Here is a 230,686-nt window from a genome sequence, read left to right on the forward strand (position 1 = left end):
TCCAGAAGAAGTTGCTGAAATGAGAGCTAATTATGAAGGTGGAAATTATGGTTACGGACACGCAAAACAAGCTTTTTATGAATTATTAATCAATAAGTTTTCTGAAGAAAGAGCGCGTTACAACTACTATATGGAAAATTTAGATGAAGTTGATAAAGCTTTAGCTATTGGTGCTGAAAAAGCGAGAGTTGTAGCTGCTGAAGTTTTAAAAAGAGTAAGAGCTAAGTTGGGATATTAAAAGTAAACTATGAAAACATCATCGTTAAACACAAAACAAAGACTCTTAAATGTCGATGCTTTAAGAGGTTTTGCCTTGGTTTCCATAATGCTTCTACACAATTTAGAACATTTCGACTTCTTTTTTAAACCAAAAAACTTACCAAATTGGATGATTCAATTGGATCAAACAATTTGGGATAGTACTTTCTTTTTATTTGCAGGAAAATCATACGCTATGTTTGCCTTTTTGTTTGGGGTAACTTTCTTTATCCAAATGAATAACCAAGCCAAAAGAGGAAACGATTTTAGATTACGATTTGCTTGGAGATTATTGCTTCTTTTTATGTTTGGAATGATAAACTCAGCATTTTATGAAGGTGATATTTTAACACTTTATGCTTTTGTTGGTTTATTTTTAATTCCGTTTGCTAAACTAAAATCAAAAGTAGTTTTAATAGTAGCATTTCTTTTATTTCTTCAACCTTTTGAAATTGGAAAGCTTATTTACTATTTTCAAAATCCTGGAATTGAGGTTGGCGATCCTCAATCTTGGGCATATTTTGGAAAACTAAATGAATATATACCTGAAAGTTCTCTAATAGAAACTATTAAAGGAAACCTTACCAATGGTAAAAAAGCTGTTTGGTTATGGAGCTGGGAAAATGGACGATTTTTTCATTTACTTTGTTTATTTATTCTTGGAATGGTAGCTTCAAAAAAGAATTTATTTGTCCTTACAAACAAAAATAAGCGATTTTGGTTGAAGGTTTTTATCGTCTCTATAATACTATTTATTCCATTGTTTTACATTCAAAAAAACCTAATTGGTTCTATTGATGATAAAGCCATAAGAGTAACTGTTAAAGCAATTGAAAAATCATGGACTAACTTTGCTTTTACGTTTGTATTAATGTCTGGATTTTTATTACTTTATTTTTCTAAATTTTGGCAAAAAATATTGAATATTTTCTCTCCAATGGGAAAAATGAGTTTATCTAATTATATTTTTCAAACAATAATTGGTACTACTCTTTACTATGGATTTGGTTTTGGCTTGTACAAATACACCGGTGCAACTTATAGCTTATTAATTGGAATTGTATGTTCTATTATTTTAATAACATTTAGTTCCTGGTGGATGAAAAATCACAAACGTGGTCCTTTAGAACAAATTTGGCATAACTTAACCTGGTTAAATTCTAAAAAATAAGAGCCAAATTGATTAAAGATATTAGAAACTTAATTTATTAAAAATTTCAGATACTTATTTTGAGAAAAGCTACTGACATAGATAAACAATTAGTATCTGAAATTTTAGTTTCTGCATTTTCACCCTTAAAAGAAAAAAATTCTATAAATCTTGTATTAAAACAAGACAAAAAAAGAATTGAACGGATGCAACTATTAATGGAATACTTATTTGAAAGAAGTATACGTTTTGGAGAAATTTATATTTCTGATAACAATAAAGCTTGTATTTTATTAAAATTCCCTCATCAAGAAAAAACCACTTTTAGCACTCTTTTATTAGATGTTAAACTCATATTTAAATGCATTGGCTTTAAACGTGTTTTTAAAGTATTAAAAAGACAATTAATTGCTGCTAGATACTATCCGAAAGAAAAACACATAAGACCCGTAATTATGGGTATTAAAAAAGAATATGATGGAAGTGGTACTGCTGCCCGTTTAATGTTAGAAGTTAAAAAGCACCTTAAAAACAACCAATTACCAGTAATAATCGATGCTGCTTCTGAAAAAAACGTAAAAATGTATCAGAAATTCGGGTTTAAAATTCAAAAGAAAGAAGACGTTTTAGGTTTTCCAATGTACTTTTTACGCTTAAATTAATATAAATAAATAACCATAAAAAAACTTCCATCTTACCCGTATTACAGAATAAAATGAAAGTTTAATATTTTTAAAAAATACGTTTTAATAATTACTATCTATTCAACTACTTTTAATAAAAAATATGTTTTTTTACCGCGTTGTAATAGTACAAATTTATCTGTAATTAAGTCTGAAGGTGTAATTACATACCCGTCTTTTACTTTTTCTTTATTTACAGAAATAGAGTTTTCTTTTAAAGCTCTACGTACTTCTCCGTTAGATTTTAAAAATCCGTTTTCGGCAAAAGCAGCAACAATATCCAATCCATTTTCAACTACAGCACGTGAAACTTCTGCTTGTTGAACACCTTCAAAAACATCTAAAAATGTTTGTTCATCTAGATTCTTTAAATCTGAAGTAGTAGATTTTCCAAACAATATATTTGAAGCCTTTATAGCATTTTCATAAGCTTCTCTTCCGTGGGTCATTACAGTTACCTCTTCACCAATTTTCTTTTGTAAAATACGTAAATGTGGTGCTTGTCTGTGTTCTTCAATTAAAGCTTCAATGGTTTCTCTGTCTAAAAAAGTAAATATTTTTATATAGTTTTCTGCATCTTCATCTGAAGAATTTAACCAGTATTGGTAATATTTGTAAGGTGAAGTTCTGTTGGCATCTAACCACACATTTCCACCAGCAGTTTTACCAAATTTTGTACCATCTGCTTTTGTAATTAACTTACATGTAAGTGCGTAAGCTTTCCCTTGGGCTTTTCTTCTAATTAGCTCAGTTCCGGTAGTAATATTTCCCCACTGATCTGAACCTCCCATTTGAAGCATACAATTTTTTTCTTTGTACAAATGGTAAAAATCGTAACCTTGAAATAATTGGTATGTAAACTCTGTAAAGCTCATTCCTGCTTCAGAATCTGGAGAAAAACGTTTTTTCACAGAATCTTTAGCCATCATATAGTTTACAGTAATATGTTTACCAACATCACGTACAAATTCAATTAGTGAAATTTCTTTCATCCAATCGTAATTATTAACCAATTCTGCTTTATTTTCAATTGTACCTTCAAAATCTAAAAAACGAGCTAATTGTCCTTGTACTCCAGCAACATTTTTAGCTAAAGTAGCTTCATCTAACAAATTACGTTCATCAGATTTTCCCGAAGGATCTCCAACCATTCCAGTGGCACCACCAACCAATGCTATTGGATAATGACCTGCTTTTTGAAAATGCATTAATATAATAATAGGCACTAAACTTCCAATATGCAACGAGTCTGCAGTAGGGTCAAAACCAATATAACCTCTAGTTTTGTTATTTAATAAATATTCTTCTGTATCAGGCATAATGTCGTGTAACATGCCTCTCCATTTAAGTTCTTCAACAAAATTCATTTTCAAAATTTTAAATTTCAGCAAAGATAAAATTTTAGTTTGTAGTTCTACCTATTTAGCTTCAATTAATGAAAAAATAATTACATTTATTGTGGTACTGCTAGTATTTTTTTTGTTCCAAAATACGTTATTACAATTCCTGCTAAAAATAATACCCAATAAGAAAGATTAAAATTTAGGCTTAGTAACCAATTATCATAATTAACATTTGAAACATAAAGCATTTGATCAAATAAATTATACAAAAAATGAAGTAAGATAACATACCCTACTTTTTTTGTTTTTATATAAATTAAACTACTTATTATTCCAAAAATAAAGGTTGGAAATAAATTAAGTGGAGTTTCAATATGAATAATAGCAAAGCATAAACTTGAAACTATTATAGCAACTTTTTCATTATTTTTTTCTACTAATTTTTGTAATAAAAATTTTCTAAAGAATAGTTCTTCAAAAACAGGTGAAACAATTAAGATTGCTAATAAGCGGTACAAATAAATTAGGTTAAATCCATTGAAAGCATTATAATCAGTAGTATTTTCTGAATACATAAAATAATTCCAAATTCGCTCTAAATCCCATAGTGGTTTGTTTAATAATTGAAATCCTAAAACAAGTACAATTAGGTAAATTACAATTTTAAAATTGTAATTTTTAAAACTCAACGTATTCTTAATATTTAGATTTGTTTTCCAAAAAAACTTAAACAGTAGCAGATAAGAAATTATAAATGATATTAATATAGTTATTCCAAAATGTGTTTGTAAATATTGAGGTATTAAATCTGTTTCAAAAAACAAAAAACCAAAGCCTAATTGAAATAAACTAAATATAAAAATAAATAATAAGGTAAGTAAAATGGCTTTAACAACTGTCATTATTTTAAATTAAAACCTCCTATATTTTTTGTGATTTAAGTGTTTTATAAACTTCTTCAAAAATTTGAGGTCTATCGGCTAAAACAATAAGCGTATCATGTACTTCAATTATAGTTAAACCATTTGGAATAATATAACTATCATCTCTTTTAATCATAGCAATTATGGCATTTTTAGGAAAGCCTAATTCTACAATTTTTTTATCTACAGCATAACAATCGGACGTTATTAAAAGTTCTTTCATTTCGGCCTTTGGATTTTCTTCCAACAACAAATCGGTTGCATTTAATTTTTTCGCTTTTTCTGGTAATCCAACATGCAACCATTTTGCAATAACAGAAAGTGTAGTTCCTTGAATTAAAATAGAGGTAACCGAAATAAAAAATACAATATTAAAAATCATATTTGCTTTATCAATTCCTGCTAAAAGTGGGTATGTAGCAAACACAATTGGAACAGCTCCACGTAAACCTACCCAAGAAATATAAAATCGTCTTCTCAGCTTCATTTTAAAGAATAGAAGGCTTAAAAATACACCAATTGGTCTTGCAATTACAATTAAAAATACTGAAATAAGTAATCCAATGCCCATATATGGAATAATTTCAGAAGGAAATACAAGTAGCCCTAATGTAAGGAATAAAACAATTTGCATTAACCAAGCCAAACCATCAAACATTTTTAAAATGGTTTTTTTATGTATTAAATCTTGATTTCCTAAATAAACAGCACATATGTAAATAGAAAGGAATCCGTTACCACCAACAAAATCAGTTGCAGAAAATGTAATAAACATTAAAGTAATAACTAAAACAGGGTAAAGCCCTTCAAAATCAAGTTTAATTTTGTTAATAGTATACTTGCTTAATACTCCAAAAGCGATACCTAAAATACCACCTAAAACCATTTGTTGTAAAAACATTGGAATTATAGATAAAAAACTTTGATCTTGATTAATTACCAACGTTAAAAAAGCAATAGTTAATACATAAGCCATTGGATCGTTACTACCACTTTCTAACTCTAAAGTAGGTCTTAAATTTGTTTTTAAAGCCAAACTTTTTGAACGTAAAATAGAAAATACGGCGGCGGCATCTGTTGATGATACTATAGAACCTAACAACAAGCTTTCATAAATAGTGAAATCTGTAATAAACCAAACAAAAGTACCTAAAGAAATTGCTGTAAGTAAAACACCTAATGTTGATAATGCAATTCCTTCCCAAAGAATAGGTTTAACAGCTGTCCAGTTGGTATCTAGCCCTCCAGAGAATAAAATAAAATTAAGAGATACAATACCTATAAATTGCGCCAATTTTGGATCATCGAAATGGATTCCAGCAATACCATCGGAGCCTGCCAACATTCCAATAGCTAAAAAAAGCAATAAGGTTGGAACACCAAATTTATAAGAGGTTTTACCTGCAAAAATACTTACAAGCAATAATAATGAGCCAACTAATAATATATTTTCAATCGTTAAATCCATTCGTTTTTAAAGTTTAAATTTTCATTATACAATAACGCTTCATAATTATTCAACATTGAAACTTCTATAGCATATCATCAAAAATAATGTTTTTATTGAAAAACAAACATTATTTGCGCATTATAAATTAAATAAACAACCCAACAAAACTATTAATACAAAAACATTTTTGTTACTTTCGTTTTATGATATTAGTTACAGGAGGAACAGGTTTAGTGGGCTCACATTTATTGTATCAACTTTCTTTAGAAAACGATACAATAAGAGCCATTTATAGAAAAAAAAGCAACTTAGAGGCTGTTAAAAATGTATTTAGCTATTTTTCTACAGATTTTGAAAAATTATTTAAAAAAATTGAATGGGTTGAAGCAGATATTACAGATATTGTTACACTGGAAAAAGCATTTAAAAACATAACAGAAGTCTATCATTCTGCAGCATTGGTTTCTTTTAACCCAAAAGATTATAACAAATTACGTAAAGTTAATATAGAAGGCACTGCTAATATTGTAAACTTAAGCATTGAAAATAACATAAAAAAACTCTGTTTTGTTAGTTCTATTGCTGCTGTTGGAAGGTCTATAAATTCTAAATATATTGATGAATCTAACGAGTGGGATATTGAAAAAAGCAATTATGGATATGCAATTTCAAAATATGGTGCTGAAATTGAGATTTGGCGCGCTTCACAAGAAGGAATTCCGGTGGTAATTGTAAATCCGGGTGTTATTTTAGGAGCTGGTTTTTGGAACACTGGTTCTGGCAATCTTTTCTCTAAAATTCACAAAGGTTTTAAATTTTATTCCGAAGGAATTACGGGTTATGTTTCTGTTAACGATGTGGTAAAAGCAATGATTTTATTAATGAAAAGTGATGTAAAAAATGAACGATTTATACTTGTTTCAGAAAATATAAGTTTCCGAGAAATTTTTAACATTATTGCTTTAAAATTCAACAAGAAAAAACCAACTATTAAAGCAACAAAACTTATGAGTGAAATTGGTTGGCGTTTAGAAACAATAAAATCTTTTTTAATAAATAAACCACCACTTTTAACCAAGCATTCTTCAAAATCAATCCATCAAAAGCGATATTTTTCTTCTGAAAAAATTAAAAAAACACTAGATTTTAAATTTGAACCTATTTCAAAAAGCATAGATAGTATTTGTAAATTATTTTTAAAAGATATTTAAAATTTAACAAAGTGAGCACATTAAAAACCTTACTTTTTTTTTAAATTTTCTTTAACAGGTTTTAAGACTCTTTTTTTAAGGTTTTTAATTGAGTCAGCAACTTTATTTTTTAAAAGAGTTTCAGCATTTACAATTGAGTCTTCTTGTCTTTTTAAGGTTTCATATTTTTCATCTAAAACTTTTAAACGCTCTTCAACTTTCAATAAAAGCTCATCATATTCATCTACTCTAGAAGTATAATAAAAATTACTTTCTTTAAATTGTGTACTATCTATATTGTATTTTTCAAATATTAAAGGATAATAATTAACCTGTCTTTCTAACTGTAGATTTTTTGTATTTTCAGCATTAATAGCCAAAAATAAATCTGTTAATAAATCTACCATTTGATCTTCAGGTATCAAATTATCAGGTTTTTTTAATATTGTATTGCTAGTGCAACTAAACATTAAAAAACTTATAAAAAGTATGTATATAAATTTATTCATTGGTTCTATTAAACAGTAATCTTTGTCCTTTTATTGTATCGTTAAACTTTCCATTATTATACATTAAATTTCCGTTTACAAACGTATGTGTAATTTTAGAATAAAACGTAGTACCTTCAAAAGGAGACCACCCACATTTGTATAAGATATTATCTTTTTTAACGGTCCAAGGAGATGCAATATCTACTAAAACTAAATCGGCATAATATCCTTTTTTTATAAATCCTCTTTTTTCAATTTTGAAAATTTTAGCAGGATTATGGCACATTTTTTCAACAATTTTTTCGATAGCTATTTTTCCTTGTCTATATGCTTTTAACATTGCTGGTAAAGCATGTTGTACTAATGGTCCGCCACTAGGTGCTTTGCTATATACTTGTTGTTTCTCTTCTAAAGTATGCGGGGCGTGGTCTGTAGCAATAACATCAATTCTATCATCTAACAATGCTTTCCATAAACCATTTTTATCGTTTTCAGTTTTTACAGCTGGATTCCATTTTATCAACGTTCCTTTTGTTTTATAATTACTATCGTCAAAAGTTAAATGATGTACACAAACTTCTGCTGTAATTTGTTTTTTCTCTAAAGGAATTTTATTAGAAAACAGCGCTGTTTCTTTAGCTGTTGAAAGGTGAAAAACGTGCAAACGTGCACCCGTTTTTTTTGCAAGTTCAATTGCTTTTGAAGACGATAAATAACAAGCTTCTTCGCTTCTAATTTTAGGATGCATTTCTATTGGAATATCGTCTCCATATTCATTTAAATACGTTTCTAAATTCTTTTTTATAGTAGCTTCATCTTCACAATGTACAGCGATTAACATTTTTGTTGAAGAAAATATTTTTTCTAAAACCTCTTGATCATCTACTAACATATCTCCTGTAGATGAACCTAAAAAAAGTTTAATTCCGGCAACATTAGAAGGGTTGGTTTTTAACAACTCTTCTATATTATTATTTGTTCCGCCAAACATAAAAGAATAATTTGCATACGATGACTTTGAAGCAATTTCAAATTTATCTTCTAATAATTTTTGAGTTGTTGCTTGCGGCACCGTATTTGGCATTTCTATAAAAGAAGTAATTCCTCCAGCTACAGCAGCTTTACTTTCAGTTTCTATAGTTGCCTTTTGTGTTAACCCTGGCTCTCTAAAATGAACTTGATCATCTATTGCTCCAGGAATTAAATATTTACCTTCTGCATCAATTACTAATGTATCTGAAGATTTTGAACTAATTGAAGTATCAATATCTACAATATATTCACCATCTATTAATACATCTCCTTCCATTATTGTACCTTCGTTTACAATTTGGGCATTTTTTATAAGTGTTAAACTCATGGGTTCTTCTTCTTAAATTTATTTTGGAATTCCTGCAATTTTCATTTTTATAACACCAAAAACAGCTTCGGAAATAATAGATCCACTCATTTTTGATGTTCCTTTTTTTCTATCTGTAAATATAACTGAAACTTCTTTATGCTTGAATTTTCTTTTCCAAGCTTTAAATTTCATTTCAATTTGAAACGCATATCCTACAAATTTTATTTTATCTAATTCTAAACTTTCTAAAACTTTACGCCTATAACAAACAAAACCAGCAGTAGTGTCGTAAATAGGTATTTGGGTTATAATTTTAACATATTTTGAAGCAAAATAAGATAAAATAAGTCTTTTAATATCCCAATTTACAACATTAATTTTATTATTTAAATATCTAGAGCCTATAGAAAAATCTGCACCGTCATTTGCACAAGCATTATACAACCTTATTAAATCGTTTGGATTGTGCGAAAAATCGGCATCCATTTCAATAACATAATCGTAATTTCTTTCTAAAGCCCATTTAAAACCGTGAATATAAGCAGTGCCTAAACCTTGCTTTTCGGTTCTTACTTCTAAAAATAAATTTTGAAACTTTTTCTGCAAATCCTTAACAATAATACCAGTTCCATCTGGTGAATTATCATCAACAATTAAAATATCAAATTCCTTTTCTTGCTGAAAAACAGCGAGAATTATTGCTTCAATATTTTCTTTCTCGTTAAAAGTTGGTATTATTACCAGCGTATTGGCCATATAGATCAATTTTGCTGCAAAGATAAAACAATTAATCACTAATTTTGCGATAAAATAGTAACTTACTTAATGATTGAAGCAGAAAATATAATAAGTCAAAATAATGATTGGATTACAATTATTTTTTTAATAATTTTTATAGTATTAGCTGTCCAAAAATTTTTATTTGCTAACAGGCTACTGTTTACAAGTATCTTTTTTTTAAAAAATAATAAATTAACAAGTTATTTTAACAAAGAAAAAAATATCTTTTTTAACCTATTTCAAATACTATCTTTTAGTGTACAACTCTTAAGTATTTCGCTATTACTATACTTTTTAACCGATGTTTTTAACGTAAAAACATCAAATATTGGTTATATTTTATACCTAAAAATCTTAATAGGAGTCGGTTTATATTTTTTAGCACGATTTTTAATTGGGTTATTTTTAGCTGTCATTTTTAATTTAGAAACTATTCATAAAAAAATATATTACGATAAAGTAAACCTTACTAACAATTTGATTTTATGGCTATTACCATTTTTAGTTTTAATTTCATATTCAAAGTATTTTAGTCATATTATTTTAAAAATAACATTAATAATTTTTATAATTTTAGCAATTCTAAGGTATGGTATTTTAATAGCAAATAATAAAAAGTTGACAATTAATAACTTATTTTATTTTATTTTGTACCTTTGTGCCCTTGAAATAGCACCCTTAGTAATTATAATAAAATCAACCATTTAAACACAAAATTGCAGTTTATGAAAGTGAAAACAATTTTGGTTTCTCAGCCAGCTCCTAAGACCGAGAACTCTCCTTATACCGATTTAATTGAAAAACAAAAAGTAAAAATTGACTTTGTTCCATTTATTCATGTTGAAGGTGTTTCAGCAAAAGAAGTACGTGTTCAAAAAATTGATTTAAGCAAGTTTACTGCTATTATTTTAACTAGTAGAAATGCTGTTGACCACTTTTTTAGAGTAGCAGAAGAGATGCGTTTTACAGTGCCAGATACAATGAAATATTTTTGTCAATCTGAAGCAGTAGCATACTATTTACAAAAATATGTTGTGTACCGTAAACGTAAAATTTACGTTGGAAAACGTACGTTTCCAGAACTATCAACAATTATAAAAAAATATAAAGATGAGAAGTTTTTACTTCCATCATCTGATAAATTAAAAGATATTATACCAGATACTTTAAACGAACTTGGAGTAAATTGGACTAGAGCTATTTTATTTAAAACAGTTGTTAGCGATTTATCTAACTTAGAAAACGTTTTCTATGATATTTTAGTTTTCTTTTCACCGTCTGGAATAGATTCATTATTTCAAAATTTTCCAAATTTCAAACAAAATAATACCCGAATTGCAGTGTTTGGAAATTCAACGGTAAAAGCAGCTAAACAAGCTGGTTTAAAATGTAATATTGAAGCTCCAACACCTGAAACTCCATCTATGACTATGGCGTTGGAAAAATATATTTTAAAAGCTAATAAAAAGTAGTTTTTTCTTTAGATAAGAAACTTCTATAAAATTATATAAAAAAGCATCCTAATACTCTAAGCGAGATTTAGGATGTTTTTTATGCGAATAGATTAGCATAAATATCTTCAACCTTTGCAACTTTTACAATTTTAATGGCGTATTGTTTTGAGCTTATTTTATTAAATTTTGAAATAAATACCTTATTAAAACCTAGCTTTTCAGCTTCTAAAATACGCTGCTCTACTCTATTTATTGCTCTAATTTCACCCGCTAATCCAATTTCTGCTGCAAAACAAAAATCTTGTGGAATAGCTTCATCTTCATTAGAGGATAATATTGCGCTAATAACTGCTAAATCTATTGCAGGATCATCTACTTTAATACCACCGGCAATATTTAAAAAAACATCTTTTGCTCCCAATCTAAAACCTGCACGTTTTTCTAAAACGGCTAATAACATATTCAACCTTTTAAGATCGTAACCCGTTGCAGAGCGCTGTGGCGTACCATAAACTGCTGTACTTACCAATGCCTGAACTTCTATCATTAAAGAGCGCATACCTTCTAAAGTTGCCGCAATTGCAGTACCGCTTAAATTATCTTCTTTTTGAGAAATTAATATTTCTGAAGGATTATCAACCTCTCTTAAACCAATATTTTGCATTTCGTAAATACCAAGTTCTGCTGTAGAACCAAAACGGTTTTTATTGGCTCGTAAAATTCTATAGGTATGGTTTCTATCACCTTCAAATTGCAGTACAACATCTACCATATGTTCCAAAATTTTTGGTCCAGCAATATTTCCATCTTTGGTAATATGTCCAATTAATAATACTGGAGTAGCGGTTTCTTTTGCAAATTTTATAAGCTCTGCAGTAGTTTCTCTAATTTGAGAGATTGAACCTGGAGAAGCCTCAATATATTCGGTATATAATGTTTGAATAGAATCTATAACAACAACTTCTGGCTGAACTTCTTCTATCGCTTTAAAAATATGTTGCGTATTTGTTTCAGTTAAAATTAGGCAATTTGTATTTTTAATTTGTAACCGTTCTGCGCGCATTTTAATTTGGCTCTGACTTTCTTCGCCGGATACATACAGTACTTTTTTAGGAATTGCCAATGCTATTTGTAGTAATAAGGTAGATTTTCCAATACCTGGTTCACCTCCTAAAAGCGTCATAGATCCTTTTACCAAACCACCACCTAAAACACGATTTAACTCATTGTTTCGTGTAGAAATTCTATCTTCTTTATCTAAAACAATTTCATTTATTTTTAGAGCTTTGTTTGTTTTTTTAACTGAAGATGTTTGTTTCCAATTTCTTTTTTCTTCCTTTTGTATTACCTCTTCAACAATAGTATTCCACTCGTTACAAGCTTTACATTGCCCTAACCATTTTGCATATTGCGTACCACAATTCTGACAGAAAAAAGAAGTTTTTACTTTTGCCATTTGTATTAAAGTTTAAAAAATAAAGATATAAAGAAATACCTTATTTTTTTTGATATTTATTGTAAATCGGAATTAAAATTAACGATAAGCTTCCAAATAAAATAACCATTAAAGTTTGAGCTGTCCACATTATCCACCCAAAAGCTAAGGCAGCATTAAAATCTATTTTATATAAAACCAACGCTCCTGCAACTAAAAGCGGATAGGTACCTAAACCTCCATTTGTTAGTGCCATACTTAAACTACCAACAACAAACCCTACAATTATAGCTGCAAAAGATAAATTAGTGGTTTCTGGTAATGCAAATGTTACGGCGTAAAACATAAGAATATACATTCCCCAAATAAAAGCTGTATGCGCTATAAATTTCCATTTTTTTTGCATTGTAAAAATGCTTTTAGCACCGTCTATTAGTCCATTTACAAAGGTAATAAGCTTTACAATAAAAACATTTTTAGATTTTTTTAAATAGTTATAACTAAAAAACCCAACTATTGGAAACACAATAAAAATAACTATTTTAGTGTACAAACTATAATTAGAAGTTTCTTCTTTAAAAATATAACTACTAATTAATTCTGCTTGAAAAAAGAAAGCAACACCAATTATACCTAATAGAATAATTGCATCTGCAACGCGTTCGGCCACTATAGTTCCAAAAGCTTTTTCAAAAGGGATGTCTTCATATTTTTTTACACTAGCAGCACGTGCAAATTCTCCAGATCTTGGAATAAATAAATTTAATAGATAGGCTATTAAAACCGACATTATACTATTAGCTAATTTGGGTTTATAACCTAACGGTTCTAATAAAAACTGCCAGCGATACGCACGAGATAAATGGCTTAAAATACCTAATAATAACGAGACTAAAACCCACCAATAATTAGCCGTTTTAAAAGATGTTTTAATGGCTTCAATATCCAAAGGTTCTAATTTTGATAATGAGTACCAAACTAAAAAAACTCCCAAGAATATTGGGAGTATTAAAAATATAGATTTTTTAATTTTTTTTTTCAAATTTATGTTAACGAGTTATCGTTTTCATTTGGAAAAATTAATGATGGCTTAAATGATTTTGCTTCTTCAAAATCCATTATTCCGTAAGAAATTATTATAACAATATCTCCTTTAGCTACTTTTCTAGCCGCTGGACCGTTTAATGTAATTTCTCCACTTTTTCTAGGACCTGGAATTGCATATGTTTCAAGACGTTCTCCATTGTTAATATTCACAATTTGAACTTTTTCACCTTGAATTATATTGGAAGCATCCATTAAATCTTCGTCAATAGTTATACTGCCAATATATTGTAAATCGGCTCCTGTAACCTTAACTCTGTGAATTTTTGATTTTACTACTTCTATCTGCATAATGCAAAATTAATAATTTTGTGTTAATCTATTCATATTTATAAACTTATATTATCTATAAGTCTAATTTTACCTGCAAAAACAGCTATAAAAGCTCTATATTTTTGCTTAGGGTTCTTATTTTTAATTGTTAGCAGTGTTTCTTCATCTGCAATTTCAAAATATTCTAATTTAAAAAGTGGGTGTTTTTCAAACTCATTTTCAACCCAATTTACAACATCTAAAGCACTTTCTGTGCCAAACTTAACTTTTGCTTGTTTTAAAGTTTTATATATAAATGGTGCAGCTTCTCTATGTGCTTCGGTAAGTCTAGCATTTCTAGAACTCATTGCTAACCCATCAGCTTCTCTAAAAATTTCACAACCTACAATTTTTATCGGAATTTTATGATTTTTTACCATATTTCTAATAATTTGTAGTTGCTGAAAATCTTTTTCTCCAAAATATGCTTTTGTAGGTTTCACAATTTCAAACAAACGTTTTACTATAGTTCCAACACCGTCAAAATGTCCTACTCTAAATTTACCTTCCATTTGAAACTCTAAACCATCAAAATTAAAAGATTGAGAAGTTATATTATCCGCATAAATTTCTTTGGCTGAAGGCGCAAAAACTAAATCGCAAAATACAGATTTTAAGAGCGATAAATCTTTCTCTATTGTTTTAGGATAATTTATTAAATCTTCTTGCTTATCGAATTGAGTAGGATTTACAAAAACACTTACAACAACAATATCATTCTCTTTTTTTGCTCTTTCTATTAGCGATAAATGCCCTTTATGAAGTGCTCCCATAGTTGGCACAAAACCAACTGTAGTTCCTTTTTTTAACGACTCAATTTTTTGTTGTACCGATTTTATTTTTGCAAAAACTAGCATAATACATTTGTTAATAAACGTTAAAAGCGTGCAAACTTACATTTTTCAAGTCAAAATCTACATAAATTTTCGTAATTTTGCGTAATCTTTAAAATAAAGAGTTGGAATATGAAAGATAAGAGAGTATTAGTTGTATCATCTGAAGTTGTACCTTATTTACCAGAAAATGAACTATCTACAACTTCTTTCGAAGTTGCAAAAATGATCCATGGACAAGGAGGTCAAACACGTATTTTTATGCCTCGCTATGGATTAATTAATGAAAGAAGACATCAATTACACGAAGTTATTCGCTTATCTGGGATGAATTTAGTAATTAATGACATGGATATGCCACTAATTATTAAAGTTGCTTCTATTCCTAAAGAAAGAATGCAAGTTTACTTTATAGATAACGACGAATACTTTAAACGTAAAGCATTATTTACCGATGAAGATAACGCATTATTTAAAGATAATGATGAACGTGCCATATTTTTTGCAAAAGGTGTTGTTGAAACAGTAAAAAAATTAAATTGGGCTCCAGATATTATCCATGTACATGGCTGGATGGCTTCACTTTTACCTTTGTACATTAAAGAATATTACAAAAATGATCCTTTATTTACAGATAGTAAAATTGTAACTTCTATTTACAATAATGGTTTTGAAGGTTCTTTAGAAGCAAACTTTAGTGATAAAATTAAATTTGACGAGATAGATTCTTCTAAATTTAAAACTATAGCTAATCCAAATTATACAAACATTTTAATAAATGCTATTGAAAACTCCGATGCCGTTATACAAAGTAGCGAAGTACTTCCAGATGATTTATTAGAATATTTAAAAACAAGTGACAAACCTATATTAGATTACTTCCCTCCAGAAGAATTTGAAAATAAATATACAGAATTTTACATTAACAACGTTCTATAGTTAAATCCTAACAAATATTAATCTATAATATGACAACAAAAGTTGTAAGTACATTTAAATACTTAGGAATATTTTCTTTGGTATTTTTTTCACTAATTTCATGTGAAAAAGAAATTGAAAGTATAGGAGTAAATCTTATTGATAGCGATATTTTTGATACAAATAAATTAACCTCAGAAGTTATAACTACAAATGAAAATATAGATCGTGTACCTTCAAATTACCTATCTCAATACCTATTAGGAGTTTATGCTGATGAAGAATTTGGTAAAATAAAAGCTTCAGTTGTTACCCAACTAACATTACCAACCTATGGAGATAGTTATGCAACTGGTTATGGAGATGATGTAGCAATAGATTCTGTGCTTATTAATATTCCTTACCAATCTACAAGAATAGATGATTCTTCTGATGGAAAACCACAATTTACATTAGATTCTATATTTGGTAATGAAGATGTTTCATTTCAATTAGATGTATTTGAATTAAAAACATTTTTAAATACCCTGGATCCAACTGAGCCTTCTAAACAAGCTATTTATTATTCCGACAAAGAATTTCAAAAAGGAGATATTCCTTTATTTTCAGGAGAATTTAAAGTAAATGCAAACGATACAGTTACCTATATTAAAAGATATTTAAATGATGGTGTAACCGTTTATGATATTGATACTATTAAAAATGACGATTTAAGTCCTTCAATTAATTTGCCGTTAAACGAAACGCAAATTCAGCAACTTTTTATTGAAAACGCTTCAAGCTCAGAATTTTCAGATAGTGATTCTTTTAACCATTACTTTAGAGGTTTATATATTGAAGCTTCAGAATTTATGAACGAAAAAGCACATCTTTTATCGTTAGATATATCTGATGCAAAAATGGTAATTTATTATTCTAAAACTCAAGATGAAACAGACGAGCAAGATTTAAACGATAATGGTACAAAAGGTGAAGATGGTGTAAGAACAAAACATACATATAACTTTACTTTTGGAACTCTTAAATCAAATATTTTAGATAGAGATTATACAACTTCTAAATTAGCTGGAGACGATAGAATATATGTACAAGGAGCTGCAGGTTCGTTAGCAACAGTAGATTTGTTTACCAATGAAGATTTAACTGAATTAAGAGCCAATAATTGGTTAATTACAGATGCAACTTTAACTTTATATGTAGATCAAAATGCATCTTCAGATATAGCTCCAGAGCAACTTTTAATCTATAATTACGATGAAAATACACATATTATAGATATGATTACAGAAGGTGCTGCAGCTGTTGGTGGTTATTTAGAAAGAGACGATGATGAACTGCCCTACAAATACGAATTTAAAGTAACAGATTATATTTCTGAATTACTAAAATCTGATGATGAAGCTGTTGATTTAGCAAAACTTGGAATTAAAGTATATAATTCTACAGATGCACTAACAAGTATTACAGATTTAACAATAAAAAATTATAGTTGGACTCCAAAAGGTGTTGTTTTATACAACCACAATGAAAGTGCCGGAGAAAAAAGAGCTAAATTAGAAATTACATATACCGAACTTAAATAACTAAAAATACAACTTTTTATGTGTGGAATTACTGGATATTTAGGTTTTAGAGAAGCATATCCAATAGTTATTAACGGCTTACAAAGATTAGAATACCGTGGTTATGATAGCGCTGGAATTGTTTTAACTTCAAAAAAAGACAAGTTAAAACTCTTTAAAACCAAAGGTAAAGTAGCTGTTTTAAAAAAAATTGCTGAACAAAATAACACATCGGGAAATTTAGCATTAGGACATACACGTTGGGCTACGCACGGAATTCCTAGCACAGAAAATTCGCATCCACATATATCAAATTCAGGAAATTTAGTAATTGTACACAATGGTATTATTGAAAATTACGATACCATTAAAAAAGAACTTATAAATAGAGGTTACACCTTTAAAAGCGATACAGATACAGAAGTTTTAGTAAATTTAATTGAAGAAATACAACTTAAAAATAACTGCAAACTTGGTAAGGCCGTTCAATTAGCACTTACAAATGTTGTGGGTGCATATGCAATTGCGGTATATGATGTTAACAAATCCGATGAAATTATAGTTGCAAAATTAGGAAGCCCATTAGCTATTGGTATTGGAGAAAACAATACCGAATATTTTATAGCATCTGACGCTTCTCCATTTATTGAATATACCAAAGATGCTATTTATTTAGATGATGAAGAATTAGCAATAATTAAACTCGGTAAAGAAATTAGAGTCCGAAAAATTAACGATGATTCTTTTGTTGAGCCTAATATACAAGAGCTAAAACTTAACTTAGAACAAATAGAAAAAGGTGGTTACGATCACTTTATGCTAAAAGAAATACACGAACAACCACACGCAATTTTAGACACCTATAGAGGACGACTTTTAGCAGATAAAGGCATTATAAAAATGGGCAGTATTGATAACAATATTACTAAATTTTTAAGTGCAAAACGCATTATAATCATTGCCTGTGGTACATCTTGGCACGCCGGTTTGGTTGGAGAGTATTTAATTGAAGAATTTGCAAGAATTCCTGTTGAAGTTGAATACGCATCAGAATTTAGGTATAGAAATCCAATAATAAATAAAGACGATATCGTAATTGCAATTTCTCAATCTGGAGAAACTGCAGATACTTTGGCCGCCATTAAATTAGCAAAAGCTAATGGTGCTTTTGTATTTGGAATTTGCAATGTTGTTGGCTCTACAATTGCCAGAGAAACACATTCTGGAGCTTATACACACGCAGGTCCAGAAATTGGAGTAGCTTCAACAAAAGCATTTACTACACAAATAACAGTACTTTCTTTAATAGCTTTAAAATTAGGAAACCTAAAAGGCGAACTTTCTAATGCTGTGTTTAATACTTATTTACAAGAATTAGACTTAATACCTAACAAAGTAGAAGATTTATTAAAAATTAATGCAGAAATAGAAGCAATAGCTGCTATTTATAAAGATGCTCCAAACTGTTTATACTTAGGTAGAGGCTTTAATTTTCCTGTTGCCTTAGAAGGAGCCCTAAAACTAAAAGAAATCTCTTATATCCACGCTGAAGGCTATCCTGCAGCAGAAATGAAACACGGACCTATTGCTTTAATAGATGCATCTATGCCTGTAATTGTAATAGCAACCAAAAAAGGGCATTACGAAAAAGTTGTAAGTAATATACAAGAAATTATATCTAGAAAAGGAAAAATTATAGCTATAGTAACCAAAGGAGATACCGTAGTAAAAGAAATGGCAGATCACGTTATTGAAATTCCAGAAACAGAAGAGGCTTTTTCACCTTTATTAACCACAATACCTTTACAATTACTGTCTTATTATATTGCAGTAATGCGTGGTTGTAATGTAGACCAACCAAGAAACTTAGCTAAATCTGTTACGGTAGAGTAAATATTTTAATGATGGTTATTTCTATCTTTTAATACAATTTCTGCTATTAATTTATACTTTTTTATTTTTATTAGTAACAAATAACCTAAGCGTTATTAACGTTCTCGTATCTAAATTAGAACAACTCTTAACAAAAGTTTTTTTATATTTGAATAGGATAAATTTATGTGTTTTAAAAATTGCCATACCAAAAACTCACATAAAATATAACTTTATCCAATAAATAGTAACTGTAAAAAGTTAGTATTGAATGGATATAACTAGTTGTAATTAATAGCTCGATTGAATTTCTGCTAGAAATAAAATTAGCTTAATGAAATGATTTTTAGCAAATTACGAACTGAATGTTGATTCGAGTAGAATTTGAATTTCAAATTGTTGTAAAAGTCAATTAATGACAAATTCTGAATTCGATTTCTCTTTACCGATTTGAGAGCTGAAATGGAAAACTCAATGAATTCCAAGATTTTAAAATCATAACGGATTGAGATTTGAAACGAAAAAAAATTGCAGAACAAAAAAACAAGTAAAATGATAAATTCGAAACCAAATAATAAATTAAATAGCAAGGACTATTTATTTTTAACAGTATGCTTAATTATTTTTTTTACCGTAATTCTGTATATATGGGCGGATGGAACTTTAAATGGTACTCTGATCATTGCTGCTGTTATAGGAGTTATTATTGCAATTCCTATTGTTTTATATGTGTTAAAAAAATTGAATGATGAACAATGATGAAAAACCTTGAAAAATACTTAAATTTAATTATCAGTAGAACGTGTCGCTAAAAATTACAACACCTCATAAAATTTATGCTTAAATTTGAACTAGTACGAACCGACAAACATTTTAACAAACCGATTTGCTACGTCCGAAAAATCTCCGCTTTTCCAATCGCACAAATCTTATAAAAGCCCGTTGGCATTCATTAAAAAACCGAGAATATAAATGGCATTATACAAAATAGAAAAATCCTTAAAGTACATTAAAGAGAAACCATTTCGTCTCGAAAAAGAAATCCAAGATTTAACAGAACATAATCTGAAAACAATATTCGGACTTGAATTTGTGAAATCGGAATTTGCTCTGAATAGTTTTCGAATTGACACTCTTGCTTTTGACATAGAAGCGAATGCTTTTGTTATAATCGAATACAAACGAGATAAAAACTTTAGTGTAATTGACCAAGGTTATGCTTATTTGTCTCTAATGTTAAATAACAAAGCGGATTTTATACTTGAATTTAACGAAAGTCAGAATAGAACGCTGAAAAGGACTGATGTTGATTGGTCTCAATCAAGAGTTTTGTTTGTCTCTCCGAAGTTCACCAACTATCAACGTGAAGCGATAAATTTCAAAGATTTACCAATTGAATTGTGGGAAGTGAAAAGATTTGAGAATGAAACCGTTTCATTTGACCAAATTCAAAAAGCTGGAGCTCAAGAAAGTATCAAAACGATTTCAAAAACGGACAAAACTATTGACAAAATAGCTAAAGAAATAAAGGTTTACTCGGAATCTGAACATTTGGAAAGAGCTACTGAAGAAAACAAAGAACTTTACGAAAAAGTCAAAAACGCACTTTTAAATTTAGGAGATTTAGAAGTTAAACCAAAGAAGAAATACATAGCTTTTGTTTCAGGAACAAACGTTGTTGATGTTCAAGTGCAAAAGAATGCTCTTAAACTTCATATTAATCTGAAAAAAGGAGAATTAGAAGATTCAAAAAAACTGACAAGAGATGTTTCGAATATTGGGCATTATGGAAATGGAGATTATCAATTACAATTTAGTAACGATGAGGATATTGAATATATAATGAGTCTGATAAAACAATCTCTGAAAAAGAATAAAAAATAACGAAATGCTAATCGAGTAGACGGCTCCAACTAAAATAGCTGGAGTGCGCCTCTCACACCACCGTACGTACGGGTCTCGTATACGGCGGTTCACCAAATTGAAGTTTGCGTATTATTAATGTAATCTAACAAAGGTTTATACCCTTTTCGTTTAAGTCTAGATACTGTAATAGTAGTCTTTAGAATAGGGCTTTGAGCTACTGCCCAGCCTCCCATTCTTGTTCTACTCCAAGCGTAGGCTTGCCCAGCTTCTATTCCTAAACGAATCAGGTTTTTACGTTTCCTCTCTAGCTTCTTCCAATCGTGCCAAATACAATATCGCAACCGATTTACTCATATATTCTATTTTTGTTTTTGAATTCGTGATTCGCTTCGCTTAATTCTTAGCCATTCATCTAGCTTTTTAACTTTTGCATAGATGTTGGTTAAGCGGTAGTTGTTCATCCACCCTCGACAGACTTGATTTAGCCGCTCTAGACGTTCTAACAACGACATTGGTTTGGTTTTCTTGGTGATACTTTTTAGGTTACGCTTCATCTTTTCCCAACTTTTATGAGCTACTACAAGTTGGAATACCTACATTTATAGTTACAGTTAAAACAGCTCATAAATTAATATATTTGAATTATGAGTACAATACAAATGTTTCGAGAATTAAATGAAAGCTTCTAAAACCCAATCCACAAAAAGAACTGACTTAAAAAAATAAGTAAATTCTTCAATAATTTTTGATACATTAATACTAAATCTATTAAAATTATATTTTAATTGGCATTTATAGATGGTCTCTAACCTTACAAACATAAACCGTATAAAATTCATGTTTAAATTTGAAGTGTATGATTAACGAATAATTAGCTACAGTAAAATATTTAATAATTTAAATTTCTTTTAAAGCATCTGCAGAAATCCAGCCTGTTTTACCATCGGCAATTTTAATTTTCTTCCAATTATCTAAAGCATCCAAAACAATTACTTTAGTGCCTTCGTGCAATTCAAAAACCTCGTCGCTACTGGTAGAAGGAGCATTCATTATTTCAACTTTTGGGTCAAAAATAATTGCAATTCTATTTTTTTGAACTGTTTTATAATTATGAAAAGCAAAAAATACAGTTATTGCTAAAATAAAAACAGCTAAAATACTGGTATTAAAATAGAATAATTTCTTTCTTGGTGCATCAGAAAAATAGTACAATAAAAACAGTAAAGCTGCTAAAAAAGATGCTGAAACTGCTATTATTGCCCAAGTATCAAAATGCAATTTTTGGATTACACTTGCCGAAAAACGTTGTAAAAATGTTTTTGGTAAATCTTCAATAACATCAATTGTCATTCTTTTTGCAAATTCTAAATTTGCAGCGGCATCTGCATTTGCAGGATTTACTTTTAACGCTTTTTCGTAATAATAAATTGCTGGTGCAACTTTATTCATTTTATAATAACAATTTGCAATATTAAAATACAAATCGTCACTTTCAATTCCTTGTTCTTCAATGGCTAAATAAACACCAACGGCTCTTGTAAAATTTTCTTCTTTATAAAATGTGTTTCCTTCAGCAAATAGTTTGTCTACTTCTTGTGAGTAAGCAACTAGGCTAAACAGTAACACTATTATGCTAACTATTTTCTTCATTTTATAACTGCTTATCAATATTGGTTATTACTTTTTTTGCTTTTTCAAATTCTTGCTCCATCATTACATTTGTTGTTGGCGTATAACGGGCAAAATCGCAATCGTTTAATACATCTATAAATTCTTTTATTATAGGTGTATCAATTCTTTTATCTGTTAATATTTCTGAAATTCTTTCTTTTGAAATTTCAGAAGTTTCAACCTGTAATTTAGCTTTTAAAAAGTTATGCAATGCTTTTTCAAGTGCAATGTAAAACGCTTCTTGATTTCCAAGTTGTTTTTTGGCTTCAGATAAATATTTTTTTGCCAATCTATCTGCTTTTCTAATTTTATTTCCAAAGACATCTCTTGCACGTGCTGCACGTTTTTTACCGATAAAAATAGCTATTGGTATAGCTAAAAATGGCAGAAACAACAATAAATAAAACAAATCTGACTTTAAAAACTCCGATTTAACTTTAGGTTGTAAATCTGCATCTAAAGCAATAAATCTAAAATTATCACCAGTTGCAACCACATTTTGTTTAGATGCGCTAGAAGCACTATTATTGACTGCTGAAGGCAATTCTTTTCCTTCTGTTACATCTACAATAGTTGCTGGCGCATTAATAGTGATGTATTTTTCTTGTTTAGGGTCAAAATATGAGAAGGCAACTTCTGGTATTTTATATTTCCCTTTATATTGCGGAACAACAGTATAGGTATCTATTATATTTCCGCTTAAACCTGTTAAGGCTGTTGTTACTTGCTCTTTATGTTCTGGCGTATATACCTCTAATTCTGGTGGTGTAACTATTTTAGGAATTTCAAACAGTTTTAAATTTCCTTTTCCAGAAACTTTTACTGTTAATTGTGCGGCATCGTTTGCTTTTAACACGTTTTTATTGGCTTTAACTTCAAAGTTAAAATCACCAACTGCACCGGCAAAATCTAATGGTTTTCCTTGTTCTGGTAATGGTTTTACGTTTACAGTTCTAATAGCAGAAGCTGTAGCATAATTTATATTTTTTGTAATCATATTACCAAAAAAGTCTCCTCTACCTGTTGGAATACCAACAGAGAAATCCATTTTTATTGGTTCTATTTTTAATTTTCCATCTCTTTGCGGAATTAATACGGCGCGTTTTAAAACAATATATCTGTAATCTTCGCCATTGTATTTACCCATTTGAACCTTAATATTTTTTACTTCTATATCTTGGTTCCAAAAACCATTATATTGTGGCGTTTCACTTACGCGCCAATCGTTTACACTTATATTTTCGCTTACAAAAAGCTTGTAAACTACATAAATACCTTCACCAACATAAGGATTTAAATTTGAAACTTCTGCAACCAAATGAATGTTTTGTTGCGCAATATATTCTGGATTGTTTGGATCTTTAGGAATTTCAACGGCATCTAAAACCGTAATTTTAATGGAGTTAGATTTTATTATTTTATTATTGTATTCAATTTCGGCAGGAGCAATTAAAAATTCACCCACTTTTTTTGGTTCTAGTATATAAATATACGATTGTGCATAACTGGCTTTTCCGTTAATCCACGATTGGTTTACTGAAGAACTTGGACCACCAACCACTTTAAAATTGGTAAATGGTGGTGCTTTAAAATTATCGGCTCCTTGTTTGTTTACTGTAAAAACAATTCTGAAGCGCTGGTTTACACCTAATTTGTCTTTACTAACAGTTGTTTTAAGCTCTATTTGAGCAAAAAACACTTGCGATGTAAATAATAAAATAGTTACTATGTAAAACTTCAATAATTTCATTTTTCTGAAATTTATAATTTGTTTTTGGTACTTAAGGAAGTTGTCTAAAAAATAAAATTTCGTCAGTTTAATACTAATTGATATTAGTAAGATAAGCTTCTGAAATAGCTCTTTTACTCCACTGAGTGAACTAATCAGAATAACGTTCGAATTTTTAAAATTTTTAGGCTATTTCATTAAATTTACCAGTCTTTTTCTTGTTTAACTTTTTTTCCTTTTGCTTTTTCAGCATTTAGTTTCTTTTGAGTTTTATTCTCTTCGTTGTTCATTGCTTCTAACAACTGTTTCATTTGCTCAGGTGATAATTGATTAGGACGTGGTTTTTGATCTTGTTTTTTGTCTTCATCTTTCTTATCGTCATTCTTTTTTGGATCTCCTTTGTCATCTTGTTTATCGTCTCCCTTGTCCTTTTTATCGTCTTTGTTGTCTTCTTTCTTGTCGTCGTCTCCGCCTTCTTTATCTTTGTTTTTATCGTCTTTATTGTCCTTGTTATCTTTATTATCTTTGTTGTCCTTGTTATCTTGGTTATCCTTATTGTCTTGATTTTGCTGCTCTTCTAATAGTTTTTGAGCCAGTGCTAAATTGTAACGTGTTTCGTCATCTTTAGAATTATTTCGCATCGAATTTTTATAAGCAGCAACGGCTTTATCGTATTGCTTTTCATTCATAAAAGCATTCCCCATATTGTGGTAGGTTTCTGCTTTACTCATTTTATCTGTAGCTGTTTTTTCAACCAATTCAAATTGAGCAACAGCTTCTTTATTTCTATTTTGTTGATAGATAGCATTTCCTAAATTATACGAAGCTTTTGGATAATTTGGATTTTTAGAAAGTGCTTTTTTATAAGCAACTTCAGCTTCATCAAACTTTAATTGATTGTATAATTTATTACCTTCCCTAACATCTTCTCTAGCTTCACGCTCCAATTTATCGGTGTTTTCTTGTTGCGAAAAAACCAATCCTGTGACACATAAAAATATAAGTACTAATCTATTTTTCATTCTTTTCAGTTTGATTAAATAAATTTAATTTTTGAATCCATGTTGTTTTCTTTTCCAACAATAATACATCTAATATTAGGAATAATAATCCTATACCTAAAAACCATTGAAATTGATCTTTAAAATCTGCAAATTTCTTTGTTTCGAATTCGCTTTTTTCAGCTTTTAGTAAAATATCTTCAATAGTATCAATGGTTTCCTGTGTTTTATTTCCATTGATATATTTTCCATTTCCTTCATTGGCAATATCTCTTAAAACAGTTTCAACCATTTTTGTAATCACTACTTCACCTTTATTATCTTTTTTATAGCTTACAACCTGACCGTTACTTTTTATAGGAATTGGCGCTCCTTTTTCTGAACCAACTCCAACGGTATATACTTTAATTCCTTGTTTTGTAGCATCTTTTGCTAAAGAAATAGTATTTTCTTCGTGATCTTCTCCGTCTGAAACTATAAATAAAAACCGGTTGGTTTGTTCATCATTATCAAAATAGGTAATTCCTCTTTCTATGGCATCGTTTATTGCTGTTCCCTGACTAGAAACCATATCGGGATTTGCATTTTGAAGAAACATTTTTGCAGCGGCATGGTCTGTAGTAATTGGTAATAATGGATACGAATTACCGGCATAAATAATAATACCAATTCTATCGCTTCCTAAATTTTCTATTACTCTAGTAATTATCTGTTTTGCTTTATCTAAACGACTTGGAGCAATATCTTCTGCTAACATACTTTTAGAAACATCTAGCGCAAAAACAATATCTACACCTTCTCTTTTAACAGTTTCTAACTTGGTTCCCATTTTAGGGTTTGTTAGTGAGATTACTAAAAAAGCGAGTCCTAAACAAATTACTATTATTTTTAAAAACGATTTAAACCCCGATTTTTGAGGACTTAATTTTTCAATAAGTTTTTTATCTGCAAAGTGTTTTTGGGTTCTTTTTTTCCACCAAAGCACCAACAAAAACAGCACAAATACTACTGGAATAATTGCTAAGTAAATAAAATATGTTGGTTCTTCTATTTGATACATTTTTTATTAGTTTAATAGTTTAAAGGTTGAATGGTTCAATTATTTAAATGTGCTTTTCGTAAAGCATTTAACATTCTCGATATTTTGCCGATTTCAACTCTTAGTTTATCATAATTTTCTTCTGAAATAAAATTTAATTCTTTTGATATAATTAATTTAATTTTTATGTCAATTGTCATTCCTGCCTACACAGGAATAACACCCAAACTTTATTACATGATTCAACAGTTAAACAATTCAACAGTCATCATCAAATAAAACTTTTAAATACCGTATTCTTTAAAAACACTTCAATTAATATTAATAAACCTGCTAGAAGGACTAAAAATCTATATTTTTCTTGATAATTATAGTATTTAAATTCTTCTATTTCAGTTTTTTCTAACTTATTTATTTCTTCGTAAATAGCTTTTAACTTTGTGTTATCGGTAGCTCTAAAATACTGACCTTCGGTTTCTTTAGCTATATATTGTAATAATTCTTCGTCTATTTCTACAGGAGAACTTCTAAATAATAATTTTCCTGTTCTTGGGTCTTTTGCATACGGAAAAGATGCTGTTCCGTTGGTTCCTAAACCAATGGTATACACTTTAATTCCTAAGCCAACGGCTAACTCTGTGGCTGTTTTTGGATCTACAAAACCGGTATTATTTACACCGTCTGTTAGTAAAATTATAACCTTACTTTTTGCTTTACTTTCTTTTAATCTGTTAACTGCAGAACCCAATCCCATTCCAATTGCAGTTCCGCCATCTAACTGTCCCCATTTAATATCTGAGATGGTATTTCTTACAATTCGTTTATCGCTTGTAATTGGTGTTTGCGTAAAACTTTCACCGGCATACACTACAATTCCAATTCTATCATTAGGGCGTTGATTTACAAATTCTGTTGCCACTTTTTTTAAGGCTTCTAATCTGTTTGGTTTTAAATCGCGCGCTAACATACTTGCTGAAACGTCAATTGCCATTACAATATCTATCCCTTTATTAGTTTTAGTACGTTTACTTACAGAAACGTTTCTTGGACGTGCTAAAGCTACTATTAATAATGTAAGTGCTACTAAACGTAACACGTGTAATAAAGGTTTTAATTTTGATAAGATTGAAGGTTTAACTTCAAAACCTTTTATACTTGAAATTGTTAATGTGGCACTTTCTTTTTTTCGCACCAAAAATAACCAAATAGCAAGTATTGGTATTAAAACTAATAACCATAAAAACTGCGGATGTAAAAATTCAAAATTCTGAAACATACTTATTGTTTTAAGGATACTGATTTAATAATTCTGTTTACAACACTTTCGGCAGAATCGTCACTCCATAAAGAAGAAACATACACTTGACGCATTCCTTGTTTATCAGCAAAAAACAACATTGTTAGTTTGTAATCTTCCATTTGTTGTGTTGCTTCGTTTAGTCTTTTATATTCTACAGATGCTTTTTTCCCTTTAACACCATCTATTCTAATATTTTCTTTTTTAATATTAGTAAATTGGGTATTAAACTGCTTTTCAATACCGTTTAAAGCATTATTTATTCCCAAATCCATATCCATTTGCTCTAATTCACTTATAAAATGAGTAGTAGAAACAACTATATAAAAATTACTAATCGGACTTCCATACGCAAACACATTAAATTCTCCAATTGTAGACATACTATTCTCTGGAAGTTGTACAGATTGCAATGTTAACACTTCTGGTGTTTCCAAGGTTATTTTTGGATTTCCATAAGAAGCTTTATACCATTGCTCTTCAATCATTTCTGAAGTGGTTTTTCCTAAAATATTAGTTTTAATATACTTATAACCAACATAACCTAAACCACCAATCGCTAATACTATAGCCACTAAAATAATAATTAGGTATTTTTTGAAAGATGATTTCTTTTGAATTGGTGTTTCAACTAAAACCGTAGCTTCTTCTGGGTTTTCTTCTACTTTCTTTTGATTGGCGATATGAACCGCGTTTTGGGTATTGTTTAAAATAGATTCAACCTTAGTTCTATCATCTTTTATTTCTTCAATAATAGGTTTAGATTTTGCAAATTTCACTAAATCTGCACTTTCTAACACTTCTTTTAACTGTACTATAGTTTCTTTTGAAATTCCTAATTTACTAGATTCATTAAAATCTTCAATAGTTTCAATTAGCTCATTAGTAGTTGACTCTAATGCTGGAATTTTGATGTCTTTTTCTATATACGTTCTTACAATATCTGTTAATTCAGAATAATAAATTTTAATTTTATTTTGTTGTACTAACTGCTTTTCATCCAACTCTTTAAGACGCAACATAGCTTCTTGTATTGGAGCAACATATGGTTTTGGTACTATCTTTTCTATTTTCTTTCTAAAAATAAAATACAATATTAAAGCAAACAGTAATATTATTGGAATAGCCCACCACCATAAATGCTTATAATCATCAAAAGTTTTTGGTTCTCTTTTAATGGATTTTATAAGATACATTTTTTGCTTAGTAGTATCTACCTCTACGGTTGCAACATTTACCAATAAAGAATCTGTTAAAAATTGCTTACTATCTATAAGAACTTTTTGTTGTGGAATTAAATATTGACCACTATCAAAACTAGTTAGTATGTATTTTTTTTCAAGTTTATTTTTTAATGTATCTATTGTAAGTGCTTCTACAACTTCAACTTTACCTAAACTATCTAATTTAAATTCAGGAAAAATTACATTAGAAGTTTCATTTACAGAAATTTTATACTGTATTTGTTCTCCAATTCTAATGGTTGTAGTATCTACTGAAATTGTTACAGGTTGTTCCTGTGCAATTCCAATAAAACCAATAAAAAATAATATATAAACTAGTTGTTTTTTCATTTTATAATTCACTTCTATGAACCTTTATGTTTAAAATAACCTAATAATTTTTTTACATAACTTTCATCAATTCGAGAACTTATAGTACCGGCTCCACAACGTGTAAATGTTTTTTCAAAATACGTTACCGATTCATTATAATAGGCTTCATACCCTCTTCTTACACTTTTTGAAGCTGTATTTACCAATAGTGTTTTTCCGGTTTCAGCATCTAACATTGGAACCATTCCAAGGTTTGGAATAGAAACATCGTGCTCGTCATATATTCTAATACCTGTTACATCATGTTTTCTACCAACAATTTTTAATGTATGCTCGTAATCAGTATCCATAAAATCTGAAAGCACAAAAACAATGGCTTTCTTTTTTATTACACTTGATAAAAATTTTAAAGCTTCGTTAATACTGGTTTTGGTACTTTTTGGTTTAAATTCTATCAATTCTCTAATAATTCGAAGTACGTGGCTTTTCCCTTTTTTAGGAGGAATAAACAACTCCATTTGATCTGAAAATAATAACAAACCAACTTTATCGTTATTTTGAATTGCTGAAAAAGCTAATGTTGCTGCTATTTCAGTAAGTGTATCTCTTTTAAATTGTTGTGTTGTTCCAAAAAATTCTGAGCCGCTAATATCAACCATCAACATCATTGTTAATTCACGTTCTTCTTCAAAAACCTTAATAAAAGGCTCGTTATAACGCGCGGTAACATTCCAATCTATTGCTCTAACATCATCTCCGTATTGGTATTTACGCACTTCAGAAAAAGTCATACCTCGTCCTTTAAACGAACTGTGATATTCGCCTGAAAATATATGATCAGACAAACGACGTGTCTTAATCTCTATTTTTCGAACTTTTTTTAGTATTTCTTTGGTATCCATATTATCTAGTTTGCAGTATTCAGTTGCAGTATTCAATTGCATTTTTTAGTTGTTTCAGTTTTGTAAAAAACTGTCAACTGTGATTTGAGACCGCCAACTACTAAGGTACTTCTACTTGATTTACTATTTGATTGATAATATCTTCTGAGGTAATATTTTCTGCTTCTGCTTCATAAGTAACTCCAATTCTATGGCGTAAAACATCATGTACAACTGCGCGTACATCTTCTGGAATTACATAACCTCTTCTTCTAATAAAAGCATAACATTTTGCTGCCATGGCTAAGTTTATACTTCCACGTGGTGAAGCTCCAAAACTAATTAAGCCTTGTAGGCTTGGTAAATCGTATTTTTCTGGATAACGTGTTGCAAAAATAATATCTAGTATATATTTCTCTATTTTCTCGTCCATATACACTTCTTTTACTGCAACTCTAGCTCTATTAATTTGGTCTATAGATGCTACTGCATTAACAGTTCCAAAGCTACCTTTTAGATTTGCGCGCATTATTAATTGCTCTTCGTCAATTTTTGGATAGTCTATTACCGTTTTTAGCATAAACCTATCTACTTGCGCCTCTGGTAACGGATATGTTCCTTCTTGCTCTACTGGGTTTTGAGTTGCCATTACCAAAAATGGTTCATCTAACTTAAAAGTAGTATCTCCAATGGTAATTTGACGCTCTTGCATTGCTTCTAACAATGCAGATTGTACTTTTGCAGGTGCACGGTTTATCTCATCTGCCAATACAAAATTTGCGAAAATAGGACCTTTTTTTATGGTAAAATCATTATCTTTTACACTATAAATCATTGTTCCAACAACATCGGCAGGTAATAAGTCTGGCGTAAATTGAATTCTACTAAAACCTCCCTGAACAGCTTTTGATAGCGTATTAATTGCTAGTGTTTTTGCTAATCCTGGAACCCCTTCTAGTAAAATATGCCCATCACCCAATAAACCAATTAGCAATCGTTCTATCATGTGCTTTTGACCAACAATTACTTTGTTCATCTCCATTATTAACAAATCGACAAAGGCACTTTCTTTTTCAATTTTTTCATTGATAGCTTTAATATCAATAGAAACGTTATTTTCTTCAATCATTTTTTATAGTTTTTACCGCGTGAATTTAACATGCTTTCTAACACAATGCAAATAGCATAAATATTTTTTTATTTCTTGTTAAAAATTGGTTAAAAAAAGTTATAAACCCCTAGGTTTAATAAGATTTTAACACCATTTCTTGTCCGTCGAAAATTGCATAAGTAAAATGAGAAATCCAATCGCCGGTATTAATGTATTTTGAATTTTCTGTAAGTTGAATATTCATGGGTAAATGACGGTGCCCAAAAATAAAATAATTATACGCTTTTTCAGTTAATTTTTTATTACAATAATGCACTAGCCATTCATTATCTTCACCTAAAAACTTGACATCTTCTTCTCCAGAAATTAATTTATTTTTAACCGATAAATATTGAGCCAATGCAACTCCAATATCTGGATGCAACCACCTATACAACCATTTTGAAAACGGGTTGGTAAACACTTTTTTCATACGTTTATAACCTTTATCTCCAGGCCCTAAACCATCTCCGTGGCCAATTAAAAACAGTTTATTATTAAAGGTAAATTCTTTTGGTTTATAGTAAGTTGGAATATTTAATTCGGTTTCAAAATAATCTTCCATCCAAAGGTCGTGATTACCAACAAAAAAATAAATTTGAATTCCACTATCTTTTAATTCTGCAAGCTTGCCTAAGACGCGTATAAAACCTTTTGGAACTACTTTTTTATATTCAAACCAAAAATCAAAGAGATCTCCTAGTAAAAAAATAGCTTCAGCATCTGCTTTTATAGTATCTAACCAGTTTACAAATTTTTGTTCACGAACTTTACTTTGCTCAATTGTTGGAGCTCCAAAATGTTGATCGGATGCAAAATATATTTTTTTATTAGCTGTCAAAATAAAATTAGGTTATGCTTAAAAATGTGTATTATTTATTAGTATCTAACTCAACCACTTTTAAAATCATATTATCTTTCTTTTGGGTTACCATATAATACCCAGTTTGATCAAATAAATCACGTGCAAAAAATGCTTTAAAATATAATCTTAAATCTTCTCTAGCTTCTGGACTTAGTGGTTTTCTTAAATTTAATTCATTTAAATACAAATCAAATATTTTTCCATCAGCATCAAAATTAGCAACAAAATCGTCTAATTTCCAGTTATTTAATTCAGTTCTATGATTATCTATATATTCAAAAACAAATCCATTTAAACCACTGTAAAACAAACTATTGTAAGTTCGCGTAGTATCTATTGCTACAAAAACATCTGGAATTATACCACCTCCACCATAAACAACTTTACCCTTTGGCGTTGTATACTTTAAAGTATCTACAACTTTAATGCTATCTTTAGAAAGCAACTCTCCGTTATGAATTCTATTGATATAATCGCTATTATATAATTTGGTGTTATGATCTGCATACGATTTTTGAATAGATCTTCCTGTTGGTGTATAGTATCTTGAAGTTGTAAGCCTAACTGCAGAACCATCACCTAAATCCATTTCTTGTTGTACTAATCCTTTTCCAAAAGACCTACGTCCAACAATAGTTCCTTTATCGTTATCTTGCAAAGCACCGGCAACAATTTCACTTGCTGAAGCCGAATTTTGATCTATTAAAACATACACATCTCCATCTTCAAAAGAACCTTTTTTAGTAGCATATGATTTATCTACTTCACCATTTTTATTTTTTGTAAAAACAATAAGTTTTCCGTCTTCTAAAAATTCATCAATAATGCTATTTGCTATATCCATATAACCTCCACCGTTACCTCTTAAATCTAAAACTAAAGACTTCATTCCTTTTGAAATTAATTCATTTAGAGCTAATTTAAACTCTAAGTAAGTTGTTCTAGCAAAACGTTCTATATTTATATATCCCAATGTATTATTTATCATATAATATGCCGGTACACTTTTAATTGGCACCTCATCTCTAACAATTGGAATGTCTAATACTTCATCTATGGAGCGTCTATAAACTTTAAGCATTACTTCGGTAGCTGCTTCGCCTTTGAGTGATTTCATCACCGCATCAGAAATTTGTCTGCTTGCTACAAACGAACTTTTTTCAGCTTCACTAACACCTGCATTTTTAATTAAAACCTCTCCAAAAAGTGTATCTTTATCTGCAATAATAATTCTATCTCCTGCTTTAATTCCTGCTTTATAACTTGGGCCGCCATCAATTACACCTGTAACGGTTACCGTATCTTGATGTACTAAAAAAGAGACTCCAATTCCAACAAATTTACCTTGCATATTTTCGGTTACCTGCTTCAATTCTTCTTTTGGAATGTACACAGAATGTGGATCTAGTTTTACAAGCATATTAGTAATAGCATCGTCTAAAAGGCTATCTGTATCAACTTTATCTACATAATCATACTGAATGTAATTTATTAAGCGTTTTATTTTAGCTTCTGTGGTATTTGAACTAAATATAACAGCCTTGTTTTTAAAATTTATAGTACTTCCAATTAATATACCTATAGCCACTGCCAATCCAATAAAAATTGGCAAATTTGCTTTTTTATTTATCATTTTAAATCTTTAAGATGTGTTATTTCAACTCCAGCTTTTTCTAAAAACTGCACGCCAGAAGTATCTTTATATTCGTTTGCATACACCACCCGTTTTATACCTGATTGATGTATTAATTTACTACATTCTTTACAAGGTGATAATGTAATATAGAGCGTGGCATTTTTACAAGATTGCGTAGAACTAGCAACCTTTAAAATTGCATTTGCTTCTGCATGCAATACATACCATTTTGTGTCTCCAACTTCTTCTTCACAACAATTTTCAAAACCTGTAGGTGTACCATTAAAACCGTCAGAAATTATCATTCTATCTTTTACAATTAATGCACCTACTTTTTTTCTTTTACAATAGGATAATTTTGCCCATTCTAAAGCCATTCTCATGTAGGCACGATCGTATTTTAATTGTTTTTTCTTCATTTTTAATGATTGTTACGAAAGTAAAAAGATTAATACTAACTTCGAGTTAAAGTTTTACCAAAATACATTGTCTTTTAATATTGGTAACACAAAACCAATTACAATAGAAGATATTATAAGTATATAATCTCTTTTAGAAAATCTGAAAAACGTTTGAAATATAAATCCTAAAATAAGTATTATTAATACCACTACTATTTGTGCTAACTCAACTCCCAATGCAAACTCTAGCAAAGGTATAAACTTATCTTCTGAAGAACCTATAATCATTTTAAAATATCCAGAAAAACCAAGCCCATGAATTAAGCCAAAAAAGAGTGCAAAAACTAAATTTGTATTTGTTTTTAATTGCTTTGTAGTGTTTTTTACATACAAAATGTTAACTACCGCAGTAATAAGTATAGTTACAGGAATAAGAAATTCTATCCATTTTGTATCAACCGAAACAATTTTATAGGCTGCTAAAATTAAAGATAAGGTATGACCTATTGTAAAAAGTGTAATTAACCAAATTAGTTTTTTCCAATTTTTAAAATCATAAACAACTGTTAATGCTACTAAAAATAAAATATGATCATAAGCATTCCAATCTAATACATGAAACAAACCTTCTCTAAGAAAAAATATAAGTGTATCCATTTAAAAAAATTTATGGATTCAAATATAGAAAAATTTACTTCCTTAAATTATTAGTTAAACCAATTATTTACAATCTTACTCTCAATTGGTGCTGCTATTTTATGAATAAACTCGTTTTTAGATGCATTATATTCATAATCTGCCCCCCACTCTTTGTAATTTTCTGCAACTTGTTTAATGCTTTCGCATACATATAAAACTTCTTGAGTTGTAATAGTTGGGTGAATGGACATACGAATCCATCCTGGACGTTCTACCATACAACCACCTAATATTTGTTTTTCAATACCTTTTGAAGTGTTTTGATCTACGTGCAATAAAAAATGACCATATGTGCCAGCGCAAGAACACCCACCTCTTGTTTGCACTCCAAAACGATCGTTTAATAATTTTACAATTAAATTAAAATGAACATTCTCAATAAAAAAAGAAAAAATACCCAATCTATCTTGATGCTGTGGAGCTAAAATTTTAAGATTTGGAATTTTGGTCAATTTTTCAAAAACCAACTCGTTAATTTCGTGTTCTCTAGCTAAAATATTATCAATTCCCATTTCTTCTTTCAACTGAATAGAAAGTGCAATTTTTATATTTTGTAAAAAGCCAGGTGTACCGCCATCTTCACGGGTTTCAATATCATCTACATAATCGTGGTCACCCCAAGGATTTGTGTAATTTACAGTTCCTCCTCCAGGATTATCTGGCACTAGATTTTTATATAATTTTTTATTAAAAACAAGCACTCCTGATGTTCCAGGACCTCCTAAAAATTTATGTGGTGAGAAGAAAATAGCATCTAAATACATTTCTTCGTCTTCTGGGTGCATATTTATTTCTACATAAGGTGCAGAGCAAGCAAAATCTACAAAACACAAACCTCCGTTTTGATGTATAATTTTTGCTATTTTATGATAATCTGTTCTAATTCCTGTTACATTAGAACAAGCTGTTATGGAGGCTATTTTTATAGGTCTTTCTTTGTATTGATCCAATAGTTTTTGAAAACTTTCAAAACAAATTAAACCCGAATCTTGACAAGGTATTATTTCTACATCTGCAATAGTTTCTAGCCAAGATGTTTGGTTAGAATGATGTTCCATATGTGTAATAAAAACAATAGGTTTTAACAGCTCAGGAACCGAAGTGTATTCTTTTAAATTTTCTGAAACTTTTAATCCTAAAATACGTTGAAATTTATTTACAACGCCTGTCATTCCAGTACCATCTGTAATTAAAACATCGTCTGAACTTGCATTTACGTGCTGTTTAATTATATTTCTAGCCTTGTGGTAAGCCATAGTCATTACCGACCCAGTAATAGACGTTTCGGTATGCGTATTGGCAACAAAAGGTCCAAATTGATTTAATAGTTTTTCTTCAATAGGTCTATACAATCTTCCACTGGCTGTCCAGTCTGTATAAATAATTTCTTTTTCTCCGTAAGGAGATTGAAAAGATTGATTAATTCCTACAATATTATCTCTATACTTTTGAAAATAAATTTCTAATTCAGAAGAACTCATTATTTATAACTATTTAACTTACCTATATATGTACTAAACTTGAACTAAAAAGATACTAGCTTAACAAACCAAACTAGTATCTTTTATACTGTATTTAAATTAAAACTATTGTTATATTTTTAATTCATCAAACAATGCAATTAAATCTTCTGAAGATGGCCTAGGAGCATCAGAACTAACAATATTTCCATCAGGGTCGATTAATAAAAATCTAGGAATTCCTTTAATTTGATATTCTTGAACAAAGTTTGATTTCCAATCGTTATCTGCAAATAATTGAATTCCACCTAATTCTTCTTCTGCAACCATAGTTTTCCAAGCTTCGTGATCTTTAGCTTGATCTATAGAAATACTTACAAATTCAATATTTTTTCCGTGGTATGCTTTTTCAACTTCTTTTAAGTAAGGAATTTCTCTTTTACAAGGACCACACCAAGTTGCCCAAACATCTACATATACATATTTTCCTTTTAAATCGTCTAATGAAGTTGTTCCTCCTTTAAAATTTTCGTAATCTGTAAATTTTGGAGAAGCGTTTCCTTTTCCTAATACTGTAATTAAATATTGTTTTTCTTCATATGTAGAAGCAATATATTTTGTTAAACCATCAATTTGTTTTTCTTGACCTGCAACAAAAGCGGTATCTGCAATTTTAGCTTCAGCCAATATATTTTTAAATTTAGAATTTAGAGCTTCAATTTTTTCATCAAAGTTTGGTTTTTCTAATTTAAATAAAGAATCATCTGAAAGCACTGATGCTTGTAAAAGTGCTACAGCGGCTATATAATTGTTTTCTTCTGCTCCATTACCTGTATAAGTAATAGTTTCATCGAATTCTGCAGTATTTACCGTTAAATCTAAATCATATCCATTTTTTAAATAAACTGTAGTTTGTTCTTTTCCGTCAAACAAAACATAGTTTCCTTCTTTTACTTTTAGAGTATCTGAGAAGGTTCCATCTTCACTTACTTTAATGGTTTTTAATATGGTTCTTTGGGCAACAATTAAAGAGTCTGAATTTGGATTTGTTATTGTTCCTGCTAATGTTACATAATCTTTTGGTGCTTCTGGTTTACACGATATCATTAATAAAACTGCACTAACTACTATTACTATTTTTCTCATTCTTCTTATTTATTATTAAATTTTGAAATTCCTTCTTTTAACCAGTCATGATATTCGTCTGCATCTGGAGTATATCCAGCTGGATCCATTAAATTATCTTCATTATGATCCATTAAAACATAAAATGGCTGTGCATTTGCTTGGTATTTTATTGTTTGAAACTCACTCCATTTTTGCCCTATATATCTCAGCTTTTTTCCTGGACGTAATTTAGATTCTATTTCCATTCCTTCTGGTAAAGGGCGTTTATCATCTACATATAAAGATATTAATACAATATCATTTTTTAAAATTGGCAATACATGGTCTTCTACCCAAACATTTTGTTCCATTTTTCTACAGTTTACACACGCATGTCCTGTAAAATCAAGCATTACTGGTTTGTTTACTTTTTTAGCATACGCCAAACCTAAGTCGTAATCGTTAAAAGCGAGTATATTATGTGGCGCCATTAAATGTGCTCCTTCTGGTAAATCTCCGTGGTTACTTGTTGATGCTCCAGCTTCTCCAAGTTTTTTAAACCCTACTCCGTAAGGCGACTCGCTATAGTGTTGTGCTGGTGGAAATGCACTAATTAAATTTAATGGTGCGCCCCAAAGCCCTGGAATCATATAAATTGTGAATGATAGTACTATCAAACCTAAACTTAATCTTCCTACTGAAATATGCGTTAAAGGTGAATCGTGTGGTAATTGTATTTTTCCAAATAAATAAAAGGCTAATACACCAAAGACTGCAATCCAAATTGCTAAAAACACTTCGCGTTCTAACCAATGCAATTGTAAAACTAAATCAGCATTTGATAAGAATTTAAATGCTAGTGCTAATTCTAAAAATCCTAAAACGACTTTTACTGTATTTAACCAACCTCCAGATTTTGGTAATGAATTTAACCAACCTGGAAATGCTGCAAACAATGCAAATGGAATAGCCAATGCTAAAGAGAAACCAAACATACCAACAATTGGTCCTATTTGACTTCCTGAAACGGCTGCTTCAACTAATAAATAACCTACAATTGGTCCTGTACAAGAGAATGAAACAATAGCCAACGCTAATGCCATAAAAAAGATACCTATTAACCCTCCTCTATCTGCTTGAGCATCTGCTTTTGTACCCCAAGAACTTGGAAGTGTTAATTCAAAAGCACCTAAAAATGATACCGCAAAAACTATAAGCAAGATAAAGAATATAACATTAAACCATACATTAGTTGATAATGCATTTAAGGCGTCAGCTCCAAAAATAGCACTTACAAGCATTCCTAATAAAACGTAGATAATTACTATAGAAGCTCCGTAAATAACAGCATTTTTAACACCTGCTGCTTTACTTTTACTTTGTTTTGTAAAAAAGCTTACAGTCATTGGAATCATAGGGAAAACACATGGTGTAAGCAATGCTGCAAAACCCGATAAAAAAGCAATAATAAAAATTGTTAATAAACTTTTATTTGTTGAATCGTCTTTCTTTTTAATTGGCGCAACAGTTTCTTTAGTTTCATTGTTATCAACACTTGCAACAGCTACTTTTTCTCCAGAAATATTAAATTCTAAATCTACATAAGTTGGAGGCAAACAACTGGCATCATCACAAACCATAAACTCTACTTCACCTATAATTTTTAGAGTGTTTTCGCTTTTTAATTTAATACGTTGCTTAAAAACCGCTTGGTTTTCAAAATATTTAATTTCCATATCGAAAACTGGGTCATGAACAGTATGCCCTTCTTCCTCAATAACACTGTCTACTAATTCAAACTGATCAGTTTCTTCAAATGCAAATGTTGTAGGAATTGGTCCATCTTGTGGAACGTTTTGCGAATATAAGTGCCATTTATCTTCGATAGAAGCTTTAATAATTAAATCGTATTCGGTGTCAGAGATTTTTTCTACTGAGGTTGACCATTTAACAGGGTCGTGAATTTGAGCATAGCTTGTTGAAAAAAGCAATAAAAGGGTTAAGAGGGCTAATATTTTTCTCATATTGTAAGTTAGTTTTGCTTGTTTTAAGTTTTCAAAAATAATGATTATTACTTACTATGTCGTTTATAATTATATTTTCCCTTATTTTTTAATGTTAAACTTTTCTTAATGAAGTATTTTAATAATAATTTAGATATATTAAAACATGAATTTTTTCTATTTATTTAAGATAGATTTAATTCAAAAAGAATTTTTAAATAAACCCTTTCTCTTTTGCTTTTAAGATCAATTCTCTATCGGTATTATTTTTAACTTCAAGTAATTCTCTTAATTGCTTTTTTCTTTTTTCTAAACCCGCTAAAGACATTGGAATAATGTTAGGAAGTTCTTTCATTTTTGTTCCAATAGACATTTCATACAATAATTGTCTATCTATTTTATCTAATTTATAATCTATAGAGGCTTGTTTTCTAAACAATTCTAATACAGATTTACTATAATATGGAGACCCATCTAATACTGTTTTTATTGCAAAAACCAATTCATCTTTATTAATGTCATTTTTTATTAAAAAACCTTCTGGATTTACATTTTTAAGTATTACTTGTATTCTATAATTATCGTTAAACGTAGTTGCTACAATAATTTTACATTTTGGAAGTAAATCATTAATAGCGACTCCTAAATCTTCACCTGATAAATATACCCCATCTTTTGATGGTGGAAGTGATATGTCTAAAAAAACAATATCTATTCCTTTCTTTTTTGAAGTATTTTCTATTATTTCAATAGCTTCATCACAATTTGTAGCAATAGAAATTTCAAATTTAATTGTTGGTTTTTCTAAGCTAATAAATTCAAACGCACTTTTATAAGCATCTGCAATAATAGGATGGTCGTCAATAATTAATACTTTATAGATTTTACTCTTCATTTATAATCTGTATTGGGCATGTTACTAAAATTGTGGTTCCTTCATTTTTTAAGGAATTAATTTCAATACTTCCATCAATTTTACTTGCTCTTGACTTCATGTTTTTCAATCCAATTCCTTTTCTTTTTTCTTTAATATTAAAACCTTTTCCATTATCTTTTACTAGCAACGTAATATAATTATTTTCTAAATCAATTTTTATTTCAACATAAGTAGCATCGGCATATTTAATTATGTTTTGCAATGCTTCTTGCAATATTCTATATAGATTAATTTTTATTTCATCATTTATAATATCCCAATCAATGTCTTCATTACAATAGAATACATGTTTAAAATTCTGTAAGTTACTTCTTTTCTCAACTAAATCTTTAATGATTTTTGAATAATTTTCTTTAGATGATAAAATTTCATTTTTTAATTCATGCGATATTGCTCTAATTTCTTTTTCAATATTCTGAAGTTCATCAATATAGTTTTTATGTTTTTCTATGGTAGTTTTATCTCCAGTAATATTTAAAAATCCTAGACCTAATCTAGTTCCAAAAATTTTCCCTAAAACACCGTCATGTAAATCTTCAGAAATTCTATGACGCTCCTTTAAACGTTCTTCTTCTAGTTTTGTTTGTTGTTTTATCATTAAAGATAAAATTTCTTGATTGGATTTTTGTTGTTCTTTATCAAACATTAACTCTTTATTTCTTATTCTTTGAACCCTCATTACATAGGCAAAAGAAAAAATTAGAATCATTAAAAAACCTCCCAATAAAATTAGTAAATTTTGTTGAGAAAGTTTCTCTGTTTCTAGAATATATTCATCTGTTTCAAAACGGAGTCTGGTAAATTTATTTCTAATCTTTCTATCTTCAACTTGAAGGCTATCACTTATATGTACATATTGCTTTAAATACTCGTTAGATTTTTGAGCGTCTACTTTAGATAATAATAATAAAGTTTCTAGTTTATCCCTATTATTTTTAACTTGATCTGCCAAATCAAAAGCTTCATTTGCATATTTTACAGCTAAACTTGTATCTTTTTTAACAGCATAAAATTCTGACAAATGCCTTTTACTAATTACTACGCCAGAAATAATACCTAAACTATCCCTAATTTTAAGCGCTTTATTAAAATCCTCTGTAATATCAATAGTATCTCCTCTTAAAAATTTTGTATAGGCAATATTATCTATTAAACGTGCGTAAAAGTTAGTGTTTTCATTTTTTACTACACGACTATCTAATGCTTTTTGGAAATATTCAATGGCTTTTTCGTAATTATTAAGTTTTTGGTAGGTTAACCCTAAGTTACCCAAGCTACCTTCTTTATAATTTTTTTTATTTTTAACTTTAGCTAAATATTCCAATGCTTTATTGTGATAAAAAATAGCGCGGTCATACTCTTCAAGTTCAATATAAATTATACCTAAATAATTATAACACTCGTAAAGTTGAATACTTCTATCTGCTTTTTCAAATTTTGAAATAGCTTCAAAAATCAATACTTCACTTCCCGTGTAATCTTTTAAACGCCCTTGTATAAATGCCATATTGTATAGCATTTTAGCCGAATAATAATCATGTTTTGCTAATTTAAAATTTTCGTACGCTTTATGGTAATGGTAATATGCACTGTCTATTACTTCTAAATCTGTATAATAGTTTCCATAATTCCAATGTGCATCACCAATTTTAAAAAAATTTTTAAAATTGGTAGCTAACTCTAACGATTCTTTGTTTACTTCTATAAATAAAGAGTCAAAATCTATAATTTCAGCCTCAATTGCTATTTCAGCTAAAAAGTTATTTTTAATAGAATCAAAAGCTATTTTTTTAGTTGCAGAGTATGCTTTTTTTAGTGCTGTTTTTTTTTGAGAACTGATGTTTGTCTGTTTGGATTGAGTAATCCAAAATACAATACTGTCCTTTTGTACAATTTGCTTATTCTTAGAAATTATAGTGGGTTTTTCACAACTAAAAAATATTGGCATATATAATGCCAATACAAAAATCTTAAACAATAATATGTAGAGTTTCGCCTTAATTTTAACAGAGATTGGTTAAAACAAAGCTACTAAAAAAAGCCTTAAACGTTAGTTTAAAGCTTTTAAATCTTTTATTATAAAACAGACTTGTTTATAATCAATACTATTTAATCTCTAGTTCTCATTACATCGGCTGTACTATCTTCTCCCGTTGCTTGTTCTTGAGCATATAATTGTTCTACTTCGTCATTGTCTGAAGTACAAGAAAAAGCTAATGTTGAAACTACTAATAATGCGAAGATAAATTTAATTGATTTCATAATAAATGGTTTTTTATATTGTTTATGTTTTATTCTATTTTGTTAATTACTATGGTGTAAATGTAGTACTTACAGGAAAAGAAGCAAGTGTTAAAAACCATTTATTAGTGAAGATATGTCGTTTGTTAGCAAAGACATGTTGTTTGTTAGAAAGATACATAATTCTCTGTTTTAAGAGAATGTAAACTAAAAAAGAAGGTCTAATTTTCTACAAAAGTAAACCTTTTATTTTATTGAAATATAGGAATAAGCTGTTAAAGATTTATTGATTTTTTCAATTGCAGCAATATACGTTTTAGTAAAAGGCACTTCTATATTTGTTTTTCTAATAGTACAAGTAGATTTACCATATTGAATTCTTGAAATAAAATCTTTATTTATAATGTAGCTTTTATGAATTCTATAAAAGTTATTTGGTAATATCTCTTCAAAAGTTTTAAGCGTTTTATAAGCATTTATTATGGTACCATCATCCATATAAAAATCTGTAGTATTATTATCTGCTTTTAAATATAATATCTCATCTGTTTTAAGAAATTGATAATCTTTATATGATTTTAAACAAATATTATTTCTAAATTGTTTCTGAATCTTTTTCTGCAACTTTAGTACAGTTTTTCTAATCTCTAATTCAGACAATGGTTTTAATAAGAAATCAAAAAAACCGCTCTTAATAATAGCATATAATTTTTTTTTAGAAGAAGCTACTGCTATAAAAATAGGCGCATGGTTTTCAAATAAATTTTGGTGTTGTACAAATTCAAAAGGGTCTTCAAAAACAGTATCCATATCTAAAAAAACAACCTCAGGTGTTTGTTTTAAAATAAAATTAGTTGCAGTTACAGCATCTGAAGATACTCCTATACAATCAAACTCTGGATAATCTTTTAAAAGATCCTTAATACTCAGAACAATGTTAGAGTCATCTGTTATAATAAAAACGTTACACATTTAGAAATCCGCAATTTAATTTTATCAAAAATACTAAAAAATAACATATAAAATTGTATGGTTTAACCCCACTTTTTTTACGGGAAAATAAATAATAAATGTATTTTTTAGTTTTAATTTTACATCGTAAAAGTTTTTTAGCTGATTAACATTCTAAAATTTAGGTGTTAGACTTTAATAAAACTTATTAAAAAATAAAAAAACAGAATCATAAAAAATCAAAACAATATGAAAGAAAATTCACACCTTAGTAATAGCGTTGAAGATTTTATAAATAATACAGTTCTAAAATTAACAAAAGAACACCAACAAAATAATTACCCTAAAGACATTAGAAGCCTATTTGAACACTTAGGCATAGAATAAAGTTAAAATTCCCCCCAAAGCAGTAATTAACATATTATAATTTAAACCCCAGATTACTCTCTAAATTAAAAGTTAATTACTAACAGCTATGAAAAACAAGAAACTCCGTTAGCAATTGCTTAGCGGAGTTTTTTATACCACTTAAATGCAAAAAGCTGATAATTAAATAATTATCAGCTTTTTTTAAGTACCTCGAGTGGGTACATTTTATAGTACATATTAAACTATATATCAGTGTTTTATATTTTTTTTAGTACCAGATTAGTACCAGAAAATTAGAAAATAAAAAATTAATGTTTAAAAACCTTTATATTTTTAAACAGAAAACCCAGAGCAAGTCTGGGTTTTCATTTTTCAATATTTTAAAGTGCAGCGCCAATGCAAATGACTGGTTGGGCACTATGTTGGCAAATGTACAACATTACGATCTAAAAATCAAATATTATGCCGTTTCCTTTATGTATCCAATTTTCTCAGATATAATTTTTTGTATTGTTGCGTTCCCCTCGAACTTACTAAATAGTGTATCAATCTCACTTTTTATAATGGTACACCGACTAGTAGATATTTGTTCTAAAAAGTATAAAATTACTTTTATAGATGAGTCTAAACAGTGTCTATTATTATTATTAAATTTTATTAAGGGTGTTGTTTTTATTTCTAATGGAGTATTAGCGTCAAATAGTAAATCACTATGCGCACAAATATTTCTTATAAAAAGAATCGTTAATAAAAAATTCTCAAACACTTCAATTCTTCTAATAGAGTATTGTTTTGAAATCTCTTCTTTTAATGCTTTATTTAAAATTGATTTATACAATGTAATTACACTACCAAAAGTTAAAAATTCTAATGTTTTCCAAGCTGGTGCATATATATCATTTGGGTATTTTGCATGATGTTTTTTAATAGGCTTATTATCCGATTTAAACTTTCTAGTATAATAATCTGGAAATTTATTTACATACGATTTAGTAATGATTTTTTTATCAGAAAACCACGTTGGATTATGATTATATTTAATAGATGCGTAATAAATTAATTGTGTTTTGAAATTTATTTCAATTCTATTAATTGCTTTAATAAGTATATTTTTAAGATCAACATCTAAATAGTATAGTTCTACTACATCAGAAAATTTTGTTCCTTTTTTTAAATTATGCTTATCATCAATTTCAAAAGGGTTCCAATAAAAACCTAAACGATAATAACCAATATCTAATAATATTTCTTTAGCTTTTTCTTCGCCTAAATCCATTACCATTCCTCTACTAGTAAGTTTTTCGACTTGCTTCTCAACTGTTATAGCTTTTTTACCCATATACTAAATAAATTACAAAACAGGATTAGCCATACTTGTTTTACCATAAGACTTTTCACCTGTTTTATGACAATACTTCTCAGGATAATGAGTGTTTTCATATTTTACCCACATTTTATAGGCTTTGTAGCTAAACGGTCTTTCTGGATTGAATGGTATTTTTTCACCGGTTCTTATACAATATCCTATTTCTGGTTCTTGTTCTTGTTCAACCTCCCTTTTAATTTCACTTTCTTTTCTATCTTCTATTTCTGGTTCTCTTTTTGGTTTTTCAACGTATAACTTATCTACATCTGTTATCTCTTCATAATCAAATTCTTTTAAGTACTTAATTTCATATTTACTACCATTGAAAAAATCATCTGAAACGTCAAATAATACTTTAGAATTTTGATAGGATTTAGTTAAACCTAACATTCTCTTTTTATATAGTGGTTTTCTTATAAAAACAACTTCACTTTTCTTAAAAATTAATTCATCTGTAAATTGCTCAGTTTCTACAAATAATTTATCAGAAGGATTTAAAATGTTTTTTGTAAAATGAACACCGTATTCAATATTATTAACCATTGAATAATCATAAAGGTTTAATGAAGTAATGAGCCCTTCTTTTTCATTGCAATAATGTTTAGCATGCAAGTCTTTATTATATAAAATGGAAATGTTCTTAAACTCTTTAAAATATTCATAATCGCTTTTATTAAAGCTTTTTTGTCTATATCCTTCATTTTTCCCAAAAATTAAAATGATATGAATATCATGTCCAGATTTGATTTTCTCAAAAATACTTTTTACATGATTGTCTAATTTAATATATGGAGATACTATTACTACATATTTATTTGCATTCCAGATTATATCTGTTAATTTATCAGATAGTTCATCTCCTGTTAAAAATTTACTCATTTAGGGTTTATTAAATTATATTATTTATGTTTAAATCATTTTTTATATTCATCAATTCTTTTAGTAACAGTAGTCTTACCATCCTATTCAGTTTCTCCGTTTATTGTTTCCATTATTTCACGAAAACTAGCTAATCCAGATTCTATGTTTTCAATTATTTCATTTGCTAAAATATCTGGGTCTGGTAGATTGTCTAAATCGGTTAAACTTTTGTCTTTTAGCCAGAAAATATCTAAACTTGTTTTATCTCTCGCTATGATTTCATCATAAGTATATTTACGCCATCTTCCTTCCTCATTGTCTTCGCTCCAAGTTGCTGTTCGTTTGTTAATGTTTTTACCATTATACAACTCGATAAATTCTTTTAAATGCTCTTGACGCATTGGACTTTTCTTTGGTGTGTGATGTACGTTTGTTCTGTAATCATAAAACCAAATGTCTTTTGTCCAAGGGTCTTTACTAGCTGGTTTGTTGTTGAAAAACAAAACGTTTGCTTTTACACCTTGCGCATAAAATATACCTGTTGGCAACCTCAAAATAGTATGCAATTCTGTGGTTTGCATTAATTGCTTACGCACTTCTTCACCAGCACCACCTTCAAATAAAACATTGTCTGGAAGTACCACTGCTGCTTCTCCTGTTATTTTTAATTGTGTTTTTATATGTTGCAAGAAGTTTAATTGCTTGTTGGAAGTTGTTTCCCAAAAATCTTGACGATTGTAACTTAAATCTTCTTTTACAATTTCGCCTTGTTCGTTGGTAAAAGTCATACTGCTTTTTTTACCAAAAGGTGGGTTTGCTAACACATAATCATAACGTGCTCCATCATCTGCAATTAAGGCATCATTTGGATTAATAAATGATTCTCCATCTATTTCGCCAATGTTATGCAAATACATATTCATTAAGCACATTCTACGTGTGTTGGCAACAATTTCGTTTCCGTAAAAGGTTTTGTTCTTTAAAAAGGCCTTTTCTTCACGGTCTAATTTGTTGTTAGCTACAATCCAATCGTAAGCTGCTAAAAAGAAACCTCCAGTTCCACACGCTGGGTCAACAATGCTTTTCATTGGTTTTGGTTCTACACAAGCTACCATTGTTTTTATCAAGGCTCTTGGTGTAAAATATTGACCAGCGCCACTCTTGGTGTCTTCTGCGTTTTTCTCTAAAAGACCTTCATATATTTTACCTTTGATATCAGCACCCATCATACTCCAATCTTCTTTATCAATGAGATTGATGACTTTTAATAATTTAGCAGGGTCTTGTATTTTATTTTGACTCTTTGTGAAAATCTGTCCAAGTGTTCCTTTTTCTGTGGAAAGTGTACGCAATAATTGACTGTAAAAGGATTCTAATTCTGCACCTCTTTTACCCGATAGCGTTTCCCAATTGGCTATTTCAGCATCTGCAACTTCATTGCCTTCAACATCTTTTAGCTTTGGAAAAACCAAGCCTTTATTATAGGGTGGTTTATTTAATTCATCTGCCATTTTTAAGAATAGCAAATAGGTAATTTGTTCTAAATAATCTCCATAACCAACACCATCATCACGAAGTACGTTGGCGAGGTTCCATATTTTTGATATAATGCTTGAATCTGTCATTTTATTTCATTTAATATTTTGTTTGCAATCCTATTGGCATCCTTGTAATCATTGTTAAAATGTATTTCGTTTTGAAAAGTAGGCCAATGTTTTGTTCTCTTGCGTATTTCCCAAACCAATTCTCCTTCTATAGCTTCAATTCTATCTCGATAACTATTATAAGAAGCAGGAAATAATACTGCCCAAACTTTAAGTTCTTTTGGAGTATTTTTTTTTGGGTCTAAAAGCTCAATCCACTTATAGCCTTTATAGCCACCTCTTGCTTTGCCTACTCTTATAAAGTGACGATAACTACCAAAACTACGTTGAAACCTAGTTTTTAGTGCTGCTTTTGCTTCACCTACATATAAAAATGTATTGTCATTTAGTACGATATAAAGCAAACGATTAGGATACTTAAGCGCTTCGTTCTTTTTGCTGTTAATAGCTTTTAAATGGAAAGAAACCTCTCCTGATTTTGTTGGCTTATATGACAGCGAGAATTTTTCAATATTTAGGCTTTCTGTCATTTTTATTTTTGTTTCTTTTCTGCTTTAATCTTCTCCAACAACACACTAGCAGGCTCATAATTCTTATCTGCTTTACATTTTGCTATTTCTGCTTCGCTTAATAATGTACCCTCAAAAGCTTTCTTCAAAATACTTTGGCGTAAGGCTTGGGCTTTTTCTAAACTGTCTGCAATATCTTTTTCTACTTTATCACAAACCGATAAACGACTTTCTATCTCGTTAACAATTTGGTGTTGTTCTTGGATTGTTTCTGGTACAATAAAATCAAACCTTTCAATTTTAGTAGAGCTTATGTTTGGTTGCTGTGAAGAAGAAGATTCTTTTAGAACACGTCTTTTAAAAAAATCTGTAAAAATATAGTACTTTAAGAAATTCTTATCTACTTCTCCATTTATTACAAACCTTCCAACGCGTTGGTTTAATAATGCTGGTAAATCAGATTCTTTAACAACAACTGTTTTTATATTATTAAGTGACTTTATAACTGGACGAGTCATAGCTATTAAAACATCTCCTTTGTTTAATGAATAAGAATTAAATTCTTTCATTCTAGAACTTGCAACAAATGTCTTATCGCTCCAATCTATGTCTTGGTAATGTACATTCTTAATTTTTACAATTGGTATTCCAGAATCAGTGAATTCTGCACTTTTAAAAGCAAAACCTCCTTGAAGTTTTGCAATTTCGCCAATTTTGCAAACTTTCCAATTTTGTGGTATTACAGATTGTAATCCGTTTATAACTAGTTCTCCTTTTTTTGCGTTTGGTTGAGTATAACCACCCTCAAAAGCCTTTTTTAAAACCGCTTGTCTATAAATAACCAATTGGTCTTGTGCTTTTTTAAGGTCTGCAATACCACTATCTAAACTGCTAAATAATGCTTCTATTTTTTTGACAATGGCTTTTTGAATTGTTTGGGGCGGAATGTTTAATTTAAGCTTTAAAAATTTACTTTTATTTAAAATTGGAAGAGTTGTAGAATGTGCATTTCGTTTTATTTGTTGTTGAAATACCGTTCCAATAATCTGATAATATAAAAATACATTAGATAGACCTTCAAAAGGAATTAAAGCATTGATTTGTTGATTAAATGCACCATCATTTTTAATTAACCCCGTTTTTCCTATTGTTGCTCCTATACAAGTAACTAAAATGGAATTTTTATCAGCTTTTCTGGAATTTGCATAGCCTAAAGTTGATAAATAATCTTTTGACTTCTTAACGTTAATTCCTGCATTTAAATCTGTTGGTTTGTAAAAAGGGTAATCATCTTGGGAATAAAATTCTGGTTTTTTTTTACTTGGTGTACCTCCGGTTATAACTTGCCCAATATCCTCAGTATTACATTCAATCCAATCTTCTCTCATTATGCTGCTAGTACCTCATTAAGTTCGTTAATAATTTCATTCATTTGGTTACCAAATAATTGGTGCATTTTTCCTTTTCCGCCTTTGGCATCAAAAGGGGTGTAATCTAAATCGTCTATTTCTATATGGTAACTGCTCACTACGTGGTCTTTTATCATTCGTAACCAGTCTAATTGTGCTGTCGTAAAGCGGTTGTGTTGTCCTGCGTTTTGTTTAAAAATCCACGTTTTAAAATTGTTTTCAATGGTTTTATCGTAGGCTCTTAATTCGCTATCTATGCCGCACGCTCTTCTAATTAAAGATACCAACGCAGTTAATTCATCTTTGGGTTGTTTGCTTTTTACGTCTTCTAATTGTGTATAAGCATCCCAAACATAATCGGGTGCTAACAATGGTTTTTCTAATTGTAGTTTCTCCATTACGTCTTTTATCATTTTAAATGTAATGTCTCTACGATTGTATGGTTGATTGTAAAAAATGCTCAACGCTTTTATTTCGTCTTTGTTGGCTTCTAAATATGCTGTAAAATCTTTAACAATTTCGGTTGCTTTATCTACAGACGTGGTTTCCCATTCACTTTTTGTAACCGTATCAATGTTTACGCTATCAATAATTTGTTCGTGTTGTTTGCGTACATTATCTAAATAGTCGTTTAATTCACCATTAAACGTTTTACTGGCTTCTAATATCAATTGTTCTTGTGCTTCATTTCGACTATGCTCAATGACCGCTGGCGTTCTATCTTCAATTGGAATTTTGTCAATGGCTAGTTGTGCTTTGGTATCAATGTCGTCTTGGTCAAAAGCAGTGATTAATTCTTTGGTTATTTGTTTCAAATTCTTACCACCAGAAAACTCCAACAATTTATCTTTTTCTTTTTCGGTGATTTGTTTTTCTAATCTGATTAATCGGTTTGCTAAAGACAAAAACAAATCTTCGTCGGCGTGTCCCATTGTTATTGCTCCCAATAAATCTTTCATTGGTACAGACTTTTGTCGTTCTAAAGGTCGGCTATCTGTTTTTTTAGATTTGGTAGCACCCACAGCATCTACAATTACGAAATGGGTTTTTGTCTTCGCTGTTTTAGTTACTAACTGTAAAGAATCACTATTGATAGTTCGTGTTCCACGACCTTTCATTTGTTCAAAATAGTTGATGCTTTTTACATCTCGCATAAACAATAATACCTCTAAAGGTTTTACGTCTGTTCCAGTGGCAATCATATCTACCGTAACGGCAATTCTTGGATAATATGAATTTCTAAAACGGTTCAATACCGATTTTGGGTCTTCTTCAATTTTGTAAGTTACTTTTTTACAAAAGTCGTTGCCTTCGTCAAATTCTTCACGAATGATTTTTATAATATCGTCTGCGTGACTATCTGTTTTTGCAAATACCAAGGTTTTTGGCACTTCGTATTCGCCATTTTCATCAATACGATTTGGATAAATAGTTGTTTTTAATGCCTTTTTATATTCACGAATAATGTTTCTAATTTGGCTAGGATTGACAACTTTTTTATCTAAATCGTTGCGTTTGTAATCTGTGTCTTCATCTTCTTGTTGCCAACGTTTTTTACGGGTAAGTTTATCTCGTCTATCTACAAACCAACCAGATTCTATCATTGCACCATTTTGCGAAATGTCCGTTTCAATCGTGTACACATCATAGGGCACGTTTACACCATCAGTTACCGATTCTTCATAAGTATATTGGCTTACTACGTTTTCATTAAAAAAACCAAAGGTTCTTTTATCAGGTGTTGCCGTTAAACCAATTAAAAAAGCATCAAAATAATCTAATACTTGTTTCCATAAATTATAAATGGAACGGTGCGCTTCATCAATGACAATAAAATCAAATTGTTCAATAGGTACTTTGGGTGTGTACTCCACAGGAACAGCTTTGTTTTTAGCCATTTTATTTTGAAGCCAAGAGTTTTCGTTTGGATTATCAAGTTCAGCACTTTCGTCTAATTCTTCTCCTTTTAAAATAGAGTAGAGGCGTTGTATGGTAGAAATACAGACTTGACTATCTGAAGCAATATAACTTGAAGATAAACGCTGCACATTGTACAACTCTGTAAATTTTCGGTTATCGTCATTGGGCTGAAAGGTCATAAATTCCTGTTCCGCTTGCTCGCCAAGGTTTTTGGTATCCACCAGAAATAAAATACGTTTTGCATTTGCGTGTTTTAGCAAACGATATACAAATGTTGCAGCTGTAAATGTTTTTCCAGCACCAGTTGCCATTTGAATTAAGGCTTTTGGTCTGTTCTTTTTAAAAGAATGTTCTAGATTATTAACAGCAACAATTTGCGCAGGACGCAATCCTGTTTCATCTAGTGCAGGCATTGACAACAATCTTTCTCTAAGCGGTTGCCCTTTTTTTAACCATTCAGCAATTGTTTCTGGTTTATGAAAACTAAAAACGTTTCTACCTCTTGGTTTTGGGTCTCTGTAATCTGTAAACCGTGTTATGGTTCCTGTGCTTTCATACACGAAAGGCAAAGGGTCGTTATTTAAGTATTTTAATTTAGCGTTGGCGTAGTTCACAGCTTGTTCCTCAACAACTGTCAATCTGTGTCCTTCGTCTTCTCGTTTTGCTTCTATAATTCCGACAGGTTTTCGGTCTACGAACAGCACATAGTCAGCAGGACCAACATCCGTTTGATATTCACGTACTGCAACACCTTTTCCAGCAGATAAATTTACTTTCTTTTTAGACTGAACTAACCATCCAGCTTCTCGTAGCATTTCGTCAATTTTATCACGCGCTATTTGTTCAGGATTTTGGTTAATATTTACAGTCATATAACTTAAGTGTTTTTAGCTAAAAAAATACATATTTATTACCAACAACATTTAAAGAAATACAGCGTATTTACTCTATAATTTTATATTGTATTAGCAATTTTTATACAGGTACTAATTTAATAAAATTCCATAAAACTCATCTAAATTAACAATTAAAATTGAATAAATCATTTTATTAGAAGTTTTGTATTATTTCTATATATTTATCAAGTAATAAATAACACTTTTCAATTGCAATTTCACCTTGTAATTACATATTAAACTGTAAAAACCCTTATTTTATTAGGCTTTCGGTATCTCTACAAATGTAATTGCACCCGCAATTGACAACTGCACTACTAGATACAACTATGTAAGACAACTAGTTAAATTAATATTCTTTTGATTATCTTTTTACCTTTTTACATCAACTAAATTGATGATTATTAAATAACCAGATTTATTAATAATTAATTTTTATAAGTGCTTCTCAATTTCATCACTTTTATTATTTTTTATTAATAAGTAATAACCTATTGTTTCTTCCCAACTTTTAAACATTCCAGTTAAAAAAATATGCCTACAATTTTTGCATATTTCTTCTATTAAATACTTTTTAAAGTATCAAAATTATTTTCTTGTTCTTCTGAAATTTCTTTTATAATTGATTTAATTGCATTTGTGGTATTATTTTGGTCAATAAGGTTATATGTATTTTCAGTAGAAAAATCAGAAAAACGAATATTTTGAAGTAGATTATGAGTAAAATCTGTCCATTTTCTATCAACAATACCCCAGCTTAAATTATTTAAAACACTTATATATAAATTTTCACCTTCATTTGTTTTAAATGTAACTCCTATATTTACATCTTTATTATTGTGGGTTAATTCTGTAACTAATTTAATTCTAGCGTCATTATTCTCAGGATATAAGCAAACGTTTTTATATCCATTAGATTTCAATTCATTTTTTAATTTTATTAAGAAGTCATCTACTGTATGCCATTTAATATCTTTAAAGTTGTCAATGACATATCGTGTAGTTTCTAAATTAGTTGAATATAGATTTCTCAACTCGTTTAATTCCTTTTTTGGTATGTTTGTTTTGGTCATATTTTTAACTAAAATTAAATATTGATTAATAATTTTATTTAAGAAGTTATCATCTTTTGTAACTTCTAAACAGTGTTTTAGCCACTTAATAATTTCATCTTTATAGTATATTTCTCTTACACCTACACTTTCAGGAATATTACCTTTACTTTTAGTGAAAGTATCTTCTTTTGGCTTGTTAAGTGTTAAATAAAAAACATCAATTTTGTTGCTAATATAATCATGAGTTTCAAAGGTGATCTTTTCACTTTTATTAGCGCTTTTTTTTGGTGTTCCTTTAAGAATTGTATTATAATAACGCTCTAATTGACCGATATATCCATCTACTACTTTTTCTTCTTCTTTATGATCGTGATTACTATCTTTTGCATAAATTTTATTTTCAATAACAATTGCATGTTTCAATTTTTTATTGATTAATAGTATGTCAATCTCTTTAAATTCGGTTTTATTAAATTCATTTGGAATAACTACATAATCATCTAAAAAATCTTTGTCTTTTTTTAGAACAATATCAAGAAACAATCTTGCAAATAAATCTCCTTTCATATGTCCAGAGTCTTTTGCTAATAAATAGGAAATAAAACGTGAATGAAGGTTTACTTCATCATGTTCTTTATGTAAAGCATAAAATATGTTAAACCTGTCTTTATTTCTTTTTTCATCATATTTTTGTTTTAGTTTTTTTATATTAGAAAGTAATACTTCTTGTTCTTTTAAGCTTGGAGCGTCTTTCATTATTTAATAATATTTAATTTCTCGTTCAAAGATAGTTTTAGGAATTTCAACGTTATTTTCAATCAGAAACTCTTTTTTTTCTATCCAATTTTTATTTTCATCTAGTTTGTAGTCGTACTTTGTTTTTTTTAAAATATTTTCGTCACTATCATACTCTTTATTTGCTATAACATTTCCAAAAGTATCTGTTAAAGAGATCGTTTTTATTCGTTCAAAGCCATCGAATAAATACCATTCTACCATATTTTTATCAAGAAAGTAATTATACTTTTCTTTCCAATTTAGGCTGCCATCATCAAAATAATTATACTTTTCTATACTATTTTCTTCTAAATTATACTTTATAATATCTTTACCACCACTATCCCATTCCTCTATTGTATTTCCATTCTCTAAATGTTCAAATAAACATCTATCTATTAAGCAATCTTTGTCATCATAATATTTAAAGCTATTAGCATAATTTCTTGAGTCATAAGAAGAAATTAATAAAGTTGTTCTTACTCCACGATTATCAAATGAAACTGCTTTTATTAAATTTCCATTTACATCAAAGTTATCTATACTCTTTTTGTCCATATAATAAAAGTTAACATCTTTTGTAAGCTCATTATTTTTATACATTAAACTATGTTTTACCGTTTTAGTAGATTTAACTTTTCTGTTAAGGTTGTTTTCTTTCCAGTTATATTTTTTAAATATTTCTATTAAATTTTTAAACATTATAACTATAATTTATCAGTTACAGTTCTAAATTTATTATTCTCTAGTACTGATACTTCGATTCTTAGGTTTCCTTCTGAATCTACTATCAACTCATTACAATATTTACATTTGTTAGGTTTTGGTTCAGATTTATTAATAATTTTTAAATTGAAATCATTACAATTTGTACAAGTGTATTGGTAGTAAATTAACTGGTTATTTCCAAAGGCTCCATTTCTATCAAAGAATGTAGTATTATCGTTTTCTGGGGAAAAGTCTATTGAAATAAAATGTATATCACTTACTAACTCAAATATTTGTTGTTTTGATAACTTATTAAAGTTGTTTAAATGTATTATCATTTTTCTTATTTTGTAATTTTTAGAAATGGAGTATATATCTTTATGAAATTTATACTCTTTATAAGCTTGAGTTCTATATAAAGTATTTAATTGATTAGCAATTTGTTTTGATTCTACGAGAATTAGTTTAAAGTTTAAAGATTCAATCTCTTCTATTTTAAATTTATCAGTTTCAATTATGTATAAATCATTTTTATATATAACTTTTTTGTTAGTTGGTCTGCGTGTAATTTGATTATGAAAATAATGATAATTAGAGTTGTTAGTCGGTTTATTTTCAGGAACTTGATCAACAACAAATAATACTTCTTTGTGTGAAGAACTTTGGGTTTCTTTATTCATAGCTATTTTTTTTATCAAAAATAAGGTTAGAAAAAGGATTACGAAACTTGAAAGAAGCCTTTTTTCAATATTGCACTATTTCTTAAACAAAACCAATTTGTTACGCTATTTATAGACAATAACTACACCTAATAATCATTTATTGACTCTACAATATATCTAAGAGTGTATTTATTATGTTTCGATAAATCTAATTCTAAAGCGAAATTTGTAAGTAGATTTTAATATCCATTTATAATAGATTTAAAATCCCTTCAACAAGTTGTTGCAAAATTAGCAACTACTACAATACAGTTGCAACTACAATTAATAATTGCCACAGCTAATTACGATACGTTTTTTAATTGATAATTATAAAAACCCATTAAAATAAAGGTTTTTTACTTGTTAATTACAATTAGCTAGACTTACAATTTGTAATTGCACTTAAAAAGTGTAATTACTATAATAATTAAGTTGACAAAAAAATAAAAAACTCTAAAGCTATCGTCTTGAGGATTGAATCCAACAGCACTACACTTTAGAGTTTATTGTATTTTAAAGAGTTTCCCGAAAAATATTCTACAAAAAGAATTAATAGGTTTTTAAATGTTGTATTGTTGAAATTAAGATATAAACAATTGTAAATAAATAACTTAAACCTTAACAAGTATTCAACATTATGTCAACAATTAAACTTTCACAAAATAACTTTTTTTCAAGGTCTTTAATTGTTGCGCTTTTGTTGTATTAAAGTTGCATTATAAAATACTGATATTTATATAATTACAACTTTAAATCAACAAATCAACAGAATTTTATGTTTTTATAAAATCCTCTTTATTAAAAGTAAAATACCTTCCTTTTTGCTTAACTTCATCTGTAATAAAATCACCACTTATTGTTTGATGCGTTAAAAAATATTTTGGATAAGATCCATTTTTACTCTCCAAACCAAAATGATTTTTTAAAACCTCCGATATTTTTGAAGTTGATGCTCTTATATTACTTTTTGATAAGATTTCTAATAAATCACCCAAGGAATATTTTAACTCATCTACTTCAAACTTAATAAAGCTATCGATTAATATTTCTTCAATTTCTTTATTTAAATAGGTTTTATTTCCTTTAATTAATTTAGATAAGGCAACGGTGTAAATCTGCTCTTTACTAAACCACATTCTGGTTTTTTTAGAAGATTTAATTCTGCGCTGGTTTAAATAATTCATAAAATAAGGAAGCTCTTTTTCAAGGTCTTTTAATAAATCTGGATTTTCATTTACATCAGGCAGCGTTGGAACTGTAAGCACCCAATACCTAATTTCATCCTTATCTACTATAATAAAATTCTCTTCATTATTAGAACACAAAATAAATTTACCAAAGAAAAACCCTTCAGATTTATCTATACCTTTTGATTCGGTTTTAAAACTTTGTGCGGTGGATAAATTTTTAATCCGTTCGCTATCTTCTCTTTTATCCAGTAATACTTCATCAACTGCAATTATTAATTTTGAAGCCCAATCTGAATTAAATCGACTTCTAAAATCTTCATTTTTGTTAATTGTCATATTACCTTGAAACACTAACTTTAACCAATTTAAAAAGGTTGTTTTACCTGTTTTTCGCTTTTCAGAAACTAAACATAAAATTGGCAACACCTGCGTTGGATGCTTCCATAAAATAGTTAAATAATCAATTCCTAAATTGTACTGCTCCCCAAAAATGTGTTTTAAAAATGCTTTGGTTTTTGGAAAATCTCCCATTAAAAAATTGTGTTCAACTTTTTCAAACTCATTATAAAACCCCTTAATTTCTTGGTGGTAATTAGTGTGCGAAGGTATGCAACAAAAACCATCATATTTTTTAATTGTATTTAGTGCTTCTTTACCTTCATCCGTTATAATTTCACTCTTTTTCCATTTTAAAAGTGTATTATACGTATCTCCGCTACAAAGGGGCTTTTGTCCCTTTTTATAGTAATCTGTGCCTATTCTTAAATACTCACTCATTTTTGTCTGATTTAATTGTAAGAGTTACTGGAATTAAACACCTATTTGGTTTTTTACTTTCTTTAAAATCAAACAATATTTTAAAGCCTGTTAAAGAAGTATCTTTTTTAAATGAACTATCCATTTCCTCTTGAATTACTTTCCAGTCGAATCTCGGATCACTATGTACTAGTTTTATAATCATTTTAATTCTGCCAATTGCAATATCTAATGATTTTGAAAGTACAAAGCTTCTATTATTGTCCATTTGTATTCTGAGCAAATCACTTTCTAATTGTTCTAAATGATAAACTATATCACTTAAATAATTTTTGTTTTCGTTTTTTAAAATACCCATAGCCTATCTTCTTTTAGTTAATGAATATTTTGTAGCTTCACGTTGCAACTCATCTCTAGATGATTGTCTATTGCGTAATAACCACTTGTCTAAATCTTCTTTTTTAAAGAATATTAGTTTTCCTTCTGGTTTGTAAAAAGGTATATTATTAGTAGATGTATGTTTATACATTTTACTTTTTGAAATACAACAATACATACAAGCTTCATCAAAGTTGAATACTGTTTTTTGAAGAAATAAGTAATTTTTAATTTCTTCTAGTTTTTGGAAAATTTTTGTTTCCATTTTTTAATTTTTATGAATTAATAAAATGGAACGTGCACGTCCCTTTACTTCCCTTGGGCCACTGCAAATGTGTAGGTTATTTTACTTTTTTTGATTTCAGTCATATGAAAACATCACATACGAGTCATTTGTGACGATTTATCATAATTAATTACGATTTTCTCTCTTTAAAAGTTTCCTTTTTTATTAATTCTATAATATTTTCTGCTCTTAAAAGCATTGTTTTTTGTTTAGCAGATAGACTTAAATTTCTTGATTTCGGGTTAAATGGTGCAACTCTTTTACCGTAATTCGTACTAGTTATTATTTTTCCAGATTTATTTTTAAATACTTTTGATTTCCCAATATTTGTATAGGTTAAATCGGTAAAAAATTCCATCAACTTAAAAAGTAATAATGCAGCTTCTTGAGGTGAGCAGGAAAATGTTATAAATGATTTGTGTTCATTATGATTTTTAAATAAGACATTTTCATAATCCTCAAATGATGTTTTATTTCCATCAATGTAATACTCAATAAAATCTTCATACATAAGTCTGAAATCTTTTTTGTAATACTCAATAAGATTAAAATTCTTTACTTCATCTTTAATACCATCACTGGTACTTTTCTTATTTTGTAAATTTCTTTCAATTTTTTCTTCTATTATATAACTACTAGGGTATATTTGCCTGTGATATTTTTTAAAAATATCGCTGCTTTCTGAATAATTGCAATTCCTAATTATTTTAAACTCTGAAAAATCATTTAACTCAAACATCATTTTATAAACATTATACCAACAACTAAACCAAGAACTTACCCGTTTTGAAGCATCTAAAATAGCTAATTCATTTAATAGGTTTTCATATAGTTCTTCATTCATTTTAATTTTAAACTTTTTACATTCTGGTAAAATATGTTTTATATATAATCTATTTAAATTATTGTTTTGAATCAAAGAATAACGATTTTCAAATTTTCGGTAAATTGAACTTAAAGAGTTTCTTTTTATCTTAAGGTCAATTGTCTTTTCGTTTAGCAATCTCTTACAATCATTATAAGCAAATGTTTCTGCATCACCTTCCTCTTTGCAATTTTTATATAAATCTTCAACCTCTTTTATAAAAGCATCTATATATTTTTTATACAAATCTTCGTAAATTAATTTAAAATCTTTTTCTTTCATTTTAAAAATTTATATCTGGTAAGTTATCAATAGCTTCGTCTTTTAAGTTCTCAATGTAGTTTAAGTACTTAATTGTACTTTTAGTTGAAGTGTGTCCCATTGCATCAGCAACTGTTTTTAAATTTGCTCCATATTGTAGCAATTGACATGCAAAAGTGTGTCGCGCGCAATAAAAAGTTATATGCTTATCAATTTTAGCCCTTTCAACCCAATTTTTAATACACTTATTAATTGCATTTGTAGAAAGCGAGATGCCTTTTTCGTTTTTTAGGTTAAAAATCGGGGTTGATTTAGACTGCTTTTCTCCAATTAATTTAAGCAATCCATCTTTTAACTTAATTTCTACTTTTTGCTTTGTTTTTTCTCGTTTTGTTGTGAGTTTACCATTCGCTACATTTTTCCAAGTAAGTATTTTTATCTCTGCCAAACCAAGGCCTGTATAACACGCAAATAAAAATGCTTTTTTAGTTTCTTCGTTTCCACATTTAGTTTTAACCAGCACACCTAATTCATCCGTAGTTAAAATTTGTTTTTTTAAAACACTATCGCCAATAACTTTTCTAAATTTAATATTTTTTGTTGGGTTGTTAATTAGTAAACCTTTTAGTTCAGCACTTTTTAAGATTTTTTTAAATCTTGTAAAATAATTATGAGGTGTTTCTCCAGATAAATTACAATCATCAATCAAATAATCTTTAAACCCATACATAATTGTAGGTGTAATATGAGTAACTTTTAAATCATTATTATCTAAATAATCTTTAAAATGTTTTAATGATGCGTCAACCATTCTAACATCCTTTTTTTTATAATTAGCTATAAAATCATCGGCAAAATCGAAAAAAGAAACATCTTTTAAATGTTTAGGGACATAATTTGTAGTTTCAGTAAGTATTTCAATTTCTCTATTAGACCTAATTAGCTCGGCTAAATTTTTTTTATCTTTTACAACCTCTTTAGAGTCGCTTTTATATATTTTTATATCTAAAAACTCGTAATACCTTTTTTTACCGTCCTCCTTAATATCAAGAAAAAATTTTTTAGACCCTTTGCTTTGCTTTCTAATTCTTAGATTAACAAACATGTTTTTTTAATTTTAGTACCATATTAGTACCAAATATAAGAAAAAAAAGCATAAAAAAAGGAAAGCAATAAAAACTAATTTTTGTTATATGTCTGTTTTTCAGACTTTTAGTTTTCTCTTGTTTTCCTTTTTTAGTGTATATAGTACCTCGAGTGGGAATCGAACCCACACTCCCGAAAGAACTGGATTTTGAATCCAGCGCGTCTACCAGTTCCGCCATCGAGGCTTTTTAAATGCGTGTGCAAATTTATAATTTTTTTTTATCAAAACCTTAAAAAAATCGCGAAGTTGTTTAATAACTCTATAATTAATTTTAAATTTGCGGCTCAACAAACAACAACACAACTTAAAAATGGGAAACAGTCAACTAGCACCAAAAATATTTGCATGCAGACAAAGTCAAGTTTTAGCACAAAATATTGCCGATTCTTACGGACTAGAACTTGGAAATGTTAAAATTTCAGAATTTAGTGATGGTGAATTTCAGCCAGCATTAGTAGATTCCGTTAGAGGAAGGCGGATTTTTGTAGTAGGATCTACATTTCCAAATTCAGACAATTTAATGGAAATGCTTCTAATCTTAGACGCAGCAAAAAGAGCTTCAGCTAGACATATTACTGCTGTTATTCCATATTTTGGTTGGGCAAGACAAGATAGAAAAGACCAGCCTCGTGTTGCAATTGGAGCTAAGCTTGTAGCTAATTTACTACAAGCAGCAGGAGCAACAAGAATTATGACTATGGATTTACACGCTGATCAAATTCAAGGTTTTTTCGAAAAACCAGTAGATCATTTATATGCTTCAACCATATTTTTACCATACGTAAAAAGTCTTAACCTAGACAATATTACCATTGCATCTCCAGACATGGGAGGTTCAAAACGTGCATATGCATATTCTAAATATCTAGAAAGTGAAGTAGTAATTTGCTACAAACAACGCCTAAAAGCAAATGTAATAGATACTATGGAGCTTATTGGTGAAGTAAAAGATAGAAACGTTATTTTAGTTGATGATATGATTGATACCGGAGGAACCCTTGCCAAAGCTGCTGATTTAATGATGGAAAAAGGAGCTTTAAGTGTTAGAGCAGTTTGTACACATCCGATTTTATCGGGTAATGCTTATGAAAAAATTGAAAACTCTAAACTTTTAGAATTAATTGTTTCTGATACAATTCCTTTAAAAAGAGAGAGTTCTAAAATAAAAGTTGTATCTTGCGCGCCTTTGTTCGCAGGTGTAATGCATAAAGTACAAGAAAACACCTCTATAAGCGGGCAATTTTTAATGTAATTAATTAATATTTAAATAAATGAAATCAATAACAATCTCAGGATCTAAAAGAGAAAGCGTAGGTAAAGTAGCTACTAAAGCCTTACGTAATGCTGGAAAGGTTCCTTGCGTAATATACGGAGGGGATAAACCATTACACTTTTCAGCTGACGAAGTATCGTTCAAAAACTTAGTGTACACGGCTAACGTATATACTGCAATGATTGAATTGGATGGAACTAGTTACCATGCAATTTTACAAGATATTCAATTTCACCCTGTAACAGACAAAATTTTACACGTAGACTTTTACCAATTATTTGATGATAAATTGGTAACAATGAATATTCCTGTAAGATTAGTAGGAACTTCTCCTGGTGTAATTAGTGGTGGTTCTTTACGTTTTGCAATGCGTAAATTAAGTGTAAGAGCTTTACCAGCTAATTTACCAGACTTTATTAATGCTGATATTTCTAAATTAAAAATTGGTCAAAAATTAATTGTTTCTGAATTAACAAATGATGAATATTCAATTTTACACCCAGAAAATACAGTAGTTGTTCAAGTTAGAACTGCACGAAGTGCTGTAATGCCTGAAGACGAAGATGAAGATGAAGACGCTGAAGGTGAAGATGGAGCAACTGAAGAAGCTGCTGAAGAATAAACTAATTATTTTAGTGAATAATATAAAAGCGTTGCATTTGCAACGCTTTTTCTTTTTATTACATTTGTTTTATGAAAATTTTAAAACAACTAAAATTACTTTTCATATCAAAAAAAGAAAAATCTACAGAAAATCTTATGAAAAAATTCTTAATTGTTGGCCTAGGAAATATTGGTGCTAAATACGATGAAACTCGCCATAATATTGGATTTAAAATTTTAGATGCGTTAGCATTATCTGAAAAAATTACTTTTGAAAGTCAGAAATTAGGTGCTATTGCTACATTTAGATTTAAAGGAAGAACATTTATTTTATTAAAGCCATCTACCTATATGAATTTGAGTGGAAAAGCAGTAAAATATTGGATGACAAAAGAAAATATTCCTTTAGAAAATTTACTGGTTATTTGCGATGATTTAAATATAGATTTTGGTGTAATTCGCGTAAAAGGAAAAGGAAGTGATGGTGGTCATAACGGACTAAAAGATATAAATAAAGTACTACAAACCCAACAATATCCACGTTTTAGATTTGGTGTTGGTGATGCATTTTCTAAAGGTAGACAAATAGACTATGTTTTAGGTACTTGGAATAAAGACGAAGACAAACAACTTCCAGAACGCATAGCTAAATCTTGCGATTTAATTAAGTCTTTTGGAACTGCTGGCCTAAACAATACAATGAATACTTTTAACGGTAAATAAACAATATATTTCTCTTTATTAAGAGAATTACCTCGTATTACAAGTTATTTAAAGCGCATTATCACTCGCAAACCATTCTGCGTGAGAACTACCTGTTTCTTGCAGTTTTAATGAGTGTAAACAAATAGTTTCTGGCAATCTATTTTTTATTTTTTCAGCAAAATCAATTAACATCATTTCACTTGTTGGTTGATAATCTACTAAAATAACATCGTGTCCTCTTTTTTCAAGTTCATTAGCTAATTCTACGTGCGGTGTGTTTTTATTAAAAACAGTAGCATGGTCAAATTTATCAACAATTTCAGAAAGTACTATTTTTTTTAAATCACCAAAATCAATCACCATTCCAAATTTTACGTTTGAAGCATCACTAATTGGCGTGCCAATAACTGTTACAGATAATTTATAACTATGTCCGTGTACATTTTTACATTTTCCATCGTAACCATACAAAGCGTGTCCAGTTTCAAAATCGAAATGTTTTGTAATTCTAATTTTACTCATTATTATACTCCTAAATTAATCGTTTAAATCTTTTCTGTTTTTTGCTTTGTAATACACAAAATATGCCAATGCAACAAGTACTACAAAAGGTAAATAAGTACCTATAACTACACCTATTTCATAACTACCATCTGGTGCATTCTTTATTTTTCCCTCAATATCAACTTGTTGAATTAAAAAAAGTAGGGTTGCCAATTTCATTATTTTTTAAATTTTTGAAGTGCTTTTTTAGTAAAATCTGAAAGCACCAACTTACCACTTATTTCGGCACGTTTATCTAATAAAGCATCCCAGTTTTGGGTGCCTTTCCACAATACTTTTTTCATTTCTTTTAAGGCATCTGGATTGTAAGAGGCCATTTTTAACGCTAAATATTCAACTTCTGTATCTAATTCAGAAATGGTTTCAAACACTCTTGCATACAAGCCTTTTGCTTTAGCCCAATAGGCATTTTTCCAACTTGTAGCATCTATTGTTAATTCGCTTAATGCTGCTACCCCAATTTTACGTTCTACGGCTGGGGCAATTACAAACGGACCAATACCAATTGTTAATTCAGATAATTTAATAGCCGCTTGTTCTGTTGCCAAACAATAATCACATGCTGCAGCTAAACCAACACCACCTCCAACAACTTTGCCTTGTATACGTCCAATTATTAATTTAGAACATTTTCTCATAGCATTTAGCACATTTGCAAATCCTAAAAAAAATTGTTTTCCTTCTTCAAAATTAGTGATTGCCACCAATTCATCAAATGAAGCTCCTGCACAAAAAGCTTTTTCTTTTTCGCTTTTTAAAATAATTACATGTACATCTTTATTAACACTTAAGTCATTAAAAGCTTTAGCTAAACGCTCTAATAATTCACTTGGAAATGAATTACTTGCTTCATGAAAAAATTCTATTGTTGCAATATTATTTTGAATATGTGTGTATAAACTTCCATTACTCATAGTATGCAAAGTTACGTGTTTTTATATAAATATTTGCGCCTAAATTTAACAACTAAAATACCAGACCTTAACAGCATCCAAACTGTAAAAGCGATCCAAATGGCATAAAGTTTTAAATCAAAAAAATCTCCTATTAATAAAGTTGGTACAAACCCTAAAAAAGTTGCCACTAAAAGTAAATTTCTAAGTATTACAGCCTCGGCCAACCCTTTAAATATACCATCAAAAACAAAAGCAACAGCATTAATGGGTTGCATTAAGAGCACTATCCAAAAAATGTTATAAAATGCATCTAACACTTCTTGTTCTTTAGAAAATACAATTCCAATTTGTGTATAGAATATACTACAAAAAGCGGTTAATATTAATGCTACTATTATTGAATATTTGCTTAGTCTACCGCTTAATTCCCATAATTTAGGATAGTTTTTTTCACCTAACAATTTTCCAGAAACTATATTACCAACACTTGCATATCCATCAATAAAAAAAGCAAAAAATAGCCAAATTTGAAACGCAATAGTTTGGGCTGCTATATATTGATTTCCATATTTTGTAGCATATGAGTTTGCTAAATACAAAGCAACATTTAAAGCAACAGCTCTAATTATTAAGTTAAAACTGATGGAAAGTAAATTCTTAATTTCTTTATTAAATGGAAATTTTAATTTATAACTAAATGGTGTCTTTTTTAATAATAAAATAATAGCTAATAACGCCATAACAGCTTGTGCAATTACACTTGCCCAGGCAGCCCCTACTACATTCATTGGCTCAATAAAACCTTCAACACCATAAACTAAAATAATATCTAAAACAACATTTAAAACTGCTCCAATTATACTTATTATCATTGGCCAAAAAGTATTCTGTAAGCCTCTAAAAACACCAAAAGCTGAAAATACAAAAAGTGTAAGAGGAAAACCTATTGCTCTTATTTTATAATAATCTACTGCATAATTCAAAATTAAACCTTCTGCATTATACATTTGAAAAATTTGATTAACAAAAAATAGAGTAACAATGTAAATAACAATACTTAAACTTAAATTTATAGCTATAATTTGAGCGGGTAATGTTGTAATTTCATCTAATTTTTTGGCTCCTAAATATTTACTTACAATGGCTGAAATTGCCGATCTGGTTTGTGCTAAAATCCAAACTAATGCAGAAATAAATGAGCCTGCAATACCAACTGCTGCCAATGCTTCTGTTGGATTTAAATTAATGTTTCCTACAATTGCCGTATCTGTTATAGATAATAGCGGTTCTGCAATTCCGGATATTATGGCTGGAATTGCTAATTTATTAATACCCTTAAAGGTAATGTTAGATTCTTTGTACATTTAAAATTTTCTCGTAACAATAAAATGGAAATTCACTCTGATTTGGAAAATAAATTTCCTCTAATTTAATATACCCTTGTTTTTTATAAAATTTTTGATTTCTAGTGTTTTGACTAAATGTATCTAATCTAATTGAATGAAACCCTTTTTTTAAAGCATAATCTTCGGAAAAACGCATTAATTTTTGCGCATAGCCTTTACCTTGAAATTTTGGATCTACAGCTAAGCGATGTACATACAAATTATGCTTATTTTTTGTTAACCACTTTACTGATTTATATTCTATATCTTCAATTTTAGTAAGCACAATTATACCTATAATTATATTATTATCTGTTAACTTCCACAGCTGTTGAAGTTCAATATCGCGGTATAAAGCATCTTTTGAAGGATAGGCTTCATTCCATTGAAAAATGCCGTTTTTAATCATTGTAGCTGCACAGTTTTTTGTAATGAAATAACAAGCTTCTAAATCGTTTTGTATAGCTTTTTCAATATGCATTATTTTGTTAAAATAAATTCTATACTTTTTGCTACAACCTCAGCTAAATGTGTTGGCATTTTAGGTGCCGTATAAGGTTCTGAACAACCTAACGGATGGTTCATTTCATCAATCATAAAAAGTATGCTTTTCGGATTCCAACTATGTAAATTTTCAGCTTCAATAGGTGGAACAACTTCATCTTTTTTACCCTGAATAATTAAATGCGGAATGATTAATTTTTGAACAGCATTTTTTATTGTTAAACGCGCTTCATTTTCTTTAAAGCTTGTATAAAACTGAAAATAATGTGGCATTTGTTGCTTTGTTCTGGAGTTTTCAATATAAGAAACGCCTTCTTTTTCCCAGTGCTGAAGAATTTTTTCATCTTTAGGAAAACGCATTCCAAAATCGGAAACTCCTGCCCAAGAAATTAGTTTAGAAACTCTATTATTTTCTGAAGCTTTTAGAGTTACTATACCTCCACCTCTAGAATGTCCAATTAACGTAATATTGTTTGGGTCAATCTCTTCTTTATAATAAGGATTTGTTACAATCCAATTTATTATATCTTCTAAATCGTCTAATTCGGTAATAAAATTATTGTGCCCAAAGGCTTCTAAATCTGGAAAATTAATTGGATTTTCTACAGTACCACCATTATGTGAAAAATTGAACTTCAGAAAGAATAAATTAGCATTTACAAATTCAGGAGCTGCTAAATTCCAGCCCCCCCAATCTTTAAAACCTTTATAGCCGTGGCAAAAAATTACAATTGGTTTTTTTATGTTATCTTTTTTGTAAAATACATCTGTTAAAATTGGTTTATTATGTTGTGTACTTTTAACTTGTATATTTGTTTTTGTAATCATTTTGTATGTTTTAAAATGGTAAATCTTGGTTTTGAATAAATGGTATTTCAGAATTTAAAATTTCTCTAATAATATTTTTAGTTTCATCCATAAACTCTTGTATTCTTTCTTCTGAAACAAGCGTATCTGCACCTCTAGATTTTTCAGAAAAATTCATTTTTAAAAACCCTGCATTTAAATTTTTAAATGAAATTATACCACTTTCTAATTCGGCTAAATTTGTTTGTAAATTAGAAGTGTACATATATGAATATAGCATTACTTGCATAGCTTTTGTGTATTTATAGTCTTCACTTATTACACTAAAATCGTGCATTTTTAATTGCCTTGCTTCTACTTTTCCTGTTTTATAGTCTATAATTCTTGTACAACCATTTAGCTCATCAATTCTATCTACAATTCCTCTTAAATTTATAGGAAAATCAATTCCTTCAATTGGAATTTCACAGTTTAATTTAGCTTCTAATGCAATAATTTTTAATCGGTTACCTTTAGTTACAAGTTGTAGTTCTTGCTTTAAAAATCGGTTGATATGGTTTTTACAAACTTCAAATATTAATTTATTTTTTCCTGTTTCTATATTTCCTTTTTTATAATGTTTTTCAAAGAATTTAATTAACAAGGTTTCAATTTTTTGTTGCATTTGAACTATGTTTTCCTTCAAAACAAAAGCACCTATAAATGGTGTGTACAATTGTTCTAAAACATCATGAATTACAGATCCCATAGTATTTGCAGCAATGGTTTCTTCAACTTCATCATCATCTCTAATTTCCAATACTTTTTGTTCGTAAAAACTAATTGGGTTGTAAATATAAGTTGCTAAAGCCGAAGGTGAAATTCCTTTTTCAAAAACAGTTTTTAACTTCTCTATTACTTCTGGCGTTTTTTCAACTTGAAGCAAAATTTCTTCATTTTTTTGAACTTTCGGATTTATTATTGTGTTTTTAATTGTTGGATTGTTAATTTCTAATTGCGTTAAAAATCTACTTTTTTCTCCAGCTCCATAACCATCAGTTTCTGTATTATAAATTAAATATACATTCTTTGCACGTTGTAATAAATGTTGAAAATGGTACGAGAAAATGGCATCTTTTTCTTGATAAGTTGGCATTTTAAAATACTTTTTCACATCAAAAGGCAAAAAAGAATTTTCGTTTTTGCTACCCGGTAAAACCCCTTCATTAACTGAAGTAACAATAATGGTTTCAAAATCTAAAGCTCTAGTTTCTAACATTCCCATTAATTGCAAACCTTTTAAAGGTTCTCCTTGAAAAGATAACTTTTCGTTGCTTAATAATTGATTGTAAAACTGTGTAAGCGTTTTTAAATTTGAAATATGATTATACGACTTATTTAAGGTTTCTAATTGCTTAAAAACAGTGTAAAAACGGTATAAATACTCTTTATCTACTCCATCTACATAATTTTTAAGCACAGTAGTTAAATTACTACATTGTTTAATTACGGTATTTACGTCAGTAGATAAATCAAACAATAATAAAACTTCTTTTAATTGCTCTTTTTCGGCTGTAGAAACACAATTTTCTATCATTTTTTTTGATAAAAATATAGTATTCTCACTTTTTAGCTTTGCAATTATTTTTTGAAGTAGCTCACCATGTAATTTGTTTAAAAACGGGTCATTTAAGAAGTTTAAGACGTCTTTATAGTAAAACTGTAATTGTGCTTGTTTGTTAAATTTTTGTTGATTTAAATAAAGTTTAAATAGCTTTTCAAATAAATTAGAAAATGGAATGTCTTTTAACGGATATCCCATAGTTATATTTATATTTTTAACACTGTTTGGTAAAGAATTTAGTGCCAATGCTAATAAATTTTCATCTGCTAAAACCAACGCAGTATTTTTATGATTTTCTAATTTAGATAATAATTCTCCTGCATACTTTATTTGAGTAATATTTTTGGGAGCTCCAATAAATTCAATGTTTTTCTCTTCTAAAACAGTATCATCTATCCATAAAAAAGGCGCTGTTTTATAATAAGCCCATTCTTTTTTATATTTTCTTAAAAAAACACCAGCTTCATTGGTATTTTCGAATAAACTCGGATTTGAATCCCAATAAATTGAAGCCAACTTATTATTTAGCAGTTCTTGAAATATTATTTCTTCAGCTTTATTTAGCGCATTAAAACCAATAAGAACAACATGCTTATCCTTATTATTTACTATATAACGTTCTAAATTAGCTACAGCTTCTCTATAAATTAAACCTTGATAGCCGAACTTATTTTTTTTTAATTTTTTATACAACGAATTGTATAATGTATTTAAATGTTCAAAAAACTGAAGGTAGTTTACAGCTAATTTACTTGGTGTTTTATCTTGAAACCAATACTCAATTTTTTTTACGTCTTTTAAATTTGAAAAAAGGTCTTTTGAATTTACTAAATAACTATCAATCTCATTAAAATCGTGCAATGCAATTGTTGCCCATTGAGAGAATGTTTCAAAGGGTTCTATTAAATCTTGCTTTAAATTTTCTTTATAAATACTATAAAATTCAAAAAGTAATTGTGTTGTATCTATTAAATTAACTTCGGCAAGTTCTTGAATATAGTTTTCAATACTAATAATTTTAGGCAAAAATGTACTTGAAACTGTACTATCTACAAGTTCTTTTTTTAAAAATACACAAGCACGCTGACTTGGCAATACAAATACACAATTTTTAATTGTAGTATTTTTACTTATAACGTCTTTAACGACTTTTGAAATAAAAGAATCCATAATTTTTTATAAACTATAAAAGTACAAATGCCATTTTAATTGAAATGCATTTTAAGCAATTAATGTAAAAGTATTTTTAAATAAAAAAGACTATCTAAAAGTTTAAAACTTTCAAATAGCCTTTTATTTTATGCATTAAATAGAAATATTTTTTATTAAAAATTACTCAATTTAAAGTTAATTGACTTTAAAAAGCCAATGTAAACTAATTATTTTATTAGTTTAATATCTACCCTTCTATTTGCAGCTCTACCCGCATTATACATATTACTTTCTACAGGTTGTGTTTCTCCATAACCTTTTGCAGTTAAATTACTAGATGAAACTCCTTTAGATACTAAATAATTTTTTACAGCTTGTGCTCTTTCTTCTGATAATTTTAAATTGTACGCATCGTTACCAATACTATCTGTATGACCAGAAATTGCAAATTTTGCAGTAGGGTATTTTACTATAATTGCAATAGCTTCATTTAATTTTGCAATAGTTTCAGATTTAAAGCTTGCTTTATTAGTTTCAAAATACACTGTTTTAAACAATTCTTCTAACTTAGCAATATCTTTAACACTAACTTCTGGACAACCTTTATTAGATGCAGAACCTGCAACTTTAGGACAATCATCATCTTTATCTAATACACCGTCACCATCAGTATCTGGCCAAGGACATCCATTATTAGCAGCTGGCCCAGCTACATTAGGACATTTATCTTTAGAGTCTATAATACCATCATTATCTGTATCAGGACAACCATTATTTGCTTTTGTTCCTTTTACATTAGGACAATCATCATCTTTATCAGCGATACCATCACCATCAGTATCAGGACAACCGTTTAGAGACTCTAAACCAGCTACATTAGGACAATCATCTTTTGAATCTATAACTCCATCGTTATCAGAATCTGGACATCCATTATATTCAATTAATCCAAATACTTCTGGACAAGCATCAACGTCATCAAAAACACCGTCGTTATCAGAATCTGTACCACCAAACTTAATAACTAAACCTAATGAATGTTGGAAATGTTGTACAATTTTACTTTCAAAAGCATGTTTGTATTTAGATTCTAAATTAAGACCTAAATTATCGTTAAACCAAATGTTAAATCCTAGTGCTCCATTAAAAGTTCCTGTGTCATGGTCACCCATCCAAATATAACCACCACCTAAAGATGCATACGGATCAAACCATCCTGTTTGCCCAAACGCATTATTTAAATCGTACTTAACAGCACCATCTAAAGCTAAGTAAGAAGTGCTACTGATACTATTATCACCAACTTTTTTAATTCTATTTAAAGATCCGGCAGCTTCTACACTAAAACCATCAGTTAAATATCTACTAACCGTTATTTTTGAAATAGATGGAATTATATTATAATGATCATCAACATTTACAAATTCCTCAAACCATGAACCATGTCCAGTTAATCCAGGATTGGTAGGGTAAAAATCAACGGCATTAATTCCAAATCCTATTGAATAAGGATTATTTTTGTCTTGAGCATGTATAGATGCTAATCCAATAATTAACAACAATGTTGTTAAAACAATTTTTCTTTTTCTCATGTTACTTTTTATTTTAATTTATACTTTTTCTTAATTATTACAAATTTATAAATATTAATTTATAACGCACCAAAAAGCCACCCTTAAAGGGTGGCTTTTTATATTATATTTAAAATAAATTTATTTTATTTGGTTGATTTCAACTCTTCTGTTATTAAATCTTCCTTCACGAGTAGCATTAGAATCTATAGGTGCTGTTTGACCAAAACCTTGAGTAGATAATCTATTAGCGCTTACTCCTTTATTTACTAAGTATGCTTTTACTGCATTAGCTCTATCTGCAGATAAAGTCATGTTTCTAGCAGCAGAACCTGTACTATCTGTATGACCTTCTACTGAAAATCTAAATTGTAAATTTTGATTTTGGTTTAAAATTGTAGCAACATTATCTAAAATAGCAGCTGCATCTGGTCTGATTACAGATTTTCCAGTATCAAAGTTAATACCTCTTGCAGCTTGATTTACAGTTTCTTGATCTACAAATACTTCTGGACAACCTTCGTTAGAAGCAGGACCAGGAACCTCAACACATCTGTCAATAATGTCTATAACACCATCTTCATCAGTATCTTTATAAGGACAACCTGAGTTACCTTTTGGACCAGGAACTTCTGGACAAGCATCATCTCCATCTGCAACACCATCTCCATCTTTATCTGGACAACCGTGTAAAGCTTTTAAACCAGCAACTGTAGGACATTTATCTTTAGCATCTGGAATTCCATCTCCGTCAGTATCAGGGCAACCATCAAATTCTGGTAAACCAGGAACATCTGGACATTTATCACAACAATCAGAAACACCATCTTTATCAGCATCTGTATCTGGACAACCACCAAACTCAGCTAAACCAGCTTCATTAGGACATTTATCTTCTTTATTGCTTACACCGTCACCATCAGTATCTTTATTTCCTAATTTCCAAACAATACCAACAGAATGTTGATACATATCAAAATCAATAGGAGTATTTACTTTTTTGTAACCTGAAGTAAAGTTAATACCTACATTATCACTAATCCAAGCATTAAAACCAGCTCCAACATTTAAGCTTACACCGTTTTCAGTACCAACCCAATTTTCACCAACACCAACATATAAGAATGGATCAAACCAACCTGTTTGTCCAAATAAATTATTTAAATCGTATTTTGCATTTAAGTCTAAACCAAAAAATGTTACATTAGCAGATGACCCCCAAGGTTTATCAACTTTATTTAATGATCCAGCAAGTTCTGCGCTAAAACCACTTCCTATGTATCTTGTTACAGCAAATTTGCTTAACCATGGAACAGCATTAACATCGTTTCCATTAAAATCATAAGATCCAAAATATCCAGATGTTGCATCAGAAGAAGTGCTAATATCAATAGCATTTACTCCTAAAGAGAAGCCCCAAGGATTTTCTTTGTCCTGAGCATTAGCATTGCCAAGGGACGTAATTAATAACAAAGCCAATACGGCAATTTTTAAATGTTTCATTTTCAGTGAATTAAATTAAATGTTCTTTTTATTTTTTAAGTAAAATAAGCTACCTTTACATAACTATTGAAGCAAATTTACAAAATATTCTTAAATAGAGAGCAATAATACAATAAATCTAAATAATTTTCAACAATTTACCAACATTTATAAAGGCTTGTATGGCTTTATCTAAATGTTTTTTATCATGAGCTGCAGATAGTTGAACTCTAATTCTTGCTTTTCCTTTTGGTACAACAGGAAAAAAGAATCCAATTACATAAATTCCTTCTTCTAGTAACATATTTGCCATATCTTGAGATAATTTCGCATCATATAACATTACTGGAACAATTGCAGAATCACCTTTTACAATATCAAAACCTGCTTTAATCATTCCTTCTTTAAAATAATTAGTATTCCACTCTAACTTATCTCGTAAAGTGGTGTCTTCTGAAATCATTTCAAAAACTTTTAATGAGGCTCCTACAATTGCTGGTGCTAAAGAATTTGAAAATAAATAAGGTCTAGATCTTTGACGTAATAATTCAATAATTTCCTTTTTACCAGTGGTGTAACCACCCATTGCGCCTCCAAGTGCTTTCCCTAAAGTTCCGGTAATAATATCTACGCGCCCCATTACGTTTTTTAACTCAAGAGTTCCTCGTCCAGTTTTTCCTATAAAGCCTGCAGCATGGCATTCATCAACCATTACTAAAGCGTCATATTTATCGGCTAAATCACAAATTTTATCTAAGCTTGCTACAACGCCATCCATTGAAAAAACACCATCTGTTACTATAATTTTAAAACGGTAATTTTGTTTATTTGCTTCAATTAATTGTGCTTCTAAATCTGCCATATCATTATTTTGATACCTGTATCTTGCAGCTTTACATAAACGAACTCCATCAATTATTGATGCATGGTTTAAAGAATCTGAAATTATAGCATCTTCTTGAGATAATAATGGTTCAAAAATACCACCGTTTGCATCAAATGCTGCTGCATATAAAATGGTATCTTCAGTTTTATAAAAATGAGCTATCGTTTGTTCTAATTCTTTATGAATATCTTGTGTTCCACAAATAAAACGCACAGATGACATTCCAAAACCATGTGAATCTAACGTGTTTTTTGCTGCTTTTATAACTTCAGGATTGTTAGACAAGCCCAAATAATTATTAGCGCAAAAATTCACAACTTCTTTTCCTGTGTTTAACTTTATAACCGCATCTTGAGATGATGCTATAATACGTTCAGATTTATACAAACCTGCTTCTTTAATTTCTTGAAGTTCTTTTTGTAAATGTTGTTGTATTTTACCGTACATAATAATTTCCTTTTTTACAAATTTATAATTTTTTAGACTTCTGAAATAGTAATTTCAGTATTAATATAAACAAGAATTTTTTTAACAATTATATAATTTAAATTTTCTAAGGTAGCAGCATATTTTAAAAGCTGTTGCCTATGTGTTTTTTCAGGATTTCCAGTTTTATAATCTATAATGGTAGCCTTATTATTATCTAAAATTAATCTATCTAAAATAATACTTTTTTTATCTGAAGTAATAATTTCTTGTTCATTATAAACCTCATAGCTATCATTATAATAGGTCTTTAATTGTGGGTGATTTACAATAGAATTTAACACTTCTATAATTTTATGTTCATCGTTTTTAGAAATTGTACCATTAAAAACATATTGTTTTATAACATCGTCAATATCGTTTTTAGTTATTATTTTTGATAAAATTTCATGAATTAAATTTCCGTAACCTATTGCTTTTCCTTGTTCTGTATCCCATAATAACGATGAGTTTGCTACAATAGAAATATTATGGTTTTTCCAAGAGTTTGAAATAAAAGCTGTTTGTGTAATTGTATTGCTCTTTTCTTTTACCGGAATAGCTGTTCGTTCTGGGTTTCCAAAATTATATTCTAAAGTTTCAGAATTCCATAAACTTTGTTGTTTCAAATAATTTATAAACAAACTTGACGTATATCTAATTTCACTTTTTGTACTGTTTTTATTTTCTGAAACTATATACAATTGCTCTACAGGTCTTGTTAAAGCAACATATAAGATATTAAAATTATCTAACTCTAAAGCTTCTTTACGTTCTTGAAACAAATGCTCTCCTTGTTTACCTATAAAATTTAATTTTGAACTATAATTTACCAAAAAAGTGTCTATTTCACTTATTTCTGGTTGTTTATACCAAACTTTTGGTTTAATCTGATTGTAAATATCAATATCATACGGATAAATTACAACTGGAAATTCTAAGCCTTTTGCTTTATGAATTGTCATAATTCTAACTGCATTTTCAGCTTCAGGAGCAACAATACTTAATTTATCTTTTTTTAATTCCCACAGTGCTAAAAAATCATCTATTGAAGGTTGCTTTTTTTGTTGATATTCAAATACAAAATCTAAAAAAAATTGCATATCTGAATCGGATTCTGGAGTTAAATTAAAGCTTCTAATTATGTATTCAAAACTCTCATAAAATGGAATTTGTAAATATTCTTGATAACTAAAAAAGAAATTATAATCTTTTAAACCTTCAAAAAAACTGTTAGTATCTAAATCTATAAAACTACTTAAAAACTCATGTTTTGGCGTTTTTAATTGTAAATAATTGTATAAAAAATAGAGTACTTTAGCTTTGTATTCTTTGTTTAAAGGGTTGTTTATTATATTTAAAATTGAAATTATAAAATTTACCCTTTCGTTGTTTTTTAACAACAAGGTTTCCGAAGATATAATCTCTATATTATTTTCAGACAAATAATTTGCAATGGCAATACCTTGTACTTTTGTTCTAACCAATACACACACTTCATTTTTTTGAAAAGCTGTATCTAAATTTTGAATAATTTCTAGTACCTTTTTAGGATATACCAAATCCTTTTCTTCATCATCTTTGTCTTTTTCTACAAATGCTAATTGTACAAAACCTCCAATACTATCTGTGGTTTTTTGTGAATTTCCTTCAACATATAAATTACTATAACTTTTATTGACTAAAAACTGAGAAATAAATTTAAAAAAACCATTATTGAATTCTATTATTTCTGAATAACTTCTATAATTAGTATCTAAATTAGAGAGTTGTTTTTCTACATAAAACGGATTGTTTTCTTTCTGACCTTCATTTAAAGAAAGTGCAATAAATTGTTCTGGATTTCCACCACGCCATCTGTAAATAGATTGTTTTGCATCACCAACTAACAATAGTTGTCCGGTTTCTCCCAATTCGTTTTCAGATGTTAATGCATTTTCAATTAACGGAATTAAATTATTCCATTGTAATTGCGAGGTGTCTTGCATTTCATCTAAAAAATAATAACGAAATTTCTCACCTAATCTTTCATAAATAAATGGAGCTGGTTCGTCTTTAATTGTGTCGCTTATTAGCTGATTAAATTCGGCGTTTAACAGAATATTATTTTCTTGTTTTATTTCTTGAAGTGCTGTATTTATATAATTTAAAACCGCTAACGGAATTAAACTTTCAACCAAAATACTATTTAAAATATAGGTTCCGTAAACGGCTTCAAACAGTTTTTTTGAAGTGTAATAAAGTGCTACTAATTGTGGTTTTATTTCATCTATTAACTGTTTTGAAGCAGCATCACATTTAGCGGCATATAAATTTTTATTTTCTTCAATAGTTTTATTTAATCTACCATCGAATTTTATAACTCCAGGTTTTTGTTGTTTAAATTTTTGAAGTTTTGTAAAGTGATTTGGAACATCTCCAGAATTACCAAAATCCTTAATATTTATTCCATATTGTTTAATAATTTCAAGTGCTTCAGTTCCAATATCATTAAATTGTTTTTCAATTTTTTTATTTGCTGTTTGAAGCTTCGTTTTTAGACTTTTAAATTCTTCAATAGAAATATTATTTAAAGATTTTAAATGACTAGTATGATTTTCATTCAAAATAATTTTCGCAAAATCTTTTAGTTCCATTGCAATGTCCCAAGATTTATCATCGTCTAATTTTTGAACTGCATAATTTACAAGTAACGTTGTAAGCTCTTTGTTTTCACCAATTTTAGAAATTACAATATCAACCGCTTCATTTAATAAACTTTCGGCATCCATTTCCACATCAAAATTCATTGGTAATTTTAAATCGTGTGCAAAAGTTCTAATTATTTTATGGGTAAAACTATCTATTGTAGTAATATTAAAGGCTCCATAATTCTGTAAAATAGCATTTAATATTGTTTTAGATTTTTTTATAATAATGCCTTCATCTAAATTTGTTTCTTCACAAATTATGGTGCGCATATTGTTGTTTTCTACATTTGAAAAACTTTTTAAATTTTGAATAACACGCTCTTTCATTTCACCAGCAGCTTTATTGGTAAATGTAACGGCTAAAATTTGTTGAAATTTAAACGGATTATCGCTAAGTAAAAGAATTTTTAAATACTCTTTTACCAGTGTAAATGTTTTTCCACTTCCAGCAGAAGCACTGTATATTTGGAAATTTTTTGGGTGTTGCATTTATAAAAATTATAAACGCAAGTTAACAAATTTAAAAAGTTTTATAACAGTTATTATTGAATTTACACTAAAAGAAAATATGTATAAAAACTATCTTCCGTTACGCCAATTAAATCTTTTTCTACTATTCCATTTATACCTTCTTTGTGCATTTAATTTCATAACTACACTAAATGAATAGAACATATGTGGTTTTAATTGATAATCTGGCGAATTGTATTTGTAACCACCTTGAGCATTGAGGCCAAAAGAATCAGAAAACCAGTAATTTGCACCTATTCCGGCATTTACTGTACCTCCACTTCTATCAGCAAAAGTATAACCTCCCCCTGCATAAATAAAAGGAGTAAAATAATTTTCTGGATTAACAAGACTATATTGTAGGTTTCCATCTATAGCATAGTAAGATATTGCATCTATTTCAATATCTCCATATCTGGTTATTTCATTTACCGAAAAAGAAACATCTAAAGAAATTCTGTTTTTCCAATAACGTGTTACATTAATCCTTGGAGCAAAAACATTCCAATGATCTTCTGCATTCCAAATCTCATTAAAAAATCCATCTTGATTTCCTGTGGAAGGATCTAATCCCGGAAAATGTGTAGGATTCAATACTGGAAAGTAATCTACGGCATTTATACCTATACCAATAACCCACTTATTAAATTGATCTTGTGAATATGCAGTTTTCACAAAAACTATGTTAATAAAGATTACTAGTAATATATATTTTAACAATCCATTTTTCATAATAATTATAAAGGGGGTTTGTTGATTACTAATGTTTTATAACGAAAATAATTATAATAAATTGTATTTATTATAGGGGTAATTATTTTACATTACCATTTATAATCTAAAATTATTGCTTGTTAACTTGTTTTATTGCTTCAGTAAAATCTTCTAAATTATTATCTTTTAAAATTAAATGTATAGCTTCATCTGCAATTTTTTCGGCATTATTTATTGGAAATCCTAAACCAACACATATTTTTATTAAAACACTTGCCTCTTCTTTAGATACAGACCCATCAGCATAAATCATTTTTGCCAAATCGTATAAATGCTCTATTCTATCGTTGTAATTATGAAGCCCTTTTACTGAATATTTTTCAGGATTTTTAATTATACTATTGTATAATTCTTCAGAAATAATCAATTTATCAGCTAATTTTTTTAACAATTTTTCTTCTCCCTCCGTAATAATATTATCAGCTAATGCTAATTTTACAATACTTGAAAAATGACCTATTCTTCGTTCCTCATCACCACTAAATTTGTAATTTAATACAGACATAAATAATATTTTTTAGAAGGCAAATATAAATAAACCAATATAACAATCGCAATTTATAAAATAAATATATCATTAATACTTTATTAGAATTACTTTTTTATTAAATTTTTAATTACGTTACTACTGCTTACGGAAAAATTAGTATTCTTTTTTTGATTTTCTATAAAATGCTACCTTTGACCAAAATTTGTAATAATTGAGCACCCAAAATATTATAAAAACCTACGAACAAATTGTTGAAAATAAACAATTAGTTCAACTGCTTTTAAAAGAAAAACAACAAATCCAAATCTCGAATTTGGTTGGATCATCGTTGTCTTTTATTATCTCAGAAAGTTTTAAAGAAACCGATAAACAGTTCTTATTAATTTTTAATGATAAAGAAGAAGCTGCTTATTATTTAAACGATTTAGAACACTTATTAAACGATAAAGATGTACTTTTTTATCCAGGTTCTTACCGTAGGCCTTACCAAATTGAAGAAGTTGACAATGCCAATGTTTTATTGCGTTCTGAAGTTTTAAACCGTTTAAATTCTAGAAAAAAACCAGCTTTAATTGTTACCTATCCAGATGCCTTGTTTGAACAAGTTGTTACAAAAGCCGAATTAAATAGAAACACTCTTAAAATTGGTGTAAACGACAATTTAACCCTCGATTTTGTAAATGAAGTCTTGTTTGAATACCATTTTAACCGTGTAGATTTTGTTACCGAACCTGGTGAATTTTCTGTACGTGGTGGTATTATTGATGTATTTTCGTTTTCTAACGACGAACCTTACAGAATAGAATTTTTTGGAGACGAAGTAGATAGTATTAGAACTTTTGATGTAGAAACCCAACTCTCTACCGAAAAGCTAACAAAAGTTAGCATAATGCCAAATGTTGAAAATAAAACCTTAGATGAAAAACGCGATAGTTTTTTAAAGTACATTTCTCCTAAAACCGTTGTTTTTACTAAAAATGTAACACTTTTTACCGATAGATTAACCAAACTTTTTACAAAAGCCGAAGAAGCTTTTGAACAACTAACAACCGCTATTAACCACGCAAAACCAAGTGAACTTTTTTGTAATGGCGAACTTATAAAAAAACAATTACAAGATTTTACAACAGTAGAAATTGTAAACGCACTTCAAACAGGAGTTAATACAAAAACACAACAAAAAATACTTAAAAACAATGAAAATAATGTTGTAATTTTCAATACAAAACCTCAACCTGCATTTAATAAACAATTTGATTTATTAATTGAAAATTTTCATCAAAATTCTGAAAAAGGATATACCAATTACCTGTTTTGCGATTCTCAAAAACAAGCCGATCGTTTTCATGATATTTTTAAAGACCATGATACAGAAATTGAATACAAAACCATTGTTTTTCCATTATACCAAGGTTTTATAGATGTTGATAATAAATTAGCTTGTTATACCGATCATCAAATTTTTGAACGTTATCATAAATTTAGATTAAAAAATGGCTACGCTAAAAAACAATCTATAAGCTTAAAAGAACTAACAAATCTAGAAATTGGAGATTTTGTTACGCATATAGATCACGGAATTGGAAAATTTGGTGGACTTCAAAAAATAGATGTTGAAGGGAAAAAACAAGAAGCTATTAAACTTATTTATGGAGAACGCGATATTTTATACATTAGCATTCACTCGCTTCATAAAATTTCAAAATACAACGGAAAAGATGGTAAAGCGCCTAAATTACACAAATTAGGCTCTAAAGTTTGGAAAAATCTTAAACAAAAAACCAAATCTCGTATTCGCCATGTTGCTTATAATTTAATTGAATTGTATGCTAAACGAAAGTTTCAAAAAGGCTTTCAATACAGTCCAGATAGCTATTTACAACACGAACTAGAAGCTAGTTTTTTATACGAAGACACACCAGATCAATCTACTTCTACACAAGATGTAAAAAACGATATGGAAAGTGAACAGCCAATGGACAGATTGGTGTGTGGAGACGTTGGTTTTGGAAAAACTGAAGTTGCTATTAGAGCTGCTTTTAAAGCTGTAGACAACGGAAAGCAAGTCGCTATCTTAGTACCAACTACTATTTTAGCTTTTCAACATTTTAAAACTTTTAGCGAACGTTTAAAAGATTTTCCAGTAACTGTAGATTATTTAAACCGTTTTAGAACTGCAAAACAACGAAAAGGTGTATTAGAAGGCTTAGAAAAAGGCTCGGTTGATATTGTTATTGGTACGCATCAACTAACAAATGCTTCTATAAAATATAAAGATTTAGGACTTTTAATTGTTGATGAAGAGCAAAAATTTGGTGTTGCTGTAAAAGACAAACTAAAAACCATTAAAGAAAATATAGATACGTTAACATTAACCGCAACTCCAATACCTAGAACCTTGCAATTTAGTTTAATGGCTGCACGTGATTTATCGGTTATAAGCACACCGCCACCAAACCGTGTTCCAATTGAAAGTAATGTAATCCGTTTAAATGAAGAAATTATTCGTGATGCTATTCGCTATGAAATACAACGTGGTGGACAAGTATATTTTATTCATAATAGAATTGAAAATATTAAAGAAGTTGCTGGTTTATTACAACGCTTAATTCCAGATGCTAAAATTGGTATTGGCCACGGACAAATGGAAGGTAAAAAGTTAGAACAATTAATGCTCTCTTTTATCAATAATGAATTTGATGTATTGGTTTCAACAACCATTATAGAAAGTGGTTTAGACGTGCCAAATGCCAACACCATTTTTATAAATAATGCCAATAATTTTGGACTTTCAGATTTACATCAAATGCGCGGTAGAGTTGGACGTTCAAACAAAAAGGCTTTTTGTTATTTTATTACGCCGCCATACCATATGATGACAGACGATGCCAGAAAACGTATTGAAGCAATTTCAATGTTTACCGATTTAGGAAGTGGAATTAATATTGCAATGAAAGATCTAGAAATACGTGGTGCTGGAGATTTATTAGGTGGTGAACAAAGTGGTTTTATTAACGATATTGGTTTTGATACCTATCAGAAAATTTTAACTGAAACCATAGAAGAATTAAAAGAAAATGAGTTTAAAGACTTATATAAAGACGATTTAGACAAGCCAAAAGAATATGTAAAAGAAATTCAAATTGATACAGATTTTGAAATTCTATTTCCCGATGATTATATCAATGTAATTTCAGAAAGATTGAGCTTATATAATAAATTAGGAGAACTTAAGACCGAAGAAAAATTAAAACAATTTGAAGTAGAATTAATCGATAGATTTGGAGAACTTCCAACGCAAGTGGTAGATTTATTAAATAGCGTTCGTATAAAATGGATTGCCAAAAAATTAGGTATAGAACGTTTAATTTTGAAGAAAAATAGAATGTTGTGCTATTTTATTTCAGACCAACAAAGTTCTTATTACCAAACACCAACTTTTACAAGCGTGTTACAATATTTACAAAAAAACCCTACAACCTGTGTAATGAAAGAAAAAGAAACCAAAGCAGGTTTACGATTATTACTTACTTTTATAAAAATTACATCTATTAAAAAAGCTTTAGAAACACTTCAAAAAATTTAAATGAAAAAGCAGCAATTAAAAAATATATTCGATCTTAATATTGCTGTTATTTTAATGAGTACTTCTGGCGTTTTAGGAAAGTCTATTTTATTTCCACCAGAAATTACAATTTGGTGGAGATGTCTTTTTACCGCTTTTATTATTGGATTATTTTGTTGGTATAAAAAATACAATTTAAAAATAAAAAGTAAAAAAGACGCTGTTTCATTACTTTTAAGTGGTTTTTTATTAGGAGGCCATTGGGTTACTTATTTTTATGCTTTACATCTATCAAACGTTGCTATTGGTATGCTCTCATTATTTACATACCCAATAATAACAACGCTTTTAGAACCGCTCTTTTTTAAAACAAAATTAAGTAAATACCAATTAGTATTAGGAGCAATAATTATTGTTGGAATCTATTTTTTAACTCCAGAAATGAATTTTGATAACAACGATACTAAAGGTGTTTTAATGGGAATTCTTTCTGCTTGTTTTTATGCGGTTAGAAATATTATTACCAAAAGAAATGTACATCATTACAATGCTTCTATAGTAATGCTTTATCAATTAATTGTAGTTGTTTTAATTTTATGGCCTTTTAGCATTACTTACAATTATGTAGATACTTCAAACTGGATTAAGATTGCTTCTCTAGCATTAATTACAACCGCATTAGGACATACTTTATTTGTAAATAGTTTTAAAAATTTTACTATTAGTACCGCAAGTATTATGGGAAGTATGAGCCCTATTTATGGAATTATTTTAGGAGTTATTTTCTTATCTGAAATTCCTTCAACAACCACATTATTTGGTGGCGCACTTATATTGGCTACCGTTTTTATAGAAAGCATTAAATCAACCAAAAAGTAAGTTTTAAACTACAGCAATAACTTATTTAAAATAGCAGTAACTTTGCGTATCATAAATTATTTAATATTTTGGAATCAAAACTATATTTAGTACCAACACCTATTGGAAATTTAGAAGATATAACTTTTAGAGCTATAAAAGTTTTAAAAGAAGTAGATTTAATTTTAGCTGAAGACACACGTACCAGCGGAAAATTATTAAAACATTTTGAAATTTCTACGCATATGCACAGTCACCATATGCATAACGAGCATAAAACAGTAGATAACATAGTAAAACGTATTAAAAGTGGTGAAGCTATTGCCTTAATTTCTGATGCAGGTACTCCAGCAATTTCAGATCCAGGGTTTTTATTAACACGCGCTTGTATAGAAAACGACATTGAAATTGAGTGTTTACCAGGTGCAACAGCTTTTGTTCCTGCATTGGTAAATAGCGGTTTACCAAACGATAAATTTGTTTTTGAAGGCTTTTTACCTGTAAAAAAAGGACGACAAACGCGTTTCACTTTTTTAGCTGAAGAAACCCGAACTATTATTTTTTATGAATCGCCTCATAAATTGATAAAAACACTCACTAATTTTGTTGAATATTTTGGAGCAGACCGTCCAGTTTCAGTTTCTCGAGAACTTACTAAATTATACGAAGAAACAGTAAGAGGAACCGTTGCAGAAGTGCTTGAACATTTTACAAAAACTGCTCCAAAAGGTGAATTTGTTATTGTTTTAGGAGGAAAAAATACTAAGTAATTTTTTTATTCTAATGTTAAACTTATAAAAATAGGAAAATGATCTGATGGATATTTTAAATCTATTGAATTAGACAATACACCATACTTTTTAACTTTAATTTTTGAAGATTTAGAAAGCATAATATAATCTATTCTTCTTGTAACTAATTCATTAAATTTAAAATTATTAAATGTTCCGTTAGGTCCAAAAATAGTTTTTGCTTTTTCTTTAGAATCTACTAAGGTTTGTTTAATATTTTTTATCACTTCACTATTTGGTTCTACATTAAAATCACCCATAACAATAACTGGTAAATCATCAGTATTTAAATCTGATATTTTTTTTAAAATTAATTGTATACCATTTAATCGAGCCTGATTTCCAATATGATCTAAATGTGTATTAAATACCCATATTTTTCTATTTGTTTCATGTATTGTAAAAAGTCCATATGTACAAATTCTAGGATAAGCAGCATCCCAACCTTTTGAAATTTCAGTTGGTGTTTCTGAAAGCCAAAATGTATTCTCTTGTTCAACGCTTACTTTGTCTGCATTGTAAAAAATTGCTGAAAATTCGCCTTTATTTTCTCCATCTCTCCCCTTACCAATAGCTTTATAATTTTTTAAAGCATCTTTTAAATCTGTCATTTGGTTAGGCCTAGCTTCTTGTACACCAAATATATCTGGACTATAAAATAATATTTGTGAACTCAAAAAATCTTTTCGATTTTTCCAAGCATTTTCTCCATCAGAAGCAACATCTAATCTAATGTTGTAAGTCATTATATCAAGATTGTGCTCTATTGCTGGTTTATCGGATTTACAACCAAAAAAACTCATACATAAAACCACAATAGAAACTAAATAATATTTCATAAATATCTATTCTTTTATTTGAAAAACACGTACATAATCTACCACCATTTTCTGTGGAAAAATAGTATCATCTATACCTTCTCTTCCTCCCCAACTACCACCAACAGCAACATGGACTTGCAACAAAACATTGGACAATTAATTGCGAGATTTAAGCGGCTACATTTTGATTATACATTTCTGTTTCAAATTCATTAATAGTTTTATAACCTAAAGTTGAGTGTATCCTTCTTTTATTATACCAAGTTTCTATCCAACTAAAGATTGATAGTTCTGCCTGAGATCTATAATTGTATTTGTGTTTATAAACCCATTCTGTTTTTAAGCTTTTGAAAAAGGATTCTGCAACCGCATTATCCCAACAATTCCCTTTTCTACTCATAGATTGTGTTACTAGCCCCTTGTAATTTTTAATAATATCTGTAAAACGACTACTAGCATACTGAACTCCCCTGTCAGAATGAAAAATGAGTTCTTCTTTAATTACAGTCGATTTAACAGCCATATTCCAAGCAGAGATTATAGTGTCTTTAGTTGTTAAATTATCACTCATAGACCACCCAATTATTTTTCTGTTAAACAAATCTATAACGACCGTTAAATACATCCATCCTTGTTTAGTTTCTATATAAGTGATATCCGACACCCATACTTGATTTTTTCTAGAGACTTCAAAGTTTTGATTTAAAATATTTGCTGCTACAGAATATTTATGATTGCTATCTGTAGTTACTTTAAATTTTCGTATTCTTCTAGCAAATAACCCGTTAACCCTCATAATTCTAGCTACTCTTGGTTTAGAAATATAATGACCTAGCTTTTCTAATGCGGCTTTTATTCTTGGAGCTCCATAGCTTTCAAAACTATCATTAAAGATAGTAACAATCATTGCTGACAGCTTCTGATTATATAACCAAAGATCTGACGCCTTAGCCTTTAACCAATTATAATAACCGCTAGTACTTACTTTTAATACTTTACACATCTTCTCAACTGAAAATTTAAATTTATGGTGTTTTATAAACCTGAATTTCTCTTGTCGCTCTTGGAGAAGATGCTCACCGCCTTTTTTAATATCTCATTTTCTTCTGAAACATCTTTTAACTGACGCTTTAATAACGCTAGTTCTTTTTGCTCATCTGTTAATTTTGGCTTCCCTCGACCTAGAAAACTGTTCTTCCCATAATCTTGTGACTCACGCCGCCAACGATGTAATACCGAATATGGGATATCCAATTCCTCACATATTTGCTTAACACTACCTCGTGCATAGCTTAATTCTAAGGCCTTTTGTTTAAATGATGTACTGTAATTTCTGTGTTGTCTTTTCATAATTCAAAGTTAATTTAAGTAACTCTAAATCTCGCATCTTTATGTCCAGTCTAATGTAGTAATTCCAAATTTAGTTTTCTTCAATATTAATCTTGTTTAAAAAGAGTTTTAAAACAGTACATTTGAAAATTACACTAAACTTATTCTTTTAGATTTATATATGACAAGGTATAAGGCTTACTGTGTTTCGTGTTTTTCATTCCTTTAGCAACCATTAAATCAAAATTCGAAATAATTAATTTATCTCCGTAAACAATTAAATCTGCTGGTTGATCTAATGCCCCATTTTCACCATCATTATCAGGATATTGAGCAAGAATTGTTACTTTTTTATTAGTATCAACCTTAAATATTTGGTTTTGTGCAAAACCTGCTACATATAAATTCCCTTTTAAATCAATATTAATTCCATCAGGAGCAACAGTTATAGGTAATTTTACGTAAACCTCATCATTACTTACTGTACCTTCAGGTGTTAATGTTAGTTTATAAATAGTTGCATCACCCAAGTTTCCAACCAATAAATTACCTTCTTTATTAAAAACCAAACCATCTAAACCTACTTGTCTATTTGGGTTTTGCGTTATAGAAGTGTAAATTAAATTTTTATCTGAATTATCATTATTAATTGTAATATTTCTATCTGAAATTTTAAAGCAATACACACCGCTAACAACTTTATCTTTTTTAAGTTTTGGTAAATTGGTTTGAGTAACATAAACGGCTCCATTATAATATCTAATTCCGTTTATTGAATTAAATCCTGAAGCAATAATTTCTGTATTAATCAACGTATTTTCATTAAAAGTCATTCTTAAAAGTCGCCCTTTATTACCTTGATTGTCACAAACATAAAGCACACCCTTATCGTCATAAGCAATTCCCATTGGTTTAGACATTCCTGTTTCTTGTAAAACAGGTACATCTACTAATTTTGAAACTTCTCCTTCTTTGGTAATACGCATTAAAACCCCAGGTTTAGACCTGTCTGCATAATTTGGACAAGAGAGTGTTAAACTTCCGTCGGGTGCAATATCAAACGCATCTGGAGTTGGACAATAATCTGGTAATTCAACAAATAATTTTGCCGATAATATATCTGTTTCATCAACTTGACCAAACGAGTTAAAAGAAGTAAATATGAAACAATAAAAAAGTAAAAAGCGGTTTTTGAATAAATTCATAATGATTTTAGTTATTAGTTGTCTCAAAAATAGAGAACCTATAACTACAAAAATTTCTTAAGATTAACTTAAAGCAACTAAATTTTACCCCTTTGTCTTAATTCAATTCTAAAAAAGTTAATTTTCTTCAGCATCAATCATTTTTTCAAAAAGAATTCCACCTTTAAACATTCCCTTCAAATACGGATGAATTTCTTTTCCTAAATCGGTTAAACTATATTCAACTCTTGGTGGAACTTCAGGAAAAACTTTTCTATTAATTAAGTTATCTGCCTCTAACTCTTTCAACTGTTTGGTAACCATTCGCTCACTAATATCTGGCAAAAGTTTTACCAATTCATTATACCTTTTGTCACCTTGAAAAAGGTGCAAAATAATAGTGCTTTTTCGCTTTCCTTTTACAACATTTATAAACGTATCAATTGGACAGTAACTTTTTTTCATTTTTTTTTCAGCGTTTAGACTTATATTTTAAACAATACAGCACAAAATGTTCGTTAGTGCATTAATTGTAAGCTCTTGTTTACTAGTGTTTATTGATCGAAATTTGTTGCTAAATTAACAAAAAGAAATTATGATGAATGATAAATTAACCTTTAAAGCTTTTAGAGTTGAAGAAGAAAATAATACATTTAGTTCAACAATAAAAGAAATGCCTTTTGAAGAATTAGCATCAGGAGAATTATTGATAAAAGTTCATTATAGTTCGTTAAACTATAAAGATGCATTATCAGCAAATGGAAATAAAGGCGTAACCAAAAATTATCCACATACTCCTGGAATTGATGCTGTTGGAACCGTAGTTTCTTCAACTTCAGAAAAATTTAAAAGAGACGAAAAAGTACTTGTTACAAGCTATGATTTAGGAATGAACACCAATGGAGGTTTTGCTGAATATGTAAAAGTTCCAGAAAATTGGGTGGTAAAATTACCCAAAAATATTTCTATGAAAGAAGCAATGATTTTTGGAACCGCAGGTTTAACAGCTGGAATGTCAGTTTTAAAATTAATTGAAACCGTAAAACCAGAAAACGGAAACGTTGTTGTTTCTGGAGCTACAGGCGGCGTTGGTTCTTTAAGCGTATTAATTTTAAATAAATTGGGCTATAATGTAACTGCAATCACCGGAAAAGAAACCGAAAAACAATATTTTGAAAACTTAGGTGTTGAAGTAATTTCTCGAAAAGATTTTGAAGAAATGCAAAAAAGACCGCTTTTAAAACCGCTGTTTTCTGGGGGAATTGATACCGTTGGTGGTGTTATTTTAGAAAATATTATAAAAACAGTAAAACCTTTAGGCCTAGTAACTTGTTGTGGAAATGTAGCGTCTCCAAAACTAGATTTAACAGTATTTCCGTTTATTTTAAGAGGAATTTCTTTAATTGGAATAGATTCTCAAAACTACCCAATGAAATACAGAGAACAAGTTTGGAATAAATTGGCTAACGAATGGAAAATTAATGATTTAAACGCTAATTGTACTACCATAACTTTAGAGCAATTAAGTGAAAAATTAAACTTAATGTTAGCAGGAAAATTAAAAGGAAGAACCGTTTTAGAACTCGCATAAAATTAAATTTGAATTTAAATGTTTAAAAGACTGAAGAAATTAAATCCTTCGGTCTTTTATATTTTTAGTACCTTGTAATTAACTTATTTTTTTTCGACTAACAATTAAGTACTAATGTTATAAAAGATGCTATACAACGGACCAACAAACGAATATTTAAAAGTTGAATTAATTGACGCTAAAAATTGTTCAATTTTAAAAGAAAATGTTGAAAGCAGCTTAACATTAATTTGGTGTTTAGACGATACTACTGTATTAACAATTGATAATAAAAAACATCATTTCAAAAAAAATGAAATTGTTTGCTTTACAGAGTTTCATAAAATTGAAACCACTGCCATTGGTAAGCTGCAAATGATACGTTTTAATAGAGCTTTTTATTGCATTATTGATCACGATTCTGAAATTAGTTGTAAAGGAATCTTGTTTTTTGGAGCTTCACAATTACCCATTTTAAAACTTTTAAATAAAGATATAGAACCTTTTGAAACCTTGTTTAAAGTATTTAAACATGAAATGGATTCTAACGATAAATTGCAACTAGAAATGTTGCAAATGTTGTTAAAAAGATTACTTATTTTATGCACACGAATTTATAAAGAGCAACACAATTATAGTGCGCTTACCAATGCCAGTTCAGACATAGTGCGTGAATATAATTTTTTAGTTGAAATGCATTTCAAAACAAAACATTCCGTTGCTGAATATGCAGAAATTTTAAACAAATCACCTAAAACACTTTCTAATTTGTTTTCAAAATTAGAAACAAAAACACCGCTACAGTTTATTCAAGATAGAATTATGTTAGAAACGCGAAGATTATTGCGTTATACAGACAACTCTATTAAAGAAATTGCCTACCAAGTAGGTTACGAAGATATCCAGTCTTTTAGTCGTTTTTTTAAGAAAAATGAAGGAATTTCTCCTTCAGAATACAAAAAAATGAGCTTTTAGGAAGAATTGACAACTCCTAAGGTAATCTTGCCTAACAACAACCTGTTCTTTCGTCGCATCTTTGCACTATCAAAACGAAAAAACAGTAATTATGAAACATTTAAATACAGTAAAAGACAGCGTTTCTCTTTTAAAAGAAAACTTTACTAACAAAGCAGTTATTAATAACAATCTTAATTCAAAAGATGCTTATTGTGAAAAACATGCAATAGCAGATTATTACTGTGAAACAGAATAAACTTTAGAATTCTAAAAAATAATATTTAACTAAAAAAATAAAAATCATGAGTAAATTTAGTATACCAACAAAAAACGAAGTATCAGAAAACAATCAAATAATTTTTGGAAACCTTGAAAAAGCATTAGGATTTGTACCTAACTTATATGCTTATTTTGCAAAAAATGAAACAGCATTAGGCGATTATTTAATTTTACAAAACCGCACATCTACTTTAAAAGCAAAAGAACGAGAAATTATTAATTTAGTAACAAGTCAAATTAACGGATGTCGTTATTGCCAATCTGCGCATACACAACTTGGAAAATTAAATGGTTTTTCAGAAGATGAAATTTTAGAATTAAGAGCTGGAACGGCTTCATTTAATTCAAAATATGACGCTTTAGCAAAGTTTACAGCTTCTGTTGTTGAAAACAAAGGAAAAGCTTCACAAACGGCTAAAAACGCCTTTTTTGAAGCAGGTTATACCGAAGCTAATTTAATAGATGTTGTGTTTGTAGTTGGCGATAAAATAATTAGTAATTACATACATAATTTAGCCGACTTTGCAATTGATTTTCCAATAGCAGCAGAGTTAGAAACTGCAACTGTTTAAATTGTAATTTTTACCCAATAAAAAAGCCAAAGAATAATTCTTTGGCTTTTTTTTGTGTTTTAAAATTTGAAAGTATTAAAATAAATAACCCAAAAAATAATCTAGTGCTCTAAAAACTATAGCAATAGCAAAAACAATTAATAAAAATCCAAGACAACCATTTTTTGGAGATTCAATAATTGGTTTTTCATTTTTATAAAGGTCAACTACAACTCCACTAAATCCAAAACCTATCACCATTTTACATTCAACTTCTTGCTCATTTTCTTTAATCTTAAATGTATGTGTTGCTCCAAAGATTGAATATATTTCCGAAACAATTTCACCATTAACTTTAACGGTTTCCTTCCCTAAAAAAGAATTAAATACTTCAATTTTGTTATCATCTAAATATACAGTGGTAAATTTCATTTTGTTTTTATTGGTTAAATAATAATTAATCTTCTTCTTCAATATCAAATAAATATTCAACGGTAACTTTAAAAAAACGAGCCATTTTTATGGCCAATGTTACTGACGGATTGAATTTATTTTTTTCAATGGCGTGAATTGTTTGTCTTGAAACACCCAATTCATCAGCCAATTGCGCTTGTGTTAAATCGTGTCGAGCACGTTCTACTTTAATTAGGTTTTTCATTTTTTAGAGTTGTTTCAGTTATAAAAATAATTAATAAAGCTATGAACAGAACGGTAATTAAAAATGTTAAGTTTAATTTTAATAAAACTAACATAACTAATAAATTCTTTTTTTAATGAAGAACGTGATTAAGTAAAAATACATAAACAAGGTTACAAAATAATCGATAGTTAGTTTAATTTCCTCTGAAAATGCATACAATAAAATTGAAATTAGTATTCCAACAATGGCTGTTAGCTGATACGATTCCAATCTTAACTGATTGATATAATCATCCTCCACTTTTTCTTTTGAAAGCATATACATTAAAATACCCAAAATTGAAAGTGCATCTAAATAACGCAATGTTTTTGCTCCAAAAAAATCTTTAAAAGTAGTAATATGTTCAATTTGTGAAACAACGTGTTCTTTATTAGCTATTTTCTCATCAATGGGTTGAAAAGAGTTATAACCATCACAAAAACCATTTACAAAATCATCTCCAGCAGCAATAAATGAAAAGACAATAAAAACTGTCAACCCTAATTTTTTACACCAATTTGGTAGTATTTGTAGTTTCATAATCTATTATTTTTATACAAATGTAAATAATACTTTACATTATGCAATAAAAAATAGATTAATATTTAGTTTTGGAGTTTTTAGTAAATAAAAAAACCGAAGAATAATTCTTCGGCTTTTTCTGTTTTTTATCAACCTGAATCATCAAACAATTAGATTATCAGAATAATGTAATACTGAAATAAATTCAGCATAATGTCAGGTTATTTTAATAACTCATTTCAACAATTTTTTCAACCATTGTTGGTGTTACTTTTCCGTGTTCGCCTAAACCTTTCCAACCACGTTCTTCAAATCGTTTTGAAATTATTTCAGCAGTTCCTTTGTAATCTTCGGTATATTCAGAAAGTTTTGTTTCAATTCCTAATGAATGGAAAAACGCTGTTGTTTTTTCAATTCCCGCTGTTGCTTTTTCTTCTAAAGTTCCTTCCGTAACATTCCAAACACGTGTTGCATACTGCGCTAGTTTTTCTTTTTTATCTTCTAAATTTACTGAGTAATGACTTTCAGTAATAATTGCCAATGTACGTGCGTGATCAATACCAAATAAAGCTGTTAATTCGTGTCCAATTGCGTGAATAGCCCAGTCACTTGGAACTCCTTGTTGAATTAATCCATTCAACGCCATAGTACAACTCCACATAAAGTTAGAAGCCGTATTATAATCAAACTCTTCTTTTAACATTGTTGGAGCAATTTCAACAATAGTTTGTAGAATACTCTCTGCAAAACGATCTTGTAATTTTGCATCAACAGGATACGTCATATATTGTTCTAAAACATGCGTAAAAGAATCCGCTAATCCATTTGCAATTTGACGTTTTGGAATAGATTTTACAACTTCAGGATCTAAAATTGAAAACTGAGGAAATAATCCTGGTCCGCCCATGGCGAATTTTTCTTTGATTTCAGCTCTTGTAATTACCGCACCCGAATTCATTTCTGATCCTGTTGCAGGTAAGGTAAGTACTGTTCCAAAAGGCATTCCTTCTAATGTACGAATGTTTTTAGATAAAATATCCCAAGGCTCTTCACCTTCATATAAGGCTGCTGCGGATAAAAATTTGGTTCCATCAATTACAGAACCTCCACCTACAGCTAATAAATACGTGATTTTTTCAGCTTTAATAATAGTTAAAGCTTCCATTAAAACATCGTATTCTGGATTTGCTGGAATTCCACCAAATTCAATCACTTCAAATTTAGAAAGTGCTTTGGAAACTTGTTCGTAAACACCATTCTTTTTAATACTACCTCCTCCGAAAAGCATTAATACTTTTGCATTTTCTGGAATTTCAGTAGCAAGATTTTCTATTTGATTTTTACCAAATAAAATTTTTGTCGGATTTTTATATTGAAAATTATTCATAATAAATATTTTAATAGATTATTTATATTTTAACTAGCATTTTACCACTATTTTTTCCATCAAAAAGATCTAAAAACGCCTGAGGAATTGTATCGAAACCTTCAACAACAGTTTCTGCATACGTTAATTTACCTTCAGCTAGCCATTGTGATAATTGTTGTAAGGCTTTAGGAAATTGTTTAGCATAATTAGAAACAATAAAACCTTGCATTAAAGCACTATTTTTCACTAAAAATGGTTGTACGCTAATGCTTGTTGGTAATTCTGTAGTATTGTAAACAGATATGGCACCGCAAATAATAATACGCGCAAATTTGTTGATATTAAATAAAACAGCATCAGAAATTGGACCACCAACATTATCAAAATAAATATCTACACCATTTGGAGCTGCTTTTTTAATGGCTTCTGCCATATTTTTAGTTGTGTTGTAATTAATTGCTTCATTAAAACCAAGTGATGATTTTAGCATATCTACCTTTTCGTCAGTTCCTGCAATACCAATTACTTTACAGCCTAACAATTTAGCAACTTGACCAACTACACTTCCTACAGCGCCAGCGGCACCAGAAATAACAATAGTTTCCCCTTTTTTAGGTTTTCCTATTTCTGTTAAACCTAAATACGCTGTTAAACCAGTCATTCCTAATACACCTAAATATGTTGAAAGTGGTGCTTTTGAAGCATCTACTTTTAATAATCCTTCACCTGTAGACTTTTGAAATTCTTTCCAAGCTAATAATCCACTTACAAAATCACCTTTTTTAAAATTCTCATTTTTAGAATCTACAACCTCAGCAACAATACCTGATGAAATTGGTTTATGTAATTCAAATGGCGGTACATAAGATTTTGCATCGCTCATTCTTCCTCTTAAATAAGGATCTACAGATACATAGTTTGTTTTTAAAAGGATTTCTCCTGCTGCTATTGTTTCTATTTCATTTGAAACAAATTTAAAGTCCGATAATTGCGGTTTCCCAACAGGTCTTTTATCTAATAAAATTGTTTTGTTCATTATACTTAGTTTAAAGTTGAATAATTTCAACATTAATATTTCCTTTTGTAGCTTTAGAATATGGACAGACTCTATGTGCAGCCGAAATAATTTTTTTAGATTCTTGTGCAGATAAATTAGCTATTTTTACTTTAATAATTGCTGAAAGTCCAACACTTCCACCTTCTTGAGCACCTAAAGTAACCTCAACAGTTGTTGTAGAATCAACTTCTATGTTTTTATTTTTAGCAACCATAATAATGGCATTGTCAAAACATGCAGCCCAACCAGCTGCAAATAATTGTTCTGGATTGGTATATCCATTTTCTTGTCCGCCAAATTCTACAGGTACAGATACTTTTAAATCTAATACACCATCATTGGTTTTTACCTCACCACTTCTACCACCTTTTGCGGTAGCAATAGCAGTATAATTATTTTCTTTTGTAGACATTTTAAATTTATTCAATAACAGTTACTAAATCTTCAGTACTTTTTCTAACTTTTACCAAATTAACTAACCAGTCTTTATCTGCATCTCTATAACCGATTGGTAATATTACTGCACTGCGTAAACCTTTTTCACGTAAACCTAAAATTTTATCTACAGCTTCAGGTTCAAAACCTTCAATTGGTGTTGCATCTACACCTTCATAAGCAGCGGCAATTATAGCTGCGCTAAATGCAATGTAAGCTTGTTTTGCAGCGTGATTAAAGTTGATTTCAGTATCTTGTTTTGGGTAAGAACTTAGTAACATTTGACGGTAATTTTCCCAACCTTCATTTTTAAATCCACGAATTTCATTTGTAAGATCAAACATTTTGTTAATTCTGTCTTCGGTATACGTATCCCAAGCGGCAAACACTAACAAGTGAGAACAGTCTGTAATTACACTTTGGTTCCAAGCTACTGGTTTAATTGCTTCTTTAATAGCTTGATTTTTAACTACAATTATTTCAAAAGGTTGCAATCCGCTTGATGTTGGTGCTAAACGCGCTGCTTCAATGATGTTTGCAATTTTTTCTTCTGACACCTTTTCTCCATTCATTGCTTTTGCTGCGTATCTCCAGTTTAATTTATCTAATAATTCCATTTATTTTTATTTTTTTAATTACTAATTGCTTTATTTTTAATTTGATATGAGCTTATTATTTTTTCTTTTGAAGTTGAATTTGCTAAGTTTAGCATTGCTTGTGCAATATGTTCAGCTTCAGTAATCTTATATTTTTTTAATTTTCCAACGAAAAAAGGTTGCAGAACTTTAAAAATAGCCAATCCAATTTTTTCTCCAATTCTATTTTCTTTTCTATCTCCACCAATAATTGAAGGTTGTAAAATGTAGGTGTTTTTTATTTTTTCTGAAAGTACAGCTTCTTCCATTTCACCTTTTGTTCTATTGTAAAAAATGCTACTTTTTGCATTTGCTCCTATTGCCGAAACCACTAAAAAAGTATGAATTCCATTTTCTTTTGAAAGCTTTGCTGCTTTTACTGGAATGCCATAATCTATAGATTTATAAATAGTTTTATCGGGTGTTTTTTTAGCAGTGGTTCCAATACAACAAAAAACTTCATCGCCTATAAATTCTTTCTTAAAATTTTCTAGAGCAATAGTATCTCCAATAAATTGTTCTACTTTTGAAGGTAAATTTTCAATCTTTTTTCTTGAAAATAATTTAATAGTTTTATAACGCTGATCTTTCAATAATTTGTCTAAAAGTATTGAACCTGTAAGACCAGTTGCTCCTAAAATAATTGCTGTTTTTTTCATAATTACGCTTTAATGCTATTCCAAGCTGCTTCAAAAGCATCTTCTAAATTATTTTCAGAAAGAATAAGTAATTCCTTTTGTTTCATATTAGATAAAAAAGCCAACGGATAAATTGTATATGCATATAATAAATAAGGCGATACTAATTTTATAACACCTTTTTGTTGTCCGCGTTCCCATAAGTCTAACAAGGGTTGTAAATGTTTTAAGCCTTTTAACCTACTTTCTTCATCAATAATTGGTGCATTGTCTATTTGCGATAAAAAATTAGATTCAGGAATTTGGTTCAATTTAAAATCGGCAATATTCATCCACACTTGTCTAAAACTATCTTTAATACTTTCTTCTTCATTATAATTTTTAAAGGCATAAGCACTAAAAGCCGCTTTTATTTCTAAATACAACTGATTGATTAAATCTTGCTTATTTTCAAAATAAATATAAATTGTAGCAGGAGAAACAGCTGCCATTTTTGCAATTTTACTCATTGGAGCAGCATGAAAACCATTGTTATTTACCAAAGTAAGCGTTGCATCTAAAAGTGCTTTTCTTTTTTTATCACATTTTTGTCGTATAGCCATAATTATACGGTTTTATTATTTTTAAAAATTGAATTTTTTATTTTCCATACTACAAAAATTAATAGAAATTGTATTGGCAATCTAATTAAAGCAGCTTGCTTACTACCTATAGCAGGAGCGCTAGAAAACACATCCCAAATATGAATTGGTAGAAAAAGTATTAATAAAATTAATATTCCCAAGGCTCCTAATTTTGAATACTTTTTAAAAAATAACATTGCTCCTACTATAATTTCAACAGCTCCAGAAATATAAATTATTGCTAATTTAAAAGTTAAAAATGCCGGAACAAATGGCATAAAAAAGCTTGGTTTTATAAAATGTTGTGCTCCTGCATATATCATAAATACTGCAATTACAATTTTTAAAACATTCCAAATTTTTAAAGAATTCATTTTCATAATAGTGTTTTGTGAGTACAAATGTATAAAAAATAATTTACAAAACGAACGTTCATTCATTTTGTAAATATAAAATTATGTTAAAACTTAAAATGACTACTTTTGTAGCCTAATTTAGAATATGAAACCAACTAAAAAAAATAGCGGAAAATTACACGTAAATAACAAACACAAAGAAGGTTATAACTTTAAAGATTTATGTGAAGTTTATCCAGACTTAAAACCGTTTGTATTTATAAACGAATACGGAACAGAAACATTAGATTTTTCGAATCCAAAAGCTGTAAAAGCAATAAATACCGCGTTATTATTTAAATATTATAATATTACTTTTTGGGATTTTCCAGACGATAATTTATGTCCGCCAATTCCTGGACGTGTAGATTATATTCATTATTTAGCAGACTTGTTAGAAGCTTCAAAAATTTGTAAAGATGCTAGTATTATTGATGTTGGTGTTGGCGCAAATTGCATTTACCCACTTTTAGGAAATTCGGTTTATGGTTGGAATTTCTTAGGAACAGATATCGATAAAAAATCTATAGATAGAGCTGAAAAAATTATCAAAAAGAATAAACTTTCTAATGCTATAAAGTTGGTTCAACAAAAAGATGCCTCTCAAATATTTAAAGGTATTTTAAATGAAAATGCTAAATTTTCGGCCACTATTTGCAATCCTCCTTTTTACAAATCGCAAGAAGATGCAATGCAAGCTAATGCAAGAAAATTAGAAGGTTTAGGAAAACAATCTGACGAAGCCAGAAATTTTAGTGGAAAACAACAAGAATTATGGTATAAAGGTGGTGAAAAAGCATTTTTACACACCTTTTTGTATGAAAGTTCTATGTTTAAAACTCAGTGTTTTTGGTACACTACATTGGTTTCTAAAAAAGAAAATGCTGAAAGTATGCTACCTTCATTAAAAAAATTAGGCGCAACCGAAATTAAAACAATTCCAATGCATCAAGGTAATAAAGTAACACGTATTGTTTCTTGGACTTTTCTTACAAAAGAAGAACAGCTTAATTGGTAATTTATTTACTAAGTTAGCGCTCGTTTGCAACGAGTGCATATACTTAATTTCATTCGTAAAAACTAGCTAATTTTAAACGTTGAGATTCTGAAATAAATTCAGAATGACGAATTTCTACATTTTTAAACACCCTTTTGGTTGAATCTATTAAACAAATCAACAAAAGTTAATTTTGATGAAAAGCATCTGAAACAAATTTTAAAACTTCAGGTAATGATGCTCTCCAGTAAGTCCAAGAGTGTCTACCATCTCTAACTCTATATTCGTGCGGAACATTTTTTTTACGCATTGCAATATGCACTAAACTATTTCCTTCATATAAAAAATCATCGTCACCACAATCTATAAACCAACGGACAGATTTTAATTGTTCGAGTGATAAATTATTAATTAAAGAAACTGCATTATGCGCTTCTAGATAGGCTTGTATTTTATCTTCATTTGTAATTTTATTTCCTAAACGACCTTGCCAATCTTTATATTCTTTAACTGTACGTGGACCAATAAAAGCGCTTAGCGGACACGCCGAAGAAAACAAATCTGGACGGTGTAATGCATATATAAAAGAGCCTCCACCTCCCATAGATAAACCAGCAATAGCTCTAAAACGTTTGGTACTTTTAATTCTGTACATTTTTTCTACAGTAGGCATTAATTCTTCAAAAAAGAAGTCTTCATAATTCCAATCTCCATCAATAGTATTAAAATAACCAATTTTCTCGGTATTTGCATCGGGCATAATTATAATCATAGGAGTTGCTGAACCATCTTTAATTGCTGCATCTGTTATACGAAGTACTTCTCCAAATTGAATCCAACCAGTTTGGTCATCTCCTAAACCGTGTAACAAGTATAAAACAGGATAACTTCTTTTAGAAGTTTCATAATCTGGTGGTAAATAAACTGCAAATTTTCGTTCACTTTTTAAAATGGAACTCTTAATTGATAGGTTGTCGAAAACCTTACCCGTTTGTGCAAAACTTGTTATTATAAAACAAAAACTTAAAATTAGTGTAACTATATTTTTCATTGATTTCTACTATTTTGTGTTGTGATATTCACATTTTATAAAAATGAACTTTAAATTATAAAATTAATGATTTCTTTTCTTATAAAAGAAAAAAAACAATTTTTAAAAAATTAATTTAAACAAAGCTATTAACTAAAATTATGCATTAAAAATCAACTAAAATACATGCATAATAAAGTCATTTTAAAATAGCTTTTAAATGTAATATTACATTGTTAAGTATGGAGTACTTCACTTACTAAATTGAATTAGAGTTTTTACTTATACTTAACTTTATAGTAGATAAAAATCAGATTAAATTTAAATTGGAATCTACTATGGAAGATTTAAAATTTAGAGTTGTTGCTCAAAGTGAAAACCCAACAAAAACTGTTGTAAAAGCTAGAGGTTTTGAAATTGTAATTGATGAACCTGAAAGTCTTGGCGGTACAAATGATGGTGCAAATCCTGTTGAATTTATACTTGCTGCACTTTGCGGATGTATAAATGTTATGGGACATGTAATTGCAAAGGAAATGGATTTTGAATTACGTGGTTTAAAAATTAAAATGTGTGGTAATTTAAATCCACAACGCTTGTTTGGTGCTTCTTTTGAAGACCGTTCAGGTTATAAAAGAATTGATGTTTCTTTAGAGCCAGATTGCGATGTTTCTATAGAAGTATTAGAAGAATGGATTGCTAAAATTGAAGATAGATGTCCTGTTTCTGACAATCTAACCAATAAAACGCCTGTTAACCTTTTACTAAAAGGCAAGTTTCATTCTCTTGAAAGTACAAGTCAGTTTACATAATGACTGATTTTGTTTGTTTGTTTTAAATCGCTGTTACAAGTAAAATTGAAGCTTTTTGAGTTTATAGTTATAATATTTTTCAACTTCTAACTTGTAATGGCGATTATTAATACCATCGTTTTTTATTCTTTTTTGAAGCAGCAGATTTTCTTCTTGATTTGTATTTACTTTTTCCAGGTGTTCTGTGTATTTCTCGCTTTGCCTTAGGGTCTAACACATAAGGATGCTCATCCATTACAGGTATTGCAGTATTAATTAGTTGTTGAATATCTTTTATGTATGTTTTCTCATCTGCAGAACAAAACGAATACGCTTCTCCTGTATTTCCGGCTCTACCCGTTCTACCAATTCTATGCACATAGGTTTCAGAAACATTTGGAATGTCAAAATTAATAACAGCATCTAAATTATCAATATCAATTCCACGTGCAGCAACATCTGTTGCAATTAAAATATTTATAGCACCTTCTTTAAAATTATTTAAGGCTTTTTCTCTATCATTTTGAGTTTTGTCTCCGTGAATACTATCTACTTTATAACCATTTCCTTTTAGCATTTTTTCAAGTTTAGCAATACCCATTTTGGTACGTCTAAAAATTAAAATATTACCTTTAATATTATTTCTTAATAAATATAAACACAACTCCATTTTATATTGTTTATGCACATAAAATAACAACTGATTTACACTTTTTGCGGCAGAGGAAGTTGGTGTTACATCTACAGTTTCAGGCTCTTTTAAAATAGTATTTGCCAACTGTACAACTTTTGCTGGCATTGTAGCCGAAAACAATAATATTTGCTTTTCAGCAGGACATAAACGCTCTATTTTACGAACATCGTCTATAAAACCCATATCTAACATTAAATCTGCTTCATCTAACACTAAGGTTTCAATAAAATCTAAATTTAAACAATCTTGTTTGTGTAAATCTAACAATCTACCTGGCGTAGCAACCAAAATATCTATTCCTTTTTTAAGTACATCTTTTTGTGGTTCTATAGATGTTCCACCGTAAACAACCGTGGTTCTTAAATTGGTAAATTTACTGTATATTTTAAAGTTTTCTTCAATTTGAATTGCCAACTCTCTGGTTGGACTAATAACCAAGGCTTTTACTTTTTTTCCTTTTTTACCAGCATCTTGCTTATCAAAAAGCAATTGTAAAATTGGTAAGGCAAAAGCAGCTGTTTTACCTGTTCCAGTTTGTGCCGATGCAATTACATCTTTTTTAGCTAAAACCAACGGAATGGTTTGTGCTTGTATTGGTGTTGCAGATGTATAATTTTTTGCTTCTATGGCTTTTAAAATAGGTTTATTTAGCTTTAAGTCTTTAAATTGCATACGTATTGTTTAAAACAAGATTTCTGCAAAGATACAGTAAATTAAGTGAGTTCTTTTTAATTTATTGAAGAGTTGAATTACAATGTTGTACTGGTAAGTGCTCATTTATAACAAGTGCTTATAAATATTTAAAAACAATTTTTTGATTGCACTCTTTACAAACGAGCGCTAGCGACTAATTGTGAATATTAAAACTACAAAACCAACAAACCATAATTTCTTAGATTTTTTATAGGTTTAGAATACCAAAACAATTCAAAATCATTAAAAGAGCTTTCAAAATCTCGCTTTATTTGTGCAAATGTTTTTGAAGTTCCTTGGCTAACAACAATTTGTTCTAATAGATCTAATAACCATTCTCCTTTATCTTTTTCTAATGAAGTTTCAAAAAGTTCATTTTTAGTATGAAATGCTAATTGAATAAACTCACGTGTTTTTCCTCTTTTGGTTTTTGAAGTATAAGAAACTAGCGGGTTCCCTCCTATCCAAACAATTTTAGCAGAAGATTTTGTGGTTAAACTTTCTTCAGAAACTAAACAATCTTCAATAAAATAAGGATTAATGGTTGTTTGTGGAATTTTAAAATCGAACCATTCTTGTAAATCAACATCAAAACCAATTCCGTGCATAAAATTAAAAATTGATTTTTTTAATCCATAACTAAATTTTGAATGATTTATTCCAGTTTTATCCTTAAAATCAACATCGTTATTCGCAAATGTAATTTCTTTATAATTTGGAATAACACCATAATCATCTGGATTTAAACCAATTGGACTGTGTGCTGTTAACGAAAATTGATGCCAAAAACCAGAGTTAATAATACCTAAGGCAAATAACTGACGCACCATTTCTAAACTATCAACAGTTTCTTGTACCGTTTGCGTTGGAAAACCATACATTAAATATGCGTGTACCAAAATATCAGATTCCGTAAAATTAAGGTTTACCTGCGCTACTTGTTCAATAGTTACACCTTTATCTATTAATTTTAATAAACGCTCTGAGGCGACTTCTAATCCGCCAGAAACGGCAATTAAACCCGATGCTTTTAAAAGAATACATAAATCTTTGGTAAAACTTTTTTCAAATCTAATATTTGCCCACCAAGTAACCGTTAAATCTCGTTTTAAAATTTCTAAAGCTAACGCCCGCATTAAAGCCGGTGGCGCAGCTTCATCAACAAAATGAAATCCGCGTTCTCCAGTGGTTTCAATAATTGTTTCCATCCTGTCTACCAACAGTTTAGCTGCAATAGGTTCGTAAATTTTTATATAATCTAAAGAAATATCGCAAAAAGTACATTTTCCCCAATAACAACCGTGCGCCATTGTTAATTTATTCCAACGGCCATCGCTCCACAAACTGTGCATTGGATTTGCAATTTCAATTACAGAAAGGTAGGTATCTAATAGTAAATCGGTATAATCTGGAGTTCCTAATTCGCTTTGTTTATAATCGTTTTTAGTTGATGAATTGTTATAAACTACTTTATTATTTTCTTTTAAAAATGTTCTTTTAAAGTTGTCATTTTCTTTGGAAGGATTTTTAACATAATTCCATACTATTTCAACAGGTAATTCACCATCATCTAAAGTAATAAAATCTAAAAATTCGAAAACACGCACATCTGAAAGACTACGCAATTCGGTATTTGGAAATCCACCACCCATTGAAATTTTAATTTCTGGATATTTATTTTTAATAAATTGCGCACAACGAAATCCACTATATAAATTCCCTGGAAAAGGCACAGAAATACACACTAATTTTGGCTGAATTAATTGTAATTTTTCATCTAAAATTTCCAATGTAATTACATCTATATGCGTTGGATTATTTTGAAGATTATTATATAACTCATCAAAACTATTGGCGCTTTGCCCTAAACGTTCTGCATAGCGGCTAAATCCAAAATTTTCATCTACACATTCTTTAATAAAATCGGAAATATCTTCTAAATAAAGTGTTGCTAAATGCTTTGCTTTATCTTGAATTCCCATAGAACCAAATGCCCACTCTAAATCGTCTAATTGATCAAATCTTGAAGCCTTTGGAAGATAAGAAGTAGTACAAATTTGTCGTGCCAAGGTTTCATTTTTTCCTTGAAGAAAAGAAATAACAGGATTAATAGTTGAAAGATAACTATTTTTTAACGCATAAATACGCTGCGAATTTTGTGATGTAATTGCATTATTTTCTAAGGCAACTTCGAACAAATTCTCTAAACTTTTTTTTGAAAACAGTGCTGTAATTACTTCAATACCTAAATCCATTTGAAATGAACTTATTTGCTTGGTATTTAAAAAACCTTTTAAATAAACTGTTGCCGGATAAGGTGTGTTTAATTGTGTAAAAGGAGGCGTAATAAGCAGTATATCTTTAGCCATTTTAAAGTTTATTTGGTTAAAAAACGCTTTTTATTGAATAGTTTTTAAGTATAATTTTTCTACTTTCTCTCTTGCCCAAGGTGTTTTTCGTAAAAATTTTAAACTAGATTTTATGGTAGGATTACTTCTAAAACAGTTAATTTTTATAAGCAAACCTAATTCTTCCCAACCATATTCTGAAACTAAATATTGTAAAATTTCAGCCAATTTTACACCGTGTAATGGATTGTTAGGTTGTGCTGCATCACTAATTTTATTTTTCATAATTAGCCTTTTTTTAATTCGTTTGCAATTACTTCTACCATAGTATTAAATTCTCTTTCTTCATACAAACGAGAAAGAAAAATTATTTTTCCATTTTTATCTAGCACAATATTTCTGGTTACACCTGCATTTGGTAGTGTAAAACTTTCAAACATAGCACCGTCTGCATCAATAGTAAAAGGATAGGTTACTTGCATTTGAGCAATAAATCGTTTTACTTTTTTTAGATCTTCTTTAAGGTCAACTCCTATTAAAATAAAGTCATCATTTTTAAATTTTTGCCAAACTTTTTTTTCTAAATGTGGCATTTCTTTTCTGCAAACAGAACACCAAGATGCAGTAAATTGTAATACAACAACTTTTCCTTTTAAACTTTGGTTTGTATATTTTGTACCGTCTAATAACGTAAAGTCTAACTTTGGAGCTTGTTCTCCAACTTTTACTTTGTAACCTCTTGTGGAATCTTCTTGTGCAAAGTTTACTTGAAATACTAAAAATAAAGCTATAAATAATAGGTTTTTCATTGAATAAAATTAATTTTTTGTAAATATACTTCAATAATAGTAAACCTAATAGGTTTTAAAAACCAGTTAGGTTTTTAAATTTTAATGAATATATTTATTCTAATTAATGATTTAAACTAATATTTAATGTCAATTGTAGCTAAAAAAAAGGTTTTGCGAAAAGAAATGCTATTAAAACGTGCAAAAATATCAAAACTAGCAAAGAAAAATTACGATGCTTGGATTTGTGGTTCCATGTGGAACATTATTAAAAAATACAATTTTAAAACGGTACATTGTTATTTACCAATGGGAACAGAAATTAACATTAATCAACTGATTGATAAAATGTTACAAGAAAATATTACAGTTGTAACTCCCAAAACATTACCAAATAGAAAATTAGAAAATTTGATTTTAAATTCTTTAAACGAATTAGAAAAAGGAGTGTTTGGAACCAGTTATCCAGCAAATTCAATTGAATTTTTAGGTACATATGACTTGATTATTGTACCTGGCTTATCTTTTAATACAAAAAATTATAGATTAGGTTATGGTGGTGGTTATTACGATAACTTTATGGCACAACATCCAACTTCAAAGAAAATTGGAATTTGCTACCCCTTTCAATTGATAGATGAAATTCCTGTAGAAGTGCACGATTTACAATTAGATGATGTACTGGTAGATAATACTTTTTTAGGCTTATAATTTAAAATGCAACATACATAATGTGATTAGGATTAGAATGCGTTTTAGAAATTTGAAAATCGTATTTGCCTACAATTTTAAATCCAGCTTTTTGGTAAAAATTTATAGCCCTTTTATTCTCTACCCATACAGCTAGCCACATTCCTTTTTGTTTATGTTTTTTTGAGATTTCTAAATTAAATTGGAATAATTTTAATCCTAATTTTTGTCCATAAAACTCTTTTAAAAGATAAAAACGATCTAATTTACTTACATTTTTAGCTTCTATATTTGTATTTGAACAATTTAATTCAAGATTAGTAAATCCGGCAAGTTTATTATTGTAATAAATTAAATGGTAATTGTTTTTACTGTTTTCTAATTGCTTTACCAATGCCTCTTTTGTATATTTTTCAGATACAAAAGCGTTAATATCTGCTTTAGAAGCACTTATACCGTGCGACTCACAAAACGTTTTTTTACCAATCTCGGCTATTAATTTGGCATCTTTAACGTTGGCTTTAATTATTTTTATCATTTGTTAAAATTAACCTGTTAATTAAAATAACTTAGAGTTAAAAAAGAAAAGCCATAATTCTATCTAAATATAGAATTATGACTTTTTAAATTATATAAAATTTTGAATATCAGATATTTAATATTATTCTTTAGAAAAATCTTCGTTAAGCATTTCTAAAATAGCATTTGTTACATCTAAATTATCATCTCCATACATTACAGTTCCATTTCCAGAAGTACCTAGTACTAAATTTAAACCATTTGCTTTTGAATATACTGCCACAAAACTATCTACTTTTTTTGTAATAGCTTCACTTAAAAGTTGATTTTCTTGTTGTAAAGCTTGACTAGCTTGTTGTTGTCTTCCTTGTAAAATTTGTTGCTCTTGTTGTAATTGTTGTTCTGTTTGAGCTCTTTTAGTAGCAGACATTTTTTGAGCATTTTGATAATACTCTTGCACTTTTTCTTGAAAAGGAGCAGAAATACTATCCAATTCTTTTGACATTGCCTCTTGTTTTTCTTTTAAAGTTTCTTCTAAGGCTTTTGTTCCTTCATAATCTTTCATTAAATCTTCAACATTAATGTAAGCAATTTTTGTTTGGTTACAAGATGCAAATACAATTACAAAAGCAACTAATAGTAATTTTTTCATGTTTTAAAATTTTGTTTTTAGAATTCCTTATTGTTTAAAATTCTTGCGAATATATAAACAAAATAAATAGTTTATATTATAATTTTAAATTATTAGAATAATTTATAATAAAAATAAACACTATAATAAAACCTTATTAAAAATGACTTCATTAGCTTAAATAAGCGCTAATTTTAAAAAAAATTAAACCAAGTAGTCGTTTTTAAAATAAAAAGAGCTTAAATACGCTTAAAATGGATTTTAACTGTTTTTTATGACATAAATTAGCGAAGAATGCTCTTTTGAAGTGCTTGCTTTTAAATTTGATTTAAAACCAATGTAAAACGCTTTTATAAAATTAGATTTTGAAGTTTTATACTTTTCGCTCAGTAGTGAAACATAAAACGAATCAAATTTCATTGGAAGAATTTTAACAACATTCATTTTTTGTTTTGAAAAAAGTTGTTGAATTGCAGTTTTTGAAAAATGCCACAAATGACGCGGTACATCAAAAGCAGCCCAATATTGTTTATAATACAACGCATCAAAACTTTTAAAATTAGGAACTGCTACAACCAAAACACCATTAGGTTTTAATAAACTTTTTAATTTTAAAATATATGTTTCTAAATTCGGTACATGTTCTAACACGTGCCAAAGGGTTATAACATCAAACTTTTCTGAAGTTAATTGTTCAATATCAGAAAAAATTGTTGAAGTACTTTGTTTATTTAATTTTGATTCTGCTAAATCTCTTGCATTTTTATTTGGCTCTACTCCTACTACATTCCATCCATTATTTTTACAAGTAACTAAAAAATCACCTGTACCACATCCAATATCTAATAAATTTTGTTCAGAAGTTTTAAAAGAATTGATCAATTTCAACTTCGTGTTTAAAGCATATTTTTTTACAATTTGATATACTTTATCAAGGAAAGATTTTTTAGCATCTGTATGCGAAATATAATCTGAACTTTGATAATACAAATCTAACTCTTCAACTTTTGGTTGCGGATACGTTTCTAACATATCTAATTTAGCATTGTATATTAAATCAAATTTTTTATTTGAAACAGTATAATCTATACAACTTAAATATGGCTTTTTATTTGAATTCATTTAAACAATAATTAAAAAACAATTTAAAAAATAATTAATTTATAACTTTTAGACGTTTATGTTACTTCGTTCAAAATAAAACTTGGTAACAAATTTTAGCATTTCACATTAGAGAACGAAAACATTTAGTACTAATTTACACTTTTACAAAAAACAAAAATTAGATTTAAAACAGCTAAAAATTATAATTAACACAAAAAATATTAATAAAAATTAATCGGATTATAACTTATAAATAGCTTCATTTTATATTTTACACATTAAAATTAAATAGTTCAATTAACCGTTTTACATTCTAAAACAACTTAACATTTCCTAAAAAAACATTTTAATTTAATATGCTTTACATTCAAACACCAACTACAAATTATTAAAACAACCTTCTTTTTTATTCAAAAACCCACTAAAATTACTCTTAGATTTGGCAATAAAAAATCGTTAAAAAGAACAATTAATATTAAAATATTCCAGCTTTTACACTTTTAGAACTTATAAAAAATAAATACGTTCCACGTGGAACGTATAAAATTACCTTCCCATATAAACTAATAAAACAGAAATATCACTAGGTGAAACTCCACTTATTCTACTTGCTTGAGATATAGTAATCGGTTTAATTTTAGTTAACTTTTGACGGGCTTCAATAGATAAAGATTTTACTTTAGAATAATCGAAATTTGAAGGAATAACAACATTCTCTAACCTATTTAATTTATCAGCCTGATTCTTTTCTTTCTCTATATAACCAGCATATTTTACATGAACTTCAGTCTGTTCTATTATCTCATTATCTATATTATTCTCAGAAATAAAAGTAGCTACATCTGGTATTTTTTGAATATCCTGAAAGTCTAATTGAGGGCGTGCAGCAATTTTAAACATCTTCATAGATTGTGAAATTGGAGCAGTTTTATTAGCTTCTAAAATAGGATTTATAACATCAGGTTTAATACTTGTTTCAATTAAAAACTTAACAAACAAATCTGTTTTATGTTGCTTCTCTTTAACTCTTTTCATACGCGCTTCAGAAGCTAAACCTAATTCAAAAGCCAAAGGTGTTAAACGTAAATCAGCATTATCTTGTCTTAACAAAGTTCTATATTCAGCTCTAGAAGTAAACATTCTATAAGGCTCTTCTGTACCTTTGGTAATTAAATCATCAATTAAAACTCCAATATATGCTTCATTTCTCTTTAAAATAAATGGCGCTCTATCTTGAACATTTAAAGCAGCATTTACACCAGCCATCAATCCTTGCGCTGCAGCTTCTTCATAACCTGTAGTACCATTAATTTGACCAGCAAAATATAAGTTCTTAATCAACTTGGTTTCTAAAGTATGTTTTAATTGAGTAGGTTGAAAAAAATCATACTCTATAGCATATCCATATCTAAAGAATTTTACATTTTCGAAACCAGCAACTTTACGCAAAGCTTTATCTTGAACATCTTCAGGTAAAGAAGTTGAAAAACCATTTACATAAACTTCTACAGTATTCCAACCTTCAGGCTCAACAAAAATTTGATGACGCTCTTTAGTAGCAAAACGATCTATTTTATCTTCTATAGAAGGACAATATCTCGGACCAATACTTTTAATTCTACCATTAAACATTGGAGAACGATCGAATCCTGTTCTTAGCAAATCATGCACTTCTAAAGAAGTATAACTCATATAACAAGATCGCTGTTTTTCTAAAGGTTTTGTAATTGGTAAATACGAGAATTTTTCTGGGTTATCGTCACCTGGCTGCTCAATCATTTTAGAATAATCTAAAGACCTTCCATCTACTCTTGGAGGAGTTCCAGTTTTCATTCTTCCAGCCTCAAAACCTACTTTAACTAAATCTTCTGTTATACCAACCGAAGCACTTTCGCCAGCTCTACCTCCACCAAAAGTTTTATCACCAATATGAATTAAACCATTTAAAAAAGTACCCGCAGTTATAATTACAGTTTTTGATTTTATTTCAACACCTAATGAAGTTTTTACACCAATAATTTTATCACCATCAAATAACAAACCTTTTACCATATCCTGGAAAAAATCTAACTTTTCAGTTTGTTCTAACATATTTCTCCAAGTTTCAGCAAAACGCATTCTATCACTTTGTGCTCTTGGACTCCACATAGCAGGACCTTTTGATTTATTCAACATTTTAAATTGAATAGCAGTTTTATCTGTAACAATTGCACTATACCCTCCCAAAGCATCAATCTCTCTAACAATTTGTCCTTTTGCAATTCCACCCATAGCAGGATTACAGCTCATTTGCGCAATGTTTTGCAAACTCATTGTAATAAGCAATGTTTGTGCCCCCATGTTTGCGGCCGCAGCTGCAGCTTCACCACCGGCATGTCCTCCCCCAACAACTATAACATCATACTCTGTATTAAACATAAATTTTATATTGTGTTCCACGTGGAACGTTATTTTAAGATTGTAATTTACTTAAACACTTATCTTCTTCACTGCGCATTTGCAAACTAGCGGCTTCAGTTTTGTCTTTAAAGCCTAAATAATGTAAAATACCGTGAATTATAACTCTATTAAGTTCATTTTCAAATGATTGATCTAAATTTACAGCATTATCTTGCACTCTTTCAACCGAAATAAAAATATCACCACTAATTAATTTACCTAAAGTGTAATCGAAACTAATAATATCGGTTAAAGTATCATGATCTAAAAATTCAACATTTAATTTATGAAGATATTCATCGTCACAAAAAATATAATTTAGTTCACCTTCTGTAAAACCGTAACTTTTAATACAAGCTGAAATCCAATTTTGAATTTTAGTTTCATCTTCTAATTTAAAATTTGTTTCGTAATTAAATTGAATCATTTTTTTGAAGTGTTTTAAAATACTCTTGTACTTTAATTTTATAAATTTTGCGCAAAGGTAATGATTGTCTATTTAATATTTCGTTATAATTAAAATACTGATTTTGTAATTTTAATTTATCAATATTTCTTTTTTGAAAGGATTGCAAATTAGTTTCAGATTTACGTTGTTCATCTTCACCTTGCTCCTTCCTAGCCGTCTCTAATTTTAATAATTGATGCGTAAGATTTTTCATTTTTTCTAGAACAGAGTTAGTAAAACCTTTTTCTAAAAGTTCTTGTTCTAGAACTTCCATTTCTTTAACAACAGCATCAGAACCTTGTCCAGGTTTTTCACCTTCAGAACCCATCATTTCTTTAAGCATCTCTTTTAATTTTGCCTGCTCTTTATAAATTTCATAAAGTTCTTCATTCATTTGCTCACTATTTCCATCCTCATTATTTCCTTCACCTTCTCCATTTTTTTTATTACCGTCTTCTCCTTCATTTTTATCTCCAGGCTTATCCCCTTTTTTCATTCCTTCTTCTAATTTTTCAGAAAGTTCACCTTGTTTTTTTATAATGTCTGGCAAACTGAATCCTTGAGAACTACCTTTTCCTTTGCCCATACTTGCAGAAGCATTCATTAAATTTTCTAATAAATCGCTTAATTTATTAGCTAGATTATTAACAGAAGTTATGGTGAATTGTTGGTTAGAAATTCCTTCTCTAAATCTATTATCAGAAAAATTTACAAGTGATTGATCAATATTATACTGTGCATCACTAACATCTTTTTGTATATCTGCACCCATTTTAACCATACGCAAAGAAAGCATATAAATACTATCATCAATATGGTCAAAATATTCTTTTAATACATATTGTTCTTTTAGGTTATTTGCATAAGTAGGATGACTTGCATCTGTATTATAAAATTCAGAAAGTAAATCTTCTTGCTGAAATGAAAACTCAATTAAATTCTCAACTATTTTTCGTAAATCTTCTATATTCTCGTCAATGGATTCTCCTTCCATAGCTTCCATAGATTGTTCCATAGATTTACTTAACTGCTTCATTTTTTTAGCAGCTGATTTCTGACTTTTCTTAGCTTTAGATTTTGAATTTAGGGATTCTGAATTTTCTTCAGAATTTTCTTCTTCTTTTAATTCATCAAAAGCCTGTTGTAATTTATTATTAATATCTTCCAAAATATCTGGATCATTTGGAAGTTTCATAGGTCTTTTTAAATTTTGATTTTCTTTATGTAGTAGATCAATATCTTTTTTTACTTGAGTAAATTCTTTATTAATTTCTTCCTGTTTTTCAGAAGTATTTTCTTCGTAGTTTTTTTTAGAAAGCTCCTCTTCTTTATCAGCTAAATTTTGCAATTTTTCAGAAATCTGATTTGCTTTTTGTTCAACATAAAAACGTTTTGTTAATTCTAAAATACGTTCTAAACTTTGTTGGTTTTGTTTATTCTTTTTTGCAATTTCTTCTAATTTATCAACTAGATCTTCTTTTTCAATTTTTTTAGATAATTCTTCAAGTTGTTTTAATATATCTTTTTGTTCAGCTAACTTTTTAGTTTCTTCTATACGTTTTTTTAATTCTTCTTTCTTTTCACTTAAAGAAGGTTCAGCTGGTTGTTCGTTTAAATTTTGTTCTAATTGCTCAGTTTGTTCTTTAAACATTTCTTGATATTGAGCTTGACGTTTAATAAATTGTTCTAATTTTTTAGAATCGTTCCAATTAATATCAGCTTTCTTTTTTAAATCGTCTTTAAACTTATCTACTTCAGAATTTGATTCTTTAGATTTTTCAATAGTTTTAGAAATTTTATTTAAATTATCTGCTTGTTCTTTTAACAAAACATCTTTTAATTCTTCATCAGTTTTATTATAAAAAGTAAAAGTTCTACTCTTTGTTTTTTTGCTTCCGTTAATTTTATCGTTGTCAAAAACTTCAAAATAAAGTTCATAATTTAAACCTTGATCAATAGAAATTCCATCTGGAAAAACATAATAGAAATCAGAAAAAGATGATTTTGAAATCTTAATTTGATGAGTTTTAAGGCTCTCTGGATTGTTTTTATCATAATATACTAACTGAAGTTTGTTAACAGCGTAATCATCGCTTATTTGCCCTATAAATTGAACTGGTCCTCTACTAATTGAATCTATATCAGACTTTACTATAATTTTTGGAAATTCATCAGAAATTACATCTATTTCAAAATTTAAAGATTCATGATTTTTTAATTGAGTGTTTGAAGTGGTAATCTTATAATTTGTAGTAGTTGTTAATTTTTTTGAAAAACTAAAAAGGTCTTTAGAAATTTGTTTAAAGTTGTTAATTGAATTTTTATCAAAAATAAATGAAACAGTATCTGTTTGATGCGTTTCTACCTGCCAAGAAACTTTAGTTCCCTGTGGAACAATGGCATTTCCGGTATTTTCAACTATTTCTTTACTTTTACCAGTATAACTTGGAAAATCTAATACCATTTTTAAATTGGTAATTACTGGTGTAGCTTTTAAACTAAGGGCATATTCTTTAGAAACAACATTTGCAGCTTCAATATAAAAATTAATGGGTTCTTTTACACTTGTGAAATTGTATTGAAATTTACCAAGTCCAATAGATTCTAAAAAATAATTTTGATTGTAAAAATGGATGCTAGCATTTTCTGGAATGGTATTTCCAACAACTTCTATCTGTAAATTAAAATCTGATCCTTCAATAACATTTAAAGAAGAATTTAAAATTTTAAATTGAAAAGGTGATGGTGGCTGATAGGCAGTTTTATAGTGTACAACGCGTGTAAAACTATTGTTAAAAATAGAGCTATTTCCAGTAAAATAAACCAAGAACCAAATTACAATAGGCAATAAAGCATATTTAATGTATTTTTTATTTTCTGAGAAATTAACAGCCTTATTAAAAGGAACAAGTTTAAACTCGCTAGATTTTTGTTGAATACTAGCTTCAATCAAGTCTGAATGGTATTGAATTTCTTTTAACTGCAACATATTCAGTAACTTATCTTTAATTTCTGGAAAATGTTTACCTATTATTTCTGAAGCTTCTTTAGTTGAAATCCCTTTTTTTATTCCGTAGATTTTAAAAATTGGAATTGCAATATAATTAAAAATTAAGGCGAGTTCAACTATAACAAATACCCAAAATAAAAGTGTTCTAAACGTTGGTTTTAGCCATAAAAAATGCTCAATAATTAAAGTGAAAATAAAATACAATAATCCTAAAGAAAAAAACAGTAAAATTCCTTTAATTAGTTCGTTTGTATAATACTTTTTTATAAACTGTTGAAGTTTTTGTACTATGTAATTATAATTGCTCAATTCTTTGGTTATAAACTATTAAAACGGCTAAAAATAACGAAAATTACCTTAAAACAACAGTAGCAAATAAAGTTTATGATTTTTTAAACATTAGAAAAAAATAAAAAATGAGGTAAAAAAACAAATTATAAAATTACAATCTTTTCTTTTATAGCGTAAATTACAAGTCCGATACGTGACTTAACTTCTAGTTTTTCGAACAAAGCTTCTCTGTAATTTTCAACAGTTTTTGGACTTAAACACATAGCTTCAGCAATTTGTTTGTATGTTTTTTCTGAGACCGTTAATTTTAAAAATTCTAATTCGCGTTCTTTTAAAGTAATGTTCTTAGGTTTTTCGGGTTTTTGTATTGAATTAAGTAAAGTATTTGTAATACTGTCTGTATAATAATAGCCGTTTAAATGAACTTCGTTAAGAGCATGTTGTAAAATATCTGGATGAATATCTTTTAATAAATATCCTTTAGCTCCGGCACGAAGCATTGTTAAAATAGTAGATTCATCACATTCCATAGATAGAGCCAAAACTTTAATTTCAGGTTTATTATCTTTTAGCCAACTGGTAGCTTCTATACCATTCATAATTGGCATTTGAATATCCATTAAAATAATTTCTGGTAATGTGTTTTCTGAAGAAATAAATTCTATAAGTTCTTTACCATTTTTTAAAACTGCTAGTACATTAAATTCCTTAAAATTAGAAACTAATCCGTTTAGCGCTTTTCCAAAAAGTAAATGATCATCTACTATAATTATGTTAATCGGTTTCATTGAGGGTTTATTTAGGGCAACTAATATATAATTTTGTTCCTATATTTTCTGTAGAAGTTAAATCTATTTTTGCTCCTATCAGTTTTCCACGACTTCTAATGTTTAATAAACCAATGCCGTGTTGTTTAGAAGAATCGTTAATATTAAAGCCAATTCCATTATCTTCTGCGGTGATTTCAAGGTTATTTTTATTAAAATTCAAATGTATGGTTAATTTATGGGCTTTGGCATATTTTAGAGTATTGTTACAAAATTCTTGTAGAATTCTAAATAAAATTATTTCTTTTTCATTACTTAAATTATATAAATTTCCAGTAACATTTAATGAAGCATCTATAACTTTTAAACGATTAAAACGTTCCATTTCTAATTCTAAAGAATCAATTAAACCTTTGTTTTTTATTGTTTCAGGATTTAAAGATTTAGCCAAACCACGTAATTCTTCTAAACTTTTACTTACAATAGTTCCTGTTTCATAAACTTGCTGTTTTTCGGCTTCTGGTAAAGTCATTTGAACAATATTTAACTGCATTTTTGCAACAGAAAGCAATTGTCCAATATTATCATGTATTTCCCAACTAATATTTTTTAAAGCTTGTTCTTGAATTTCTAATTTAGATTTATTAATCTCTTCTTGAAAACGTTTTTGTGTTTCGCGTTGTTCAATTAAAAGAGCTGTTTTTTTTTGTTGAAAAAAAGAAAAGAAAAGCACCAAAGCAACTACTAAAACCAAAATAACAATTGTTACTACAAAAACTAATATTTGAATTTCAGTTTGATCCATAATTTATTTATTATACACTTTTTCACTTAAAATAAAACCAATAACAAAACAACCCACCATTAGTAAATTTAAAAATAGTGCAACTATATTATAAATACCACCAAAAGAAATAAACTCTGCAATAATATATACTGGTATAAAACCAATATTAAATAGTAAAACACCTAAACTAATCCAAAAAAACATTGATTTTTTTATACTTAAAATTTCATCACTTTGTAATAATCCAGAAAAATAAATTAATACAGCAATTACAATTAAAATACTACCAATAACGATATTTAGATATAAAAATTTGTTTATAAAATCGTAATAAAAGGCAATTACAATAATGGTAAATAAGGCATAACTACCTATAATAAATTTTATTAAATTCTTTTTAAATCTATTTTTTAATAGATGTAAAAAAAAGAATAAATAGAAAAAATGATTGATTAAATTCCAGGTATTAAACAAAGGAAATGTATTAATTTTAAGCATTACTCCAAAAATAAATCCGGAAATTTCTGTTAGTAATGAATATGCATTAAAAGCTAAAAATAGTTTTAAATATAAACTATTTTTAATTTTAGAATAGTTTATAAAACCTGTAATAAGAACTATTGAATATAATATTGGGTATATTAAAAAAAGATATTTAAACATTTATTGAGGATATTCATTTGAAGGTGGATTTCCTAAAGTTCCATTATTTAAAGCATCTATATTTGTAATATCTGAACCTCCTTCATCAAAATCTGCATCATCATTTTTAGATTGGGTAGGTACAATAAAAACAGTAGATAAATTCTTTTGTTTAGATTTATTTTGAGCATTAGAATAGCTTCCAAAATAAACTCTTAAACCATTTACATTCTTATTTTTACTTTCTACATAGTTAATATAATTTTTAATTTCTTCAATAGAAAACCAGGTAGATAAAGCATCTTTCTCAGTTGGATTATTATCTAATTTTTGAACTATTTTATTTAATTCACCTGAACGTGTTTTAATAAATTGTTGGTTTAACTCTTTTGCTTGCTTTGGTGAAATAAGTCCTTTTGGTAAATCCATATCCATACTTTTTTTAATGAAGTGCTAAAGTTAACTAATTTATTCAATAAAAAAGGGGAAAAATCTCCATTTAAAAAAGGGGTATTTCACCCTTTAAATTAACTACTATTAATACTAAATTTATAGTGTTATAGTTTACCGATATGTTTTATAAAAAAAAGCTTTCTGAAAAATATATAAAGTACACAATTTTCATTGGTATTTTAATTTTAAACTTTATTCTATTAAGTAAAGTAACTACAAATACTAAAAACGAATATGTTTTTGAAAAACATATTAGAAAATAGATTAATAAAAAATAGTTATTAATCCCCACATTAAAACATTCTTTGATTAATTCAAAGGGTTTCTAAAATCATTTATTGGGCTGATTTTAAAGGTTGCTTTTATAGCAGCCTTTTTTTTGCAATATAAATGCTTGAATTTATATCTATAAATTATCTTTGCACTTTAAAACTAAAAAAAATGAACAACGTTAGAGTACGATTTGCACCTAGTCCAACTGGACCACTACATATTGGTGGAGTTAGAACAGCCCTTTTTAATTATTTATTTGCTAAAAAACACAACGGAACTTTTATTTTACGTATTGAAGATACTGATCAAACACGTTATGTTGCTAACGCAGAACAATATATTATTGATGCATTGAATTGGTTGCATATCCCTTATGAAGAAGGACCAGATAAAAACGAAAAATTTGGACCTTATCGTCAATCTGAACGTAAAGAAATTTATAAAAAATATGCTTTAGAATTAATAGCAAAAGGAAAAGCTTATTATTGTTTTGATACTGCAGAAGAATTAGACGTTTGTAGAAAAGATCACGAAGGAAAAGGAAAAACTTTTATATACAACCACCACAATAGAGCAAAACTAACAAACTCTATTTCACTTACTGAAGATGAAGTGAACCAACGAATTGCAAATGGAGAAAAATATGTAATCCGTTTTAAAATGTACGATCCAAAAAGTGAAGGTGAACAAACTACAATAGCAACTACAGATATAGTTCGCGGTGAAGTATCATTTAAAAAAGAAATTTTAGATGATAAAATTTTATTTAAAAGCGATGGAATGCCAACCTATCATTTAGCAAATATTGTTGATGATCATTTAATGGAAATAAGTCATGTAATTCGTGGTGAAGAATGGTTACCTTCCCTCCCACTACATATTGCGTTGTATGAAGCTTTTGATTGGAAAACTCCAGAATTTGCACATTTACCATTAATTTTAAAACCTGTAGGAAAAGGAAAATTAAGCAAACGTGATGGCGATAAATTAGGATTTCCAGTGTTTCCTTTAGCCTATAAAAATAATGAAACTGGAGATGTTTCACGTGGATATAAAGAAGATGGCTATTTTTCTGAAACCGTTATTAACTTTTTAGCTTTATTAGGTTGGAATCCAGGTACAGAACAAGAATTATTTAGTTTAGAAACATTAGAAAAAACATTTGATTTAAGTCGCGTAAATAAATCTGGAGCACGTTTTGATCCAGATAAAACTAAGTGGTTTAATCAACAATATATGCACATAAAATCCGATGAGGAATTAGCTGAATTATTTACACCAATCTTAACTGAAAAAGGTATTTCTAAAAAAACTGATTTTATTGTAAAAGTAGTTTCTTTAATAAAAGAAAGAGCAACATTTATTGCTGATTTTTGGGAATTAAGTAATTTCTTTTTTGAAGATCCTAAAGAATATGATGGAAAAGCTTCAAGAAAAAATTGGAAAGAAGGTACTTCAGAATTAATGCAAGAACTAATTACTATATTAACTTCAATTGAAGATTTTAATTCTAAAAATATTGAAACCATTGTTAAAGAATGGATTACTAGTAAAGAAATTGGTTTTGGAAAAATAATGCAACCGTTTAGACTTAGTTTAGTTGGTGCAATGAAAGGTCCTCACCTATTTGATATTGCTGAAATGATTGGAAAAGAAGCAACAATTAATAGAATTAAAAAAGCTATTGATACATTATAAGTTATTGATAAAAAAAGGAGACTGCCTAAAAAATTAAATTTTCTTCAACCTGAATTTATTTACTCATCTATTTCACATTTTATAATATGGAATTCGTGAGTAAACAAGTTCAGAATGACGGGTTCCTAGACTTTTTAGACAGTCTCTTTTTTACAATTCTATTTTAACATTATACCCCTCTAAGGCATCTTTATATTTTTCTGGTTCAAAACTTTCTGCACTAAATTCAATTTTACGTTCGTGCCTCATTTTAATATGTTTTATAGATCGTAAAAATCTACGCATATCTGTTTCACTAGAAATAATTAAACCTGGAACCTGTACTCCTTTACCTGTTTCATCTTTAGCAACCATAGAAAAATAAGATGAATTACAATGTTTAATTTTACCATTTGTAATGTTTTGAGATTCAACTCTAATACCAACAACCATAGAAGATCTACCAACAAAATTAACTTGTGCATGCAATGTTAATAAGTCTCCTACTTCTACAGGATTTAAAAAATCTACCCTATTAACTGAGGCAGTTACACAATATTGACCCGAAAATTTAGAAGCTGAAGCGAATGCTGCTTTATCCATTAAAGATAAAATAAATCCTCCATGAATTTTTCCACTAAAATTTGAATATGAAGGCAACATTAATTCTGTTAATATAATTTCTGACTCTTTTGGACTTTTATAAATTTTTTCCATTCACGTTTATTTTTTATCAAAGTTACAAATCTATATCAAATAATAGCATTATTTATGTATAAGCAAGTAATTGCTATTTAACTTTATTTTATGACTAAAAAATAAAACTAAAATCATAAACTGTAGTAATTTCGCAGATTATATATGACAATAAAACAGAAATATACACTACTTTTTATACTTGGTGCTTTATCTGCAATAGGTCCGTTTAGTATAGATATGTATTTACCTGCTTTTCCTAGTATTGCAGAAGATTTACATACAGATATTTCAAACGTTTCTTTATCCATTACAAGTTATTTTATTGGTATTAGCATTGGTCAATTAATTTATGGACCTATATCAGATAAATATGGAAGAAAAAAACCTTTATTAATTGGTTTAACACTATTTTGTGTTACTGCTTTGGCCTGTGTGTTTTCACCAGGTATTAATTGGTTAATTGGCATGCGTTTTTTATTGGCTTTGGGTGGTTGTGCAGGATTAGTAACAAGTAAAGCTGTTGTACGAGATGCTTTTCCTATAAATGAAACGGCTAAAATTTTTTCAATTTTAATGTTAATTTCAGGTGTTGCTCCTATAATTGCGCCAACTATTGGAGGGTGGTTATTAACAGTATTTAATTGGAAATCTATATTTTATTTTCTAAGTTTTTTTAGTTCTATATTAATTCTTGCTGTACATTTCTATTTACCAGAAGGTAATTCAACAAATAAAGAACGCTCACTAAAACCAAAAAATGTTTATAAAGATTATAAAACCGTTTTTAGCAATCCTATTTTTTTATATTATACCCTGGCTAGCAGTATAGCAATGGCAGGTATGTTTGCATATATTAGCGGATCTGCCTTTGTTTTTATAAACCATTTTGGTATTTCAGAATCTAATTTTGGATTAATATTTGGCTTAAATGCCTGTGGTTTTATATTTGGTAGCCAGGTAAACAGACTCTTATTAAAAAAATATTCATCGCAAAAAGTAATTACATTTTCAGCAGCAACATTAGTTAGTTTATCGCTTTTAATTCTATTATTATTTACACTAAACTCTATTACAAGTACTATTCTAATAGCTTTTATTTTTACATTTTTATTTTCACTTGGATTGTTAATTCCAAATGCTACAGCTTTAGCTTTAGCACCTTTTTCAACTAATGCTGGAAGTGCATCTGCATTAATTGGATTTATGCAAATGTTTTTTGGAGCATCACTTTCTGCAATGGTTAGTTTATTACATAACGAAACTATTTTTCCATTAGTTTTTGGTATGTTTTTATGTGGAATTACTACGTTTGGAATTATTATGATACTAAATACAAAAATTAAAAAAAATAGATTTTACAAAAAATGTATTTCTTAAAAAAACTAATCTGTTTGCTTAACATCGGTTATAAAATATTTTGAATCACCTAACCAAGGAAATGTTCCAAAACGTTCTTTGTAAGTTAATTTTATATCTTTCCCTTGTAAATCTTGTAATTTTTGGATCACTTCTTTTTCATTATCTTCAACTGAAAAATGAAAGGTTTGTGCTTCAGAAACACCTTGACTTATTTCACCTTCCCAAGTTTTAAAAAGCAAGCCTTTATGTGTAAATTTTACCAACTCCCCTGCTCTATAACCTTCACTATAAGTAACATAATAAATTGATAAAACATATAAAGTAATTCCTAAAACTATAATTCCTAATATACTAAATAGTAGCTTTTTCATATAAATATATTTGATGTTAAATATAGTAATTCAAATAAAATAGAACGCTTAAAAATACATTCTTTTTTAGTAAGCCTTTTTTTTAATGTAACATTTTAATATTTGTTACTACTTATTAGTAAAGATAGTTTTGATTTAGAAATTGAAACGTTGTATCTTTAAAATATTAATTTTTAATTTTTTAGAAATGGTTGGAACATATATTATTATTTTTATTCTTGTTGTTATAATTGTAACAGGATTATTTACCGTTAAACAACAAACAAATGCTGTAATAGAACGCTTTGGAAAATTTCAAAGTATTAGAGGTGCAGGTTTACAACTTAAAATACCAATTATAGATAAAATTGCAGGACGTGTAAGTTTACGTGTACAACAATTAGATGTAATTGTTGAAACAAAAACAAAAGATGATGTATTTGTACACCTAAAAATATCTGTTCAGTTTTTAATACAAAAAGGCCATGTTTATGATGCTTTTTACAAACTTCAAAACCCACATGAACAAATAACAGCCTTTATTTTCGACGTTGTAAGAGCAGAAGTTCCAAAAATGATATTAGATGATGTATTTGAAAAGAAAGAAGAAATTGCACTTGCAATTAAGCGTGATTTAAAAGAAGCAATGCTAGAATATGGTTACGATATAATTAAAGCCTTAGTTACAGATATTGATCCAGATGAAAAGGTTAAAATAGCTATGAACCGTATTAATGCAGCTGATAGAGAAAAAATTGCTGCACAACACGAAGGTGATGCTCAACGTATTTTAATTGTGGAACGTGCAAAAGCCGAAGCTGAAAGTAAACGATTACAAGGAAAAGGTATTGCAGATCAACGTAGAGAAATTGCTCGTGGTTTAGAAGAAAGTGTTGATGTTTTAAACAGAGCCGGTATTAACAGTCAAGAAGCATCTGCATTAATTGTAATTACACAACATTATGATACTTTACAAAGTATTGGTTCAGATACTAAATCTAATTTAATTTTATTACCAAATAACCCAAATGCCGCAAGTTCTATGCTTAACGATATGGTTACTAGTTTAGTTGCAGCAAATAAAGTTCAAGAATCTTCTAAAGAAGGTGAAACTAAAAAAACTAAAAAATAATGATTTTAACAACAACAAATACTATTGAAAAACAACCTGTTAAAGCATATTTAGGTATTGTATCTGGTGAAACCATTATAGGTGCAAATATTTTTAAAGATTTTTTTGCCGGTATTAGAGATATAGTTGGTGGTAGATCTGGTTCTTATGAAAAAGTGCTAAGAAAAGCCAAAGAAACCGCTTTAAAAGAAATGGAAGAAGAAGCTTCTAAATTAGGTGCAACAGCTGTAATTGGTATTGATTTAGATTACGAAACTGTTGGTAAAAATGGAGGAATGTTAATGGTAACAGCTTCTGGTACAGCTGTAAAAATTTAAAATAAATTAAAAATAACACGTTTTTAAAACAAAAAAACCTGTACAAATTGTACAGGTTTTTTTAATATTTATAAGTAATTTAATTACTTTTTATCATCAACTTTTTTAGTTTCTTCCTTATCATCTTCTTGAGTAGCTTTTTTAAATTCTTTAATTCCGCCACCTAGACCTTTCATTAATTCTGGAATTTTCTTACCTCCAAATAATAATAAAACTAAAACAACAATTACTGCAACTTGCCAAGGTCCAACCATTCCTAAAAGTATATAAAGTGAATTCATATTATTTAATTTTGAGTTACAAATATAGTAATAAAATCAAAACTTAACTTATTAAGTCTAAATTTAGTTTTTATCTTTAATTACGCCACCAATAACTTTTTTAGTTTTTAATACTTCGGGTGTTCCAATATAATAGATATTACCTCCAAAACGAACTTTAGCATCTAAAATTTCACTTGCATTTACTTCAGCAGTTGCACCAGAAGCTGAAACAACTATGGTTTGTTTGCTTTGTAAATTATAAGCTTCATAAATTCCTCCTGTTGTAGCTTCAACATTTTGATTGTCAGCAGTTCCTGTTAATTCAATAATACCTCCAGTAACTGATTTTACAGTTAAATGTTTGGTATCTACATCTAAATAAATTTTTGCTCCTTCTTGAACTTTTACTTCTAAATGTTGTTGATCTATAGTTTCATCAGAAATAATAGTTCCTCCTTCATTTGCATCTAAAACCTCAATATCTTTGGTATAATACAGTACAATTTTTACATCTTCGGCAGTAAAACTATCTGGAAAATGCAAACGAATTTTAAGTACACCATCTGAATTTTTTATAGAAACATCTTTAGATTGTGAACCAGAAATTTCAACTTTTGAAGTAGTTCCTTTTTGTAATTCAACAGTTAAACCATTGTATACTTTTAAAGTATTAAACTCTCCTAATTTAGTAATAATTTTTTCTTGTGAAAAAGTAATTGTACTTATAAACACAAGTAATAATGTTAATTTTTTCATGATATTTTAATTTAGTTTTTGTTTAAAAAATGTATTTAAACTCTAAAATATAGCACAATTTTAAAGTAATAGACACAGTTCTATTAGTAGTTTACTTTCATTAATTTATAATTTAATGAACTTTGTATTTGTTTACCATCCATATCTAGTTGTTCAACAAAACAGGTTCCAATTTTATACATAGATGGTGCATTTTTTATTGATAGTATTATGTGTTTATTGTCAACTTTAAAAGTTCCTTCTTCAGTAAAAGATTGGTCATCTCCTTTTCCTTTGTAAATACTTTCTATACTAAAAGTATTATCTTTTTTAAGTGTAAGTTTTTTAGTTATACCATCACAGTCTGCACACGGAATTTCACCAATATAAGTTCCAAATATTGATTCATTTTCTTTTGAAATAGGTGATTCAATAGCTGTTTTTTTAATAGTATTACTTTCAATTTTTTTATGCTCTTTGCAAGAAATTAAAAGTAATACTCCAAGACATATAATTATTAAATTATTTTTTATCATTTAGTTTAAAGTTATAACATAGTAACAACCAAATTAAACAATAATTGTGCCTTTATAGTAATTTTTATTTTTCTATTTTTTCAAGTAAAGTAAAATCTAGATGTTTGCGTTCTAAATCTGTATTTTTTACTTTTATTAAAACCTGATCTCCAAGTTGATATAAATTTTTAGTTGCTTGTCCTACTAAAGCATATTGTTTTTCATCGTATAGGTAATAATCATCTTTTATATCGCGAATACGAATCATTCCTTCACATTTATTTTCAATAATTTCTACATAAATTCCCCATTCTGTAACACCAGAAATAACACCTTCAAACTCTTGATCTTTATGATCTTCCATATACTTAACTTGCATATATTTTATAGAATCTCGTTCGGCTTTTGAAGCCATATATTCTCGTTCAGATGCATGCTTACATTTTTCTTCGTAAGGTGCTGCTTTTGGAGATTTTCCTCCTTCTAAATAATGCTGTAACAACCTGTGTGTCATAACATCTGGATAACGACGAATTGGCGATGTAAAATGACTGTAATAATCAAATGCTAATCCGTAATGCCCAATATTATCGGTTGTATAAACGGCTTTACTCATAGATCTAACAGCAAGTGTTTCAATCATATTTGCTTCACCTTTTCCGTGTACATCTTGTAATAATTGATTGATTGATGAAGATGTAGTTTTATTATTTTTTAGGTCAATTTTATTTTTATAACCAAACTTACTTACAATACTTTGAAGCGATAGTAATTTTTCTTCGTCTGGTTCGTCATGTATTCTATAAATAAACGTATTTTTACTTGGAGCTCCTTTTTTAGTTCCAACAAATTCAGCAACTTTTCGGTTTGCTAACAACATAAATTCTTCAATTAGTTTGTTAGCATCTTTAGATTCTTTAAAAAACACACCTATTGGCTCTGCTTTTTCATTTAAATTAAATTTAACCTCTACCCTATCAAAAGTTATTGCACCTTGCTGTAAACGCTTTTTACGGATTTTTTTAGCCAATTTATCTAAGGTTAAAATTGCAGTAGCAATTTCTGGTTTTACTGTATAAGCTTCACCCGTTATAGAAATTTCTGAAGAGACTTTACAATTTAAAGAAGCCGTATCAATTGCACCCGAAGTAATAGTATTATTTTCTATAATTTCTTGTGCTTCTTCGTATGCAAAACGCTTATCGGAATAAGTGATAGTTCTACCAAACCATTGGTTTAAAACATGTCCTTTATCATTCATTTCAAAAACTGCAGAAAATGTTAATTTTTCTTCATTTGGACGTAAAGAACACACTCCATTTGATAATACTTCAGGTAACATTGGTACTACCCTATCTACCAAATATACCGAAGTTGCTCTTTGATAAGCTTCATCTTCTAAAATTGTATTTTCTTGAACATAATGTGAAACGTCTGCAATATGAATACCTATTTCATAATTTCCATTTTCTAATACTTCAAAAGATAAGGCATCATCAAAATCTTTAGCATCTTTTGGATCTATGGTAAAGGTTAAATCTTTACGCATATCTCTACGTTTTGCAATATCTTCTTCTGTTATTTTAAATGAAATTTTTTCTGCTTCTGCTTCAACTTTATCAGGAAATTTATAAGGCAAACCGTATTCTAATAAAATAGAATGCATTTCTGTTTCGTGATCACCTGGTTTTCCTAAAATTTCTATAATTTCTCCAAAAGGATTTTTAGAATTTCCAGGCCAATCGGTCATTTTAGCCAATACTTTTACACCATCTTCGGCTCCTTTTAATTTATCTTTTGGAATAAATAAATCTGCATACATTTTTAAATCGTCTGCAATTAAAAATCCGAAGTTTTTATTCAATTGTAAAACACCTACAAATTCAGTTTTTGCGCGTTTTATAATTTCAACAACATCACCTTCTTCTTTTTTACTATTTCTACGGTTATATAAATAAATTTTAACGGTGTCTTTGTCTAAACCTTTGTTTAGATTACGCGATGGTATGTAAATATCCTTTTCTAATTCGTCACAAATAAAATAAGCGTTTCCGTTTGAAGTAACGTCTAAAACACCAATATAATATTTATCTTTTGGTACAACTTTAAATTTTCCTCTTTCAACTTCTTCAACCTTTTGTTGACCTTTTAATTCTTCTAATTTTTGAATAATTTGATTGCGTCCATTAGCATCTGATATGGCTAATTTAGCGGCAATTTGTTTGTAATTTAAAGGATTACCATCGCGATTTAATAACTGTAAAATTTTTCTAGTTAAATCTTTAATGATATTTCCTTTTTTTTTGTAATTCGATTTTCTTTTCGACATTGATTATTATTTAATTGATATCAAAAGTACAAATAATTACACTTCAACTACGTTAATAATTAGTTATTTAAATTAGTATTTGTATTTTGCTACGCTATTTAAACGTGTATTAAATGAATACAAAATGGTTTGTTATTGTAAATCCAACTTCTGGAAATGGTGCTTCTAAAAAGAAATGGCCTTTAATTTTTAATGAATTAAAACAACAACAATTTACTTTTAAATTTGCTTTAACAACTCATAAATTTCACGCAGAAAAATTAGTACAAAACGCTATTAATAAAGGATTTATAAAATTTATTAGTGTTGGTGGAGATGGTACTTTACATGCAATTGTAAATGGTATTTTAACTTTAAATAATAATACAGCAACTGCAATTCTATCTGAAATTAAAATAGGAATCATTCCTATTGGAACAGGTAACGATTGGGTAAAAACATATAAAATTTCTAAAAATTATAAAGAAGCTATAAAAACTATTAAAACTGAAAATACAATTCAACAAGATATTGGTAAAATTACTTTAAAACCTGAAAATAAGGTAATTTACTTTAATAATTTAGCAGGAATTGGATTTGACGGTTTTGTTGTTAATAAAGTTCATAATTATAAAAATTTAGGCTCTTTAGCATATTTAATCGGTGGTTTAATAGGTTTATTTAGTTATAAAAAACCATTATTAGAAATAACATTTAATACTACTGTTTTAAAAAGTACTACATTATTATTAATAATTGGTATTTGTAAATATTCTGGTGGCGGAATGCAATTAACTAAAAATAAGAGTACTACAAATGGGAGTTTTGATATAACCTTTGTAAAGAATATTACTTTCTTTCAACTTTTGGCTAATATTTTAGGCTTATTTAATGGTAAAATAACCGATAAAAACTTTGTAGAAAATTACAAAACAAATCATCTAAATATTAAAGTTTTAGATACTAAAGAAACTTATATTCAAGCGGATGGAGAATTGATTGGATCAGGAAATTTTAAAGTAGCATTATTACCTAAAACATTGTCTTTTATTGTACCTAAAAGTAACAAAACAGTAAAAAGTTAAATTTTTCTTAATTTTATTGTAATAAATGTTAAATTAATTCGTCTATAAGATAGAACACCTAATTAATGAAACCATTATATAAAATAATAATTTTATTTCTACTTATATTTTTTATAGGTATTTATTTTACAGTAAATAGTATTAATACTTATTTTGCTTCACAAGACTGTATTGAAATTGTTACCCTACCTACTCAAGTTTTAAAACTATAATTATAACTTTTACTATTAATTTTTAAAATCATTTTACATTTTAAAGTAAAATTATATTTTAATAGATGTTATTAACATATATATATATTATAAAAAGAATTTTAAAAATTTTAAAAAATATTTTTTGTTATTATAGAGTGTTAATATGTACAATAACTAACAGGTTTTAAATTTTGATTTATCACTTATTAAAAATAACTAACAAGTTATATTTTTTTAAAAGCTTAAAAATCAACTAAATTATATAGGTTATCAACATTATGTTAATAGTGTTAACTAACCAATTTTTTGAATAACATTTTACTTAAAAAATGTTTATAACGATTTAAAAAATGTTTATAACTTGAAATTAAAAATCAATAAATAAATTTGGATATTTAAAGTGCGTTTTTGCATTAATCTTTTTAATCTATATATCAAAAAAAAGTTTTCTTTTTTAAGCGTAAACTTATTCACATTGTTTATAAAATTTAAAGAACTTGTAAATCAATCTATTAAAAAATACTATTAACAATTACTTTTTTTACTGTTAATAAGCGTGAATTTGTACTTTTGCAATCTAATCTTATTAACAAAACAACTATTATGGTAATTGCAATTGGTAACGATCACGCTGGAACTCAGTATAAATTCGAAATTATTAAACTTTTAGAAAGTAAAGGTATAAAAGTTTTAAACTTTGGAACCGATTTAAACGAAAGTATGGATTATCCAGATGCTATTCATCCGGTAGCAAATGCTGTAGAAAGCGGAGAAGCAACTTTTGGTATAATATTATGCGGAAGTGGAAACGGAGCTCAAATGACCGCTAATAAGCATCAAGGAGTGCGTGCTGCACTTTGTTGGAATAATGAATTGGTTGAACTTACTCGTTTACATAACAATGCAAATATTTTAGCAATACCTGCACGTTTTGTTTCTTTACAACAAGCTTTAGGTTTTGTTGAAGTATTTTTAAATACTCCTTTTGAAGGTGGAAGACATAAAAATAGAATTGAAAAAATACCAACAAAATGTTGCTAAATTTTAAGTGATAATAATTAACGTAGGTTATTTAAATTCATTAATTTTCAATTTGTAATTCATAATTTGTAATTAAAAAAATGGGACATAACCATGGGCATCATCACCCAACAATAACAGGTAAAAATTTATTAATTTCAATTGTATTAAATATAGCTATAACAATTGCACAATTAATAGGTGGTTTTATTTCTGGAAGTTTAGCTTTAATTTCAGATGCTGTTCATAATTTTTCAGATGTTATTTCTCTAATTATTAGTTATGTAGCAAATTTATTAGCCAATAAAAAAAAGCGTACTAAAAGATATACTTTTGGTTATAAACGCGCAGAAATTATTGCTGCTTTTATAAATGCCACTACCTTAATTATTGTTGGTTTATTTTTAGGATATGAAGCTATAATAAGGTTTAATACTCCTACAGAAATTCAGTCTAATTTAGTTATTTGGTTAGCACTTTTAGGAATTTTAGCAAATGGTTTTAGCGTAATTTTACTTAAAAGAGATGCAGATCATAATCTTAATATGAAATCGGCATACACACATTTATTTGTTGATATGCTTACTTCTATTGCTGTTCTTATTGGAGGTTTATTAATGAAATATTATCATATTTATTGGATAGATGCTTTATTAACTTTAATAATTGCTGTTTATTTAATTTATATGAGTTGGGATATTTTAATAAAATCAATTAGAATATTAATGTTATTTGTTCCTGAACATATTAAAATTGATGATGTTGTAAATGAAGTTTTAAAAGCTAAAGGAATTAAAAATATTCATCACGTACATATTTGGCAATTAAACGATGAAGGAAGCCATTTAGAAGCACATTTAGAGTTTACAAATGATATAAAACTTTCTGAATTTGATATTATTTGTGAAAAAATAGAAAAGACCTTATTCGAAAAATTTCAAATCAATCATTGTAACTTTCAACCAGAATTTATTAGAGATGATAAAAAGGATTTAATAAATCAAAGTTAAATATGCTTAAAATTAAAGCTAAATCATTTAATGAATTAACTACTATAGAATTGTATAATTTATTACAATTACGAAGTAAAGTTTTTGTAGTTGAACAAAATTGTGTGTATCAAGATATTGATGCTAAAGATCAAAAAGCACTACATATTTTAGGTTTTAAAAATAATAAAATAGTTGCATATACCAGAATTTTTAAACCTGGCGATTATTTTGATAAAGCTAGTATTGGCAGGGTAGTAGTAGCTGAAAATGAACGAAAATATGGCTACGGACATTTAATTATGGAATATTCTATTAAAGCTATTGATAATTTTTTTAATGAAAAAATAATTAAAATTTCTGCTCAAAAATATTTAAAAGAATTTTATAAATCTCATAATTTTATACAAATAGGCGAGGAGTATTTAGAAGATAATATTCCACATATTGCAATGGTTAAAAGCAATTAATGTCGGGCAGTACTTTGTTTAATTTTAGAGATAATTTCACTTGCTTCATCAGAAAGTAAAAAGGCTTTTGTTACTTCTGGTAAAAAATTTAGAATTTCGTTTAATTTACCTTCTTTAATCGCTTTTCTTACTTTTGAAGCACTTATATAATTTTTATCTGAAGTAGTTGCTTTATCATTTACAGAAATACGTTCACATTCAATAACTTCAATACCATTTTCTGGTAAAATCTTATGCATTGCAGTATTGTAAGCTTTAGTAGTTAAGCAATAATTTTCAGTTCCAATATACCTTTTTTTAATGTTTAAAATTGGCGCAATATAGGTTGTAAATATGTTTACATCAATTTCAGCTTGTTTTTGAGAAACTAAATTCCAAGATTCATTTTTTAAAAAATAATTAGGAAAAATTGCTCCAGAAACAATATACGGACCAGTAGCTAACATTACTACATTTTTTAAATCTGAGATGCCTTCTTCAATTAATTTAAAACGAATTTCAAAAGGAAAAGCAGATAAATTTTCACTAACTACAAATAAATAAACAAGTTCATTTTCTTTGGAAGCTTTTTCAATTAAATAGCGATGTCCAATAGTAAACGGATTGCAATTTACCACTACTGCAGCAACATTTTCAGATACTGTTTCTACTTTTATTTTTGCTAATTTTTTTTGATAATCTTTAATGGTTTTATAACCAAATTCTAATACAGCAAAAATAGGTTCTGCAGTTGTAATTAACGAAAATCCTAATGCTTTAAATAATTTTGAAGTTGCTGGTTTTGTATATACAAAACACTGTTTATGGTTTTCTAAACATTTGTCTGTTAAATAGGTAACTACCAAAGAAAAAGCTGTAGTTTCTCTAAAATCTGGTGCAATCACTACATATTTTAGCGTGTTTTTATGTAAAGATCCAGTACCAATTATATCATCGTTTAAGTTGTAAACAATCATGGTAAAATCTACTTCACTTGGATTAAAATCGAAATCATATTTTTTTAAAAATGATTGAAGTAATTTAACATCTAAAGGATTATCAGTATCTAATAATTCTTGTCTAAAATCGGTATCTTCAAAAATCATAACTGTGCGTTTTTAACAAAATGAATTAATAATGAAACTGATAATAAATCAGCAGATCCGCCAGGTGAAATATTATTTTCTTTGCAATAATTACACAATTCAATATAATCTTTTTTAGAATTAATTGCTTTTTTGGCTAGTTGTTTAACCTGTGTAAGTGCTTTAAAATTAGTTCTATATAAAATATTACTGTCGTTATTTTGTGTCATAATATGCAATAAGGTTGTTTGTAATATTTTCTGAATTTCTGCTTCATTTATTTCAAGGTGATTTTTAAAATTCTCATCTAAAAAAGGTACTGCATTTTTAAAAATACTTGGAAAACCTTCAGCAACTTCTTTGCGAATACCAGCACCTATTTTACCATAAGTTTTATACATTAATTCGCCGTGCGTTGTTACTTTATTTAATGTTACTTCCAATTCATTTTCTACAATTCCATTGGTTATTTTAATCACTAAATTTCTAAATAATGTATCTGAATATTTTGTGTTTTCAGAAATAATTTTGGCTAATGAAAAAAGTGAAATTCCGAATAAAAATACAATACCTTTATGTGTATTTACATTTCCGGTAGCTTTAAACATTTCCTGTTCCGCTTTTAGTCCAATATGTCTAATTTTAGGTAAAACAGTGGCTATTTTTCCTGTATAATTATAACCAAGTTCACAAAATTCTTTAAAAAAAGGTGTGAGTGAAACGGCAGAATTTAAAAACGTAAAAAAATGCATATCTGTATGCGAACCAGTATCTTTAAACGAAACTAAACCTGGTTTTGGACTTACAGAAATTTCATATAAAATAGCCTTTGAAGCAAATGCAGATAAGGTATTAATACAATTATTTTTAGTTGTAATTGCTGAATATTTTTCGATATCAGAAAAAATTAAATCTCTAATTTCTTGTTTTGTATGTCGCTTATTACGCATACACGAAATAGCGGAATGAGCTCCACAAAAATAACAAGCTTTCTTTTTTCCAGAGCTTATTGGTACACCTAAATCGTTAAAAATATCAACATCAATTAAACGACCTAAAGTGTGATTTGTTTCAAAATTTTCGGTTAAATTTTTTAAAGCTTTTAATTCAATTTTAGCATTTTTAGAAATAGGAACTATAAAAAAATCACCTGCTTCATCTAAAATTAAAGTTTCTTTTTTAGTTATTAATTCAATACGATTGGCTTGTAAATAGTTTATTAAATCCTTTTTTACTTCCGTAAAAAAAGAAGAAATTAAATTAGTACTTTTTGGATAACCAGGAATATTTAAAGATAAACTTAAAGTATTTAATTGCTGTTTTAAAAATTGCGCGCGCAGTTGCGCTCTATGTTCTCTAGCATTTAATATGTTCTCTAAAATTTTGTTATTATCCATGGTGTTTTACTTGCCTAATAACATCTATAATGGTTCCGTCTCTATATTCTATTAAACCAACTATTTTATCTGTAAATTCTATTTCTTGTACTTCACCTACAATAGAAGCTATTTCTTCTTGTAAATCTTCTATTTTACGAACATTTAAACCAGCTTTTATTAAATTTTCTTCCAATTCTGGTTTTAAAGGATTTACACAAATACCTCTTTCTGTTACTAAAACATCTATAGATTCTCCAGGAGTAACCACCGTATGAATTGATTTTTTAACAATAGGAATTCTACCTCTAAAAGACGGACAAACAACAATGGTTAATGTTGCACCAGAAGCGGTATCGCAATGTCCACCAGAAGCGCCTCTAATAGTTCCATCGGAACCAGTTATAACATTTACGTTAAAATTAGTATCAATTTCTAGCGCGCCTAATACAACTATATCTAATTTATTTGTCATACAACCACAATTAAATGGATTGGCATATAAAGCCGCCGGAATTTCTATATGATTGCTGTTATTTATTAAAGATGAGCATACAGCAGCATCAAAAGATTGTACATCAAAAATGGTATTAAATAAGCCTTCATTTAGCATATCAACTCCGTAAGAAGTTACACCACCTAAAATAAAACTACCTTTTATTTCGGCTTTTTTCATTTTTTCCCGAATGTATTTTGCAACGGCTAACGATGCACCACCTGCACCAACTTGAAATGAAAATCCGTTTTTAAAAGAACCAGAATGTTCAATTACATTTGCGGCTAATTTTGCAATTCTTAAATCTATAGGCGATTTTGTAATACGTGTACTTCCTGTGGCAATTTTTGAAGCATCTCCAATAGAATCTATTTTAACCACATAATCAACAAAATTTTGAGTAATTGAAATAGGAATACAAGGGTAATCAACAATATTATCTGAAACCACAATTACTTGTTTTGCGTAGCGGGTATCAATACTTGCATAACCCATAGAACCAAAGGCAGATTTACCTTTACAACCTGTTGCATTTCCTTCATTATCTGCGGCAGAAGCAGCAATAATAGCTAAATCTACATTAATTTTTCCTGTATGAATTGCTCTAACTCTACCACCATGAGAATGTATAGTTACGGGTAAATCTAAAACACCTTCAGAAATAGCTTTACCAATTTCACCTCTAATTCCAGAAGACCATATTTTAGTAATGGTTCCATCTTTTAAATATTTTAAAATTGGGTTATGGACCTCGTTTAATGAGGAAGAAGCTAAAGTGATGTTTTTTATACCCATTTTAGCTAAAATTTCTATTGAATTAACTAAAATATTATCACCATTTCTTAAATGATGATGGAAAGAAACCGTCATTCCATCTTTAGGAGAAGTTTTAATAATAGCTTCTTCTAAAGTTTTACAAATTTTACTTTGATGCGGTAATTTAGCTTTATTTGGAGGTGGAATTGTAACTTCATCCATCCATCCTTTTTTAAGTTTTTCCCAAGCACCAACAAACATGTCTATTTTTCCAACACCTTCAATATATTCTGGAATTTCACGACCTATAACATTTTTCATAATTTAAAACTTTTAAATGGTATTGAAATCTATTTGAGCAAGTTCTAACACGTGCGTTGCTCTGGTAACTATTGGAGCATCAATCATTTTACCATCAATAGCAAAAACACCAATGCCTAATTTTTTATTTTTCTTAAATTCTTTAATAATTCTATATGCTTTTCTAATTTCTTGATCTGTTGGCATATAAACTTCGTGAATAATATCAATTTGTCTTGGATTAATTACTGCTTTACCAGTAAAACCAATTTGTTTGGCATATTCTGTTTCTAAACGCAAGCCTTCTTCATCGTTTACATCAACAAAAACAGTATCAATTACATCAATTTTATTTGCTTTTGCCGCCATTACAATCATTTTTCTGGCAAAATCAATTCCAGATCCATCTTTGGTACTTTTAATATTCATATCGGCAGTTAAATCTTGTCCGCCAATGGTTATTGCATCAACACGTTTAGAAAATTTAGCAATATCAAAAACGTTTTGAACACCCAAAGCGGTTTCAATCATTAAATGCAGCGTCATTTTATCATGCGGCAAACCGTGCTTATCTTCAATGTCTTCAATAATCTTAATAATTTTTGCTAATTCTTCAACAGATTCGGTTTTAGGAAAACGAATAGCATCTGGTTGAAGTGGTACAATTTCTTCTAAATCTTCCAATCCAAAAGGTGTGTCGATATGGTTTACTCTTACACAAATTTCAGCATTGTAATAATCTATAGATTGAATCATATTTCTAACTAAAATACGCGCCGCATCTTTCTGATTTAATGCTACAGCATCTTCTAAGTCTAGTAATAAACTATCGGCGCCGTAAATTCCTCCTTGTTGCAACATAGCCGGATTGTTTCCAGGTATGTAAAGCATGGTTCTCCTTTTTTTCTTCACAAGTTATTTATTTTAAAATTACGTTGTTTTTAACAAATTAATTAGGCCATTGTAGCCTTTTGAATATTACAAGCTCGTTTAATAGCTGTTTCTAGGCGTGCATTAATTGTTAGTTCTAAGGCTCCCTTATCTTTAGCAATTAAGTGAATGTCAGATATATTGTAACTATCTAATTTAGATATTATTAATTCTTTTATTGTGGTACCATATTCTAACATAACAGAAGAATCAATATCTATATTTCTACCAGAATTTGGTTCTACAGGTTCAATTAAAATAATAATATCACTCGATTCAAAAGAACCAGATTGCGACTTTCTAATTATTTCCATTTTAATTAAATTTTACTAAAAAAATTAATACTTATTTAACAAAATTAGACAGTTGTTTTTTCTCTTACAAGTTAAAAACCAATAATTAAATTGGTAGTTTTTACCTTTTTATTGAACATAATTTATTAGAAATACAAGATTTATAAGTAGGCAAATAAGTAACGCTATTTTTATTAAGATAAATGAGTCTATTTAGTCTTTTTTTTAAATTTAAAATAATAATTTTTAAAGAATATAAAACGTATTTTTGATGAAGTTTTTATCAATAAAAAAGTGTTTTAAATTTTATGAAGAATTCAAGAGTTAAAATAAATACAGTAAAAAATTTAGCGAACGATTATTACAAGTTAGACAAAGTAAATTTTGATTATAAAACAAAAGATGGAATTTGGCAAAATCAGAGCAGAGAATGTTACGATAGAGGAGATGGTGCTTGTATTTTATTATATAATCCATTAAAAAAAACAGTTATTTTAACCAAGCAATTTAGAATGCCAAGTTATTTAAATGAAAATGAAGATGGAATGATGCTTGAAGTTTGCGCAGGTTTATTAGATAAAGACGATCCGTTTACGTGTATAAAAAAAGAAGCAGAAGAAGAAACGGGTTATAAAATTAACAATCCTACAAAAGTATTTGAATTGTACTCTACACCAGGAGCAGTAACAGAAAAAATACATTATTTTATTGCAGAATATAATGATGCTATGAAAATTTCTGAAGGAGGAGGTTTAGAAGAAGAAACAGAAGAAATAGAAGTGATTGAATTTAATTTTGAAGAAACTCTTAACTTAATTAAAACAGGTGAAATTTGCGATGCTAAAACAGTAATTTTACTGCAATATGCTAAAATTAATAACTTGGTTTAATGATTGATTAAATTAGAATGATAAGCTTAAAAGCTCTAACAAAAATTACTAAAAATATTCTTTAATTGCTTTTGCAACACCATCGTTTTTATTGGTGTCTGTAACGGCATCTGCTACTTTTAGCACTTCATAATTTGCGTTTGCAACCGCTACACCTAAGCCTACGGCTTTTAGCATTTCTATATCGTTATAATTATCGCCAAAAGCAACTACATTATCCATTGAAAGTGTTGGAAAACATTGATCTAAAATAATATCAATAGCGGTTTTTTTAGAAATATCTTTATGTGAAATTTCAATATAAGTATCTTTAGAACGGTACAACATTATTTCATTTGAAAACGTACTTTCTAACGATTTATACAAAGTATCTATTTCAGAAGCATCTCCCATACACATTATTTTATGAGCGCCTTTTCCTTCAGAATTCCAAGTTGCTAAAACTTCAGTATTTGGTTTTACAGTTGGTGTAACTTTTGTATTATTTTCTTCTCTTTTAGCCCAATAATCCATTGAAGGTACATACCATTCATCTGCATGAAACAAGCTTAAATGTATAGAAGTATTTGTACATTGGTTTATGATTTCTTCTAATACATTATTTTTAATAAAAGTAGAATGTAAAACTTTATTGTTAGTTAAAATTAAACCACCGTTATAAGCAACCAAAGGTGTGTTTTCATTTTTAAATTCTTGTTGTAAATGACGCATTCCTTTAGGCATTCTAGATGAAATTAGCACTAATGGAATTGGCGCTACCCTTTGCACTTGTTCAATAGTAGTTTTAGATAATTCTCTGTCTTTATTTAACAATGTACCATCTATATCAGTACAAATTAATTGATAACTCATATATAGTTTTATAAATACGTGGCAAACTTAATAATTAATGTTATTTAATTTTGTTGATTGTTAAAGAATTAACGAAATCGATAGAATTGCTATTTTTTATAGGGATTATTAGTTAAAAGTAATAGTGTACCTTTGCAAACTTATAAATAAATATATGACATTTAAAGATTTAGCAATTATAGAGCCGATATTAAAAGCGCTCCAAGAAGAAGGTTATACACACCCAACACCAATTCAAGAACAAGCAATACCAATTTTATTAAATAGAAAAGATTTACTAGGCTGTGCACAAACAGGTACTGGTAAAACTGCAGCATTTACAATACCAATTTTACAACATTTATATAATAGCAAAGGAGATACTAAAGGAAAACGAAAAATAAAATCGCTTATAGTTACACCAACTAGAGAATTAGCCATACAAATTAATGAGAATATTACCAATTATGGTAAATATACAGGACTTAAAAATGTAGTTATTTTTGGAGGTGTGAAACAAGGCGGACAAACAGATGCTTTAAGACGTGGAACTGATATTTTGGTTGCCACACCAGGAAGATTATTAGATTTAATTTCTCAAGGGTTTATTAGTTTACAAGACATTAAATATTTTGTATTAGATGAAGCTGACCAAATGTTGGATATGGGTTTTATTCATGATATTAAAAAAATTATTGCAAAATTACCTTTTAAAAGACAATCGCTTTTCTTTTCAGCTACTATGCCACCTGCCATTGCAGAACTTTCTAGTAAAATTTTAAATAATTATGAAAGAGTTACTATAAAACCAAAACAAGCAACTGCAGAAAAAGTAGAACAAGCCGTTTATTTTGTTAGTAAACCAAATAAAACAAAACTATTAATTCATTTAATTGAAGAAAATCCAGAAGCATCTATCTTAGTATTTTCTAGAACAAAACATGGAGCCGACAAAATTGTACGTGTTTTAGGAAAAGCGCATATTAAATCTGCTGCAATACACGGAAATAAATCTCAAGGAGCACGACAAAGAGCTTTAGGAAACTTTAAAAAAGGAGAATTAAATATTTTAATAGCAACAGATATTGCTGCAAGAGGTATAGATGTTGAAGAATTAAGTTTGGTAATTAATTACGATTTACCAAATATTCCAGAAACGTATGTACATAGAATTGGTAGAACAGGACGAGCAAAAGCAAGTGGAATTGCTTTGTCTTTTTGCAATCAAGAAGAAAAAGCATATTTAAAAGATATTCAAAAACTAATAAATCAACAAATACCTTTAATTGAAGATCATCCTTTTCCTTTAGATGAAAATGAAGAAATTCCATTAGCTACAAAGCCTTCAAAAAACCAACGTAAAAAGGCAAAACGAAGAGCAGAACACAATCCAAAAGAAGGAGGAAATTCTAATAAATCGAAACGTAAAAAATACTATCCTAGAAAAAGAGCATAGTTTAAAAAAAGCTGTTTCAAATTTTTGAAACAGCCTTTTTTTTACACTTATTTTATGGTGAATTTTATAAACTTTTAGAATTAGTTTATTTCATACGTTCTGCATTTTTAGATTGCCAATCGGCTAAATAAGCTTCTAATTCTTTAACTATTTCAGGCTCTTTATCTGCAAGATTAACTTTTTCTCCTATATCATCTTTTAAATTGTACAATTCTATTTTTTGTTTTTTCACATATTTTAAAAGTTTCCAATCGCCTTTACGTACAGCAGCATTATTTCGTTGCCAAAAAAGAATTTCATGAGGTTCACTTGTTTTTTCACCTTTTAAAAACGGAATTAAATCAACCCCATCTAATGGTTTTGGATTATTTGCTGGATTACCACCTGCTAAATTTAAAAATGTTGGAAATAAGTCTAACGAAATAACTGGAGCATTATATTCTGTGTTTTCAGCCAGTGTACCAGGCATACTTAATAAAAATGGCACACGATTACCACCTTCTAGTTCAGAGCCTTTAAAACCTCTAAGAGGCCAATTATTGGTATGCATTTGTGTACTTTGTCCTCCGTTATCATTAACCCACACAACAAGCGTGTTTTTACGTAGTCCTTTTTCTTCAAGATAATTTAAAAGTTTTCCAAAATTACGGTCTAAAGAATTTGTCATTCCACCAGTAATACGTCGTACTGGATCTTTAAGATTTTGGTATGGTAACATATCTTCTGGCTCCGTTTCTAGCGGATGGTGTATTGCATTGTACGAAAGATATAAAAAGAAAGGTTTGTTTTCTTTTTCACTAACATTCATAAATTCAATAGCTTTATCTGTAAATAAATCTGTTGTATAAAAATCCATTTCAGACTCATTTAATAAAGTGCGGTTATGGCGAAGATTGTTTCTGTAAACTGCTGCACTATCTTTAACTTGCGTTTGAGGATAATAACTTCTACTTCCTGAAAGAAATCCATAAAAATAATCGAAACCTCGATCGTTAGGATGAAAATTTTCTTGATAGCCCATATGCCATTTTCCTATAATACCTGTGCTATATCCTTCTTTTTGCATAGCATCTGCAATAGTTGTTTCGCTTTTAGGTAAATTTTGATATTGTTTAGGATTCATAAAAAATCCAAAGCGTTGTTGGTAACGTCCTGTAAGAAGTCCAGCTCTTGAAGGACCGCATACAGAAGCACTTACATAGCCGTTGGTACAAAATATACCAGTAGCTGCAAGTCTATCTATTTGAGGTGTTTTAAAATCTTCGGAACCTTGAAAACCATAATCGTGATAACCAGCATCGTCTGTTAGAATAAATAAAATATTTGGTTTTGAAGTATTTTTATGCTGTGCATTGCTATTAAAAAAAAATCCTAAAAAAAACAGTAAAATTGTTTTAAATAGGATCCTTTTTTTTGAGTTTTTAAATATATAATTTTTCATATTATAGTTATTTCAGGCTTTAATTATTTATTAAAACAAACTGTGTTTTTAATATTTTAATTCACTGTGATTGCAAAATCACAGTGAATTAAAAGAATATTTAAAAAAATTACTGTATTGGTTTTATGGTATAACTGTACGATAAATTTGAAGGTTTTATTTGGTATTGTTTATGAGCTGTTCTACCCCAACTAGTATCACCACCAACACCCATTTGCTTATAATCGATATTAATATTTACCAAATCTCTTTTTACAATATCTGTAGTATGACGTTGTTTTTTAGAGTCTCCAGCATCAAAATCATCATTATATTGATGGTGTGTATTAAAGCTTATTTTATCTAGACCAGTAATTTTAATTCCTTTTCCTTCATTATTTATAAATGAAACCCATCTTGTTTCGGTTCTATAACCGTTTTCTTGTGGACGGATGTATGGATAGTATAATTCTTCAACACTAGATTGATATTGACCAACTAATGCAGCAGTATTTCTATCTTGATAATTTTCAAAAGGACCTTTACCAAACCATTTTACTTGGTTAAATTCATTTTTAATAATTAAATTATTTCCAAATCTTGGCAACATAGGAAGTTTAGCATCTACATCATTTAAATTAGTAGTTACTAGTATTTCTCCTAAACTATTAATGGTATAATTTATAGTTACATTTGCTTTTACTGCGGTTAATTCAAAAACAGTTTTAATAGAAACTAGACCTTTACTATCTTGTTTTTCTTCAATAGAAATTAGTTTTTGTTGTTTAGAAGCTTCTTTCCAAACACCTAATTTTTTAGGCATTTTAAAACCAAAATCATTATCTGTTGTAGGTCTCCAAAAATTAGCTTTTACACCTTCTAAAATTATATTTCCTTGTCCATAATCTAAAGTACTTATAGCTCCTGTTTCTTTGCTAAAAGCAATATTAAAAGCATCTGCAGTAACTGAAATTGATGTATCGTCGTTACTAATTTTTATATCGTTATTACTCTCAGTTAAAAATTCAGGCGTTTTAGCGTCTGTTAATTCAAATTGTTCGTAAGCAATTTCGTGTCCTTCAGGAACTAAATCTGTAGCTTTTTTAGTTTTAGCATATATGTTTAAATGATATTCTGCAGTACTATTTTCTAAAGCTGGTAAATCTATATTTACTTTTTTTGAAGCATAAGGAGCTATGTCTAATTGAGGGACATTTCCTTTAGAAATTTCAACACCATTTTCTAATAATTTCCATTCAAAATCAAATTCATTTAAGTTGGTAAAATCGTAGATGTTTTTAATTTCTATTTCTCCATTTTTTAAGTTTGAAGCTTTAAATTTTATGTATTGATATACTTTTTTTACTTCATACAGTGAAGGATGAGGTGTTCTATCAGGGTTTACAACTCCGTTTAAACAAAAGTTTTTATCGTGTTGTAAATCTTGGCCTCCTAAATCTCCTCCGTATGCCCAATAAGATTCTCCTTTATCATTTGTAGTTAAAATACCTTGGTCTACCCAATCCCAAATAAAACCACCTTGCATAATGTCATATTTTTCAATGACATCCCAGTAATCTTGTAAGTTACCAACACTATTACCCATTGCGTGCGCATATTCACATTGAATTAGTGGACGTGTAGGGTTGTTTTCGGCATATTTTATCATAGATTCTATAGACCAATACATTGGTGGTTGAATGTCTGTATTATCATATTTTGTAGCACCTTCATATTGTGTTGGTCTAGTTGTATCATTTTCTTTTAACCAATTGTAAGTAGCTACAAAATTATCGCCGTTTCCAGCTTCATTACCAAGAGACCAAGTTATAATTGATGCGTGGTTTTTATCGCGCTCAAACATACGTATTGTTCTATCTAAATGCATTTCTTTCCATTCAGGTAAATATGCTGGATGTACTGCTTGTTTTTTCTTATTATTGTCTAAACCTTGGTTGGTAGCACCCATACCATGAGTTTCAATATTGGCTTCATCAATTACATAAAAACCATATTCATCACATAATCTATAAAAGTGTGTATTTTTAGGGTAATGGCTACAACGAATAGCGTTTACGTTATGTTGTTTCATAACTTCTAAATCTTTTAAAGTTAATGCTTCTGAAACAACGTGTCCTTCAGTATCACTGTGGTCGTGTAGATTTACACCTTTTAATAAAACAGGTTTTCCGTTTACTAAAAATTGATTGTTTTTTATAGTAATATTTCTAAATCCTACTTTTACGCTTGTACTTTCGTTATTAACACTTAAAAGTAATGTATATAAATTTGGATGTTCTGCATTCCAAGTTTTAATATTTGCAATTTTTTTTGCGAATTCTATTGTATTTTGTCCTGTTTTTAGGTTAACTTCTTTAGTTTCATTATAAACAACTTTATCGCCATCTAAAAGTTTTACAACCACTTCTTTTTTAGAAGTTTTTGGAGTGTTATTATTAACCTTTAAAGAAAGATTAAAAACACCATCTTTATAGTTGTTTTCTAAATCTGCTGTTACTCTAAAATCTCTTAAAGTAATTTTATTTGTTGCATATAAATACACATCTCTTTCAATTCCGCTAAGTCTCCAAAAGTCTTGATCTTCCATATAACTTGCATCAGACCAACGTAAAACTTGTACGGCTAATTTGTTAGTACCTTTTTTAATAAGGTCTGTAACTTTAAATTCTGCAGGAGTTTTACTTCCTTCATTATAACCAACCATTTCGCCGTTTAGCCAAACATACATAGCTCCACTAACACCAGCAAAATGTAAATAAACATCTTTTCCGTCCCAATCTTCAGAAATTTCAAATTCTTTTAAATAACTACCATTATTATTTATATTGTGTGGAATGTATGGTGGATTTGCAGGAAACATATATTTTACATTTGTATAAACAGGTATTCCAAAACCTTTTAATTCCCAATTTGAAGGAACAGTAATAGTATCCCAACCTGCTATATCAAAACCATCTTTATAAAAATCTGTTGGTCTTGCTTGTACGCTATCTGCGTAATAGAAATTCCAAGTTCCGTTTAAAGATTTATACAAAGAAGAGTTTTCCCAGCTTTCATTTTCTAAAGCTAATTCAGAATTTCCATATCTATAAAAAGCAGCTGTTGGTTGCTCTCTATTAATTTGAAATACTTCAGGATTTTCCCATTCAGGATTTTCCCATTTTTCAGCTGTGTACATAGGCCTTTCTTTTTTATTTTCTACACAAGAAAAAAGAGTTACAACTACCGATATTAGTAGTAGTAAGTTTAATTGAGTTGCATACTTTGTCATTGATATATATTTAAATTGATTAATCTTTTGTTACTTTACTATCCCACCAGGTTTTATTAGGTGAAAAATCTTTTGAAAGGAAATTTTTTCGTTGTTTTTCTAAATTTGGAAGTTTTTTATTTTTCACATCATCTTCGTATTTAGCTCTTTTTATAGGATTAAATTGCTTGTCTTTAGTTGGAAATTTAGCATTTACTTCTACCAACCAATTTTTTAATTTTTGACTTAATTTAGCTGTGATTTCTGAAAATTCTTCGGCAACATTATGTTGTTCATAAGGGTCAGTTTCTAAATTATATAACTCATTAATTTCATCTTCGTAATAATGAATTAATTTCCATTTACCTTCTCTAATAATAGAGTTTGGGTCTCCACCCTGATTTCCATAATGTGGGTAATGCCAATATAATGGACGCTCTGGAAGTTGTAAATTTTCGTTTATTATAGGTTTTAAACTAAGGCCATCTACATGTTGTTCTGGCATTAATTTAATGTTTGCATAATCTAAAATAGTTGGATAAAAATCGGCGCCAGTTACTGGATATTCAATTTTTTTACCATTTGAATTTTCTCCAGGAACGTAAATTAAATAAGGTTCTTTTATACCGCCTTCCCATTGGTATCCCTTACCGCCTTTATAAGGTAAGTTTGAAGTTGAAAAAGAGTCTCCAGAAGCAACACCGCCATTATCTGAAGTAAAAATTATAATGGTATTGTCTTCGATTCCTAATTTTTTAATTCCTTCTAATACTACTCCAACGGCATCATCCATAGTTTCTACCAAACCAGCATATACAGGATTGTCTTGTACAATTCTAATCGGTAGTTTTTTTTCCATTTCAAACCCTTTTTCTCGAACACCTTGTTTAGAAGCTTTATTTCTGTATTTATCCCACTTTTCTTGTGTGGTTTCTATAGGACCGTGAACAGCGTAAAACGATAAAAATGCAAAAAAGCTACTATCTTTATTTTTTGAAATAAAATCTACAGTTTCATTTGCCAAACGCATAGTTAAATTTTCTCCATCGGCACCTTTTTCTAATTTCGGATTTGTATACGGCGCATAATATCCATTTTTTGGACTTCCACTAGACCAACCACCTTTATTAATTTCAAATCCGTGGTCTTCAGGGTACGAACCTTCATCTCCTAAATGCCATTTTCCTGCAAAAAATGTTTTATACCCATTGGCTTTTAAAACTTCAGCAATGGTGCTGTCTCTTTTGGGTAAGTTATGTTTGTATTCTGCAGGCAATAATTTATCGAATCGATTTTTTTCTCTCCAACGTTCACCAGATCTTGCACCAATCCAATCTGTAATTCCGTGCCTTGCAGTAAATTTACCTGTCATAATAGTAGCTCTTGATGGGCTACAAACAGAACCTCCTGCATAACCATTGGTAAAAATCATACCTTTAGAAGCTAATAAATCTATGTTTGGTGTTTCATAAAATTTGCTTCCAGCAAAACTCATGTCTTGTACACCATAATCATCAACCAAAATAAAAACAATGTTTGGTTTTTTTTGTTCTTTAGAAGTTGTTACGCTTTCTACTTTAGTACCACAAGAAGCCAATAGAAATGCGACTATGCAATAAGTATAAATTTTATTCATATTATAAATTTATTATTCTTTAAATTTTAGTTAACGTTTTTTAATTATAACCCCTCATTTTGTAAAAAAATGAAGGATTATAAACATTTATTAAACTCAAACAAAATTTCATTAATCTAGATATTATTATTTTTCATATCCAAAGCTAAATTCTTTAGAAAACGAATGTTCATTGTTCATAATTTCAGAAATCTTTTTAACAATTTCTGGATTTTCATTTGCAATATTATGTTCTTCACCAATATCATTAGCTAAATTATAAAGCTCTATAGGTGCATTAGAATTAGTATTCATTTTTAAGCGAATTCCTTTCCAATTACCTAATCTAACAGCTTGTTTTCCTCCTTGTTCATGAAATTCCCAATATAAATAGCTATGTTCTTCTTGTTTTTTTCCGATTAATTCAGGTAAAAATGAAATACCATTAATAGTTTCGGGTGTATTAACTTGTGCAATTTCACAAAATGTTGGCATTACATCCCAAAAAGCAGAAATATGATTAGATGTTGAATTTGCATTTATTTTTTCTGGCCAATACGCAATCATTGGAACACGAATTCCGCCTTCATACAAATCGCGTTTCACGCCTTTTAATTCGCCATTGCTGTTAAAATATTTTGGATCAGCACCACCTTCTTGGTGAGGACCATTATCTGAAGTAAAAATAATAATGGTATTTTCAGCAATGCCAGCTTTTTCTAATTTATTTCTAATTTCGCCAACATGTGTATCTAAAAGATGAACCATAGCAGCAAAAGCAGCGTGCGCCTCTCTTTGAGTACCATAACCTCCGTTTTTGTAAGCTTTTCCATCATCAACTCCATTAAAAGTTTTTTCAGGTAAAAGTTTACCTCTATATTTTGTGATATATTTTTCTGGTAATAACAGTTCTGCATGTGGTATTATAGTTGGGTAATACATAAAAAAGGTAGTATCTTTATTTTTTTCTATAAATGAAAGTGCTTGTTCATGAATTAGTTCTGGAGCATAGGTCTCAGTTTTTTTTCCGCTATTGCCTTCAAGCATTATTTTTGTTTGATTGTGCCATAGATGGTATGGATAATAATTATGTGCAATTCTTTGACAATTATATCCGTAAAACTCATCAAAACCTTGATTGTTCGGATCTCCTTCAGAACCGGGATATCCTAATCCCCATTTACCAAAAGCACCTGTAACATAACCAGCAGATTTTAATAGTTCTGGAACAGTTACTATAGAAGATTTTATTGGTAACTGCCCTTCATCTGTTACTCTTTTATTTCCACGAATAAATGTATTTCCAGTATGTTGTCCTGTCATTAAAGTAGAACGAGAAGGTGCACATACTGTAGAACCTGCGTAATGATCTGTAAAAAACATACCATCTTTTGCTAATTTATCTATGTTTGGCGTAGCAAATTTTTCTTGACCATTAAAACTGATATCACCATAGCCTAAATCGTCTGCCAATATGTAGATAATATTAGGTTTTTTAGTTTCAGTAGTTTTTGTGTTTTGTTTTTTAATAGTACAACCGCCTATTGAAAACAATAGAGAAATTGAGCATATTATTTTTATTGTAGAGTTCATATCACTTTAATTAGTTCAATCTAATTATTACTTTAAAATTTTATCGACATTTTAATGTCGATAAAATAGATTTTAACAAAAATATTGAACATATAATGAAAAATGGAGGTTAAATAGTGAAATTAGTGGGTGCATTTAGTGCAAATAGATAAATTTTACTTAAAATAACACTATTTATACAAGTTTTTAAAATCACCATTTTTCACATAAAATTCAAATTTTCATAAAAAAATGCTTCTTCAGATGATATTTTTGAGTTTACATTAATTCATTATAAAATGTGGTAAAAGCTTATAAAGCTAATTCAATAACTAACATTTGAGCAAATAGTACCTCCTTTTTGAGCAAATATTAAGCCCAATAAAGTATAAGATATAACTAATTTTATCCTTTTAAAATTTCTAAACCAATTTTTAAAAAAATGATGAGTAAACTATTTTTATCAGTAATTACTTTTTAAATATAACCATGAAAAAAGTGTAGTTTATTGCTATCATTATTAATTTAATAAATAACAAAAATTATATATAATGAATATTAAAAAACTCTTAGTAGTAACTTTTATGTTCTCTTGTTTATCTGCCTTTAGTCAGGTATCATTTGGAGATGCTCAAAAAATTAATGATAACTGGAATTTTATTCTTGAAGATATTCCTGAAGCTAAAAACGCGTCATACAATAGCATTAGTTGGCAAACTGTTGATGTACCGCATGATTGGAGTGTAAGAGAACAATTAAGTCCTACTTTATCAAGTTGTACAGGTTTTTTACCAGGTGGAATTGGTTGGTATAGAAAAACAATAAATATTCCAGAAAGTAAACAAGGTGAAAAAGTATTTTTATATTTTGAAGGCGTATATAATAGGAGTGAGGTTTTTATTAACGGTAATTCTTTAGGAAAACGACCAAATGGATATATTTCTTTTGCTTATGATGCTACTTCTTTTGTAAAATATGGAGAAGAAAACACTATTGCAGTTCGTGTAGATCATAGTAAAAGTGCAGATTCTCGTTGGTACACCGGATCAGGAATTTATAGAGATGTTTGGTTGGTTTATTCCAATCCGGTACACATTGCACAATGGGGAGTTTATGCGTATCCAGAAGTAAATAAATCTACAGGAATTTTAAATATTGAGGTTGCTTTAGAAAATGAAACAGCTTCAAAAGTAAATTTAGAGGTGAAAAACGAATTATTGGATTCAAATGGTAAAGTAGTATCAAAAAACTCGAAAAAAGTAGCAATTATACCTAATAATAACAATACAATTACTACTAAAATAAAGTTGAGAAATGCTAAGTTATGGGATTTAGAAAATCCAAATCTTTATAATTTAAGAACAACAGTTTATAAAAACGGTATTCAAATAGATCAAACAATTACTCAAACAGGTTTTCGCAGTTTTACTTTTGATCCAAATAAAGGATTTGCGCTTAATGGTAAATGGATGAAAATGAAAGGCGTTTGTTTACATCACGATTCTGGTGTATTAGGAGCAGCAATGTATAAAGACGTTTGGAAAAAAAGGTTAAAAACACTTAAAGAGATAGGTGTAAATGCAATACGTACAAGCCATAATCCACAAGCTACAGATTTTTATGAACTATGTGATGAGTTAGGTTTACTTGTTTTAAATGAAGCTTATGATGAATGGGAATTTCCTAAACGTAAATGGTTAGTGGGATGGAACAAAGGAACACCAGGGTTTGAAGGTAGTTATGATTATTTTGAAGAATGGGCAGAGAAAGATTTAGAAGATTTTGTGCGTCGTGATAGAAATCATGTTTCTGTTTTTGCTTGGAGTATTGGTAATGAAGTAGATTATCCAAACGATCCATATTCTCATCCAGTGTTAGATGGAGGTGGAGATACTGGTTTTTCACAAGCAACTTACGGAGGTTATCAAAAAGATGCTCCAGATGCTATGCGCCTTGGTGCTATAGCAAAACGTTTAGTAGCTGCTGTTGAAAAGTATGATACATCTAGACCTACAACTGCTGGTCTTGCAGGAGTTGCAATGTCTAATAAAACTGAATATCCAGGTGCTTTAGGTATTGCAGGTTATAATTATACAGAAAGTAAATACCATTCAGATCATAAAAAATACCCTAATAGAGTAATTTACGGAAGTGAAAATCGTCATGATATTGATGCTTGGTTAGCCGTAAAAAATAATGAACATATTTTCGGACAGTTTTTATGGACTGGTTTCGATTATTTGGGTGAATCTGGAAGATGGCCTTCAAGAGGATTCTATTCAGGACTAGTTGATTTTTCTGGAGAAATTAAACCAAAAGGTTATTTTCGTCAGTCACTTTGGTCTGCAGAACCTATGATATATATTGGAACTTATACTCCAAGAAATGAAAATCATATTTCTATGGATGCTTGGCCTTTATGGAATTATAAGGAAGGAAAAATGATTAGAGTTGCTTGTTACACTAATGCAGCAAAAGCACGTTTAGAATTAAATGGAAAAATTGTTGGTGAAGTGAAAGATTATGATGAAGAAACGGGGATCATTTATTGGGATATCCCTTTTGCTAAAGGAAAATTAGAAGCTGTAGGTTTAGACGCTAATAATAATGAAGAAAGTCGTTATGCCATTACAGAATCTCAACAACCTTACGCTCTTAAAATTGACCAAAAGAATATAACTATAGATTCAGAAAATGGAGTTGCCCAAATTAATGTTCGTGTGGTAGATAAAGAAGGAATACCAGTTATGTTAAGTGACAATGAAGTAAAATGTACTATTGAGGGTGTAGCAACACTTTTAGGTCTTGAAGCTGGAAATAATTCAGATATGACAGATTATACAGATAATGTACAACGTGTTTTTCACGGACATATTTCAGCATATATTAAAGCAAATGGAGAAAAAGGTACGGTTAAAGTTAGTTTTAAAAGTCCTTGGTTACAGTCAGTTTCAACAACAATTACTATTGAATAAAAAACACTTCAATAACATTATACTTGTTGAAAATTAACTATAAACTATAATTAATAATTTTATATGAAAAAATATTTTAATAAATTAGAAACAAAACTTATATATGTTGTGTTACTTTCAGTTGTTTTAGGTTGTGGTAACAAACAAAAAACGATAAGTGAAGAAATTCAAACAGAAAAAAAACCTAATATTATTTACATATTAGCAGACGATTTAGGTTATGGTGATATCAGTTTTAATGGTCAAGAAAAATTTTCTACACCAAACATAGATAAATTGGCAAAAGATGGTATGTTTTTTACAGATCATTATGCAGGTTCAACAGTTTGTGCGCCTTCTCGTTCTGCTTTAATGACAGGGCAACATACTGGAAACACCTTTATACGTGGTAATAAAGGAACTAATCATGAAGGCGATTTTCCTTTAGAATCTTCAGAAGTAACAGTTGCAGAACTTTTAAAATCTACTGGTTATGTTACAGGTGCATTTGGTAAATGGGGATTAGGTTATCCAGGTTCCGAAGGTGATCCAAACAATCAAGGTTTTGATGAGTTTTACGGATATAATTGGCAATTGATTGGGCATAATTATCATCCATATTATTTATGGCATAACCAAACAAAAGTAATGTTAGAAGGTAATAGTGGAGATAAAACGGAAGATTATGGTCCTGAAATTATTCATAAACAAGCACTTTCATTTATAGAAAAAAATAAGGATACTACTTTTTTTATGTATTATCCAACTATAATTCCGCATGCAGAACTTGTTGCTCCTGAAGTTTATATGGAAAAGTTTAGAGGTAAGTTTTTACCTGAAAAAAAATATAAGGGTAAAGATTTTGGCGATAAAAATTATAAAATGGGAGGTTATGCTTCTCAAGATGAGCCACGTACGGCTTTTGCAGCAATGGTTCATCTTTTAGATTTACATGTTGGTGAGATAAGAAAAAAAATTGAAGACCTTGGTATTGCAGATAATACCATAATAATATTTACTTCAGATAATGGACCTCATAAAGAAGGTGGAGCCGACCCAGAATATTTTAATAGTAATGGTGATTTAAAAGGTTTTAAACGTGATTTGTATGAAGGTGGTATTCGTGTTCCAATGATTGCGAATTGGCCAGGTAAAATTAAGCCAAATTCTACATCAAACCATATCTCAGCATTTTGGGATTTTTTACCAACAGCTTGTGAAATTGCACAAGTTAATACACCTGAAAATATTGATGGTATTTCATTTTTACCAGAATTATTAGAAAAAGAACAAGAAAGCCATGATTATTTATATTGGGAATTTTTAGAACGTGGAGGTAGACAGGCAGTTAGGTTAGGTAATTGGAAAGGTGTTCGATTAAAAATGAGCGATAATCCAAATGCATCAATAGAGCTTTACGATTTAGCAAATGATATTGGAGAAGCACACAATATTGCAAATGAAAACCCAGAAATTGTTAAAAAGATTTCTGAAATTATGGAAAAAGAACACACCTATTCTAAAGAGTATAGCTTTAAGTTTGAAAAGAATAAGTAGTTTTTAAAAGAGTATAAATAATTTTTTAAGTAGTTTTATATCAGCTGTTTATACCTTACTTTTACCGAAAAACAATATTTAGCATTGGTATTGTTTTTCGGGTTTTTTTAGTTATAATCTCTTTTAAGATTAATATAACTATTTTAGTTTAAAAAAATTGTAGAATAGAATTTTTGTTAAGTTTAAATTTTTAGATATAAGTATAACCTATTAAAGCTTTAAGTTTGTATTAAACTAGAAATATTGTAATTTTAATTATTATTTTAAAACAATTATTTGAAAAACATACCTAATATATCATTTAAAAGTTTAGAAAATAAAATTGATTTTGAGTTTCTAAATCTGTCTAAATTATTTAAAAGATTAGATACAATTAATGATCATGACCCAACGGAACCACATAGAATTTCTTTTTTTGCGTTGCTTATTGTTACTAAAGGAACAGGTAAACATCAAATAGATTTAAATGAATATAATTTGTCTGAAGGAACTGTATTAAAAATTGCAAAAGGACAGGTTCATGCGTTTCAAAAAAACGCAAAATACAAAGGATTTTTAATATTATTTACAGAGAGTTTTGTACTTAATCACTTTTCAAAATCTTCAATAAATGTAATTTCACATTTATACAATTACCATATAACTTCACCTATCTTTAACGATAAAACCGATAATGAATCTTTTCTAAATCAACTTATTGCAGAGCTTAATACCGAAAATGATTATGCTCAAAAAAATATTGTAGCTGCATTGTTAAATTTGTATTTATTAAGGTTAGAACGCAAATCAAATAACAATAAATTACAGAACAATAATTTTAATCTTTATACTGTATTTATTCAATTTAAAAATTATGTAGAAGTTAATTATACAACTACAAGAAACGTAAAAGATTACGCTAAAATGTTATTTATTTCTACAAAATTTTTAAATCAAGTGGTAAAAGAATTTACATTAGATACTGCTAAAACGTTTATAGATAATTATGTAGTTTTAGAAATTAAAAGATCTATTGTAAGTAGTAATAATAGTTTTAAAGAAATTGCCTTTGAAAAAGGTTTTGATGAGGTTACCAATTTTACCAAATTTTTTAAAAAGCACACGGGTACAACTCCTAAACAGTTTAAAGCTAAGCTGTAATTTTTAATATTCGCATATTTACCATTATTTTATAAAGATTAACCTTTTCAACTATTAAGCATTAGTTCAACTTTGTGGCTAACTTTAAATTCAAAAAAAATGAAAATAAAATTAGTTATACTACTGTGTTTAATACTAGTAACAGGAGCAGTTAGTTTTGCACAAAATCAAATTTTTGAAGATAATAATTTTCAATTTGGACAACCTCAACACTTACTAGATGGCTACTCATTAAATTTTCAATATCAAAATGGTACTGGGTTGCATATGGAATTTAATAATGGCAAAGCACAATACCAATGGGTTGCAGGACCGAATAAAGGAAAAGGAAATAAAGAAATTCCTTATCGTTCAAGTAAAATAGGTCACAATCTTTATTTAGTTAATTGGCACGAAGAAGGTTTAAAAGATTACTTAACAATTGTTTTTGATTTTAATAATATGATAATGCATAGCTCTATAATTGTCGGCTACCAAAATAATCCAGAAAGAACTTTAAAAACAGTGTTTTTAAGAGGTGTAATTGACCATTTAAAGAGTGTTAATTAATATGTTAAATACACAATTTAATAAGATAGAGTCAACTTTAAATCAATTATTTAACGAGTCTAAGAATGATCGTTATAAAATAATGAAAAGTTTAGCAAAAAGTGCTTTAAGATCTATTAAACCAATTGATTTTAAAGATGTTTATCTTTCAATTACAAAAAAACAAGGGATAGATTTGGTACAACTTGTTAAAGAAAATAATTTTAAAAATATAGTTGAGTTTGGAACTTCATTTGGAATATCTACACTTTTTTTAGCGCAAGGTGTACTAGAAACAAAAGGGAAAATAATTACTACAGAATTATTGGAATCTAAAGCAAAAATAGCCATAGAAAACTTTAAAACTGCAGAAGTAAATAAGTTGATTGAAGTTAGAATTGGTGATGCTATGGAAACTTTAAAAGGTTATAATAAACCTATAGATTTATTGTTTTTAGATGGTTGGAAAGACTTGTATTTATCATTATTTTTAATGCTAGAATCTAATTTTAATAGCAATACTATTATTTATGTAGATAATGCAAATATGGAAGAATCACAACTTTTTTTAAAAAAGATAAGCAAAAATACTGATTATTTTTTTACTTCAAAATATAAAGGTAAAGTGGTTTTAATTAAGAAAATACATTAACTAAGGGACAATAATTATTAGTTAATAATTCACATATTTACCATTTTTAATAGAAGATTTACCTTTTAAATTATTGTAATAAATATCATTTTTGACTAAAAAAAAAGCTTTTAAAAAAGCTGAAAGTTGGTAATTAGAATCGAAAATTAATAGAAATGAAAATAAGAAAGAATAAAACGTTAAATATTTACGTATCAGTCAATAAAAAATTTAATAGAGTTCTAAAATTTAGTATATTAATAATGGCAGTTATCATTTTGCAAGGATGTGAAAATACATCAGAAAAAAATATTACTCAAGAACAAAAATTAGAGCAAGAGCATCCAAATATTACTAAATTAAAAGGTCAAAGTACTGAATTTACTCCAGAAATTATCAAATTAAACGAAAATGTATATGTTGCCGTTGGTTATGATGGTTCAAATACATCAATGGTTATTGGTGAAGACGGAGTTGTAATTATTGATGCGCTTCGTGCACTAGGTGCTGCAGAAATTGTAGCAAATAAATTTAGAGAAATAACTAGTAAACCTGTTAAGGCAGTAATTTATACACACGGACATGACGATCATACCGGTGGAACTTCTGCTTTTATAGGTGATAGTAAAAATGTAAAAATTATTGCGAGAGCTGGATTTAAAGAGGAATTACAAGGTAAATCTCCTGTAGAACCTATTTTAAAAAAACGTAATGGACGACAGTTTGGACGCGATTTACCTGCTAAAGATATTATTAATAGAGGTGTTGCTCCTGGAAGTACGTCAAAAGATAGAGTTGGCAAGGGATATATTGAGCCAAATATTACACTTAATGACTCTTTGTTTGTTAATTTAGCAGGTATAGATTTTCAACTTTTTGCAGCTAATGGAGAAACAAATGATGAACTTTTTGTTTGGATACCAAGCGAAGAATCTTTGTTTACAGGAGATAATTATTACAAATCATTTCCTAACCTTTATGCAATTAGAGGTTCTCAATATAGAGATGTTAAATCTTGGGGAGAATCAATTCAAAAAATGAGCACTTTTCCAGTAGAACATATTATACCAGGGCATACACGCCCAGTATCTGGAAAAACAATTGCTTATAAAAATCTTAAAAATTATTCAACAGCTATTTTAAGTGTTTACCAACAAACAATAGATGCTTTAAATAAAGGTTATACACTTCAGCAAACGGTAGAAAGCGTTAAATTGGCAGATTCTCTAAGAAATCAACCTAATTTACAAGAGTTTTATGGTTCAGTTTCCTGGGGAGTTCGTTCTATATTTCTTCATTATGTAGGTTGGTTTGATGGAAACCCAACAAACCTTTATCCGTTATCTTCAGCAAAAGAAGCAAAGCATATAGTTGAACTTGCAGGTGGTAAAGAAAAAGTTTTAGAGCATTTAAATAATACGGTTAAAAATGGTGATTACCAATGGGGTTTACAATTAGCAGATTATCTACTTCAAACAGATTATAAAATAACAAAAATCACAGAAATTAAAATTCAATTGTTAAGAAGTATAGCTGCACAACAAATAAATGCGCCTGCTAGAAATTATTACCTTTCTTATGCATACGAATTGGAAAAAAATAATGTAAAGTAGCATTATGGTATCATAAAAATTAAAGCATTATGTAATTTAAAATTCTCATATTTACCATTTTTAATAGAAGATTTACCTTTTACAGATTAGTTATAAATATGACTTTTGAAAAAGTAATAATTTAATTATAACTATGAGTTTACTTGAAAATATATTAAAAAAGGTTGTTTTAGATAAAGCAATCATAGAAAAAAAAGAACAAATTTCAGCATTAGTTTATAAAATTCGGCTTAAAAGCGAAAGTATAAAAACTGCAGAATTTACACCTGGTTATTTTTTAAGGTTAGGTATTGGAATTGGTAATGACACTATTTCTTTTAAAGATAAAGTTAGAAGTTATAGTGTTTGGAATATTAATAAAACAGAAGGGTACTTAGATATAGCTATTGCAACAGAAAGTAAAGGGATTGGGGCGCAATGGGTTACAAACTGTAAAGAAGGAGATAGTGTGTATTTTAAATGGAAAAAAGGAAATTTTTTAGTAGATGAAACCGCAACAAGTTATTTAATGATTGGAGATTTATCTGCCTTATCTCATTTATATATTTTAAATAGAAATTTATCAAAAAATAAACAAATAGAAAGCTTAATTTATAGTGAAAAAGCTACTAATCTATTTAAAGATATAGATAACTCTACACCATTTAACTTCTATAGCTTAGAACAGAATACTACTACCGAAATATTGAATTTAGTTAAAGATATTATACCTAAAATGAAGGGAAATAAAAAGGTTTATATTGCTGGCGATAGTAGAGTTTGTATTGCGCTAAATCAATACTTTAAAAAAGAATTAAATTGGAGTACCAAACAAATTAAAACCAAGCCATTTTGGAATCCAAATAAAAAAGGATTAGAATAAAATGAATATAAATCAAAAATACAAACAAATACGGCAAGAAACGACTGAGTTTTGTAGTCATTTACATATTGAAGACTATGCCATACAGGTTGTTAAATTTGCTAGTCCACCAAAATGGCATTTGGCGCATACCACTTGGTTTTTTGAAACTTTTATTTTGAAAAATTATATAGAAAATTATACCGAATTTAATTCTAATTTTAACTTTCTTTTTAATAGTTATTATAACAATGCTGGTGATAGAATTTTACAAGCTAACAGAGGTAATATGTCTAGACCAACTACTGATGAAATTTTTGAATATAGAGCATATGTAGATACTAAAATACAAGAATTTTTACAAAATGTTTCTGATAAAAAAATTATTGATTTAGTAACTCTTGGTCTAAATCACGAGCAGCAACATCAAGAATTATTAATTACTGATGTAAAATATATGTTTGGACACAATCCTATTTTTCCTATGTTTAATAATAAATTTAATTTGGTAAAAGATAAAAATAAATCTTTCGAAAACATAAAAATAAAAGAGGGAGTTTATGAAATTGGACATAAAGGAAACGACTTTTGTTATGATAATGAATTGGGAGTTCACAAAGTTTATGTAGCAGATTTTGAAATAAATAATTACTTAGTTACCAATGGAGATTTTATAGATTTTATAGAATCTGGTGCTTATGCCGATTTTAATCTTTGGTTAGATGAGGGGTGGACTTGGGTAAATATTAACAACATAAATTCACCAATGTATTGGCATAAAATTAAAGGAGAATGGCATTATTATACTCTTGCAGGATTGCAAAAAGTAGATAAAAAAGCAATTTTAAGTCATATTAATTATTATGAAGCGAATGCTTTTGCCGAATGGAAAGGTATGCGATTACCTACTGAGTTTGAATGGGAAATTGCTTCTAAACAGTTAAATTGGGGAAAACGTTGGGAATGGACAAACAGTGCTTATTTACCATACCCAAATTTTAAAAAAGAAAATGGAGCGGTTGGAGAATACAATGGTAAATTTATGAGTAATAAAATTGTGTTAAAAGGAGCTTCAGTAGCAACTTCAAAAAAACATAGTAGGTCTACATATCGTAACTTTTTTGGACCAACAGAAAGATGGCAATATACAGGAATACGATTAGCTAAATAAGTATGACTGAAATTTTTAAGAAAGAAATAAAAGAAGGTTTAGAAGCAAGTCCTAAAACGCTTCCATCTAAATACTTTTATGATAAAACGGGAGATGCACTATTTGTAGAAATAATGAATTTACCAGAATATTATTTAACACGAAGTGAGTTAGATATATTTAAAAATAAAACGCAACAATTAATAGATTCTTTTAACTTAAAAACAGATACATATTTTGAATTAATAGAACTTGGTGCAGGTGATGGATTAAAAACTAAAGAGCTACTAAAAGAACTAGATGCACAGAATTTTAAATTCGATTTTTTTCCTATTGATATTTCTAAAAACGCGTTAGATCTTCTAGAAAAAGATTTAAAAAAAGAGATTCCAAATTTATCTGTAAAAACCCAACAAGGTGATTATTTTGAAATTTTACATTCTTTAAAAAAGAGTAAAAACCCAAAAATAGTTCTTTTTTTAGGTTCTAATATTGGAAATATGACAGATGTACAGGCTTCAAAATTTATTTACAATCTTAGTGAAAATTTACAAGAAGATGATAAATTGTTGTTAGGAGTTGATTTAATAAAACCTAAAGAAATTGTATTACCTGCATATAATGATAGCAAAGGAATTACAGCAAAATTTAATCTTAATTTATTGCATAGAATTAATCGAGAATTAAGAGGTAATTTTAATTTAAATAACTTTAAACACTTACCTGAATATACTGATAAAGAAGGAATTGCAAAAAGTTTTATAATTAGTACAACAAATCAAACAGTAGAAATAAAAGCAATAAATAAATCTTTTAATTTTAGTGAAGGAGAAAAAATTCATACTGAAATTTCAAGAAAATATAACAATATTATTATTCAAGAAATTATTTCAAATACCAACTTTATAATTGATACTAAAATAATGGATAGTAAAAAATACTTTGCAGATTATATTTTTACACGAACATCAAAATTTAAACACTAAAATAAAAGCAGCTCATTTTCACCATTTTTTTACTAAGATGTATCTATAAATTAATAAGTATCATTCGCACATTTGTAACTATAAAATAACATTTAATAAAATAGTATGAAAATAGCAGTAACATCAACCAGTGGAAAATTAGGAGCTTCAATTGTAAGACACTTAATTGATGAAATAGGAAAAGAGCAAGTTATAGGTATTGCCCGCACACCTGAAAAAGCAACATATTTAGGAGTAGAAATTATAAAAGGAGATTATAATAATAAACAAGATTTTGATGTAGCCTTAAAGGGTGTTGATGCAGTTCTTTTGGTTTCTGGAATGGATGAACCACAAAAGAGAATTATACAACATAGAAATGTAATTGAAGCAGCGAAAAATAATGGTGTTAAAAAAATAGTATACACTAGCATAATTGGAGCAGAAGAAAATAATGCTTTTAGTCCAATTGTACAAACCAATAGGCAAACTGAAAAAGACATTAGAAATTCCGGTTTAAAATGGGTTATTGGTAGAAATGGAATTTACATTGAACCAGATTTAGAATATTTAGATACCTATATAAAAGAAGGTGAAATTAGAAATTGTGCTTCTGACGGAAAATGTACATACACAAGCAGAGAAGAACTTGGTTATGCTTATGCAAAGATGCTTTTAGAAGATAAACATAATGGGAATACTTATAATTTAGTTGGAGAAGGAATAAGTCAAACTGAGTTAGCAGAAAGCATTAATAAAGTTTATACTACTAATTTAGTTTATAATTCGGTTTCAGTTAAAGATTATGCAATAGAAAGAAAGTCAGATTTAGGAGAATTTATGGGAACTATTATTGCTGGAATTTATGAAGGAATAAAAAATGGAGCAAATGATGTTCCTTCCGATTTTGAAAAAGCAGCTGGAAGATCACATAAATCTGCTTTAGAAATGGTAAAAACATTTAAAAGTATGAATACACTTTTTTAAAAGTAAGTAATTTAAAAAACAGAGGATTTAATTATTTATAGTTTTGTCCTGTGTTTTAATAGCTAAAATTAAAAATAGTAGGCTAATTTTCTGCAAACAATAAAATAAAAAAGGCCTTCAATTTATTGAACGCCTTACTGTTGTTGGTGGAGAAGATGGGAGTCGAACCCACTACCTCTTGACTGCCAGTCAAGCGCTCTAGCCAGATGAGCTACATCCCCACTATGTTTAACAAAAATGTATATTTATTTTATAAATAATGCTAATTTCTCTTTTTATTTCTAACATAAATAAGTTTAAAACGTCCGCTAGTTTTTTCACGCTGTTCAATTTCAAATTGAGGTAAAGATTTAAACAAAGGCGTTAGCTTTTCAAAACCAAAATTACGCGCATCAAAATTGGGTTGTTTTTTTATAATAAGTGAACCAACATCACCCATAAAAGCCCAACCATCATCATCAGCTGTGTCATCTACAGAGTTTCTTAAAAGCCTAATTATTTTTGGTGTAATTTTATCGATACTCGCTTTTTTCTGTGTTGTTTTACCGTTTTCGGTTTCGTCTTCACTTGTATCTAATATTTCTAAATAAATAAATTTATCACAAGCAACAATAAACGGATCTGGTGTTTTCTTTTCGCCAATACCATAAACAACAAGGCCTTCTTCTCTTAATCTGGTCGCTAATTTAGTAAAATCGCTATCTGAAGAAACCAAGCAAAAACCATCTACTTTTTCTGAATATAAAATATCCATTGCATCAATAATCATTGCAGAATCTGTAGCATTTTTACCTGTAGTATAGCCATATTGTTGAATTGGAGTTATTGCATTTTCTAATAAAATAACTTTCCATTTAGCAAGTTGAGGTTTGGTCCAATCGCCATAAATACGTTTTACGGTGGGTGTACCATATTTGGTAATTTCCTGCATCATTTCTTTAATATATTTTGAAGGAATATTATCACCATCAATTAGTACGGCTAGTTTTGTGTCTTTTATCATAATTGTTAAATATACGGAATTTATTCATTAATATTTTATACTTTTAAATCCAATTCAATTTTATAAATAAATTGAATTATTTTTTAATTAATTGAGAATAAAATTCAATGTTTAGTGCTACTAATTAAACAATAAAAATACCTATTTTTCTTAAATTAATTCAATAGAAACCAAACAAAAATTAAATTAAAAAATGGATTATAATAACATTATATTCAAAATATATAATAATTTAGATAAGTTAAAAAAGGAAGGAGAAGTAGCTTCTTATATTCCTGAACTTGCCAAAGTAGATCCTAATAAATTTGGTGTACATATTACCACTACAGACAATCAACATTTTAGTATTGGAGATTCGAATGAAAAATTTTCTATACAAAGTATTGCAAAAGTATTGGCCTTAACAATAGCTTATGATAAAATAGGTGAAAAGATTTGGAAGCGTTTAGGAGTTGAGCCTTCGGGAACTGCATTTAACTCTTTAGTGCAGTTAGAGTTGGATAAAGGCATACCTCGAAATCCATTAATAAATGCTGGAGCAATAGTAATTTGCGATATTTTAATCAGTCATTTTAAAGACCCAAAAATAGAATTTTTAAATTTTATAAGAGCACTATCAGGAAATCCATTAATAGATTTTTGTTCTAGAATTGTTGAGTCTGAAAAGCAAACAGGTTATAAAAATGTTGCACTTGTAAACTTAATGAAATCTTTTAACAATATTAAAAATGATATTGATGTAGTTATGGATTTTTATTATAATTTATGCTCTATTGAAATGACTTGTAAAGAGCTTTCGCGCACATTTTTATTTTTAACTACAGATGGTATAGATCCAATTACAAATAAAAAAATAATTTCAGAAAGTAAGTCTAAACGTATAAATGCTATTATGCAATTGTGTGGTTTTTACGATGAAGCTGGTGAGTTTGCTTTTAAAGTAGGTTTACCAGGTAAAAGTGGTGTTGGAGGTGGAATTGTTGCCATTCATCCAAATCAATATAGTATTGCGGTTTGGAGTCCTAGGTTAAATAAAAAAGGAAATTCTAAAAAAGGAATGAAATTTTTAGAACAATTTACAACTAAAACACAATTATCTATTTTTTAAAAATAAATATTATGGAAAATAATGAAGCATTTATAGATTTTTATACAGGCTCAGAAATTATGATAATGGGTCTAAAAAAACGCTTAGAATCAATTGATGTATTTGGAATAGTTCAAAACGATTTTAATTCTGGAAACCTTGCCGGATTTGTTGGTGGAACTACTAGCGCAGTTAGATTTAAAATTCGTGCAATGGATTTTGAAAAAGCACAACCAATATTAGAAGCATATTTAAAAGAAGATAACTAGTTAAATAATTAAGTTTAAAATAATGAATAAATATAGAGTTTTAGGAATTGTATTATTAATTATAGGAATAGTAATAATGAAAACAGTTAATAACGATTTAGGTTCTTTTATCTCAGGAATTTTGATAGGTATTGGTGCTGTAATTGCTGTAACTGGAAAGACAGTTTTTCAAAAAAAGAATATCAAATAAACTAAAATAATTTCGCCAATTAAGTTACCTATAAGTTAATGAAAACCAAGTTGCATATTTTTAAAGTTGTTGCCAATCATTTAAGTTTTACAAAAGCTTCGGAACAGTTATTTTTATCGCAACCTGCAGTTTCTAAAACAATACGAAATTTAGAAGAAACCTATAAAATTACCTTATTTTTAAGAAAAAGAAACTCCATAGAATTAACTAGTGAAGGAAAAGCATTTTTAATTTATGTGAATAAAATTTTAGAGATTTATGCAGCTATGAAACATCAGTTTTTGCATCAAAATAAAACCTTTCCAAACATAATAAATTTTGGTGTAAGTACAACAGTAGCAAACTATATTATTCCAAAGGTAATTGCAAAATTTAGAACGCAATTTCCAAAAATTAAATTTGAAATTACCAGTGGAAATTCTGATGATGTTGAAGACCTAATTTTAAATCAAAAATTAAACTTTGGAATAATTGAAGGTAAAAACACCAACCGTAAACTGCAATTTAAAGAGTTTATTAAAGATGAAATTGTATTGGTTACAAATGTTAAAAATAATGCTTTTAAAAAAGATGTTATTAGTTTAAAAGAACTGCAAGAAATTCCTATTATTTTGCGCGAAATGGGTTCTGGAACAAAAGAAATTATTTTCGAATATTTGAACAAGCATCAAATTAAAAAACTGAATACCGTTGTAACCTTAAATAGTACCGAAGCTATTAAAAATTACCTTTTTAATTCGGATAATTATGCATTTATGTCAATTCATGCCATCTCAGAAGAGTTAATAAATAACAAGCTTAAAATTATAGATGTTAAAGATTTAAATATTGAACGATGGTTTTATTTTGTTTCTAGAACCGGGTATCAATCTAATTTAATGGATTATTTTGAAAAGTATACGTTAAATATCTATAACTTTTAGTTATATCAAACAATAAATTAATTTGCTAAAAAGTTATTCTATGTAGCTAGTTTTGTATCGATAAATATTACCGATATGAAAGTTAGATTAACAAAAATTATTTTCTTATTAACAGCAATTTTTATTCTATTTGGAACAATTAATAGTCCTACAGCATTACTACTTGGATTTTTATTTGCGCTTATTTTTAAGAATCCTTTTATATCAAAGAGTCATAAAGCAATTCATCATTTTTTAAAAATTGCAGTTGTGGGTTTAGGTTTTGGAATGTTAATAAAAGAAACACTTGCAACCAGTAAACAAGGTTTTAGTCTAACTTTTTTTTCAATTATTTTAACGGTAAGTTTAGGTTTGTTACTTACTAAAGTATTTAAATTAGATAAAAAATTAGGACATTTAATTACCTCTGGAACTTCTATTTGTGGCGGAAGTGCTATTGCTGCAATTTCACCAGTAATAAAAGCAAATAGCAAATCTATTAGTATTGCTTTAGGAATTGTATTTTTATTAAATTCTATTGCGTTGTTTGTTTTTCCTGCAATTGGACACTTATTAAATCTATCTCAAGAGCAGTTTGGTTTATGGTGTGCCATTGCTATACACGATACCAGTTCGGTTGTTGGTGCAGCAATGGGTTATGGAGAAGAGGCTTTAAGAATTGCTACAACCGTAAAACTATCTAGAACATTATGGATTATACCCTTGTCTATTGTTTCAATGTTTATTTTTAAAACTAAAGGCGAAAAAATTAAAATTCCATATTTTATTTTGTTATTTATACTTGCTATTTTTATAAATAGTTACCAGTTACTTCCAATTTTAATAACAAGTGAAATTGTGTTTTTTTCTAAAAGATTATTGGTATTAACGTTGTTTCTTGTAGGTTCAACAATTTCAATAACAGACTTAAAATCCACAGGACTAAAACCAATAGTATTAGCCTTAAGCTTGTGGATCTTTATTTCAATATTTTCACTGGTTTATATCACCTATTAAAAAAAGGTTTACTATTTACTTTTAGCTCCAGAAAACTGATGTTCTTTTATTTTAAATAACACATTAAAAGTGGTTAAACTTCCATAAACACGAGTAATATATTGTTGTAAATCAACTTTTTCTTGATCGTCTAATAATTTGCTAGAATTTATTTTTTGCTCCATTACTCTAACGCGATCTCTAACCATTACAATTTTATGAAAAAAGGTATCAATCGGAATTTCTTTACTTGCTAAATTGGTGTCTTTTGGTTCTAAAATTAGCTTTCCACCTTTCCAACGGTCTGCAATTGGAACAATTTCAGAAATATCTGACCATTGTTTTAGCATATTTCTAAGTGTGTTTTCAACTTCGTAAAAACTGATAGTATCCACTTCATCTTCAACACTTTCAATAACTTCAAAATCGCTATTTAAATCAATAGTTTCCAATCCGTTTTCTATAAAAGTAACCCAATAATGTTTTGAGGTTACGTTGGTAACTACTCCTAAACCAAATTCGGTATGTTTAATACGAGAACCTATTCCTAATAATTTCATAATCAATAATTTAAGTTAATAAAAAAATTCCAATAATAGTTAAAATAAAGTACACTGTTATGTTCATAGCGCCTGCATAATCTTTAGCCAAACGTTGTCCTATTAAAAATTGTAACAATATAATAGCAGAAACTTCCAAACTAATTTTAGCAATAGCAATAGTGTCTTCTAAAACTAAAAAATAAAGTCCAATACACAATAAAATAACTGCAGCAATTTCAAATATTAAAACCTGAATCATTACTACAGGAATCATTTTATAAAGTATGGTATTTTTAAAATGATTGGTATAATAAGCAATAGTATTTTTCCAATCAGCTATTTTTTCAATAACCGATAAAAAAAAGGTTATTATAAAGAATAACAACACTAAAATTACAGCTGAATTAGCATTAAAAATAGACATAATTAAGTGGTTTCTTTAGTATGTAAAAGGCGTGTTAGTTTTATTGATAAATCTAACAATATAATTTTAGCGTTTCCATTACGCTCTATATGGTAAATGGCATCATTTAATTCATTGGTAATATCTAAAATATTTCCACTGTGAATAAAAGGTGCAAAATTTTCTAATTTAAAACCGGGAGTTTTTGGTTCTAAAAAGACCAAAGTATCTGCGCTATAATTTAATAACATGGCTTGTCTAAAAAACTGCAAACAATAATTTAAAAATCGTTTTTGGGTTTCTCTACCGCTTTTTGCAATGGTTTCGCTCCAACTAATTAAATTTTGAATTACGGCAGCATTTCCTTTTGCTTTAAAGGCAGCTCTAATCCAAGTTATAAACCATTGTTCAAACTGCTCGTCTGCATTATCGTTATGTAATAAATGCAAGGCTTTATTAAAATTACCATCAGATTGGTAGGCAATTTGTGCAGCTAGAGATGGTTCTACACCTTCTTTTTCTATCAATCCTTTTTCAATGGCTTCATTAGGTAATAATGGAAAATGCAATATTTGACAACGCGATTTTATGGTTGTAATTATTTGTTGTTCATCTTCAGCAACTAATAAAAAAACTGTTTTTTCTGGTGGTTCTTCTAATAATTTTAACAATTTATTAGAGGCAGAAGTATTCATTTTTTCAGCCATCCAAATAATCATTACTTTATAACCACCTTCATAACTTTTTAAGGTTAATGATTTTACAATTTGTTCGGCTTCATCAACACCAATTTGGCCTTGTTTGTTTTCTACACCAATAGATTGTAACCATTCAAATAAATTTCCGTAGGGTTTCTGTTTAACAAACTCGCGCCATTCTTCTAAAAAATCATTACTTATTGGTTTACTTTTAATGCGATCGTTTGTAGCAACCGGAAAAGCAAAATGCAAATCGGGATGCATTAATTTTTCACATTTAACAGTTGTAGTTTCTGGGTTTGTGCTAGAAGAAACTAAAATATATTGTGCATAAGCAATGGCTATTGCTAAAACACCTGTGCCTTCTTTACCTACAAATAATTGTGCATGAGAAATCCTACCATTATCAGTAGATTTTACTAAATGGTTTTTTAAATGTTCTTGACCTAATATTTCAGAAAAATTCATTAGAGCGAAAGTAAAACTTTTTTTTAATTTTTAAATTAATTAAGTATTGCAATCTTTCAAACTTAAATCTTTTAATTAAAAAAAATGAAATCGGTTTCGTAAAAAAGTGCAATCTTTAGTCTAAATTGAGTTATATTTGTACAACTAATAATTTATATAAAAATTAACCGAGCAGGCTAAAAGGCTTATCACGCAACAAAATTATAAATAGCGAACAGCAGGTGACCGTTAAAAAAATAAAAAATACACATGAAAACAATACAAGATATTAATTTTGAAGGAAAAAAAGCGTTAATACGTGTTGACTTTAATGTACCGTTAGATGAAGATTTTAACGTAACAGATGCAACAAGAATTGAAGCGGCAAAACCAACTATTATAAAAGTTTTAGAAGATGGTGGAGCGGTAGTTTTAATGTCGCATTTAGGACGTCCAAAAGGAGTTGAAGACAAATTTTCTTTAAAGCATATTGTAGATAAAGTTTCTGAAATTATTGGAGTTCAAATAAAATTTGCTTCAAATTGTGTAGGTGAAGTTGCTGAAAAAGCAGCAGCTGAATTAAATATGGGTGAAGTTTTGTTGTTAGAAAATTTACGTTTTCATAATGAAGAAAAGGCTGGTGATGTCGATTTTGCTAAACAACTTTCTAAATTAGGAGATGTTTACGTAAACGATGCTTTTGGAACAGCACACAGAGCTCACGCTTCTACAACAATAGTTGCTCAGTTTTTTCCTGAAGCAAAATGCTTTGGAGCTTTATTAGCACAAGAAATTATAAGTCTTAAAAAAATATTAGAAGAAGGTGAAAAACCAGTTTTAGCTATTTTAGGAGGTGCAAAAGTGTCTTCAAAAATTACAGTTATTGAAAATATTTTAGATAAAGTAGACCACTTAATTATAGGTGGTGGTATGGGCTTTACTTTTATTAAAGCACAAGGAGGTAAAATTGGAGATTCTATTTGTGAAGATGATAAACAAGAATTAGCACTTGAAATTTTAGCACAAGCTAAAGCAAAAGGTGTACAAGTTCATATTCCAGTTGATGTAATTGTTGCTGATGACTTTAGCAACGACGCAAATACACAAGTTTGTGATATTTATAACATTCCTGATGGTTGGGAAGGTGTAGATGCTGGTCCAAAAACAAGAGAAATTTTTGACAAAATTGTAAAAGAATCTAAAACAATCCTTTGGAATGGTCCATTAGGTGTTTTTGAAATGGAAAGTTTTGCTGGTGGAACAATTGCACTTGGAAACTCTATTGCAGAAGCAACTAAAAACGGAACATTCTCACTTGTAGGTGGGGGAGATTCTGTGGCAGCTGTAAAACAATTTGGTTTTGCAGATAAAGTAAGTTATGTTTCTACAGGTGGTGGAGCAATGTTAGAAAGCCTTGAAGGAAAAACATTACCAGGTATTGAAGCAATATTAAAATAAATAAACCGCCATGCTGAACTTGTTTCAGCATCTCACAATACTTAAAAAACCATTTTCTATTTTGAAAGTGGTTTTTTTATTTCGTTATTTTTCTCTATTTCACCAATCAACTTTTACACACTTAAACCATTTAAAATTATTATTTTCTTTAAGTTTGAAACCAACTTTTGAACTTTTAACTCTTTAAACTAAAAACATGAAATACACCAAAATTCCAAATACCGATATAAAAGTTAGTAAAATTTGTTTGGGAACTATGACTTTCGGTCAGCAAAACACCGAAAAACAAGCTCATGAACAACTAAATTATGCAGTAGAACAAGGTGTAAATTTTATTGATACTGCAGAAATGTATTCGGTACCTGCGCAAGCTGTAACACAAGGAAATACAGAACGGTATATTGGAGCGTGGTTAAAAAATCAAAAGAGAGAAGATTTAGTAGTTGCTTCTAAAGTTGTTGGACCCAATGATTCTTTTAATTATATAAGAGAAAACCTTGGTTTTTCTAAAAATGCCATTGAAGATGCTCTAACAAAAAGTTTAAAAAGATTACAAACCGATTATATAGATTTGTATCAATTGCATTGGCCCGAACGCAATGCAAATTTTTTTGGAAAAAGAAATTATGTTCACAAAACCGATGAAAAATGGGAAGATAATTTTAAAGAAGTTATTGAAACTTTAAATAAATATGTGAAAGAAGGAAAAATACGTCATTACGGTGTTTCTAATGAGACCTCTTGGGGTGTTATGCGTCAGATAACCGAAAGTAACAATAATAATTTAACACGTTGTAAAACCATTCAAAATCCATATTCTTTATTAAATAGGTTATTTGAAATTAATTTAGCTGAGGTTGCAATGCGAGAAAATATTGGTTTATTAGCGTATTCTCCATTAGGTTTTGGAACACTTTCAGGGAAATATTTAAACGGAAAAATGCCCAATAATTCTCGTATAAAATTATTTCCACAATACAATAGATATAGTAGTAAACAATCTATTTTTTTGACTGAAAAATATGCAGAATTAGCTAAAGAATTAGAGATTAGTTTAACACAACTTTCTTTAGCATTTGTAAATCAGCGTGAATTTTTAACAGCTAATATTATTGGAGCCACAACATTAGAGCAATTAAAAGAAAATATTTCAAGTATTCACATAGAACTTTCTTCTGAAACTTTAAATAAAATAGATGCAATTCAAGAATTACAGCCTAATCCAGCTCCTTAAAAACAACTAAAAAAATCGAATTTTTCAATCAAAATTTCTTGTAATTTTTTCTTTTTTTAGAAATTAAAATAGTATTTGTTGCCTTATATTTTGTTTAAATAACCCGTTGTGCATTTTGATTATTTACTCGTGTATTAGCATCAGTTCGAGTTATTTTTGATAAAAATCGTATCGAGAACCATTATAGTTCTATAAAAATACCATTTTAGATACTAATTTTAAGCCTAAGAAGGCTAAAATTCACTCGAATTGACGAAGTTTTATCAAAATGCACAATAGGTTTAAATAGTTAATTGGTATTTAAGTAAATATTTCTATTTAGTAAACTAATAAAGTTTGTAAATAGTTATAAGATAATGAGTTAAAATATTATTTAAAGTTGTAATTATTTTCATATATTTTTTATTTCTATGATTTAAATCATAGTTTAAACTTAAAATTTTTACAAAATTTGTATAAACAAGAAATAAAAGAGATTTTTTTGTCTTAAAATCCTTTTTTGAATTTTTCAAAAATTATATTTATATGAAAAGGCTATTTAAATTTTTTATTCCACCAAAACAATGGCGTATACCGGTAATTATTTTACTGGGTGCTATTTGTGGGTTAGGTTTGTACGCAATGGTTGAATCAAAGGCCATATCTTATTTGTCTGATGACCCAAAAACGTGTGCTAATTGTCATGTAATGACTCCACAATATACAACTTGGCAAAATAGCTCTCACCGGGAATGGGCTTCTTGTAATGATTGCCATGTACCTCATGATAATATTTTTAACACATATTATTTTAAAGCCAAAGACGGTTTATACCATGCTTCAGTTTTTACAACTCGTGGAGAACCAGAAGTGATTAAAATGAAAGAAGCTGGTAATGAAGTGGTTCAAAATAACTGTATTCGTTGTCATCAAGATCAAGTTACCGATGCGCGCTTAAATGGAATGATAGCAACGCATTTTGAAGATAGAACAGAACGTAAATGTTGGACCTGTCATCAAGAAGTTCCACACGGAAGTATACATAGTTTGTCTTCAGTAAAATACTACGGAAAAATTTCAGATGAACATCAAGAAACAGTACCAAATTGGCTTAGTAAATTTTTAAATAAATCAGAAAAACAAAAAGATAAAAAAGATGAGTAATAAAAGAAAACCTTGGATGAACTGGATGCTTTTTTTAGCATCGTTAGTAATTGTGTTTTTGTTAGGACTTTTAGTGTCTTCAATAACAGAACGCAAAATGGAGGCTAAATTTGCATATACTCCAATGACTGAAATTAATAAATTGGAACCTAGAAATGAAGTTTGGGGAGAAAATTTTCCTCGAGAATTTCAATCGTATTACAAAACGGCAGATACTACTTTCCGTTCAAAATATAATGGAAATGCAATGATTGATATGCTTGAAGAAGATCCTCGTTTAGTGGTACTTTGGGCAGGTTATGGATTTTCAAAAGATTACAATCAAGGACGTGGACACGTGTACGCAATTGAAGATGTAAGAAATACTTTAAGAACAGGCGCTCCAACTGGACCAGAAGACGGACCTATGCCTTCTACTTGTTGGACGTGTAAATCGCCAGATGTACCACGTTTAATAAACGAAATAGGAGTGGATGCTTATTATAGTGGTAAATGGGCAAGTAAAGGTACAGAAATTGTGAATCCAATTGGTTGTGCAAACTGTCATGATGAAGAATCAATGCGACTTACTATTACGCAACCAGCTTTAATTGAAGCCTTTGAACGTCAAGGAAAAGACATTACAAAAGTTTCACATAACGAAATGCGTTCGTTGGTGTGTGCGCAATGTCACGTAGAATATTATTTCAACAAAAATTTACCTGGAAAAGAAGGAATCCCTTACTTAGTTTTCCCTTGGGATGATGGTCAAACTGTTGAAGATATGGAAAAATATTATGACAATATTGAATTTAGCGATTGGACACACGCCATTAGTAAAGCACCAATGTTAAAGGCACAACATCCAGGTTACGAAACCTACAATATGGGTATTCACGGCCAAAGAGGAGTTTCATGTGCCGACTGCCATATGCCCTATAAAACTGAGGGTGGACAAAAATTTACCGATCATCATATTCAATCTCCTTTAAATAATGTGGCGAATTCTTGTCAAGTTTGTCATAGAGAAGAAAAAGATGAATTAATTGCAAATGTTTTCAGTAATCAAGATCGTATTATAGAAAATCGTGACCAATTAGAACGTTTATTAGTACGTGCACACGTTGAAGCAGGTAAATGTTGGGAATTAGGAGCTACTGAAGCTCAAATGAAAGATATTTTACAAGGTATTCGTATTGGACAATGGCGTTGGGATTATGTTGCAGCATCGCACGGTGGTTCTTTTCACGCCCCAGTTGAGTTAGGTAGAGTTCTTGGTAAAGGAATTGATATTACACAAGAAACTAGAATTAAATTAGCAAAATTGTTAATGAAATTAGGGTTTGAAGGTGAAGTTCCTTATCCAAATATTGAAACAAAAGACGATGCTCAAAAGTTTATTGGATTACCAATAGACGAATTAAAAGCTGAAAAGAAAGTTTTCTTAAAAGAATTAGCTACAGAGTGGGATAAAGAAGCTGCTGAAAGAGAGGCTAAATATTAATTTTGAAAAGATTTAGAGTATAAGACAATAGGCGCTAAAAATGCTTCTGAAAAATTAATCGGAAGCATTTTTAGTATATTTGAAAGTATCTAAAATTAAATAAATTTTTATGAACAGTTTCAAAATAAGTGCACCTTTATTTTTGTTAGTAGTAATGGTTTTATTTACCACTTCAGCTTTTTCTCAAAACTCTAATTTTCATGTTTATTTGTGTTTCGGGCAATCAAATATGGAAGGGCAAGGAGTTATTGAAGAACAAGATAAAACCGTAGACAATCGCTTTTTAATGATGCAAAGTACAGATTGCCCTAATTTAGAAAAAACCTTAGGAAGTTGGTATCCAGCAATTCCACCTTTAAGTCAATGTTATACAGGACTTTCACCTGCCGATTATTTTGGTAGAACTATGGTTGAAAAATTACCAGATAGCATAAAAGTAGGAGTTATTAATGTGTCCGTTGGAGGTTGCGATATACGCTTATTTGACAAAGATTTATACTTAGAGTACGATGATACTTATCCTGAAGCTTGGTTTACAGATAAAGTTGCAGGCTATGGCGGTAATCCGTATCAACGTATAATTAAACTTGCCAAATTAGCGCAAAAAGATGGTGTAATTAAAGGTATTTTATTACATCAAGGTGAAACAAATACAGGAGATGAAAATTGGCCGTTGTATGTAGCAACTGTTTACAATAATATGCTAGAAGATCTTTCTTTAAATGCAGCCGATGTGCCTTTGTTAGTTGGTGAAGTTGTTCATGAAAATCAACAAGGTAAATGTGCAAGTATGAATGCAATTATTGCAACTGTACCAAAAGTGATTCCAACAGCACATGTAATTTCATCAGATGGTTGTTCGGTAAAATCAGATAATGTTCATTTTAATGCTCAAGGTTACCGTGAATTAGGAAAACGTTATGCAATTGAAATGTTAAAAATAGTAGAAAACTAAAATTCTTAATTGAATTTATTCGATAAAAATATGAGTGAAAATACCATAAAATTTCAACGCAAACTTTGGGAAAACCCTTGGGGTTACGCTGAATCTTTTTTTATAGGTTTTGGATTAATGCTAACAGGCTTTTTTTTAGAAGTTTTTGCAGGTTCAGAACATATAGTTACAGTTTCGTATCCGTACAATATTTTTATATTGTTTGGTTATATTTTAGTGTTATTTGTACTGTATAAAAAATTTGCAGATAAGCAGTTGATTCGGTGGCTTACCAAAGTTCCAGCTTCTATTTCAAGCATTGTACTTATTACTATTTTGGTAATGTTCATGGGAATAATTCCACAGGTTCCTTCAACAAATAACTTGATCAATAATTTAGGTTTAAATCGCATTACTACAAACTGGGCATTTTTATTAATTTTATTTCAATTTTTAACCTGTTTAGGTCTTATTTCAATCAAAAGAATTTTACAATTTAAGTGGAGTAATTTTGGGTTTATTTTAAATCACGTAGGCTTATTTTTAGCACTAACAGCAGGTATGTTAGGTACTGGAGATTTACAGCGGTTATCTATAAATTTATATGAAGAAAAACCAAGTTGGATAGCAACGGATGCACAAAATAACCAACTTGAATTGCCTTTTGCTTTTTATTTAAAAGATTTTGTAATTGAAGAATATGCACCAAAATTAGCATTAATAGACAATAGTACCGGGAGTATTTCGCAAAATAAAGGCAATAATTTATATTTAGTTGAAAAAGATGAAACCTATTTTTTTAACAATTTTGAAGTAACGGTTGAAGATTATTTACCAAATGCCATTCGCTTTGGAATGCGATATGAACCTGTTAATGAAATTGGCGCACCACCAGCGGCATTTATTTCAGTAAAAAATATTGAAAATGATTCCATTCAAAAAGGGTGGATTAGTAGCGGAAGTTTCCGATATTCATATGAATCATTAAAAATTAATGATGCCTATTCTATGGTAATGACCATTCCTGAAGCAAAAAAATTTAGTTCAGACATAGATATTTTAACTAAAGAAGGAGAACGTATAAGTACAGTTTTAGAAGTAAATAAGCCTTTTAAATTTAGAGGTTATAAAATTTATCAATTAAGTTACGATGATAAAATGGGTAAATGGAGTAATTTAAGCGTTTTAGAACTTGTAAAAGACCCTTGGCTTCCTTTAATATATTTGGGTATATTTATGATGATTGCTGGTGCTATTTATATGTTTTGGATGGGAAATAAAATAACTAAAAACGAATAATATGACTTGGATAGATTTTCCTTTTTATAGTTCAATAACGGGTTTTTTATGGGTTTTAGGACTTATTTTTTTAGTAGTTTCCTATAAAAAACAAACACTCATAAAAATAGCATATTTGTTATTTTTGTTGGGCTGGGCAATGTTGATAACCTTTGTAGTAAAATTGTGGATAGAACTCGACCGTCCGCCAATGCGAACCTTGGGTGAAACTCGCTTATGGTATGCTACATTTTTACCTTTAATTGGTTTTATAACTTATATACGTTGGAAATATAAGTGGTTTTTAGCATACAGTATTTTAATGGCAGCAATGTTTTTAGCTATTAATTATTTAAACCCAGAAACATACTCTAAAACATTAATGCCAGCGTTACAAAGTCCGTGGTTTATACCACATGTATTGGTATACTTATTTTCTTATGCCGTGTTAGCAGCTTCAAGTATAGTTGCCATAAAAGGTTGGTACGATAGTTACAAAGGAAATTTTAATATAGAAACCTTAAAATTAGCCGACAACCTAGTGTACATCGGTTTTGCTTTTTTAACCTTAGGATTGCTTTTTGGAGCTTTATGGGCAAAAGAAGCTTGGGGACATTATTGGACTTGGGATCCAAAAGAAGTTTGGGCATTTTTAACTTGGATGGGTTATTTAATTTACATTCATTACCGTCATTTTCATAATCATAAAACAAAACAAGCGCTAACTATTTTAGCACTTGCTTTTGTTGTTTTATTAGTATGTTGGTTTGGTGTAAATTATTTGCCAGTTGCAAACACCAGTGTACATACATATACAAATTAGTTTAAAAGATAATTAATGTTATTTTAATTCCATTTAAAATCTCCTTTATCGATAGACCAATCATTTCCAAAAAAACCTGCACATTTTACAGCTTTATCTCCATTGGAAATTACTGTATTGTCGAATAATAGTACATCTGGAAACGTTGTACCATTTACTAAATAGTTATTAGCATACGTAGCTTTCATACCATTAGTTCCGGTTGCAGTTACTATACCAATACTTGCAAAATCGCTATCGGTTCTTGGTACTGTAAAATATAATCCCCATTGGTTTCCAGTTAATTTTTTAGTACCAATAGTTACTAAATTATCTTCTACTTGGATAGGGCTATTTTTAAGTAATTTATTCCAAGCAGCATTATTGCTTTTATTTCCGTAAATAATTACGTTTCTATCTGTGTATTTTTTAGCATTAAAGTCGGTATCTTTTATAACTTCAATTGTACCATTTGCTCTATACCAGAATGTTTCTGCATCAAATTTTGCTTTATTATAATACCATTCGTTTTCAAGAGTTGACCCTTTTGTTGCGTACACAAATACAACATTATGTCTAAAAGCATCTTTAAAACCACCATTTCTATGTGGTCCTTTTTCTTGTAATGAAGGTTTATTTACAATGTTCCATTCATTGTTTTTAGCTGTTAAAAACACTTTTGAATTGGAGTTTACATTAAAAGTTGTTCCATCTACAGAAATGTTGGTAATAGTATCGCTTAATTTAGTTAAATCAACTTCTAATAATTCAACATTATCAGTATCAATTTTAAATGAATTTTCTTTTGAGAAATTAAAAGAACTTACTTCAAAAGGCTTTTTTTGTTGATGGATAGTAATAAAATTAGATGTTGCAGAAACTCCAGGAGAACCTGTATAAAATTCTAGGTTTTTAATTTCGTTTGGATTTTTTAGTGTACGTTCTTTAAAAAAGTTAAATATTTTATACCAATCTAAACTGTGATTTCCGTACCAATGCGTTCCATCAGGATATTCATAATAAGTAAAATCGTTATGAAATTTACCTAAACGTTCTCTCATATCACGTGCAATAAAAGTTGGTACAACATTGTCTTTTTCTCCGTGTAAAACATATACACCATAATGTAAGTAGTTACGAATTAATTTTAATGTTCGGCTTGGAGTACCAGCTCTTTTCATTAATATTTCAACTTCTGTTGGTATGTAGGGAGTTTTTATTTTGGCAACAACTTCAGGAGTCATTCCTCTTTTAGTTAACTCCTCTTGCGGTAATTCTAAGGTTTTCTTTAAAAAACTATCGCGGTACAATAATAAGTCTGGATAACCAGCACACGGAGCAATAGACGCAAATTTATCTGGATATGTAGCACCTAAATACCAAGTTCCGTGTCCACCCATTGAGTGACCTGTTAAATAAATTTTTGAAGGATCTGGTTGATAAATATTTTTAGCATCAGCTAAAACTTCTAAAGCATCTAATCTTCCCCAATCTTCCCAAGCAAAACCAAAAGGTCTACGGTTGGTTGGTGCAACTACATTTCCCCAGTCTTTTTTCTGGTAAGCATTCGCTTGGTTTACAGCTTCTACAGAAGCACCGTGTACTGAAAGAAATAACGCTTGTTTTTCTGAATTTTTATCGGTTGAAGGTGCAACACTATAATATTGAACACTTCCATCTATATTACTTATAAATGTTTTTTTATGATGTTTGTGTTTTGTTTTAATTTCTACTTTAACTATTTGATTAGAAACAATTTGACTTTTATTATCTTTAAGTTCTAATTGTAAATTTACTTGTTCTAAAGGTGTTTCTTTTGATACTGAAGCAATAGAAAAAGGAACTTTAAGCACACTCATTGGAGGAATTGCTATTACTTTTGATTCTTTTTGAGTTCCTAATAAATTAGATGATATTGTATAATTTTCAACCCAGTTATTAGATGCGTTTATTACTCTAATTGCTCCTTTATAATCTTTGGTTTCCTCTACTAAAATATCTGGCATTGTAAGATCTCTTGATGTAAATTGAACAGGTTTTTGAGGTTCAATTAAACGCGCTCTAATACGAGGAAAACGACCAACTTTTAAAATAAAAGTATTGGTTCCTTTTTTTAGTTTAAGAGGAATTAAATTCCAACCAAAATCGTAATGATCACCTTCGTGTGGCAATCCATTTATTAATAGCATTGTATGTCCAGAAGCTTCAAAAAGAACAGTTTTTTCTGAGTTAGATTTATAGGTTAAATAAACATAACTAGATTTTAAATCTTTATTACTAAATGTATTTGTTTCATCTGTTGAAATGGCTTTCCATTTTAATTCATTTCCTAGATAATCAATATCAAAAACTTCATTTTCTGAAACTTTTAAAGTAGGATTCATTAAAAATTTATCAAAAACAGGTTCTTTTGGAAAAGAAGAAGAATTAAAAGTGAAATCTTGAATTTTTAAGGAAAGTCCGTTTTTAAATACGTGTAGTAATTTTCCCTCACTAATTTCATTTACTTTTTCTTTGCCAAAATATTCTACAATATTTCCTGTTTTTTGTTGGGCAAATTGTACGGTGGTAATTAAAAGAATCAAAATAAAGCTTGAAACTTTTTTGTAATTTTTTAGTTGCATTTTTAAAGTTTACGATTTTATTAGAAAACTTAAATATGCAATTATTACGTAGAATTTTAAAAAAATATAGACAAATAGCGTTAAATTTTGGCTAAAGGAAGCTTTTTAACGCTAATAATTGTAAAATAAATTTTTAAAAAGGGACTTATTCTTTATACATTTTATCAATAAGCTGTTTGTATTTTTTCTGAATTACTTTACGTTTTAATTTTAAAGTTGCTGTAATTTCACCAGCTTCTATACTAAACTCTTTAGGTAGTAAAGTTATTTTTTTAATTTTTTCAAAAACAGAAAATTCTTTTTGTAACTCTTCAACACGTTTATCAATCATATCTTTTATTTGATTATGATTAATTAATTCTTCTATGTCTTTAAAGGTAATTTTATGCTCTAATGCATATTTTTTTAAGTTTTCGAAACTTGGTACGGCTAAAGCAGTAACATATTTTTGTTCATCACCAATAACTGCAATTTGTTCAATAAAAGAATCGTTTATTAGTGCAGTTTCTAGTTTTTGAGGAGCAATATATTTTCCTCCAGAAGTTTTCATTAGATCCTTTATTCTATCTGTAATTGTAAGATTTCCTTCGGCATCCATTTTACCAGCATCACCAGTTTTAAACCATCCGTCTTTGGTAAAAACTTCGGCAGTTGCTTCTGGTTTTTTGTAATAACCACGCATAACACCAGGTCCTTTTACTAAAATTTCATTGTTTTCACCAATTTTAATTTGAGTACCTTTAATTGGTTTTCCTGCAGAATTAAATTTGTAATTTTTATAACCGAATAAAGAAACAGTTGCGGTAGTTTCTGTTAAACCATATCCACATTTAATATTTAAACCAAAAGAATAGAAAAAAGAAACTAAATCAGCTGCTAAAGGCGCACCTCCACTTGGCATAAATTTTATACGTCCACCAAAAACATCTCTAAGTTTACTTAAAACTAATTTATCGGCTATTTTAAATTTTAATTTTAGGGCTAATGGTATTTTTTTATCATACCGTCTGTATTTATTGTGGTATGTATTTCCAATACCCAAAGCCCAACTAGCTAATTTCATTTTTGTTGGCGAGGCTTCTTTTCTTTTTTCTTGAATAGCAGCAAATATTTTTTCAAAAATACGAGGTACAGTACACATTACTGTAGGTTTCACTTCTTTTAAAACATCTGCTATTTTTTTAGGATCTTGGTTAAAATAAACTTCCATACCAATGTGTAAGCAGAAAAATAACCAACTACGTTCATAAACATGACTTAATGGTAAAAAGCTTAAAGAAATGTCTGTATCATCAACATCTACCAATTCATAGGCATGTGCTTTTAATGAGTTTGAAAAATTGTTATGATCTAGCATAACACCTTTAGGTTCTCCAGTAGTACCAGAAGTGTATATTATACTTGCCAAGTCATTTAAATCTAACTCATATTCTCTTTTTTGACGCTCAATTTCAACTGCTTTTGTAAAGTTTTGCTGAGTAAAATCTTTAAAATAAACAGCGTTATCTGTACTTTTAAATTTAACAGTTGGAGTTAAAGCAACAATTAATTTTAAGTACTTGTTGGTTTTAGAAATTTCATAAGCTTTATTGTATTCCTCTTGATCTCCAACAAAAATTAAAGGTATTTCGGCGTCATTTATTATGTATTCTGTTTCTTTTTTAGAATTGGTAGCATAAATAGGAATTGTAATTGCTCTAATACTCATAATACCTAAATCAGAAATAACCCATTCTGGCATATTTTGAGAAAAAATTGCAATGTGTTCTTGTTCTTTAATTCCGTAATTTATTAGTGCTTTGGAAACTTGTTGAATTTGATTTTCAAAGCTTTCCCAAGAAATTCCTATCCATTTCTTACTAATTGCATCTTTATAACGTATTGCATTTTTTGCACCATATTTTTGTGCATTATTTTTAATTTCAATACTCAGATGTTTGTAACTCATAATTTATTAATTTTCTTTGCCGTAATTTATTAAATTACTTATTAAAGGCGTGCAAATTTAATAATATTTTAATTGTTGTAACATGTTTAAGGTTACATAAGCTGTTATTTAACGTTATTTAACACTCATTTTCAAGGTGTTTTGCTTATTAAAATATAAGTGTTGAGTGCTTAAAATCAATTTAATACATATTAATTTAGAGTTGATTTTTACATTTTTAAAGCTAGAATTAAATTTTAACACTTCTAAAAGTAAACGGAGTGCTTAAAAAAAATATGATTACTTATAAAACTAGTTGCTAAATCACTAAATTTGCACAGTCTTTTAAAAAAAATTAAAATGTATAGAACACATTCAAACGGAGAATTAAGATTAGAAAATGTTGGTCAAGAAGTTACTTTGGCCGGATGGGTACAAAAAACCCGAGATAAAGGATTTATGATTTGGGTTGATTTACGTGACCGTTATGGAATTACACAGTTAATTTTTGATGCTGACCGTACTTCAAAAGAAATGGTTGAAGAAGCTAAAACACTAGGACGTGAATTTGTAATTCAAGTTAAAGGTGAGGTAATTGAACGTGTTTCAAAAAATAAAAATATACCTACTGGTGAAATTGAAATTTTAGTAAAAGAACTAACAATTTTAAATAAATCAAAAGTTCCTCCTTTTACTATTGAAGATGAAACTGATGGTGGTGATGAGTTAAGAATGCAATATCGTTACCTTGATATTAGAAGAAACCCGGTAAAAAATAACTTAATTTTTAGAAGTAAAATTGCCATTGAAACTAGAAAATATTTATCCGATGAAGGTTTTATTGAAGTTGAAACTCCAGTTTTAATTAAATCTACTCCAGAAGGAGCACGTGATTTTGTAGTGCCAAGTAGAATGAATGAAGGTCAGTTTTATGCATTGCCACAATCTCCTCAAACTTTTAAGCAATTGCTAATGGTTGGTGGTCTAGATAAGTATTTTCAAATTGTAAAATGCTTTAGAGATGAAGATTTACGAGCAGACAGACAACCAGAATTTACACAAATAGACTGTGAAATGGCGTTTGTAGAACAAGAAGATATTTTAAATACGTTTGAAGGACTTACTCGTTATTTATTAAAAGAAGTAAATGGTGTTGAAGTTGATAAATTTCCTAGAATGACCTATGAAGAGGCTATGAAAAAATATGGAAATGATAAACCAGATATTCGTTTTGGAATGGAATTTGGCGAATTAAATGAAGTAGCACAACATAAAGAATTTGGTGTTTTTAACAATGCAGAATTAGTTGTTGGTATTGCCGTTCCTGGTGCAGCAAGTTATACACGTAAAGAAATAGATAAATTAATTGAATGGGTAAAAAGACCTCAAGTAGGAGCCCTAGGTATGGTTTATGCCAAATATAATGAAGATGGAACGTTTAAATCTTCTGTAGATAAATTTTACGACCAAGAAGATTTAGCAAAATGGGCAGAGGTTACCGGTGCAAAACCAGGAGATTTAATTTGTGTTTTAAGTGGTGTTGCAGATAAAGTAAGAACACAATTAAGTGCCTTACGTATGGAATTGGCAGAGCGTTTAGGTTTACGTAAACCAAATGAATTTGCTCCGCTATGGGTAGTTGATTTTCCTTTATTAGAATGGGATGAAGAAACAAATCGTTACCATGCAATGCACCATCCGTTTACTTCACCAAAACCTGAAGATTTACACTTATTAGATACAGATCCAGGAAAAGTAAGAGCAAATGCTTATGATATGGTATTAAATGGAAATGAAATTGGTGGAGGTTCAATTCGTATTCACGATAAAAATACCCAAGCTTTAATGTTTGATCATTTAGGCTTTACACCAGAACAAGCAAAAGAACAATTTGGCTTTTTAATGAATGCTTTTGAATATGGAGCACCTCCTCACGGTGGTTTAGCTTTTGGATTGGATAGATTGGTTGCTATTTTAGGCGGACAAGAAACTATTAGAGATTTTATTGCATTCCCTAAAAACAATAGCGGACGAGATATAATGATAGACGCTCCATCTAAAATTGATGATGAACAACTTAAAGAGTTATGTTTAAAATTAGATTTAAAATAATCTATTAAAAATAAAACCAAAAAAAGTCACTACTTCATATTTTAAAAATTGAAAAGTGACTTTTTTTGGTTTTAGCCATTTCAGTGGTTAATCATATAAAATAATTTAATAATTAAAAAAATTGAAAGCGCATCTTAAAAGTTTTTTGTCCTTAAAATTATTGTACAAAGTTGCTTTTTATTTAACACTTTTAGGAATATTTGTTTTAATTTTTGATTTTGGTTTCGATCAAACAATTAGAGTGCAAAGAGTAATAAATGCGTTGTATTTAATAATTTTAAGCATAGGAATATTAACCACTACTATACGATATTTAACACAAAGAAAAACAATACAAACTAAAGTTTGGCTTTTTGATTTTATAAGTATTTTAATTACTGTTTTTGTAATTTATATTCATTTTTTTTCTCAAGAAGCGCATCGTCATATTACATTTTTATATAATGATAATTGGATTAAATTAACTATTATTTTAACCTTTATTAGGGAGTTTTCAGAGCAAAACATTAATTATAAACGTACGTTATTAAATCCTGCACAGTTATTTATTGTAAGTTTTTTAGCAATTATTCTTTTAGGAGCATTTTTATTAATGCTTCCTAATGCAACTTATTCAGGTATTTCTTTTATAAATGCGTTATTTACATCAACTAGTGCAGTTTGTGTAACTGGACTTATAGTTGTTGATACTAGTAGTTATTTTACCCAATTTGGACAAATAATATTGCTTATTTTAATACAAGCTGGTGGAATTGGTATTTTAACATTTGCAAGTTATTTTAGTTACTTCTTTAGAGGCGTTTCATCGTATGAAAATCAATTGATTTTAAGCGATATGACAAATTCAGATAAAATTGGAGAAGTTTTTAATACCTTAAGAAGAATTATTGTAATTACTTTTACAATTGAAATAATTGGAGCACTATTAATTTTCTTTAGTTTAAATTCTGAATTGTTTAATGGGGTTGTTGATCAGGTGTTTTTTGCATTTTTCCACGCTATTTCTGCGTTTTGTAATGCCGGATTTTCAACCTTGCAAAATGGTTTGTATGAAAGCAGCTTTAGATTTAACTACCTGTTACAATTTTTACTTATTCTACTTCTAATTCTAGGAGGTTTAGGATTTCCTATTTTGGTAAATATTTTAAAATATTCTAAATATTATTTAACCAGAAAAATATTTGGTGTAAAACATTGGGAAAAACAATATAAGCCTTGGGTGTTAAGTTTAAATAGTAGAATTACATTAATTACAGCATTTTCATTATTGGCTTTCGGAACAATATCATTCTACATTACTGAATATAATAATTCACTTGTAGAACATCATGGAATAGGAAAATTTATAACAGCTTTATTTGGATCTGCAACACCAAGAACTGCGGGTTTTAATACTGTAGATATGGCTACATTAAGTTTGCCAACAATTTTAGTCACAATGTTTTTAATGTGGGTTGGAGCTTCACCTGCATCAACAGGTGGAGGTATAAAAACTAGTACTTTTGCCATTGCAACACTTAATTTTATAAGTTTAGCAAAGGGTAAATCAAGAATTGAGATTTATAGAAGAGAAATTTCAGATTCTTCGGTAAGAAGAGCTTTTGCTATAATTTCTTTATCGTTAATTGTTATTGGAATAGGTATTATCGCTATTTTAATTTTTGATTCAGAAATAAGCCCCTTAAATGTTGCTTTTGAATGCTTTTCAGCATATAGCACTGTTGGTTTAAGTTTAGGAATTACGGCAGCATTAAGCGATCCAAGTAAACTTGTTTTAATTACAATAATGTTTATAGGTAGAGTAAGTATGTTGTCAATTTTAATTGCTGTATTTAAAAAAGTAAAACATAAAAATTATCGGTATCCAACCGAAGAAATTACAATTAACTAATTAAAAAATATAGATATGAAATTTTTAATAGTCGGTTTAGGAAATTTTGGTGCTTCGTTAGCAGAAAAATTAACAAATCAAGGTAATGAAGTTATTGGAATAGACTCTAGTATGGCAAGAGTAGATGCTTTAAAAGAAAAAATTTCACATACTATCTGTATGAATGCAACTGATGAATATACAGTTTCTGGTTTACCATTAAAAGACACCGATGTTGTAATTGTTGCAATAGGAGAAGATCAAGGAGCAAATGTAATGGCTACAGCGTTATTTAAAAACTTAAATGTTAAAAGGCTTATAAGTAGAGCCATTAACCCTTTACATGAAATGGTTTTAAAAGCCTTAGGTGTTGATGAAATTTTACACCCAGAGGAAGAAACTGCAGAACGATGGGCAAAAAAATTATGTTTAATAGGTGTTATAGATTCTTTTGAACTTAGTGAAGATTATAGTTTGGTAGAAGCAAATGTACCAACAATGTATGCAGGTAAAAAAATTAAAGATTTAGACTTTAGAAATAAATTTAATATTTTAATACTAACTACTATTAAAAAAACTGAAATTCAAGGTAACTTAGGGAAAACCGAAATTATTAATAAAGTGCAAGGTGTAGCTTCTGCTGAGCTTGTTTTAGAAGAAGAAGATATTTTAGTACTTTACGGTTCTAATATGGATATTAAAAAGTTTTTAAACAATTACTAATTACCCCATGTTTAACAAATTATTTTTTTAAGTATTGCTTTTAAAGCTATATTTGCTTATAACCATTCTAAATAAGAAATTGTGCTACATAAAAAGCCAAAAAGTATTTTTAACTACGATTTTGATTGGGATTCAATAAAAAAAGAATCTACAAAAGATAGTTGTTGTAAAAAATATAAAAAAAAAGGTGAAAAGAAATGCAAAAATTGTCCAAAAAAAAGGTAAAATAATCTTATTTTGGTATTTTTGAGAAAATGATTGTTAAAAAATATAATGGCAGAAAAGTCTAAAAAATTTTTAAAAAGATTTCTAATCTGGAAATACCAACATATTTCCGATAAACAATTTGTTAGAATTGCTAGTGCCATAATAGGTTTATTAGCAGGCTTAGGTGCTGTAATTTTAAAAAATCTAACGCATTTTATTCAGCATTTGCTAGAGAGCGAATTTATTAAAGATATTCACGTAGCTTTTTATTTTATTTTTCCGCTTTTTGGATTGTTTTTAGTTCGTATGATTAAAAGGTACGTTATTAAAAAAAAAGTGGGTCATGGTATTCCTTCTACCTTATTTACAATCTCAAAATTAAAAGGAATAATGCCTCGTCATCAAATGTGGTCGTCAATATTAACGGCGCCATTAACTGTTGGTTTTGGAGGTTCAGTAGGTTTGGAAGGACCAACAGTTGCAACAGGTGCAGCCTTAGGTTCTAATTTTGCCCGTTTAATGCATGTAAACCAAACTACAAGAACATTGCTTATTGGTGCAGCCGCAGCAGGAGCTATGTCATCTATTTTTAAAGCGCCTATTGCAGCAATTGTTTTTGCCGTTGAAATTTTTAGTTTGGAGTTAACAATGGTTTCTATGATTCCGTTATTATTAGCCTCTATAACAGCTGTTTTAACCTCTTATTTCTTTTTTGGAGATGACGTGTTGCTTCACTTTAGTATTGAAGATAAATTTCATTTATATGATGTAATTTTTTATATTTTACTAGGGGTTTCTTCAGCAGCAGTATCAATTTATTTTAGTAAAATTTATTTTAAAATAGGAGCTTTTTTTAGAGATTTTAAGGGAGCGCATAAACGCTTAATTTTTGGTGGAATATCCTTAGGTATTATGGTTTTTTTAATTCCTCCTTTATTTGGTGAAGGATATTCAATTATTAATAATGTTTTAAAAGGAAACATAACTCCTATTGTTTCTAATAACATTTTTCAAATTGAACCTGATAATTTTTTAATAGTTATAGTGTTATTAATTGGCTTAGTTCTTTTTAAAGTAATTGCTACTTCGTTAACATTTGGTGCTGGTGGTGTAGGTGGTATTTTTGCACCTACTCTTTTTACAGGTAGTATTACAGGTTACGTATTTGCTTCAATTATTAATCATAGTAATATTTTCAGTCATCAATTATCTTCTTCTAATTTTGCAATGGTTGGTATGGCAGGTTTAATGGCAGGAATTCTTCAAGCTCCATTAACGGCTATTTTCTTAATTGCTGAACTTACGGGTGGTTATGAATTATTTGTACCATTAATGATTGTTTCTTCTATTTCATACTTAATTGCCAAACGCTATATTCCATATAATATTTACGCTTCAGAATTGGCTGAAAAAGGGCAGTTATTAACACATGATAAAGATAAAAACGTGTTAATGTTAATGGATATTGATAAGGTTATTGAAACTAATTTTATTGTTTTAAAACCACAAATGACTTTGGGTGAAATAGTAAATAATGCTGTTGCAAAATCTTCTAGAAATCACTTTCCTGTTGTAAGTAGTGAAAATGAATTTTTAGGAGTTATAACGCTTGATGATATTAGGAGTATTATGTTCAATACAAAATTATATGGTAAAGAACGGGTTTTAGACCTAATGCATAGTGTACCCGATATTATTAATTATGAAACCGATTCTATGGAAGTAATTATGAATAAATTTAAAACAACAGTTGCTTGGAACTTGCCCGTAATTAAAAATGGAAAATATTATGGTTTTATTTCAAAATCTAGACTTTTAACCGCCTATAGAAGAAAACTAATAAATGTAACTACTTAAGTAACCTAAAAAGGTTTAATTTTTCTTTATTTATAATAAATAGCTGTTTAATTACCATTAAAAAATATCCTTTTAAAAAAAGCAAAAATCTAAAATGTTAAGTACTATTTTTTGTATTTTTGCAATTCTTTTTTTTAAATATACTCGTAATGTCAGAAGGATTTAAAAAAGTTCTTAAAAAATTTTTAATTTGGAGATTTCAACATATTTCTGATAAACAGTTTATAAACATTTCAAGTGCCGTAATTGGCTTATTAGCTGGTGTTTCTGCTGTAGTTTTAAAAAATTCTACTCACTTTATTCAAGAGAGATTAGAAGATGGAATTATTAAAGATATTCATCACGCGTTCTATTTTATTTTTCCGCTTATTGGATTAATAGTTGTTTATATTATAAAAAAATACTTTATCAGAAAGAAATTAGGGCATGGTATCCCTGTAATTCTTTTTTCAATTTCAAAATTAAAAGGTGTTATACCTCGTTATCAAATGTGGGCATCTTTAATAACTGCACCTTTTACTGTTGGTTTTGGTGGTTCTGCAGGTTTAGAAGGTCCAATTGTTGCTACAGGTGCTGCAATGGGTTCAAATTTTGCACGTTTAATGCACTTAAATCAATCTACTAAAACACTTTTAATTGGTGCTGCAGTAGCTGGTGTGTTTTCTTCAATTTTTCAAGCTCCAATTGCTGCCATTGTTTTTACTGTAGAAGTATTTAGTTTAGAGTTAACAATGGTTTCCATGATTCCAATTTTATTAGCTTCAATTACAGCAGTTTTAACTTCATATTTCTTTTTTGGAGATGATATATTACTTCATTTTGAAGTAATTGATAAGTTTCAATTAGAAGATGTTATTTTTTATGTGCTTCTTGGTGTTTTTTCTGCAATGGCATCTATATATTTTAGTAAAATTTATTTTAGAATTGGTGGCTTTTTTAGGGATTTTAAAGGCTTTCATAAAAGACTCTTGTTTGGAGGAATCTTATTAGGTGTTATGGTATATTTGGTGCCACCATTATTTGGTGAAGGTTATTCTACTATTAATAATATTTTAAGAGGAGATATTTATAAGGTAGTTTCTAATAATATTTTTCATGTTCAAGCTGATAATGTATTAATTATTATTTTATTTTTATTGGGCTTAATCTTATTTAAAGTAGTTGCTACATCTCTAACTTTTGGAGCTGGTGGTGTTGGTGGTGTTTTTGCTCCTACACTTTTTACAGGAAGCGTTACCGGGTATGTTTTTGCCTTAATAATTAACAATAGTAATATTTTTAGTCATCAATTATCTTCTGCAAATTTTGCAATGGTTGGTATGGCAGGTTTAATGGCGGGTATATTACAAGCTCCTTTAACGGCTATTTTTTTAATAGCCGAAATTACAGGAGGTTATCAACTTTTTGTTCCTTTAATGATTGTTTCTGCAATTAGTTATTTAATTACAAAACAGTATATTCCACATAATATTTACAGTGCAGAATTAGCCAAAAAAGGTCAGTTGATTACGCATGATAAAGATAAAAAAGTGCTGTTACTTATGGATGTTGATAAGGTAATTGAAACTAATTTTATTATCATTCATCCTAATATGAATTTAGGAGATATTGTTAATAAAGCTGTAATTAAATCAACTAGAAATCATTTTCCTGTTGTAAATGATGCTAACGAATTTTTGGGTATTTTAATGTTAGATGACATAAGAAGTATTATGTTTGAACAAAAGTTATATACAAAACTAAAAGCCAAAAATTTAATGCAAATGGCACCTGCAATTATTAATTATGACAAAGATTCTATGGAAGTAATTATGGATAAATTTAAAGATACCGTTGCTTGGAATTTACCTGTTTTAAAAGACGGGAAATATTATGGGTTTATATCTAAATCTAGGTTATTAACAGCTTATCGAAGAAAATTAATTAATGTAACTGCTTAATTATGAAACAGATTTTAATTATTATATTATTAGTTATTTTAGGAGCCTTAGTATATGGTTTTTACATTAAAAATAATGGTGATGCCAATGGAGAAATAATAATTGGTATTAGCGTTTTGGTAATTGCATTTGTTTTTATGCCATTGTTTATTTATTACCGTTATAAAAATAAAAACATTAAAGATTTTACTTTTGATAAATACAAAAAAGATTTAGAAGAGCATATTAAAAAAGAGGATAAAGATTTATAACCTCTTAATTTAAATTTCGTTTTTCAATAAAAAATCTGGTTAATAATTTGGCACAGTCCTCTTTTAAAACACCACCAACAACCTTAGTTTTTGGATGTAATGTTGTATTTAGTTTTAAAAATCCCCTTTTTTCTTCTGAAGCGCCATATACAATTTTACCAATTTGTGTCCAATAACTTGCTCCAGCACACATTTGGCAAGGTTCTAAAGTAACGTAAAGTGTGCATTCTTTTAAATATTTTCCACCTAAAAAATCTGCAGCCGCTGTAAAAGCTTGCATTTCTGCATGTGCTGTAACATCATTTAAAGTCTCAGTTAAATTATGGGCACGTGCAATTATTTGATTGTTCATTACAATTACTGCACCAACAGGAATCTCATTTTTATCAAAGGCAAGCTGCGCTTCTTGTAAAGCGCGCTTCATAAAATAGCTGTCATCAAAAGGATTTATCATATTTCAAAAGTAATTTTTTTTATTTCAAACAACAATTTAAATAGTGTAGTTTTGTACTAATGAATTTAAGTTTATTAGCACATATTAATAATCCAAAAGATTTACGAAAGTTGTCTAAAGGACAGCTGCCGCAAGTTGCAAAAGAATTGCGCGATTTTATTATTGATATTGTAGCAACTAAAGAAGGACATCTAGGTGCCAGTTTAGGAGTTGTTGAGCTTACAATTGCATTACATTATGTGTTCGATACACCAAATGATTTGCTTATTTGGGATGTTGGACACCAAGCATACGGACATAAAATTTTAACAGAACGAAGAGCTATTTTTGATACTAATAGGCAGTTTAGAGGTATTTCTGGATTTCCAAAAAGAAGTGAAAGTAAGTACGATGCTTTTGGAACAGGACATTCTTCAACTTCTATTTCTGCGGCGTTAGGAATGGCAATTGCTTCTAAATTAAAAGGAGATTTTAACAAACAGCATATTGCAATAATTGGAGATGCTTCTATTGCTAGTGGAATGGCATTTGAAGGCTTAAACCATGCAGGTGTAACCGATGCAAATTTATTAATAATTTTAAATGACAATACTATGGGAATTGATCCTAGTGTTGGAGCATTAAAAAATTATTTTACCAATGTAAAAGCAGGTAAAAAAGTTAGAAAAAACAATATAATTGAAGCTTTAAATTTTAATTATTCTGGTCCAATTGATGGTCATAATATAGAAGCTGTAATTTTAGAATTAGAACGCTTAAAATCAATTAAAGGCCCTAAATTTTTACATATAATTACTACCAAAGGAAAAGGTTTAGAAAAAGCAGAACAAGATCAAGTTAGATACCATGCTCCTGGAAAATTTAATAAACTTACAGGCGAATTAATTCCGGGTACTAATAAAATAGTACCTCCCAAATTTCAAGATGTTTTTGGTGAAACTATTGTAGAATTAGCAAAAGAGAATAAAAATATTGTTGGTATTACGCCAGCGATGCCAACGGGATCTTCATTAAAATTAATGATTGACCAGTTACCAGAAAGAGCTTTTGATGTTGGTATAGCAGAACAGCACGCTGTTACTTTAGCTGCTGGAATGGCAACGCAAGGTTTAATTCCGTTTTGTACAATTTACTCTACATTTTTACAACGTGCTTACGATCAAATAATACATGATGTAGCTTTGCAAAATTTACCTGTTATTTTTTGTATAGATAGAGCCGGACTTGTTGGTGAAGATGGAGCAACACATCACGGTGTTTTTGATATTGCTTATTTACGTTGTATTCCAAATTTAAAGGTATTTGTTCCATTAAATGAGGTGGAATTACGCAATATGCTTTATACGGTACAATTAGGAATAAATTCCCCACTTACAATTAGATACCCAAGAGGAAGAGGTACTTTAATAGATTGGAAACAACCTTTTTCAAAAATAGAAATAGGAAAAGGAGTTTGTATTACAGAAGGTAATGAAATAGCTGTTTTAACAATTGGAACAATTGGAAATAGTATTATTGAGATTCAACAAGAATTGCCTAAAAATAAGATTGCACATTACAATATGCGTTTTGTAAAACCTTTAGATGTTGACTTACTTCATACAATATTTAAAAAATTTAAAACTATTGTTACTATTGAAGATGGGACTGTTGTTGGTGGATTTGGAAGTGCTATTTTAGAGTTTGCGTCCGAAAACAACTACACGGAAACCACAGTTAAAACTCTTGGGATTCCAGATGTTTTTATAGAACATGGCAATACTGAAATGTTATTTAAAGCAGTTAATTTATCGAAAGAACAATTAAAACAATTTTTATTGAAACTGTAATTTTCACCTTTTTTATGCTACAAAAATTTACAATTTCTGTTGGTATTTTAAAAAGTGATAGCTAGTAAAAATTAAAAATATCCTTAATTATTTTTTTATTTCTAAACGATTGCTTAGTTTTGCGCTGTAATTAAAACTAATGGCTAGAAAAAAACAATATAACGAAGAAGAAGTAATAGAAAAAGCAATGCATTTGTTTTGGAAAAATGGTTACGAAAATACTTCAGTTCGTATGTTGGAAAAAGAAATGGGTATTAACCAATTTTCTATGTATTCTAGTTTTGGAAGTAAACATGGTGTTTTTTTAGAGAGTTTAAAATCTTATAAAAAAATCATAAATAGTATTTTTGAAAAATTAAAAACTTCAAAAAATGGTATTGAAGACATTAAAGAATTTTTTTATAATTCTATTCAGGTGTCAAACATTAATGGAAATCAAAAAGGTTGTTTAGTTACAAATACATATAACGAATTTGCTGAAAGTGAAGACGAATTGATAAGAGAGCAAATGAATGATTTTATGCTTGGTTTGAAAGAAATATTTATTGAAAAATTAAGTATAGATAGTTCAAAAGACGAGCAAACAATTATAAAACAAGCTAATTATTTATTGTTAGCAAAACATGGATTGGCTGCAGCAAGCAGAGTTAATAATCAACAAGAAATAGAAGATTATATAGAAATGGTCTTTAAAAATTTATAACATTTTTTTTAACCTAAAACTAAGCAATTGCTTAGATATTAATAATTAATAAAACACAAAAAGTATGAACAAAGTATTATTTACCACTAACATATTAATGGGAATTGTATTATCTCGATTTGCCATTTCAAAATTAACAGGGTGGGAAATTTCAGTTAAAGCCTTTATAGAAATGGCAAAACCTTTAGGTATAGATCCTACCTTTTTTAGAATATTTACAGGAATAGTTATTTCTGCAGTAGTAATTGGTTATTTATCAACAGCCATCTTAAGTTTAATAAAAAATAAACAACGTTTTACATTTAAAGTACCATTTACAACTTGGGCAATTTTTAGCAATCTTTTTGGCTTACTTACTATGGTTGGTGCATTAATAGCTGAATTTTCACTAAGAGTTCAACCAAAATGGTTGTTGGTTTATATAGCTATAGGCGTTATTCTATTTTCAGCATTAAACCTTTTTATTTTAAACAAGCAAAAACAAATTAGTAACTAAAAATTAAAAATAAAATTATGAGCACATTTAAAATTCACAACTTAGAAACTGCCCCAGAAGCAAGTAAACCATTTTTAGAACAATCTTTTAAATCAAATGGTATGATACCTGGATTACACGGTGTATTAGCTGAATCTCCTCAATTATTTGAAGCCTATCAAACACTTCATAAATTGTTTACACAATCTAGCTTTAATGCTGAAGAGTTAACCGTAGTTTGGCAAACTATTAATGTAGAACACGAATGTCATTATTGTGTGCCAGCACATACTGGTATTGCGCATATGATGAAAGTTGATGCAGCATTAACTAAAGCATTGAGAAATGGAGAACCAATGCCAACTGAAAAATTACAAGCTTTACAAGACACTACCTTAGAAATTGTTAGAGAGCGTGGTCATCTTTCAGAAACTCAAAAAGAAAAGTTTTTTGCAGCAGGTTATGGAAACCGTCAATTATTAGAAATTGTTTTAGGATTATCTCAAAAAGTAATTAGTAATTATACAAATCATTTAGCAGAAACTCCTATAGATAAACCTTTTGAAAAGTTTGCTTGGGAGAAAAACGCCTCAAATTCTTAAAAAAAGGAGCTAAAAACTTTAATTTTTTAATTAAACAAGGTTTTAATATTTAATTAAATACTAAAGATAACGTAAAAAAGACAATGTTAAAACCAAAAGTTATTACTTTTGGTGTAAATAAAAACAATGAAATACACTTTAGCTTTTGATGTATACGGAACATTAATAAACATTTCGGGAGTTTTTAATTCTCTAGAAAAAATGATTGGTGATAAGGCAAAACCAGTAATGGATACCTGGAGAAATAAGCAATTAGAATATTCTTTTAGAAGGGGTTTAATGAATAGTTTTGTCGATTTTTCTGTATGCACAAAAGAAGCTTTAGAATTTAGTTGTTTAACGTTTAAGGTGAATTTATCAGAAGCTCAAAAGGCGGCTTTAATGGATGAATATAAAGTGTTACGGAGTTTTCCAGATGTAAAACAAGGACTTCAAAAATTAAAAAATGATGGACATAAACTCTATGCTTTTTCTAACGGAAGTGCCAATACAGTTTCAAATTTGTTAATAAATGCAGGAATTAGTGAGTTATTTGATGGAGTAATAAGTGTTGAGGCTGTTCAGGTTTTTAAACCAAGTCCAAAAGTTTATCAATATTTCAATAAAAAAACAGCTTCTACAAAATTAGATTCTTGGTTAATATCTAGCAATCCGTTTGATGTTACTGGAGCTGCAATTTATGGAATGAAAACAGCTTGGGTGCAACGTACTCAAGATTCAATTTTTGATCCTTGGGAAATAAAGCCAACAACAATTATTAACAATATTATAGAATTGTCTTCAAAACTTAAATAGTAACTTTGCGCAATAAATAGTCAATTCTAAATTTAGAAATAGAAAAATATTAATTTTTACATCACTATAAAAATATTAAAAAATGAAATTAAATAAGAAAAAAGCCATTATTACCGGCGGAAGTAGAGGTTTAGGAAAAGCTACAGCATTGGCGTTTGCAAAAGAAGGAATAGATGTTGCTATAACTGGTAGAAATGAAGAAAGATTAAAAGCAACTGTTTCAGAAATAAAAGCATTGGGTGTAAATGCTACGTATGAAGTTTTTGATATTTCTAATTATGAAGCTGTAAAAATTGGAATTAAAAATATAATATCAAATTTAGGAACTGTTGATATTTTAGTGAATAATGCAGGAATTGCCGCTTTTGGAACTTTAAACGATATGGATTCGAAACTTTGGGAAGATATTATTAAAACCAACGTTTTAGGAATGTATTATGTAACTAAAGAAGTACTTCCGTATTTAATTGAAAAAAATGAAGGAGATATTATTAATGTTTCTTCAACAGCTGGTTTAAACGGAAACCCAACAACTTCAGCTTATTCTGCTTCAAAATTTGCAGTAATTGGTTTATCTCAATCTTTAATGAAAGAAGTTAGAAAAAATAATATTAGAGTAAACACTTTAACACCAAGTACTATTGCTTCAGATATGTCTATAGAATTAGGTATTGCTAATAAAGATTCTGAAGACAGCGTTTTACAACCAGAAGATTTTGCAGCGTTAATTGTGGCTAGTTTAAAATTACCTAGAAGAGCTATGATGGCAAATGCATCATTATGGTCTACAAATCCATAAAAGAAAAATATTTTTAATAAATTTAAACCTAACAGGTTTTCAAAACCTGTTAGGTTTTTTTGTGTTTAAAAATGGATTTTTTCCTGTTAAGGAATAACAAATAAGGCTATTAATTTTCAGTAACTTTAATAACTCTATCTACAGTATCTAATTTAGATAAAGTTAAGCGAACAATACTAGCTGTTTTTGCAACTAAATCGTGTGGTACATTTCCTTCTAAAGCAACTAAATCGCCTTTTACTAAATTATAAATTGTACCATCTACACCAAAATCAATAGCTCCTTCAAAAATTTCAACACTAATAGGAAAGGCTGTTTTATGCTCTTTCATAAGTTGATTTTCTTTAAAAACAATTCTAATTTCTTTGGTTGTTTCTGTTTCAAATAAAACAGAAATTGCAGGTTTCGTATCGTTGTAAATTATATTTTCTAAGAGCGATGATTTTTTCATAATAAATAAAGTTACAATTTGTAATTGATTATTGTTACCAACCTGTATATTTTGGAGGTTTAATTTCATTTAAATTTAAGTAAACTATTAATTGTCCGCGGTGATGTGTTACGTGATCTTGCAATAAATTTAGTATTTGTAATTTACTTTTTGGGCCAGCAAAAAAGTTGACCTCTGTATCTAAATCTTCTAACTTAGTTTTTTTTATTATTTCAGAAACTTTATCAAACGCTAATGTTAGTTCATTAATAATTTCACTTTTTGTAGTGGAGTTTATTTTTTCAGATTTTTTAAAATCATCAGTAATAAAATAATTCTCACTCAACGAAACCATATTACCTTTTATGTGTAGCAATTGTTCTTTAAAAGTCATTTGTCTTTCTGTAGGCGCAAAATTGTAATTAGCTTCAGGCATTGCTTCAGCCATTTCTAATAAATAATTTTTAGAGTTTTCCCACTTTAATAAAAAAGCAGAAATAACATCATTTTGTGCTGATAAATTGTTGTTAACCATAATAATGAATAAGATTAGTAGAGGAGTTTTCTTCATGTTGATAATGTTTATAGAATTATTTTTAAAGGCTAAATATACTCAATACTTTTTTATATTTTAGCAACAAACTATTTTAACTCATTTTAATAAAGATTATGGCAGAAGATAAAGAAAAAGCAGCAAAATTAAAAGCATTACAGCTTACGTTAGATAAATTAGATAAGGCTTATGGAAAAGGAACGGTAATGAAAATGGGAGATGTTGCAATAGATGATATTGAGGCAATTTCTTCAGGATCGTTAGGGTTAGATTTAGCTTTAGGTGTTGGTGGTTATCCAAGAGGTAGAGTTATTGAAATATATGGCCCAGAATCATCGGGTAAAACAACATTAACATTGCATGCAATTGCCGAAGCACAAAAAGCAGGTGGTATTGCTGCCTTTATTGATGCAGAGCATGCTTTTGACCGTTTTTACGCACAAAATTTAGGAATAGATGTAGATAATTTAATTATTTCTCAACCAGATCACGGTGAGCAAGCATTAGAAATTGCAGATAATTTAATTAGTTCTGGAGCTATAGATATTGTAGTAGTAGATTCAGTTGCAGCACTTACACCAAAAAGTGAAATTGAAGGTGAAATGGGAGATTCTAAAATGGGATTACACGCTCGTTTAATGTCGCAAGCACTTAGAAAATTAACAGGTACAATTCATAAAACAAACTGTACAGTTATATTTATTAACCAGTTACGTGAAAAAATTGGAGTTATGTTTGGTAACCCAGAAACAACTACTGGTGGTAACGCTTTAAAGTTTTATGCGTCTGTTCGTTTAGATATTAGAAGAAGAACTCAAATTAAAGATGGTGATCGTGTTATAGGAAATAGTACAAAAGTTAAAGTTGTAAAAAATAAAGTTGCACCACCTTTTCAAGTTGCAGAATTTGATATTATGTACGGAAAAGGAATTTCTAAAACAGGTGAAATTTTAGATTTAGCTGTTGAATTTGGTATTGTAAAGAAAAGCGGTTCTTGGTTTAGTTACGGTGAAACAAAATTAGGACAAGGTAGAGATGCCGTTAAAGGACTGATATTTGACAACCCAGAATTAGCAGAAGAATTAGAAATAAAAATTAAAGATTTTATTAATAATCAAGATGAAGATTAATAAAGTATTGATTTTATAGAGTAGGTTGTAAAAAAAGTGAAATTTACGTCAACCTGAACTTGATTCAGGTTCTCATAATGATTGGTAATCAGTATGATGGATTTCTAATTTTTTTTACAACCTATTTTCATTTATAATAACTTTTTAAACAATAACTTTTTCAATTAAAATAATAGTCTATTTTTGGTAGATAATTTTTATATTAAAAAGCAGGCTTTAAAACTTTGAAAACACCTAATACAAAAACACTTATAGGAAGAACTGATATTGTTGATTTTCCAAAATTAGAATTGTTTGGAATCGCTATAAAAGTAGATTCAGGTGCATATACTTCAAGCTTTCATTGCCATCATATTGAAGTTGAAAATGAGGTTTTAAAATGTCAGTTTCTAGATCCAGAACACGAAAAATACCACCAAAAATATTTTTACTTTAAAGAATTTATTCAAAAAAATGTAAAAAGTTCTAATGGAATTATAGAAAGTAGATTTATAATAACTACTGAAATTCTTATTTTTAATAAAATTCATAACATAGAATTATCATTAACAGAAAGAGGATCAATGATGTATCCAGTACTTTTAGGAAGAAAATTTTTATCTAAAAAATTTATTATAGATACTGCAAAAAAAAATCTTTCCCTTAAAAAAATAAACTCTTAAAACTACTAACATGAAAATTGTTGTTTTATCACGCAATCCAAATTTATATTCTACAAGAAGACTTGTTGAAGCAGGAAAGGAAAGAAAACATGAAATGGTAATAATAGACCATACTAAATGCGATATTATTATAGAACGGAAAAAACCAGCCATACGCTATAAACAAGAACTAATTACAGATGTAGATGCTGTAATACCTAGAATTGGAGCTTCTGTAACATTTTTTGGAACCGCAGTTGTACGTCAGTTTGAAATGATGAAAGTTTTTACTGCAGTAGAATCTCAGGCTTTAATGCGTTCTCGCGATAAATTGCGAAGTTTACAAGTACTCTCTAGAGCTGGTTTGGGTTTACCAAAAACGGTTTTTACAAATTATTCTAAAAACGTAGATGATGTAATTAAAAGTGTTGGAGGTGCTCCTTTAGTTATTAAATTATTAGAAGGAACACAAGGTTTAGGTGTTGTTTTGGCTGAAACACACACAGCCGCAGAGTCGGTTTTAGAAGCGTTTAATGGGTTGAAAGCTAGAGTAATTGCACAAGAATTTATTAAAGAAGCAAAAGGTGCCGATATTCGTGTTTTTGTAGTTGATGGTGTTGTTGTTGGCGCTATGAAAAGACAAGGAAAGGAAGGAGAATTTCGCTCTAATTTGCATAGAGGAGGTACAGCTGAAATTTTTGAATTGTCTGTTGATGAGGAAAATGCAGCGTTAAAAGCGGCACGTGTAATGGGATTAGGTGTTGCAGGTGTAGATTTATTGCAATCGGAGCGAGGACCACTTATTTTAGAAGTTAATTCTTCACCTGGTTTAGAGGGTATAGAATCTGCTACAGGAAAAGATATTGCTAAAAAGATAATTCATTATATAGAACGTCATGCCGAATGATTTTAAAATATTAAATCAGAAAATTAGTTTAGGAGAAACCGTTCAATTAAAAATGGACATTGCTCAATTAAGTATTGGAATAAAAATAGAAGTACCTATAATTGTTTCAAGAGGATTGATAGATGGTCCATGTTTATTGTTAATTGGTGGTATTCATGGAGATGAAACTAATGGAATAGAAATTGTGCGACAAATTGTTGCATCTGGATTAAATAAACCAGAAAAGGGTACTGTAATTTGTATTCCAGTATTAAATGTTTTTGGGTTTTTAAATAAATCTAGAGAATTTCCAGATGGGCGCGATTTAAATCGTCAGTTTCCAGGTTCAGCAAAAGGCTCTTTAGCAAGTAGGTTTGCATACCATTTAATGACCAAAGTTATTCCTAAAGTAAACTATTGTATAGATTACCATACGGGTGGTGCACAGCGCTTTAATTACTCGCAAGTAAGAATTGATGCTAAAGATGAAGAAACCTTAAAATTGGCTAAAATCTTTGGTTCGCCTTATATTGTTTATAGTAAAAGTAAAGAAAAAACTTTTAGAAGATCTATGGCAGATTTAGGTAAAAAAGTGTTGCTGTTTGAAGGTGGAAAATCTTTTAATCTTGATAAAATTGTTACTAAATCAGGTATTCAAGGTGCTGTAAATGTAATGCATTATCTAGAAATGCGAGATTTTTCTTCAATAATTTCAAAGGAAGACCCCAAAAATCCACCAATAATAATTAAAACTTCTAAATGGATTAGAGCAAAGCGTTCTGGTATGTACAGATCATATATTCATGTTGGTCAAAAAGTAGAAAAAGGTGTTAAATTAGGTAGTATTTCAGATCCTTTTGGTGCGTATGAAAATGTTTTTAAAAACCCTCAAGAAGGGTATATTTTAAATTCTAACCATGCGCCAGTTGTTAATCAAGGAGATGCATTATTACATATTGGATTTGAATAAGTTATGTTAAAAGTTACAGATATATCATTTGGTTATACTTCAAAAGAAGTTTTAAAAAATGTTAGTTTTACCGCTAGCAAAGGAGATTATATTGCTATAATTGGCGAAAGTGGTTGTGGAAAAAGTACTTTATTAGAAATTATTTATGGTTTATTACATATTGAAAAAGGCGCTGTTTATTGGAATGAAGAGAAGCTTTTAGGACCTAATTTTTATCTAATTCCAGGTGAGGATTTTATGAAATATTTACCTCAAGATTTTGATTTAATGCCATATATAACAGTTGAAGAAAATATTGGTAAAAATATTTCAAGTCTAGACCCAAATAAGCTAAATAGAATTAAAGAATTGCTAGAAGTTGTAGATATGAGCAACTTTTTAAATACCAAAGTAAAAAATTTAAGTGGAGGTCAAAAACAACGTGTAGCTATAGCGAAAGTTTTGGCAGATGAACCAGAAGTTTTATTGTTAGATGAACCTTTTAGTCATATAGATAATTTTAGAAAAAATAATTTAAGAAGAAGTATTTTTAGGTATTTAAAATCAAAAAATATTTTATGTATTGTTGCTACACATGATACAACCGATGCGCTTTCGTTTGCCGATGAAATTTTAGTGATTAGAGATGGAAAATTAGTAGCAAAAAACACACCAGAAACCTTATATAATAATCCAGAAAGTAAATATGTAGCTTCTTTTTTTAATGAAATAAATGAAATTCCATTACATATAATAGAAGCAAAAAACACTTCGAAAGAAACAGTTTTATTATACCCGAATCAGTTAAAAGTAGTTGAAAAATCCGAATTAAAAGCAACAGTTATTGCATCTTATTTTAAAGGAAGTTATTATTTAATTGAGGCCGATTTAAAGAATGAAACTATATTTTTTGAGCACCCAACCAAATTAGAGATTAATCAAAAAGTGGATATAGAGGTAAATAAGAACTGAAAAATTAGTTGTTTTCTAATGGAAGAGAAATAGAAACCTTAGTTCCTTCTTGTAAATTACTATTAATATTAATTTTTCCTTTGTTTATGGTTAAAAACTCCTTGCAAAGTTTTAACCCTAAACCAGTTCCTTTTTCATTATCTGTTCCAAAAGTAGAAATAAAGGTATTAATTTCAAAAATTTTATGCAGTGTTTCTTTATTAATACCAACACCGCTATCAGCTATTGAAATTCTACATATATTTAGGTTTGGGTTAATTTCTTCCAAAATAATTTCAATTTTACCATTGGTTTTGGTAAATTTTATAGCATTAGAAATTAGGTTTCTAATTATTGTATCAATCATATCATAATCAGCATAAACAAATAAATCTTGTTTAAAATTGCAAGTCAGACTAATGTTTTTTAATTTAACTTGAGAGTTAAAAAGGTTTATATTATTATGTATTATTTTATAGAGATTAAGTTTATTAGGTTTGTAAATAATTAATCCGGCATTGGTATTTGCCCATTTTAATAAATTATCTAATAGATTAAAGGTGTTTTTACTATTTTGATAAAGTGATTTGGTTAGCTTTTCTCTTTTTTCATCGCTAATATCATTAAGCCATAGGAGCTCTCCAATTTGTTGTAAACCACCTAAAGGGCCTTTTAAATCGTGAGCAATAATTGAAAAAAAGTTATCTTTGCTTTTTATTAGTTCATTTAATTTTTGATTGTCCTTTTCCTTTAAAATAAAAATTAAAAGTAGAGGAATAATTAAATTAAGGATTAAGAAAAATATGAGAGGTAGAACAAGTATATAGTTTGTTGAAAACATACTTATTTTAGTTTCTAAATAGGCGCCTAATGCACGAAATGATAGAAATACAGCAGCAAGTGTAAAAATAAAGCCGGTTAGGTGCTGTATTTTAGTTTTTCTTCTGTTTATTAAAAGTATATAAGAAGCATAAGCATATATTAACGCAACACTTAAGGATGTTGCAATAATTCTAATGTTAGTTGATGATGTACTAAAATAAATTAATATTACAGAAAAAACAACGGGTATAAACAAGCATTGTTTAAAATGTTTTAAATTAAATTTTTTTTCAATAAAGGAAATACAATAAACTTCATAAAATACTATAAATAAATTTATTGTAGTATTTAAAAAAATATTTATTGGGCTTGGAATACTATCTCGTGTTGAAAGCATTATTAAGAAAAATATACCTAGTATTCTAGAAAGAATAAAAATACTAATAATTGGATTTTTTACTTTATATAATTTAATATAAGTAACAAATAAAGCAATAATAAATATATTAGCGGCAGCTGAGAAAAGAAATAAAGTTTTTACATCTATTGGAATCATATTTATTATTTACGGTAAATATATGTATTAAATTCCAGTACTTCCAAAACCACCTTCACCGCGTTCAGTTTCACTTAAAACTTCAACTACATCCCATTCGGCACGTTCGTGTTTTGCAATTACTAATTGAGCAATGCGTTCACCATCATTTATAATAAAATCTTCGTTAGAAATATTCACTAAAATCACGCCAATTTCTCCTCTATAGTCTGCATCAATAGTTCCAGGAGCGTTTAAAACCGTAATTCCTTTTTTTGCTGCTAGACCACTTCTTGGACGTACTTGTGCTTCAGTTCCAATAGGTAAAGCAATAAATAAACCTGTTTTAATAATGGCTCTTTCTAAAGGTTTTAATGTAATTGCAGCATCTATATTTGCACGTAAATCCATTCCGGAAGAAGCAATTGTTTCGTAACTTGGTAATTCGTGTTTAGATTTGTTTATGATTTGTATTTTCATAAGTATTTAGTTTTTTATGGTGTTATATTTTGCGATTTAAAACGCTGCTTTTTACGTTTTTAATTTCGTTTTAAAATAGCTAAAATTTCCTTTTTTTCATTAAAATAAATTAAAAATCCGAAAATGATTACTAAGCCAACAGAAACAAAGTAGTTTTCTCTAAAATAGTTAAAAGAAACATAAGAAAGTAGCGTGGCTGAAAATAAATAACTTATTATTTTTTTAATATTATAGGGTACTGGATAGTATTTTTTTCCAATAAAATAAGATAAAAGCATCATAACTCCATAAGCTGTTAGCGTTGCCCAAGCAGAAGCCATAAAGCCAATTTTAGGAATCATAATTACATTTAAAACAATTGTAATTATAGCTCCAATAATTGAAAAATACATTCCAAACCTGGTTTTATCGGTTAATTTATACCAGATTGCTAAATTGTGGTAAACACCTAATAAAAGGTTTGCTAATAAAATTATTGGAACAATCATTAAAGCTTCAAAATATTCGTCGCTACCCAATAAAATTGATGCGAAAATATCTATAAAAGCAACAATAAATATCATAAAAAATGCACCTGCTATAATAAACCAATTTAATATTTTAGCGTAGGTTTGTGTAGCATTTTTTTCTTCGGAATGATTGAAAAAGAACGGTTCTGCGCCCAATCTAAATGCCATTATAAAGAGCGTCATAAAAACCCCTAATTTGTAACAAGCAGCATAGATTCCCATTTGTTGTTCCCCAATCATATCTCCCAATAATAATTTATCTAAATTTTCATTGGTTACATATGCTAAACCAGCAATTAAGATAGGAAAAGCATAGCGTAGCATTTTTTTTAATAATTCAAAATCGAACTGAATTTTAAACTTAAAAAGTGTTGGTAGTAATAATAAAAATGTGGTGGCACTAGCTATGGTTCCGGCAATAAAAATAAATATTACGGCTGGGTTGTTTTGGTAACTTGAAATTATCCAAGCAGGTAATGCTATGTGTTTTTGCATTGCGTATGGTACAAACCATAAAAAAAATAGGTTAAAAAATGCAAAAATTAAGATGTTTAATACTTTATATAATGTAAACCTAATAGGTCTGTTAGTCACGCGTAAATAGGCATAAGGTATTACTACCATGGTGTCTAAAACAGTTGTCCAAATTAATAACTTAAAGAATAATGGGTTTTTGAAACCAAAAAAACCTGAAATTTCAGCACTAAAAATTACCATGGCAACTAAAAATAAAAAAGTAGTAGTTGCTAAACTTAAAAACGACGTTGAAACAACCTTTCCTTTATCTTTTTCTTTTGAGAAAAATCGAAAAAAAGCAGTTTCCATTCCGTAGGTTAGTAAGGCATTAAAATAAGCGGCATACACATAATAATCTGTGTTTACTGCATATTTTTCGGCAGTTAATTTAGAGGTGTGTAATTTTACTAAAATAATATTAATAGCTCTCGGTAAAACTGCAGCAATTCCGTAAATTATAGTGTCTTTAAAAAATTGTTTAAGTGCGCTCAAAGTGTTTTTGTAAATTTGTTATCAAAAGTAAAATTTTTTACTTCAAATTAGAGTGAAATCGGATTTAAATAAACATATAGAAAAGCAAATTAATAAAACATTGAATTTAAATGCTGTTTTTACTTGGAAAAAAGTAGGAGGTGGCTCTATAAATAATGCGTATAAATTGACTTCTAAAGCACAATCTTTTTTTGTAAAAACAAATACAATTTCAATTTTTAAAAATGGTTTTAAAGAAGAAGTTCATGGCCTTAATTTTTTAAAAACAAACGGAGTAAGCATTCCTCAAATAATTGTTGAAGGAACTTTTAATACAGAAATTTATTTAGTTTTAAGCTGGGTTGAAAACTACTATGAAACTAATAAGTTTTGGCAAAATTTTGCTGTTCAATTAGCCGATTTACATAAAAATAAGAGTGTGCAATTTGGGCTAAACCATAATAACTTTATGGGACAATTGTTTCAAAAAAATACTTTTTTTAATGATTTTCCTTCATTTTTTATAGAAAACAGACTAAAACCTCAAGTAAAAATAGCTTTTGATAACGGATTACTTCAAACAAAAGAAGTGCAGTTATTTGAAAGTTTGTATAAACAATTAGGAACTATAATTCCAGCAGAAAAACCAAGCGCAATTCACGGTGATTTATGGAGCGGAAATTTTATTGCTGCAATAAATAATAAAGCAGTTTTTATTGATCCGGCAGTGTGTTATGGACATAGAGAGGTTGATTTGGCAATGAGTTTATTGTTTGGTGGATTTTCTAATGAATTTTATACAACTTATAATGAAGTAGTTCCACTAGAAAAAGGCTTCAATACTAGAAAAGATATTTATAATTTATATCCGTTATTAATTCATTTAAATTTGTTTGGAACATCCTATCTAAAAAGTATTAAAACTATAGTTTCTCAGTTTTAAGAGTGCAATTAATTTAGTTTTTTTACTTTTGAAAAACTAAACCTATTAAAATGAATACAAACCCTAAAATAGCCGTTTTTGGAGGAGGAAGTTGGGCTACAGCAATTGTAAAAATGCTGTGCGAAAATTTAGATCAAGTTGGCTGGTATATGAGAAATCAGAGTGCTATAGATTATATAAAAGAAAACGAGCACAATCCAAATTATATAAGTTCTGCAACTTTTAATGTAGATCAATTATTTTTATCTAGTGATATTAATGAGATGGTAAAATATGCAGATATTTTAATTTTCTCTATTCCATCTGCATTTGTAAAAGCAGAATTAGATACAATAACCGAACCGTACACTTCAAAAACAGTGTTTTCAGCAATTAAAGGAATTATTCCAGAAAGTGGTTTAATTGTAGGAGAACACTTTAATAAAATATTAAATGTTCCAATTGAAAATATTGGAGTAATAACAGGCCCTTGTCATGCAGAAGAGGTTGCAATGGAACGCTTATCTTATTTAACAGTTGCTTGTAAAGATGAAGAAAAAGCTAAACTTGTAAGTAAATATATTTCTAGCCATTATATAAAAACAAAAACATCTGACGATATTATTGGAGCAGAATATGCTGCAATGCTAAAAAATATATATGCAATAGCAGCTGGTATTGCACACGGATTGGGCTATGGAGATAATTTTCAAGCTGTTTTAATGTCTAATTCAATTAGAGAAATAAAACGCTTTATTAAAAAGGTTCATAAAATGAAACGCAATATTAATAATTCGGCTTATTTAGGTGATTTATTAGTGACAGGTTATTCTGTTTTTAGTAGAAATAGAATGTTTGGTAATATGATTGGTAAAGGCTATACAGTTAAAAGCGCTATGATGGAAATGAGTATGATTGCTGAAGGATACTACGCAACAAAAAGTGCCTATTTATTAATTAAAAAAAATAAAACAAATACCCCAATTATTGATGCCGTTTATCAGATTTTATACGAAAATAAAAATCCGAAAAAAGTATTTAATAAATTAACAGAACTGCTAGATTAACAATAGGTTACAAATATTATGTTTTTGATAAATTTTATAAAAAATTATTAAAAACAAAGAAATATTAGTAACTTAGTTACCTAATTTATTTTTTAACAATGAAAAAAGGTACAGTAAAATTTTTTAATGAATCTAAAGGTTTTGGATTTATTACAGAAGCAGGTTCTAATACAGATTATTTTGTTCACATTTCTGGATTGATTGATGAAATTAAAGAAGGAGATGAAGTAGAATTTGAACTGAAAGAAGGGAAAAAAGGTTTAAATGCAGTTAATGTAAAAGTTATCTAAGTATAAAATTCTTTTAAAAAACGCTTAAAACTCATTCTTCTTGGATGGGTTTTTTGTTTTAGCACCTTTCAATTAGCATTAGGGTATTGATAAATATCATACAAAAAATACTGTTTTTTAGTTAACTTTAACCCCTAATGAAACCATTGTAATGAGTGAACGAATTGGTGTTTTATATGCAACAGTAGACGGACATACAACAAAAATATGTAATGAAATTGTTAAAACTATACAAGAAAAAAATATTGATGTTCAGTTATTTACTATAGATAATTTTACAAAAAATATTACTGATTTTGATAAGTTTGTAATTGCGTCAAGTATAAGATATGGTGTGCATAACAAAGAAATAATTGCATTTATCAATAAAAATAAAGCAGTATTAGATACTGTAAAAACAGCTTTTTTTTCTGTGAATTTGGTGGCTCGAAAACCAGAAAAAAACACACCAGAAACCAATCCCTATGTAGTTAAGTTTTTTAAAAAAATAGATTGGAAACCAACAATTACTGAAGTTTTTGCTGGAATGTTAGATTATAAAAGATATAAACCTTTTGATAGAATAATGATTCAGTTTATTATGTGGATGACAAAAGGACCTACCAATAAAAATATTAAAATAGAGTATACAGATTGGAAAAAAGTTGAAGCATTTGCTATGCGTGTAATTAATTTTTGATTTAAAATATATCGTTTTTAATTATAATTATTTGTAAAACATCTATTTAACAGTGTTTTATAAAATTAAGCCTCCATTTTACTAAAAAACGTATATTTGAAGCGTTCATAATTTATATAAGAATAAACTTAATTATCTAAGCATTATTTTAATTATAATTTAGAACTTAATTGAATTGCTTAAAATACCTATTATTTAATTAAACTTTAAAAGTATTAGATATAGAGTTATTTAAAAAAAAGATTCTATAGTGTAATTTTATTTTAAAGAAGGCGCATAACAATTCACCATAATGAATAAATTAAATAAATTATTTAAAAATAGGTATTTAATATTTTTAATTACAATCATAATTTTATTAGCTCTAATGCTTTTGCTTGTTCAGAATAGTATTAGTTTACAAAAATCTGACGCACATATTATTAACGTTTCTGGTAAACAACGTATGTTAAGTCAGCGTATTACTAAACTTAATAATATTATAAAAACAACAAATAATATTAATTCAAAAATAGATGTTAACAAACTAAAATTACTGATTAAAGAATGGGAAGAAGCTACTAATTATTTGATTTTAAAGAATGAAAAGGATGGTAATAAAACTATCGATTCGTTATTTAAAGAAATTAAGCCTTATCAAAATAAAATACTAGAATACAGTAAAAGTATAATAAATACTATTGAATCTGATAAAAGTGTTAAAGACTTAAAAGATCTTGAAGCTTTAGATTTGGCTTTTTTAACTACAATGGATACAATTGTAAATGAATACCAGAAAAATGCAGAAAGAAAGCTTCAAAAGTTAGAAAATATACTGTATTTATTAGCTTTTATAGTTGTATTAATTTTAATTTTTCAGTTTATTTATATCATTAAACCCGTTTACAAATTATATTTTCAAAAGAATCTAGATCTCCAAAAAACAAATCGTGCGTTAGTGCGTTCTCAAGAAAAAGTTCGCAATAATTTAAAAGAATTGAAACAGCTCAAAAATAAAATTGAAAAAGGAGCAGAATTAGGTAAAATTTTTATTGAACAAGCACCAAATGCTATTGCAATGTTTGATAAGGACATGAAATATATAGCAGCTTCACATCGTTGGAAAGAAGATTATAAATTAACAGGTCAAGAAATTATAGGGAGATCTCATTATGAAATTTTCCCTGAAATAGGAGATGATTGGAAGGAGCACCATAAAGCGTGTTTAAAAGGAGCAATTAATAAATGCGATGAAGCACCATTTAAAAGAGCAGATGGCACTACACAGTGGCTTACTTGGGATGTGAGACCTTGGTATATTTCTAAAGGAAAAATAGGTGGATTATTAATGTATACTGCAGATATAACAACTATTAAAGAAAAAGATCAAGAAAGGTTAAGAATTGAAAAAATACTTGACAAAACCAATCAAATTGCACGTATTGGAACATGGGAAGTAAATCTAATTGAAAATAAAGTTAATTGGAGTAAAGTAACTCGTGAAATCCATGACGTACCAGACGATTTTATACCTAATTTAAATACTGCAATTGAATTTTATAAAGAAGGAGAGAGTAGAATAAAAATTAAAAAGGCTATTAATACAGCTATTGAAAAAGGAAAACCATTTGATATTGAATTAGAACTTGTAACAGCAAAAGGAAATGTTGTTTGGACTCGTGCTATTGGTCAAGCTGAATTTGAAAATGGAAAATGTATTTTACTTAATGGTGTTTTTCAAGATATTAACAAAGTAAAATTAGCAAAAGCAACATTAAATTCGGTAAATGAAGAGTTAAATGCAATATTAAATTCTGGTCCTATTTCTATAATTGGAACAGATAAAAATGGTTTAATAACCCATTTTAATAAAGGTGCCGAAAGCATGTTACATTATTCATCTAATGAAATGGTTGGATTAAAAACACCTGAAATAATTCATTTAAAAGAAGAAACTCTTAAAAGAGGAGAAGCATTATCTAAAAAATATAATAAAGAAATAATAGGTTTTGATGTTCTTGTAGCAAATGCTAAACAAGGAGAATCAGAATCTAGAGAATGTACATATGTTAGAAAAGATGGAACTACGTTTCCTGTGCTTTCAGTTACAACAGCAATTAAAAATAACAAAGATGAAATTACGGGTTTTATTAAAATGGCAACAGATATTAGTGAGAGTGTGAAAAATCAAAAAATAATTATTGATGCAAAAAATAATCTCGAAATTCTTACAAGAAAATTAACCAGTCAAAATAATCAGTTGGCTAGTTTTGCTCATATTACATCTCATAATTTGCGAGCGCCAGTGAGTAACCTTAATTCTTTACTTCAAATTTATAAAATGGCTGAAAGTGACGAAGAAAGAAGTATGTTGTTTGAAAAATTTGAAAAAGTAATTGATCATTTAACTTCAACATTAAACACATTAGTTGATGCCATAAGAATTAGAGACGATAGTTCTAAAAATATTGAAAAAATATTATTTAAAGATATTTTAAATAAAACAATGGAAATATTAACTGGTCAAATAATAGAGACTGAAACAAATATAACCAGTAATTTTACCAATGCGCCTAGTATTAGCTATAATAAAACCTATTTAGAAAGTATCTTTTTAAATTTAATTACAAACTCTATTAAATATAGATCTATAGAGCGTGCACCAAAAATTACAATTGAAACAACTAATTTAAATGGCAGGATCCAGTTATCAATTACGGATAACGGTTTAGGGATAGATTTAAATAAACATGGCCATAAATTATTTGGATTAAATAAAACTTTTCATAGGCATGCAGAAGCAAAAGGAGTTGGCTTGTACCTTACCAAAATTCAAATTGAATCTATGGGTGGAACAATTTCAGCATCAAGTAAGGTTAATGAGGGAACAACATTTACAATAACATTTTAATATTTATTATGAAAAAGCCTTTTATTATATGTATAATTGATGATGATGAGATTTATCAATTTACAATTACTAAAACTATAGAGACACATAAATTATCTAGAAAAGTACTTATATTTTCAGATGGAGAAGAAGCCTTGGATTTTATGGTAGACAATGTTGGAAACATTAAAGATTTACCAGATGTTATTTTTTTAGATATAAATATGCCAATAATGGATGGCTTTCAATTTATGGAAGAGTATGTTAAGATAGCTCCAAGAGTTGGCAAAAAAATAACTATTTATATGGTTTCTTCATCAGTAGATCCTATTGATATTGAAAGAGCTAAAAAAATTAGTGAGATATCCGATTATATAATTAAACCTATTAATTCAGACGATCTTAAAAAAATTATTACCTCTTTAGAAAAAGCTAAGAAAATTTAGACTGTTTTAATTAAGATTAAAGAACTTTTTTTCTTATTAGTTTATTGTATATTAGTAAAATCTTATTTTTAAAAAAAAGATATTAAATAGTTGTAACCCCTAACTATATAAAATGAATGCAATTGCTGTTAAAAAAAAGATGAAAAAGATTACCCCAAAAACTATAAAATCATTAGTAATTGCTGTTTGCGTTTTTACTTTCGTAATTAGTTTGTTTGTAATTGTATTTTGGCTATTAAATAAACAAGAAATGTTAAGTTTAATTTTTGGTAGAGTAACCATGAAATTTAATACAGCATTATCCTTTTTGTTACATAGCATTTGTGTATTAGTTTATATAAAACAAAGTAGATTTTGTAAAATTATAAATTTAACCTTAATTAGTATAGTTACAGTAATAGCCATAGTAACTTTAATTAATTATTTTTTTGAAATTGAAAATTTTTATGTTATTGATAAGTCTGCAATTAATTCGCCAACAACCGCTATTGGTCTTTTATTTTTAGGGTTTGCTATTTTAGGAATGCAATCTAAAAAGGAGCGTATTAAAAAAAGAACTCAGTTTGTTTTTATAGCTATATTGTTGGTTTCCTTTATTGTAATATTAAGTTACATTTTACAGATTCCTATTGCAAAAGAATCTAGTTTTATTAATTCAATGTCCTTGCATACATCATTAATGTTTTTATTATTTTCAAGTATACTTTCTGTAAAAAATTCACCAAAAGAATTTTACAGTCTAATTTTAAGTAAATATGCAGGAAGTAAATTAATTAGATTAGTTGCGCCATATAATTTTATAATGATATTGTTAATGAGTTTAGCGCTATTATATGCTGTAAACCATAACATTATTGGCTTTAATTTTGGTTTTATTATTTTTACTATTGTTGCACTATTTGTTTCTATTCTTTATATTTTTGGTATCGCCGTTGGAATAAATAAAAGAGACGTAGAGAAAGAAAATCTTAAAAATTCACTATACCAAGCTAATTTAGAATTAAGTCAACTTAAACAAGCTTTAGACGATAGCTCTATTGTTGCAGCTACTGATGTGAATGGAGTCATTACTTCAGTAAATGATAAGTTTTGTGAAATTTCTAAATATAGTAGAGAAGAGCTTGTTGGTAAAACACATAAAGTTATTAATTCTGGACATCATTCAAGAGCATTTTTTAAAGAGCTTTGGGGAACAATTAAAAGTGGTGAAGTTTGGATTGGAGGCGTAAAAAATAAGGCAAAAGATGGTAGTTTTTATTGGGTACACACTTCAATTATTCCATTTAAAAATGAAAAAGGTGAAATTTATCAATTTCTTACAATAAGACAAGATATTACAAGGCTTACAATGCTTTCATCTCAATATGAAAACTTACAACTTAAAAATAAGGAAATAGAACAATTTACATATATTGCTTCACATGATTTGCAAGAACCGTTAAGATCTATACGGGGAATGGTAAATATTTTAAAGCAAAAACAAATAGATGAGATAGATGTAGTAACAAATAACTGTATCTCTTTTATTGAGCGGTCTACAGATAGAATGAGTAGTTTAATAAAAGGTCTTTTAGATTACTCGCGTATTGGAGTAAATAAAGAGTTAGAAACTGTTTATATTAAAGAACTAGTAGATTCTATAAAAATGGAGCTTTCAGATACTATAAAAAATACTAATGCAAAAATTATTTTTGATAATTTACCAGCTTTAAAAGTTTATAAAAAAGAACTTCACCTTTTGTTCTTTAACCTAATTACAAATGCTATTAAATTTCATAAAAAAGATGTTGATCCTATTATTAAAGTATCTGCAATTAGAAGTGGGCAATATTGGAGATTTTCAGTTTCAGACAATGGTATTGGCATTGAAAATCTAAATAATCGTAATATTTTTGGAATGTTTCAAAAGTTAAATAGAAGAGGTAATTTTGATGGAACTGGAATTGGATTAGCGCATTGTGATAAAATTATACATTTGCATGGTGGCGAAATTTGGGTAGATTCAAAATTAGGGGAAGGATCAACTTTTCACTTTACAATTCCTATAAATTTAAACTAAATAAAAGATGAAGAAAAAATTAAATTGTATTCTGTTAATTGATGATGATGATGCCATCAATTTTATTCATGAATGGGTAATTAATAAGGTTGACTGTACTGAAAAAATAGAAATGGCAGAAAATGGAATGGAAGCGCTAGAGTACCTTAAATCAACTAACGCTGGTAAACACCCTCAGCCAGATCTTATATTTTTAGATATTAATATGCCTAGAATGAATGGATGGGAATTTCTTGAGGAATATAATAAACTTGATAAAAGCAAAAAAGGAAAAATTATATTAGTAATGCTATCTTCTTCATTAAACCCAGATGATTTGGCTAAATCTAAAACTATTTCAAGTGTTAGCGGTTATCAAAATAAACCATTAACTATAGAATTAATGCAAGATATTCTAAAAGAATATTTTGAAGATTATTTGTAATAAACTATAAATTAAATTTACATACATTATTTTTGTTTTAGATATTATATCAATTTAAAAAGTAGTTGATTTAAGCTATTTAAAACATTACCCTTATGAGAAATAGAATATTTATAATTGTACTTTTACTTATAAATTATGCTATAGCGCAAGAAAAGTTACTTATTAGTGAAAATAATGATTTGAGATTATTTGAAACCTATCTTTCATTAAATTCAGGAGGAAATATTTTTCCTACTATTTATAACGAAGGTCTAATTTATGCATCAAATCACGAAAATAATAATTATAAGCTTTTATATTCAGATTTAAAATCTGAATCTCAGAAAATTAAAATCGGTTCAAAGTATAGTTTAGGAGCAGTTACTATTTTTAAAAATGAAATTTATTTTACTGGAATTACAAGAAAATTAAGTACTTCTGGCACTAATAATTTTACAATTTATAAAGGAATAATTGAAGATTTTAAGGTTAAAAAAATTAAACGATTACCTGTTTGCAGCTTAAATTTTTCATACACCTATCCAACAATTTCAAAAGATGGTAGTAAAATGTTAGTTGTTACTAACGAAAGAGGACGTTTACATTTGTTAGAATTTATTAGAAATAAAGACAATCAATGGGAAAAAGGCGAAGTTGTCTATATTTCTCATCCAGAATTTGAGATTATTAATCCAACTTTTTATAATGAAAACACTATTTATTTTGCCTCAAATACTTATGAAGGAGAAATAACAGGCGTTGTTTATACTTCCGATAATGAAGGAAATAATAAAATATCAGAAGTTATTAGAGAGCAAGGGAGTTTTAATATTTATAAAATAGAAAGAAACAATTTAGCTTGGGGAATACCTATAAAACAAGACATGTTTAATTCAGATTTTGATGAGTTAGGAGTTGTGTTTATTAATGAAAATTCGGGATACTTAAATTCGTTTAGATACAGTAATACAGATAATATTTATTATTTTGAATTAAAAGAGTAAACAAACAGGTGTTGGTGCTTTAATGCTGTGTGAAAACGATAATTTACCAGTTTTTTTATTCACATTGTAAATGCTAATATTTTTACTTTTTTTATTAGCTACTAATAAAAATTTACCGTTTGGAGCTAAGGTAAAATTACGAGGCCAGTCTCCGTGAACAGATATATTTTGAATTTTTTGAAGCATTCCATTTTTTTTATTTCTTTTAAAAACTACAATAGAGTTTTCGCCTCTATTAGAGCCGTAAAGAAACTTTTCATTTTTAGATAAATGAATATCTGCACAAAAGCTTTCCCCTTTAAAATCACTACTTAAAGTACTTATATTTTGAATGTATTTATAGCTGTTTTCAGCGTTTTTAAGAACTGTAACAGTAGAATTTAATTCATTAATAACATAAATATACTTACCTTTTTTAGAAATTTCAAAATGTCTTGGTCCAGCACCAGCTTCCATTTTATAATTTTCTTTTAAAGTATACGTTCCTTGGTTTTCGGTATAATGTGCTAAAAAATCTCGCCCTAAATCTGCTACAAATAAATTACTATCTAAAAATTGGGCAGAATGCGCGTGTGATTTTACAGTTTCAATATTATGATCTGTAACTTGAAAAGCCTCTTGTAAACTTCCGCTTTCTTCAACATTATAAATAGCAAAAGTTCCGCCTCCATAATTTGAAACTACAGCTTTATCTCCTTTTTTATTTAATTGTACATGGCAAGGGCCTTTACCGCCACTATTTACTTTATTAATTAAGGAAAGTGTGCCGTTTTTGGTTATATTATAGGCGCTTAAAGTACTTCCATTATCACTTTCACTAACTGCATATAGTTGCTTTTTGTTTGCTGAAAAAGTAATAAATGAAGGGTTAACAGTTTTAATAGCTAATGTTTTAGCACTTAATTCACCAGTTTTAGTGTTGAAGTTATATAAGTAGATTCCTTCACTATCTTCACCAGTATAAGTACCAACATACATTGGTATATTTTGAGAATATGTTAATATGCTAAAGCCCATTAATAAAACTGTTAGGGTTGCTTTCATTTGGTTGTTATTTATTATTTTATCAATATACCACGCTTATTTAACAAGGGTATGTTTCTAATTGCGCTGTCTTTAATTGTGCCTTTTTTAAATACATATTTTTTATCTAACATTGCATTTCCTTCAAAAAAGGTAACGTTAAAAAAGTTTGAAAGTTTTAAAACATCATCTTGTAAAAATTCAACTTTAGCAAAAGATTTTGCAGGTAATTTTTCAATTTTATGTCTTAAAACCGCAGTTTCAATCATTTTATCTTCATCATATCCTTTAGAAACAACTAAAACCATTTCTAAATCAACATCTTTGTTGTTAATTATATAGGCGTTCCATTCATCTGTTTTAAAATCTTGGTTGTATTCTTTTACAGCAGCCATAAAAACATCACTAACTTCTGGAATTTTAATGTCTTTTTTCATAAATAATTTACTCAAAATTAAAATGCGGTGTCATTCTGAACTCGTTTCAGAATCTCAGAATTGTTAGTTCAAATTTTGATAAGAGACCGAATTTATCTCAGTTTTACTAATTTCAATATCTAAATTACCGATTTAAATTGTTCTAAAAAGCGTACATCGTTTTCATAAAACATTCTAATATCTGGTATTTGATACAATAACATTGCAATACGTTCTATACCCATTCCAAAAGCGTAACCACTGTAAACATCTGGATCTATATTTGCATTTTTTAATACATTTGGATCTACCATTCCACAACCCATAATTTCTAACCAACCTGTACCTTTTGTAATTTTATAATCGGTTTCAGTTTCTAAACCCCAATAAATATCTACTTCGGCACTTGGCTCTGTAAACGGAAAATAAGAAGGGCGTAAACGTATTTTAGATTTTCCAAACATCTCTTTGGTAAAATACAATAAAGTTTGTTTTAAATCTGCAAAAGAAACGTCTGTATCTATGTATAAACCTTCTACTTGATGAAAAATACAATGTGCACGTGCCGAAATATCTTCATTTCTAAAAACTCTTCCCGGAGAAATAGTTCTAATTGGCGGTTTATGATTTTCCATATAACGTACTTGTACAGAAGAAGTATGGGTACGTAATAAAATATCTGGATTTGTTTCAATAAAAAATGTATCCTGCATATCACGTGCTGGATGGTATTCTGGTAAATTTAAAGCCGTAAAATTATGCCAGTCATCTTCAATTTCAGGACCTTCAGAAACTGTAAAACCTATGCGAGAAAAAACATCAATAATTTTATTTCTAACTATAGATATTGGGTGGCGAGAACCTAGTTCTATTGGTTCTTCTGGTTGTGTTAAATCGCCATAAACACCTTTTTGTTCATTTGCGTTTTCTAAGGCGTCTTTTAGTTGATTTACTTTATCTTGTGCTGCGTTTTTTAACGTATTTAATGCCTGTCCAAATTCTTTTCTTTCGGCAGGTGCTACATTTTTAAATTCAGCAAATAAATCATTAAGTATTCCTTTTTTACTTAAAAATTTAATTCTAAAAGTTTCAATTTCTTCTTTGGAAGTTGCGTTAAATGCAGCTACTTCACCAATCAATTCTTTTACTTTATCCAACATTTTTATATAAAATTAGAGTGCAAATTTACACATTTTTATTTTTGTAGTATTCAATTTTGAATCTAATACTGCTTTCTGTTAATTTAAAATGAATAATTGCTGAAAAATATTTTATAAAATAAAAAAAAGACTGGTTTTAAAAGATTTTAACAAGTACTTGTTTTTATGTAATATTTATTAAATTTTTAGGTTGCTATTTATTAAAAGTCATATTTTTGAAGTTTAATTATTTAAATATAAAAACAGAAAAAGATAAATTATGGATGCAAAAATGGAATTAAAGATTAAAAATTTTATGGACTTGGTAAATGTTAGAAGTCAACATGAACCTGAATTTTTACAGGCAGTAGAGGAGGTTGCCGAAGCTATTATTCCATACATTGCAAGCCAGCCACATTATAGTGGTAATAATCTTTTATTGCGTATGGTTGAACCAGAAAGGGTAATAATTTTTAGAGTTCCCTGGGTAGATGATACGGGAGAAATTGTAGTTAATAGAGGTTTTAGAATAGAAATGAATTCTGCAATTGGGCCTTATAAAGGTGGTTTGCGTTTTCATCCTTCAGTTAACTTAAGTATTCTTAAGTTTTTAGCATTTGAACAAGTATTTAAAAACGCACTAACTAATTTACCATTAGGAGGTGGAAAAGGAGGTTCAGATTTTGATCCAAAAGGAAAATCTGATGATGAAATTATGCGTTTTTGCCAAAGTTTTATGGGTGAATTATTCCGTCATATTGGTCCTAATACCGATGTGCCTGCTGGTGATATGGGTGTTGGAGCAAGAGAAATTGGTTATATGTTTGGAATGTATAAAAAGTTACGTAACGAATTTACAGGAATTTTAACTGGTAAAGGTATGTCTTGGGGTGGCTCTTATATTCGTCCAGAATCAACAGGTTATGGTACCGTTTATTTTGCGCAAAGTATGTTGGGTACAAGAGGCGATACTTTAGAGGGTAAAACAATTACTATTTCAGGTTCTGGAAATGTTGCACAGTATGCTTGTGAAAAGGCTACAGAATTAGGTGCTAAAGTTGTAACCTTGTCAGATTCTTCAGGTTATATTTATGATAAAGATGGTATAGACGAAGAAAAATTAGCGTTTGTAATGGAGCTAAAAAACGTAAAAAGAGGACGAATTAGCGAATATGTAACAGCATATCCAAAAGCTCAATTTTTTGAAGGACAAACACCTTGGAGTGTTCCTTGTGAAGTGGCAATGCCTTGTGCTACACAAAACGAGTTAAATGAAGAAGCGGCTAAAACATTATTAAGTAATGGCTGTTTTGTGGTTAGTGAAGGTGCAAATATGCCTTCTACACCAAAAGCGGTAGAAGCTTTTCAAGCAAAAAGAATATTGTATGCTCCAGGTAAAGCCTCAAATGCAGGCGGTGTTGCAACTTCTGGTTTAGAAATGAGTCAGAACTCTATACGTATAAAATGGACACGTGAAGAGGTAAATGAAAAACTTAAAACTATTATGAACGAAATTCATGAATCTTGTATTCAATACGGTAAACAAGAAGATGGTTACATAGATTATGTAGTTGGGGCAAATATTGCAGGTTTTGTTAAAGTAGCAGATGCAATGCTTGCACAAGGTGTTGTTTAAATAAATTATAGTGTTAATAAAAAAAGGGCTGCTGTAAAGCAGCCCTTTTTTTATAGGTATATAATACAAAATATAGAAACTAAATTTATATATTGTATGTCAATAAACAAAGGAATTAAAATGGAAAAAAAGACATTGCCCAATTTAAAATCGTATGCATTTGAAGAGGTTGCCTTTGATAAATTAATGCAAAATAGAATTAGTCAAGTATTAATAGTTTGTTCTAACTACGACTATTATATGCTTGAAGAAGATGGTAGAATAGATGAGCGAATTTTTAATGAATATACATCGTTAAATTTAAGGTATCCTCCTAACTTTATTCACGCAAATTCTGCTAAAAGAGCCATTAGAATGATGGCTGAACATAAAGTAGATATTGTAATTACTTGGTTAGATATTGGTAATTATAAAGCTTTTGAAACTTCAAAAAAAATAAAGGAAGCTTTTCCAGATGTGCCAATTGCAGCATTAAGTCATTATTCTTCAGAACTAAGAAGTAAATTAGAAAAAGGAAATACAGGAATTATAGATTTTGTTTTTCATTGGAATGGAAATGTAGATATATTTTTAGCCATTATTAAATTAACTGAAGATAGAATGAATGCAGAATTAGACATTAATTCTATAGGTGTTAAAGCCATATTGTTAGTCGAAGATTCATTAAAATTTTATTCCAGATATATTCCACTTATCTATAAAGTTATTCTTAAGCAAACTCAAAGAATAATGTCTGAAGGATTAAACGAGCATAGAAAAATGCTATTAATGCGCGGACGACCAAAAATTTTATTGGCCACAACTTTTGAAGAAGGTATTAGTTTATTTAATAATTATAAAGAAAGCTTATTAGGTGTAATATCTGATGTTAATTATATTAAAGACGGAGTTAGAAACAAAGAAGCAGGTTTTTTATTTTTAGATTATGTTAGAAGTTTTAAACGCTATTTTCCTTTTTTAATTCAATCTTCCGATGCTAATAATGAAAAACGAGCATTAGAACTTAAAGGTAAATTTTTATACAAACATTCAGAAACTCTAGGGGTAGATATAAAAAATTATATAGTAAAGTATTTTTCGTTTGGAAATTTTGAATTTTGGGATCCTATTCAAATGAAAGTCTTGGCAACAGTTAAAGATTTAAATGAATTTCAAAAAGCATTGTACGTTGTAACTGAAGATTGTTTAAAATATCACGCAATAAGAAGCGAATTTTCAAAATGGATAAAATCTAGAGCACTTTTTCCTTTAGCAGATTTATTTAGCAATATAGAATATGATGATTTTGAAGATGAACTAGAAATTAGAGACTTTTTAATTAACTCTATAAAAGCATATCGCGTTTATAGATCTAGAGGGGTAATTGTTAAGTTTGATAAACATAAATACGATGAGTTTGTTGGTTTTGCAAGAATTGGAGAAGGTGCATTAGGTGGAAAAGGAAGAGGTTTAGCTTTTATAGATTCCTTTTTAAAACGAAATAATTTATACAATAAATACGAAAACGTAAGTATAACCATACCAAGAACTGTTGTAATAAGTACCGAAGTTTTTGATCAATTTATTGAAACCCATAAGCTAATAAAATTTGTTGCCGAAAGTACTAACGATGATGATATTTTAAATGAATTTATTTCTAAAGATTTACCAGAATGGGCTCTTGAAGATATAAAAGCATTTTTAAAAACTACAACCTGTCCAATAGCAATACGTTCCTCAAGTATGTTAGAAGATTCTAATTATCAGCCTTTTGCTGGAATATTTGCAACATATATGGTTCCAAATACCGAAATAGATAAAATGGTTGAAATGGTTTCTAATGCTGTAAAATCGGTTATTGCTTCAGCTTTTTTTGAAAGTAGTAAATTGTATTTAAAAGCTACATCGCATACTATAGAAGAAGATAAAATGGCTGTAATTTTACAAGAAGTTGTTGGTACACAATATAATGATGTATATTATCCAAATGTTTCTGGAGTTGCTCGTTCTATTAACTTTTACCCAATTGGAGATGAAAAACCAAATGAAGGAATTGCTAATATTGCCTTAGGTTTGGGTGAAATAATTGTAGGTGGTGGACAAACATTGCGTTTTTCGCCATACCATCCTAAAAAAGTATTGCAACTGTCTTCACCTGGGTCAACACAGCGTGATACACAACAGTATTTTTATGGTTTAGATGTTAATCCAGAAAGTTATAAAGTTTCAACAAATGAAACTATAAATAAAAAGAAAATATCTATTAGAAAAGCCGAAAATCATGGCTCTTTAAAATTTGTGGCTTCTACGTACGATTTACAAAATAATATAATTAGACCAGGTGTTATGCACGATGGAATTCGTGTAATTTCGTTCGATAATATTTTAAAATACAATACATTTCCGTTGCCTGAAATTTTACAAGAATTACTGCGAGTTGGACAGCGAGAAATGAGAAACCCTATAGAAATTGAGTTTGCCGTAAATCTAGATGTTTCTCCTGGAAGTCCAAAAAAGTTTAGTTTTTTACAAATTAGGCCAATAATGGAAAGTACAGAAACCGTAAGCAAACTACCTAAAAATTTAAAAATTTCAGATACTGTTATTTATTCCGAATCGGCTTTAGGAAATGGGAAATATGAAAATATTTACGATTTAGTTTATGTAAAACCAGAAACTTTTAATTCTGCTAATACACGAGAAATTGCAAAAGCTGTAGATCAAATTAATAAAAAATTTGCAATGTTAAACAAGCCTTATATTTTGGTAGGCCCTGGGCGTTGGGGTTCTAGTGATCCTTGGTTAGGAATTCCAGTTATTTGGCCTCAAATATCTGCAGCAAAAATAATTGTAGAATCGGGATTAAATAATTTTAGGATAGACCCTAGTCAAGGAACTCACTTTTTTCAAAATTTAACTTCATTTAAGGTGGGCTATTTAACAATAAATCCATTTATGAATGATGGCTTTTTTGATGTTGATTACCTAAATAAACACGAAGCAGTTTTTGAAGATACTTATTTGAGACATATTTCTTTTAAAACTTCACTTACAACTATTATTGAGGGTGCAAATAACAAAGCTGCAATTTTTAAAGAGGGAATTTCTATAGATAAAACCAATTTAAATACAGTAGAACCAATAGATGAAATGCCTCCAGAAGGGTTTATGTAAAAATATACATATGATAAAAAAGACGCTTTAAATAAGTGTAAAAATTACATATTAATAAAATAAGAATAAATAAATGTTAAATATTAAAAATTGGACAACTATTGTTACTTGTAATTTAATTTAAAATATGTACTTTTGTTATAAACATTATTCTATAAACGTTATAAATTATATAATTATGAATGTAACAGAAATTTTAACAAATTTGGAAACTAAACATCCTGGTGAAAAGGAATATTTACAGGCTGTTCGTGAAGTTTTAGAATCAATAGAACCAATATATAATGAAAATCCACAATACGAAGCAGCTAAAGTTATTGAACGTTTAGTAGAGCCAGATCGAATTTTAACGTTTAGAATTTCGTGGATAGATGATGCGGGGAATGTTCAGGTAAATTTAGGTCATAGAGTACAATATAACAATGCAATTGGTCCATATAAAGGAGGAATACGTTTACATCCAAGTGTAAATTTAAGTATCTTAAAGTTTTTAGGCTTTGAACAAATATTTAAAAATGCTTTAACAACACTTCCAATGGGAGGTGGAAAAGGAGGCTCAGATTTTAATCCAAAAGGAAAATCTGATACTGAAATTATGCGTTTTTGTCAGGCATTTATGTTAGAATTATGGAGACTTATTGGGCCAAGTACAGATGTACCAGCTGGAGATATTGGTACAGGAGGTAGAGAAATTGGTTTTATGTATGGAATGTATAAAAAACTGCAGCAAGAAAACTCTGGCGTTTTTACCGGTAAAGGTTTAAACTGGGGAGGTAGCTTAATTAGACCAGAAGCAACTGGTTTTGGAGCAGTTTATTTTACTAAAGAAATGTTAGATACTAAAAACGATGATTTTAAAGGTAAAACAATAGCACTTTCTGGTTTTGGAAATGTAACTTGGGGTGTGGCTTTAAAAATTACAGAATTAGGCGGAAAAGTAGTTACCATATCAGGACCTGATGGTTACGTATATGATGAAAAAGGGTTGGATGCAGATAAAATTAATTATTTATTACAATTAAGAGCTTCAAATAATGATATTGTTTCTCCGTATGTAGAAGAGTTTCCAGAAGCTACATTTTATCCAGGTGAAAAACCTTGGGGTGTAAAATGTGATATTGCAATGCCTTGTGCAACTCAAAATGAATTGAATGGTGAAGATGCTGCAAAATTAGTAGCTAATAAAGTGAAATATGTAGCAGAGGTTTCTAATATGGGTTGTACTCCAGAAGCTGTTGATGCATTTCATGATGCTAAAATTTTATACGGACCAGGTAAAGCAGTAAATGCTGGTGGAGTTGGTGTTTCAGGATTAGAAATGTCTCAAAACGCCATGAAATTAAATTGGACTAGAGAAGAAGTAGATGCTAAATTACATCAGATAATGCACTCTATACATACTGCATGTTTAAAATATGGAACAGAAAATGATGGTTACATCAATTATGTAAAAGGAGCAAATATTGCAGGATTTATTAAAGTTGCAGATTCTATGTTAGATTTAGGAGTTGTATAATTAGATTATTTTAAAAAAAAGAAGCTGTCTAAGAGGTAATAAACAATCGTCTTGCTGAATTCAATTCAGTAGCTCATCAAAATTAAAAATAAATTATGATGAGAACTTGAAGTCTATATAGATTAAGGTTGATGAGAGTGTTATTTTTTAGGCAGTTTTTTTGTTTTTTTACTTTTCAAAAATATAATAATCTTAAATTGTACTTTTGAAAAGTGAGTTTAAATAAAACATACCGCAAAATTATTCACGTAGATATGGATGCTTTTTACGCATCTGTAGAACAATTAGATAACCCAGAGTTAAGAGGTAAAGCAATTGCTGTTGGCGGTGGCGGAGAGCGCGGTGTAGTTTCGGCTGCGAGTTATCAAGCTCGTGAATTTGGCGTACGATCTGCTATGAGTGGCGTAATTGCTAGAAAAAATTGTCCGCACTTAATTTTTGTAAAACCTAGGTTTGAAAGGTATAAAGAAATCTCAAAAAAGATTAGAAATATTTTTTATGATTATACCGATTTAGTAGAGCCGCTTTCTTTAGATGAAGCTTATTTAGATGTTACAGAAAATAAAAAAGGGAATCCTTCTGCTAGTTTAATTGCTAAAGAGATTAGAAATCGAATTTTTAATGAGCTACATTTAAATGCTTCTGCCGGGATTTCAAGTAGTAAATTTATTGCCAAAATAGCGTCAGATATAAATAAGCCAAACGGACAAAAAACAATACCGCCAGAGGAGGTAATCTCGTTTTTAGAAGAATTGCCAATCAAAAAATTTTATGGAATTGGAAAAGTAACTGCCGCTAAAATGTACAATTTAGGAATTTTTAAAGGCAGTGATTTAAAATCTAAAAGTGAAGCTTTTTTAACACAGCATTTTAAAAGTTCTGGAGCACATTATTATAAAATTGTTAGGGGCTTGCATAACAGTCCTGTAAAACCAAATAGAGTTAGAAAATCTGTTGCAGCAGAACATACATTCAATACAAATTTAACTTCAGAAATTTTTATGTTAGAGCAGTTAGAACATATTTCTGAAGAGTTAGAACAGCGCTTACTTAAAGCAAAAGTTTCTGGTAAAACAATTACTTTAAAAATAAAATATAGCGATTTTAAAACGCAAACACGCAGTAAAACATTGCCTTATTTTGTAAAAGAAAAAGGGATATTATTAGAAACTGTTAAAGAGTTATTGTATCAAGAAAAAGTATTGAATTCTGTACGTTTATTAGGTATTTCTGTTACTAATTTAAATATTTATTCTAAAAGTAAATCAGAAAAACCAATTGATATTCAATATAAATTTGAATTTTAAAAATAGATTCCTAACCAATTGTTTTTTAATTAGTTATGTGTAATTTGATTGGGTTTTGTTATTGCTGTTTTAGCTATCAATTTTAATTAATGAAAAATAGCTTTTAATGCTTTAGCATCTTGTGGATTCATTTTTCCAGAAAGAATTAAACTTAATTCTTTTCTTCTTAAAGCTCCTTCAAAACGTTTTTTCTCAATATCTGTTTCAGGCTCTAGTTTAGGAACTTTTACAGGTGCTCCTGTAGTATCAACAGCAACAAATGTATAAATACCTTCATTTACTTTAGTGCGTTCTCTAGACTCTCTATCTTCAATCCAAACATCAACATAAACTTCCATAGAAGATTTAAAAGCGCGAGAAACTTTAGATTCAATGGTTACAACACTACCAACGGGAACAGCTTTGTTAAAAGCAACATGATTTACAGAAGCAGTAACTACAATTCTTCTAGAGTGGCGCTGTGCTGTAATACTACAAGCTCTGTCCATTCTAGCTAATAGTTCGCCTCCAAAAAGATTTCCTAACGGATTGGTGTCACTTGGTAAAACAATATCAGTAAGTACTGTTAGAGATTCTTTAGGTGTTTTAGTCATGCCTTTAAATTTTGGTAAATATAAAGTTATTTTATTAAAAAAATAGGAGCGTGTAAATTTTGAGTATTAAAGCTCTTTTACCAATAACCAAGCATCTTTAGAAATGGTTCTTTTAATTTTATTTAAAGTATTAATTGCTTCATTTTTAGAATTTGTACTTAAATAAGAAACCTCTGTAAGGTTCCATTTATTAACGCCTAAAATTTTAGCTTTGTACCCTTTTTTAACCAGTTCATTTAATTTTTTCTCTGCATTTATAGGGTCTCTAAAAGCACCAGCAACTACATGGTAATTGTATGTTTGTTTGGTGACATTTAAAGTAATAGCAGGTAGTGGATTGGCAATAACAAAAGTTGCTTCTTGTATGTTTTTTTCAACTTTTTGTTGCTGTTGTTCAGCTTCAACAACTAAATTATTGTATTCAACCTTTTGGTATTCATTCCAGCCAAGTGTTCCTAAAGCAAAAAGAATAGCAGCACTTGCAGCATATTTAATAAATGCTGGTGTTTTTCTATTGTTTTCTTTAGTTGGTAATACAGGAGCAATAGTTTCTAATTGTTTTACTTTTTGCTTGTATTCTACACGTTTTATAGCTGGTGAGTTGTAAGAATTTAACCCAAAAGAACTTGTTAAATAATTGACAGTATTAGCAGGTTTAAAAATATAATTGCCGTTAGCATTTACTGTAAAAGTTCCTATATTTTCAATAGAAAGCGTTTCATCTTTTAACGTGTTTTTCCAAATTTCAACTTCATTATAAATATATTCCAATGCTTTTACAAATGAAATGTTTTTAGATGAAGCAATGTAATTTGCTAATAAACCATCGTTATTTTGCAAGTTAACATTAAAAGTTAGTTGCTTAGAAGGAGCGTAAAATGTATGTGTAAAATGGTTTACTTTTGCAGAAATTTCGTTACTTACAAAACCCCCAAAATTTGGAACAATTACGCATTCGTATCTGTATAATAAATCGCTTATGTATGTTGCTAATGTCATTAAAACAAATATATAAGAAAAGAGTTGTAAAAATATAGCTTTGCACTAAATTTTATTAACAATAATTTTATATATTGAATTTCAAATTGTTATAAGATGTTTGACGAAGATTTACTATATGTTTTAGCCTTGCAGCGTGTAAAAGGGATAGGTGATATTAACGCAAAAAAGTTAATAGCTCACTGTGGAAGTGCAAAAAATGTGCTAAAAGAGAAGCGGAATGTACTTCAAAAAATAAATGGAATTGGTGCTTTTGCAATGCAACATTTGTTCGATAAAGAAAATTTAAAAGAGGCCGAAATTGAACTGAAATATATAAAAAAGAATAATATTGAAACTTTTTATTTTAAAGATAAAAACTATCCAGAAAAGTTAAAACATTGTATAGATGCTCCAATTTTAATTTTTAAAGAAGGAAATTTCAATCTTTCTAATCAGCCAATAATTAGTGTTGTGGGTACAAGAAAAATTACAAGTTATGGACGTGATTTTTGTGAGAAATTAATTTCAGATTTAAAACCATACAATCCAATAATTGTTAGTGGTTTTGCTTATGGAGTTGATATTTGTGCACATAGGGCTGCGCTAAAAAACGAATTGCAAACCATTGCGGTTTTAGCACATGGTTTTGAAGAAATTTATCCGAAATCTCATAAAAAATATGTAGCAGATATAAATAAAAATGGTGGATTTATAACAGATTTTTGGCATAATGATGAATTGCAACGCGAAAATTTTTTAAAACGAAATAGAATTGTAGCTGGTATTTCTGAAGCTACAATTATTATAGAATCTGCCGAAAAAGGTGGCTCTTTAGTTACTGCAGATATTGCAAATTCTTATAGTAGAGATGTTTTTGCGGTACCAGGAAGAAGCACAGATAATTTAAGTAAAGGTTGTAACGACTTAATTAAAAGAAATAAAGCTGCTATTTTAACTTGTGCAACTGATTTGGTTGAAATGTTAAATTGGGATCTAGAAATTAAAAAAGAAAAACCCATTCAAAAACAATTGTTTGTTGAGTTAGATCCAACAGAACAATTAGTGTATGATTTTTTACTAAAAGAAGGGAAAGAATTGTTAGATATTATCTCGTTAAACTGTAAGTTGCCAGTTTATAAAACGGTTACAATATTATTTAACCTTGAAATGAAAGGTGTTGTAAAACCATTACCCGGAAAAATGTACGAAGCTGTTTAAAATAAAAAAAGCCCACATTTTAAATGCAGGCTTTATTTTACTTAAATAAAAAGTTATTTTAATTCTAATTGTGTAACATTTGTGTAGCCTTTACCTCTAATTTTTTCAAATGCGGTAAGCATTTCTTTTAATTTTTCTGGGTTTTCTTTAGCTAAATTGTTTTGTTGGCTAACATCTTCTTTTAAATTGTATAATTGGTATTCTAAAGAGTTTCCTAATTCAATATTAACTTGTTTATTTACTTTAGGTCCTTTGTATGGAGGAATCATTACCCAATCTCCTTGTCTAAAAGCAGTTTTTGATGTTGCTTCTAAAATCAATTCTTCTCTTCCAACTTTTGAAGTTCCTAATAAAACATCTAATAAATCTTGACTGTCATCTACTTTAATATCGCTATCTACTAAATTAGATAAAGAAGAAAGTAAATCTACTTGAGAAATTAAAGCATTAGATACTGTTGGTTGAATTTTCCCTTTCCAATAAGTGAAAAATGGTACTTTTGTACCAGCTTCAAATAAACTATATTTTCCACCTCTTAATGCTCCTGTTGGTTTATGATTTCCAACTTTTTCAACAGCATCATCAAAATAGCCATCGTTTAATACTGGACCATTATCACTTGAAAAAACAATCAAAGTATTTTCTAATAAATTTTCTTCTTCTAAAGTTTTTATAAACTCTCCAATACACCAGTCTGCTTCTAAAATAACATCACCTCTTGGTCCTAATCCAGATTTTCCTTCAAAACGAGGGTGAGGAGTTCTAGGTACGTGTGGTTGTTGCATAGTGTAAAGTAAAAAGAAAGGTTCGTTTTTATGTTTCCTAACATAATCTTGTGCACCTTTTAAAAAGTAATCAGCCATATCTATATCGCTCCATTTTGCTTTTTCTCCACCTTTCATAAAACCAATTCTTGGTATTCCATTAACAATACTATTATTGTGTCCGTGGTGCCATTTCATGGTAGTTAATTCTGGATTGTCTTTACCTGTTGGCTCTCCTTCAAAATTAGTTTTATAATTTACCTCTATTGGGTCATTTGGATCTAAACCTACAACGTCTCCATTTTCTATATAAACAGTTGGAACACGGTCTTGTGTAGCAGCTAAAATATTTGAATAATCAAATCCAACTTCATTTGGTCCGGGTTTTACGGTTTCATTCCAATTTACATTTCCTGTACCTAAACCTAAGTGCCATTTACCAATAATACCAGTATAATAACCTTTGGTTTTTAACATTTTTGGAATTGTCATTTGTGCGGTATCAATAATTAAAGGTGCTGTTCCAGGTAATATTTTAGCATCTTTATTTCTCCAAGGGTAAACACCCGTTAACAATGCATATCTACTAGGTGTACAAGTTGAAGAAGTTGCATATCCATTAGTAAAACGAACTCCGCCGTTAGCTAATTTATCAATATTTGGTGTCTGTAATTCTGTTGCACCATTTGCACTAACATCTCCATAGCCTAAATCATCGGTATAAATAATAATAATGTTAGGTGGTGTTGTTTCTGCTATTTCTTTTGAAGCGTTTTTAGTTTGACATCCAAACAGAATGCAAACAGTAAAGGTTAGAAGTGTTATTGTTTTTTTCATTTATGTTAGGTTATTTTATTAAATGTAATAAGTACATTTAATTATTAAAAGGTAAATTTATTAAATTTTTTTCATTATAAATGAATAAATCTGTGAATTTAAATTAATAAAAGGATTTCGTAAAGAAACTCTAATTCATTTTTTAAAAGCAGAATATATAATTACTTTTGAAATTCAATAAAAATGAAATGATTAAAATACCAGAAAATGTTAAAGGCCTTATTTTTGATTTAGATGGAACTGTTGCAAATACCATGCAAAATCATTTCTTATCTTGGCGAACAGCTGTTTCTCCTTATGGAATAGATTTTACAGCAGCATTATTTAAATCTTTAACTGGTACACCTAGAGATGCAACCATTTTAAAGTTAAATAAATTATTTAATGTTAACATGGATCCTGTTGAAGTGGGTTCAATAAAAGGGGCTACTTTTAAAAAACTGGTACATGAAACAAAAGAAATTACTGTTGTAGCAGATGTTATTAGAGAATACCACAATGTTTTGCCAATGTCTATTGGAACTGGAAGCACCAGAAATGGTGCTAAAAAAACATTAGAAGTTATTGATATGGCACATTTTTTTGATATTGTAATTACTTCTAACGATATTGAAAATCCAAAACCACATCCAGAAACATTTTTAAAATGTGCTGAACTTATGAAAGTTGATCCAAAAGACTGTATTGTTTTTGAAGATGGAGTTTTAGGAATGCAAGCCGCTAAAACTGCCGGTATGCAAGTGATTGATGTTAACGATTATTTTAAAATGGAATTTAAGATTTAAAAGTAGCTATTGCAGCTTCGGCACAACGCTCTCCGTCCATTGCGGCAGAAACTATTCCACCAGCATAACCACCACCTTCACCACAAGGAAATAATCCGTGTAATTGGGTATGTTCTAAAGTATCTTTTCTTGGAATATTTACAGGAGATGAGGTTCTAGATTCTACACCAATTACATTAGCTTCTTCTGTATAATAACCGTGCATTTTTCTACCAAATTCTGCAAAACCTTTACGCAACCTACCGCCAATTTGTTTTGGTAAAATAGAGTGTAACGATGCTGGTTTTATTCCTGGTTGGTATGAAGTTGGGTTTAGCGTATTCGATAATTTTCCTTCAACAAAATCAGTTAAACGTTGCGCTGGAGCAACTTGTGTTTTACCTCCTGCAACCCAAGCTAATTTTTCTAAATCTTTTTGAAACTCCAATCCTTTTAACGCCCCAAATTGTTGGTATTTATGCAAATCTTTTTCGGCATTAATTTCAACTACAATACCAGAATTTGCAAATAAATTATTTCTTTTTGAAGGAGACATGCCATTTACAACAACTTCACCATTTGCAGTTGCTGCGGGAACAATAAATCCGCCAGGACACATACAAAAAGAATAAACACCTCTATCATTTACCTGATGCACTAAACTATAAGAAGCAGCGGGTAATAACTCATTTCGTTTACCTTTACAATGGTACTGAATGGAATCGATAATTTCTTGTGGATGTTCTACACGAACTCCCATTGCAAAAGACTTAGATTTTATAGCAACATTTTTTCTTTGAAGTAAATAATAGATATCTCTTGCAGAATGTCCTGTTGCCAAAATTACAGCATTAACATCTAGTTCTTTTCCATTTTTAAGTTGAATGGCTTTTAGCTTATTTTCTTTTATGGTAAAATCTACAACACGACTTTCAAAATGAATTTCACCACCATATTTTAAAATGGTTTCTCTTATATTTTTTACAACTTTAGGTAACTTATTGGTTCCAATATGTGGATGTGCATCTACCAAAATTTGATCTGTGGCTCCGTGATAAACTAGATTTTCAAAAACTCTTCTAACATCGCCACGTTTTAAACTTCGGGTGTATAATTTTCCGTCGGAATAGGTTCCTGCACCGCCTTCACCAAAACAGTAATTAGAATCTTCATCAACAATATGGAACTGATTTATTGCGCGTAAATCGCGTCTTCTATCGCGTACATTTTTTCCGCGTTCTAAAACAATTGGCTTAAAGCCTAATTCTATACAACGCAAAGCTGCATACATTCCGGCAGGGCCAAAGCCAATAATATGAATTTCTTTTGCAGAAGAAACGTCTTTATATTCAAATGTATAATCTGAAGTTTTTGGTTGTGCTTCATTAATATAAACAGCTAGTTTGTAATTAAAGATAATTGCTGCTTTTCTGGCATCAATAGATTTTCGCAATACTTTTACAGAATTAATACTTTTGTTATCAATTTTTAGTTGTTGCGCAGCCTTTATTAATAGAATACCTTCTTTAGTGGCTTCTTTAATTGGCATTCTAATTTGAATTTCTTTTACCATTGCAGCAAAACTACTTAAAATTAATTCAATATTGATTTAAGATTTTGATTTTGTTAAATTTAGGGTAACTTTAGATTGAGAGATTTTTGAGAAAAATATAATTATTGATACTAATAAAAAAAGATTCCTGCCTACGTAGGAGTGACAGTTTTCTTATTCAATTACTTTCTAATTAAACTAAAATGCCCTTGTTTACTTCTAATATTTCCGTTTTTATCTCTTAATTCAACAGTAAACCAATAATCTGTTGAAGGTAACTCACGTCCATTATATAATCCATTCCAGCTTTCAAGAATTGGATTTATTTGAGCGATTAATTTTCCATATCTATCAAAAATAGTAAGCAAAGAATTTGGGTAAAAATCACGATTTATTCCAATAATATTCCAAGTATCATTAGAGCCATCATTGTTTGGTGTAAAAAATTTTGGATAACCTATAATTGAAACTTCCAATGATACGGTTTTACAATTATTGGTATCTCTAACGTATAATGTGTGAATTCCTGCGGGTATATTATCAAAAAAAGGTTTTTCTTGAAATGGACCAAATTCGTTATTTAAAGAATATTCATAATCGTATTCTCCTAAATTGTTGTTGGCATTGTTTATTGTTATTGAATTATTATTTGAATCATCAACAATAATTAAATCATCTAAACTTATATTAGCTCCTTTAGATTCTTCAACAATACTAGTTCTAGGCAACGATTCGCAACCTAAATTAGAAGTTGCAATTACTGTGTAAACTCCACTTGTTGAAACTTCAAGAGTGTTTTCAGTATTTAAGGTTTCGTTGTTATTATTAGTCCAAACATAACTATAGGTATCTAAGTTATTAAAAGGTTCTAAAGTAATTGTAGAAGGATTATCTAAACAGATTACTTCATTAGTTTTTACTTCAAATTCTGGTAAGGGATTTACAATTAAAGTTAAATATTCACCAATGCCATAACAGTTTCCATTTTCAGAGTTTTCAATCCGTACAAATAGTGTTTCAGAATATGCATTTTTATTAATGTAATTTGTTTGCGATGTAATTTCGTTCTTTTTTAAAAGCGCGTCTTCTTCATTTTTAAAATAATGCACACTTAAATTTTGATTTGGTAATTTGTTGAGAATTCTTGTGGTTGCTTCTGTTAAATTGAATGCAAAATAACCATCATTTTCTCCATAGTTATCGCATGCTATTAACGTTTCCATAAAACCTGGTGGTAAAGAGGTTGTGGAAACTGCCAATGTAATGGTTGAAACTTCAAAACAGCCTAGATTGTTCTCAACGCGTGCATAAACAGTATTGTTAATAGCGTTTTTATTATTAAAAGAATCTGGGTTAAAGGCGTTATCTCCTGTGTTTGCATCTTCTTTTGAATAATGAAAAGAGATGGTGTAATTATTAGTAGAATTATTAATTTGTTCAATGGCATTACTTAAATTAAAATTTGTAAATCCATCTGGGTTTCCATCTTCATCACAATTTTTTATAGTGATGTTTTTTTTAATATCTGGAAGTGGGTGTACAGTGGCAGTAATTGCTGTTCTTTCACCAGAAGTACAGCTTTTAGGTGTAATATAAAATGTAGTAGTCTCAGTTATAGTGGGTGTATAAGTATTCTTTGAACTTAGAGGGGTTGAACTTGTTTCAGAATCAAACCAAAGTACGTCGCCATTACTAGATTTTGCTGATAAAATAACTTCACCAGCTCCGCAACGTTCATAAGTTGTAGTATCTAAAATTTCTGCAACAGTTAAAGTGGTTTCATTTTCACCAAAGTCTACAACTGAATCTCCTGGCATTCCACCATATTCAACAATATACCCTTTGATTTTTGAGTCATAATTAGGATAATCATTCCATTTGCCACTTTCATACACATGTCCATAATTTTCTTCGCCATAAATATTGGCATTTGGGTAATCGTTTGGTTCTTGATTATCCCAGTTTTCATACATACCTGAAACAACAGATCCAGTATACAATCCATTCCAGAAAATAGTTCCAGCTTCAGGACCTGTAACCCATTTCCAAACGCCTTCAGACGTTGCATCGCTGCACCCTATCCAACCTTGCCCAGTAGCTTGTTCACCTGCAAGTTGTGCTTCTTCGGCAGAAGTAAGGGTTGCTAAATAGCCTTGTAAGCCGTAATAATTTAATGTTTCAGCTTTAGCTTTAGCATCTTTCCAGGTAATATTGTTTGCACTAATGTATTCGTAATAGTGCCCCGTTGAAGGTAAGTAATTTTTTTCATCAACAGTAAAAGAGAATTTTTTAGTGCCAGAAACTTTGTTGTTTAAGCTATAGAAAACAACATCTTTTGCTGCGTCAATTAAGTTGTTTAAAGCTTCCGAGCCCGTTTTTGAAGAGGTTAAGGTTAATTTTCCTTCAGAAACATTAAAAGAATCGGTTATATTTGGGTGATTTCCACTTAATTTTAATTTGTCGTTATTTTTATCGTAGCCTTCTGAAATTTGAATAAATAATTTTAGAATCTCAATATTGTTAGGGTTTGAAATATTAAATGAAGTTACGATTGGAGTTTCTGTTGCAGCACAAAAGAACGAATCTCCAACAGCTTCCATTTGTGGAGGTGTATCAGCTTGACACCAAGCCTTAAAACAAAAGGAGTTAAAGAAAATAAGTAATAGTATAAAATTAAAAAGTTTAAAACGCATCTACCTTGTATTAAAACAATATAATTGTA

General features: G+C 28.8%; 211 protein-coding genes and 2 tRNA genes (1 of these 213 only partly in view). 88 read left to right on the forward strand and 125 right to left on the reverse strand.

Annotated features, from left to right (window positions below):
- The 3 genes in view from trpS to MKD41_RS11285 are tightly spaced (at most 59 nt apart) and all read left to right on the forward strand, a layout consistent with a single transcriptional unit that may run on beyond the window.
- Positions 1–238, forward strand: partial view of a tryptophan--tRNA ligase gene (gene trpS / locus MKD41_RS11275; RefSeq protein ID WP_240242394.1) — the 3' portion only. Its footprint begins 731 nt before the window's first position; 238 of the gene's 969 nt are visible here — the last part of the coding sequence; its start codon lies off the left edge, out of view; the stop codon is at positions 236–238.
- 9 nt (positions 239–247) lie between these two features.
- Positions 248–1,429 carry a DUF418 domain-containing protein gene (locus MKD41_RS11280; RefSeq protein ID WP_240242395.1) on the forward strand — a complete coding sequence of 394 codons (1,182 nt, stop codon included), beginning with the start codon at positions 248–250 and terminating at the stop codon, positions 1,427–1,429.
- A 59-nt stretch (positions 1,430–1,488) separates the two neighbouring features.
- Positions 1,489–2,070 (forward strand): GNAT family N-acetyltransferase, encoded by a 582-nt coding sequence (locus MKD41_RS11285; protein ID WP_240242396.1) that lies wholly within the window; start codon positions 1,489–1,491, stop codon positions 2,068–2,070.
- Between the two features lie 98 nt (positions 2,071–2,168).
- Here the strand turns inward: MKD41_RS11285 and tyrS are convergent, their stop codons facing one another.
- From tyrS to MKD41_RS11300, 3 genes are all read right to left on the reverse strand, one after another.
- A complete protein-coding gene (gene tyrS, locus MKD41_RS11290) occupies positions 2,169–3,464 on the reverse strand; it encodes a tyrosine--tRNA ligase (RefSeq protein WP_240242397.1) in 1,296 nt (431 codons plus the stop codon).
- A gap of 80 nt (positions 3,465–3,544) precedes the next feature.
- Complete coding sequence (locus tag MKD41_RS11295; RefSeq protein WP_240242398.1) at positions 3,545–4,336, reverse strand: CPBP family intramembrane glutamic endopeptidase; 792 nt, start codon at positions 4,334–4,336, stop codon at positions 3,545–3,547.
- A gap of 19 nt (positions 4,337–4,355) precedes the next feature.
- On the reverse strand, positions 4,356–5,825 hold the full coding sequence (locus tag MKD41_RS11300; protein ID WP_240242399.1) for a potassium/proton antiporter: 1,470 nt from the start codon (positions 5,823–5,825) through the stop codon (positions 4,356–4,358).
- Between the two features lie 185 nt (positions 5,826–6,010).
- On the opposite strand from MKD41_RS11300, the gene MKD41_RS11305 reads away from it, so the two are divergent.
- Entirely contained in the window at positions 6,011–7,018 is a 1,008-nt protein-coding gene (locus tag MKD41_RS11305) for an NAD-dependent epimerase/dehydratase family protein (protein WP_240242400.1), read from the forward strand.
- Between the two features lie 29 nt (positions 7,019–7,047).
- Here MKD41_RS11305 and MKD41_RS11310 read toward each other — a convergent pair whose 3' ends face one another.
- From MKD41_RS11310 to MKD41_RS11320, 3 genes are read right to left on the reverse strand one after another with little or no spacing between them, the layout of a single operon-like run.
- On the reverse strand, positions 7,048–7,506 hold the full coding sequence (locus MKD41_RS11310; protein WP_240242401.1) for a DUF4296 domain-containing protein: 459 nt from the start codon (positions 7,504–7,506) through the stop codon (positions 7,048–7,050).
- The gene (locus MKD41_RS11315; RefSeq protein WP_240242402.1) at positions 7,499–8,848 is read right to left on the reverse strand and encodes a dihydroorotase; all 1,350 of its coding nucleotides are present in this window, start codon (positions 8,846–8,848) and stop codon (positions 7,499–7,501) included. The genes MKD41_RS11310 and MKD41_RS11315 overlap by 8 nt, the downstream gene beginning before the upstream one ends.
- A gap of 18 nt (positions 8,849–8,866) precedes the next feature.
- Positions 8,867–9,586 carry a polyprenol monophosphomannose synthase gene (locus MKD41_RS11320; protein ID WP_240242403.1) on the reverse strand — a complete coding sequence of 240 codons (720 nt, stop codon included), beginning with the start codon at positions 9,584–9,586 and terminating at the stop codon, positions 8,867–8,869.
- 69 nt (positions 9,587–9,655) lie between these two features.
- Here MKD41_RS11320 and MKD41_RS16430 point away from each other — a divergent pair, with 69 nt between their 5' ends.
- The gene (locus tag MKD41_RS16430) at positions 9,656–10,318 is read left to right on the forward strand and encodes a DUF4271 domain-containing protein (RefSeq protein ID WP_371824262.1); all 663 of its coding nucleotides are present in this window, start codon (positions 9,656–9,658) and stop codon (positions 10,316–10,318) included.
- Positions 10,319–10,335: 17 nt separating this feature from the next.
- Positions 10,336–11,082 (forward strand): uroporphyrinogen-III synthase, encoded by a 747-nt coding sequence (locus MKD41_RS11325; RefSeq protein ID WP_240242404.1) that lies wholly within the window; start codon positions 10,336–10,338, stop codon positions 11,080–11,082.
- A gap of 79 nt (positions 11,083–11,161) precedes the next feature.
- Here MKD41_RS11325 and radA read toward each other — a convergent pair whose 3' ends face one another.
- From radA to panC, 4 genes are read right to left on the reverse strand one after another with little or no spacing between them, the layout of a single operon-like run.
- Entirely contained in the window at positions 11,162–12,520 is a 1,359-nt protein-coding gene (gene radA, locus MKD41_RS11330; protein ID WP_240242405.1) for a DNA repair protein RadA, read from the reverse strand.
- Between the two features lie 40 nt (positions 12,521–12,560).
- Positions 12,561–13,541, reverse strand: coding sequence for a lysylphosphatidylglycerol synthase transmembrane domain-containing protein (locus tag MKD41_RS11335; protein ID WP_240242406.1), 981 nt, complete (start codon positions 13,539–13,541; stop codon positions 12,561–12,563).
- Between the two features lie 2 nt (positions 13,542–13,543).
- Positions 13,544–13,894, reverse strand: coding sequence for an aspartate 1-decarboxylase (panD, locus tag MKD41_RS11340; protein ID WP_240242407.1), 351 nt, complete (start codon positions 13,892–13,894; stop codon positions 13,544–13,546).
- 38 nt (positions 13,895–13,932) lie between these two features.
- On the reverse strand, positions 13,933–14,772 hold the full coding sequence (gene panC / locus MKD41_RS11345) for a pantoate--beta-alanine ligase (protein ID WP_240242408.1): 840 nt from the start codon (positions 14,770–14,772) through the stop codon (positions 13,933–13,935).
- A gap of 108 nt (positions 14,773–14,880) precedes the next feature.
- Between panC and MKD41_RS11350 the strand changes: the two genes are divergently transcribed.
- From MKD41_RS11350 to MKD41_RS11365, 4 genes are all read left to right on the forward strand, one after another.
- Entirely contained in the window at positions 14,881–15,687 is an 807-nt protein-coding gene (locus tag MKD41_RS11350) for a glycogen/starch synthase (protein ID WP_240242409.1), read from the forward strand.
- Between the two features lie 29 nt (positions 15,688–15,716).
- Entirely contained in the window at positions 15,717–17,249 is a 1,533-nt protein-coding gene (locus MKD41_RS11355; protein WP_240242410.1) for a DUF4270 domain-containing protein, read from the forward strand.
- Positions 17,250–17,267: 18 nt separating this feature from the next.
- Positions 17,268–19,121: a glutamine--fructose-6-phosphate transaminase (isomerizing) gene (gene glmS / locus MKD41_RS11360; RefSeq protein ID WP_240242411.1), complete on the forward strand. Its 1,854-nt coding sequence runs from the start codon at positions 17,268–17,270 to the stop codon at positions 19,119–19,121.
- Positions 19,122–20,072: 951 nt separating this feature from the next.
- Positions 20,073–20,984, forward strand: coding sequence for a DUF5655 domain-containing protein (locus MKD41_RS11365; RefSeq protein WP_240242412.1), 912 nt, complete (start codon positions 20,073–20,075; stop codon positions 20,982–20,984).
- Positions 20,985–21,073: 89 nt separating this feature from the next.
- Here MKD41_RS11365 and MKD41_RS11370 read toward each other — a convergent pair whose 3' ends face one another.
- The 21 genes from MKD41_RS11370 to MKD41_RS11470 all read right to left on the reverse strand — a co-directional run bounded on the left by MKD41_RS11370 (position 21,074) and on the right by MKD41_RS11470 (position 43,611).
- Positions 21,074–21,307: a hypothetical protein gene (locus MKD41_RS11370; RefSeq protein WP_240242413.1), complete on the reverse strand. Its 234-nt coding sequence runs from the start codon at positions 21,305–21,307 to the stop codon at positions 21,074–21,076.
- Between the two features lie 18 nt (positions 21,308–21,325).
- Positions 21,326–21,520, reverse strand: coding sequence for a group II intron maturase-specific domain-containing protein (locus tag MKD41_RS11375; RefSeq protein WP_371824263.1), 195 nt, complete (start codon positions 21,518–21,520; stop codon positions 21,326–21,328).
- Between the two features lie 343 nt (positions 21,521–21,863).
- On the reverse strand, positions 21,864–22,616 hold the full coding sequence (locus MKD41_RS11380; RefSeq protein ID WP_240242414.1) for an SH3 domain-containing protein: 753 nt from the start codon (positions 22,614–22,616) through the stop codon (positions 21,864–21,866).
- 1 nt (position 22,617) lies between these two features.
- Positions 22,618–24,387, reverse strand: coding sequence for a BatD family protein (locus MKD41_RS11385; RefSeq protein ID WP_240242415.1), 1,770 nt, complete (start codon positions 24,385–24,387; stop codon positions 22,618–22,620).
- A 182-nt stretch (positions 24,388–24,569) separates the two neighbouring features.
- Entirely contained in the window at positions 24,570–25,388 is an 819-nt protein-coding gene (locus tag MKD41_RS11390) for a tetratricopeptide repeat protein (protein WP_240242416.1), read from the reverse strand.
- A complete protein-coding gene (locus MKD41_RS11395) occupies positions 25,378–26,427 on the reverse strand; it encodes a VWA domain-containing protein (RefSeq protein WP_240242417.1) in 1,050 nt (349 codons plus the stop codon). Before MKD41_RS11395 ends, MKD41_RS11390 begins: the two co-directional genes overlap by 11 nt.
- Before the next feature lie 250 nt (positions 26,428–26,677).
- Positions 26,678–27,682 (reverse strand): vWA domain-containing protein, encoded by a 1,005-nt coding sequence (locus MKD41_RS11400; protein ID WP_240242418.1) that lies wholly within the window; start codon positions 27,680–27,682, stop codon positions 26,678–26,680.
- A gap of 2 nt (positions 27,683–27,684) precedes the next feature.
- Entirely contained in the window at positions 27,685–29,277 is a 1,593-nt protein-coding gene (locus MKD41_RS11405) for a hypothetical protein (protein ID WP_240242419.1), read from the reverse strand.
- A 14-nt stretch (positions 29,278–29,291) separates the two neighbouring features.
- On the reverse strand, positions 29,292–30,161 hold the full coding sequence (locus MKD41_RS11410) for a DUF58 domain-containing protein (RefSeq protein WP_240245032.1): 870 nt from the start codon (positions 30,159–30,161) through the stop codon (positions 29,292–29,294).
- A gap of 100 nt (positions 30,162–30,261) precedes the next feature.
- Positions 30,262–31,269 (reverse strand): AAA family ATPase, encoded by a 1,008-nt coding sequence (locus MKD41_RS11415; RefSeq protein ID WP_371824264.1) that lies wholly within the window; start codon positions 31,267–31,269, stop codon positions 30,262–30,264.
- Between the two features lie 115 nt (positions 31,270–31,384).
- Entirely contained in the window at positions 31,385–32,131 is a 747-nt protein-coding gene (locus MKD41_RS11420; protein WP_240242420.1) for a UDP-2,3-diacylglucosamine diphosphatase, read from the reverse strand.
- Between the two features lie 31 nt (positions 32,132–32,162).
- Entirely contained in the window at positions 32,163–33,788 is a 1,626-nt protein-coding gene (locus MKD41_RS11425; RefSeq protein WP_240242421.1) for a S41 family peptidase, read from the reverse strand.
- Positions 33,785–34,210, reverse strand: coding sequence for a deoxycytidylate deaminase (locus MKD41_RS11430; protein ID WP_240242422.1), 426 nt, complete (start codon positions 34,208–34,210; stop codon positions 33,785–33,787). Before MKD41_RS11430 ends, MKD41_RS11425 begins: the two co-directional genes overlap by 4 nt.
- A 54-nt stretch (positions 34,211–34,264) precedes the next feature.
- The gene (locus MKD41_RS11435) at positions 34,265–34,849 is read right to left on the reverse strand and encodes a HupE/UreJ family protein (protein ID WP_240242423.1); all 585 of its coding nucleotides are present in this window, start codon (positions 34,847–34,849) and stop codon (positions 34,265–34,267) included.
- Between the two features lie 50 nt (positions 34,850–34,899).
- Positions 34,900–36,372: an aminotransferase class V-fold PLP-dependent enzyme gene (locus MKD41_RS11440; RefSeq protein ID WP_240242424.1), complete on the reverse strand. Its 1,473-nt coding sequence runs from the start codon at positions 36,370–36,372 to the stop codon at positions 34,900–34,902.
- Between the two features lie 111 nt (positions 36,373–36,483).
- Entirely contained in the window at positions 36,484–37,497 is a 1,014-nt protein-coding gene (locus tag MKD41_RS11445) for a redoxin family protein (protein ID WP_240242425.1), read from the reverse strand.
- A gap of 5 nt (positions 37,498–37,502) precedes the next feature.
- On the reverse strand, positions 37,503–39,482 hold the full coding sequence (locus MKD41_RS11450) for a protein-disulfide reductase DsbD family protein (RefSeq protein WP_240242426.1): 1,980 nt from the start codon (positions 39,480–39,482) through the stop codon (positions 37,503–37,505).
- Positions 39,483–39,675: 193 nt separating this feature from the next.
- On the reverse strand, positions 39,676–40,356 hold the full coding sequence (locus MKD41_RS11455) for a response regulator (protein ID WP_240242427.1): 681 nt from the start codon (positions 40,354–40,356) through the stop codon (positions 39,676–39,678).
- Complete coding sequence (locus tag MKD41_RS11460; RefSeq protein ID WP_240242428.1) at positions 40,346–42,346, reverse strand: tetratricopeptide repeat-containing sensor histidine kinase; 2,001 nt, start codon at positions 42,344–42,346, stop codon at positions 40,346–40,348. The genes MKD41_RS11455 and MKD41_RS11460 overlap by 11 nt, the downstream gene beginning before the upstream one ends.
- Before the next feature lie 161 nt (positions 42,347–42,507).
- Complete coding sequence (locus MKD41_RS11465) at positions 42,508–42,660, reverse strand: hypothetical protein (RefSeq protein WP_240242429.1); 153 nt, start codon at positions 42,658–42,660, stop codon at positions 42,508–42,510.
- Between the two features lie 225 nt (positions 42,661–42,885).
- Complete coding sequence (locus MKD41_RS11470) at positions 42,886–43,611, reverse strand: LytR/AlgR family response regulator transcription factor (RefSeq protein WP_240242430.1); 726 nt, start codon at positions 43,609–43,611, stop codon at positions 42,886–42,888.
- Positions 43,612–43,839: 228 nt separating this feature from the next.
- Here MKD41_RS11470 and MKD41_RS11475 point away from each other — a divergent pair, with 228 nt between their 5' ends.
- A complete protein-coding gene (locus tag MKD41_RS11475) occupies positions 43,840–43,977 on the forward strand; it encodes a hypothetical protein (RefSeq protein ID WP_240242431.1) in 138 nt (45 codons plus the stop codon).
- A gap of 442 nt (positions 43,978–44,419) precedes the next feature.
- Here MKD41_RS11475 and MKD41_RS11480 read toward each other — a convergent pair whose 3' ends face one another.
- From MKD41_RS11480 to MKD41_RS11550, 15 genes are all read right to left on the reverse strand, one after another.
- Positions 44,420–45,298 carry an Abi family protein gene (locus MKD41_RS11480; RefSeq protein WP_240242432.1) on the reverse strand — a complete coding sequence of 293 codons (879 nt, stop codon included), beginning with the start codon at positions 45,296–45,298 and terminating at the stop codon, positions 44,420–44,422.
- Between the two features lie 12 nt (positions 45,299–45,310).
- Positions 45,311–46,204 carry a phospholipase D-like domain-containing protein gene (locus tag MKD41_RS11485; RefSeq protein WP_240242433.1) on the reverse strand — a complete coding sequence of 298 codons (894 nt, stop codon included), beginning with the start codon at positions 46,202–46,204 and terminating at the stop codon, positions 45,311–45,313.
- Positions 46,205–46,287: 83 nt separating this feature from the next.
- Positions 46,288–47,811, reverse strand: coding sequence for a class I SAM-dependent DNA methyltransferase (locus MKD41_RS11490; protein ID WP_240242434.1), 1,524 nt, complete (start codon positions 47,809–47,811; stop codon positions 46,288–46,290).
- Positions 47,808–48,320 carry a hypothetical protein gene (locus MKD41_RS11495; protein WP_240242435.1) on the reverse strand — a complete coding sequence of 171 codons (513 nt, stop codon included), beginning with the start codon at positions 48,318–48,320 and terminating at the stop codon, positions 47,808–47,810. The genes MKD41_RS11490 and MKD41_RS11495 overlap by 4 nt, the downstream gene beginning before the upstream one ends.
- 2 nt (positions 48,321–48,322) lie before the next feature.
- Positions 48,323–49,687: a restriction endonuclease subunit S gene (locus MKD41_RS11500; protein ID WP_240242436.1), complete on the reverse strand. Its 1,365-nt coding sequence runs from the start codon at positions 49,685–49,687 to the stop codon at positions 48,323–48,325.
- Positions 49,687–52,500, reverse strand: coding sequence for a type I restriction endonuclease subunit R (locus MKD41_RS11505; RefSeq protein ID WP_240242437.1), 2,814 nt, complete (start codon positions 52,498–52,500; stop codon positions 49,687–49,689). The genes MKD41_RS11500 and MKD41_RS11505 overlap by 1 nt, the downstream gene beginning before the upstream one ends.
- A gap of 587 nt (positions 52,501–53,087) precedes the next feature.
- A complete protein-coding gene (locus tag MKD41_RS11510) occupies positions 53,088–54,335 on the reverse strand; it encodes a PD-(D/E)XK nuclease family protein (protein ID WP_240242438.1) in 1,248 nt (415 codons plus the stop codon).
- Positions 54,336–54,338: 3 nt separating this feature from the next.
- A complete protein-coding gene (locus MKD41_RS11515) occupies positions 54,339–55,058 on the reverse strand; it encodes a hypothetical protein (RefSeq protein ID WP_240242439.1) in 720 nt (239 codons plus the stop codon).
- Between the two features lie 5 nt (positions 55,059–55,063).
- The gene (locus MKD41_RS11520; protein ID WP_240242440.1) at positions 55,064–55,744 is read right to left on the reverse strand and encodes a hypothetical protein; all 681 of its coding nucleotides are present in this window, start codon (positions 55,742–55,744) and stop codon (positions 55,064–55,066) included.
- 797 nt (positions 55,745–56,541) lie between these two features.
- Complete coding sequence (locus MKD41_RS11525) at positions 56,542–57,735, reverse strand: primase-helicase family protein (RefSeq protein ID WP_240242441.1); 1,194 nt, start codon at positions 57,733–57,735, stop codon at positions 56,542–56,544.
- Positions 57,728–58,072, reverse strand: coding sequence for a hypothetical protein (locus tag MKD41_RS11530; protein ID WP_240242442.1), 345 nt, complete (start codon positions 58,070–58,072; stop codon positions 57,728–57,730). Before MKD41_RS11530 ends, MKD41_RS11525 begins: the two co-directional genes overlap by 8 nt.
- Positions 58,073–58,075: 3 nt before the next feature.
- Entirely contained in the window at positions 58,076–58,357 is a 282-nt protein-coding gene (locus MKD41_RS11535; RefSeq protein WP_240242443.1) for an excisionase family DNA-binding protein, read from the reverse strand.
- A 151-nt stretch (positions 58,358–58,508) separates the two neighbouring features.
- Positions 58,509–59,525: a hypothetical protein gene (locus MKD41_RS11540; RefSeq protein WP_240242444.1), complete on the reverse strand. Its 1,017-nt coding sequence runs from the start codon at positions 59,523–59,525 to the stop codon at positions 58,509–58,511.
- A gap of 1 nt (position 59,526) precedes the next feature.
- Complete coding sequence (locus tag MKD41_RS11545; protein WP_240242445.1) at positions 59,527–60,609, reverse strand: tyrosine-type recombinase/integrase; 1,083 nt, start codon at positions 60,607–60,609, stop codon at positions 59,527–59,529.
- A gap of 144 nt (positions 60,610–60,753) precedes the next feature.
- A tRNA-Leu gene (locus MKD41_RS11550) sits at positions 60,754–60,835 on the reverse strand.
- Between the two features lie 126 nt (positions 60,836–60,961).
- On the opposite strand from MKD41_RS11550, the gene MKD41_RS11555 reads away from it, so the two are divergent.
- From MKD41_RS11555 to pth, 3 genes are all read left to right on the forward strand, one after another.
- A complete protein-coding gene (locus MKD41_RS11555; RefSeq protein WP_240242446.1) occupies positions 60,962–61,903 on the forward strand; it encodes a ribose-phosphate pyrophosphokinase in 942 nt (313 codons plus the stop codon).
- A gap of 19 nt (positions 61,904–61,922) precedes the next feature.
- Positions 61,923–62,546: a 50S ribosomal protein L25/general stress protein Ctc gene (locus tag MKD41_RS11560; RefSeq protein WP_240242447.1), complete on the forward strand. Its 624-nt coding sequence runs from the start codon at positions 61,923–61,925 to the stop codon at positions 62,544–62,546.
- Between the two features lie 137 nt (positions 62,547–62,683).
- The gene (pth, locus tag MKD41_RS11565; protein ID WP_240242448.1) at positions 62,684–63,250 is read left to right on the forward strand and encodes an aminoacyl-tRNA hydrolase; all 567 of its coding nucleotides are present in this window, start codon (positions 62,684–62,686) and stop codon (positions 63,248–63,250) included.
- 48 nt (positions 63,251–63,298) lie between these two features.
- Here the strand turns inward: pth and MKD41_RS11570 are convergent, their stop codons facing one another.
- The 13 genes from MKD41_RS11570 to MKD41_RS11630 form a co-directional block, all read right to left on the reverse strand.
- Positions 63,299–63,754: a 6-pyruvoyl trahydropterin synthase family protein gene (locus MKD41_RS11570; RefSeq protein WP_240242449.1), complete on the reverse strand. Its 456-nt coding sequence runs from the start codon at positions 63,752–63,754 to the stop codon at positions 63,299–63,301.
- Between the two features lie 15 nt (positions 63,755–63,769).
- Positions 63,770–63,955, reverse strand: coding sequence for a hypothetical protein (locus MKD41_RS11575; RefSeq protein ID WP_240242450.1), 186 nt, complete (start codon positions 63,953–63,955; stop codon positions 63,770–63,772).
- Positions 63,955–64,710: an enoyl-CoA hydratase/isomerase family protein gene (locus MKD41_RS11580; RefSeq protein WP_240242451.1), complete on the reverse strand. Its 756-nt coding sequence runs from the start codon at positions 64,708–64,710 to the stop codon at positions 63,955–63,957. The genes MKD41_RS11575 and MKD41_RS11580 overlap by 1 nt, the downstream gene beginning before the upstream one ends.
- Positions 64,711–64,721: 11 nt before the next feature.
- Positions 64,722–66,056, reverse strand: coding sequence for an MATE family efflux transporter (locus MKD41_RS11585; RefSeq protein WP_240242452.1), 1,335 nt, complete (start codon positions 66,054–66,056; stop codon positions 64,722–64,724).
- Positions 66,040–66,558 (reverse strand): GNAT family N-acetyltransferase, encoded by a 519-nt coding sequence (locus tag MKD41_RS11590; RefSeq protein ID WP_240242453.1) that lies wholly within the window; start codon positions 66,556–66,558, stop codon positions 66,040–66,042. The genes MKD41_RS11585 and MKD41_RS11590 overlap by 17 nt, the downstream gene beginning before the upstream one ends.
- Positions 66,558–67,409, reverse strand: a complete 852-nt coding sequence (locus MKD41_RS11595) for an alpha/beta hydrolase family protein (RefSeq protein WP_240242454.1) — start codon at positions 67,407–67,409, stop codon at positions 66,558–66,560. Before MKD41_RS11595 ends, MKD41_RS11590 begins: the two co-directional genes overlap by 1 nt.
- A 10-nt stretch (positions 67,410–67,419) precedes the next feature.
- Entirely contained in the window at positions 67,420–70,161 is a 2,742-nt protein-coding gene (locus MKD41_RS11600; protein ID WP_240242455.1) for a PD-(D/E)XK nuclease family protein, read from the reverse strand.
- A 209-nt stretch (positions 70,162–70,370) separates the two neighbouring features.
- Positions 70,371–71,735 (reverse strand): OmpA family protein, encoded by a 1,365-nt coding sequence (locus MKD41_RS11605; RefSeq protein ID WP_240242456.1) that lies wholly within the window; start codon positions 71,733–71,735, stop codon positions 70,371–70,373.
- Between the two features lie 120 nt (positions 71,736–71,855).
- Positions 71,856–73,217: an OmpA family protein gene (locus MKD41_RS11610; protein ID WP_240242457.1), complete on the reverse strand. Its 1,362-nt coding sequence runs from the start codon at positions 73,215–73,217 to the stop codon at positions 71,856–71,858.
- Positions 73,218–73,335: 118 nt separating this feature from the next.
- Positions 73,336–74,529, reverse strand: a complete 1,194-nt coding sequence (gene kbl / locus MKD41_RS11615; protein ID WP_240242458.1) for a glycine C-acetyltransferase — start codon at positions 74,527–74,529, stop codon at positions 73,336–73,338.
- A gap of 32 nt (positions 74,530–74,561) precedes the next feature.
- Complete coding sequence (locus tag MKD41_RS11620) at positions 74,562–77,726, reverse strand: UvrD-helicase domain-containing protein (RefSeq protein WP_240242459.1); 3,165 nt, start codon at positions 77,724–77,726, stop codon at positions 74,562–74,564.
- 90 nt (positions 77,727–77,816) lie between these two features.
- Positions 77,817–78,422, reverse strand: coding sequence for a transporter (locus MKD41_RS11625; RefSeq protein WP_240242460.1), 606 nt, complete (start codon positions 78,420–78,422; stop codon positions 77,817–77,819).
- A 169-nt stretch (positions 78,423–78,591) separates the two neighbouring features.
- The gene (locus MKD41_RS11630) at positions 78,592–79,026 is read right to left on the reverse strand and encodes a TerB family tellurite resistance protein (RefSeq protein ID WP_240242461.1); all 435 of its coding nucleotides are present in this window, start codon (positions 79,024–79,026) and stop codon (positions 78,592–78,594) included.
- Between the two features lie 196 nt (positions 79,027–79,222).
- On the opposite strand from MKD41_RS11630, the gene mfd reads away from it, so the two are divergent.
- From mfd to rsmI, 3 genes are all read left to right on the forward strand, one after another.
- Positions 79,223–82,597, forward strand: a complete 3,375-nt coding sequence (mfd, locus tag MKD41_RS11635; protein ID WP_240242462.1) for a transcription-repair coupling factor — start codon at positions 79,223–79,225, stop codon at positions 82,595–82,597.
- Positions 82,598–83,455 carry a DMT family transporter gene (locus MKD41_RS11640; protein ID WP_240242463.1) on the forward strand — a complete coding sequence of 286 codons (858 nt, stop codon included), beginning with the start codon at positions 82,598–82,600 and terminating at the stop codon, positions 83,453–83,455.
- A 68-nt stretch (positions 83,456–83,523) separates the two neighbouring features.
- A complete protein-coding gene (gene rsmI / locus MKD41_RS11645) occupies positions 83,524–84,204 on the forward strand; it encodes a 16S rRNA (cytidine(1402)-2'-O)-methyltransferase (protein ID WP_240242464.1) in 681 nt (226 codons plus the stop codon).
- A gap of 5 nt (positions 84,205–84,209) precedes the next feature.
- Here the strand turns inward: rsmI and MKD41_RS11650 are convergent, their stop codons facing one another.
- From MKD41_RS11650 to MKD41_RS11665, 4 genes are all read right to left on the reverse strand, one after another.
- On the reverse strand, positions 84,210–85,064 hold the full coding sequence (locus MKD41_RS11650; protein ID WP_240242465.1) for an endonuclease/exonuclease/phosphatase family protein: 855 nt from the start codon (positions 85,062–85,064) through the stop codon (positions 84,210–84,212).
- A 151-nt stretch (positions 85,065–85,215) separates the two neighbouring features.
- A protein-coding gene (locus MKD41_RS11655; RefSeq protein ID WP_240242466.1) for an IS3 family transposase occupies positions 85,216–86,396 on the reverse strand; the annotation gives its coding sequence in 2 pieces (ribosomal slippage) (positions 85,216–86,138 and positions 86,138–86,396; 1,182 coding nt in all).
- Positions 86,397–86,536: 140 nt separating this feature from the next.
- Positions 86,537–87,580: an SMP-30/gluconolactonase/LRE family protein gene (locus MKD41_RS11660; RefSeq protein WP_240242467.1), complete on the reverse strand. Its 1,044-nt coding sequence runs from the start codon at positions 87,578–87,580 to the stop codon at positions 86,537–86,539.
- Between the two features lie 117 nt (positions 87,581–87,697).
- A complete protein-coding gene (locus MKD41_RS11665) occupies positions 87,698–88,024 on the reverse strand; it encodes a winged helix-turn-helix transcriptional regulator (RefSeq protein WP_240242468.1) in 327 nt (108 codons plus the stop codon).
- Positions 88,025–88,154: 130 nt separating this feature from the next.
- Here MKD41_RS11665 and MKD41_RS11670 point away from each other — a divergent pair, with 130 nt between their 5' ends.
- The 4 genes from MKD41_RS11670 (at position 88,155) to MKD41_RS11685 (ending at position 90,937) form a co-directional block, all read left to right on the forward strand.
- Positions 88,155–89,150 carry a YhdH/YhfP family quinone oxidoreductase gene (locus MKD41_RS11670; RefSeq protein WP_240242469.1) on the forward strand — a complete coding sequence of 332 codons (996 nt, stop codon included), beginning with the start codon at positions 88,155–88,157 and terminating at the stop codon, positions 89,148–89,150.
- A gap of 126 nt (positions 89,151–89,276) precedes the next feature.
- Positions 89,277–90,104: a helix-turn-helix domain-containing protein gene (locus MKD41_RS11675; protein WP_240242470.1), complete on the forward strand. Its 828-nt coding sequence runs from the start codon at positions 89,277–89,279 to the stop codon at positions 90,102–90,104.
- A gap of 91 nt (positions 90,105–90,195) precedes the next feature.
- Positions 90,196–90,342 (forward strand): hypothetical protein, encoded by a 147-nt coding sequence (locus MKD41_RS11680; RefSeq protein WP_240242471.1) that lies wholly within the window; start codon positions 90,196–90,198, stop codon positions 90,340–90,342.
- 46 nt (positions 90,343–90,388) lie between these two features.
- The gene (locus MKD41_RS11685) at positions 90,389–90,937 is read left to right on the forward strand and encodes a carboxymuconolactone decarboxylase family protein (protein ID WP_240242472.1); all 549 of its coding nucleotides are present in this window, start codon (positions 90,389–90,391) and stop codon (positions 90,935–90,937) included.
- Between the two features lie 75 nt (positions 90,938–91,012).
- Here the strand turns inward: MKD41_RS11685 and MKD41_RS11690 are convergent, their stop codons facing one another.
- The 10 genes from MKD41_RS11690 to MKD41_RS11735 all read right to left on the reverse strand — a co-directional run bounded on the left by MKD41_RS11690 (position 91,013) and on the right by MKD41_RS11735 (position 97,248).
- Positions 91,013–91,348 carry a hypothetical protein gene (locus tag MKD41_RS11690; protein WP_240225908.1) on the reverse strand — a complete coding sequence of 112 codons (336 nt, stop codon included), beginning with the start codon at positions 91,346–91,348 and terminating at the stop codon, positions 91,013–91,015.
- A 25-nt stretch (positions 91,349–91,373) separates the two neighbouring features.
- Positions 91,374–91,574, reverse strand: a complete 201-nt coding sequence (locus MKD41_RS11695; protein ID WP_240225909.1) for a helix-turn-helix transcriptional regulator — start codon at positions 91,572–91,574, stop codon at positions 91,374–91,376.
- Positions 91,575–91,670: 96 nt separating this feature from the next.
- Positions 91,671–92,135: a hypothetical protein gene (locus MKD41_RS11700; RefSeq protein ID WP_240242473.1), complete on the reverse strand. Its 465-nt coding sequence runs from the start codon at positions 92,133–92,135 to the stop codon at positions 91,671–91,673.
- Between the two features lie 208 nt (positions 92,136–92,343).
- On the reverse strand, positions 92,344–93,504 hold the full coding sequence (locus tag MKD41_RS11705; RefSeq protein WP_240225911.1) for an iron-containing alcohol dehydrogenase: 1,161 nt from the start codon (positions 93,502–93,504) through the stop codon (positions 92,344–92,346).
- Between the two features lie 22 nt (positions 93,505–93,526).
- Positions 93,527–94,522 carry an NADP-dependent oxidoreductase gene (locus MKD41_RS11710; protein ID WP_240242474.1) on the reverse strand — a complete coding sequence of 332 codons (996 nt, stop codon included), beginning with the start codon at positions 94,520–94,522 and terminating at the stop codon, positions 93,527–93,529.
- Between the two features lie 10 nt (positions 94,523–94,532).
- A complete protein-coding gene (locus MKD41_RS11715; protein ID WP_240242475.1) occupies positions 94,533–94,955 on the reverse strand; it encodes an organic hydroperoxide resistance protein in 423 nt (140 codons plus the stop codon).
- 7 nt (positions 94,956–94,962) lie between these two features.
- Entirely contained in the window at positions 94,963–95,595 is a 633-nt protein-coding gene (locus MKD41_RS11720; protein WP_240242476.1) for a nitroreductase family protein, read from the reverse strand.
- Between the two features lie 14 nt (positions 95,596–95,609).
- Complete coding sequence (locus MKD41_RS11725) at positions 95,610–96,272, reverse strand: NAD(P)H-binding protein (protein ID WP_240242477.1); 663 nt, start codon at positions 96,270–96,272, stop codon at positions 95,610–95,612.
- Between the two features lie 2 nt (positions 96,273–96,274).
- Positions 96,275–96,853 carry a TetR/AcrR family transcriptional regulator gene (locus tag MKD41_RS11730; RefSeq protein WP_240242478.1) on the reverse strand — a complete coding sequence of 193 codons (579 nt, stop codon included), beginning with the start codon at positions 96,851–96,853 and terminating at the stop codon, positions 96,275–96,277.
- Between the two features lie 2 nt (positions 96,854–96,855).
- Positions 96,856–97,248 (reverse strand): hypothetical protein, encoded by a 393-nt coding sequence (locus MKD41_RS11735; RefSeq protein ID WP_371824265.1) that lies wholly within the window; start codon positions 97,246–97,248, stop codon positions 96,856–96,858.
- A 127-nt stretch (positions 97,249–97,375) separates the two neighbouring features.
- Between MKD41_RS11735 and rlmF the strand changes: the two genes are divergently transcribed.
- Entirely contained in the window at positions 97,376–98,287 is a 912-nt protein-coding gene (gene rlmF / locus MKD41_RS11740) for a 23S rRNA (adenine(1618)-N(6))-methyltransferase RlmF (protein ID WP_240242480.1), read from the forward strand.
- A gap of 166 nt (positions 98,288–98,453) precedes the next feature.
- Here rlmF and MKD41_RS11745 read toward each other — a convergent pair whose 3' ends face one another.
- Positions 98,454–99,317 carry an alpha/beta hydrolase gene (locus MKD41_RS11745; protein WP_240242481.1) on the reverse strand — a complete coding sequence of 288 codons (864 nt, stop codon included), beginning with the start codon at positions 99,315–99,317 and terminating at the stop codon, positions 98,454–98,456.
- A gap of 317 nt (positions 99,318–99,634) precedes the next feature.
- Here MKD41_RS11745 and MKD41_RS11750 point away from each other — a divergent pair, with 317 nt between their 5' ends.
- Entirely contained in the window at positions 99,635–100,108 is a 474-nt protein-coding gene (locus MKD41_RS11750) for an OsmC family protein (protein ID WP_240242482.1), read from the forward strand.
- A 106-nt stretch (positions 100,109–100,214) separates the two neighbouring features.
- Here the strand turns inward: MKD41_RS11750 and MKD41_RS11755 are convergent, their stop codons facing one another.
- From MKD41_RS11755 to MKD41_RS11770, 4 genes are all read right to left on the reverse strand, one after another.
- Positions 100,215–101,453 (reverse strand): DEAD/DEAH box helicase, encoded by a 1,239-nt coding sequence (locus MKD41_RS11755; RefSeq protein ID WP_240242483.1) that lies wholly within the window; start codon positions 101,451–101,453, stop codon positions 100,215–100,217.
- A gap of 194 nt (positions 101,454–101,647) precedes the next feature.
- On the reverse strand, positions 101,648–103,843 hold the full coding sequence (locus tag MKD41_RS11760) for a B12-binding domain-containing radical SAM protein (protein ID WP_240242484.1): 2,196 nt from the start codon (positions 103,841–103,843) through the stop codon (positions 101,648–101,650).
- 30 nt (positions 103,844–103,873) lie between these two features.
- Complete coding sequence (locus tag MKD41_RS11765; RefSeq protein ID WP_240242485.1) at positions 103,874–104,107, reverse strand: VF530 family DNA-binding protein; 234 nt, start codon at positions 104,105–104,107, stop codon at positions 103,874–103,876.
- Between the two features lie 2 nt (positions 104,108–104,109).
- On the reverse strand, positions 104,110–104,631 hold the full coding sequence (locus tag MKD41_RS11770; protein WP_240242486.1) for a TlpA family protein disulfide reductase: 522 nt from the start codon (positions 104,629–104,631) through the stop codon (positions 104,110–104,112).
- Positions 104,632–104,757: 126 nt separating this feature from the next.
- Here MKD41_RS11770 and MKD41_RS11775 point away from each other — a divergent pair, with 126 nt between their 5' ends.
- Positions 104,758–105,321 carry a 5-formyltetrahydrofolate cyclo-ligase gene (locus tag MKD41_RS11775; RefSeq protein ID WP_240242487.1) on the forward strand — a complete coding sequence of 188 codons (564 nt, stop codon included), beginning with the start codon at positions 104,758–104,760 and terminating at the stop codon, positions 105,319–105,321.
- Position 105,322: 1 nt separating this feature from the next.
- Here MKD41_RS11775 and MKD41_RS11780 read toward each other — a convergent pair whose 3' ends face one another.
- The 10 genes from MKD41_RS11780 to MKD41_RS11825 all read right to left on the reverse strand — a co-directional run bounded on the left by MKD41_RS11780 (position 105,323) and on the right by MKD41_RS11825 (position 116,367).
- Positions 105,323–105,838 (reverse strand): GNAT family N-acetyltransferase, encoded by a 516-nt coding sequence (locus MKD41_RS11780; RefSeq protein WP_240242488.1) that lies wholly within the window; start codon positions 105,836–105,838, stop codon positions 105,323–105,325.
- Between the two features lie 123 nt (positions 105,839–105,961).
- The gene (locus tag MKD41_RS11785) at positions 105,962–106,471 is read right to left on the reverse strand and encodes an OmpH family outer membrane protein (RefSeq protein WP_240242489.1); all 510 of its coding nucleotides are present in this window, start codon (positions 106,469–106,471) and stop codon (positions 105,962–105,964) included.
- A gap of 240 nt (positions 106,472–106,711) precedes the next feature.
- On the reverse strand, positions 106,712–107,572 hold the full coding sequence (locus tag MKD41_RS11790; RefSeq protein WP_240242490.1) for a class I SAM-dependent methyltransferase: 861 nt from the start codon (positions 107,570–107,572) through the stop codon (positions 106,712–106,714).
- Positions 107,573–108,100: 528 nt separating this feature from the next.
- A complete protein-coding gene (gene mnmG, locus MKD41_RS11795) occupies positions 108,101–109,972 on the reverse strand; it encodes a tRNA uridine-5-carboxymethylaminomethyl(34) synthesis enzyme MnmG (protein WP_240245034.1) in 1,872 nt (623 codons plus the stop codon).
- A gap of 34 nt (positions 109,973–110,006) precedes the next feature.
- Positions 110,007–110,420 carry an rRNA maturation RNase YbeY gene (ybeY, locus tag MKD41_RS11800; RefSeq protein WP_240242491.1) on the reverse strand — a complete coding sequence of 138 codons (414 nt, stop codon included), beginning with the start codon at positions 110,418–110,420 and terminating at the stop codon, positions 110,007–110,009.
- Positions 110,407–113,760 carry a DUF4175 family protein gene (locus MKD41_RS11805; RefSeq protein ID WP_240242492.1) on the reverse strand — a complete coding sequence of 1,118 codons (3,354 nt, stop codon included), beginning with the start codon at positions 113,758–113,760 and terminating at the stop codon, positions 110,407–110,409. The genes ybeY and MKD41_RS11805 overlap by 14 nt, the downstream gene beginning before the upstream one ends.
- Positions 113,761–113,885: 125 nt before the next feature.
- Positions 113,886–114,530: a response regulator transcription factor gene (locus tag MKD41_RS11810; RefSeq protein ID WP_240242493.1), complete on the reverse strand. Its 645-nt coding sequence runs from the start codon at positions 114,528–114,530 to the stop codon at positions 113,886–113,888.
- A gap of 7 nt (positions 114,531–114,537) precedes the next feature.
- Positions 114,538–115,314 (reverse strand): sensor histidine kinase, encoded by a 777-nt coding sequence (locus tag MKD41_RS11815; protein ID WP_240242494.1) that lies wholly within the window; start codon positions 115,312–115,314, stop codon positions 114,538–114,540.
- A 3-nt stretch (positions 115,315–115,317) separates the two neighbouring features.
- Positions 115,318–115,959, reverse strand: a complete 642-nt coding sequence (locus MKD41_RS11820; protein ID WP_240242495.1) for a hypothetical protein — start codon at positions 115,957–115,959, stop codon at positions 115,318–115,320.
- Positions 115,960–116,367 (reverse strand): hypothetical protein, encoded by a 408-nt coding sequence (locus MKD41_RS11825; protein ID WP_240242496.1) that lies wholly within the window; start codon positions 116,365–116,367, stop codon positions 115,960–115,962.
- Positions 116,368–116,832: 465 nt separating this feature from the next.
- Here MKD41_RS11825 and gltX point away from each other — a divergent pair, with 465 nt between their 5' ends.
- Positions 116,833–118,362 carry a glutamate--tRNA ligase gene (gene gltX, locus MKD41_RS11830; protein ID WP_240242497.1) on the forward strand — a complete coding sequence of 510 codons (1,530 nt, stop codon included), beginning with the start codon at positions 116,833–116,835 and terminating at the stop codon, positions 118,360–118,362.
- Between the two features lie 150 nt (positions 118,363–118,512).
- On the opposite strand, the gene MKD41_RS11835 is transcribed toward gltX, so the two are convergent.
- Entirely contained in the window at positions 118,513–119,058 is a 546-nt protein-coding gene (locus MKD41_RS11835; protein ID WP_240242498.1) for an acyl-CoA thioesterase, read from the reverse strand.
- 144 nt (positions 119,059–119,202) lie between these two features.
- Here MKD41_RS11835 and MKD41_RS11840 point away from each other — a divergent pair, with 144 nt between their 5' ends.
- A complete protein-coding gene (locus tag MKD41_RS11840; RefSeq protein ID WP_240242499.1) occupies positions 119,203–120,417 on the forward strand; it encodes a multidrug effflux MFS transporter in 1,215 nt (404 codons plus the stop codon).
- A 5-nt stretch (positions 120,418–120,422) separates the two neighbouring features.
- On the opposite strand, the gene MKD41_RS11845 is transcribed toward MKD41_RS11840, so the two are convergent.
- Positions 120,423–120,770, reverse strand: coding sequence for a 6-phosphogluconate dehydrogenase (locus MKD41_RS11845; protein ID WP_240242500.1), 348 nt, complete (start codon positions 120,768–120,770; stop codon positions 120,423–120,425).
- 187 nt (positions 120,771–120,957) lie between these two features.
- On the opposite strand from MKD41_RS11845, the gene MKD41_RS11850 reads away from it, so the two are divergent.
- Both MKD41_RS11850 and MKD41_RS11855 read left to right on the forward strand, forming a co-directional pair.
- Positions 120,958–121,881, forward strand: a complete 924-nt coding sequence (locus MKD41_RS11850; RefSeq protein WP_240242501.1) for an SPFH domain-containing protein — start codon at positions 120,958–120,960, stop codon at positions 121,879–121,881.
- A complete protein-coding gene (locus MKD41_RS11855; protein ID WP_240242502.1) occupies positions 121,881–122,198 on the forward strand; it encodes a heavy metal-binding domain-containing protein in 318 nt (105 codons plus the stop codon). The genes MKD41_RS11850 and MKD41_RS11855 overlap by 1 nt, the downstream gene beginning before the upstream one ends.
- An 83-nt stretch (positions 122,199–122,281) precedes the next feature.
- Here the strand turns inward: MKD41_RS11855 and tatA are convergent, their stop codons facing one another.
- From tatA to MKD41_RS11875, 4 genes are all read right to left on the reverse strand, one after another.
- On the reverse strand, positions 122,282–122,479 hold the full coding sequence (gene tatA, locus MKD41_RS11860; RefSeq protein WP_305852413.1) for a twin-arginine translocase TatA/TatE family subunit: 198 nt from the start codon (positions 122,477–122,479) through the stop codon (positions 122,282–122,284).
- 63 nt (positions 122,480–122,542) lie between these two features.
- Positions 122,543–123,217: a head GIN domain-containing protein gene (locus MKD41_RS11865; RefSeq protein ID WP_240242503.1), complete on the reverse strand. Its 675-nt coding sequence runs from the start codon at positions 123,215–123,217 to the stop codon at positions 122,543–122,545.
- An 83-nt stretch (positions 123,218–123,300) separates the two neighbouring features.
- A complete protein-coding gene (locus tag MKD41_RS11870; RefSeq protein ID WP_240242504.1) occupies positions 123,301–123,732 on the reverse strand; it encodes a copper resistance protein NlpE in 432 nt (143 codons plus the stop codon).
- Between the two features lie 64 nt (positions 123,733–123,796).
- The gene (locus MKD41_RS11875) at positions 123,797–126,040 is read right to left on the reverse strand and encodes a ribonuclease R family protein (RefSeq protein WP_240242505.1); all 2,244 of its coding nucleotides are present in this window, start codon (positions 126,038–126,040) and stop codon (positions 123,797–123,799) included.
- 113 nt (positions 126,041–126,153) lie between these two features.
- Here MKD41_RS11875 and MKD41_RS11880 point away from each other — a divergent pair, with 113 nt between their 5' ends.
- From MKD41_RS11880 to MKD41_RS11895, 4 genes are all read left to right on the forward strand, one after another.
- Positions 126,154–127,104, forward strand: coding sequence for a diacylglycerol/lipid kinase family protein (locus tag MKD41_RS11880; RefSeq protein WP_240242506.1), 951 nt, complete (start codon positions 126,154–126,156; stop codon positions 127,102–127,104).
- A 797-nt stretch (positions 127,105–127,901) separates the two neighbouring features.
- Positions 127,902–128,339, forward strand: coding sequence for a ribose 5-phosphate isomerase B (gene rpiB / locus MKD41_RS11885; protein ID WP_240242507.1), 438 nt, complete (start codon positions 127,902–127,904; stop codon positions 128,337–128,339).
- A gap of 80 nt (positions 128,340–128,419) precedes the next feature.
- Entirely contained in the window at positions 128,420–129,328 is a 909-nt protein-coding gene (locus MKD41_RS11890) for a cation diffusion facilitator family transporter (RefSeq protein WP_240242508.1), read from the forward strand.
- Positions 129,329–129,330: 2 nt separating this feature from the next.
- On the forward strand, positions 129,331–129,777 hold the full coding sequence (locus MKD41_RS11895; protein WP_240242509.1) for a GNAT family N-acetyltransferase: 447 nt from the start codon (positions 129,331–129,333) through the stop codon (positions 129,775–129,777).
- Here MKD41_RS11895 and citC read toward each other — a convergent pair.
- From citC to citD, 5 genes are read right to left on the reverse strand one after another with little or no spacing between them, the layout of a single operon-like run.
- The gene (citC, locus tag MKD41_RS11900) at positions 129,774–130,862 is read right to left on the reverse strand and encodes a [citrate (pro-3S)-lyase] ligase (RefSeq protein ID WP_240242510.1); all 1,089 of its coding nucleotides are present in this window, start codon (positions 130,860–130,862) and stop codon (positions 129,774–129,776) included. The genes MKD41_RS11895 and citC overlap by 4 nt on opposite strands.
- Positions 130,859–132,238: a triphosphoribosyl-dephospho-CoA synthase gene (locus MKD41_RS11905; protein WP_240242511.1), complete on the reverse strand. Its 1,380-nt coding sequence runs from the start codon at positions 132,236–132,238 to the stop codon at positions 130,859–130,861. Before MKD41_RS11905 ends, citC begins: the two co-directional genes overlap by 4 nt.
- Positions 132,231–133,790: a citrate lyase subunit alpha gene (citF, locus tag MKD41_RS11910; RefSeq protein WP_240242512.1), complete on the reverse strand. Its 1,560-nt coding sequence runs from the start codon at positions 133,788–133,790 to the stop codon at positions 132,231–132,233. The genes MKD41_RS11905 and citF overlap by 8 nt, the downstream gene beginning before the upstream one ends.
- A gap of 12 nt (positions 133,791–133,802) precedes the next feature.
- Entirely contained in the window at positions 133,803–134,681 is an 879-nt protein-coding gene (locus MKD41_RS11915; protein ID WP_240242513.1) for an HpcH/HpaI aldolase/citrate lyase family protein, read from the reverse strand.
- 41 nt (positions 134,682–134,722) lie between these two features.
- Positions 134,723–135,013, reverse strand: coding sequence for a citrate lyase acyl carrier protein (citD, locus tag MKD41_RS11920; protein WP_240242514.1), 291 nt, complete (start codon positions 135,011–135,013; stop codon positions 134,723–134,725).
- 287 nt (positions 135,014–135,300) lie between these two features.
- Here citD and MKD41_RS11925 point away from each other — a divergent pair, with 287 nt between their 5' ends.
- Positions 135,301–135,882 carry an NUDIX domain-containing protein gene (locus MKD41_RS11925; RefSeq protein ID WP_240242515.1) on the forward strand — a complete coding sequence of 194 codons (582 nt, stop codon included), beginning with the start codon at positions 135,301–135,303 and terminating at the stop codon, positions 135,880–135,882.
- Positions 135,883–135,930: 48 nt separating this feature from the next.
- On the opposite strand, the gene MKD41_RS11930 is transcribed toward MKD41_RS11925, so the two are convergent.
- Positions 135,931–136,734, reverse strand: coding sequence for a Cof-type HAD-IIB family hydrolase (locus tag MKD41_RS11930; RefSeq protein WP_240242516.1), 804 nt, complete (start codon positions 136,732–136,734; stop codon positions 135,931–135,933).
- A 154-nt stretch (positions 136,735–136,888) separates the two neighbouring features.
- Between MKD41_RS11930 and MKD41_RS11935 the strand changes: the two genes are divergently transcribed.
- Positions 136,889–138,169: a DEAD/DEAH box helicase gene (locus MKD41_RS11935; protein WP_240242517.1), complete on the forward strand. Its 1,281-nt coding sequence runs from the start codon at positions 136,889–136,891 to the stop codon at positions 138,167–138,169.
- Between the two features lie 85 nt (positions 138,170–138,254).
- On the opposite strand, the gene MKD41_RS11940 is transcribed toward MKD41_RS11935, so the two are convergent.
- The 4 genes from MKD41_RS11940 to MKD41_RS11955 form a co-directional block, all read right to left on the reverse strand.
- A complete protein-coding gene (locus MKD41_RS11940; RefSeq protein WP_240242518.1) occupies positions 138,255–139,610 on the reverse strand; it encodes a sulfatase-like hydrolase/transferase in 1,356 nt (451 codons plus the stop codon).
- A gap of 109 nt (positions 139,611–139,719) precedes the next feature.
- On the reverse strand, positions 139,720–142,881 hold the full coding sequence (locus tag MKD41_RS11945) for a glycoside hydrolase family 2 TIM barrel-domain containing protein (protein WP_240242519.1): 3,162 nt from the start codon (positions 142,879–142,881) through the stop codon (positions 139,720–139,722).
- A 19-nt stretch (positions 142,882–142,900) separates the two neighbouring features.
- On the reverse strand, positions 142,901–144,496 hold the full coding sequence (locus MKD41_RS11950) for a sulfatase (RefSeq protein ID WP_240242520.1): 1,596 nt from the start codon (positions 144,494–144,496) through the stop codon (positions 142,901–142,903).
- A 126-nt stretch (positions 144,497–144,622) separates the two neighbouring features.
- Positions 144,623–146,068, reverse strand: coding sequence for an arylsulfatase (locus tag MKD41_RS11955; protein ID WP_240242521.1), 1,446 nt, complete (start codon positions 146,066–146,068; stop codon positions 144,623–144,625).
- A 530-nt stretch (positions 146,069–146,598) separates the two neighbouring features.
- Here MKD41_RS11955 and MKD41_RS11960 point away from each other — a divergent pair.
- The 10 genes from MKD41_RS11960 (at position 146,599) to MKD41_RS12005 (ending at position 158,413) form a co-directional block, all read left to right on the forward strand.
- Entirely contained in the window at positions 146,599–149,022 is a 2,424-nt protein-coding gene (locus tag MKD41_RS11960; RefSeq protein ID WP_240242522.1) for a sugar-binding domain-containing protein, read from the forward strand.
- A 63-nt stretch (positions 149,023–149,085) separates the two neighbouring features.
- Positions 149,086–150,558, forward strand: a complete 1,473-nt coding sequence (locus MKD41_RS11965) for an arylsulfatase (protein ID WP_240242523.1) — start codon at positions 149,086–149,088, stop codon at positions 150,556–150,558.
- A gap of 276 nt (positions 150,559–150,834) precedes the next feature.
- Positions 150,835–151,698, forward strand: coding sequence for an AraC family transcriptional regulator (locus MKD41_RS11970; RefSeq protein WP_240242524.1), 864 nt, complete (start codon positions 150,835–150,837; stop codon positions 151,696–151,698).
- Between the two features lie 99 nt (positions 151,699–151,797).
- On the forward strand, positions 151,798–152,247 hold the full coding sequence (locus MKD41_RS11975) for a MoaF-related domain-containing protein (RefSeq protein WP_240242525.1): 450 nt from the start codon (positions 151,798–151,800) through the stop codon (positions 152,245–152,247).
- A gap of 82 nt (positions 152,248–152,329) precedes the next feature.
- Positions 152,330–152,878 (forward strand): O-methyltransferase, encoded by a 549-nt coding sequence (locus MKD41_RS11980; protein WP_240242526.1) that lies wholly within the window; start codon positions 152,330–152,332, stop codon positions 152,876–152,878.
- Positions 152,879–153,120: 242 nt separating this feature from the next.
- Positions 153,121–154,470, forward strand: a complete 1,350-nt coding sequence (locus MKD41_RS11985; RefSeq protein ID WP_240242527.1) for an alkyl/aryl-sulfatase — start codon at positions 153,121–153,123, stop codon at positions 154,468–154,470.
- A gap of 133 nt (positions 154,471–154,603) precedes the next feature.
- Positions 154,604–155,332 carry an SIP domain-containing protein gene (locus tag MKD41_RS11990; protein WP_240242528.1) on the forward strand — a complete coding sequence of 243 codons (729 nt, stop codon included), beginning with the start codon at positions 154,604–154,606 and terminating at the stop codon, positions 155,330–155,332.
- A gap of 1 nt (position 155,333) precedes the next feature.
- Complete coding sequence (gene egtB / locus MKD41_RS11995) at positions 155,334–156,482, forward strand: ergothioneine biosynthesis protein EgtB (protein ID WP_240242529.1); 1,149 nt, start codon at positions 155,334–155,336, stop codon at positions 156,480–156,482.
- 2 nt (positions 156,483–156,484) lie between these two features.
- Entirely contained in the window at positions 156,485–157,447 is a 963-nt protein-coding gene (locus MKD41_RS12000; protein WP_240242530.1) for an L-histidine N(alpha)-methyltransferase, read from the forward strand.
- Positions 157,448–157,552: 105 nt separating this feature from the next.
- Positions 157,553–158,413: an SDR family oxidoreductase gene (locus MKD41_RS12005; protein WP_240242531.1), complete on the forward strand. Its 861-nt coding sequence runs from the start codon at positions 157,553–157,555 to the stop codon at positions 158,411–158,413.
- A gap of 144 nt (positions 158,414–158,557) precedes the next feature.
- Here the strand turns inward: MKD41_RS12005 and MKD41_RS12010 are convergent.
- Positions 158,558–158,634 (reverse strand) — tRNA-Ala (locus tag MKD41_RS12010).
- A 41-nt stretch (positions 158,635–158,675) separates the two neighbouring features.
- Positions 158,676–159,416, reverse strand: a complete 741-nt coding sequence (locus MKD41_RS12015) for an NYN domain-containing protein (RefSeq protein ID WP_240242532.1) — start codon at positions 159,414–159,416, stop codon at positions 158,676–158,678.
- A gap of 193 nt (positions 159,417–159,609) precedes the next feature.
- Between MKD41_RS12015 and MKD41_RS12020 the strand changes: the two genes are divergently transcribed.
- The 5 genes from MKD41_RS12020 to MKD41_RS12040 all read left to right on the forward strand — a co-directional run bounded on the left by MKD41_RS12020 (position 159,610) and on the right by MKD41_RS12040 (position 162,881).
- Entirely contained in the window at positions 159,610–160,524 is a 915-nt protein-coding gene (locus MKD41_RS12020; RefSeq protein WP_240242533.1) for a glutaminase, read from the forward strand.
- 11 nt (positions 160,525–160,535) lie between these two features.
- Positions 160,536–160,772, forward strand: a complete 237-nt coding sequence (locus MKD41_RS12025; RefSeq protein ID WP_240242534.1) for a hypothetical protein — start codon at positions 160,536–160,538, stop codon at positions 160,770–160,772.
- Between the two features lie 22 nt (positions 160,773–160,794).
- A complete protein-coding gene (locus MKD41_RS12030) occupies positions 160,795–160,962 on the forward strand; it encodes a hypothetical protein (protein ID WP_240242535.1) in 168 nt (55 codons plus the stop codon).
- Positions 160,963–161,000: 38 nt separating this feature from the next.
- Positions 161,001–161,885, forward strand: a complete 885-nt coding sequence (locus MKD41_RS12035; RefSeq protein ID WP_240242536.1) for a LysR substrate-binding domain-containing protein — start codon at positions 161,001–161,003, stop codon at positions 161,883–161,885.
- 75 nt (positions 161,886–161,960) lie between these two features.
- Positions 161,961–162,881 carry a YeiH family protein gene (locus MKD41_RS12040; protein WP_240242537.1) on the forward strand — a complete coding sequence of 307 codons (921 nt, stop codon included), beginning with the start codon at positions 161,961–161,963 and terminating at the stop codon, positions 162,879–162,881.
- Positions 162,882–162,892: 11 nt separating this feature from the next.
- Here MKD41_RS12040 and MKD41_RS12045 read toward each other — a convergent pair whose 3' ends face one another.
- The 3 genes from MKD41_RS12045 to MKD41_RS12055 are packed head-to-tail and all read right to left on the reverse strand — an operon-like array spanning position 162,893 to position 164,971.
- Positions 162,893–163,420, reverse strand: a complete 528-nt coding sequence (locus MKD41_RS12045; RefSeq protein WP_240242538.1) for a hypothetical protein — start codon at positions 163,418–163,420, stop codon at positions 162,893–162,895.
- A gap of 10 nt (positions 163,421–163,430) precedes the next feature.
- Positions 163,431–163,826, reverse strand: a complete 396-nt coding sequence (locus MKD41_RS12050; protein WP_240242539.1) for a DoxX family protein — start codon at positions 163,824–163,826, stop codon at positions 163,431–163,433.
- A gap of 2 nt (positions 163,827–163,828) precedes the next feature.
- Positions 163,829–164,971 carry a DNA polymerase III subunit gene (locus MKD41_RS12055; protein WP_240242540.1) on the reverse strand — a complete coding sequence of 381 codons (1,143 nt, stop codon included), beginning with the start codon at positions 164,969–164,971 and terminating at the stop codon, positions 163,829–163,831.
- A gap of 249 nt (positions 164,972–165,220) precedes the next feature.
- Here MKD41_RS12055 and MKD41_RS12060 point away from each other — a divergent pair, with 249 nt between their 5' ends.
- The 7 genes from MKD41_RS12060 to ccsA all read left to right on the forward strand — a co-directional run bounded on the left by MKD41_RS12060 (position 165,221) and on the right by ccsA (position 173,303).
- Entirely contained in the window at positions 165,221–166,408 is a 1,188-nt protein-coding gene (locus MKD41_RS12060) for a phosphoglycerate kinase (protein ID WP_240242541.1), read from the forward strand.
- Between the two features lie 196 nt (positions 166,409–166,604).
- Positions 166,605–167,642 carry an aldo/keto reductase gene (locus tag MKD41_RS12065; RefSeq protein ID WP_240242542.1) on the forward strand — a complete coding sequence of 346 codons (1,038 nt, stop codon included), beginning with the start codon at positions 166,605–166,607 and terminating at the stop codon, positions 167,640–167,642.
- Positions 167,643–168,167: 525 nt separating this feature from the next.
- A complete protein-coding gene (gene nrfH, locus MKD41_RS12070) occupies positions 168,168–168,785 on the forward strand; it encodes a cytochrome c nitrite reductase small subunit (protein ID WP_240242543.1) in 618 nt (205 codons plus the stop codon).
- Entirely contained in the window at positions 168,778–170,268 is a 1,491-nt protein-coding gene (gene nrfA / locus MKD41_RS12075; RefSeq protein ID WP_240242544.1) for an ammonia-forming cytochrome c nitrite reductase, read from the forward strand. Before nrfH ends, nrfA begins: the two co-directional genes overlap by 8 nt.
- Before the next feature lie 109 nt (positions 170,269–170,377).
- Positions 170,378–171,223 (forward strand): sialate O-acetylesterase, encoded by an 846-nt coding sequence (locus tag MKD41_RS12080; RefSeq protein WP_240242545.1) that lies wholly within the window; start codon positions 170,378–170,380, stop codon positions 171,221–171,223.
- Between the two features lie 9 nt (positions 171,224–171,232).
- Positions 171,233–172,501: a cytochrome c biogenesis protein ResB gene (locus MKD41_RS12085; protein ID WP_240225983.1), complete on the forward strand. Its 1,269-nt coding sequence runs from the start codon at positions 171,233–171,235 to the stop codon at positions 172,499–172,501.
- Position 172,502: 1 nt separating this feature from the next.
- Positions 172,503–173,303 (forward strand): cytochrome c biogenesis protein CcsA, encoded by an 801-nt coding sequence (gene ccsA, locus MKD41_RS12090; RefSeq protein ID WP_240242546.1) that lies wholly within the window; start codon positions 172,503–172,505, stop codon positions 173,301–173,303.
- Between the two features lie 23 nt (positions 173,304–173,326).
- On the opposite strand, the gene MKD41_RS12095 is transcribed toward ccsA, so the two are convergent.
- Together MKD41_RS12095 and MKD41_RS12100 are read right to left on the reverse strand one after the other, a co-directional pair.
- Positions 173,327–175,906 carry an alpha/beta hydrolase-fold protein gene (locus MKD41_RS12095; protein WP_240242547.1) on the reverse strand — a complete coding sequence of 860 codons (2,580 nt, stop codon included), beginning with the start codon at positions 175,904–175,906 and terminating at the stop codon, positions 173,327–173,329.
- Positions 175,907–176,051: 145 nt separating this feature from the next.
- Positions 176,052–177,854 carry an AMP-dependent synthetase/ligase gene (locus tag MKD41_RS12100; protein WP_240242548.1) on the reverse strand — a complete coding sequence of 601 codons (1,803 nt, stop codon included), beginning with the start codon at positions 177,852–177,854 and terminating at the stop codon, positions 176,052–176,054.
- Positions 177,855–178,193: 339 nt separating this feature from the next.
- Between MKD41_RS12100 and aspS the strand changes: the two genes are divergently transcribed.
- The 6 genes from aspS (at position 178,194) to MKD41_RS12130 (ending at position 186,793) form a co-directional block, all read left to right on the forward strand.
- Positions 178,194–179,945: an aspartate--tRNA ligase gene (gene aspS / locus MKD41_RS12105; RefSeq protein WP_240242549.1), complete on the forward strand. Its 1,752-nt coding sequence runs from the start codon at positions 178,194–178,196 to the stop codon at positions 179,943–179,945.
- Positions 179,946–180,090: 145 nt separating this feature from the next.
- Positions 180,091–181,836 (forward strand): TrkH family potassium uptake protein, encoded by a 1,746-nt coding sequence (locus MKD41_RS12110; protein ID WP_240242550.1) that lies wholly within the window; start codon positions 180,091–180,093, stop codon positions 181,834–181,836.
- A 15-nt stretch (positions 181,837–181,851) separates the two neighbouring features.
- On the forward strand, positions 181,852–182,538 hold the full coding sequence (locus tag MKD41_RS12115; protein ID WP_240242551.1) for a potassium channel family protein: 687 nt from the start codon (positions 181,852–181,854) through the stop codon (positions 182,536–182,538).
- Positions 182,539–182,811: 273 nt separating this feature from the next.
- On the forward strand, positions 182,812–184,602 hold the full coding sequence (locus MKD41_RS12120) for a chloride channel protein (protein WP_240242552.1): 1,791 nt from the start codon (positions 182,812–182,814) through the stop codon (positions 184,600–184,602).
- A 149-nt stretch (positions 184,603–184,751) separates the two neighbouring features.
- Complete coding sequence (locus MKD41_RS12125) at positions 184,752–186,542, forward strand: chloride channel protein (protein ID WP_240242553.1); 1,791 nt, start codon at positions 184,752–184,754, stop codon at positions 186,540–186,542.
- A 2-nt stretch (positions 186,543–186,544) separates the two neighbouring features.
- Positions 186,545–186,793, forward strand: a complete 249-nt coding sequence (locus MKD41_RS12130; RefSeq protein WP_240242554.1) for a hypothetical protein — start codon at positions 186,545–186,547, stop codon at positions 186,791–186,793.
- Positions 186,794–186,797: 4 nt separating this feature from the next.
- Here the strand turns inward: MKD41_RS12130 and MKD41_RS12135 are convergent, their stop codons facing one another.
- On the reverse strand, positions 186,798–187,247 hold the full coding sequence (locus tag MKD41_RS12135; protein WP_240225993.1) for a nucleoside deaminase: 450 nt from the start codon (positions 187,245–187,247) through the stop codon (positions 186,798–186,800).
- Between the two features lie 59 nt (positions 187,248–187,306).
- Between MKD41_RS12135 and dxs the strand changes: the two genes are divergently transcribed.
- From dxs to MKD41_RS12165, 6 genes are all read left to right on the forward strand, one after another.
- On the forward strand, positions 187,307–189,076 hold the full coding sequence (gene dxs, locus MKD41_RS12140) for a 1-deoxy-D-xylulose-5-phosphate synthase (RefSeq protein WP_240242555.1): 1,770 nt from the start codon (positions 187,307–187,309) through the stop codon (positions 189,074–189,076).
- A 139-nt stretch (positions 189,077–189,215) separates the two neighbouring features.
- Complete coding sequence (locus tag MKD41_RS12145; RefSeq protein WP_240242556.1) at positions 189,216–189,779, forward strand: TetR/AcrR family transcriptional regulator; 564 nt, start codon at positions 189,216–189,218, stop codon at positions 189,777–189,779.
- 64 nt (positions 189,780–189,843) lie between these two features.
- Positions 189,844–190,275 carry a hypothetical protein gene (locus tag MKD41_RS12150; protein WP_240242557.1) on the forward strand — a complete coding sequence of 144 codons (432 nt, stop codon included), beginning with the start codon at positions 189,844–189,846 and terminating at the stop codon, positions 190,273–190,275.
- Between the two features lie 17 nt (positions 190,276–190,292).
- The gene (locus MKD41_RS12155) at positions 190,293–190,856 is read left to right on the forward strand and encodes a carboxymuconolactone decarboxylase family protein (RefSeq protein ID WP_240242558.1); all 564 of its coding nucleotides are present in this window, start codon (positions 190,293–190,295) and stop codon (positions 190,854–190,856) included.
- 126 nt (positions 190,857–190,982) lie between these two features.
- On the forward strand, positions 190,983–191,651 hold the full coding sequence (locus MKD41_RS12160; protein WP_240242559.1) for a haloacid dehalogenase type II: 669 nt from the start codon (positions 190,983–190,985) through the stop codon (positions 191,649–191,651).
- Positions 191,652–191,733: 82 nt separating this feature from the next.
- Positions 191,734–192,450, forward strand: a complete 717-nt coding sequence (locus MKD41_RS12165; RefSeq protein ID WP_240242560.1) for a 3-ketoacyl-ACP reductase — start codon at positions 191,734–191,736, stop codon at positions 192,448–192,450.
- 109 nt (positions 192,451–192,559) lie between these two features.
- Here MKD41_RS12165 and MKD41_RS12170 read toward each other — a convergent pair whose 3' ends face one another.
- On the reverse strand, positions 192,560–192,901 hold the full coding sequence (locus tag MKD41_RS12170) for a cupin (RefSeq protein WP_240242561.1): 342 nt from the start codon (positions 192,899–192,901) through the stop codon (positions 192,560–192,562).
- A gap of 34 nt (positions 192,902–192,935) precedes the next feature.
- Positions 192,936–193,451, reverse strand: a complete 516-nt coding sequence (locus MKD41_RS12175; protein WP_240242562.1) for a DinB family protein — start codon at positions 193,449–193,451, stop codon at positions 192,936–192,938.
- 98 nt (positions 193,452–193,549) lie between these two features.
- Between MKD41_RS12175 and recA the strand changes: the two genes are divergently transcribed.
- The 5 genes from recA (at position 193,550) to MKD41_RS12200 (ending at position 198,011) form a co-directional block, all read left to right on the forward strand.
- Positions 193,550–194,563 (forward strand): recombinase RecA, encoded by a 1,014-nt coding sequence (gene recA, locus MKD41_RS12180; protein ID WP_240242563.1) that lies wholly within the window; start codon positions 193,550–193,552, stop codon positions 194,561–194,563.
- Positions 194,564–194,787: 224 nt separating this feature from the next.
- Entirely contained in the window at positions 194,788–195,225 is a 438-nt protein-coding gene (locus tag MKD41_RS12185) for an ATP-dependent zinc protease family protein (RefSeq protein WP_240242564.1), read from the forward strand.
- A gap of 10 nt (positions 195,226–195,235) precedes the next feature.
- Positions 195,236–196,111, forward strand: coding sequence for a 30S ribosomal protein S6--L-glutamate ligase (gene rimK / locus MKD41_RS12190; protein ID WP_240242565.1), 876 nt, complete (start codon positions 195,236–195,238; stop codon positions 196,109–196,111).
- Positions 196,101–197,060, forward strand: coding sequence for a succinylglutamate desuccinylase/aspartoacylase family protein (locus tag MKD41_RS12195; protein ID WP_240242566.1), 960 nt, complete (start codon positions 196,101–196,103; stop codon positions 197,058–197,060). Before rimK ends, MKD41_RS12195 begins: the two co-directional genes overlap by 11 nt.
- A gap of 3 nt (positions 197,061–197,063) precedes the next feature.
- Positions 197,064–198,011, forward strand: coding sequence for an ABC transporter ATP-binding protein (locus tag MKD41_RS12200; RefSeq protein WP_240242567.1), 948 nt, complete (start codon positions 197,064–197,066; stop codon positions 198,009–198,011).
- A 4-nt stretch (positions 198,012–198,015) separates the two neighbouring features.
- On the opposite strand, the gene MKD41_RS12205 is transcribed toward MKD41_RS12200, so the two are convergent.
- Genes MKD41_RS12205 through MKD41_RS12215 form a run of 3 tightly spaced genes read right to left on the reverse strand, consistent with a single transcriptional unit; the run spans position 198,016 to position 201,344 of the window.
- Positions 198,016–199,368, reverse strand: a complete 1,353-nt coding sequence (locus tag MKD41_RS12205; RefSeq protein WP_240242568.1) for a sensor histidine kinase — start codon at positions 199,366–199,368, stop codon at positions 198,016–198,018.
- A gap of 27 nt (positions 199,369–199,395) precedes the next feature.
- Positions 199,396–199,827 carry a dUTP diphosphatase gene (gene dut, locus MKD41_RS12210; RefSeq protein WP_240242569.1) on the reverse strand — a complete coding sequence of 144 codons (432 nt, stop codon included), beginning with the start codon at positions 199,825–199,827 and terminating at the stop codon, positions 199,396–199,398.
- Between the two features lie 59 nt (positions 199,828–199,886).
- Entirely contained in the window at positions 199,887–201,344 is a 1,458-nt protein-coding gene (locus tag MKD41_RS12215) for an oligosaccharide flippase family protein (RefSeq protein ID WP_240242570.1), read from the reverse strand.
- Positions 201,345–201,396: 52 nt separating this feature from the next.
- Here MKD41_RS12215 and MKD41_RS12220 point away from each other — a divergent pair, with 52 nt between their 5' ends.
- The 9 genes from MKD41_RS12220 to MKD41_RS12260 all read left to right on the forward strand — a co-directional run bounded on the left by MKD41_RS12220 (position 201,397) and on the right by MKD41_RS12260 (position 211,065).
- Positions 201,397–202,266 carry a fructosamine kinase family protein gene (locus MKD41_RS12220; protein ID WP_240242571.1) on the forward strand — a complete coding sequence of 290 codons (870 nt, stop codon included), beginning with the start codon at positions 201,397–201,399 and terminating at the stop codon, positions 202,264–202,266.
- A 50-nt stretch (positions 202,267–202,316) separates the two neighbouring features.
- A complete protein-coding gene (locus MKD41_RS12225; RefSeq protein ID WP_240242572.1) occupies positions 202,317–203,312 on the forward strand; it encodes an NAD(P)H-dependent glycerol-3-phosphate dehydrogenase in 996 nt (331 codons plus the stop codon).
- Positions 203,313–203,410: 98 nt separating this feature from the next.
- On the forward strand, positions 203,411–203,602 hold the full coding sequence (locus tag MKD41_RS12230) for a cold-shock protein (protein WP_240242573.1): 192 nt from the start codon (positions 203,411–203,413) through the stop codon (positions 203,600–203,602).
- 151 nt (positions 203,603–203,753) lie between these two features.
- Positions 203,754–204,281, forward strand: a complete 528-nt coding sequence (gene hemG / locus MKD41_RS12235) for a menaquinone-dependent protoporphyrinogen IX dehydrogenase (RefSeq protein WP_240242574.1) — start codon at positions 203,754–203,756, stop codon at positions 204,279–204,281.
- A 292-nt stretch (positions 204,282–204,573) separates the two neighbouring features.
- Positions 204,574–207,171 carry a PAS domain S-box protein gene (locus MKD41_RS12240; protein WP_240242575.1) on the forward strand — a complete coding sequence of 866 codons (2,598 nt, stop codon included), beginning with the start codon at positions 204,574–204,576 and terminating at the stop codon, positions 207,169–207,171.
- A gap of 8 nt (positions 207,172–207,179) precedes the next feature.
- Positions 207,180–207,596 carry a response regulator gene (locus MKD41_RS12245; protein WP_240242576.1) on the forward strand — a complete coding sequence of 139 codons (417 nt, stop codon included), beginning with the start codon at positions 207,180–207,182 and terminating at the stop codon, positions 207,594–207,596.
- Positions 207,597–207,735: 139 nt separating this feature from the next.
- Positions 207,736–209,655, forward strand: coding sequence for a sensor histidine kinase (locus MKD41_RS12250; protein ID WP_240242577.1), 1,920 nt, complete (start codon positions 207,736–207,738; stop codon positions 209,653–209,655).
- A gap of 7 nt (positions 209,656–209,662) precedes the next feature.
- A complete protein-coding gene (locus MKD41_RS12255) occupies positions 209,663–210,079 on the forward strand; it encodes a response regulator (protein ID WP_240242578.1) in 417 nt (138 codons plus the stop codon).
- A 95-nt stretch (positions 210,080–210,174) separates the two neighbouring features.
- Positions 210,175–211,065, forward strand: a complete 891-nt coding sequence (locus tag MKD41_RS12260; RefSeq protein WP_240242579.1) for a hypothetical protein — start codon at positions 210,175–210,177, stop codon at positions 211,063–211,065.
- On the opposite strand, the gene MKD41_RS12265 is transcribed toward MKD41_RS12260, so the two are convergent.
- The 3 genes from MKD41_RS12265 to pheS form a co-directional block, all read right to left on the reverse strand.
- Complete coding sequence (locus MKD41_RS12265; RefSeq protein ID WP_240242580.1) at positions 211,054–212,109, reverse strand: lactonase family protein; 1,056 nt, start codon at positions 212,107–212,109, stop codon at positions 211,054–211,056. The genes MKD41_RS12260 and MKD41_RS12265 overlap by 12 nt on opposite strands.
- A 14-nt stretch (positions 212,110–212,123) precedes the next feature.
- Entirely contained in the window at positions 212,124–212,525 is a 402-nt protein-coding gene (locus MKD41_RS12270; protein ID WP_240242581.1) for a hypothetical protein, read from the reverse strand.
- Between the two features lie 119 nt (positions 212,526–212,644).
- Positions 212,645–213,664, reverse strand: a complete 1,020-nt coding sequence (pheS, locus tag MKD41_RS12275; RefSeq protein WP_240242582.1) for a phenylalanine--tRNA ligase subunit alpha — start codon at positions 213,662–213,664, stop codon at positions 212,645–212,647.
- 271 nt (positions 213,665–213,935) lie between these two features.
- On the opposite strand from pheS, the gene gdhA (MKD41_RS12280) reads away from it, so the two are divergent.
- From gdhA (MKD41_RS12280) to dinB, 4 genes are all read left to right on the forward strand, one after another.
- Complete coding sequence (gdhA, locus tag MKD41_RS12280; protein WP_240245036.1) at positions 213,936–215,279, forward strand: NADP-specific glutamate dehydrogenase; 1,344 nt, start codon at positions 213,936–213,938, stop codon at positions 215,277–215,279.
- Between the two features lie 96 nt (positions 215,280–215,375).
- Positions 215,376–218,432: a PEP/pyruvate-binding domain-containing protein gene (locus tag MKD41_RS12285; protein WP_240242583.1), complete on the forward strand. Its 3,057-nt coding sequence runs from the start codon at positions 215,376–215,378 to the stop codon at positions 218,430–218,432.
- A 178-nt stretch (positions 218,433–218,610) separates the two neighbouring features.
- Positions 218,611–219,948, forward strand: a complete 1,338-nt coding sequence (gdhA, locus tag MKD41_RS12290) for an NADP-specific glutamate dehydrogenase (protein WP_240242584.1) — start codon at positions 218,611–218,613, stop codon at positions 219,946–219,948.
- A 212-nt stretch (positions 219,949–220,160) separates the two neighbouring features.
- Positions 220,161–221,255: a DNA polymerase IV gene (dinB, locus tag MKD41_RS12295; protein WP_240242585.1), complete on the forward strand. Its 1,095-nt coding sequence runs from the start codon at positions 220,161–220,163 to the stop codon at positions 221,253–221,255.
- 86 nt (positions 221,256–221,341) lie between these two features.
- On the opposite strand, the gene MKD41_RS12300 is transcribed toward dinB, so the two are convergent.
- Positions 221,342–221,848, reverse strand: a complete 507-nt coding sequence (locus MKD41_RS12300) for an acyl-CoA thioesterase (protein ID WP_240242586.1) — start codon at positions 221,846–221,848, stop codon at positions 221,342–221,344.
- A 66-nt stretch (positions 221,849–221,914) separates the two neighbouring features.
- Positions 221,915–222,847, reverse strand: a complete 933-nt coding sequence (locus MKD41_RS12305) for an SPOR domain-containing protein (RefSeq protein WP_240242587.1) — start codon at positions 222,845–222,847, stop codon at positions 221,915–221,917.
- 96 nt (positions 222,848–222,943) lie between these two features.
- Between MKD41_RS12305 and dprA the strand changes: the two genes are divergently transcribed.
- Positions 222,944–224,047, forward strand: coding sequence for a DNA-processing protein DprA (gene dprA, locus MKD41_RS12310; protein ID WP_240242588.1), 1,104 nt, complete (start codon positions 222,944–222,946; stop codon positions 224,045–224,047).
- A 53-nt stretch (positions 224,048–224,100) separates the two neighbouring features.
- On the opposite strand, the gene MKD41_RS12315 is transcribed toward dprA, so the two are convergent.
- Positions 224,101–225,648, reverse strand: coding sequence for a sulfatase family protein (locus MKD41_RS12315; protein ID WP_240242589.1), 1,548 nt, complete (start codon positions 225,646–225,648; stop codon positions 224,101–224,103).
- A gap of 188 nt (positions 225,649–225,836) precedes the next feature.
- Between MKD41_RS12315 and MKD41_RS12320 the strand changes: the two genes are divergently transcribed.
- Entirely contained in the window at positions 225,837–226,433 is a 597-nt protein-coding gene (locus tag MKD41_RS12320) for an HAD family hydrolase (protein ID WP_240242590.1), read from the forward strand.
- On the opposite strand, the gene MKD41_RS12325 is transcribed toward MKD41_RS12320, so the two are convergent.
- Positions 226,423–227,985: an NAD(P)/FAD-dependent oxidoreductase gene (locus tag MKD41_RS12325; RefSeq protein WP_240242591.1), complete on the reverse strand. Its 1,563-nt coding sequence runs from the start codon at positions 227,983–227,985 to the stop codon at positions 226,423–226,425. The genes MKD41_RS12320 and MKD41_RS12325 overlap by 11 nt on opposite strands.
- 161 nt (positions 227,986–228,146) lie before the next feature.
- Positions 228,147–230,657, reverse strand: a complete 2,511-nt coding sequence (locus tag MKD41_RS12330) for a T9SS type B sorting domain-containing protein (RefSeq protein WP_240242592.1) — start codon at positions 230,655–230,657, stop codon at positions 228,147–228,149.
- Positions 230,658–230,686: the final 29 nt, after the last annotated feature.

The sequence above is a fragment of the Lutibacter sp. A64 genome (assembly GCF_022429565.1).
Classification (GTDB): domain Bacteria; phylum Bacteroidota; class Bacteroidia; order Flavobacteriales; family Flavobacteriaceae; genus Lutibacter.

Coding starts and splice junctions, on each gene's coding strand:
- MKD41_RS11280 (WP_240242395.1), top strand. CDS start 248: ATGAAAACATCATCGTTAAACACAAAACAAAGACTCTTAAATGTCGAT.
- MKD41_RS11295 (WP_240242398.1), bottom strand. CDS start 4,336: ATGACAGTTGTTAAAGCCATTTTACTTACCTTATTATTTATTTTTATA.
- MKD41_RS11300 (WP_240242399.1), bottom strand. CDS start 5,825: ATGGATTTAACGATTGAAAATATATTATTAGTTGGCTCATTATTATTG.
- MKD41_RS11305 (WP_240242400.1), top strand. CDS start 6,011: ATGATATTAGTTACAGGAGGAACAGGTTTAGTGGGCTCACATTTATTG.
- MKD41_RS11310 (WP_240242401.1), bottom strand. CDS start 7,506: ATGAATAAATTTATATACATACTTTTTATAAGTTTTTTAATGTTTAGT.
- MKD41_RS11315 (WP_240242402.1), bottom strand. CDS start 8,848: ATGAGTTTAACACTTATAAAAAATGCCCAAATTGTAAACGAAGGTACA.
- MKD41_RS11320 (WP_240242403.1), bottom strand. CDS start 9,586: ATGGCCAATACGCTGGTAATAATACCAACTTTTAACGAGAAAGAAAAT.
- MKD41_RS16430 (WP_371824262.1), top strand. CDS start 9,656: ATGATTGAAGCAGAAAATATAATAAGTCAAAATAATGATTGGATTACA.
- MKD41_RS11325 (WP_240242404.1), top strand. CDS start 10,336: ATGAAAGTGAAAACAATTTTGGTTTCTCAGCCAGCTCCTAAGACCGAG.
- radA (WP_240242405.1), bottom strand. CDS start 12,520: ATGGCAAAAGTAAAAACTTCTTTTTTCTGTCAGAATTGTGGTACGCAA.
- panD (WP_240242407.1), bottom strand. CDS start 13,894: ATGCAGATAGAAGTAGTAAAATCAAAAATTCACAGAGTTAAGGTTACA.
- panC (WP_240242408.1), bottom strand. CDS start 14,772: ATGCTAGTTTTTGCAAAAATAAAATCGGTACAACAAAAAATTGAGTCG.
- MKD41_RS11350 (WP_240242409.1), top strand. CDS start 14,881: ATGAAAGATAAGAGAGTATTAGTTGTATCATCTGAAGTTGTACCTTAT.
- MKD41_RS11355 (WP_240242410.1), top strand. CDS start 15,717: ATGACAACAAAAGTTGTAAGTACATTTAAATACTTAGGAATATTTTCT.
- glmS (WP_240242411.1), top strand. CDS start 17,268: ATGTGTGGAATTACTGGATATTTAGGTTTTAGAGAAGCATATCCAATA.
- MKD41_RS11365 (WP_240242412.1), top strand. CDS start 20,073: ATGGCATTATACAAAATAGAAAAATCCTTAAAGTACATTAAAGAGAAA.
- MKD41_RS11375 (WP_371824263.1), bottom strand. CDS start 21,520: ATGAAGCGTAACCTAAAAAGTATCACCAAGAAAACCAAACCAATGTCG.
- MKD41_RS11380 (WP_240242414.1), bottom strand. CDS start 22,616: ATGAAGAAAATAGTTAGCATAATAGTGTTACTGTTTAGCCTAGTTGCT.
- MKD41_RS11385 (WP_240242415.1), bottom strand. CDS start 24,387: ATGAAATTATTGAAGTTTTACATAGTAACTATTTTATTATTTACATCG.
- MKD41_RS11390 (WP_240242416.1), bottom strand. CDS start 25,388: ATGAAAAATAGATTAGTACTTATATTTTTATGTGTCACAGGATTGGTT.
- MKD41_RS11395 (WP_240242417.1), bottom strand. CDS start 26,427: ATGTATCAAATAGAAGAACCAACATATTTTATTTACTTAGCAATTATT.
- MKD41_RS11400 (WP_240242418.1), bottom strand. CDS start 27,682: ATGTTTCAGAATTTTGAATTTTTACATCCGCAGTTTTTATGGTTATTA.
- MKD41_RS11405 (WP_240242419.1), bottom strand. CDS start 29,277: ATGAAAAAACAACTAGTTTATATATTATTTTTTATTGGTTTTATTGGA.
- MKD41_RS11410 (WP_240245032.1), bottom strand. CDS start 30,161: ATGGATACCAAAGAAATACTAAAAAAAGTTCGAAAAATAGAGATTAAG.
- MKD41_RS11415 (WP_371824264.1), bottom strand. CDS start 31,269: ATGATTGAAGAAAATAACGTTTCTATTGATATTAAAGCTATCAATGAA.
- MKD41_RS11425 (WP_240242421.1), bottom strand. CDS start 33,788: ATGATAAATAAAAAAGCAAATTTGCCAATTTTTATTGGATTGGCAGTG.
- MKD41_RS11430 (WP_240242422.1), bottom strand. CDS start 34,210: ATGAAGAAAAAACAATTAAAATACGATCGTGCCTACATGAGAATGGCT.
- MKD41_RS11435 (WP_240242423.1), bottom strand. CDS start 34,849: ATGGATACACTTATATTTTTTCTTAGAGAAGGTTTGTTTCATGTATTA.
- MKD41_RS11440 (WP_240242424.1), bottom strand. CDS start 36,372: ATGAGTTCTTCTGAATTAGAAATTTATTTTCAAAAGTATAGAGATAAT.
- MKD41_RS11445 (WP_240242425.1), bottom strand. CDS start 37,497: ATGAGAAAAATAGTAATAGTAGTTAGTGCAGTTTTATTAATGATATCG.
- MKD41_RS11450 (WP_240242426.1), bottom strand. CDS start 39,482: ATGAGAAAAATATTAGCCCTCTTAACCCTTTTATTGCTTTTTTCAACA.
- MKD41_RS11455 (WP_240242427.1), bottom strand. CDS start 40,356: ATGAAGAGTAAAATCTATAAAGTATTAATTATTGACGACCATCCTATT.
- MKD41_RS11460 (WP_240242428.1), bottom strand. CDS start 42,346: ATGCCAATATTTTTTAGTTGTGAAAAACCCACTATAATTTCTAAGAAT.
- MKD41_RS11465 (WP_240242429.1), bottom strand. CDS start 42,660: ATGAAATCAATTAAATTTATCTTCGCATTATTAGTAGTTTCAACATTA.
- MKD41_RS11470 (WP_240242430.1), bottom strand. CDS start 43,611: ATGTGTAACGTTTTTATTATAACAGATGACTCTAACATTGTTCTGAGT.
- MKD41_RS11475 (WP_240242431.1), top strand. CDS start 43,840: ATGAAAGAAAATTCACACCTTAGTAATAGCGTTGAAGATTTTATAAAT.
- MKD41_RS11480 (WP_240242432.1), bottom strand. CDS start 45,298: ATGGGTAAAAAAGCTATAACAGTTGAGAAGCAAGTCGAAAAACTTACT.
- MKD41_RS11485 (WP_240242433.1), bottom strand. CDS start 46,204: ATGAGTAAATTTTTAACAGGAGATGAACTATCTGATAAATTAACAGAT.
- MKD41_RS11490 (WP_240242434.1), bottom strand. CDS start 47,811: ATGACAGATTCAAGCATTATATCAAAAATATGGAACCTCGCCAACGTA.
- MKD41_RS11495 (WP_240242435.1), bottom strand. CDS start 48,320: ATGACAGAAAGCCTAAATATTGAAAAATTCTCGCTGTCATATAAGCCA.
- MKD41_RS11500 (WP_240242436.1), bottom strand. CDS start 49,687: ATGAGAGAAGATTGGATTGAATGTAATACTGAGGATATTGGGCAAGTT.
- MKD41_RS11505 (WP_240242437.1), bottom strand. CDS start 52,500: ATGACTGTAAATATTAACCAAAATCCTGAACAAATAGCGCGTGATAAA.
- MKD41_RS11510 (WP_240242438.1), bottom strand. CDS start 54,335: ATGAAAGACGCTCCAAGCTTAAAAGAACAAGAAGTATTACTTTCTAAT.
- MKD41_RS11515 (WP_240242439.1), bottom strand. CDS start 55,058: ATGTTTAAAAATTTAATAGAAATATTTAAAAAATATAACTGGAAAGAA.
- MKD41_RS11520 (WP_240242440.1), bottom strand. CDS start 55,744: ATGAATAAAGAAACCCAAAGTTCTTCACACAAAGAAGTATTATTTGTT.
- MKD41_RS11525 (WP_240242441.1), bottom strand. CDS start 57,735: ATGAGTGAGTATTTAAGAATAGGCACAGATTACTATAAAAAGGGACAA.
- MKD41_RS11530 (WP_240242442.1), bottom strand. CDS start 58,072: ATGGGTATTTTAAAAAACGAAAACAAAAATTATTTAAGTGATATAGTT.
- MKD41_RS11535 (WP_240242443.1), bottom strand. CDS start 58,357: ATGGAAACAAAAATTTTCCAAAAACTAGAAGAAATTAAAAATTACTTA.
- MKD41_RS11540 (WP_240242444.1), bottom strand. CDS start 59,525: ATGAAAGAAAAAGATTTTAAATTAATTTACGAAGATTTGTATAAAAAA.
- MKD41_RS11545 (WP_240242445.1), bottom strand. CDS start 60,609: ATGTTTGTTAATCTAAGAATTAGAAAGCAAAGCAAAGGGTCTAAAAAA.
- MKD41_RS11555 (WP_240242446.1), top strand. CDS start 60,962: ATGGGAAACAGTCAACTAGCACCAAAAATATTTGCATGCAGACAAAGT.
- MKD41_RS11560 (WP_240242447.1), top strand. CDS start 61,923: ATGAAATCAATAACAATCTCAGGATCTAAAAGAGAAAGCGTAGGTAAA.
- pth (WP_240242448.1), top strand. CDS start 62,684: ATGAAAAAATTCTTAATTGTTGGCCTAGGAAATATTGGTGCTAAATAC.
- MKD41_RS11570 (WP_240242449.1), bottom strand. CDS start 63,754: ATGAGTAAAATTAGAATTACAAAACATTTCGATTTTGAAACTGGACAC.
- MKD41_RS11575 (WP_240242450.1), bottom strand. CDS start 63,955: ATGAAATTGGCAACCCTACTTTTTTTAATTCAACAAGTTGATATTGAG.
- MKD41_RS11580 (WP_240242451.1), bottom strand. CDS start 64,710: ATGAGTAATGGAAGTTTATACACACATATTCAAAATAATATTGCAACA.
- MKD41_RS11585 (WP_240242452.1), bottom strand. CDS start 66,056: ATGTACAAAGAATCTAACATTACCTTTAAGGGTATTAATAAATTAGCA.
- MKD41_RS11590 (WP_240242453.1), bottom strand. CDS start 66,558: ATGCATATTGAAAAAGCTATACAAAACGATTTAGAAGCTTGTTATTTC.
- MKD41_RS11595 (WP_240242454.1), bottom strand. CDS start 67,409: ATGATTACAAAAACAAATATACAAGTTAAAAGTACACAACATAATAAA.
- MKD41_RS11600 (WP_240242455.1), bottom strand. CDS start 70,161: ATGGATTCTTTTATTTCAAAAGTCGTTAAAGACGTTATAAGTAAAAAT.
- MKD41_RS11605 (WP_240242456.1), bottom strand. CDS start 71,735: ATGAGAAAAAGAAAAATTGTTTTAACAACATTGTTGTTAATTATTGGA.
- MKD41_RS11610 (WP_240242457.1), bottom strand. CDS start 73,217: ATGAAACATTTAAAAATTGCCGTATTGGCTTTGTTATTAATTACGTCC.
- kbl (WP_240242458.1), bottom strand. CDS start 74,529: ATGTACGGTAAAATACAACAACATTTACAAAAAGAACTTCAAGAAATT.
- MKD41_RS11620 (WP_240242459.1), bottom strand. CDS start 77,726: ATGCAACACCCAAAAAATTTCCAAATATACAGTGCTTCTGCTGGAAGT.
- MKD41_RS11630 (WP_240242461.1), bottom strand. CDS start 79,026: ATGTCTGTATTAAATTACAAATTTAGTGGTGATGAGGAACGAAGAATA.
- MKD41_RS11640 (WP_240242463.1), top strand. CDS start 82,598: ATGAAAAAGCAGCAATTAAAAAATATATTCGATCTTAATATTGCTGTT.
- MKD41_RS11650 (WP_240242465.1), bottom strand. CDS start 85,064: ATGAAATATTATTTAGTTTCTATTGTGGTTTTATGTATGAGTTTTTTT.
- MKD41_RS11660 (WP_240242467.1), bottom strand. CDS start 87,580: ATGAATTTATTCAAAAACCGCTTTTTACTTTTTTATTGTTTCATATTT.
- MKD41_RS11665 (WP_240242468.1), bottom strand. CDS start 88,024: ATGAAAAAAAGTTACTGTCCAATTGATACGTTTATAAATGTTGTAAAA.
- MKD41_RS11670 (WP_240242469.1), top strand. CDS start 88,155: ATGATGAATGATAAATTAACCTTTAAAGCTTTTAGAGTTGAAGAAGAA.
- MKD41_RS11675 (WP_240242470.1), top strand. CDS start 89,277: ATGCTATACAACGGACCAACAAACGAATATTTAAAAGTTGAATTAATT.
- MKD41_RS11680 (WP_240242471.1), top strand. CDS start 90,196: ATGAAACATTTAAATACAGTAAAAGACAGCGTTTCTCTTTTAAAAGAA.
- MKD41_RS11685 (WP_240242472.1), top strand. CDS start 90,389: ATGAGTAAATTTAGTATACCAACAAAAAACGAAGTATCAGAAAACAAT.
- MKD41_RS11690 (WP_240225908.1), bottom strand. CDS start 91,348: ATGAAATTTACCACTGTATATTTAGATGATAACAAAATTGAAGTATTT.
- MKD41_RS11695 (WP_240225909.1), bottom strand. CDS start 91,574: ATGAAAAACCTAATTAAAGTAGAACGTGCTCGACACGATTTAACACAA.
- MKD41_RS11700 (WP_240242473.1), bottom strand. CDS start 92,135: ATGAAACTACAAATACTACCAAATTGGTGTAAAAAATTAGGGTTGACA.
- MKD41_RS11705 (WP_240225911.1), bottom strand. CDS start 93,504: ATGAATAATTTTCAATATAAAAATCCGACAAAAATTTTATTTGGTAAA.
- MKD41_RS11710 (WP_240242474.1), bottom strand. CDS start 94,522: ATGAACAAAACAATTTTATTAGATAAAAGACCTGTTGGGAAACCGCAA.
- MKD41_RS11715 (WP_240242475.1), bottom strand. CDS start 94,955: ATGTCTACAAAAGAAAATAATTATACTGCTATTGCTACCGCAAAAGGT.
- MKD41_RS11720 (WP_240242476.1), bottom strand. CDS start 95,595: ATGGAATTATTAGATAAATTAAACTGGAGATACGCAGCAAAAGCAATG.
- MKD41_RS11725 (WP_240242477.1), bottom strand. CDS start 96,272: ATGAAAAAAACAGCAATTATTTTAGGAGCAACTGGTCTTACAGGTTCA.
- MKD41_RS11730 (WP_240242478.1), bottom strand. CDS start 96,853: ATGGCTATACGACAAAAATGTGATAAAAAAAGAAAAGCACTTTTAGAT.
- MKD41_RS11735 (WP_371824265.1), bottom strand. CDS start 97,248: ATGAATTCTTTAAAAATTTGGAATGTTTTAAAAATTGTAATTGCAGTA.
- rlmF (WP_240242480.1), top strand. CDS start 97,376: ATGAAACCAACTAAAAAAAATAGCGGAAAATTACACGTAAATAACAAA.
- MKD41_RS11745 (WP_240242481.1), bottom strand. CDS start 99,317: ATGAAAAATATAGTTACACTAATTTTAAGTTTTTGTTTTATAATAACA.
- MKD41_RS11750 (WP_240242482.1), top strand. CDS start 99,635: ATGGAAGATTTAAAATTTAGAGTTGTTGCTCAAAGTGAAAACCCAACA.
- MKD41_RS11755 (WP_240242483.1), bottom strand. CDS start 101,453: ATGCAATTTAAAGACTTAAAGCTAAATAAACCTATTTTAAAAGCCATA.
- MKD41_RS11760 (WP_240242484.1), bottom strand. CDS start 103,843: ATGGCTAAAGATATACTGCTTATTACGCCTCCTTTTACACAATTAAAC.
- MKD41_RS11765 (WP_240242485.1), bottom strand. CDS start 104,107: ATGAAAAATAAAATTAGTGATGCAGCACAACCTAACAATCCATTACAC.
- MKD41_RS11770 (WP_240242486.1), bottom strand. CDS start 104,631: ATGAAAAACCTATTATTTATAGCTTTATTTTTAGTATTTCAAGTAAAC.
- MKD41_RS11775 (WP_240242487.1), top strand. CDS start 104,758: ATGTCAATTGTAGCTAAAAAAAAGGTTTTGCGAAAAGAAATGCTATTA.
- MKD41_RS11780 (WP_240242488.1), bottom strand. CDS start 105,838: ATGATAAAAATAATTAAAGCCAACGTTAAAGATGCCAAATTAATAGCC.
- MKD41_RS11785 (WP_240242489.1), bottom strand. CDS start 106,471: ATGAAAAAATTACTATTAGTTGCTTTTGTAATTGTATTTGCATCTTGT.
- MKD41_RS11790 (WP_240242490.1), bottom strand. CDS start 107,572: ATGAATTCAAATAAAAAGCCATATTTAAGTTGTATAGATTATACTGTT.
- mnmG (WP_240245034.1), bottom strand. CDS start 109,972: ATGTTTAATACAGAGTATGATGTTATAGTTGTTGGGGGAGGACATGCC.
- ybeY (WP_240242491.1), bottom strand. CDS start 110,420: ATGATTCAATTTAATTACGAAACAAATTTTAAATTAGAAGATGAAACT.
- MKD41_RS11810 (WP_240242493.1), bottom strand. CDS start 114,530: ATGAAACCGATTAACATAATTATAGTAGATGATCATTTACTTTTTGGA.
- MKD41_RS11815 (WP_240242494.1), bottom strand. CDS start 115,314: ATGGATCAAACTGAAATTCAAATATTAGTTTTTGTAGTAACAATTGTT.
- MKD41_RS11820 (WP_240242495.1), bottom strand. CDS start 115,959: ATGTTTAAATATCTTTTTTTAATATACCCAATATTATATTCAATAGTT.
- MKD41_RS11825 (WP_240242496.1), bottom strand. CDS start 116,367: ATGGATTTACCAAAAGGACTTATTTCACCAAAGCAAGCAAAAGAGTTA.
- gltX (WP_240242497.1), top strand. CDS start 116,833: ATGAACAACGTTAGAGTACGATTTGCACCTAGTCCAACTGGACCACTA.
- MKD41_RS11835 (WP_240242498.1), bottom strand. CDS start 119,058: ATGGAAAAAATTTATAAAAGTCCAAAAGAGTCAGAAATTATATTAACA.
- MKD41_RS11840 (WP_240242499.1), top strand. CDS start 119,203: ATGACAATAAAACAGAAATATACACTACTTTTTATACTTGGTGCTTTA.
- MKD41_RS11845 (WP_240242500.1), bottom strand. CDS start 120,770: ATGAAAAAGCTACTATTTAGTATATTAGGAATTATAGTTTTAGGAATT.
- MKD41_RS11850 (WP_240242501.1), top strand. CDS start 120,958: ATGGTTGGAACATATATTATTATTTTTATTCTTGTTGTTATAATTGTA.
- MKD41_RS11855 (WP_240242502.1), top strand. CDS start 121,881: ATGATTTTAACAACAACAAATACTATTGAAAAACAACCTGTTAAAGCA.
- tatA (WP_305852413.1), bottom strand. CDS start 122,479: ATGAATTCACTTTATATACTTTTAGGAATGGTTGGACCTTGGCAAGTT.
- MKD41_RS11865 (WP_240242503.1), bottom strand. CDS start 123,217: ATGAAAAAATTAACATTATTACTTGTGTTTATAAGTACAATTACTTTT.
- MKD41_RS11870 (WP_240242504.1), bottom strand. CDS start 123,732: ATGATAAAAAATAATTTAATAATTATATGTCTTGGAGTATTACTTTTA.
- MKD41_RS11875 (WP_240242505.1), bottom strand. CDS start 126,040: ATGTCGAAAAGAAAATCGAATTACAAAAAAAAAGGAAATATCATTAAA.
- MKD41_RS11880 (WP_240242506.1), top strand. CDS start 126,154: ATGAATACAAAATGGTTTGTTATTGTAAATCCAACTTCTGGAAATGGT.
- rpiB (WP_240242507.1), top strand. CDS start 127,902: ATGGTAATTGCAATTGGTAACGATCACGCTGGAACTCAGTATAAATTC.
- MKD41_RS11890 (WP_240242508.1), top strand. CDS start 128,420: ATGGGACATAACCATGGGCATCATCACCCAACAATAACAGGTAAAAAT.
- MKD41_RS11895 (WP_240242509.1), top strand. CDS start 129,331: ATGCTTAAAATTAAAGCTAAATCATTTAATGAATTAACTACTATAGAA.
- citC (WP_240242510.1), bottom strand. CDS start 130,862: ATGATTTTTGAAGATACCGATTTTAGACAAGAATTATTAGATACTGAT.
- MKD41_RS11905 (WP_240242511.1), bottom strand. CDS start 132,238: ATGGATAATAACAAAATTTTAGAGAACATATTAAATGCTAGAGAACAT.
- citF (WP_240242512.1), bottom strand. CDS start 133,790: ATGAAAAATGTTATAGGTCGTGAAATTCCAGAATATATTGAAGGTGTT.
- citD (WP_240242514.1), bottom strand. CDS start 135,013: ATGGAAATAATTAGAAAGTCGCAATCTGGTTCTTTTGAATCGAGTGAT.
- MKD41_RS11925 (WP_240242515.1), top strand. CDS start 135,301: ATGAAGAATTCAAGAGTTAAAATAAATACAGTAAAAAATTTAGCGAAC.
- MKD41_RS11930 (WP_240242516.1), bottom strand. CDS start 136,734: ATGAGTTATCAATTAATTTGTACTGATATAGATGGTACATTGTTAAAT.
- MKD41_RS11935 (WP_240242517.1), top strand. CDS start 136,889: ATGACATTTAAAGATTTAGCAATTATAGAGCCGATATTAAAAGCGCTC.
- MKD41_RS11940 (WP_240242518.1), bottom strand. CDS start 139,610: ATGAAAAATTATATATTTAAAAACTCAAAAAAAAGGATCCTATTTAAA.
- MKD41_RS11945 (WP_240242519.1), bottom strand. CDS start 142,881: ATGACAAAGTATGCAACTCAATTAAACTTACTACTACTAATATCGGTA.
- MKD41_RS11950 (WP_240242520.1), bottom strand. CDS start 144,496: ATGAATAAAATTTATACTTATTGCATAGTCGCATTTCTATTGGCTTCT.
- MKD41_RS11955 (WP_240242521.1), bottom strand. CDS start 146,068: ATGAACTCTACAATAAAAATAATATGCTCAATTTCTCTATTGTTTTCA.
- MKD41_RS11960 (WP_240242522.1), top strand. CDS start 146,599: ATGAATATTAAAAAACTCTTAGTAGTAACTTTTATGTTCTCTTGTTTA.
- MKD41_RS11965 (WP_240242523.1), top strand. CDS start 149,086: ATGAAAAAATATTTTAATAAATTAGAAACAAAACTTATATATGTTGTG.
- MKD41_RS11975 (WP_240242525.1), top strand. CDS start 151,798: ATGAAAATAAAATTAGTTATACTACTGTGTTTAATACTAGTAACAGGA.
- MKD41_RS11980 (WP_240242526.1), top strand. CDS start 152,330: ATGAAAAGTTTAGCAAAAAGTGCTTTAAGATCTATTAAACCAATTGAT.
- MKD41_RS11985 (WP_240242527.1), top strand. CDS start 153,121: ATGGCAGTTATCATTTTGCAAGGATGTGAAAATACATCAGAAAAAAAT.
- MKD41_RS11990 (WP_240242528.1), top strand. CDS start 154,604: ATGAGTTTACTTGAAAATATATTAAAAAAGGTTGTTTTAGATAAAGCA.
- egtB (WP_240242529.1), top strand. CDS start 155,334: ATGAATATAAATCAAAAATACAAACAAATACGGCAAGAAACGACTGAG.
- MKD41_RS12000 (WP_240242530.1), top strand. CDS start 156,485: ATGACTGAAATTTTTAAGAAAGAAATAAAAGAAGGTTTAGAAGCAAGT.
- MKD41_RS12005 (WP_240242531.1), top strand. CDS start 157,553: ATGAAAATAGCAGTAACATCAACCAGTGGAAAATTAGGAGCTTCAATT.
- MKD41_RS12015 (WP_240242532.1), bottom strand. CDS start 159,416: ATGATAAAAGACACAAAACTAGCCGTACTAATTGATGGTGATAATATT.
- MKD41_RS12020 (WP_240242533.1), top strand. CDS start 159,610: ATGGATTATAATAACATTATATTCAAAATATATAATAATTTAGATAAG.
- MKD41_RS12025 (WP_240242534.1), top strand. CDS start 160,536: ATGGAAAATAATGAAGCATTTATAGATTTTTATACAGGCTCAGAAATT.
- MKD41_RS12030 (WP_240242535.1), top strand. CDS start 160,795: ATGAATAAATATAGAGTTTTAGGAATTGTATTATTAATTATAGGAATA.
- MKD41_RS12035 (WP_240242536.1), top strand. CDS start 161,001: ATGAAAACCAAGTTGCATATTTTTAAAGTTGTTGCCAATCATTTAAGT.
- MKD41_RS12040 (WP_240242537.1), top strand. CDS start 161,961: ATGAAAGTTAGATTAACAAAAATTATTTTCTTATTAACAGCAATTTTT.
- MKD41_RS12045 (WP_240242538.1), bottom strand. CDS start 163,420: ATGAAATTATTAGGAATAGGTTCTCGTATTAAACATACCGAATTTGGT.
- MKD41_RS12050 (WP_240242539.1), bottom strand. CDS start 163,826: ATGTCTATTTTTAATGCTAATTCAGCTGTAATTTTAGTGTTGTTATTC.
- MKD41_RS12055 (WP_240242540.1), bottom strand. CDS start 164,971: ATGAATTTTTCTGAAATATTAGGTCAAGAACATTTAAAAAACCATTTA.
- MKD41_RS12060 (WP_240242541.1), top strand. CDS start 165,221: ATGAAAACAATACAAGATATTAATTTTGAAGGAAAAAAAGCGTTAATA.
- MKD41_RS12065 (WP_240242542.1), top strand. CDS start 166,605: ATGAAATACACCAAAATTCCAAATACCGATATAAAAGTTAGTAAAATT.
- nrfH (WP_240242543.1), top strand. CDS start 168,168: ATGAAAAGGCTATTTAAATTTTTTATTCCACCAAAACAATGGCGTATA.
- nrfA (WP_240242544.1), top strand. CDS start 168,778: ATGAGTAATAAAAGAAAACCTTGGATGAACTGGATGCTTTTTTTAGCA.
- MKD41_RS12080 (WP_240242545.1), top strand. CDS start 170,378: ATGAACAGTTTCAAAATAAGTGCACCTTTATTTTTGTTAGTAGTAATG.
- ccsA (WP_240242546.1), top strand. CDS start 172,503: ATGACTTGGATAGATTTTCCTTTTTATAGTTCAATAACGGGTTTTTTA.
- MKD41_RS12095 (WP_240242547.1), bottom strand. CDS start 175,906: ATGCAACTAAAAAATTACAAAAAAGTTTCAAGCTTTATTTTGATTCTT.
- MKD41_RS12100 (WP_240242548.1), bottom strand. CDS start 177,854: ATGAGTTACAAACATCTGAGTATTGAAATTAAAAATAATGCACAAAAA.
- aspS (WP_240242549.1), top strand. CDS start 178,194: ATGTATAGAACACATTCAAACGGAGAATTAAGATTAGAAAATGTTGGT.
- MKD41_RS12115 (WP_240242551.1), top strand. CDS start 181,852: ATGAAATTTTTAATAGTCGGTTTAGGAAATTTTGGTGCTTCGTTAGCA.
- MKD41_RS12120 (WP_240242552.1), top strand. CDS start 182,812: ATGGCAGAAAAGTCTAAAAAATTTTTAAAAAGATTTCTAATCTGGAAA.
- MKD41_RS12125 (WP_240242553.1), top strand. CDS start 184,752: ATGTCAGAAGGATTTAAAAAAGTTCTTAAAAAATTTTTAATTTGGAGA.
- MKD41_RS12130 (WP_240242554.1), top strand. CDS start 186,545: ATGAAACAGATTTTAATTATTATATTATTAGTTATTTTAGGAGCCTTA.
- MKD41_RS12135 (WP_240225993.1), bottom strand. CDS start 187,247: ATGATAAATCCTTTTGATGACAGCTATTTTATGAAGCGCGCTTTACAA.
- dxs (WP_240242555.1), top strand. CDS start 187,307: ATGAATTTAAGTTTATTAGCACATATTAATAATCCAAAAGATTTACGA.
- MKD41_RS12145 (WP_240242556.1), top strand. CDS start 189,216: ATGGCTAGAAAAAAACAATATAACGAAGAAGAAGTAATAGAAAAAGCA.
- MKD41_RS12150 (WP_240242557.1), top strand. CDS start 189,844: ATGAACAAAGTATTATTTACCACTAACATATTAATGGGAATTGTATTA.
- MKD41_RS12155 (WP_240242558.1), top strand. CDS start 190,293: ATGAGCACATTTAAAATTCACAACTTAGAAACTGCCCCAGAAGCAAGT.
- MKD41_RS12160 (WP_240242559.1), top strand. CDS start 190,983: ATGAAATACACTTTAGCTTTTGATGTATACGGAACATTAATAAACATT.
- MKD41_RS12165 (WP_240242560.1), top strand. CDS start 191,734: ATGAAATTAAATAAGAAAAAAGCCATTATTACCGGCGGAAGTAGAGGT.
- MKD41_RS12170 (WP_240242561.1), bottom strand. CDS start 192,901: ATGAAAAAATCATCGCTCTTAGAAAATATAATTTACAACGATACGAAA.
- MKD41_RS12175 (WP_240242562.1), bottom strand. CDS start 193,451: ATGAAGAAAACTCCTCTACTAATCTTATTCATTATTATGGTTAACAAC.
- recA (WP_240242563.1), top strand. CDS start 193,550: ATGGCAGAAGATAAAGAAAAAGCAGCAAAATTAAAAGCATTACAGCTT.
- rimK (WP_240242565.1), top strand. CDS start 195,236: ATGAAAATTGTTGTTTTATCACGCAATCCAAATTTATATTCTACAAGA.
- MKD41_RS12195 (WP_240242566.1), top strand. CDS start 196,101: ATGCCGAATGATTTTAAAATATTAAATCAGAAAATTAGTTTAGGAGAA.
- MKD41_RS12200 (WP_240242567.1), top strand. CDS start 197,064: ATGTTAAAAGTTACAGATATATCATTTGGTTATACTTCAAAAGAAGTT.
- MKD41_RS12205 (WP_240242568.1), bottom strand. CDS start 199,368: ATGATTCCAATAGATGTAAAAACTTTATTTCTTTTCTCAGCTGCCGCT.
- dut (WP_240242569.1), bottom strand. CDS start 199,827: ATGAAAATACAAATCATAAACAAATCTAAACACGAATTACCAAGTTAC.
- MKD41_RS12225 (WP_240242572.1), top strand. CDS start 202,317: ATGAATACAAACCCTAAAATAGCCGTTTTTGGAGGAGGAAGTTGGGCT.
- MKD41_RS12230 (WP_240242573.1), top strand. CDS start 203,411: ATGAAAAAAGGTACAGTAAAATTTTTTAATGAATCTAAAGGTTTTGGA.
- hemG (WP_240242574.1), top strand. CDS start 203,754: ATGAGTGAACGAATTGGTGTTTTATATGCAACAGTAGACGGACATACA.
- MKD41_RS12240 (WP_240242575.1), top strand. CDS start 204,574: ATGAATAAATTAAATAAATTATTTAAAAATAGGTATTTAATATTTTTA.
- MKD41_RS12245 (WP_240242576.1), top strand. CDS start 207,180: ATGAAAAAGCCTTTTATTATATGTATAATTGATGATGATGAGATTTAT.
- MKD41_RS12250 (WP_240242577.1), top strand. CDS start 207,736: ATGAAAAAGATTACCCCAAAAACTATAAAATCATTAGTAATTGCTGTT.
- MKD41_RS12255 (WP_240242578.1), top strand. CDS start 209,663: ATGAAGAAAAAATTAAATTGTATTCTGTTAATTGATGATGATGATGCC.
- MKD41_RS12260 (WP_240242579.1), top strand. CDS start 210,175: ATGAGAAATAGAATATTTATAATTGTACTTTTACTTATAAATTATGCT.
- MKD41_RS12265 (WP_240242580.1), bottom strand. CDS start 212,109: ATGAAAGCAACCCTAACAGTTTTATTAATGGGCTTTAGCATATTAACA.
- MKD41_RS12270 (WP_240242581.1), bottom strand. CDS start 212,525: ATGAAAAAAGACATTAAAATTCCAGAAGTTAGTGATGTTTTTATGGCT.
- pheS (WP_240242582.1), bottom strand. CDS start 213,664: ATGTTGGATAAAGTAAAAGAATTGATTGGTGAAGTAGCTGCATTTAAC.
- gdhA (WP_240245036.1), top strand. CDS start 213,936: ATGGAATTAAAGATTAAAAATTTTATGGACTTGGTAAATGTTAGAAGT.
- MKD41_RS12285 (WP_240242583.1), top strand. CDS start 215,376: ATGTCAATAAACAAAGGAATTAAAATGGAAAAAAAGACATTGCCCAAT.
- gdhA (WP_240242584.1), top strand. CDS start 218,611: ATGAATGTAACAGAAATTTTAACAAATTTGGAAACTAAACATCCTGGT.
- MKD41_RS12300 (WP_240242586.1), bottom strand. CDS start 221,848: ATGACTAAAACACCTAAAGAATCTCTAACAGTACTTACTGATATTGTT.
- MKD41_RS12305 (WP_240242587.1), bottom strand. CDS start 222,847: ATGACATTAGCAACATACATAAGCGATTTATTATACAGATACGAATGC.
- dprA (WP_240242588.1), top strand. CDS start 222,944: ATGTTTGACGAAGATTTACTATATGTTTTAGCCTTGCAGCGTGTAAAA.
- MKD41_RS12315 (WP_240242589.1), bottom strand. CDS start 225,648: ATGAAAAAAACAATAACACTTCTAACCTTTACTGTTTGCATTCTGTTT.
- MKD41_RS12320 (WP_240242590.1), top strand. CDS start 225,837: ATGATTAAAATACCAGAAAATGTTAAAGGCCTTATTTTTGATTTAGAT.
- MKD41_RS12325 (WP_240242591.1), bottom strand. CDS start 227,985: ATGGTAAAAGAAATTCAAATTAGAATGCCAATTAAAGAAGCCACTAAA.
- MKD41_RS12330 (WP_240242592.1), bottom strand. CDS start 230,657: ATGCGTTTTAAACTTTTTAATTTTATACTATTACTTATTTTCTTTAAC.